This window comes from Mycobacterium sp. 1081908.1 (assembly GCF_001673535.1).
Taxonomy (GTDB): domain Bacteria; phylum Actinomycetota; class Actinomycetes; order Mycobacteriales; family Mycobacteriaceae; genus Mycobacterium.
Genome location: NZ_LZLY01000097.1, coordinates 56305 through 245178, shown reverse-complemented (window position 1 = coordinate 245178; position 188874 = coordinate 56305). Strand labels below are relative to the sequence as shown.

The 188874-nt window shown below is 67.6% G+C and carries 200 protein-coding genes, 5 tRNA genes and 1 pseudogene (1 of these 206 only partly in view); 109 read left to right on the top strand and 97 right to left on the bottom strand.

Annotation, left to right across the window (positions count from 1 at the left end; genetic code table 11):
* From A5655_RS15155 to A5655_RS15145, 3 genes are all read left to right on the top strand, one after another.
* A partial coding sequence (locus A5655_RS15155; protein ID WP_369807216.1) for a hypothetical protein occupies positions 1 to 414 on the top strand: 414 nt, incomplete at its 5' end.
* Positions 415 to 416: 2 nt separating this feature from the next.
* Complete coding sequence (bla, locus tag A5655_RS15150) at positions 417 to 1370, top strand: class A beta-lactamase (RefSeq protein ID WP_197508700.1); 954 nt, start codon at positions 417 to 419, stop codon at positions 1368 to 1370.
* A gap of 193 nt (positions 1371 to 1563) precedes the next feature.
* Positions 1564 to 4827 carry a LuxR C-terminal-related transcriptional regulator gene (locus A5655_RS15145; RefSeq protein ID WP_067011302.1) on the top strand — a complete coding sequence of 1088 codons (3264 nt, stop codon included), beginning with the start codon at positions 1564 to 1566 and terminating at the stop codon, positions 4825 to 4827.
* Positions 4828 to 4848: 21 nt separating this feature from the next.
* Here A5655_RS15145 and A5655_RS15140 read toward each other — a convergent pair whose 3' ends face one another.
* Both A5655_RS15140 and A5655_RS15135 read right to left on the bottom strand, forming a co-directional pair.
* Complete coding sequence (locus A5655_RS15140; protein WP_197508699.1) at positions 4849 to 5640, bottom strand: DUF4383 domain-containing protein; 792 nt, start codon at positions 5638 to 5640, stop codon at positions 4849 to 4851.
* Positions 5641 to 5711: 71 nt separating this feature from the next.
* Complete coding sequence (locus tag A5655_RS15135; RefSeq protein WP_067011267.1) at positions 5712 to 6335, bottom strand: TetR/AcrR family transcriptional regulator; 624 nt, start codon at positions 6333 to 6335, stop codon at positions 5712 to 5714.
* A 63-nt stretch (positions 6336 to 6398) separates the two neighbouring features.
* On the opposite strand from A5655_RS15135, the gene A5655_RS27895 reads away from it, so the two are divergent.
* Positions 6399 to 6791 (top strand): hypothetical protein, encoded by a 393-nt coding sequence (locus A5655_RS27895; protein WP_156764863.1) that lies wholly within the window; start codon positions 6399 to 6401, stop codon positions 6789 to 6791.
* 83 nt (positions 6792 to 6874) lie between these two features.
* Positions 6875 to 7105 carry a deoxyribodipyrimidine photolyase gene (locus A5655_RS15125; protein WP_067011265.1) on the top strand — a complete coding sequence of 77 codons (231 nt, stop codon included), beginning with the start codon at positions 6875 to 6877 and terminating at the stop codon, positions 7103 to 7105.
* A gap of 24 nt (positions 7106 to 7129) precedes the next feature.
* Here the strand turns inward: A5655_RS15125 and A5655_RS28295 are convergent, their stop codons facing one another.
* Positions 7130 to 7273, bottom strand: a complete 144-nt coding sequence (locus tag A5655_RS28295) for a hypothetical protein (RefSeq protein ID WP_197508698.1) — start codon at positions 7271 to 7273, stop codon at positions 7130 to 7132.
* Positions 7274 to 7556: 283 nt separating this feature from the next.
* Here A5655_RS28295 and A5655_RS15115 point away from each other — a divergent pair, with 283 nt between their 5' ends.
* Positions 7557 to 8339, top strand: a complete 783-nt coding sequence (locus tag A5655_RS15115; RefSeq protein ID WP_082978671.1) for a cutinase family protein — start codon at positions 7557 to 7559, stop codon at positions 8337 to 8339.
* Between the two features lie 39 nt (positions 8340 to 8378).
* Here A5655_RS15115 and A5655_RS15110 read toward each other — a convergent pair whose 3' ends face one another.
* The 3 genes from A5655_RS15110 to A5655_RS15100 all read right to left on the bottom strand — a co-directional run bounded on the left by A5655_RS15110 (position 8379) and on the right by A5655_RS15100 (position 9839).
* Positions 8379 to 8720: a hemophore-related protein gene (locus tag A5655_RS15110; RefSeq protein WP_067011263.1), complete on the bottom strand. Its 342-nt coding sequence runs from the start codon at positions 8718 to 8720 to the stop codon at positions 8379 to 8381.
* A 302-nt stretch (positions 8721 to 9022) separates the two neighbouring features.
* Positions 9023 to 9094: transfer RNA gene (locus A5655_RS15105), tRNA-Thr, on the bottom strand.
* Positions 9095 to 9122: 28 nt separating this feature from the next.
* A complete protein-coding gene (locus A5655_RS15100; RefSeq protein ID WP_067011262.1) occupies positions 9123 to 9839 on the bottom strand; it encodes a hypothetical protein in 717 nt (238 codons plus the stop codon).
* A gap of 160 nt (positions 9840 to 9999) precedes the next feature.
* On the opposite strand from A5655_RS15100, the gene A5655_RS15095 reads away from it, so the two are divergent.
* The gene (locus tag A5655_RS15095; protein WP_067011261.1) at positions 10000 to 10719 is read left to right on the top strand and encodes a response regulator transcription factor; all 720 of its coding nucleotides are present in this window, start codon (positions 10000 to 10002) and stop codon (positions 10717 to 10719) included.
* Positions 10720 to 10747: 28 nt separating this feature from the next.
* Positions 10748 to 12206: pseudogene (locus A5655_RS15090) on the top strand (sensor histidine kinase).
* On the opposite strand, the gene A5655_RS15085 reads toward A5655_RS15090, so the two are convergent.
* Positions 12178 to 12582, bottom strand: a complete 405-nt coding sequence (locus A5655_RS15085) for an HIT family protein (protein ID WP_067011260.1) — start codon at positions 12580 to 12582, stop codon at positions 12178 to 12180. The pseudogene A5655_RS15090 and the gene A5655_RS15085 overlap by 29 nt on opposite strands.
* Before the next feature lie 92 nt (positions 12583 to 12674).
* Between A5655_RS15085 and A5655_RS15080 the strand changes: the two genes are divergently transcribed.
* Both A5655_RS15080 and A5655_RS15075 read left to right on the top strand, forming a co-directional pair.
* On the top strand, positions 12675 to 13310 hold the full coding sequence (locus A5655_RS15080; protein ID WP_067011259.1) for a dihydrofolate reductase family protein: 636 nt from the start codon (positions 12675 to 12677) through the stop codon (positions 13308 to 13310).
* Between the two features lie 152 nt (positions 13311 to 13462).
* Positions 13463 to 14857 carry a hypothetical protein gene (locus A5655_RS15075; RefSeq protein WP_156764869.1) on the top strand — a complete coding sequence of 465 codons (1395 nt, stop codon included), beginning with the start codon at positions 13463 to 13465 and terminating at the stop codon, positions 14855 to 14857.
* A 5-nt stretch (positions 14858 to 14862) separates the two neighbouring features.
* On the opposite strand, the gene A5655_RS15070 is transcribed toward A5655_RS15075, so the two are convergent.
* The 9 genes from A5655_RS15070 to A5655_RS15030 form a co-directional block, all read right to left on the bottom strand.
* Entirely contained in the window at positions 14863 to 15285 is a 423-nt protein-coding gene (locus tag A5655_RS15070) for a ketosteroid isomerase family protein (RefSeq protein ID WP_067011257.1), read from the bottom strand.
* 15 nt (positions 15286 to 15300) lie between these two features.
* Positions 15301 to 17313 (bottom strand): FAD-dependent oxidoreductase, encoded by a 2013-nt coding sequence (locus A5655_RS15065; protein WP_067011256.1) that lies wholly within the window; start codon positions 17311 to 17313, stop codon positions 15301 to 15303.
* Positions 17314 to 17328: 15 nt separating this feature from the next.
* On the bottom strand, positions 17329 to 18456 hold the full coding sequence (locus A5655_RS15060; RefSeq protein WP_067011255.1) for an NDMA-dependent alcohol dehydrogenase: 1128 nt from the start codon (positions 18454 to 18456) through the stop codon (positions 17329 to 17331).
* Between the two features lie 154 nt (positions 18457 to 18610).
* A complete protein-coding gene (locus A5655_RS15055) occupies positions 18611 to 19162 on the bottom strand; it encodes a hypothetical protein (RefSeq protein ID WP_067011299.1) in 552 nt (183 codons plus the stop codon).
* Positions 19163 to 19167: 5 nt separating this feature from the next.
* Complete coding sequence (locus tag A5655_RS15050; RefSeq protein ID WP_067011254.1) at positions 19168 to 19377, bottom strand: ferredoxin; 210 nt, start codon at positions 19375 to 19377, stop codon at positions 19168 to 19170.
* 11 nt (positions 19378 to 19388) lie between these two features.
* Positions 19389 to 20741 (bottom strand): cytochrome P450, encoded by a 1353-nt coding sequence (locus A5655_RS15045; protein ID WP_067011253.1) that lies wholly within the window; start codon positions 20739 to 20741, stop codon positions 19389 to 19391.
* Positions 20738 to 21565: an SDR family oxidoreductase gene (locus tag A5655_RS15040; protein ID WP_067011252.1), complete on the bottom strand. Its 828-nt coding sequence runs from the start codon at positions 21563 to 21565 to the stop codon at positions 20738 to 20740. Before A5655_RS15040 ends, A5655_RS15045 begins: the two co-directional genes overlap by 4 nt.
* Positions 21566 to 22777, bottom strand: a complete 1212-nt coding sequence (locus A5655_RS15035; protein WP_067011251.1) for a cytochrome P450 — start codon at positions 22775 to 22777, stop codon at positions 21566 to 21568.
* Entirely contained in the window at positions 22774 to 23394 is a 621-nt protein-coding gene (locus tag A5655_RS15030) for a TetR/AcrR family transcriptional regulator (RefSeq protein ID WP_067011250.1), read from the bottom strand. Before A5655_RS15030 ends, A5655_RS15035 begins: the two co-directional genes overlap by 4 nt.
* A 204-nt stretch (positions 23395 to 23598) precedes the next feature.
* Between A5655_RS15030 and A5655_RS15025 the strand changes: the two genes are divergently transcribed.
* The 5 genes from A5655_RS15025 to purD all read left to right on the top strand — a co-directional run bounded on the left by A5655_RS15025 (position 23599) and on the right by purD (position 28494).
* Positions 23599 to 25068, top strand: a complete 1470-nt coding sequence (locus A5655_RS15025; protein WP_067011249.1) for an aldehyde dehydrogenase — start codon at positions 23599 to 23601, stop codon at positions 25066 to 25068.
* Between the two features lie 10 nt (positions 25069 to 25078).
* On the top strand, positions 25079 to 25828 hold the full coding sequence (locus tag A5655_RS15020; RefSeq protein WP_067011248.1) for an SDR family oxidoreductase: 750 nt from the start codon (positions 25079 to 25081) through the stop codon (positions 25826 to 25828).
* Positions 25825 to 26676: an NAD(P)-dependent oxidoreductase gene (locus A5655_RS15015; protein WP_067011247.1), complete on the top strand. Its 852-nt coding sequence runs from the start codon at positions 25825 to 25827 to the stop codon at positions 26674 to 26676. Before A5655_RS15020 ends, A5655_RS15015 begins: the two co-directional genes overlap by 4 nt.
* 11 nt (positions 26677 to 26687) lie before the next feature.
* Complete coding sequence (locus tag A5655_RS15010) at positions 26688 to 27125, top strand: carboxymuconolactone decarboxylase family protein (RefSeq protein ID WP_067011246.1); 438 nt, start codon at positions 26688 to 26690, stop codon at positions 27123 to 27125.
* A 100-nt stretch (positions 27126 to 27225) separates the two neighbouring features.
* On the top strand, positions 27226 to 28494 hold the full coding sequence (purD, locus tag A5655_RS15005; RefSeq protein WP_067011245.1) for a phosphoribosylamine--glycine ligase: 1269 nt from the start codon (positions 27226 to 27228) through the stop codon (positions 28492 to 28494).
* On the opposite strand, the gene A5655_RS15000 is transcribed toward purD, so the two are convergent.
* Both A5655_RS15000 and A5655_RS14995 read right to left on the bottom strand, forming a co-directional pair.
* The gene (locus tag A5655_RS15000) at positions 28491 to 30074 is read right to left on the bottom strand and encodes a gamma-glutamyltransferase family protein (RefSeq protein WP_067011244.1); all 1584 of its coding nucleotides are present in this window, start codon (positions 30072 to 30074) and stop codon (positions 28491 to 28493) included. The genes purD and A5655_RS15000 overlap by 4 nt on opposite strands.
* A gap of 73 nt (positions 30075 to 30147) precedes the next feature.
* Positions 30148 to 31065, bottom strand: coding sequence for an esterase (locus tag A5655_RS14995; protein WP_067011243.1), 918 nt, complete (start codon positions 31063 to 31065; stop codon positions 30148 to 30150).
* Positions 31066 to 31126: 61 nt separating this feature from the next.
* Between A5655_RS14995 and A5655_RS14990 the strand changes: the two genes are divergently transcribed.
* Complete coding sequence (locus A5655_RS14990) at positions 31127 to 31744, top strand: TetR/AcrR family transcriptional regulator (protein ID WP_067011242.1); 618 nt, start codon at positions 31127 to 31129, stop codon at positions 31742 to 31744.
* 4 nt (positions 31745 to 31748) lie between these two features.
* On the opposite strand, the gene A5655_RS14985 is transcribed toward A5655_RS14990, so the two are convergent.
* Positions 31749 to 32483, bottom strand: a complete 735-nt coding sequence (locus A5655_RS14985; RefSeq protein WP_067011298.1) for a DUF429 domain-containing protein — start codon at positions 32481 to 32483, stop codon at positions 31749 to 31751.
* A 56-nt stretch (positions 32484 to 32539) separates the two neighbouring features.
* On the opposite strand from A5655_RS14985, the gene purB reads away from it, so the two are divergent.
* Genes purB through A5655_RS14965 form a run of 4 tightly spaced genes read left to right on the top strand, consistent with a single transcriptional unit; the run spans position 32540 to position 37202 of the window.
* Positions 32540 to 33958 carry an adenylosuccinate lyase gene (purB, locus tag A5655_RS14980; protein ID WP_067011241.1) on the top strand — a complete coding sequence of 473 codons (1419 nt, stop codon included), beginning with the start codon at positions 32540 to 32542 and terminating at the stop codon, positions 33956 to 33958.
* The gene (locus A5655_RS14975; RefSeq protein WP_067011240.1) at positions 33955 to 35199 is read left to right on the top strand and encodes a cytochrome P450; all 1245 of its coding nucleotides are present in this window, start codon (positions 33955 to 33957) and stop codon (positions 35197 to 35199) included. The genes purB and A5655_RS14975 overlap by 4 nt, the downstream gene beginning before the upstream one ends.
* Positions 35199 to 36191 (top strand): tellurite resistance/C4-dicarboxylate transporter family protein, encoded by a 993-nt coding sequence (locus A5655_RS14970; RefSeq protein ID WP_067011239.1) that lies wholly within the window; start codon positions 35199 to 35201, stop codon positions 36189 to 36191. The genes A5655_RS14975 and A5655_RS14970 overlap by 1 nt, the downstream gene beginning before the upstream one ends.
* 54 nt (positions 36192 to 36245) lie before the next feature.
* Positions 36246 to 37202, top strand: a complete 957-nt coding sequence (locus A5655_RS14965; RefSeq protein WP_197508697.1) for an alpha/beta hydrolase family protein — start codon at positions 36246 to 36248, stop codon at positions 37200 to 37202.
* A gap of 5 nt (positions 37203 to 37207) precedes the next feature.
* On the opposite strand, the gene A5655_RS14960 is transcribed toward A5655_RS14965, so the two are convergent.
* Positions 37208 to 37828: a hypothetical protein gene (locus A5655_RS14960; RefSeq protein WP_067011296.1), complete on the bottom strand. Its 621-nt coding sequence runs from the start codon at positions 37826 to 37828 to the stop codon at positions 37208 to 37210.
* Between the two features lie 60 nt (positions 37829 to 37888).
* Here A5655_RS14960 and A5655_RS14955 point away from each other — a divergent pair, with 60 nt between their 5' ends.
* Entirely contained in the window at positions 37889 to 38782 is an 894-nt protein-coding gene (locus tag A5655_RS14955) for a phosphoribosylaminoimidazolesuccinocarboxamide synthase (protein ID WP_067011237.1), read from the top strand.
* Positions 38779 to 40941 (top strand): S9 family peptidase, encoded by a 2163-nt coding sequence (locus A5655_RS14950; protein ID WP_067011236.1) that lies wholly within the window; start codon positions 38779 to 38781, stop codon positions 40939 to 40941. Before A5655_RS14955 ends, A5655_RS14950 begins: the two co-directional genes overlap by 4 nt.
* On the opposite strand, the gene A5655_RS14945 is transcribed toward A5655_RS14950, so the two are convergent.
* Positions 40870 to 41316, bottom strand: a complete 447-nt coding sequence (locus tag A5655_RS14945) for a DoxX family protein (protein WP_067011297.1) — start codon at positions 41314 to 41316, stop codon at positions 40870 to 40872. The two genes, A5655_RS14950 and A5655_RS14945, sit on opposite strands and share 72 nt — an antisense overlap.
* A 94-nt stretch (positions 41317 to 41410) precedes the next feature.
* Here A5655_RS14945 and A5655_RS14940 point away from each other — a divergent pair, with 94 nt between their 5' ends.
* Complete coding sequence (locus A5655_RS14940; RefSeq protein WP_067011235.1) at positions 41411 to 41974, top strand: TetR/AcrR family transcriptional regulator; 564 nt, start codon at positions 41411 to 41413, stop codon at positions 41972 to 41974.
* Here A5655_RS14940 and A5655_RS14935 read toward each other — a convergent pair.
* Entirely contained in the window at positions 41971 to 43563 is a 1593-nt protein-coding gene (locus A5655_RS14935; RefSeq protein WP_067011234.1) for a DHA2 family efflux MFS transporter permease subunit, read from the bottom strand. The two genes, A5655_RS14940 and A5655_RS14935, sit on opposite strands and share 4 nt — an antisense overlap.
* Before the next feature lie 181 nt (positions 43564 to 43744).
* On the opposite strand from A5655_RS14935, the gene A5655_RS14930 reads away from it, so the two are divergent.
* Both A5655_RS14930 and A5655_RS14925 read left to right on the top strand, forming a co-directional pair.
* Entirely contained in the window at positions 43745 to 44449 is a 705-nt protein-coding gene (locus tag A5655_RS14930; protein WP_067011233.1) for a DUF2334 domain-containing protein, read from the top strand.
* Positions 44450 to 44496: 47 nt separating this feature from the next.
* Positions 44497 to 46161, top strand: coding sequence for an FAD-binding dehydrogenase (locus A5655_RS14925; protein WP_067011232.1), 1665 nt, complete (start codon positions 44497 to 44499; stop codon positions 46159 to 46161).
* A 79-nt stretch (positions 46162 to 46240) separates the two neighbouring features.
* Here A5655_RS14925 and A5655_RS14920 read toward each other — a convergent pair whose 3' ends face one another.
* Complete coding sequence (locus A5655_RS14920; protein ID WP_067011231.1) at positions 46241 to 46879, bottom strand: MBL fold metallo-hydrolase; 639 nt, start codon at positions 46877 to 46879, stop codon at positions 46241 to 46243.
* Here A5655_RS14920 and A5655_RS14915 point away from each other — a divergent pair.
* The 3 genes from A5655_RS14915 (at position 46856) to purQ (ending at position 48562) form a co-directional block, all read left to right on the top strand.
* Entirely contained in the window at positions 46856 to 47587 is a 732-nt protein-coding gene (locus tag A5655_RS14915) for an ATPase (protein ID WP_067011295.1), read from the top strand. The genes A5655_RS14920 and A5655_RS14915 overlap by 24 nt on opposite strands.
* 64 nt (positions 47588 to 47651) lie before the next feature.
* A complete protein-coding gene (gene purS / locus A5655_RS14910; protein WP_067011230.1) occupies positions 47652 to 47891 on the top strand; it encodes a phosphoribosylformylglycinamidine synthase subunit PurS in 240 nt (79 codons plus the stop codon).
* A complete protein-coding gene (purQ, locus tag A5655_RS14905; RefSeq protein ID WP_067011229.1) occupies positions 47888 to 48562 on the top strand; it encodes a phosphoribosylformylglycinamidine synthase subunit PurQ in 675 nt (224 codons plus the stop codon). The genes purS and purQ overlap by 4 nt, the downstream gene beginning before the upstream one ends.
* 27 nt (positions 48563 to 48589) lie before the next feature.
* Here the strand turns inward: purQ and A5655_RS14900 are convergent, their stop codons facing one another.
* Both A5655_RS14900 and A5655_RS14895 read right to left on the bottom strand, forming a co-directional pair.
* Positions 48590 to 49405 carry a lysophospholipid acyltransferase family protein gene (locus A5655_RS14900; protein WP_067011228.1) on the bottom strand — a complete coding sequence of 272 codons (816 nt, stop codon included), beginning with the start codon at positions 49403 to 49405 and terminating at the stop codon, positions 48590 to 48592.
* Between the two features lie 106 nt (positions 49406 to 49511).
* Positions 49512 to 49982 carry a hypothetical protein gene (locus tag A5655_RS14895; RefSeq protein ID WP_067011227.1) on the bottom strand — a complete coding sequence of 157 codons (471 nt, stop codon included), beginning with the start codon at positions 49980 to 49982 and terminating at the stop codon, positions 49512 to 49514.
* Between the two features lie 133 nt (positions 49983 to 50115).
* Here A5655_RS14895 and A5655_RS14890 point away from each other — a divergent pair, with 133 nt between their 5' ends.
* Positions 50116 to 50514: a VOC family protein gene (locus tag A5655_RS14890; RefSeq protein ID WP_067011226.1), complete on the top strand. Its 399-nt coding sequence runs from the start codon at positions 50116 to 50118 to the stop codon at positions 50512 to 50514.
* On the opposite strand, the gene A5655_RS14885 is transcribed toward A5655_RS14890, so the two are convergent.
* From A5655_RS14885 to A5655_RS14860, 6 genes are all read right to left on the bottom strand, one after another.
* Positions 50508 to 50975: a cupin domain-containing protein gene (locus tag A5655_RS14885; protein WP_067011225.1), complete on the bottom strand. Its 468-nt coding sequence runs from the start codon at positions 50973 to 50975 to the stop codon at positions 50508 to 50510. The two genes, A5655_RS14890 and A5655_RS14885, sit on opposite strands and share 7 nt — an antisense overlap.
* 3 nt (positions 50976 to 50978) lie before the next feature.
* Complete coding sequence (locus A5655_RS14880) at positions 50979 to 52433, bottom strand: NAD(P)/FAD-dependent oxidoreductase (protein WP_067011224.1); 1455 nt, start codon at positions 52431 to 52433, stop codon at positions 50979 to 50981.
* A complete protein-coding gene (locus A5655_RS14875) occupies positions 52430 to 53134 on the bottom strand; it encodes a haloacid dehalogenase type II (protein WP_067011223.1) in 705 nt (234 codons plus the stop codon). The genes A5655_RS14880 and A5655_RS14875 overlap by 4 nt, the downstream gene beginning before the upstream one ends.
* Positions 53135 to 53503: 369 nt before the next feature.
* Positions 53504 to 54154, bottom strand: a complete 651-nt coding sequence (locus A5655_RS14870) for a TetR/AcrR family transcriptional regulator (protein WP_067011222.1) — start codon at positions 54152 to 54154, stop codon at positions 53504 to 53506.
* On the bottom strand, positions 54147 to 54842 hold the full coding sequence (locus A5655_RS14865) for a TetR/AcrR family transcriptional regulator (RefSeq protein ID WP_067011221.1): 696 nt from the start codon (positions 54840 to 54842) through the stop codon (positions 54147 to 54149). Before A5655_RS14865 ends, A5655_RS14870 begins: the two co-directional genes overlap by 8 nt.
* A gap of 76 nt (positions 54843 to 54918) precedes the next feature.
* Entirely contained in the window at positions 54919 to 55791 is an 873-nt protein-coding gene (locus tag A5655_RS14860) for an alpha/beta fold hydrolase (protein ID WP_067011220.1), read from the bottom strand.
* A gap of 158 nt (positions 55792 to 55949) precedes the next feature.
* On the opposite strand from A5655_RS14860, the gene A5655_RS14855 reads away from it, so the two are divergent.
* Both A5655_RS14855 and A5655_RS14850 read left to right on the top strand, forming a co-directional pair.
* Complete coding sequence (locus tag A5655_RS14855) at positions 55950 to 56666, top strand: SDR family oxidoreductase (RefSeq protein ID WP_067011219.1); 717 nt, start codon at positions 55950 to 55952, stop codon at positions 56664 to 56666.
* 25 nt (positions 56667 to 56691) lie between these two features.
* Positions 56692 to 58392: an MOSC and FAD-binding oxidoreductase domain-containing protein gene (locus A5655_RS14850; RefSeq protein ID WP_067011218.1), complete on the top strand. Its 1701-nt coding sequence runs from the start codon at positions 56692 to 56694 to the stop codon at positions 58390 to 58392.
* A 2-nt stretch (positions 58393 to 58394) separates the two neighbouring features.
* Here A5655_RS14850 and A5655_RS14845 read toward each other — a convergent pair whose 3' ends face one another.
* From A5655_RS14845 to A5655_RS14835, 3 genes are all read right to left on the bottom strand, one after another.
* Complete coding sequence (locus tag A5655_RS14845) at positions 58395 to 59135, bottom strand: SDR family NAD(P)-dependent oxidoreductase (protein ID WP_067011217.1); 741 nt, start codon at positions 59133 to 59135, stop codon at positions 58395 to 58397.
* 67 nt (positions 59136 to 59202) lie between these two features.
* Entirely contained in the window at positions 59203 to 60000 is a 798-nt protein-coding gene (locus A5655_RS14840) for a family 1 encapsulin nanocompartment shell protein (RefSeq protein WP_067011216.1), read from the bottom strand.
* Positions 59997 to 61016 carry a Dyp-type peroxidase gene (locus tag A5655_RS14835; protein ID WP_067011215.1) on the bottom strand — a complete coding sequence of 340 codons (1020 nt, stop codon included), beginning with the start codon at positions 61014 to 61016 and terminating at the stop codon, positions 59997 to 59999. Before A5655_RS14835 ends, A5655_RS14840 begins: the two co-directional genes overlap by 4 nt.
* 51 nt (positions 61017 to 61067) lie before the next feature.
* On the opposite strand from A5655_RS14835, the gene A5655_RS14830 reads away from it, so the two are divergent.
* Both A5655_RS14830 and A5655_RS14825 read left to right on the top strand, forming a co-directional pair.
* Positions 61068 to 62324, top strand: coding sequence for a M18 family aminopeptidase (locus A5655_RS14830; RefSeq protein WP_197508695.1), 1257 nt, complete (start codon positions 61068 to 61070; stop codon positions 62322 to 62324).
* Between the two features lie 14 nt (positions 62325 to 62338).
* Positions 62339 to 62686 carry a VOC family protein gene (locus A5655_RS14825; protein ID WP_067011213.1) on the top strand — a complete coding sequence of 116 codons (348 nt, stop codon included), beginning with the start codon at positions 62339 to 62341 and terminating at the stop codon, positions 62684 to 62686.
* 78 nt (positions 62687 to 62764) lie between these two features.
* On the opposite strand, the gene A5655_RS14820 is transcribed toward A5655_RS14825, so the two are convergent.
* Positions 62765 to 63157, bottom strand: a complete 393-nt coding sequence (locus tag A5655_RS14820; RefSeq protein ID WP_067011212.1) for a nuclear transport factor 2 family protein — start codon at positions 63155 to 63157, stop codon at positions 62765 to 62767.
* Positions 63158 to 63282: 125 nt separating this feature from the next.
* On the opposite strand from A5655_RS14820, the gene A5655_RS14815 reads away from it, so the two are divergent.
* The 6 genes from A5655_RS14815 (at position 63283) to purM (ending at position 70213) form a co-directional block, all read left to right on the top strand.
* Positions 63283 to 64071 (top strand): helix-turn-helix domain-containing protein, encoded by a 789-nt coding sequence (locus A5655_RS14815; protein ID WP_067011211.1) that lies wholly within the window; start codon positions 63283 to 63285, stop codon positions 64069 to 64071.
* An 18-nt stretch (positions 64072 to 64089) separates the two neighbouring features.
* Positions 64090 to 66387 carry a phosphoribosylformylglycinamidine synthase subunit PurL gene (purL, locus tag A5655_RS14810; RefSeq protein ID WP_067011210.1) on the top strand — a complete coding sequence of 766 codons (2298 nt, stop codon included), beginning with the start codon at positions 64090 to 64092 and terminating at the stop codon, positions 66385 to 66387.
* Complete coding sequence (locus tag A5655_RS14805) at positions 66384 to 66989, top strand: CPBP family intramembrane glutamic endopeptidase (protein WP_197508704.1); 606 nt, start codon at positions 66384 to 66386, stop codon at positions 66987 to 66989. The genes purL and A5655_RS14805 overlap by 4 nt, the downstream gene beginning before the upstream one ends.
* A 3-nt stretch (positions 66990 to 66992) precedes the next feature.
* Positions 66993 to 67382, top strand: a complete 390-nt coding sequence (locus A5655_RS14800; RefSeq protein ID WP_067011208.1) for a sterol carrier family protein — start codon at positions 66993 to 66995, stop codon at positions 67380 to 67382.
* 138 nt (positions 67383 to 67520) lie between these two features.
* A complete protein-coding gene (gene purF, locus A5655_RS14795; protein ID WP_067011207.1) occupies positions 67521 to 69047 on the top strand; it encodes an amidophosphoribosyltransferase in 1527 nt (508 codons plus the stop codon).
* A 71-nt stretch (positions 69048 to 69118) separates the two neighbouring features.
* Positions 69119 to 70213: a phosphoribosylformylglycinamidine cyclo-ligase gene (gene purM, locus A5655_RS14790; RefSeq protein ID WP_067011206.1), complete on the top strand. Its 1095-nt coding sequence runs from the start codon at positions 69119 to 69121 to the stop codon at positions 70211 to 70213.
* 49 nt (positions 70214 to 70262) lie between these two features.
* Here purM and A5655_RS27165 read toward each other — a convergent pair whose 3' ends face one another.
* Both A5655_RS27165 and A5655_RS14785 read right to left on the bottom strand, forming a co-directional pair.
* On the bottom strand, positions 70263 to 70439 hold the full coding sequence (locus tag A5655_RS27165; protein WP_082978663.1) for a DUF3073 domain-containing protein: 177 nt from the start codon (positions 70437 to 70439) through the stop codon (positions 70263 to 70265).
* Positions 70440 to 70586: 147 nt separating this feature from the next.
* Entirely contained in the window at positions 70587 to 71669 is a 1083-nt protein-coding gene (locus A5655_RS14785) for a folate-binding protein YgfZ (protein WP_067011205.1), read from the bottom strand.
* Between the two features lie 122 nt (positions 71670 to 71791).
* Between A5655_RS14785 and A5655_RS14780 the strand changes: the two genes are divergently transcribed.
* Positions 71792 to 72658 (top strand): aminodeoxychorismate lyase, encoded by an 867-nt coding sequence (locus A5655_RS14780; RefSeq protein WP_156764868.1) that lies wholly within the window; start codon positions 71792 to 71794, stop codon positions 72656 to 72658.
* A 248-nt stretch (positions 72659 to 72906) separates the two neighbouring features.
* Here the strand turns inward: A5655_RS14780 and A5655_RS14775 are convergent, their stop codons facing one another.
* The 7 genes from A5655_RS14775 to lmeA form a co-directional block, all read right to left on the bottom strand.
* Entirely contained in the window at positions 72907 to 73554 is a 648-nt protein-coding gene (locus tag A5655_RS14775; RefSeq protein WP_067011203.1) for an FABP family protein, read from the bottom strand.
* A 143-nt stretch (positions 73555 to 73697) separates the two neighbouring features.
* Positions 73698 to 74000, bottom strand: a complete 303-nt coding sequence (locus A5655_RS14770) for a DUF1416 domain-containing protein (RefSeq protein WP_067011202.1) — start codon at positions 73998 to 74000, stop codon at positions 73698 to 73700.
* Position 74001: 1 nt separating this feature from the next.
* The gene (locus A5655_RS14765; RefSeq protein ID WP_067011201.1) at positions 74002 to 74835 is read right to left on the bottom strand and encodes a sulfurtransferase; all 834 of its coding nucleotides are present in this window, start codon (positions 74833 to 74835) and stop codon (positions 74002 to 74004) included.
* A 37-nt stretch (positions 74836 to 74872) separates the two neighbouring features.
* The gene (locus A5655_RS14760) at positions 74873 to 75337 is read right to left on the bottom strand and encodes a DUF4395 domain-containing protein (RefSeq protein WP_067011200.1); all 465 of its coding nucleotides are present in this window, start codon (positions 75335 to 75337) and stop codon (positions 74873 to 74875) included.
* 97 nt (positions 75338 to 75434) lie between these two features.
* A complete protein-coding gene (locus A5655_RS29375) occupies positions 75435 to 75524 on the bottom strand; it encodes an Ms5788A family Cys-rich leader peptide (RefSeq protein WP_369807215.1) in 90 nt (29 codons plus the stop codon).
* 29 nt (positions 75525 to 75553) lie between these two features.
* Positions 75554 to 75967, bottom strand: a complete 414-nt coding sequence (locus A5655_RS14755; RefSeq protein ID WP_067011199.1) for a thioredoxin family protein — start codon at positions 75965 to 75967, stop codon at positions 75554 to 75556.
* The gene (lmeA, locus tag A5655_RS14750) at positions 75964 to 76776 is read right to left on the bottom strand and encodes a mannan chain length control protein LmeA (RefSeq protein WP_067011198.1); all 813 of its coding nucleotides are present in this window, start codon (positions 76774 to 76776) and stop codon (positions 75964 to 75966) included. Before lmeA ends, A5655_RS14755 begins: the two co-directional genes overlap by 4 nt.
* 174 nt (positions 76777 to 76950) lie before the next feature.
* On the opposite strand from lmeA, the gene A5655_RS14745 reads away from it, so the two are divergent.
* The 6 genes from A5655_RS14745 (at position 76951) to pstB (ending at position 82722) form a co-directional block, all read left to right on the top strand.
* Positions 76951 to 77730, top strand: a complete 780-nt coding sequence (locus A5655_RS14745; protein ID WP_156764860.1) for a response regulator transcription factor — start codon at positions 76951 to 76953, stop codon at positions 77728 to 77730.
* The gene (gene mshD / locus A5655_RS14740; RefSeq protein WP_067011197.1) at positions 77727 to 78647 is read left to right on the top strand and encodes a mycothiol synthase; all 921 of its coding nucleotides are present in this window, start codon (positions 77727 to 77729) and stop codon (positions 78645 to 78647) included. Before A5655_RS14745 ends, mshD begins: the two co-directional genes overlap by 4 nt.
* Positions 78648 to 78806: 159 nt before the next feature.
* Positions 78807 to 79931 (top strand): phosphate ABC transporter substrate-binding protein PstS, encoded by a 1125-nt coding sequence (pstS, locus tag A5655_RS14735; RefSeq protein ID WP_067011293.1) that lies wholly within the window; start codon positions 78807 to 78809, stop codon positions 79929 to 79931.
* A 44-nt stretch (positions 79932 to 79975) separates the two neighbouring features.
* Positions 79976 to 81022 carry a phosphate ABC transporter permease subunit PstC gene (gene pstC, locus A5655_RS14730; RefSeq protein ID WP_067011292.1) on the top strand — a complete coding sequence of 349 codons (1047 nt, stop codon included), beginning with the start codon at positions 79976 to 79978 and terminating at the stop codon, positions 81020 to 81022.
* On the top strand, positions 81019 to 81933 hold the full coding sequence (pstA, locus tag A5655_RS28715) for a phosphate ABC transporter permease PstA (RefSeq protein WP_067011196.1): 915 nt from the start codon (positions 81019 to 81021) through the stop codon (positions 81931 to 81933). The genes pstC and pstA overlap by 4 nt, the downstream gene beginning before the upstream one ends.
* A 12-nt stretch (positions 81934 to 81945) precedes the next feature.
* On the top strand, positions 81946 to 82722 hold the full coding sequence (gene pstB, locus A5655_RS28710) for a phosphate ABC transporter ATP-binding protein PstB (RefSeq protein ID WP_067011195.1): 777 nt from the start codon (positions 81946 to 81948) through the stop codon (positions 82720 to 82722).
* Between the two features lie 13 nt (positions 82723 to 82735).
* Here the strand turns inward: pstB and phoU are convergent, their stop codons facing one another.
* The 5 genes from phoU to A5655_RS14695 all read right to left on the bottom strand — a co-directional run bounded on the left by phoU (position 82736) and on the right by A5655_RS14695 (position 88734).
* Positions 82736 to 83422 (bottom strand): phosphate signaling complex protein PhoU, encoded by a 687-nt coding sequence (gene phoU / locus A5655_RS14715; protein WP_067011194.1) that lies wholly within the window; start codon positions 83420 to 83422, stop codon positions 82736 to 82738.
* A 58-nt stretch (positions 83423 to 83480) separates the two neighbouring features.
* The gene (locus A5655_RS14710) at positions 83481 to 85580 is read right to left on the bottom strand and encodes an LCP family protein (RefSeq protein ID WP_067011193.1); all 2100 of its coding nucleotides are present in this window, start codon (positions 85578 to 85580) and stop codon (positions 83481 to 83483) included.
* A 206-nt stretch (positions 85581 to 85786) separates the two neighbouring features.
* Positions 85787 to 86920 (bottom strand): tRNA dihydrouridine synthase DusB, encoded by a 1134-nt coding sequence (dusB, locus tag A5655_RS14705; protein WP_067011192.1) that lies wholly within the window; start codon positions 86918 to 86920, stop codon positions 85787 to 85789.
* Between the two features lie 16 nt (positions 86921 to 86936).
* The gene (locus tag A5655_RS14700; RefSeq protein WP_067011191.1) at positions 86937 to 87953 is read right to left on the bottom strand and encodes an acyl-ACP desaturase; all 1017 of its coding nucleotides are present in this window, start codon (positions 87951 to 87953) and stop codon (positions 86937 to 86939) included.
* 166 nt (positions 87954 to 88119) lie between these two features.
* Positions 88120 to 88734, bottom strand: a complete 615-nt coding sequence (locus tag A5655_RS14695; RefSeq protein ID WP_156764859.1) for a TetR/AcrR family transcriptional regulator — start codon at positions 88732 to 88734, stop codon at positions 88120 to 88122.
* Positions 88735 to 88801: 67 nt separating this feature from the next.
* Between A5655_RS14695 and A5655_RS14690 the strand changes: the two genes are divergently transcribed.
* A complete protein-coding gene (locus A5655_RS14690; protein ID WP_067011190.1) occupies positions 88802 to 89830 on the top strand; it encodes an oxygenase MpaB family protein in 1029 nt (342 codons plus the stop codon).
* Between the two features lie 6 nt (positions 89831 to 89836).
* On the opposite strand, the gene A5655_RS14685 is transcribed toward A5655_RS14690, so the two are convergent.
* The 3 genes from A5655_RS14685 to A5655_RS14675 are packed head-to-tail and all read right to left on the bottom strand — an operon-like array spanning position 89837 to position 90978.
* Complete coding sequence (locus tag A5655_RS14685; RefSeq protein ID WP_067011189.1) at positions 89837 to 90040, bottom strand: zinc transporter Slc39a7; 204 nt, start codon at positions 90038 to 90040, stop codon at positions 89837 to 89839.
* The gene (locus A5655_RS14680) at positions 90037 to 90459 is read right to left on the bottom strand and encodes a metalloregulator ArsR/SmtB family transcription factor (RefSeq protein ID WP_067011188.1); all 423 of its coding nucleotides are present in this window, start codon (positions 90457 to 90459) and stop codon (positions 90037 to 90039) included. The genes A5655_RS14685 and A5655_RS14680 overlap by 4 nt, the downstream gene beginning before the upstream one ends.
* Before the next feature lie 18 nt (positions 90460 to 90477).
* On the bottom strand, positions 90478 to 90978 hold the full coding sequence (locus tag A5655_RS14675) for a nucleoside deaminase (protein WP_067011187.1): 501 nt from the start codon (positions 90976 to 90978) through the stop codon (positions 90478 to 90480).
* 90 nt (positions 90979 to 91068) lie between these two features.
* Between A5655_RS14675 and A5655_RS14670 the strand changes: the two genes are divergently transcribed.
* Positions 91069 to 91968: an SAM-dependent methyltransferase gene (locus A5655_RS14670; protein ID WP_067011186.1), complete on the top strand. Its 900-nt coding sequence runs from the start codon at positions 91069 to 91071 to the stop codon at positions 91966 to 91968.
* On the opposite strand, the gene A5655_RS14665 is transcribed toward A5655_RS14670, so the two are convergent.
* Both A5655_RS14665 and A5655_RS14660 read right to left on the bottom strand, forming a co-directional pair.
* Positions 91958 to 92767, bottom strand: coding sequence for a TIGR04255 family protein (locus A5655_RS14665; RefSeq protein WP_067011185.1), 810 nt, complete (start codon positions 92765 to 92767; stop codon positions 91958 to 91960). The two genes, A5655_RS14670 and A5655_RS14665, sit on opposite strands and share 11 nt — an antisense overlap.
* 135 nt (positions 92768 to 92902) lie before the next feature.
* Positions 92903 to 92978, bottom strand: a tRNA-Lys gene (locus tag A5655_RS14660).
* Positions 92979 to 93113: 135 nt separating this feature from the next.
* Between A5655_RS14660 and A5655_RS14655 the strand changes: the two genes are divergently transcribed.
* The 3 genes from A5655_RS14655 to A5655_RS14645 all read left to right on the top strand — a co-directional run bounded on the left by A5655_RS14655 (position 93114) and on the right by A5655_RS14645 (position 93394).
* A tRNA-Glu gene (locus A5655_RS14655) sits at positions 93114 to 93186 on the top strand.
* A gap of 28 nt (positions 93187 to 93214) precedes the next feature.
* A tRNA-Asp gene (locus tag A5655_RS14650) sits at positions 93215 to 93291 on the top strand.
* Between the two features lie 26 nt (positions 93292 to 93317).
* A tRNA-Phe gene (locus tag A5655_RS14645) sits at positions 93318 to 93394 on the top strand.
* Between the two features lie 21 nt (positions 93395 to 93415).
* On the opposite strand, the gene A5655_RS14640 is transcribed toward A5655_RS14645, so the two are convergent.
* From A5655_RS14640 to A5655_RS14625, 4 genes are all read right to left on the bottom strand, one after another.
* On the bottom strand, positions 93416 to 95068 hold the full coding sequence (locus A5655_RS14640; RefSeq protein ID WP_067011184.1) for a PE-PPE domain-containing protein: 1653 nt from the start codon (positions 95066 to 95068) through the stop codon (positions 93416 to 93418).
* 61 nt (positions 95069 to 95129) lie between these two features.
* Positions 95130 to 95582 (bottom strand): tautomerase family protein, encoded by a 453-nt coding sequence (locus A5655_RS14635; RefSeq protein WP_067011183.1) that lies wholly within the window; start codon positions 95580 to 95582, stop codon positions 95130 to 95132.
* Positions 95583 to 95601: 19 nt separating this feature from the next.
* Entirely contained in the window at positions 95602 to 96744 is a 1143-nt protein-coding gene (locus A5655_RS14630; protein WP_067011182.1) for an LLM class flavin-dependent oxidoreductase, read from the bottom strand.
* Positions 96745 to 96829: 85 nt separating this feature from the next.
* Complete coding sequence (locus tag A5655_RS14625; protein ID WP_067011181.1) at positions 96830 to 98542, bottom strand: CocE/NonD family hydrolase; 1713 nt, start codon at positions 98540 to 98542, stop codon at positions 96830 to 96832.
* Between the two features lie 62 nt (positions 98543 to 98604).
* Here A5655_RS14625 and A5655_RS14620 point away from each other — a divergent pair, with 62 nt between their 5' ends.
* The 3 genes from A5655_RS14620 to A5655_RS14610 all read left to right on the top strand — a co-directional run bounded on the left by A5655_RS14620 (position 98605) and on the right by A5655_RS14610 (position 100806).
* Complete coding sequence (locus A5655_RS14620) at positions 98605 to 99210, top strand: TetR family transcriptional regulator (protein WP_067011290.1); 606 nt, start codon at positions 98605 to 98607, stop codon at positions 99208 to 99210.
* Positions 99211 to 99246: 36 nt separating this feature from the next.
* The gene (locus tag A5655_RS14615) at positions 99247 to 99930 is read left to right on the top strand and encodes a M15 family metallopeptidase (RefSeq protein WP_067011289.1); all 684 of its coding nucleotides are present in this window, start codon (positions 99247 to 99249) and stop codon (positions 99928 to 99930) included.
* Positions 99931 to 99993: 63 nt separating this feature from the next.
* On the top strand, positions 99994 to 100806 hold the full coding sequence (locus A5655_RS14610) for a methyltransferase domain-containing protein (protein WP_067011180.1): 813 nt from the start codon (positions 99994 to 99996) through the stop codon (positions 100804 to 100806).
* Positions 100807 to 100810: 4 nt separating this feature from the next.
* Here the strand turns inward: A5655_RS14610 and A5655_RS14605 are convergent, their stop codons facing one another.
* Entirely contained in the window at positions 100811 to 101635 is an 825-nt protein-coding gene (locus A5655_RS14605; RefSeq protein WP_067011179.1) for an NAD(P)-dependent oxidoreductase, read from the bottom strand.
* A 92-nt stretch (positions 101636 to 101727) separates the two neighbouring features.
* Between A5655_RS14605 and A5655_RS14600 the strand changes: the two genes are divergently transcribed.
* Genes A5655_RS14600 through A5655_RS14585 form a run of 4 tightly spaced genes read left to right on the top strand, consistent with a single transcriptional unit; the run spans position 101728 to position 105703 of the window.
* Complete coding sequence (locus A5655_RS14600) at positions 101728 to 103305, top strand: methylmalonyl-CoA mutase family protein (RefSeq protein WP_067011178.1); 1578 nt, start codon at positions 101728 to 101730, stop codon at positions 103303 to 103305.
* Positions 103306 to 103734 (top strand): cobalamin-dependent protein, encoded by a 429-nt coding sequence (locus A5655_RS14595; RefSeq protein ID WP_067011177.1) that lies wholly within the window; start codon positions 103306 to 103308, stop codon positions 103732 to 103734.
* Positions 103719 to 104675 carry an LLM class F420-dependent oxidoreductase gene (locus A5655_RS14590; protein WP_067011176.1) on the top strand — a complete coding sequence of 319 codons (957 nt, stop codon included), beginning with the start codon at positions 103719 to 103721 and terminating at the stop codon, positions 104673 to 104675. The genes A5655_RS14595 and A5655_RS14590 overlap by 16 nt, the downstream gene beginning before the upstream one ends.
* Complete coding sequence (locus tag A5655_RS14585) at positions 104672 to 105703, top strand: CaiB/BaiF CoA-transferase family protein (RefSeq protein WP_082978662.1); 1032 nt, start codon at positions 104672 to 104674, stop codon at positions 105701 to 105703. The genes A5655_RS14590 and A5655_RS14585 overlap by 4 nt, the downstream gene beginning before the upstream one ends.
* A 15-nt stretch (positions 105704 to 105718) precedes the next feature.
* On the opposite strand, the gene A5655_RS14580 is transcribed toward A5655_RS14585, so the two are convergent.
* On the bottom strand, positions 105719 to 106612 hold the full coding sequence (locus tag A5655_RS14580) for a LysR family transcriptional regulator (protein ID WP_067011175.1): 894 nt from the start codon (positions 106610 to 106612) through the stop codon (positions 105719 to 105721).
* A gap of 166 nt (positions 106613 to 106778) precedes the next feature.
* On the opposite strand from A5655_RS14580, the gene A5655_RS14575 reads away from it, so the two are divergent.
* Together A5655_RS14575 and A5655_RS14570 are read left to right on the top strand one after the other, a co-directional pair.
* Complete coding sequence (locus A5655_RS14575) at positions 106779 to 107672, top strand: SDR family oxidoreductase (RefSeq protein ID WP_067011287.1); 894 nt, start codon at positions 106779 to 106781, stop codon at positions 107670 to 107672.
* A complete protein-coding gene (locus A5655_RS14570; protein ID WP_067011174.1) occupies positions 107669 to 108592 on the top strand; it encodes an LLM class flavin-dependent oxidoreductase in 924 nt (307 codons plus the stop codon). Before A5655_RS14575 ends, A5655_RS14570 begins: the two co-directional genes overlap by 4 nt.
* A gap of 68 nt (positions 108593 to 108660) precedes the next feature.
* Here the strand turns inward: A5655_RS14570 and A5655_RS14565 are convergent, their stop codons facing one another.
* Genes A5655_RS14565 through A5655_RS14555 form a run of 3 tightly spaced genes read right to left on the bottom strand, consistent with a single transcriptional unit; the run spans position 108661 to position 110605 of the window.
* The gene (locus A5655_RS14565) at positions 108661 to 109923 is read right to left on the bottom strand and encodes an amidohydrolase family protein (protein ID WP_067011173.1); all 1263 of its coding nucleotides are present in this window, start codon (positions 109921 to 109923) and stop codon (positions 108661 to 108663) included.
* 3 nt (positions 109924 to 109926) lie between these two features.
* Positions 109927 to 110241, bottom strand: a complete 315-nt coding sequence (locus tag A5655_RS14560; RefSeq protein WP_067011172.1) for a DUF4286 family protein — start codon at positions 110239 to 110241, stop codon at positions 109927 to 109929.
* Positions 110242 to 110260: 19 nt separating this feature from the next.
* Positions 110261 to 110605, bottom strand: a complete 345-nt coding sequence (locus A5655_RS14555; protein ID WP_067011171.1) for a 2Fe-2S iron-sulfur cluster-binding protein — start codon at positions 110603 to 110605, stop codon at positions 110261 to 110263.
* A gap of 100 nt (positions 110606 to 110705) precedes the next feature.
* On the opposite strand from A5655_RS14555, the gene A5655_RS14550 reads away from it, so the two are divergent.
* Genes A5655_RS14550 through A5655_RS14535 form a run of 4 tightly spaced genes read left to right on the top strand, consistent with a single transcriptional unit; the run spans position 110706 to position 114835 of the window.
* The gene (locus A5655_RS14550; RefSeq protein WP_067011170.1) at positions 110706 to 112109 is read left to right on the top strand and encodes a class I adenylate-forming enzyme family protein; all 1404 of its coding nucleotides are present in this window, start codon (positions 110706 to 110708) and stop codon (positions 112107 to 112109) included.
* Positions 112087 to 112992 carry an acyl-CoA dehydrogenase family protein gene (locus tag A5655_RS14545; protein WP_067011169.1) on the top strand — a complete coding sequence of 302 codons (906 nt, stop codon included), beginning with the start codon at positions 112087 to 112089 and terminating at the stop codon, positions 112990 to 112992. The genes A5655_RS14550 and A5655_RS14545 overlap by 23 nt, the downstream gene beginning before the upstream one ends.
* Positions 112979 to 114067 (top strand): acyl-CoA dehydrogenase family protein, encoded by a 1089-nt coding sequence (locus A5655_RS14540; RefSeq protein WP_067011168.1) that lies wholly within the window; start codon positions 112979 to 112981, stop codon positions 114065 to 114067. The genes A5655_RS14545 and A5655_RS14540 overlap by 14 nt, the downstream gene beginning before the upstream one ends.
* A complete protein-coding gene (locus tag A5655_RS14535; protein ID WP_067011167.1) occupies positions 114068 to 114835 on the top strand; it encodes an enoyl-CoA hydratase/isomerase family protein in 768 nt (255 codons plus the stop codon).
* Between the two features lie 58 nt (positions 114836 to 114893).
* Here the strand turns inward: A5655_RS14535 and A5655_RS14530 are convergent, their stop codons facing one another.
* Positions 114894 to 115784: a proline iminopeptidase-family hydrolase gene (locus tag A5655_RS14530; protein WP_067011166.1), complete on the bottom strand. Its 891-nt coding sequence runs from the start codon at positions 115782 to 115784 to the stop codon at positions 114894 to 114896.
* Positions 115785 to 115990: 206 nt separating this feature from the next.
* Here A5655_RS14530 and A5655_RS14525 point away from each other — a divergent pair, with 206 nt between their 5' ends.
* From A5655_RS14525 to A5655_RS14510, 4 genes are all read left to right on the top strand, one after another.
* Positions 115991 to 116509 (top strand): phenolic acid decarboxylase, encoded by a 519-nt coding sequence (locus tag A5655_RS14525; RefSeq protein WP_067011165.1) that lies wholly within the window; start codon positions 115991 to 115993, stop codon positions 116507 to 116509.
* A gap of 110 nt (positions 116510 to 116619) precedes the next feature.
* Entirely contained in the window at positions 116620 to 117759 is a 1140-nt protein-coding gene (locus A5655_RS14520) for a thiolase family protein (protein WP_067011164.1), read from the top strand.
* Between the two features lie 7 nt (positions 117760 to 117766).
* Entirely contained in the window at positions 117767 to 118654 is an 888-nt protein-coding gene (gene meaB, locus A5655_RS14515; RefSeq protein WP_067011163.1) for a methylmalonyl Co-A mutase-associated GTPase MeaB, read from the top strand.
* A 45-nt stretch (positions 118655 to 118699) separates the two neighbouring features.
* Complete coding sequence (locus A5655_RS14510) at positions 118700 to 119074, top strand: limonene-1,2-epoxide hydrolase family protein (RefSeq protein WP_067011162.1); 375 nt, start codon at positions 118700 to 118702, stop codon at positions 119072 to 119074.
* Here A5655_RS14510 and A5655_RS14505 read toward each other — a convergent pair.
* The 3 genes from A5655_RS14505 to A5655_RS14495 all read right to left on the bottom strand — a co-directional run bounded on the left by A5655_RS14505 (position 119071) and on the right by A5655_RS14495 (position 121631).
* Positions 119071 to 119820: a class I SAM-dependent methyltransferase gene (locus A5655_RS14505; RefSeq protein WP_067011286.1), complete on the bottom strand. Its 750-nt coding sequence runs from the start codon at positions 119818 to 119820 to the stop codon at positions 119071 to 119073. The two genes, A5655_RS14510 and A5655_RS14505, sit on opposite strands and share 4 nt — an antisense overlap.
* A gap of 201 nt (positions 119821 to 120021) precedes the next feature.
* Positions 120022 to 120975, bottom strand: coding sequence for a dipeptidase (locus tag A5655_RS14500; RefSeq protein ID WP_067011160.1), 954 nt, complete (start codon positions 120973 to 120975; stop codon positions 120022 to 120024).
* Between the two features lie 2 nt (positions 120976 to 120977).
* Entirely contained in the window at positions 120978 to 121631 is a 654-nt protein-coding gene (locus A5655_RS14495) for a response regulator transcription factor (protein WP_067011158.1), read from the bottom strand.
* 68 nt (positions 121632 to 121699) lie between these two features.
* Here A5655_RS14495 and A5655_RS14490 point away from each other — a divergent pair, with 68 nt between their 5' ends.
* The gene (locus A5655_RS14490; protein WP_067011156.1) at positions 121700 to 122899 is read left to right on the top strand and encodes a sensor histidine kinase; all 1200 of its coding nucleotides are present in this window, start codon (positions 121700 to 121702) and stop codon (positions 122897 to 122899) included.
* 8 nt (positions 122900 to 122907) lie between these two features.
* Here the strand turns inward: A5655_RS14490 and A5655_RS14485 are convergent, their stop codons facing one another.
* Both A5655_RS14485 and A5655_RS14480 read right to left on the bottom strand, forming a co-directional pair.
* The gene (locus tag A5655_RS14485) at positions 122908 to 124539 is read right to left on the bottom strand and encodes an FAD-dependent oxidoreductase (protein WP_067011154.1); all 1632 of its coding nucleotides are present in this window, start codon (positions 124537 to 124539) and stop codon (positions 122908 to 122910) included.
* Positions 124540 to 124565: 26 nt separating this feature from the next.
* Positions 124566 to 125231, bottom strand: coding sequence for an IclR family transcriptional regulator (locus tag A5655_RS14480; RefSeq protein WP_067011152.1), 666 nt, complete (start codon positions 125229 to 125231; stop codon positions 124566 to 124568).
* 128 nt (positions 125232 to 125359) lie between these two features.
* Here A5655_RS14480 and A5655_RS14475 point away from each other — a divergent pair, with 128 nt between their 5' ends.
* From A5655_RS14475 to A5655_RS14440, 8 genes are read left to right on the top strand one after another with little or no spacing between them, the layout of a single operon-like run.
* Complete coding sequence (locus A5655_RS14475) at positions 125360 to 126223, top strand: alpha/beta fold hydrolase (RefSeq protein ID WP_067011150.1); 864 nt, start codon at positions 125360 to 125362, stop codon at positions 126221 to 126223.
* Positions 126223 to 127926: a bifunctional 3-(3-hydroxy-phenyl)propionate/3-hydroxycinnamic acid hydroxylase gene (locus A5655_RS14470; RefSeq protein WP_067011148.1), complete on the top strand. Its 1704-nt coding sequence runs from the start codon at positions 126223 to 126225 to the stop codon at positions 127924 to 127926. The genes A5655_RS14475 and A5655_RS14470 overlap by 1 nt, the downstream gene beginning before the upstream one ends.
* Positions 127874 to 128791 carry a 3-carboxyethylcatechol 2,3-dioxygenase gene (locus tag A5655_RS14465; protein WP_067011146.1) on the top strand — a complete coding sequence of 306 codons (918 nt, stop codon included), beginning with the start codon at positions 127874 to 127876 and terminating at the stop codon, positions 128789 to 128791. The genes A5655_RS14470 and A5655_RS14465 overlap by 53 nt, the downstream gene beginning before the upstream one ends.
* The gene (locus tag A5655_RS14460) at positions 128788 to 130515 is read left to right on the top strand and encodes an FAD-binding protein (RefSeq protein ID WP_067011144.1); all 1728 of its coding nucleotides are present in this window, start codon (positions 128788 to 128790) and stop codon (positions 130513 to 130515) included. The genes A5655_RS14465 and A5655_RS14460 overlap by 4 nt, the downstream gene beginning before the upstream one ends.
* 19 nt (positions 130516 to 130534) lie before the next feature.
* On the top strand, positions 130535 to 131839 hold the full coding sequence (locus A5655_RS14455) for an LLM class flavin-dependent oxidoreductase (protein WP_067011142.1): 1305 nt from the start codon (positions 130535 to 130537) through the stop codon (positions 131837 to 131839).
* Positions 131840 to 131859: 20 nt separating this feature from the next.
* Complete coding sequence (locus A5655_RS14450) at positions 131860 to 132687, top strand: coniferyl-alcohol dehydrogenase (RefSeq protein ID WP_067011140.1); 828 nt, start codon at positions 131860 to 131862, stop codon at positions 132685 to 132687.
* Entirely contained in the window at positions 132675 to 133667 is a 993-nt protein-coding gene (locus A5655_RS14445; protein ID WP_067011138.1) for a cyclase family protein, read from the top strand. Before A5655_RS14450 ends, A5655_RS14445 begins: the two co-directional genes overlap by 13 nt.
* 13 nt (positions 133668 to 133680) lie before the next feature.
* The gene (locus tag A5655_RS14440; protein WP_067011136.1) at positions 133681 to 134502 is read left to right on the top strand and encodes an alpha/beta fold hydrolase; all 822 of its coding nucleotides are present in this window, start codon (positions 133681 to 133683) and stop codon (positions 134500 to 134502) included.
* A 3-nt stretch (positions 134503 to 134505) separates the two neighbouring features.
* Here the strand turns inward: A5655_RS14440 and A5655_RS14435 are convergent, their stop codons facing one another.
* Positions 134506 to 136104 (bottom strand): multicopper oxidase family protein, encoded by a 1599-nt coding sequence (locus A5655_RS14435; protein ID WP_067011134.1) that lies wholly within the window; start codon positions 136102 to 136104, stop codon positions 134506 to 134508.
* A 149-nt stretch (positions 136105 to 136253) separates the two neighbouring features.
* Complete coding sequence (locus tag A5655_RS14430; protein ID WP_067011285.1) at positions 136254 to 137021, bottom strand: SDR family oxidoreductase; 768 nt, start codon at positions 137019 to 137021, stop codon at positions 136254 to 136256.
* A gap of 139 nt (positions 137022 to 137160) precedes the next feature.
* Between A5655_RS14430 and A5655_RS14425 the strand changes: the two genes are divergently transcribed.
* The 9 genes from A5655_RS14425 to A5655_RS14385 all read left to right on the top strand — a co-directional run bounded on the left by A5655_RS14425 (position 137161) and on the right by A5655_RS14385 (position 146658).
* Entirely contained in the window at positions 137161 to 137970 is an 810-nt protein-coding gene (locus A5655_RS14425; RefSeq protein ID WP_067011132.1) for an SDR family NAD(P)-dependent oxidoreductase, read from the top strand.
* Positions 137971 to 138036: 66 nt separating this feature from the next.
* Entirely contained in the window at positions 138037 to 138702 is a 666-nt protein-coding gene (locus A5655_RS14420) for a TetR family transcriptional regulator (protein WP_067011130.1), read from the top strand.
* Between the two features lie 10 nt (positions 138703 to 138712).
* Positions 138713 to 138907, top strand: coding sequence for a ferredoxin (locus tag A5655_RS14415; RefSeq protein ID WP_067011128.1), 195 nt, complete (start codon positions 138713 to 138715; stop codon positions 138905 to 138907).
* Between the two features lies 1 nt (position 138908).
* The gene (locus A5655_RS14410; RefSeq protein ID WP_067011126.1) at positions 138909 to 140153 is read left to right on the top strand and encodes a cytochrome P450; all 1245 of its coding nucleotides are present in this window, start codon (positions 138909 to 138911) and stop codon (positions 140151 to 140153) included.
* 160 nt (positions 140154 to 140313) lie between these two features.
* The gene (locus A5655_RS14405; RefSeq protein ID WP_197508701.1) at positions 140314 to 141375 is read left to right on the top strand and encodes an amidohydrolase family protein; all 1062 of its coding nucleotides are present in this window, start codon (positions 140314 to 140316) and stop codon (positions 141373 to 141375) included.
* A complete protein-coding gene (locus tag A5655_RS14400; RefSeq protein WP_067011122.1) occupies positions 141375 to 142616 on the top strand; it encodes a Xaa-Pro peptidase family protein in 1242 nt (413 codons plus the stop codon). The genes A5655_RS14405 and A5655_RS14400 overlap by 1 nt, the downstream gene beginning before the upstream one ends.
* Entirely contained in the window at positions 142606 to 143724 is a 1119-nt protein-coding gene (locus A5655_RS14395; protein ID WP_067011121.1) for a Xaa-Pro peptidase family protein, read from the top strand. Before A5655_RS14400 ends, A5655_RS14395 begins: the two co-directional genes overlap by 11 nt.
* Positions 143712 to 146150 carry a CoA transferase gene (locus tag A5655_RS14390; RefSeq protein ID WP_067011119.1) on the top strand — a complete coding sequence of 813 codons (2439 nt, stop codon included), beginning with the start codon at positions 143712 to 143714 and terminating at the stop codon, positions 146148 to 146150. Before A5655_RS14395 ends, A5655_RS14390 begins: the two co-directional genes overlap by 13 nt.
* 52 nt (positions 146151 to 146202) lie before the next feature.
* Positions 146203 to 146658, top strand: a complete 456-nt coding sequence (locus A5655_RS14385) for a hypothetical protein (RefSeq protein WP_067011117.1) — start codon at positions 146203 to 146205, stop codon at positions 146656 to 146658.
* Here A5655_RS14385 and A5655_RS14380 read toward each other — a convergent pair.
* From A5655_RS14380 to A5655_RS14370, 3 genes are all read right to left on the bottom strand, one after another.
* Entirely contained in the window at positions 146655 to 147491 is an 837-nt protein-coding gene (locus A5655_RS14380; protein ID WP_067011115.1) for an SDR family NAD(P)-dependent oxidoreductase, read from the bottom strand. The two genes, A5655_RS14385 and A5655_RS14380, sit on opposite strands and share 4 nt — an antisense overlap.
* An 11-nt stretch (positions 147492 to 147502) precedes the next feature.
* A complete protein-coding gene (locus A5655_RS14375; RefSeq protein ID WP_067011113.1) occupies positions 147503 to 148354 on the bottom strand; it encodes a mycofactocin-coupled SDR family oxidoreductase in 852 nt (283 codons plus the stop codon).
* Positions 148355 to 148529: 175 nt separating this feature from the next.
* The gene (locus A5655_RS14370) at positions 148530 to 149180 is read right to left on the bottom strand and encodes a TetR/AcrR family transcriptional regulator (protein ID WP_067011112.1); all 651 of its coding nucleotides are present in this window, start codon (positions 149178 to 149180) and stop codon (positions 148530 to 148532) included.
* A 219-nt stretch (positions 149181 to 149399) separates the two neighbouring features.
* Here A5655_RS14370 and A5655_RS14365 point away from each other — a divergent pair, with 219 nt between their 5' ends.
* Positions 149400 to 150575, top strand: coding sequence for an acyl-CoA dehydrogenase family protein (locus tag A5655_RS14365; protein ID WP_067011110.1), 1176 nt, complete (start codon positions 149400 to 149402; stop codon positions 150573 to 150575).
* On the opposite strand, the gene A5655_RS14360 is transcribed toward A5655_RS14365, so the two are convergent.
* Genes A5655_RS14360 through A5655_RS14325 form a run of 8 tightly spaced genes read right to left on the bottom strand, consistent with a single transcriptional unit; the run spans position 150572 to position 156538 of the window.
* On the bottom strand, positions 150572 to 150835 hold the full coding sequence (locus A5655_RS14360) for a DUF4190 domain-containing protein (protein ID WP_067011108.1): 264 nt from the start codon (positions 150833 to 150835) through the stop codon (positions 150572 to 150574). The genes A5655_RS14365 and A5655_RS14360 overlap by 4 nt on opposite strands.
* 56 nt (positions 150836 to 150891) lie before the next feature.
* On the bottom strand, positions 150892 to 151659 hold the full coding sequence (locus A5655_RS14355) for an acyl-CoA dehydrogenase family protein (protein ID WP_067011284.1): 768 nt from the start codon (positions 151657 to 151659) through the stop codon (positions 150892 to 150894).
* Between the two features lie 24 nt (positions 151660 to 151683).
* Positions 151684 to 152772, bottom strand: a complete 1089-nt coding sequence (locus A5655_RS14350) for an acyl-CoA dehydrogenase family protein (RefSeq protein ID WP_067011106.1) — start codon at positions 152770 to 152772, stop codon at positions 151684 to 151686.
* 10 nt (positions 152773 to 152782) lie between these two features.
* A complete protein-coding gene (locus tag A5655_RS14345; protein ID WP_067011104.1) occupies positions 152783 to 153202 on the bottom strand; it encodes a nuclear transport factor 2 family protein in 420 nt (139 codons plus the stop codon).
* Positions 153186 to 154412 carry an amidohydrolase family protein gene (locus A5655_RS14340; protein ID WP_067011102.1) on the bottom strand — a complete coding sequence of 409 codons (1227 nt, stop codon included), beginning with the start codon at positions 154410 to 154412 and terminating at the stop codon, positions 153186 to 153188. Before A5655_RS14340 ends, A5655_RS14345 begins: the two co-directional genes overlap by 17 nt.
* A 3-nt stretch (positions 154413 to 154415) precedes the next feature.
* The gene (locus tag A5655_RS14335; RefSeq protein ID WP_067011100.1) at positions 154416 to 154739 is read right to left on the bottom strand and encodes a hypothetical protein; all 324 of its coding nucleotides are present in this window, start codon (positions 154737 to 154739) and stop codon (positions 154416 to 154418) included.
* Entirely contained in the window at positions 154723 to 156000 is a 1278-nt protein-coding gene (locus A5655_RS14330) for an aromatic ring-hydroxylating dioxygenase subunit alpha (RefSeq protein WP_067011098.1), read from the bottom strand. Before A5655_RS14330 ends, A5655_RS14335 begins: the two co-directional genes overlap by 17 nt.
* Positions 156001 to 156004: 4 nt before the next feature.
* Positions 156005 to 156538, bottom strand: a complete 534-nt coding sequence (locus A5655_RS14325; protein WP_067011096.1) for a carboxymuconolactone decarboxylase family protein — start codon at positions 156536 to 156538, stop codon at positions 156005 to 156007.
* A 279-nt stretch (positions 156539 to 156817) separates the two neighbouring features.
* Between A5655_RS14325 and A5655_RS14320 the strand changes: the two genes are divergently transcribed.
* From A5655_RS14320 to A5655_RS14275, 10 genes are all read left to right on the top strand, one after another.
* Entirely contained in the window at positions 156818 to 158116 is a 1299-nt protein-coding gene (locus A5655_RS14320; protein WP_067011095.1) for an amidohydrolase family protein, read from the top strand.
* A gap of 106 nt (positions 158117 to 158222) precedes the next feature.
* Positions 158223 to 159389, top strand: a complete 1167-nt coding sequence (locus tag A5655_RS14315; protein WP_067011093.1) for an acyl-CoA dehydrogenase family protein — start codon at positions 158223 to 158225, stop codon at positions 159387 to 159389.
* Entirely contained in the window at positions 159389 to 160150 is a 762-nt protein-coding gene (locus A5655_RS14310) for an SDR family NAD(P)-dependent oxidoreductase (protein ID WP_067011091.1), read from the top strand. Before A5655_RS14315 ends, A5655_RS14310 begins: the two co-directional genes overlap by 1 nt.
* Positions 160147 to 160971 carry an enoyl-CoA hydratase/isomerase family protein gene (locus A5655_RS14305; protein WP_067011089.1) on the top strand — a complete coding sequence of 275 codons (825 nt, stop codon included), beginning with the start codon at positions 160147 to 160149 and terminating at the stop codon, positions 160969 to 160971. The genes A5655_RS14310 and A5655_RS14305 overlap by 4 nt, the downstream gene beginning before the upstream one ends.
* The gene (locus tag A5655_RS14300; protein ID WP_067011087.1) at positions 160964 to 162109 is read left to right on the top strand and encodes a thiolase family protein; all 1146 of its coding nucleotides are present in this window, start codon (positions 160964 to 160966) and stop codon (positions 162107 to 162109) included. The genes A5655_RS14305 and A5655_RS14300 overlap by 8 nt, the downstream gene beginning before the upstream one ends.
* Before the next feature lie 102 nt (positions 162110 to 162211).
* On the top strand, positions 162212 to 162826 hold the full coding sequence (locus A5655_RS14295) for a TetR/AcrR family transcriptional regulator (RefSeq protein WP_067011085.1): 615 nt from the start codon (positions 162212 to 162214) through the stop codon (positions 162824 to 162826).
* Positions 162823 to 163338, top strand: a complete 516-nt coding sequence (locus A5655_RS14290) for a hypothetical protein (protein ID WP_067011083.1) — start codon at positions 162823 to 162825, stop codon at positions 163336 to 163338. Before A5655_RS14295 ends, A5655_RS14290 begins: the two co-directional genes overlap by 4 nt.
* Before the next feature lie 132 nt (positions 163339 to 163470).
* Positions 163471 to 164733 (top strand): cytochrome P450, encoded by a 1263-nt coding sequence (locus A5655_RS14285; RefSeq protein WP_067011283.1) that lies wholly within the window; start codon positions 163471 to 163473, stop codon positions 164731 to 164733.
* Complete coding sequence (locus A5655_RS14280) at positions 164730 to 164918, top strand: ferredoxin (RefSeq protein WP_067011081.1); 189 nt, start codon at positions 164730 to 164732, stop codon at positions 164916 to 164918. Before A5655_RS14285 ends, A5655_RS14280 begins: the two co-directional genes overlap by 4 nt.
* Positions 164919 to 164948: 30 nt before the next feature.
* Entirely contained in the window at positions 164949 to 165266 is a 318-nt protein-coding gene (locus A5655_RS14275) for a DUF1330 domain-containing protein (protein ID WP_067011080.1), read from the top strand.
* Here the strand turns inward: A5655_RS14275 and A5655_RS14270 are convergent.
* The 8 genes from A5655_RS14270 to A5655_RS14235 form a co-directional block, all read right to left on the bottom strand.
* Positions 165256 to 165453, bottom strand: coding sequence for a ferredoxin (locus tag A5655_RS14270; RefSeq protein ID WP_067011078.1), 198 nt, complete (start codon positions 165451 to 165453; stop codon positions 165256 to 165258). The two genes, A5655_RS14275 and A5655_RS14270, sit on opposite strands and share 11 nt — an antisense overlap.
* Positions 165454 to 165464: 11 nt before the next feature.
* The gene (locus tag A5655_RS14265; RefSeq protein WP_067011076.1) at positions 165465 to 166670 is read right to left on the bottom strand and encodes a cytochrome P450; all 1206 of its coding nucleotides are present in this window, start codon (positions 166668 to 166670) and stop codon (positions 165465 to 165467) included.
* A gap of 105 nt (positions 166671 to 166775) precedes the next feature.
* The gene (locus tag A5655_RS14260; protein ID WP_082978660.1) at positions 166776 to 167588 is read right to left on the bottom strand and encodes an NAD(P)-dependent oxidoreductase; all 813 of its coding nucleotides are present in this window, start codon (positions 167586 to 167588) and stop codon (positions 166776 to 166778) included.
* Positions 167585 to 168400, bottom strand: a complete 816-nt coding sequence (locus A5655_RS14255) for an NAD(P)-dependent oxidoreductase (protein ID WP_067011074.1) — start codon at positions 168398 to 168400, stop codon at positions 167585 to 167587. The genes A5655_RS14260 and A5655_RS14255 overlap by 4 nt, the downstream gene beginning before the upstream one ends.
* A complete protein-coding gene (locus A5655_RS14250) occupies positions 168397 to 169284 on the bottom strand; it encodes an alpha/beta hydrolase (RefSeq protein WP_067011072.1) in 888 nt (295 codons plus the stop codon). Before A5655_RS14250 ends, A5655_RS14255 begins: the two co-directional genes overlap by 4 nt.
* Complete coding sequence (locus tag A5655_RS14245; protein ID WP_067011070.1) at positions 169281 to 170942, bottom strand: OB-fold domain-containing protein; 1662 nt, start codon at positions 170940 to 170942, stop codon at positions 169281 to 169283. The genes A5655_RS14250 and A5655_RS14245 overlap by 4 nt, the downstream gene beginning before the upstream one ends.
* On the bottom strand, positions 170924 to 171220 hold the full coding sequence (locus A5655_RS14240) for a ferredoxin (protein WP_197508694.1): 297 nt from the start codon (positions 171218 to 171220) through the stop codon (positions 170924 to 170926). The genes A5655_RS14245 and A5655_RS14240 overlap by 19 nt, the downstream gene beginning before the upstream one ends.
* An 8-nt stretch (positions 171221 to 171228) precedes the next feature.
* On the bottom strand, positions 171229 to 172509 hold the full coding sequence (locus A5655_RS14235; RefSeq protein WP_067011281.1) for an NADH-ubiquinone oxidoreductase-F iron-sulfur binding region domain-containing protein: 1281 nt from the start codon (positions 172507 to 172509) through the stop codon (positions 171229 to 171231).
* Positions 172510 to 172545: 36 nt separating this feature from the next.
* Here A5655_RS14235 and A5655_RS14230 point away from each other — a divergent pair, with 36 nt between their 5' ends.
* Positions 172546 to 173019, top strand: a complete 474-nt coding sequence (locus A5655_RS14230; RefSeq protein WP_067011065.1) for a hypothetical protein — start codon at positions 172546 to 172548, stop codon at positions 173017 to 173019.
* 5 nt (positions 173020 to 173024) lie between these two features.
* Here A5655_RS14230 and A5655_RS14225 read toward each other — a convergent pair whose 3' ends face one another.
* From A5655_RS14225 to A5655_RS14210, 4 genes are read right to left on the bottom strand one after another with little or no spacing between them, the layout of a single operon-like run.
* Positions 173025 to 173891 carry an alpha/beta fold hydrolase gene (locus tag A5655_RS14225; protein ID WP_067011064.1) on the bottom strand — a complete coding sequence of 289 codons (867 nt, stop codon included), beginning with the start codon at positions 173889 to 173891 and terminating at the stop codon, positions 173025 to 173027.
* A 16-nt stretch (positions 173892 to 173907) separates the two neighbouring features.
* A complete protein-coding gene (locus A5655_RS14220) occupies positions 173908 to 174321 on the bottom strand; it encodes a Rieske 2Fe-2S domain-containing protein (protein WP_067011062.1) in 414 nt (137 codons plus the stop codon).
* Between the two features lies 1 nt (position 174322).
* Complete coding sequence (locus A5655_RS14215) at positions 174323 to 175468, bottom strand: amidohydrolase family protein (protein ID WP_067011061.1); 1146 nt, start codon at positions 175466 to 175468, stop codon at positions 174323 to 174325.
* A gap of 37 nt (positions 175469 to 175505) precedes the next feature.
* On the bottom strand, positions 175506 to 176597 hold the full coding sequence (locus A5655_RS14210; protein WP_067011059.1) for an amidohydrolase family protein: 1092 nt from the start codon (positions 176595 to 176597) through the stop codon (positions 175506 to 175508).
* Positions 176598 to 176865: 268 nt separating this feature from the next.
* Between A5655_RS14210 and A5655_RS14205 the strand changes: the two genes are divergently transcribed.
* Positions 176866 to 177522: a hypothetical protein gene (locus A5655_RS14205; RefSeq protein ID WP_156764858.1), complete on the top strand. Its 657-nt coding sequence runs from the start codon at positions 176866 to 176868 to the stop codon at positions 177520 to 177522.
* Here A5655_RS14205 and A5655_RS14200 read toward each other — a convergent pair.
* Genes A5655_RS14200 through A5655_RS14190 form a run of 3 tightly spaced genes read right to left on the bottom strand, consistent with a single transcriptional unit; the run spans position 177519 to position 180291 of the window.
* A complete protein-coding gene (locus tag A5655_RS14200; RefSeq protein ID WP_067011057.1) occupies positions 177519 to 178421 on the bottom strand; it encodes an NAD(P)-dependent oxidoreductase in 903 nt (300 codons plus the stop codon). The genes A5655_RS14205 and A5655_RS14200 overlap by 4 nt on opposite strands.
* A gap of 9 nt (positions 178422 to 178430) precedes the next feature.
* Entirely contained in the window at positions 178431 to 178811 is a 381-nt protein-coding gene (locus tag A5655_RS14195; protein ID WP_067011055.1) for a carboxymuconolactone decarboxylase family protein, read from the bottom strand.
* Between the two features lie 55 nt (positions 178812 to 178866).
* On the bottom strand, positions 178867 to 180291 hold the full coding sequence (locus A5655_RS14190; protein WP_082978658.1) for an aldehyde dehydrogenase family protein: 1425 nt from the start codon (positions 180289 to 180291) through the stop codon (positions 178867 to 178869).
* Between the two features lie 124 nt (positions 180292 to 180415).
* Here A5655_RS14190 and A5655_RS14185 point away from each other — a divergent pair, with 124 nt between their 5' ends.
* From A5655_RS14185 to A5655_RS14140, 10 genes are all read left to right on the top strand, one after another.
* Positions 180416 to 181054 (top strand): TetR/AcrR family transcriptional regulator, encoded by a 639-nt coding sequence (locus A5655_RS14185; protein ID WP_067011279.1) that lies wholly within the window; start codon positions 180416 to 180418, stop codon positions 181052 to 181054.
* Between the two features lie 19 nt (positions 181055 to 181073).
* The gene (locus tag A5655_RS14180) at positions 181074 to 181817 is read left to right on the top strand and encodes an alpha/beta fold hydrolase (protein WP_067011051.1); all 744 of its coding nucleotides are present in this window, start codon (positions 181074 to 181076) and stop codon (positions 181815 to 181817) included.
* Between the two features lie 58 nt (positions 181818 to 181875).
* The gene (locus A5655_RS14175; protein WP_067011049.1) at positions 181876 to 182490 is read left to right on the top strand and encodes a TetR family transcriptional regulator; all 615 of its coding nucleotides are present in this window, start codon (positions 181876 to 181878) and stop codon (positions 182488 to 182490) included.
* A 282-nt stretch (positions 182491 to 182772) separates the two neighbouring features.
* Positions 182773 to 183471 carry a hypothetical protein gene (locus tag A5655_RS14170; protein WP_067011278.1) on the top strand — a complete coding sequence of 233 codons (699 nt, stop codon included), beginning with the start codon at positions 182773 to 182775 and terminating at the stop codon, positions 183469 to 183471.
* 10 nt (positions 183472 to 183481) lie between these two features.
* Positions 183482 to 183937 (top strand): hypothetical protein, encoded by a 456-nt coding sequence (locus A5655_RS14165; protein WP_067011048.1) that lies wholly within the window; start codon positions 183482 to 183484, stop codon positions 183935 to 183937.
* Positions 183938 to 184028: 91 nt separating this feature from the next.
* On the top strand, positions 184029 to 185375 hold the full coding sequence (locus A5655_RS14160) for a hypothetical protein (protein ID WP_067011046.1): 1347 nt from the start codon (positions 184029 to 184031) through the stop codon (positions 185373 to 185375).
* A gap of 5 nt (positions 185376 to 185380) precedes the next feature.
* The gene (locus tag A5655_RS14155) at positions 185381 to 186781 is read left to right on the top strand and encodes an acyl-CoA reductase (RefSeq protein WP_156764866.1); all 1401 of its coding nucleotides are present in this window, start codon (positions 185381 to 185383) and stop codon (positions 186779 to 186781) included.
* Between the two features lie 72 nt (positions 186782 to 186853).
* Positions 186854 to 187480 carry a nitroreductase family protein gene (locus A5655_RS14150; protein ID WP_067011042.1) on the top strand — a complete coding sequence of 209 codons (627 nt, stop codon included), beginning with the start codon at positions 186854 to 186856 and terminating at the stop codon, positions 187478 to 187480.
* Positions 187481 to 187556: 76 nt separating this feature from the next.
* Complete coding sequence (locus tag A5655_RS14145) at positions 187557 to 188555, top strand: acyl-CoA dehydrogenase family protein (RefSeq protein ID WP_067011040.1); 999 nt, start codon at positions 187557 to 187559, stop codon at positions 188553 to 188555.
* Positions 188539 to 188874, top strand: the start of a protein-coding gene (locus A5655_RS14140; RefSeq protein WP_067011038.1) for an acyl-CoA dehydrogenase family protein. The gene runs 840 nt beyond the window's last position; only the first 336 of its 1176 coding nucleotides appear in the window; it begins with the start codon at positions 188539 to 188541; its stop codon lies beyond the right edge, outside the window. The genes A5655_RS14145 and A5655_RS14140 overlap by 17 nt, the downstream gene beginning before the upstream one ends.

Sequence of the window (188874 nt, the reverse complement as noted above, 5' to 3'; positions counted from 1 at the left end):
GCGGAGGCGCGCCCACGGGCGGTGGGACCGTTAGCGGTGGCTCTGGCGGCGGTGCGCCGGTGGCGGCTGGCGGCGGACCCGCGGGAGCCGGGCCTGCGCCCGGCGGTGCTTCTGGCGGCGGTGCGCCGGTGGCGGCTGGCGGCGGACCCGCGGCCGGCGGCGGACCCGCGGGAACTGGGCCTGCGCCCGGTGGTGGCCCCGGCGGCGGTGCTCCCGTGCCTGCCGGCGGTCCGGGGGCCGGCGGCGGCCCGTTCGGCCGGGGCGGGCCCGGCGGTGGCTCGTTCGGCGGGGGTTCGCCGGGCCATGGTGGCTTCGGCGGTGGGGGTGGCTTCCACGGCGGGGGCGGCTTCGGCGGCGGTGGCCATAGGTAGTCCGTGGGCTACGGATCACCCTGTGCGGGAAGGGAATATCTAGCTGTGCATGGCATCGGATTACGCACCCGCCGGTGCGCGATCGCACTGGTTGCTTGTACGTTGCTGACGACGACCTGCGCCGATTGCTCACCGCCAAACCTGGCAACCGTCTCCTCAACGGCCCCGGAAAGCCCGCAACGTTCATACAAGCGGCTTGCGGACCTGGAACGGCAATTCGACGGAAAGATCGGTGTCTACGCGGTAGATACGAACAATGGCGAGCTCATCGCTCATCGCGCGGACGAGCGGTTTCCACTCCAGAGCACGATCAAGCTCCTAGGTGTTGCAGCTCTGCTGAAGCGAGGCGGCGCCGACAGCAACCTATTGCAACAACAGGTGCACTACTCGGAGCGCGATCTGATCACCTGGAGCCCGGTCACGCGGAAAAACATCGCCGGCGGGATGACGTTCGCAGCTTTGGCCGAGGCGGCGATCAGCGACAGCGACAACACGGCGATGAACCTCATCACAAAGGCATTGGGCGGACCGGCGGAGGTGGAGCGGTTCGCGCATTCTGTCGGCAATCAGAAGTACAACGTGGAGCACTATGAAGGCCAATTGAATTCCGATCCCCACAGTGATCTCGACACCTCGACACCGAAAGACATGGCGACGAGTGTGCAGATATTGACGGTCGGTGATGCGTTGGCGCCTCCGCAGCGGGCTCAACTGCTCGGATGGATGCGCAACAATACGGTGGGGTACAAGAGAATTCGTGCCGGCGTCCCGCTCGGCTGGCTGGTTGCCGACAAGACGGGATCTGGCGCCTACGGCATTGCGAACGACATCGGGATCGTGTCGTCGCCGTACTGCAAACCAATCGTGCTGGCGATTTACACCGTGCAAAACCGGCGGGAAGCGAACGCGCGGGAAGACATCGTCGCGAGCGCCACCGACGCCATCCTCGACCAGTTCGCCGAGCACGATCGCTGCTTTGCGGAATTAGCCTCCAGTTGAGCCTGCGCCAGCGGGTTTTGTAACCCGAAAGCGGTTTTGAGAACAGCGGTCTCTGCACCGGTTGCTAATCGCTCGTCGGGGTACGCCAATTCGCTGGGAAATCATCGGCTGTGAGCAGGCTGTGCAGGCTACGATGGCCCAGAGCGATCCGCTTGCCGCGAACCTGCTGTTGAATGGAAGCGACTTCAACGTAATGCAGCCCGTACCGGGGTCGTTGCCGACCGGGACAGTGACGTTGCTGCTGGCTGACATCGAGGGCTCCACGCGGTTGTGGCACGACCAGCCCGACGCGATGACGGCGGCTGTGGAGCGGCTGGATCGCCTCCTGGCGCAGGTCGTTTCTGGGCACAACGGTGTCCGGCCGGTCGAGCAAGGCGAAGGGGATAGCTTCGTCGTTGCGTTCACGCGCGCCAGCGAGGCGCTCGCCTGCGCGCTGGACCTGCAGCGTGCGCCGCTGGCACCGATTCGCCTGCGCATCGGCGTGCACACCGGCGAGGTGCAGCTGCGCAACGAGGGCAACTACGTCGGGCCCGCGATCAACCGCGCGGCACGGCTCCGGGACCTGGCCCACGGCGGCCAGACGGTGCTATCTGGCACCGCGCATGACCTGGTCGCCGACCAGCTCCCGGCCGACGTGTGGTTGTCCGATTTGGGCACGCATCGCCTGCGCGACATGACGCGTCCCGAGCGGGTCGTCCAGTTGTGTCACCCCGAACTTCGCGTCGACTTCCCGCCGCTCCGCTCACCGGGTGCCGCATCGCGCCGCCACCTTCCGGCGCAGCTGACCAGTTTCGTGGGGCGAAGCGAGCAACTCAGGGAGATCCGTCGGCTGGTGGGCGACAGCAAGCTGGTGACCCTGACCGGACCCGGGGGAGCGGGCAAAACCCGACTGGCGGTGCGCAGCGCGGCGCTGCTTGCCACCGAGCTGGACGGCGGGGCGTGGTTTGTCGACCTCGCGCCGGTCACCGATCCCGATGGCGTCGCGTCGGCCATCGCTCGCGCGCTTAGCCTGCCCGATCAGCCGGGGCGCTCGAACGTCGACACGGTCGTAAGTTTTCTTGGCGAGCAGCCAACACTCCTGGTCTTGGACAATTGCGAACATCTTCTCGGCGGCGCCGCCGCGGTGACCGCCGAGCTGTTCGCCGCCTGCCCCAACCTGGCCATCCTCGCCACCAGCCGCGAGCCGCTCGGGGTGCCCGGCGAGGTGATCTGGCGAGTGCCGCCGCTGTCGCTCGCCGACGACGCCGTCGAATTGTTCGTCGACCGCGCGCGCCAACTGCAACCCGAGCTGGATCTCAGCGACGACGACAGGGCGTTGGTCACCGACATTTGCCGGCGCCTGGACGGCATGCCGCTGGCGATCGAACTGGCGGCCGCGAGACTGCGCTCCATGTCGCTCACCGAGATCGCGGAAAGCCTCAGCGACCGCTTTCGCCTGCTGACCGGTAGCGGCGCGGCATCGATTGAGCGCCAGCAGAATCTGTGGGCTTCGGTTGACTGGTCGTACGCGCTGCTCACCGAGAGCGAGCGGGCGGTGTTCCGGCGACTCGCGGCCTTCAGGGGCGGCTTCGACCTCGGCGCGGCAGAGGCAGTTGCCGGCGGTGAAGATGCAGACGGACCGGCCGTGCTGGACCAGCTCACCGCCCTCATCGACAAATCGCTGGTAATTGCTCAAACATCGAACCGACGAACGCGATACCGGCTGCTCGAGACCATGCGTCAGTTCGCCGAGGAGAAGCTCGCCGAATCGGGCGAAACGGCCCGCGTCCGTGGCGCTCACTGCGACCACTACGCGACCGTCGCGGCACGTTGCGACGATCCCGCCGGCGGCGCCCACGAACGCCAAATCGTTGAAATCGAAGCAGATTTCAACAACCTGGGCGCGGCGTTCCGCTGGAGCCTCGAAAACGGCGACGCCGACGGGGCATTGACGATCGCCTCGTCGCTGCAGCCGCTGTGGCTGGGTCGTGGGCGCCTCGAGGAAGGTCTGGCCTGGTTCCAGGCGGCGTTACAGGCACAGCCGGCGGTATCCCCGGCGGTGCGGGCCCGTGCGCTGGCCGACATGGCGCTACTGAACGTCTGGCTGGGAGCCGTTGATGATGCTGAACCCGCCCGTCAAGCGCTCGAGATCGCCCGCGGCGTAGACGATTCGTTCGTGCTGACCCGCGCGCTGACTGCCTGTGCCGCGGTCAATGCCTACGATCTCGAAGCCGCTCACCCGTACTTCGAGGAGGCGCTCGGTATCGCCCGTGGAATCGGCGACAAGCGCCGGCTTATCCAGATCCTCGGCTGGCAGGCCTACGGCGCCTTTGTCGGCGGCGACCCCCTCGCGATGCGCGGCGCCGCCGAAGAGGGCCTCGACCTCGCAGAAGCCATCGGCAACCGTCTCGGTGTGCGTCAATTCCAATGGGTTCTGGCGATGACGCAAATGATCAGCGGCGAACTGGATTCCGCCATCGCACAATTCCGCCGGTTGGTGGTTGAAGCCGACACGGCCCGCGACCTGACGTGGAGAACCATCAATCTGCTCAGCCTGGCCCGCGGGCTGGCGTACCAAGGCGACGCTAAGGCGGCCCTCGGCACCGCCAAGTCCGCCATCGACGCGACCGGGCAACTCGGCAGCTGGTATCGCGGCCTCAGCTACGCATCGTTGACCACCGCCGCCATAGTCGCGGGCGATATCGCGTTGGCCGACAGCGCGATAACCGCGGGACTACCCGCCATTGACGCCCAACCCAAACTCGCCGCACGAGTGGCTGACTACGCCGCTGAGGCGGCCCTGGCCACCGGTGATCTCGACGAAGCCGCCCGTCGCGCAGATTCAGCGGTGGCGTCGACGACCGGTTGGCACTTGTCCAGAGCGCTGACAACCCGGGCCCGAATCGCGATAGCGCAGGGCGGCTACGCACAAGCCGAACGCGACGCGCGCGAAGCGCTCAGTCAGAGCGCCAAATTCAGCGCATACCTGGGAATCCCCGACACGCTCGAATGCCTGGCCGCCGTCGCGGCGCAATCCAACGCCCAGGAAAGAGCCGCCCGGCTCTTCGGCGCTGCCGACGCCATCCGCCAGGACAGTGGCGAGAACCGCTTCCCAAACTACGAATTCGCCTACCGAGATGCCGTCGCTTCGGTCCGGGATACGCTGGGGGAGGCCAATTTTGACAACGCTTGGTCCGAGGGCGCCGCGTTGTCGGTCGACGAGGCGATCGCCTACGCCCAGCGTGGTCGCGCCGAGCGCGCACGAGCGACCAGCGGGTGGGAGTCATTGACGCCGGCCGAGCATGACATCGTCCGGCTGGTCACCGAGGGGCTCGGGAACAAGGACATCGCCACGCGACTTTTCGTCTCGCCGCGAACCGTGCAATCGCATCTCACCCACATCTACAACAAGCTGGGATTGCGTTCACGCGTACAACTGGCAAGAGAAGCCAACCGTCGAGCGGCCGGAGCACGCTGAGCTTCGCGACCCGTGTCGGGACTACTGCAAATCGGTTCGCCGCCGTATCCAGATGACGATGCCGACGACGGCCGCCAGCACCGCCACGGCCAGGAGAACCCGCCGTGGTCGTCCCCTATCGGTCACCCGATCGGCGGAATGATTTACCGCCGTTGACTTTTCGACATCTGGGGCAGGCAGTCCGTTGGTTTCCGGGTTGCTCGACTGCTCGGAGTCGGCGGGTGCAGGTGGGCTCGTTTGGGTGCCCGACTCGTGCGCAGGTGCCGCCGCGGCGGCGGGTGGCCCGGTGACCACTTGAGAGGCTGAGGGCGGTCGCCGGTCACGCCGCCGTCGTCGCGGCGCCCAGACCTCGTCGCCCAACTCGTCGGGAATCAGCCACATCAACAGCGCGAGGTTGATCACCGCGAGCACCCCGTGCAGCAGGACGTCGGCGGCGTGGAACCCCAACGGCGTCGGCACCCTGCGCGCCGTGGCGACGCTGCTGAAAAACAACAACATCGTGTAGCCCACCGCGCTCACCGCGGTAACGGTCACCGCCGCGCGGCGCTTGCCGACGGCCGCGATGGCGACCACCCCAAAGGCCAGCAGCAGGCCGCTGTGCGCCGGGGTCGAGGTCAGGCCGAGAACCGGGGCGCCGGTGGGTCCGGCATGCGGATGCAGGGCCGCCGAAACCAGCCCGGCAATGCCGAACGCGCTCACGAGGACGCCCTCGATCAGCAGGAACCAACGACCGCTGTGGAAGCGCCCCGGGTCCATGGGGACCCGGTGCAAGCCCGACGTCAACCCCGGAACGTGCCCCGCTGTAACTGGCATCGGCCAACCTCCAGCCCAACAAACCCTTGGCATCGGCTACCCGCTCCCGGCCGGACTACTCCAGTGGGTGTTCACATCGGCCGAGGATTGAGCACCCGTTCCCAGATCGTCGCCAGCGTGTCGACGAGCGCCCGCAGATCCGCATCGGACGCGTCGGGGGCCAGGGTCAGCAGCCGATGCACGTTCATCGTCACCAACGCCGTCGCCGTCCCGTGCGGATCGGCAACATCGGTCTTCAGTGCGGCCATGAGCTCCTCGGCGACCGCCACCACGGGCTCGATGAGGGCCGACCGCGCCGCGGCCACCTCGGGATCGTCGCCGGATGACCAGAACACCGCCCGCAAAATCGCCCCATGCCGCCGATACGTGTGAGCCGCGCTGAGCAGGGCCGCGCGTCCGGCCGCCACCGGGTCCTGGGCCTGGCGCCATTGCTCCAGCGCCGCGTCCGCGTCGACGCGGAGGGGGCGTACCAACGCGGCGATCAGCTCGGCGCGGTCGCGGAAGTACACATAGAAGGACTTGCGCGACAGGGTGGTCCGGTCCATGATCGCCGCCACGTTGACCGCGTGCGCCGGCTGCTCGGCCAGCAATTCGGCCGCGGCGTCGAGGATTTCGCGGCGAGCCTGCGCCGGAGTGCGCCGGCGCCGCTGCGCGGGATCGGGCCTTTCCTCGTCGGCCCGTCGCGTTACTGCCACTGTGGCAGTATAGTCACGCTGTTACTGCCACGGCGGCAGTAACAGCGATGTGAGGAGCTTCCAATGAGGTCTGGCTGGACGGGCGCGGCGAGCGCGCCACGCTGGTATTGCCTGGCAGTCGCGCTGTTTCTCGGGGTGCGCGCCACGTCGACGCTGGTAGCGGGGGCCAGCTTCGACCTACCCGGCGATGGGTGGAGATCGTTATGGCAGCTGGCGATGGTCGCCGTGCTTGCCGTCGGTATCGCACGCCCGCGCGCCGCGGGAGTGGCCGCGGCGTCGGTCGGCCTGATCTACGCGATGGCGACCGGGCTTGAGGTGTTGCACGGGACCGACCTCGCGGGCGCGGTGCCGGTGGACATGCGCGACCGCTTCGTTCACCCGTTGCTGGCCGGGCTCGCCGCCTTCTGCTTGCTGCTGGGAAAGCGCCGCTCGCAGGACGCGATCCCGGATCGCTGACGGCTGGCTTGGTTGCTGGGCCGTTTGGGTATCTATGTGAGATCGGCGCACGCCCGCACTGGGTCGTTCACGGAGGAGGCACCATGTTGCACAGCATTGTCCTTGCAGCCGCACAGCAACCCGAGGCCGCGGGCATGATCCTGCGGGGTATCAAAGGCATTTTTGTCGCGATCGGAAGCATCATCGCCGCCATCGTGTGCGCCGTAATCGCAGGCGCGAAGGGTCGCAGCGCGATCGTCTGGGGCATTCTCGGACTGTTCTTCTCGATCCTGACGTTGATCGTCGTCATCGTCATTCCGTCGAAGAAGTCGTGATCACTAATTCACGAAAAGTGCGTCCTACCAACCCCACTCGTCATCGTCCAACACATCCACGGTGAGCGAGTTGTCGGCAGGCCCCTGCGTCCCGTAGAGGAAGGTGAGCAGAGTCCGGTCGTCGTCAAGGGGTTCGGTCGCAACGACGGTGGCGTGCCCGATCTTCATGCGGATCCTGTCTCCGGGCTTCAACTCGTCGACACGCCGAAGGGGCACGCTCAACCATAAATGCCAGTGATGCTGCCCATGTCAGATGTTGATGATTCGCCGGGCCGCCACCTCGGCGCAAGCCCGACACGGCCAGGGGCCACCCGGGGTCACACATGTCAGCTGAGCCGGTCTGTCGAGGCGGTAATTTTGCGGACAAACGGGGGTATTTCTTTCCCTGCTTGGTGTGGCAGCATTTAACGAGGGCCACGGGTCGGGATGCCGCGACGCTGTGGGGTGCAAAGTGAAAGTTAGCAAACCAATACAAGCTGAGTGGACGCTTCGCCTGCTCGTCCTCGGTAGCGCCCGCCAGATCGCTCGTTTCGTTGGAGCTGGCCTGGTGGTTGCTTGGGCGGTGCTGCTGGGTCCACCCGTCCCGTCGGCGTTCGCCGAGCCGTGCCCCGACATTGACGTCGTGTTCGCCCGCGGTACCTACGAGCCACCGGGGGTCGGCGCGGTGGGACAGGCATTTGTCGACTCACTGCGCGCGCAAGCCGGCAACCGGTCGATCGGGGTGTACGGGGTCGACTACGCCGCGAGCGGCGATTTCCCTCCCGCCGGCGATTTGCAAGCAGCCCTACCGTTCCTCAGCACCGTCATGAACGGGATCTACAACGCGAGGGATCATGTTCAGTCCACGGCGGCGAACTGCCCGAACACCAGGATCGTGATCGGCGGCTACTCCCAAGGCGCAGTCATCGCGGGTTTCCTCACCTCGGCCTCCGTACCGAAGGAAGTCCCTGCTGAGTACCTGCCGTACGTGCCCAAGCCGATGCCGCCGCAGATCGCTAACCACGTCGCCGCAGTCACACTGTTCGGGAAGCCCTCCGACCAGTTCCTGAGCAGCTACGGCGCGCCGCCAATCAGGATCGGACCCCTGTACGCGCCCAAGACGATCGATTTGTGCGCTCCCGGTGACGACATTTGCAATGGTGTCCCCAACCCGCAGCCGGGATTCGCACACCTCACGTACGGCACAAACGGGATGACTAACGACGCCGCAGCGTTCGTTGTGAGCCATCTCTAGCGGCGCCGCTTGGGGATTTGGAGTCCTCGTGCCCCGCCGCTAGCCCGCTGGATAGTTTTTGCAGGTGTTGGCCATCGTCACGAGAAGTCCGGCGTACTGGTTGACCGCGGGCGCCTGCTGCTGGATCAACTGCCGGCGCTGCTCAGCCCCTCCGTCGAGAAATGCATGCAGCCAGGTCTGCCTCTCCGGGGAAGCGGCATACTCCGCGCCACCATCGGGCGAAGCCGCGTTCAGCGCCGCCGCCGCCTGTGAATAAGTGCAGGTCGTGTTGATGAGGGGGGTCAGATCCGGGTCCGCGGACGCAACCCCGGCCCCCGCGGTCCATGCCAACGCCGAAGCGCAAACCACGACAACCAGTCCTGCCGGCGAGTGTTTGGCCATTTCGTGCGCCTTCCTACCGATGCACCATTAACCCGCTGCCCGACCACGAGCCGTCTTTCTTCGCGACGCTAGCAGCCTGGTCAGTGCGTTAAAAGCCTCCTAGTGCGCCCGGAGTAGCTGATCGCGGCGTTACTGATCACCGCCAACATGGTCTGATACCTCAGCTCGGCCACGGTCAACTCCTTCATCGAAGGAGTGTTAAGGATCAGCCGAAGTAACTGTCAAGCATCAGCCGAAACACTGTCAGGCATCACCCGAAGTAGAAATGTCAAGCATCAGCCGAGGTCATACATTTCTTGTTGAGCCCCCTGTCAGGATTGAACTGACGACCGCTCGCTTACAAGGCGAGTGCTCTACCACTGAGCTAAGGAGGCCGGTAAACCAGGCTGCCAGCCTAACGGGTTACTCGTCGCCCTCGATGATCCGCGTTGAGCGCACCGGCCGCGACGAAGGGCGCCGCCGGCCCGGCAACGGAATCCGGTCGGCGATGTTGCTCAACGGGTTGACCACCATGGTGAGCCCGAGGACGGCGTCCTGCAGGGTGGCGATGGCCGGCTCCAGCGCCTCCATCCCCGGTGTCAGCCGGGCCAGGGTGTCGGCGACGTCGGCGAGCTGTTCCAACGGACCATTCTTGGCGGTCAGCTTGTCGATCAATCCGCCCTCTGCGAGCAGCCGATCGGCCAGGCCGTCCTCCGACAGCACCCGGTCGATCAGCCCGTCCTCGGACAGCAGCTGATCGGCCAGCCCGCCGGGCTGCAGCGCGCGCTGCAAACCGCCGCCCTCGGCGGTCAGCCGGTCGAGCAAACCGCCCTCCGACGTGAGCATGTCGACCACGCCGCCCGGACGCAGCAACCGGTCCAGCGGCCCGTCCGTCGCCACGGCGCGGCCCAGCGGCGCGTCGTCGTCCAGCAGCCGGGCCAACCGGTTGGCGCGCACGATCGCCTCGTCGATCCCCAGCATCGAAGCCATCGCGTTGGTCCCGGAGTCCCCAACGTCCCCCAGCGCGCGCTTCGCCACCCCCACCGCCGCGGTGGCGACGTTCAAGCTCGCGTCGGCTGCGGCAAGCCCGACCCGCGCGGGGGCCGTCGCAAGCGACACGATTCCTTTGGCGAAGTCCATACCGTCAGAGTCTATTCGCGAGACCCCCTGCGCGACCCCGGCCGTTCCAAGCTCATACCATGATTCTTTGCAGACTGTTAGCAGACGACTGGCATCGAGCTTTCAGGAATTACACAATAATCGGAAAGGCAACGTTCAAACAAAGGACAGACGTGACCTCATGACAGCGCCTAGCCCCAGCGGCTCCAAACCGGAAGCTCGCGTCCTCGTGATCGACGACGAGGCCAACATCGTCGAACTGCTCTCCGTCAGCCTGAAGTTCCAGGGGTTCGAGGTGTACACCGCCACCAACGGCGCCCAGGCCCTGGATCGAGCCCGTGACGCCCGCCCCGACGCGGTGATCCTCGACGTGATGATGCCGGGCATGGACGGCTTCGGGGTGCTGCGGAGGCTGCGCGCGGACGGCATCGACGCCCCGGCGCTGTTCTTGACCGCCCGCGACTCCCTGCAGGACAAGATCGCGGGCCTGACGCTGGGCGGCGACGACTATGTGACGAAGCCATTCAGCCTCGAGGAGGTCGTCGCCCGGCTGCGGGTCATTCTGCGACGCGCTGGCAAGGGCGGGGCCGAACCGCGCAACGCCCGCCTGACGTTCGCCGACATCGAGCTCGACGAGGAGACGCACGAGGTGTGGAAGGCCGGCGAACCGGTGTCGCTGTCGCCCACCGAGTTCACCCTGCTGCGCTACTTCGTCATCAACGCGGGCACCGTGCTGAGCAAGCCGAAGATCCTCGACCACGTCTGGCGCTACGACTTCGGCGGTGACGTGAACGTCGTCGAGTCCTATGTGTCGTATTTGCGGCGCAAGATCGATACGGGGGAGAAGCGGCTGCTGCACACCCTGCGGGGCGTCGGCTATGTGCTGCGGGAGCCGCGCTGAGCAGCGAGCGGTAGCGAGGAAGATGGGCATGCCCAACAAGGTTCGACGCGGATTGCCACTACGGGTGGGCCTGGTGGCCGCCACCCTGCTCCTGGTGGCCTGTGGTTTGGCGGTCTCCGGCCTGGCCGTCACCTCGATCCTGCGGCACAGCCTGATCAGCCGCATCGATCAGACGCTGCTCGACGCGTCCCGCAGCTGGGCGCAGGCCCCACGGCGGCAGTCGCCGCCGCCGTACGAAGGCCCCGACCCCGGGCGCCCGCCGTCGAAGTTCTACGTGCGCGGCATCGGCACCGACGGCACCCCGTTCACCGCCATCAACGACCGCAACGCCGAGCCGGCGCTGCCGCCCAACAACGACGTGGGTCCCAATCCGACGACGCTGCCCTCGGTCAACGGCTCGGACATCCAATGGCGTGCGGTGTCGGTGCGCGGTCCGCACGGCCTGACGACGGTCGCGGTCGACCTGTCCGACGTGCAGCACACGCTGAGCTCCCTGGTCTGGTTGCAGATCGGCATCGGGGTGGCGGTGCTGGCCGTCGTCGGGATCGCCAGCTTCGCGGTGGTGCACCGCAGCCTGCGGCCACTGACCGAGGTCGAACACACCGCCGCCGACATCGCCGCGGGCCAGTTGGATCGCCGCGTCCCGGAACGCGATCCGCGAACGGAGGTGGGGCGACTTTCGTTGGCGCTCAACGGGATGCTCACCCAGATCCAGCAGGCGGTGGCCTCCTCGGAGTCGTCGGCCGACAAGGCCCGCGGTTCCGAGGAACGGATGCGACGGTTCATCACCGACGCCAGCCACGAGCTGCGAACGCCCCTGACCACCATCCGCGGCTTCGCGGAGCTGTATCGCCAGGGCGCCGCGCGCGACGTGTCGATGCTGTTGTCGCGCATCGAAAGCGAGGCCAGCCGGATGGGCCTGCTGGTGGACGACCTGCTGCTGCTGGCCCGGCTCGACGTGCAGCGGCCGCTGGAACACAACCGCGTCGACCTGCTCGCGCTGGCCAGCGACGCCGTGCACGACGCGCAGGCGATCGACCCCAAGCGCTCCATCACCATGGAGGTCCTGGACGGGCCCGGCACCCCCGAGGTGCTCGGCGACGAACCCCGGATTCGCCAGGTGCTCAGCAACCTCGTCGCCAACGCCCTGCAGCACACCCCGCCCAGCGCCGACGTCACCATCCGCGTCGGCACCGCGGGCGACGATGCGGTGCTCGAAGTGGCCGACAAGGGGCCGGGCATGAATCAGCAGGACGCGTCGCGGGTGTTCGAGCGGTTCTACCGCACCGACTCGTCGCGGGCCCGGGCCAGCGGCGGCACGGGCCTTGGGCTGTCCATCGTCGATTCGTTGGTGCGCGCGCACGGCGGCGACGTCACGGTGACGACCTCACCCGGCGAGGGATGCTGCTTCCGCGTCACGCTGCCCCGCGTCAGCGACGTGTCGGCGCCGGAGCCGGCTCACGCCAGCTGAGCCAGCGCCGCCTTGATCTTGGCCTGGGCCGCATCGAGGGATTCGGATGACGGATTGCGGTCCACGTTGGCGAAGCCGAAGTCCTTCAGGCTGCGGGTGGGGAAGACGTGGACGTGCAGATGGGGCACCTCCAGCCCGGCGATGATCATGCCGGCACGCTCCACCCGGAACGCCTTGCACACGGCCTTGCCGATCAGCTGGCTCACCGCCATGACGCGGGCGAACACCGCACCGTCGACGTCCTGCCACTGATCGATCTCGGCGCGGGGCACCACCAGCGTGTGGCCCTGCGTCATCGGCTCGATCGTCAGGAACGCGACGATGTCGTCGTCCTCGTAGACGAAACGGCCGGGAAGTTCACGGTTGATGATCTTGGTGAAGATCGACGCCATGGCCCCAGCATAGGTTCGGCGATCGACCGATGAGTTTGGCGGGTGCGGACGGTCAACACTGCGACGACCCACGACGCAATAGGAGTCCCGCCATGTCGCAGGTGCGCGTGCACAATTTTTCGATTTCCCTCGACGGTTTCGGTACCGGCATCGGACAAAGCGCGGACGCCCCGTTCGGGCACGCCGGCGGCCGGTTGCACGAGTGGTTCTTCGCGACGCGCACCTTCCGCGCGATGCACGGCGAGTCGGGCGGTACGACGGGCATCGACGACGCCCTGGCCCGCACGTGGGCGCCCGGCATCGGCGCCGAAATCATGGGACGCAACAAGTTCGAGCCATGGGACAGCGGCGATGACTGGAAAGGCTGGTGGGGCGGCGACCCGCCGTTTCACACCCCGGTCTTCGTGCTTACCCACCACCCCCGGCCGCCGATCGAGATGGACGGTGGCACCACGTTCCACTTCATCGATGCCAGCCCAGCCGAAGCTCTTGAGATCGCCCGAAAAGCCGCCGGAGGACTCGACATTCGCCTCGGTGGGGGACCGTCAAGCGTTCGGCAGTTCCTCGCCGAGGACCTCGTCGACCGGCTGCACGTCGCGGTGGTGCCCATCATCTTGGGGCGTGGGGAGCCGCTGTGGCAGGGACTGGAGGGCCTCGAGCAGCGGTTCGCGGTGGAGTCTGTGACCAGCCCCAGCGGCGTCACGCATCTGAGCTTTACCCGCCGCTGAGCAACCGCCTCCGCCACGCCGTCTCGAAGCCGAATCGTTAGCGCACCGTTGCGATTTCGTTCCGCGACCTCGGGAAAATCACTGTACGCAATTCACGGGAGGAGACCTCTGTGCGGTTTCCCGTGGCATTGCTGGCCGCTTGCGCCATCGCCATGGCCCCGGCCCTCGCCGCCGGAGGTGCGTCACCGGTGCGGGCCGCAGCCGCGTTCGGGCCGTTGGCGCCGCCCAACCCATTCATGGCGCCGCTGGGGCTCGCGTCGCTGCACAACGACTCCGAATCCTCCGACGCCGGACCGCTTTCCGGCCCCGGCGCCCACCTGGTTCCCATCTTCGGCTACCCGCTGCTGGCGGCGTGCCCGACGATCATGCAGGGCACCGACGGGCTGGTGTTGGCGCTGTGCACCACCGACATCGGCCAGACCCCGACCATCGTCCTGATCGATCCCGGGGGCTGGGTGCCCGTCTTCGTCCCGCTGGCCAAGCTGCACGTCGCCAAGGGCGGCCTGCTCGGCGGCGTCTACGCCTACCTCGACAACAACAACCAGGCCGTGATGATCGACGGCACCAACCACCTGCTGCGCATCGCCCATGTCAAGGACGGGGCGCTGGGCTGTTGGAAGCTGGTCATCACCGAGTCCACCGACCTGTCCGGTGCGATACCCGCCGGCGACAACTCGGTGGGACTGGTCCCCGACTACGCGGGCAACGTCTGGTTCGCCACCGGCAACGGCGTCGTGGGCGTATCGAAGCCGGGCGGCGGCGTCGCCACCGTGCAGCTGCCCGCCGGCGAGCAGGTGGCCAACAGCATCTCGTCGGCGCCCAGCGGGCGCGTCGCGGTGGCCACCACCTTCGCGGTCTACGAGCTGAACCTCGACATCGCGGGAAACCCGCAAATCCTTTGGCGCCAAACCTATGACCGCGGCCCAGCCCGCAAGCCCGGCCAGCTGAGCTGGGGGACCGGATCCACGCCGGTGTACTTCGGCCCGACCAGCGGCGCCGACTACCTGACCATCGTCGACAACGCCAGCCCCCAGGTGCACGCGCTTGTCTACCAGTCAGGCACCGGCCAATTGATCTGCCAGCAACCGGTTTTGACCCTTGGCGGCCCCGGCAGCGAGAACGCGCCGATCGGGGTCGGAAACTCCGTGTTCGTGTCCAGCACCTACGGCTACCCCTACCCCGCGGTTCCCGCTGGCGCGCCACCCGCGGTGCCGCCGACCGCGCCGTTCGTCGGTGGCATGACCCGGGTCGACGTCGACAACCCCGGCTGTCACACCGTGTGGGAGAACAAAGTTCGCAGCGCGGCGCTACCGCACCTGTCGACCGCGGACGGCCTGCTCTACACCATCACGCGCATCGGGCGCGACAAGACCACACCGCTCGACCTGTTCGCCTACGGCGTGGTCGACGCCGGCAACGGGGCGCTGTTGTGGCAGCAGCCGAAGTCAGCCACCATCCTCAGCGATCCGCTGCAGACGCCGACCATGGTGCTGATGGACGGCAAGGCCATGCAGGGCAACCTCACCGGGCTCGGGCGCATCGGCTGATCGGCTCAGTCCTCCTTACCGAACTTCATCATGTCGAGATTCCAGTATCCGCGCATGTTGGTGATCAGGCCCGCGTCGTTGACCTTGTAGGTGAACACCCCGCGCACCGTGCTGGTGAATCCGCCCTCGAACTTGCTGTGCAGTACCAGGATGTGGGCGATCTCGTCCGGCGAACTCGACGGGAACGTCTCCTCGCATGTGATGGTCAGCTGGTTGGCCGCGATGTTGTTGTCGTAGAAGGCCGCGACGCCGTCCTTGCCCTTGACGCCGTCACCGTCGGGGTTGGTGACGGACTTGCCGATCGGGTCCTCGACGACGACGTCGTCGGCCATCAGCGCCAGCCAGCCCTCCCGGTCGTGGGCTTGCACGCAGCGCCACGATGATTGCGACGCGGCCAGGGCCGGGGAGGCCTGAGCTGTTTCGGTCATGGTGTTCTCCTGTCTCTAGATTGCGCACGCGGCGCGTGCGCCTTCCTCGGTGGCTTTGCGGATGAGGCCCAGGCCGGTGCAGTCGCCGGCGGCGTGCACCTCGGCGCCCGGCATGGCGGCGAGCAGGGTGTCGAACAGGGCGGTGTCGGGCTGGACCGTTCCGGCGATGACGACGCTGTCGGCGGCCAGCTGCCGGGTGGCGCCGCCGGCGGGCGCGAACACCACGGCCCGCGTGGTGATCCGTTCGACGGCCGCGCGGACGTGCACGGTGACGCCGAGCCGGTCGAGGCGATCCATGTGCTCGGTCTTGCGTTTGTTGCCCACCTCGGGCGCAATGTCCTTGCCCGCCTCGAGAATCGACACGAACCGGCCCCGGCCGGCCAGGAATTCGGCGAGTTCGAGGGCGACCAGGTCGCCGCCGACGATGGCGACCCGCCGGCCCAATGGCATCCACACGCGGCTCGCCAGACGGAACGCTGCCGGGTGCACCAGCCGCTGTCGCCGGCCGGCGAACAGGCGGCCATCGAGCATCTCGCGCAACCCGGGACCAGTGTGCACGTGTGGCAGGTCCGCTCCTGGAATGGTCGGAACGGCAACGTGACCGCCGGTGGCCACCACCACCGCGTCGGGCGCTTGTGCGGCCACCTCATCGGCGGAAACGCTTTGGCCCAACCGGATCTTGACGGCGCTCGCCTTGATCTCGTCGCGCAGGTATTGCAGAAACGGCCGGTTCTCCGGATGCAGCACCGACGCCCAGCGCAATGCCCCGCCCAGTTGGCCACCGCGCTCGAAAAGCGTGACGCGGTGGCCTCGTTCGGCGGCCACGCGGGCGGCCTCCAGGCCGGCCGGGCCGCCGCCGACCACCACCACGCGCTTGGCGCGGTCGGCGAGAGGGGCGGCCAGCTCGCGCTCCTTGCCCGTGCGGGGATTGATGGCGCAGTCGACGGAGAAGCGCTGTTCCATTGCGTCGATGCAGTTTTCACACGATATGCATTTGCGGATCCGATCGGCCCGGCCGGACCGCAGCTTGGCGGGCAGCTCGGGGTCGGCCAGCAGTGGACGGCCCATCGCGATGAAGTCGGCGCGGCCCTCGGCCAGGATTCGTTCGGCCCGGACCGGGTCGTGGATGCGGCCCACGGCGATCACCGGCACGTCGACCACCTGCTTGACCGCGGCCGCGGCGCCGACGTTGAGCTCGTCCCCGTCGTCGGCACCGTTGACCATCCCGGTGACGAGCCGGTCGATCACGCCGCCGCTGACGTGAAACGCGTTCACACCGGCAGCCACGAGTTCGGTGGCCAGCCGCGCGGTTTCATAGATCGGCCGTCCTCCCGCGACCCGCTCGTAGCCGGAGATTCGCAACGTGATCGGCAGGGCGTCGCCGATTTCCGAGCGGATCGCGGCCAGCGCCTCCAGCACCACCCGCACCCGGCCGCGCGCCGTGTCGCCGCGGTAGTCGTCGGTGCGCCGGTTGCGTTGTGGGGCAAGGAAAGACCCCAACAGCATGTAACCGTGTGCGGCGTGCAGCTCGATGCCGTCGTACCCGGCCTCGACGGCGCGCCGGGCGGCGGCCTTGAACAGATCGAACACCTCGCACAGCTGCCGCTTGCTGATCTCGGTCGACGGTCGCCCGGTGAGGTAGGAGGGGATCACCGAGGGCCCCAGCGAGGTGACGCCGAAGATCTCCGGGCCGAGCCCGTCGGGCCCGGCGTGCACGATCTGGGGCTGGATCTTGGCGCCGTGTTCGTGTACTACCTCGACCAGCGCCCGGTGCGCCTCGACCGCGTCGTCGGTGGCCAGGTGCAGGCCCCCGGGCGTCTCGGGGTGATGGTGGTCGACACCGGTGGCGCCCAACGTGATCAGGCCGACCCCGCCCTTGGCGCGCGCGGCGAAGTAGTCGCGGGTGCGCTGTGACGGCAGCCCGTCCGGGGTGCCGTACATCGTCTCCATGGGAGACATGACCACCCGGTTGCGCACCGCCATGGCGCCGATTCGTCCCGGCGCCAAGAGGTGCGGAAAGCTGGTCACCGAGGACCGGTCGGATTACCGGTCGGCGTCGGTGTACCGGATGACGCCGCGAATGTTCTTGCCGTCCAGCATGTCCTGGTACCCGTCGTTGATCTGCTCGAGCTTGTACTGACGGGTGATCATGTCATCCAGGTTCAGCTTGCCGGCCTTGTACATCGACAGCAGTTGCGGGATGTCGTACTGCGGGTTGCCGCCGCCGAAGATGGTGCCCTGCAGGTTCTTCTGCATGAGGGTGAGCATCGCGAGGTTCAGCGTGACGTTGGTGTCCAGCAGGCTGCCGATCGCGGTCAGCACGCAGGTGCCGCCCTTTTGGGTGATGTTCAGGTAGGCGTCGACGTCGGCGCCGTGCAGCTCGCCGACCGTCACGACCACCTTGTGAGCCATCAGGCCGTAAGTGACCTCCGCCATGCCCGCCAGCGCGGCGTTGATGTCGGGGTAGACGTGCGTGGCGCCGAACTTGAGGGCCTGGTCGCGCTTCCACTCCACCGGGTCGATCGCGAAGATGTAGCGGGCGCCCGCGTTGACGGCGCCCTGCAGCGCCGCCATGCCCACGCCCCCGACGCCGACGATGGCGACGTCCTGGCCGGGCCGGATGTCGGCGGTGCGGACCGCCGAACCGTAGCCGGTGGTGACGCCGCAGCCGACCAGGGCGGCCACCTCGAACGGGACCGACGGGTCGATCTTCACCACCGAGCTGCGGTGCACGACCATGTACGGCGAGAACGTGCCCAGCAGCGTCATGGGAAAGACGTTCTGGCCGCGGGCCTGGATGCGGAAGGTGCCGTCGGATACCGCGGCGCCGCCGAGCAGCCCGGCGCCGAGGTCACACAGGTTGCGCAAGCCGGCCTGACAGGTCGGGCAGGACCCGCAGGAGGGGATGAACGACAGCACCACGTGGTCGCCCGGGGCGATATCCTCCACGCCGGGGCCGACCTCGGTGACGATGCCCGCGCCCTCGTGGCCGCCCAGCACCGGGAAGCCCGCCATCGGGATGCCGCCGGTAACTAGGTGATGGTCGGAGTGGCACATACCGGCCGCTTCCATCTGGATCTTGACCTCGTGGGCCTGCGGGTCGCCGATCTCGATCTCCTCGATGGACCACGGCTGGTTGAACTCCCAGATCAGAGCGCCTTTTGTCTTCATGAACAACCTCCGTTAGCAAGCTCCGGCCGAAAATTCGGCAAGATGGCCGGTCAGGGCCCTGATGTCATTTTTAGAACGTGTTCTCGTTCGCCAGACCATTATGACGTGCGTCACCGGGCTGTAAACAAGGGGGGACCACCGACCGGTTGGGAGATCACCAGATCGGGACGGGCGCCCGGCCGATCGGGTAGTAGCCCGGAAGCTTTTCGCCGGCGACGCTGCGTTCGATCCGCCTCTGCATGCCGGCGGATAAATCGCCGGACTCGATCAGGGTCGCGAACATCTTCGCGACGTGACCGAAGTCGAAGAAGTCGCGCTGCCACTCGATGAGCTGGTCGCTGTTGAGGCGGAACCAGCTGCCGCCGATGCCGTAGATCTCGTCCTGGGTGCCGTCGGTCTTGTTGACGATCTGCTTCCAGAAGCCGACGATCTCGCCCTGCTTCTCGTCGATGAGCACCTTCTGGTACTCGTAGACCCAGTTCTCCAGGCCCTCCATCTCGAGGCCAAGCGCGATGTCGCGGATCTCGTCGACGCCGACGCACATCACGTCTTCCTTGGGGCCGATGTTCCAGCCGTAGGTTGCGTCCTTGGCGTAGAAGTCCGCCAGCGGCTTCCAGTCGCCGGCCTTTTCGCAGTCCCTGTTGGCCTGCAGCCAGCGGTCGACCCATGCCTCGAGTTCCGCGCGTGAGTGTGACGGCTCCGACATCATCGTCAGTCTTCTTTCTCTTTGAGGAACAGTGCTTGCGTTGGGCACATAGCGACCGCGCGCTCTACGTCGTCGCGGCCGTCTTCGGGCGGTTCGGGGTCGAGGATCTCGACCTTGCCCCGCTTGGGCACCCGGAAGTAGTCCGGCGCCTCCAATTCACACATGGCGTGGCCCTGACACAAATCCAGATCCGCTTCGATCCTGAATCCGCCCATGGGACGACTCCTTACGCGCTGCGCTTGCGGTAACGGGCCTTGGCCGGCCGGGCGAGCTGCACGACCATCTTGGAGTGGTCGTTGTGGTAGCTGTCGGCGGGCTGTGCCATCTCGAACTCGTACTCGCGCAACAGGACCGAGAAGATCGCCTTGATCTGCATCTGGGCGAAGGCGGCGCCGACGCAGCGGTGTCGGCCCGCGCCGAACGGGATCCAGGTCCAGCGGTTGACGATGTCGGCCTGCTCGGGCTTGTTGTAGCGATCGGGGTTGAAGGCGTCCGGATCGGGAAAGTCCTCGGGAATCCGGTTCGAGATCGCGGGGGAGGCCGCGACGTAGTCGCCGTCGTGAATCGGGAAGCCTTCGACCTCGAACTCGCCCTTGGCAACCCGCATCAGGATGATCAGCGGCGGATGCAGTCGCAGGGTTTCCTTGACCACGTTGTCCAGCTTCGGAATCGAGCGCAGCGCATGGAAACTCACCTCCTGACCGTCGGCGTACAGCTCGTCGAGCTCGGCCAGCACCTCGGCGTACACCTCGGGATGGCGGATCAGCTCGATCAGGGTCCAGGCGGAGGTTCCCGAGCTGGTGTGGTGCCCGGCGAACATCAGCGAGATGAACATCCCGGTGACCTCGTCGGCCGAGAAGCGCGGGTTGCCCTCCTCGTCCTTGATCGAGACCAGCACGTCGAGCATGTCGCGGTCGGCCCTGTCCTTGGGCGGGTTCGCGATTCGCTGATCCATGATTTCCTGCACCAGCGCAACGAGTTTCACGCGCGCCTCGTCGCGCAGCTGGAAACTCTCGATCGGCAGGTAGGGGTCGACGTAGCACAGCGGGTCGGTGCCGCGTTCCAGCATGTGGTAGTACTCCGCGAATCGGTGGTCCAGCTGTTCGCGGAACTTCAGCCCGATCAGGCAGGCCGTCGAGGTGTAGATCGTCAGCTCGGCGAAGAAGTCGAGCAACTCGATTTCGCCCTCGTCGCCCCAGTTCGCGATCATCTTCTGGACTTCGCCCTCGATGGTGGCGGCGTGGCCCTTCATCTGCTCGCCGCGCAGCGCCGAGTTGTGCAGCATCTCCTTACGCCGCTCGGGGCTGGCGTCGAACACCACGCCCTTGCCGAAGATCGGTGTCATGAACGGATACGCCTCGGCCTGGTCGAGATCCTCGTCGGCGGAGCGAAAGAAGAATTCGTTGGCGCTGGCGCCGGACAGCAGGATGACGTGCTTGCCGGCCAACTGGAACCATCCGACGTCGCCGCACTCGTCGCGCACGCGCTGCATCAAACCGATTGGGTCGGTGCGGAATTCCTCCAGATGGCCGTGCTCTTTTTCGCCGCCGGAAACCCGCGGAACAATTGCTGTAGTCACTGGCCTGGCATCCCTTCTTCGCCGAGCGCGAGCTTCTGGCGATCTTTCTTGTCGGCCAACGGCGCTTCGGGCTGCAGCTCCATGTTCGCGATGAAGCCACCGCGCGGCGTCTCGGCGACGAACGTGATGGCTCGCGCCAGGTCTGCGGCGCGCAGGAAATAGTCGTGGCGGGCCTGGCCCCATTTGGCCCAGTCCTCTAGCGCGGGCCCGATCTTCTCGGCCGGCAAGCTCCAGCCCATCGACGTCTTCGTCGGGCCGGGATGCACGATCGAGGCCCGCACGCCGGTGCCCTCGAGCTCCATCTGGAAGTTGGTGACCATCGCGACGAGCGCCGCCTTGGCCGCGCCGTAGGCGCCCATGTGCGGCCGCTGCCGCAGCGCCACATCGGAGCCGACGAAGATCAGGTCGCCGCGCTGCCGCTCCAGCATGCCCGGCAGCACCGCGGCAGCGAGCCGGTTGGCGCCGACGAGGTGGATCTGCAGCTGCGACTCGAACTCGTCGGTGGTGATCTCCGCGAGCTTGCCGAAGTAGGTGTCGCCGGCGCCGGTCACCAGCACCTCGACGTCACCGAGCGCGTCGACCGACTGTGCGACAAAGGACTTGACCGAATTCGGGTCGGTGACGTCCAGGTGGAATCCGACTGCCTCGCCGCCCTCGGCGTTGATCTTGCCGACGATGTCGTTGAGCTTTTCGACCCGCCGGGCCCCCAGGGCGACGGGGAAGCCGTGCGCCGCGAGTTCGATGGCGGTGGCCTCCCCGATCCCGGAGGATGCGCCGGCCACGATCGTGGGCCGACGTTCGGGCAACGGGTCGAAGCGGGGCATTCAGCGGACCTCCACGGTCATCGGTAGGTGAGCGAATCCGCGGACGTTGCTGGAGTGGACGCGGACGGCGTTGGCCTCGTCCACCTCATATCCGCGGATTCGCTTGAACAACTCGGTGAGCGCGACTCTGGCCTCCATCCGGGCGAGGTGGGCGCCCAGGCAGAAGTGTGCGCCGCTGCCGAAACTCAGTAGCTTGGGCCCGATTTCGCGACCGATCAGGAAGTCGTCGGGCTTGTCGAAGACCCGCTCGTCGCGGTGGCCCGATCCGGGCAGCAGCAGCAGGACGTCGCCCTCCGGGATCGTGGTGTCGTAGAGGGTGAGCTCTCCGGACACCGTGCGGGCCAGGATCTGGCTGGAGGTGTCGTAACGCAGCGTCTCCTCGACCCACAGCGGCACCCGGGACAGGTCGGCGTAGACCGGGCCCAGCTGGTCGGGATTCTTGTGGCCCCAAAAGGCGGCGTTGGCAAGGAGTTTGGTGGTCGTCTCGTTGCCGGCGATCACCATGAGGAACATGAAGCCGAGGATCTCGTCGTCGGTGAGCCGGTCGCCGTCGATCTCGGCTTCCAGCAGCGCCGACGTCAGGTCGTCCGTCAGCTTCTTGCGCCTCTCGGCCACCATCCCTTGGTAGTAGACGATGAGGTTGATGGAGGCCTCGACGGCCTCCGGCGGCACGTCGGTGACGCCCTCGTCGCGGTGCATCACGCCGTCGGCCCAGGCGCGGACCTGTGCGCGGTCCGGCTCGGGGACGCCCATCAGCTCGGAGATGACGTCCATGGGCAGCTTCCCGGCGAACTCGTCGATGTAGTCGACCGCCCCGGCCCCGGACCTTTCCAGCATGGTGTCCAGGTGCCGCGTGGCGATGTCCGTGACGCGGGGCTCGAGTTCCCGAATCCGCCTTGGCGTGAAGCCTTTTGACACCAGCGTCCGCAGGCGCAGATGAGCGGGATCGTCCATCGCCAGAAACGACATCGTCTTGCTGGCGTGCGGGCCGCGCGACGCCGGATCCAGCGAGACGCCGTACTTGTTGGAAAGCGTTGTGCTGTTGCGGAATCCCTGCAGCACGTCCTGATGCCGGGACAGCGCCCAGAAGTTCAGGTCCTCGTTGCGGTACAGCGGCGCCTCGTCGCGCAGTCGCTTGTAGTACGGGTAGGGATCCTCGTGGAAGTCGTAGTCGTAGGGATCCAAGACCGGCTTTTCGGTCTGCACGGTCATTTGTCTTCTCCAGGGTGCGGCAGGATGAGGCCGACGACGTAGCCAAGACGGTCGGCGATCTGGTGATAGGTATAGGCGCCACTGGCGGCGTTGACCAGCGCGCCGAAAAAGGTCATCTCGAGCGCGGACACCGTCAGCGGATCGGCGTCCGGCCCGATCGCCGAGGTGATGCGCCGGTGGATTTCGGCGCCGATGCGATCGCGCACCGACCGCACCGCCGGATCTGCGCCGCCCGACAGCAGCGCCGCCGTGCACGCCGCGGCGACTTCGGGTTCGTCGGCGACCACGAGGGCCAGATGGCGCAACGCCTTGTCCACCCGGGTCTGCATGGTCTCGTTCACGTCGGTGAAGTAGGGGACCCGCCGGACCAGGTCGAGGTAGACCTCGGCGATCAGGTGGTTCTTCGACGAGAAGTACGTGTACGCCGTGGCCGGGGCGACCTTGGCCCTGGCCGCCACCGCGCGGACCGTCAGGTCGGCATAGGACTTCTCGCGCAGGGTTTCGATGCCGGCGGCGAGCACCTTGCGGAACGTCTCTTCCTGGCGGCGGTTGCGCACCGGCTCTCCGGTCTGGCCGTCCGCGTGGGATGCGACGGTAACCAGGGCATCGCTGGACACGTGTCCACGCTATCGGATGTGGGCGACGGGAAGCAAGCACGAGTTGTGGACGCGCAGCTAACCTGCGATAAAGAACCGATAAGTGGCCGTCGGCCAGATCGGGCCTTGCACCTCGGACCGCCCGGCGACTATGGTTCGATACGTCAATATCGGACAACTGTCCACTCACTGTGGCTGGGCCGCGAAGAGGCGGGAGCGGGAGATATGGCGTTACTGGCCGACGGCGCGAGCGCATTGTTCATCGACGGCAAATTGGCGCCGGGCGCCGCGGGCACCTTCCCGACGATCAATCCGGCAACCGAGGAGGTGTTGGGGGTCGCCGCCGACGCCGACGCCGGCGACATGGGCCGCGCCATCGACGCGGCGCGGCGGGCCTTCGACGACACGGACTGGTCGCGCAACACCGAGTTGCGGGTGCGGTGCGTGCGGCAGCTGCGCGACGCGATGCAAGAGCATCTCGAGGAGCTACGCGACATCACCATCGCCGAGGTCGGCGCCCCGCGGATGCTCACCGCCATCGCCCAGCTCGAGGGGCCGGTCAACGACCTGGCGTTCGCGGCCGACACGGCCGAGTCCTACGTGTGGAATCAGGATCTCGGCGAGGCGGCGCCGATGGGGATCCGCACCCGGCGCACCATCGCGCGGGAAGCCGTCGGCGTCGTCGGCGCTATCACGCCGTGGAACTTCCCGCACCAGATCAACCTCGCCAAGCTGGGCCCGGCGCTGGCGGCGGGCAACACCGTGGTCCTGAAGCCCGCACCCGACACGCCCTGGTGCGCGGCGGTGCTGGGGGAGCTCATCGCCGAACACACCGACTTTCCGCCCGGCGTGGTCAACATCGTGACATCCAGTGATCATGCGGTCGGAGCGCTGCTGGCCAAAGACCCTCGGGTGGACATGGTTTCGTTCACCGGGTCGACGGCCACCGGTCGCAGCGTGATGGCCGACGGCGCCGCCACCATCAAGAAGGTGTTCCTCGAGCTGGGCGGCAAGTCGGCCTTCGTCGTGCTCGACGACGCTGACCTCGGCGGTGCCGTCGGGGTGGCGGGGTTCTCCGTGTGCATGCACGCCGGGCAGGGGTGCGCGATCACCACCCGGCTGCTGGTGCCGCGCGCCCGCTACGACGAGGCCGTCTCCATCGCGGCCGCCACGATGGACGGCATCAAGGCCGGCGACCCCACCGACCCCGGAACCATTTGCGGCCCAGTGATTTCAGCGCGACAGCGTGACCGGATACAGGGCTATCTCGACTCCGCGATCGCCGAGGGCGGGACCTTCGCCTGCGGCGGCGGCCGCCCGGCCGACCGCGAGGTCGGGTTCTTCATCGAGCCCACCGTGATCGCGGGGTTGGGCAACGACGCCCGCTGCGCGCGCGAGGAGATCTTCGGGCCGGTGCTCACCGTCATCCCCTACGACGGCGACGACGACGCCGTGCGCATCGCCAACGACTCGCCATACGGCCTGTCGGGCACCGTCTTTGGCGCCGACCCCGAGCGGGCCGCAGGGGTTGCTGCGCGGATCCGGGCGGGCACCATCAACGTCAACGGCGGCGTCTGGTACTCCGCCGACGCGCCATTCGGCGGGTACAAGCAGTCCGGCAACGGCCGGGAGATGGGCCTGGCCGGTTTCGAGGAATACCTGGAAATCAAAACCATTGCGACAGCGGTCAACTAGGGGAGCTTGCATGAGGTTTGAAAACAAGGTCGCGATAGTCACCGGATCGGGCGGCGGCATCGGCCAGGCCTACGCCGAGGCGCTGGCCCGCGAGGGCGCGGCCGTCGTCGTCGCCGACATCAACGTGCAGGGCGCCGAGAAGGTGGCCGACGGAATCAAGGGCGAGGGCGGCACGGCGCTGGCGCTGCCCGTCGACGTGGCGGATCCGGTGTCGGCCAAGGAGATGGCCGACCGCACGCTGGCCGAGTTCGGCGGCATCGACTACCTGGTGAACAACGCCGCGATATTCGGGGGCATGAAGCTGGACTTCCTGCTGACCGTCGACCCCGAGTACTACAAGAAGTTCATGAGCGTGAACCTCGACGGCGCATTGTGGTGCACCCGCGCGGTATACAAGAAGATGGCCAAGCGCGGCGGCGGGGCGATCGTCAACCAGTCGTCCACCGCGGCATGGCTTTACGCCAACTTCTACGCACTGGCCAAGGTCGGCATCAACGGCCTGACCCAACAGCTTTCGCGCGAACTCGGCGGGCAGAACATCCGGATCAACGCGATCGCGCCCGGGCCCATCGACACCGAGGCCAACCGGACCACCACGCCGCAAGAGATGGTGGCCGACATCGTCAAGGGGCTGCCGCTGTCGCGGATGGGAACGCCCGAGGACGTCGTCGGGATGTGCCTGTTCCTGCTGTCCGACGAGGCGTCGTGGATCACCGGGCAGGTGTTCAACGTCGACGGCGGGCAGATAATTCGGTCATGAGTCAACAGTTGAAGCTCGGATACATCGGCCTGGGCAACATGGGCGCGCCGATGGCCACCAAGATGACCGAATGGCCCGGCGGGGTGACGGTCTACGACATCCGGACCGAGGCGATGACGCCGCTGGCCGAGAAGGGCGCCACCCTGGCCGACAGCGTCGCCGACGTTGCCGCCGCGGACATCATTCATGTCACCGTGCTCGACGACGCGCAGGTGCGCGAGGTCGTGGGCGAGCTCGCCGCACACGCCAAGCCCGGAACGGTCATCGCGATCCACTCGACAATCAGCGACACCACCGCCGTCGAGTTGGACCGCGAGCACAAACCGCGCGACATTCACGTCGTCGATGCGCCCGTCAGCGGTGGCGCGGCCGCCGCCGCGAAGGGCGAGCTCGCCACGATGGTCGGAGCCGACCGCGAGGTGTACGAACGTATCAAACCGGCATTCAAACACTGGGCCGCGATGGTGATCCACGCCGGGGAGCCGGGTGCGGGGACCCGAATGAAGCTGGCGCGCAACATGTTGACGTTCACCTCCTACGCGGCGGCGTGCGAGGCCATGAAGCTGGCCGAGGCGGCCGGGCTGGACCTGCAGGCGCTCGGGCGGGTGGTGCGCCACACCGATGCGCTCACCGGCGGACCGGGGGCGATCATGGTGCGCGAGAACATGAAAGACCTTGAGCCGGATAACTTCCTGTACCAGCCGTTCCTGCACACCCGTGGACTCGGCGAGAAGGACCTGAGCCTGGCGCTGGCGCTGGGCGAGTCGGTGTCGGTCGACCTGCCGCTGGCGCAGCTGGCCTTTGAAAACCTGGCGGCGGGCCTCGGGCTACCGCACGTCTCGGACTGATTGGAGACATCGTGGACGAACTTCGCCGCAAGGGCCTCGAGAAGATGAACGAGGTCTACGGCTGGGAGATGCCCGACATCGAGGGCGACCCCTACTTCGACCTGACCGTCGATCACCTCTTCGGCAGCATCTGGACTAGGCCGGGGTTGTCGATGCGCGACAAGCGCATCATGACGCTGACGGCGGTGACCGCGGTCGGCAACCGCGACCTGGCCGAGATCCAGATCAACGCCGCGCTGCTCAATGGGGAACTGTCCGAGACCGAACTCAAGGAGATGGCGGTCTTTCTCACCCACTATCTCGGGTTCCCGCTGGGTTCGGCGCTCAACGGCGCGGTCGACGCCGTCGTGGCGAAGCGCAAGAAGGCCGCGGCGAAGGGCGCCGCGGAGGACAAGAAGGCCAACGTCGACGCCGCGTTGAAGATGCACTCGGGCGGCGCCGCCGACTAGCTTCGCCGAGCAGACGCAAAAGCCCCCATTTTCGCGCCGAAAAGGGGGCTTTTGTGTCTGCTCGCGCTGGATGGGAACGCCTGGGCTAGTGTGACGTGTCGTGCGCGTCCTGGTGATCGGTTCCGGTGCCCGTGAGCATGCGCTGCTGTTGGCGCTTCGCGAAGACCCGCAGGTCACGGGCCTGGCCGTCGCCCCCGGCAACGCCGGCACCGGCCGGCTGGCCGAACAGCACGACGTCGACATCACTTCGGGTGAGGCGGTCGTCGCCCTCGCGCGCGAGGTCCGCGCCGACCTGGTGGTCATCGGTCCCGAGGTGCCGCTGGTGCTCGGGGTGGCCGACGCCGTGCGCGCCGCCGGCATCGTGTGCTTCGGGCCGAACAAGGACGCCGCCCGCATCGAGGGCTCCAAGGCGTTCGCCAAGGAGGTCATGGCCGCCGCCGGTGTGCGCACCGCGGCCAGCGAAATCGTCGACAGCCCAGCGCGTTTGGACGCCGCCCTGGACCGGTTCGGGCCGCCCGCCGGTGACCCCGCCTGGGTGGTGAAGGACGACGCCCTGGCCGCCGGCAAGGGCGTGGTGGTGACCCCCGACCGGGATGTGGCGCGCGCGCACGCGGCAAGCCTGCTCGAATCGGGACATCCGGTCCTGCTGGAGTCCTTTCTCGACGGGCCCGAGGTGTCGCTGTTCTGCGTCGTCGACGGCGCCACCGTGGTGCCCCTGTTGCCGGCGCAGGACTTCAAGCGTGTCGGCGACGGTGACAGCGGCCCCAACACCGGCGGCATGGGCGCCTACGCGCCGCTGCCGTGGCTGCCCGAGGACGTCTACCGGGAAATCGTCAGCGGAATCGTCGAACCCGTTGCGGCCGAACTGGTTCAGCGCGGATGCCCATTCAGTGGATTGCTCTACGTAGGCCTGGCGATCACCGGGAAGGGGCCCGCGGTGGTCGAATTCAACTGCCGCTTCGGGGATCCCGAGACGCAGGCCGTGCTGGCGCTGCTGGACTCGCCGCTCGGGCAGCTGCTGCACGCCGCGGGCACCGGGGCGCTCGCCGAGTTCGGCGAGCTGCGGTGGCGCGACGGCGCCGCGGTGACGGTGGTGCTGGCCGCCGAAAACTATCCCGGGCGCCCCCGGGTCGGGGACGTCGTCGTCGGCTCCGACGCCGACGGGGTGCTGCACGCGGGAACGGCGCGCCGCGACGACGGCGCGGTCGTCTCGTCGGGCGGCCGGGTGCTGTCCGTGGTGGGCACCGGCGCGGACCTGTCCGCCGCGCGCGCGAACGCGTACGACATCCTGGGTTCGATTCGATTGCCCGGCAGCCATTTTCGCAGCGACATCGCGCTCGCGGCGGCCGAGGGAAAGGTCAGCGTCTAGAAAGCCGCGGCTTGCCCGTCGCGGCGGGGATCGCTCACCGCCAGGTATCCGTCATCGAGGCGCCAGATCGCCTGGCAGCTGCCGAACTGGTTGTAGTCGTCGACGGCGACCAGGTCGTGCCCGCGCCGCCGCAGCTCGTCCAGCGTCGGCTGCGGAAAACGCCGCTCGCAGCTGACCTGCATGCCCTGTACCCACCGAAACCGCGGGCCGTCACACGCGGCCTGTGGATTCTGCCCGTGGTCGGCGATGCGCACCATCACCTGCACGTGGCCCTGGGGCTGCATGGTGCCGCCCATCACCCCAAAGCTCATCACCGGTGCGCCGTCTTTGGTGACGAACCCGGGGATGATCGTGTGGTAGGGGCGCTTGGCCGGTCCGACCCGGTTCGGATGACCCTCGGCCACAGCGAAATCCGCACCCCTGTTTTGCAGAGAGACCCCGGTGCCCGGCACCACCACGCCCGAGCCGAACCCCATGTAGTTGGACTGGATCATCGACACCATGACCCCGGTGGAGTCGGCGGCGGTCAGATACACGGTGCCCCCGCGCGGGGTGCCGGCCGACGCCGGCTTTGCCCGCGCTGGATCGATCAGCGCCGCGCGCTCCCGCAGGTATTCCTTGTCCAGCAGGCGATCCGGAGCCAGCGCCATGTGGTCGATGTCGGCGACGTGAGCGTGCGCATCGGCGAAGGCCAGCTTCACCGCCTCGATCTGCAGGTGCACGCTGTCGGCGGAATCCGCCGGCAACGAGGGCATGTCGAAGTGCTCCAGGATGCCCAGCGCGATGAGCGCCACGATGCCCTGGCCGTTGGGCGGTATCTCGTGCACGTTGTGTCCGCGGTAGCCGGCGTCGATCGTGCCGACCCAGTCGGCGCGGTGCGCGGCGAGGTCGCTTACCCGCATCGCCCCGCCGTTGGCCGAGGCGTGCGCCTCGAGTTTGGCGGCGATGTCTCCGCGGTAGAACGCCTCGCCGTTGGTGGTGGCGATTCGCTCGAGCGTGGCCGCGTGGGCGGGAAACCTGAATAGCTCACCGGGTTTCGGCGCCCGCCCCCCGGGCAGGAACGCGTCGGCGAACCCGGGCTGGTCCCTGAACACCGGCACCTGGGCGGCCCATTGCTCCGCGACGGTCGGCGAGACCAGAAAGCCGTTGCGGCCGTAGGAGATCGCGGGCTCGAAGAGCTTCGCGAACGGAAGCCTGCCGAATTTGGCATGCAACTCGGCCCACGCGGAAACGGCCCCGGGCACGGTGACCGAATTCCAGCCGAGTGCGGGAACGGCGTTGCCGCCGAAGTATTCCGGCGTCCAGGCGGCGGGCGAACGGCCGGATGCGTTCAGCCCGTGCAAGCGCTGGCCGTCCCACACGATGGCAAACGCGTCCGAGCCGATGCCGTTGGACACCGGTTCCACCACTGTCAGGGTGACGGCGGTCGCGATCGCGGCGTCCACCGCACTGCCGCCGTCGGCGAGCATGCGCAGACCCGCCTGAGCCGCAAGGGGTTGCGATGTGCAGACCACGTTGGCGGCCAGGACGGGCTTTCGCGGCCAGGCGTAGGGGAGGCTCCAACCGAACGGTGTGCTCACCTCCGCGAGCGTAACGCTGGCGTGCTGCTCGGTGCCGACTGCTGCGCTAGCGTGACGCTCGACGGCCGAGCGCCTACGCCGTCAGCAGCGGCGCCATCCAGGTCAGCTCGGCCGGCAGTTGCGAGCTCCAGAACTCCGCGTTGTGCCCGCCGGGCGAGAAACCGCCCGCGGGCGGGTTCGGCAGCTGCGCGATGAACTGCTTCGTCGCCCCGTAGAACGGGTCGCTGTCGCCGCAATCCACCCGGATCGGGATCGACGCCAGCGCCGGCATTCCGAACACCGAGTTCGCCGCGAAGTCGTCGGGGCCGTCGAACGCGCCGGGCGCGGCAGCCCCGGACGACAGCCACAACGCCGGGCTCACCGCACAGATCGCGGCGGTGCGCCCGGCTCCCAGCCGCCCGCCGAGCAGCAATGCGCCGTAGCCACCCATCGACCAGCCCAGGAACGCCACGCGCGACGTGTCCAAGTTCTGGTTCCCGAGCATCGGGATCAGCTCGTCGAGCACCATGGCCCCGGCGTCCTCGCCGGAGGCCCTCTTGTGCCAATAGCCGCCCCCGCCGTCCACCGCGACCACGGCAAACGGCGGCAACCCGGCGTTGACGGCCTGCGCGAGGCCGTGCTCGACGCCGCCCGCCATCACGGTCGACGCGTCGCTGCCCTTGCCGTGCAGCGCGATCACCGGCCGCAGGGCCTTGGTCTGCCCGGGTGGACGCGCGATCGCCCAGTTGGTGCTGACCCCGCCGCGCGCCGCCGACACGAAGGAACCCGTAACCATCGTCGGCGCAGGCTGGGCCGGTGCGGCCGGCTCGAGCGGGGCGGGTGGCGGGGGTCCCAGCGGCGCCGGGGCGCCGTGTGTCGGCGCCGGCGTGGCGTGCGACGTGCGGGGCTGGAACACAATGTCGAGGGCGTATGCTCCCGTAGCACCGATGGCCGCGCTGGCGCCGAGACCGAGCAGGGTTCGGCGGCTCAGGTCGGGCATGCGGGCCATCATGCCATGGCCGTTTGGCCAAAATGGCAATGCAGTACCACTTTGACTGGCACGATGGCTATTCGTGACTGCAGCAGTTACTCCAAAAGGAGAACGTCGACGGTACGCGCTCGTGAGCGCCGCCGCCGAGCTGCTCGCCGAGGGCGGGTTCGAAGCGGTGCGGCACCGGGCGGTCGCCCGGCGCGCCGGCCTGCCCCTGGCGTCCACCACCTACTACTTCTCGTCGCTGGACGACCTGATCGCGCGCGCCGTCGAGCACATCGGGATGATCGAGATCGCGCAGCTGCGCTCGCGGGTCAACGCGATGTCGCGGCGGCGTCGCGGACCCGAGACCACCGCGGAGGTGCTGGCGGACCTGTTGGTGGGCGACCTGTCCGATCCGGCGCTCACCGAGCAACTGATCTCCCGATACGAGCGACACATCGCCTGCACGCGCCTGCCCGCCCTGCGCGAGACCATGCGCCGCAGCCTGCGCCAGCGCGCCGAGGCGGTGGCCGAGGCCCTGGAGCGATCCGGCCGATCCGTGCGCATCGAGCTGGTGTGCACGCTGATCTGCGCCGTCGACGGCTCGGTGGTTGCCGCCCTGGTCGAGGGCGGTGATCCCGCGGCCGCCGCCCTGGGCACCGTGGTGGAACTGGTCGACGTGCTCGCACCCATCGACCCGCGACCGGTGCAGATCTGAGCCTTTAGCTGCGGGGCAGCGACGGCGTAACAATGCATCCGGTGGCCACGTCGCCGTAGATCGTGATGTCGGCCGGGCGGCGTTGGGCATACAGCGCGACGTAGGCGCAGACGACGGCATCGACCGGATCTTCGACGCGGCGCAGTTCGCTCTTGCGTTGCGCGGCCACGACTTGTCGGCGCAGCTCCGCCCAACCGGCGTGGCCGCCGACATGCAGTCGCACAGCGGTGTGCGCGAGCTTTTCGATGCCGTCCATCAGGAGCAGCAGTTCCGACTTCAGCCGCGCGACGTCGCGGCCCGGTTTGGCCTTGTACTTGAGGGTCCGCTCGAGCCGGAACAGCACGACGGTCGCCGAATGCGGATAGACCTCGATGGCGCGCCGGCCGGCCGGGGACCGCGGATCCATGTCGAGGCCCAGCGCCCCGGCCAGCCGCGCCGCGCGCGGCGTCTCGGCGAACTCGGGTCTGGCGGTGTTGCATGGGTGCGCGCCGGCCTCAAACCTGCGGAAATCGCGGTTGAGCGCCGCCTCGGCGGGCCGTTGGCCTTTTGCGTTGGTAACCACCAGCGGCGCGTCGAACGCCACCACGCAATCGCCCCGGGTGTAGGGCGCCAAAGCGGCGAGCACGTCGGCGTCGTCGCGCGCGGCGCCGAGCTGCACGAGATGGCCATCGGCGTCGACCACCGCGACGCCGGTCGGCTTGCGACCGCCCCAGGCCAGGTCCACGCCGGCGAAGTGCACGGCCCACATTGTGCCTGCACTCTCGCGGGGTCCGGCGAACCGTAAGCTGTGTGCTTGTGAGCATTCCGAACGTGCTGGCCACCCGGTACGCCAGCGCCGAGATGGTCGCGATCTGGTCGCCGGAGGCCAAGGTCGTCGCGGAGCGGCGGCTGTGGCTGGCCGTGCTGCGGGCCCAGGCCGAGCTCGGCGTGGACGTTCCCCCCGAGGCGATCGCCGACTACGAACGGGTGCTCGACGACGTCGACCTGGCCTCGATCGCCGACCGCGAACGCGCGCTTCGCCACGACGTCAAGGCCCGCATCGAGGAATTCAACGCGCTGGCCGGCCACGAGCACGTGCACAAGGGGATGACCAGCCGCGACCTCACCGAGAACGTCGAGCAGTTGCAGATCCGGCGGTCGCTGGAATTGGTTTTCTCCCATGGCGTTGCGGTGGCGGCGCGGCTGGCCGAGCGGGCCGTGACGTATCGCGACCTGGTGATGGCCGGCCGCAGCCACAACGTCGCCGCGCAGGCCACCACGCTGGGCAAGCGGTTCGCCTCGGCGGCCCAGGAGACGCTGATCGCGTTGGGCCGGATGGGCGAGCTGATCGACCGTTACCCGCTGCGCGGCATCAAGGGCCCCATGGGCACCGCCCAGGACATGCTCGACCTGCTTGGCGGCGATGCGGCCAAGCTGACCGAACTCGAGCGACGCGTCGCCGACTTTCTCGGGTTCGCAACGGTTTTGACCAGCGTCGGGCAGATCTACCCGCGGTCGCTGGATCACGACGTGCTCTCCGCGCTGGTGCAGCTCGGCGCCGGCCCGTCGTCGATGGCGCACACCATCCGGCTGATGGCCGGGCACGAGCTCGTCACCGAGGGGTTCGCCGAAGGGCAGGTCGGCTCGTCGGCGATGCCGCACAAGATGAACACCCGCAGCTGCGAACGGGTCAACGGGTTGCAGGTGGTGCTGCGCGGCTACGCCTCGATGGCGGCCGAGCTGGCCGGCGCGCAGTGGAACGAGGGCGACGTGTTCTGCTCGGTGGTCCGTCGAGTTGCGTTGCCGGACAGCTTCTTTGCCGTCGACGGGCAGATCGAGACGTTCCTGACCGTGCTCGACGAGTTCGGCGCCTACCCGGCGGTGATCGCCCACGAGCTGGATCGCTACCTGCCGTTCCTGGCCACCACCAAGGTATTGATGGCCGCGGTGCGCGCCGGCATGGGTCGCGAGGCGGCCCACCACGTGATCCGGGAGCACGCGGTGGCGACGGCGCTGGCCATGCGGGAACGCGGCGCCGCGCCCGATCTGCTCGACCGCTTGGCCGCCGACGAGCGGCTGCCCCTGGACCGCGCGGCGCTGGACGCCGCGCTGGCCGACAAGAAGGCGTTCACCGGGGCCGCGGGCGACCAGGTGGACGATGTGGTCGCGGCGGTGGACGCGTTGGTGAGCCGCTACCCGGACGCGGCCAAATACACCCCGGGCGCGATCCTGTGACTCTCGCGCGCTCGCTCTCGGGGATCGACTTCACCGACCTGGACAATTTCGCCGGCGGGTTTCCGCACGAGCTGTTTGCCGTGCATCGGCGAGAGGCGCCGGTCTACTGGCACGAGCCGACCGACAACACCCCCGACGGCGAGGGCTTCTGGTCCGTCGCCACGTACGCGGAAACCCTTGAGGTGCTGAAGGACCCGGCGACGTACTCGTCGGTCACCGGTGGGCAACGGCCGTACGGCGGCACGCTGCTGCAGGACCTGGCCATCGCGGGCCAGGTGCTCAACATGATGGACGACCCCCGCCATACCCAGATCCGGCGCCTCGTCAGCTCCGGGCTGACACCGCGCATGATCGGCCGCGTCGAGGACGACCTGCGGACCCGGGCGCGCCGGCTGCTCGACGCGGTGGTGCCGGGCGAACCGTTCGACTTCCTGGTCGACATCGCCGCCGAACTGCCGATGCAGATGATCTGCATCCTGCTGGGAGTGCCGGAGTCCGAACGGCATTGGCTGTTCCAGGCCATCGAGCCGCAGTTCGACTTCGGCGGCTCCCGCAAGGCGGCCCTCTCGCAACTGTCCGACGCGGAGGCCGGGTCGCGGATGTATGCCTACGGTCAGGAGCTGATCGCGGCCAAGCGTGCCGAGCCGACTGACGACATGCTGTCAGTCGTCGCGAATGCCACCGTCGACGACGAGGACGCGCCGGCGCTTTCCGATCTCGAGCTGTACCTGTTCTTCAGCCTGCTGTTCAGCGCGGGCGCGGAGACGACCCGCAACGCCGTCGCCGGCGGACTGCTGGCGCTGGCCGACCACCCGGAGCAATTGCACGCGCTGCGTTCGGATTTCGGCCTGCTGCCGACGGCGGTCGAGGAGATGGTGCGGTGGACGTCGCCGTCGCCGTCGAAGCGGCGCACCGCCACGCGCGACGTCACGCTCGGCGGGCAGTCCATCCGGGCGGGACAGAAGGTTCAGATCTGGGAGGGCTCGGCTAACCGCGACGCCGAAGTGTTCGACCGCGCCGACAAGTTCGACATCGTCCGGAAACCGAACCCGCACTTGGGATTCGGGCAGGGCATCCACTATTGCCTGGGCGCCAATCTGGCCCGGCTGGAACTGCGGGTCCTGTTCGAGGAGCTGCTGACCCGCTTCGGTTCCGTGCGGATCGCCCGGCCCGTCGAATGGACCCGCAGCAATCGGCACACCGGCATCCGGCACCTGGTTGTGGAGCTACTCGAGGAATAGTGACGGTCCGGGTCGTCGATGCCGAGCCGCCACCCGATGTCTTCGCCGCGGTGATGGCGACCGGAATCTTGTCGATCGGCGCGCGCGATCACGGATACCGATGGGTCAGCGACGCGCTCGGCGTCGTGGCCACCGTCGGCTTGGTGTTGCTGACCGCATTGGTGGTCCTGACCGCGATCGGGCGCCGGAACCGCTGGGATCTCACGGATCCCGATGTCACCCTGAGGCTGTTCACCTTCGTGGCCGCGTGCGCCGTGATCGACTCCCGCCTGTCGTCCAACCTGTGGGTGCTGGGCCCGCTCGGCGTGCTCGCGCTTTCGTCCTGGCTCGTGCTGACCGTGCTCAGCGCGCGGAACATGTTGGCGCACAGCCGGGCTGCGCTGCGCGACCACGCCCACGGCGCGTGGGAACTCGCCAGCGTCGGGACATCCGGTCTGGCGACCGTGCTGACTCAGCTGGCGCGGCATACCGGCCATCGCTGGTGGCTGACGGTTGCCGTGCCGATGTGGGCGGCCGCGCTGTGCATCTATGGCCTGATGACGTCGCTGATCGTCTGGCGCGCGGTCGGCGAACGCCGGCATCGCGAGGGCTTCGCGCCGGACAGCTGGATTCTGATGGGTGGGTTGGCCATTGCGACATTGGCCGGCGACAACATCCACTGCCTGGCGCCTGACTGGCTGGCGGGGCCGGTGCGGGTGGTCACCGTCGTCACCTGGGTGGCGGCCAGCCTGTGGATACCACCGCTGGTCTACTTCGGCCTGCGCGGGATCAACCGGCGGCCGGATTCGCTGCGGTACGCCGGAGTGTGGTGGGCGCTGGTGTTCCCCCTGGGCATGTACTCCGCCGCCAGCTACGCCATGGCCGCCGAAATCGGTCAGTGCTGGTTGACCACCGTTTCGCTGGTCTTCTTCTGGGACGCGTTGGCGGCGTGGCTGATTGTGGCCGTCGCCGGCTTGCTGCGCGGGTGGCGGCTGGTGGGTGACCGCCGCTGACCGCAAATCGCGCCTCGGGGTGATCCGTCGCACACGAACATGCATAATCTCCCCGTGACCAAAACTTCGCGTGTTCGCTCGTTCGTTGTTGCACTGCTCGCTGCGCTGCCGATGCTGGCGATTCCGGTCGCCGCGGCGGACCCGCCGCAGGGCGCACACATCACCGACATCCAGCACGTCAACGACCGTTGGGACAAGGTGTCCGTCTACTCGCCCGCGATGAACACCGTCATCGTCAACGATGTCTACAGGGCCCCCAACGCGGGTGCGCCCACGTTTTACCTGCTACCCGGCATCGACGGCGGCGACAACAGCGCTTGGTTCGGGATGACCGACATCCAGGGATTCTTCGCCAACAAGAACGTCAACGTCGTCTCCCCGCTCGGCGGTGCCTTCAGCTGGTTTACCAACTGGGTCAACGACGGCGGCAAGCAGTACCAGACCTACATGACCAGGGAACTGCCCCCGCTGATCAACGCGCAGTACCACGCCAACGGCAAGAACGCGGTCGGCGGATTGTCGAGTACCGGCGGCACGGCCATCGATTACGCCGTTCAGGCGCCGGGAGTCTTCCGGGCCGTCGCTTCCTACAGCGGTTTTCCGTCCGTCTCCGACCCGGACGAGGCCCAACAGGTCGCGCTGACCCTGGCAAGTGGCGGCCAAAGCGCCGAGAACATGTGGGGACCCCTGGGTGGTCCCGGCTGGGTGGCACACGACCCGTCGAAGAACGCCGGAAAGTTGAGGGGCGTCGCGGTTTACGCCGCCGCGTCGGGTAGCGGCGGCGTGGGCGACGTGGACCGGCTGCCCGCGGGCTTCGGGCCCAACGTCGCCGGCGGCCTCATCGAGCGCATCACGGCGGACAGCACCAAGCGATTCGCCGATGCCGCGAACGCCGCAGGGGTGCCGATCACCTACGTTGTCCGTCCCGAGGGCTCGCACACCTGGGGCCTGTTCGAGTCGGAGATGCAGGAGTCCTGGAACACCACCGTCGGGCCCGCGCTCGGCGCATAGCCGGGTCAGCGCGCGCGCAGTGCGATTCCGGCCGACCGTAGTTCCAGCGCGGCCAGCGCCCGGATGGTGGCCGGATCCTCGTGCCGCCACCCGCCGACCGGGTCCGCGCTGATCGCGGCCAGCTTGCGCGGCGCCCGGTTGGTCAGGGCCCGCAGCGCCAGCAGCTGTTCGCCGGCCGGGTTCGTGGCCAGGCCGCTGACGGTCCACTTGCGCCGGAAGAAGCGCAGCCGCAGCAACAGCCACGGGATGTCCACGATGAGCAGCGGCACGGCGACGACGGCCAGCGCCGCCAGCACCGCGAGCCAGCCCGCGGTGGTTTCCAGGCTGTGCCCCGCCCCGGCGATGTCAAGGGCGGCCGCGCTGGCCGAGGCGAGCGGCTTGCTGACCGCATCGCCGACCACCGGGATGTTGTGCGCGCCCTGGCCGGCCGACGCCAGGTTGCCCGCGACCCCGTTCGCGCCGACCTCGACCTGCCGGCCGGCCTCGGCGATGGTCGAGATGGCGTCGTAGACGGCCGTGCCGACGACCAGCCACAGCGCCGTCCACAGGAAGATGGCGAAGTCGCTGAACAGTTGGACGGCCAGCCGGCCGGGCGTGGTGGCGTAGGGCAGAACCCGCGATGGCAGCGATGTCATAGCGCAATACCAGCACAGGGCCGGCCACGCGGCGCCCGATAGGCTGGCTCGATGCGCCCTGCACTGTCCGAGTACGAGCACCTGGCCAGCGGCAAGGTCCGCGAGATCTACCGCGTCGACGACGAGCACCTGCTGCTGGTGGCGAGCGACCGGATCTCCGCGTACGACTACGTCCTCGACAGCACCATCCCGGACAAGGGACGCATCCTGACCGCGATGAGCGTCTTCTTCTTCGGCCTCGTCGACGCCCCCAACCACCTGGCCGGACCGCCCGACGACCCGCGCATCCCCGACGAGGTGCTGGGCCGCGCGCTGGTGGTGCGGCGGCTCGAGATGCTTCCGGTGGAGTGCGTGGCCCGCGGATACCTGACCGGCTCGGGGCTGCTGGACTACCAGGCGACCGGCAAGGTCTGCGGCATCGCGCTGCCGCCGGGCCTGGTGGAGGCCAGCAAGTTCGCCAACCCGCTGTTCACCCCGGCCACGAAGGCGGCGCTGGGGGACCACGACGAGAACATTTCGTTCGCCCGGGTGATCGAGCTGGTGGGCGCGGTGCGGGCCAATCAGCTGCGCGACCGCACGCTGCAGATCTACATCCAGGCCGCCGATCACGCGCTGACGAGGGGAATCATCATCGCCGACACCAAGTTCGAATTCGGCAGCGACCGCGACGGCAACCTGCTGCTGGCCGACGAAATCTTCACCCCGGACTCCTCGCGGTACTGGCCCGCCCGCGATTACCGGGCCGGTGTGGTCCAGACCAGTTTCGACAAGCAGTTCGTCCGCAACTGGCTGACCAGCCCCGAGTCCGGTTGGGATCGGCACGGATCCAAGCCCCCGCCGCCGCTTCCCGACGACATCATCGACGCCACCCGGAGTCGTTATATCGAGGCGTACGAGCGTATTTCGGGCCTGAGCTTCGGCGACTGGATCGGCCCGGGCGCATGACCGACGCCGCACTGGACGCGCCCACGCCGCCCGTCGCGAAGCGGGTGGAGACCCGGCGGGAATTCCACGGTGACGTCTTCATCGATCCGTACGAGTGGTTGCGCGACAAGGCCGACCCCGAGGTCATCGGGTACCTGGAGGCCGAGAACGACTACGCCGACGCGATGACGGCGGATCTGGAACCGTTGCGGCAGAAGATCTTCGATGAGATCAAGTCGCGTACCAAGGAGACGGATCTGTCGGTGCCGACGCGACAGGGCGACTGGTGGTACTACGCCCGCACCTTCGAGGGGAAGCAGTACCGCGTCCAGTGCCGTTGCCCGGTCGCCGATCCCGAGGATTGGGATCCGCCGATGCTCGACGAGAACACCGAAATCCCCGGCGAGCAGGTCTTGCTCGACTCCAACGTGGAAGCCGAGGGCCACGAATTCTTCGCCCTGGGCGCCGCGATGGTCAGCCTGGACGGCAACCTGCTGGCGTACTCCGTCGATACGGTCGGCGATGAACGTTATACCCTGCGGTTCAGGGACTTACGCACCGGCGAGCAATACCCCGACGAGATCGCGGACATCGCCGCGGGAGCGACGTGGGCGGCCGATAACCGCACGGTGTATTACCTGACCCTCGATCCCGCCCATCGCCCCGACAAGGTGTGGCGCTACCGGCTCGGCGCAGGCGAGCCGTCGGAACTGGTGTATCACGAGGCCGACGAACGGTATTGGCTGGGGGTCGGGCTCACCCGAAGCGAGAAGTACGTGTTCATAGCGGCGGGTTCGTCCATCACCTCCGAAATCCGCTACGCCGACTCCGCCGACCCGCAGGCGCCGTTCACCGTCGTGCTGCCGCGGCGCGAAGGTGTGGAGTATTCGGTCGAGCACGCGATGGTCGGCGGGGAGGACCGATTTCTGATCCTGCACAACGACGGCGCGGTGAACTTCATGCTCACCGAGGCGCCCGTCAGCGATCCGACGCGGCAGCGCACCCTGATCCCGCACCGCGACGACGTCCGGCTCGACGGACTGGACGCCTTCGCCCGTCATCTCGTCGTCAGCTACCGCCGCGAGGCGTTGCCCCGAATTCAGTTGTGGCCCATCGGCTCCGACGGACAATACGGTGAACCCGAGGAAATCTCGTTCGACTCGGAGCTGATGTCGAGCGGGCTCGGCGGCAACCCGACCTGGGATTCGCCCAAGCTGCGGATCAGGGCGGGATCGTTGGTCACTCCGGCGCAGGTTTACGACGTCGACCTCGCCACCGGCGAGCGCACGTTGCTGCGCGAGCAACCCGTCCTCGGCGGCTACCGGCCCGACGACTACGTCGAACGGCGCGACTGGGCGCGCGCGGACGACGGGACCCGGGTCCCGGTGTCGATCGTGCACCGCGCCGACCTCGAGTTTCCGGCGCCGGCATTGCTCTACGGTTACGGCGCCTACGAGATATGCACCGACCCAAGCTTTTCCATCGCCCGCCTGTCGTTGCTGGACCGGGGTATGGTGTTCGTCATCGCCCACGTCCGCGGCGGTGGCGAGATGGGCCGGCTGTGGTACGAGCACGGCAAGCTCTTGGAGAAGAAGAACACCTTCACCGACTTTGTCGCGGTGGCAAGGCATTTGGTGGACGCGGGCATGACCCGACCGCAGCAGCTGGTCGCGCTGGGGGGCAGCGCGGGCGGCCTGTTGGTGGGCGCCGTGGCCAACCTGGCGCCGGACCTTTTCGCCGGCATCCTCGCGCAGGTCCCGTTCGTCGACCCGCTGACCACCATCCTCGATCCCTCTTTGCCGCTGACGGTCACCGAATGGGACGAATGGGGAAACCCGCTGAGCGACAGCGATGTTTACTCGTACATGAAGTCGTATTCGCCCTACGAAAACGTCGAGGCCAGGCGGTACCCGGCGATCCTGGCGATGACCTCGTTGAATGACACCCGGGTCTACTACGTCGAGCCCGCCAAGTGGGTCGCGGCGTTGCGCCACGCCAACACCGACGGCAATCCGATCCTGTTGAAGACCCAGATGAACGCGGGTCACGGGGGCGTCAGCGGCCGCTACAAGGCCTGGCAGGAAACCGCGTTCCAGTACGCGTGGCTGCTAGCCGCTGCCGACCGCGACCGCTACGGCGGCGGCCAGGAAGACGACCTGCATCGCGGCCCGCAGGGGTAGCCGGGTCGTCATCGACTTGGGCGGATCGGGCATCCGGGAGGCGTAGACGTTTGCCGGGAACATGGCCAGCATCAGCACCAGGAGGCAGACGGCGGCCGCCACCCGGGTCACGGGAACGAGCAAGCCGATGGCCCCGAGCAGCTCCAGCAGTCCGGTGATGGTGACCAGATAGCCCGGGGCGGGCAGGCGCGGCGGCACGATCGCGATGAGGTCGCGCCGCAGCGGCGGCGCGAAGTGTGAAAAACCGGTCAGCAGGAACATCGCCGCCAGCCCGACGGCGAGCGCGGCCGTCCAGCTGTTGACGTAGGCGACGCCGAGCCAGCCGATGCTCCGGGCGGCGATGGTGCTCAACAGCAGCGCGATCAACGGGGCCATGGGAATCATTCCAATCTAGACAGTGACAAGATCTTAGCACTCGAAGGTAAACGGGGATCTAGTCACTGTCAAGTTCGGTCGGTATGCTGGGCCCGTGACCCGGCCCAATTACCACCACGGCGACCTGCGCGCGGTGATCCTCGCCGAGGCCGCGCGCCTGGTGGCCGAGCGCGGCGCCGACGGGATCTCGCTACGGGAGTTGGCGCGCAGCGCGGGCGTGTCGCACGCCGCTCCCGCCCACCACTTCACCGATCGGCGCGGGTTGTTCACCGCGCTGGCCACCGAGGGCTTTGCGCTGCTGACGGAGGCGCTGACGCAGGCCCGGGGCAACTTCACCGACGCCGCCCTGGCCTACGTGCGGTTCGCCCTCGAGCACCCCGGCCACTATCGGGTGATGTTCGACAGGTCGCTGCTGGACGCCGCCGACGCCGAACTGGCCGCCGCCGAGGCCGCGGCCGGTTCCGAGCTGTCCCGCGGGGTCGCGACGCTACGGGATCCCAACGCGCGCGCCGATCCCGCCGCCGCTCAGCTCGCGGCCTGGTCACTCGTGCACGGGTTTTCGACGCTGTGGCTCAACGAGGCCGTCAACGCTCAGGTCAAACAGGCCGATCCGATGGACACCGTGATGCGGATCGCCACCATGCTGTTCGAGGGTTAATCCTCGCCCGCCGTCACGCTGGCGGGCTGCCTCGGCAGAAACATCGCCGGGATGACGGTGAACGTCACCAAGACGGCCGCGATCACGAATACCGTTGTGTAGGCGTGGGAAAGGTCGTGCAGCACGTTGCCGGGGAAGCCGGGGGCGAGCGCTTCCGGCGGTACCGCGGACGGGTCGATCGGGGTCCCGGTCGCGGCCGCCTTCTGCTGCAGGGCTGCGAGTTTGTTTGCCGCGGCGACGTTCTCGCTTCGGTTGAACTGGTTGGTGAGGATCATGGACATCAACGCGGTTCCCATCGAGCCGCCGACCTGATTGCTGACGCTCATCAGCGTTGTGCCGCGGGCGATCTGGTGTGGGGAGAGCGCCTGCACCGACGCGACGGACAGCGGCATCATGGTGCACCCCATGCCCAGCCCCATGACGGCCAGGGCAACCAGCAGTGTGGGCAGGTATGCGGCCTGCCGGGCCACGCCGAACGCGAACGCGCCCATTCCGGCGGTGATCAGCGCGATGCCGACCAGCACGATCTTGCCCGGCCCCTGCCGGTCCACCAGCGGTCCGGTCAGCCGCATGGTCAGCATGGCGCCGAGCCCCTGGGGGATCATGTGCACGCCGGCCTGCATCGGCGTCTGGTGCAGCACCTGCTGGCAGTAGCTCGGGAGCAGCAGGCCCGCGCCGAAGAACGCGGCGGCGAAGAGCAGCATCGTCACGTTGGCGTGGGTGATCACCTTGTTTTGGAAGAGCCGCAGATCGATCAGGGGATGGTCGGCGCGGCGCCGCGCATGCACGACGAACGCGGCGATCAACGCCAGGCCGACGGCCGCCGGTACCAACACCCGTCGGTCGGCCACCGTCCCGCAGCGCGGGACGGACGACACCGCGAACAGGAACGTCGCCAGTCCGGGTGACAGCAGCAGCGCACCTACGACGTCGAAAGTCTCCGACCGGGCCGGGTGATCCCTCGGGAACACGATCGCCGCCAGGACCAGCGTCAGGAGCCCGATCGGCAGGTTGATCAGGAAGATCCACCTCCAGCTCGAGGTGTCGATAAGCCAGCCGCCGAGGATGGGACCACCGATCGGGGCGAGCAGCATGGGGATGCTGAGGATGGACATCAGGCGGCCGAGCCGCGCGGGGCCGGCCTCGCGGGTCATGATCATGAACCCCAGCGGCATCAGCATGCCGCCGCCGATGCCCTGCACCACCCGAAACACGATGAGCTGCAGGATCGTTGACGCCACCGCGCACAGCAGCGAGCCAAGTGCGAATGCGACCACCGATCCCATGAAAAGCCGTTTGGTGCCGAACCGGTCGGCGGCCCAGCCCGTTAGCGGGATCACGGTCGCCAGCGCCAGCGTGTAGCCGGTCATCGTCCAGGCGACGACGACCTGCGACGAGCCGAACTGGTCGATGAAGGTGCGTTGCGCGACGGCGACGACCGTGACGTCCAGGATCGCCATCACGGTGGCAAGGAGGCATACCCCGGAGACCCGAAACAGCCTGGCGTCCAGCTTGTCGGGGTAGACATGGGCGCCCGGATGCTGAGGGGGAGCGGTGGGCGGCGAGCTGTCCATGACGTTGCTTAGCATATCGAATCGATCCACGGCGGCGTGCCGGAACGCGTTTGCTGCCGCGGCCCGGCAGGGCGGTTCGTTGGCGGTATTTTCACGGCTCCGGCCGCCCTCGACGGGCTTCGCGGCGGGGCCGATATACGCCTGCCGTCTGCGTGTCCTTCACCATCCCGACACCTGGAATCGTCAAACTGCAGGTGTGTCTGGAAAATTGATCGTCTCGGTCTCGGGGATCGGTGAGCGCACCCTGGGCGACGTCGAGGCGTTCTGCGCGCAAATGGACGCCCGCAAGGTGCCGGTTTCGTTGCTGGTTGCCCCCCGGCTCAAGGGCGACTACCGGCTCGACCGCGACCCGCGCACCGTGGAGTGGCTGACCGCCCGTCGAGCCGGCGGCGACGCCATCGTGCTGCACGGCTACGACGACCCCGCAACCAAGAAGCGTCGCGGCGAATTCGCGGTGCTGCGCGCGCACGAGGCCAACCTCCGACTGATGGGTGCCGACCGGGTCCTCGAGCACCTCGGGCTGCGCACCCGGCTCTTCGCGGCGCCGGGCTGGGTGGTGTCCCCGGGTGTGGTCAAGGCATTGCCGCAGAACGGCTTCCGGCTGCTCGCCGATCTGCACGGGATCACCGACCTGGTCCGGCACAGCACCGTCCGCACCCGGGTGCTGGGCATCGGCGAGGGCTTCCTGACCGAGCCGTGGTGGTGCCGCATGGTCGTGCTGTCCGCGGAGCGGATCGCGCGCCGCGACGGCATCGTGCGGGTCGCGGTGGCCGCGCACCAACTGCGCAAGCCCGGGCCACTGCAGGCGATGCTGGACGCCGTCGACCTCGCGTCGATGCACGGCTGCACCCCGACGGTGTACAAGTGGCGGTCCGACCGGGCGGTCCTCGACGCGGCCTGACCCAGCGCCTGATTGGCCGTCCGCCGGGCGCATTACCCTGTTCGGACATGAGCGATTCTTCGGCAGGGTTCGCCGCTGACGCGATCATTGTCGGTGCCGGTCTTTCGGGTCTGGTGGCCGCCTGCGAGTTGGTGGAGCGCGGCCTGCGGGTGCTGATCCTCGACCAGGAGAACAGCGCCAATCTGGGTGGGCAGGCGTTCTGGTCGTTCGGTGGTCTGTTCTTCGTCGACAGCCCGGAGCAGCGCCGCCTGGGCATCCGCGACAGCCACGAGCTGGCCCTGCAGGATTGGCTCGGCACGGCGGCGTTCGACCGGCCCGAGGACTACTGGCCACGCCAATGGGCGCACGCCTACGTCGATTTCGCCGCCGGGGAGAAACGCAGCTGGCTGCGCGCCCGGGGGCTCAAGATCTTTCCGCTGGTGGGCTGGGCCGAACGCGGCGGTTACGGCGCGCAGGGACACGGCAATTCGGTGCCCCGCTTTCACATCACCTGGGGTACCGGGCCGGCCCTGGTCGAGATCTTCGCGCGCCAGCTGCGGGATCGTTCGTCGGTGCGCTTCGCGCACCGCCACCGGGTCGACGAGCTGATCGTCGAGGGCGCGGCGGTGACCGGCGTCCGCGGCACGGTGTTGGAGCCCTCGGCGGCCGCACGCGGCGTGACTTCGTCGCGAAATGCGGTGGGGCAGTTCGAATTCCGTGCGCCTGCGGTGATCGTCACCAGCGGCGGCATCGGCGGCAATCACGAGCTGGTGCGCAAGAACTGGCCGGCACGGATGGGCCGCGTCCCCGAGCAGCTGCTCAGCGGCGTGCCCGCGCACGTCGACGGCAGGATGATCGGCATCTCCCAGCGGGCCGGTGCGCGGGTGATCAACCCCGACCGGATGTGGCACTACACCGAGGGCATCACCAACCACGACCCGATCTGGCCGCTGCACGGCATCCGCATCATCCCGGGCCCCTCGTCGCTATGGCTGGACGCGTCCGGCAAGCGGTTGCCGGTGCCGCTGTATCCCGGCTTCGACACCCTCGGCACGCTCGAGCACATCACCAAGTCCGGGCATGACTACACCTGGTTTGTGTTGAACGCCAGGATCATTGAAAAGGAGTTCGCCCTCTCCGGCCAGGAACAGAACCCCGACCTGACCGGGCAGAGCGTGCGCGAGCTGGTGCGCAACCGGGCCAGCTCCGGACCGCCGGCACCGGTGCAGGCATTCATCGACCGGGGCGTGGACTTCGTCAGCGCGGACTCGCTGCGCGAGCTGGTGACCGCGATGAACAAGCTGCCCGATGTGGAGCCACTGGACTACGCCACGGTGGAGGCCGAGGTGACCGCCCGCGACCGCGAGGTGGCCAACCGGTTCAGCAAGGACGGCCAGATCACCGCGATCCGGGCCGCGCGCGGCTACCTCGGCGACCGGCTGGGCCGCGTGGTGGCGCCGCACCGGCTGACCGATCCGAAGGCCGGGCCGCTGATCGCCGTCAAGCTGCACATCCTGACCCGAAAGACGTTGGGCGGCATCGAAACCGACCTGGCCGGGCGGGTGTTGACGGCCGACGGCACCCCGCTGAACGGGCTGTATGCCGCCGGCGAGGTGGCCGGATTCGGCGGCGGCGGCGTGCACGGCTACCGGGCGCTGGAGGGCACGTTTCTAGGTGGCTGCATCTTCTCCGGTCGCGCCGCCGGCCGCGGCGCCGCCGACGACATTTCGTAGGAGGCGGCTCCATTGCCGAGCGTCACGCCAGCGCAACGCTCGAGGCCGAGAGCGACGCTGGCGCGACGCTCGGCGAAACCTAGAAGGTGACCGCGTTTTCTTCGGGCAGCACCTGGAAGTCGGTGGTGGTCATCTCGGTGAGCCGGCCGTAGTAGATGCCCCGCGCGTCCGGGGCGATGATCCCCTGGTGGATCGGCACCGCCCGCACCGGCGCCACCGCGCGCAGGTAGTCCACGGCCTCGGCGATCTTCATCCACGGGGCGGCCGCCGGCGTGGCCAGTACGTCCACCGGCTCGTCGGGCACGAACAGCGCGTCGCCGGGGTGCATCAACCGCGCCGCGTGGCCCCCGTCGCCGATCAGAAACGAAATGTTCTCTATCACAGGGATTTCCGGGTGGATCACCGCGTGCCGGCCGCCGACGGCCCGGACGGTCAGCTCGCCGATCTGCAGCTCGTCGCCGACGTGCACCGCCCGGCACGGCGTGCCCAGTTGCTCGGTGGTTTGCGGGTCGGCGTAAAGCGCCGCATCGGGATTACCCTCGAGCAGCGAGGGCAGCCGGCTCACGTCGACGTGGTCGGGGTGCTGGTGGGTGATCAGGATGGCGTCCAGGCCCGTGATTCCCTCGAAACCGTGCGCGAAGGTACCGGGATCAAAAAGCACACGCGTGTTGTCGAACTCGGCAAGTAGGCAGGAATGGCCGAAGTGCGTAAGTTGCATATTTACGATTGTGCCCTGACGGGGGTGATGCCGATGCGGGTGATCCTGGCGGCGATGCTGGCTGTCGGCGGCTTCGTGGTGGCCCTGATCGTCGCGGTGCCCACCCACGCGGACCCGGAGACTTGCCCGACCACCTGCGACCAGATCCCGAACAGCGCCTGGATCCCGCAGCGCGCGGTGCCGCTGGACTCGGTATACAGCTGGCCGTCGCTGGCCGGTTCGTCGGTTCCGTTGACGGGCGCCGGCACAGCGAGGTTTCGCTTCGAGGATCTGTGTGCCTCACCGGAGGCGCCGCAGGACGCCCGCGCATCGGCGGTCGCGGCGCGCGTGACGATCACCCACCCGGACGGTCAGTGGCAGTTGCAGGCCGAAATCCTGCACTGGCGCGGTGACACGGCCCGCGGCGGCTCCATCGCGGCCGGGGTGTTCAGCAACGCCGTCGCCGCCCTGCGCGGCTGCCAGCAACGGGTCCCGGCGCAGTCGCCGTCGATCACCAGCGAAGAGCCGAATCGGATGGCGGCGGTGGTCAGCGGCCCGGTGGTGATGCACACCTACCTGGTGGCCCACGTGGCGAGCAGCACGGTCAGCGAGCTCACGCTGTGGTCGCAGGGGCCGCCGCAGGTGTCCTGGCCGGCGATGGCGGACGATCCGGTGCTGAATTCCATGATCGCGCCGCTGTGCGACGCCTATATCGCCTCGTGCCCGTGACCGGCCGTCGGCACCGCTCGCCGGTAGAGTTGGGTGCCGAGACGAGCCCTGAGGAGGAGCGCCGGTGAGCCGGGTGGTCGTTCATGTGATGCCCAAAGCGGAGATTTTGGACCCGCAGGGTCAGGCAATTGTGGGTGCGCTGGGTCGGCTCGGCCACCCCGGGATCTCGGAAGTCCGCCAGGGCAAGCGATTTGAGCTCGAAGTCGACGAGTCCGTCGACGACGCGACGCTCGCCGAGATCGCCGAATCGCTGTTGGCCAACACCGTGATCGAGGACTGGACGATCAGCCGGGAGGCGCAGTGACGGCGCGCATCGGCGTGATCACCTTTCCCGGCACGCTTGACGACGTCGACGCCGCCCGCGCGGCGCGGCGCGTCGGCGCTGAGGCGGTGGCTCTATGGCACGCCGATGCGGACCTGAAGGGGGTCGACGCGGTGGTGGTTCCCGGCGGCTTCTCCTACGGCGACTACCTGCGCGCCGGTGCGATCGCGAGGTTCGCCCCGGTGATGGCCGAAGTGGTCGACGCCGCGGGACGCGGAATGCCGGTATTGGGAATTTGCAACGGTTTTCAGGTGATCTGCGAGGCCGGGCTGCTGCCCGGTGCCCTGACCCGCAACGCGGGTTTGCACTTCGTGTGCCGCGATGTGTGGCTACGGGTCGCATCGACCTCGACGGCGTGGACGTCGCGTTTTGAGCCCGGCGCGGACCTGCTGGTGCCGCTGAAGTCGGGCGAGGGCCGCTACGTCGCCCCGGCCAACGTGCTGGACGAGCTCGAGGGCGAGGGGCGGGTGGTTTTCCGCTACCACGACAACCCCAACGGCTCGCAGCGTGACATCGCCGGCATCAGCTCGGCCAACGGCCGCGTCGTCGGGCTGATGCCGCATCCCGAGCACGCCATCGAGGCACTGACGGGACCGTCGGACGATGGCCTGGGCCTGTTCTATTCGGCGCTGAACTCCGTGCTCGCCGCCTAGCCGAAAATCCCTACTGCGCGGCGTAATTCAGCCCAGCACGGGGAACCGGCGTTCGTCCGCGAGCCGCTGGAGCGCCGCCTCCATCACCGTGCGAACGTGCAGGTCGACCTCTTCGACGTCCGGGTCGTCGCCGAAGCGTGCGATCACATCGATGGGTTCGAGCACCTCGGTGACGATCTTGGCAGGCAGCGGCAGGTTGGGCGGGAAGATCACGCTCAGGCCGAATGGGAAGCCGAAGCTGACCGGCAGGATGTTTATCCGGGCCTTCGTGAGTCGCAACGCGCGCGCCAGCCAGTTGCCGCGGGTCAGGAACAGCTGGGTCTCCTGGGCGCCGATGGACACGGTGGGCACGATCGGCACGCCGGCTTCGATGGCGGTCCGCACGTAGCCGGTGCGGCCGTCGAAGTCGATGACGTTCGCGCTGAAGGTGGACCGGTAGGCGTCGTAGTCGCCACCCGGAAAAACCAGCACGATCGCGCCCGAGTGCAATGCCGCGGCGGCGTTTTTCCGGTTCGCCTCGATGACGCCGAGGCGGCGCAGCCATCCGTCCAGTGGGCCCATGAACAGCCCGTAATGGGCCAGGGTGTAGACGGGGCGGTCGTAGCCGAACTTGTCGTAGAAGGCCGGCGAGAAGATGAACACGTCCGGCGTGAACATGCCGCCCGAGTGGTTGGAGACCACGAGCGCCCCGCCGGTCGACGGGATGTTCTCGACGTTTCGCACCTCGGCGCGATACCACCGCTTGACCAGGGGACCGAGGGCTCTAGCGACCTGTCGGGTGAACTCCGGATCCCATTTCGCCGTCTCGTGATTCTGGGCCGCCGGCTGTTTGATGCCTGCCATTCGCAACGGATTGCCGGTGTGACGCAGGCCCTAAACATCGGCGCGAGCGCAACGCCACCGCGAAATACCGCCCACAATTTCGCCGTGGCGTTACGCTCGCCTCCCCTCAGCCGGCGTCACACAGCAACGGGGGCGCCGGCGACGGTAACTCGACGGCGGGGGCCAACTGGCCGAAGAGGTCGATCGCGTCCGCGATGGCGGAGTCGACGAAGGCGGCAAAGTCGTCGAAGGAGACGCCCTTGCGGATCCATTGCGACCTGCGTGCCACCACGCCGATGCGCTGCGGGTCTGACGAGCCGTGCACGACCGCGACGACCTCACGGTCCTGCGCGTTCCAGGTGTCGGCGAAGTGCGTCAGCCAGGGACGGTCCGCAACGGGAAAGAAGCACGCGGGGGTCACCCGGATGATCAAGACGTCGCCCTGCGTCGGGCAGACCTCGAGATGGACGTGCAGCCGCCGCGGGCGGGTGTTGGCGACGTAGAAAAACTCGCCGTCGTGGCGGCCCCGGAAATACCGGCTGCCGCGCGTGCACAGATAGCGTTCGACCTGGTTCGCGCAGACCGGCTCAGTCTTCATGAGATCGATGGTGAGGCCATTGGCTTGGCGGATCCTTTGAGCCGAGCTAGCCGGGACCGAAGAAAATGTTGAGAATTGGCTGAGCGTGGGGAGCCCGGTCGGGGCAGCCGCGCAGCGGTGAGGAGGGTTGGCGGTGGGCTTCGCGGTGGAACGCATCGACCATATCGTGTTGAACTGCAACGACGTTGGGGCCACCGCGTCGTGGTACGAGCAGGTGCTGGGCATGAGGCGAGAGACGTTCGGACCGTCGCAGCGAACCGCCGTCTCGTTCGGGAACCAGAAGATCAACCTGCGGCCGATTGGGGCGCTGGCCGACGACCCCGACTGGGTGACCGGGTCCGCCGAAGCCGCCGGCTCCGCTGACTTGTGCTTCGTCACGCAGGCGACGCCGGAGGACGTTCGCGCCCACCTCACCGCGTGCGGGGTCCAGATTGTCTCGGGGCCGGTGACCAAAACCGGGGCGCTGGGGCCGATGACCTCGCATTATTGCCGTGACGTCGACGGGAACCTCATCGAAATCGCGGTCTACTGAACGTCTTTCAGCGGGTAAAGCTCGGGCAGGTTGATGACGATAGCCTCTTGGGTGCTGCGCGCGATCACGACTTCCGCGGGGGAGTTCGGGTCTGGATTTTCCTCCCGGTGCGGCAGATACGGCGGGATGAACACGTAATCTCCGGGCGCGGTCGAGATGCGCACTTCTCGGACGCCGTCGTGGAAGACGAACTCCGGATTGCCGCTTCGCACGTAGACCGCAGTCTCTGAATCGCCGTGATGATGGTTCGACGATTTGGTTGCGGGTAACGCGTGCGTCTCACCCATCCACAGCTTCTCGGCGCCGACCGACTTGCCGGACAGGGCGGCGAACCGGCGCAGCCCCTCCGATTGGGCGGTGTCGGAACTGATGTCCGACGCCTTGACGTGGTGCACGCGGTGGCGCGTGAGTTCGGTGGCCGAGTCGTCGAAGTCGGGGTGAAATCCGTCTGAAGTCGCCATGGGTCAATTATCGTCCGCCGCATCCCGATAGGCCTCGAGCAGCCTCAGCCACACTTCGCTGATCGTCGGGAAGCACGGCACGGCGTGCCACAGCCGGTCGACGGTCACCTGGCCGGCGACGGCGATGGTCGCCGAGTGCAGCATCTCGGTGACCCCGGGTCCGACCATCGTGAGTCCGAGCAGGTGGCCACGATCCGCATCCACCACCATCCGGGCTCGACCGGTGTACCCGTCCGCGTAGAGCTTGGCTCCCATCACGGCGTCGCCGATTTCCACGTCGACCGTTCGCACGCGGTGCCCGGCTTCCTCGGCCTGCCGCGCGGTCAGGCCGACCGCGGCGGCCTCCGGGTCGGTGAAGAAGGCCTGCGGCACGGCGTAATGGTCGGCGGTGGTCGCGTGCGCGCCCCACGGCGCGGTGTCCAACGGCTTTCCCGCCGCGCGCGCGCCGATGGCCGCACCGGCGATTCGTCCCTGGTATTTGCCCTGATGGGTCAGCAGGGCCCGGTGATTGACGTCGCCCGCCGCATAGAGCCAGCCGTCCTCGATGGCCCGCACGCGGCAGGTGTCGTCGACGTCGAGCCAGCTGCCCGGCGTCAGTCCGACCGTGTCCAGGCCGATGTCGTCGGTGAGCGGCGCGCGGCCCGTGGCGAAAAGTACCTCGCTGACTTCCAATTCGGATCCGTCGTCCAAGTCGAGGACGACTCGCGCGTCGTCGGTCCGGCGCAGCGCGCGGACCGAAGTTCCTAGGCGGACATCCACGCCCGCCTCCGCGAGTCCGCGGCCGATGAGTTCGCCCACGAAGGGCTCCATGCGGGGCAACAGGCCAGAGCCGCGAGCGAGGAGGGTCACCTGTGAGCCCAATCCTTGCCAGGCGGTGGCCATTTCGACGCCGACGCCACCGGCGCCGACGACGGCCAGCCGCTCCGGGACATGGCTGCTGTCGGTGGCCCGGCGGTTGGTCCACGGTCGGGCCTCGACGATGCCGGGCAGGTCGGGGAGTGCGGGCCGGCTCCCGGTGCAGACCACGACCGCGTGCCGCGCGGTCAGTACCGGCTGCTCGCCGCCGGGCGTCGTGACGGCGACTCGTCGCGGACCGTCCAGCCGCCCATGCCCGCGGATCAGCGTGGCGCCGATTCCGGCCACCCAGTCGGCCTGGCCGGTGTCGTCCCAATCGGTGACATACCGGTCGCGCCGGCCGAAGACCCCCGGGCTGCTGATGGGACCGCTGACTGCCTCCCGCGCGCCGTCGACCCGCCGGACTTCCGCGACGGCAATCACCGGGCGCAGCAACGCTTTACTGGGCACGCAGGCCCAATACGAACATTCGCCTCCGACGAGCTCGCGCTCGACCACCGCGACGCGCAGATTCGCAGCCCGCGCGCGCTCCGCGGCATTCTGACCGATCGGCCCGGCGCCGAGCACGATGACGTCGTAGTCGCGCTCGCTGGGTGCTGTCATGTTCGAAGGTCCTTCCTTCCGTCGACGAGGCGCTCCGCCAGCTGGCGGATGTCGCTCACCACGAGGTCCGGTTGTGGCAGGCCAGCAACAGGAAGCGGTGGATTGCCCGGCCGGGTGATCAGAGCCGAGCTGAAGCCGACCTTTTGTGCGCCGAGCGTGTCCCACGCGTGTGCGGCCACCATCATGCAATCGCCGGGCGCTACTTCGAGCGCCTCGCACACGTATCGGTAAACGGTCGGGGCCGGCTTGAAGGCGCGGCGGGCATCGACGCTCAACTGGTGTTCGAAGAAGCCGCCCAGCCCGGAATTCTGCAGCGCCGTCGGCCCGTTCGGGTTGGGCGGCGAGTTGGTCAACGTCACGAGCCGAAATCCGTTGTCGCGCAGGGCGGAGAGCCCCTCGGCCGCATCCGGGTGTGCCGGCATCGTGAGCATGCCGGTTTTCAGGCGGCGTAGATCGTCGTCGGCGATGGTGACGTGGTAGACGTCGCCGAGCATGCCCAGCACGCCCTGGGCGAGCGTCGGGAAGTCCGCGTAGCTCTCGGCCAGGGTGACCGTCATCGAGTACATAACGAGCTGGGCGAACCACTCGCGCAGTACCCGTTCGTCGCCGAACTTCTCTGCGAAAAGCGGTGCCAGGGACTCGATGTCGAGCAGCGTCTCGTTGACGTCGAAAACCAGCACGGACGGCGTGTTTGTCGGCACGGCTACCCTCCTCGGCGTCCTTCGGCGCGTGAACGTCCGGCCTCAGTCCATCACGACGACCACGTTGCCGCCAGCTTCTCCTTACTCCGCAACCCGGTGGGCCTCGTGAGTCTGGTCGAACGAAAAGACGCGTGCCGGCGTTGCGTGCTCCCGTACCACCGCCGGTGCGGTGGGCAGTCGGGTGAAGAGCTGACTGACATTGCTTCGTCTTCCTAAACCTGTTGGTGGCCCTGCGGATGGTGATGCGCGCGGCGTCGAACTGCTGCGATGAATCCCCTGGCATGCCGGCGTCCATCGGAATGGGCTAACTAACCCAGTATTATGGGCTAACAGACCCAATATGTCCAGGATGGATATCCCGTGAGCCGGTCAGGCTCTTCCTTTGCGGCCTGTCTTGCGGGGCGGTGCCGCGAAGGAACGCACGTAGTCGACGGCGGCAATGACGGCGGCCCGCATCGGCTCCGGATCACCGGTGGCGTAGGTCACCGTCGCGCCGCCCTGGTGTGCGAGGACCAGCGACGCGGCGAGGTGTCGCGGGTCGGCGTCGGGACGCAGGTCGCCACGGCGCCGCATCGCCGTGAGGCCGGCCTGAAACAGCCCGATCCACTGGTCGTAGCCGGCGGAGAGATCGTCGTGCACCTCGTCGTCGGCGTCGATCAGCTCGCCGGCCAACGAGCCGTAGACGCAACCGCCGACGCGGTAGACGGCGTCTATGTCGGCGGTGACGGCGTCCGCCCACGATTGCAGGGCTTCGAAGCTGTCGAGCGCACCCAACGACGGTCGGGTGTGGAAGGCCCGGACGTCGTCGCGCCGTGCGGCGATGACGTGTCGGGTCAGGTCGCGTTTGTCGCTGAAGTAGTGCGAGATCTGCGAGCCGCTCACCCTGGCGCGGCGCCGCACGTGTTCGATGCTGGTGTTGGCGACGCCGCGCTCGAACATCAGCCGCGCGGCGACCTCGATGATCCGCGCCCTGGTCGCCAATCCCTTGCGGGTGAAGCCCGGTGCGCTTTCGTCACTCACGTTGCGCCGTCCTGCGCCGACCGCGGGCACGCCGGGCGGCCCGCGGAATCCGTTCGGCAGCATCGGTGGCGAACATGCGCAGATAGTTGACCGCGAAACGGACGGCGTCGGCGTGCGGCCAGTCCGCTCGATAGGTAAATGCCAGGGTGCCGCCTCCCTGATGAGCGCTGACGATGACCAGCGCTATCCGTCGCGGCTCGGCGTCCGCGACCAGAATGCCGCCGTCCTTCATGCGCCGGATCGACTCCTCGACCAGCTCGATCCATTGCCGATAGCCGGCGCCCAGCGTTTCGCGCGTTGCTTCGTCGGATTTCGCCAGCTGCGCGGCGAGGGCGTGGTAGGTGGGCGTGCCGAAGTATCCGATACGCCTGAGGTAGCGCATGTTGAGGTCGATCCACCGCTCGAAGTCGTCGAACGACTGCAGGCCGCCCAGCCGGGGCTGGCGGTGAAAGTCCAGTACCACGCCGATCTGGCGCTTGACGACCGCGCGGATCAGCGCGCTCTTGTCGGCGAAATAGTGGCCAAGCTGGGAGCCGCTGACCGAGGCCGCCCGGCGAACGTTCTCCATGTTCGCCGCGGACAGGCCCTCCGTGACGATCAGCTGGGCGGCCGCGTCCACGATCCGATCGCGGGTGGCCTGCCCCTTGGCGGTCAACCGTTGTTCGTCCTGAACATCCGGATTTGCCATCGCGTCAGGCTAACCCGCGGCCGCCCCGAACTATGGGATATTCAACCCATTGCTGGCTGTGGCGGCCACGGGCCCGTCAGGCGGCCACGGCCACCCTTGCGAGGAAGTTGCGGATCAGCTGTGCCACGTCGTCCAGCGCGGACTCGAGCAGGAAGTGACCCCCGTCGAGCAGGTGGATCTCGGCATCGGGCAAGTCGTCGGCGAATGCCTCCGCGCCCGCCGGGCCGAAGATTTCGTCACCGCGGCCCCACACGGCCAGCAGTGGCACCCGCGTCGCGCGGAAATACTCGTGCACGCGCGGATAGAGCGGAGCGTTGGTGGCGTAGTCGCGCAGCAGCTTCAGTTGCACTTCGTCGTTGCCGGGCCGGGAGATCAGCGCGTAATCGTGATGCCAGCATTCCGGATCGACCAGCGTCTCGTCGGCGACGCCGGTGATGTATTGCCACCGGGTGGCCTCCAGCGTGAGGAACTGCCGCACCGCCGCCTCGGTGTCGGGCGTCGGCGCAGTCTGATAGGCCCACAACACTTTCCAGAAGCTCTCGACGAATCCGGCGTCGTAGCCGTTGCCGTTCTGGGTGATGATCGCCGTGACGGCGGAAGGGTCGCGCAGTGCCAGCCGCCACCCGATCGGGGCACCGTAGTCCTGCACGTACATCGCGTAGCGGTCGACGCCGAGCATGCGGAGCAGTCCCGCGGTCAGGTCCGTCAGTGCGTCGAAGGTGTAGTCGAATTCCTCGACCGGTGGGGCGTCCGAGAGCCCGAAGCCCAAGTGGTCGGGCGCGATCACGTGGTAGCGGTCCGCCAGCTGCGGTATCAGGTTGCGGAACATGTGCGAGCTGGTGGGAAACCCGTGCAGCAGCAGAAGCGCCGGCGCCGCGGGATCGCCCGCCTCGCGGAAGAACAGCCGACGACCGTCGACGGTGGCGTAGCGATGATGAACGACCGGCATCCTATTTCCTCCGGACCTTTCTGGGTTATACGACCCAGTATGCACCAAAATCGGTGTCGTGCGACAGCCTCGGGGCGATCTGACAGGTTGTCATTGGCGCCGGGGTGTGCCATATTCTGGGCTGGGCATCCCATTTGTACCGGAGGAGCGGGCGCACGGTGGGTAACGCATTGCGGGACAGAACGGTCGTGGTGGTCGGGCGGGGCAGCGGGATCGCCCACGCCATCGCCATGCTCGCGCAGGCTGAAGGTGCGCGGGTCGTCGTCGCCGGGCGGGATCGCGCCAAACTGGCCGCCGCCTACAGCGACAGCGACATCACCGCCGAGGCCGTCGACATCACCGACGACGAGTCGATCGCCGACCTAGCCGGGCGGCTGGGCGCGGTCGACCACGTGGTATCGACCGCCTCGGCTCGTGCACGTGGGAAGCTGCGCGACCTAGACCGGCAGAAGCTTCAGCTCTCCTTCGACACAAAGGTCATCGGGCCCGCCATGCTGGCCAAACACTTTGCGCCTCAGATGAAATCGGGCGGCTCGTTCGTGCTGTTCTCAGGAGTGCACGCGTTCAAGCACAACGTCGGTTATCTGGGCGTGGGCATCACGAACGGCGCCGTCGACTTCCTCGCCCGCTGGCTGGCCGTCGAACTTGCTCCGCTGCGGGTCAATGCGATTTCTCCCGGAGTGATCGACACCGGAGCCTGGGACGCGTTCGGCGAGGACGGCAAGCGGGACTACTTCAAGGACATCGCCGAGGGCAACCCGGTGGGGCGAATCGGGACGGCCGACGACATCGCCGACGCCGCTCTGTTCGCGATGACCAACACGTTCATGACGGGTGTGACGTTGAAGGTGGACGGGGGCGAACCGCTGGTCTAGGCTGAGGCACTCTCGAGGAGATGCGATGGGCACGCTGGTTTCGGTCAATGTGGGCATGCCCAAGGACGTCCGATGGCGTGACGAAACCGTCCACACGGGGATATGGAAGACACCTGTCGAAGGGCCGGTAATGGTGCGCCGCCTAAACATCGACGGTGACGGGCAGGGCGACCTCGGCGGCCACGGCGGCGAGCAACGCGCGGTCATGGTTTATCAGGTTGAGTCGTATGACTTTTGGAGGAACTACCTCGGCCGTGACGACCTGGAAGCGGGTCAATTCGGCGAGAATTTCACGATCAGCGGGCTTCCCGACGACGAGGTATGCATCGGTGATCGCTACCGCATCGGCGAGGCGGAATTCGAGGTCACCCAGCCGCGCGTCACCTGCTTCCGGGTCGGCATGCGCCTGAAGGAACCGAAGATACCCAATCTGCTTGTCTCCCAACATCGCCCAGGCTTCTATTTCCGTGTGATCAGCGAGGGCAAGGTTTGCGCGGGCGATGCCGTCGTGCGGACCCGGCGCGGCCGTCACGAGCTCAGCGTCGCCGACGTCGACGCGCTGTTGTATCTGCCCAACCGCGACATCGGGATGCTCCGGAAGGTCGTCGAGGTCCCGGCGCTGAGCCCCGGCTGGCAACAGTCCTTCCGTGACATGCTGGCCGAATCAGCCGGCGCGGCAGCACAAGCCGGCGCCGAACCGGCGTGGGGCGGGTTTCGTCCGTTACGCGTCACCCAAATATGCCGGGAAAGCCCGCAGGTCTTGTCGATTCGCCTCGAGTCCGCGGACCACACCGCGTTGCCCCCGCCGCTTCCGGGGCAGTACCTGCCCGTGCGAATCACCGGCGCCGGGGATCCGGCGCCGCTGCGCAGCTACTCGCTTTCGGGTGATCCCGCCGAGGGGGTCTACCGGATCAGCGTCAAGCGCGAAGAGCACGGCCTGGTGAGCCGCTGGCTGCACGCCCACATCCAGCCGGGGGCGGTAATCGAAGCCGCCGCGCCGCGCGGCGACTTCTACCTCACCGAGGCCACGAACCCGGTGGTGCTGTTCTCGGCGGGAGTCGGCGCTACGCCCGTCCTGGCGATGCTGCACGCGCTGTCGGCCGCTGCCAGCGGTCGCGACGTTTGGTGGTTGCACACCACCCGCAATCCCGAAACCGAGGCCTTTGCCGGCGAAGTTGCCGCGCTCATCGATTCGCTGCCGCACGCTCGGGCGCGGGTTTTCTACACCGAAACGCAGGGCCGTCTGAACCAGGAGTCGATCGCCGCCCTGGGCCTGCCCTCCGATGCCACCGTTTACCTCTGCGGCCCAACGCAATTCATGACCGATGTCCGCGACTGTCTCACCGCCGCCGGCTTCGACCCCGCGAACGTTCACAGCGAACTCTTCGGTGCCCTCCCGGCGATCAACCCCGGCGTCGTCGCCACGGGGGAGCGCACGCCGCCGCACCCGCCCGCCGGCACTCCCGGGACCGGGCCGTCGGTTACCTTCGCGCGCAGCGGGTTGACCGTCAATTGGGCGCCGGGCTATGCCAGCATCCTCGACCTCGCCGAGGCCTGCGACGTCCCGACGCGATTCTCGTGCCGAAGCGGGGTATGTCACGTCTGCGTGACCGGCGTCGTGGCCGGGACGACGAAATACGTGCAGGCACCGCTGGAAGAGCCCGGCGACGGGGAAGTGCTGATCTGCTCGGCCGCGCCGAGCAGCGACCTGGTGTTGGACCTCTGAAGTTACGGCGCGATCGCGAGTTGTCCGCCCGTCGCGTGCAGGACGGCACCGTTGATGTAGCTGGCCTCGGGAGAACCGAGAAAGACGACCGCGCTGGCGATCTCGCAAGGATCGGCCGGCCGGCCCAGGGCCGTGGTCGCGCCCAGCCCCTCGACCAAGCCCGGCAGCACGTTGGCGCCGGGCGTGTCGGTAGGGCCCGCGGCCAACGCGTTCACCCGCACTCCGAACTTGCCGAACTCGTCGGCCCACACGCGCGTCAGCTGTTCGAGGGCGGCCTTGCTCGCGCCGTAGATGCCGGTGCCGCGCGCCGCCACCGACGCGGCGAGGGTACTGACATTGACCACGGCGCCGCCGCCGCGCTGAGCCATCGCCGGCGCAAGCTGTTGGACCAGGATGAACGGCGCGCGGATGTTGACGTTGACATGCTCGTCGAAGGTCGCGTCGTCGGTGTCGGTGGTTTCGCCGAATTTGTAGATGCCGGCGTTGTTGATCAGGATGTCCACCTGTCCCGCCTCGGCGGCCAGCCGCCGCACGTCGTCGGCGTCACCGAGATCCGCGGCGATGAAACGGGCTTTGCCACCCGAACTTTCGATTTCGCGCACCACGTCGGCGCCACGCTCCGCACTGCGCCCGTGTACCAAGACCTCGGCGCCGCGATCCGCGAGTTGCAGCGCTATCGCGCGGCCGATCCCAGATGTGGCGCCGGTGACCAGAGCGGTCGACCCGGCCAATGCTGCACCCATCAAAACCCTGCCTTCGCCAGAAACGTTCACTTGCCTTCCCCAAGCGACGACCCCGGCGAAATTATTCCTACGGGGCCAGGCAGACCGACGCCTCGGCGGTGTAGCACAGGAACGTCAGCGTCTCCTGCAGATACAGCTGCACGGTGTCGGCGTCGTGGCTGAGGTACCCGATCGCGACGTCGGTGCCCAACTGCAGGTCGAAATCGCCGCCGCGAGTGGTCAGCACGAAGGCTCCGTCGATGGCGGGTGCCCAGATGATGTCCCCGTCGACCAAACGGTTCAGGTGCTCGCGGATGGGATAGCCGTGCTCGGTCGTCTCGCTGACCTTGGTGTAGACGTCGGCGGCCAGCAGCACCGAATACGGGCCGTCGACACCGGCCAGCCGCAGCCCGGTCAGCGCCTGCGAGATGGCGTCGGGCATGTCGCGGGGATCCTCGGGCAGCTTCAACGTCGGGTTGGAGCTGCAAGTGCGGATGCCGTCGATCGACCCGGCGGCGTAGCCCTCGAAGATGGCACGGTCCTCGACGAACGCCAGCTTCTTGGCCGCCTCCTTGACCGGGTCCCAGTCGGAGTCGTTCGCGCCGCGCTCGACGTTGTCGATCTCGTAGCGCGACAGCGTGAACGGAACACGCAGGCGGACAAGGGGTTTGCTCTCTCGCAGGTGCGCCACCACCCCGTCGGTGGGTGCGTCGGCATCGAGGAGCCGGCCGGTGCTGACCGACGCGGTGACCGGTCCGCCGGGCTCACTCACGTCGACGACGCGCCGACCCGCGATATGGCGCTTGAAGGTCCGGGTGGCCTCCAATTCGATCTCCGCCCAGGCGACTTCGGTGACGGGCGCCAGGTCGCGGTAGAGGTTGTTCATCGAGAGGTTCCTTTCAGGCTGCCGATCGCGAGTGAACCGTCGTTGGAAGCCGGGGCGACTGGCCGCGCTGTGGCCAGTGGCGCCGGCAGGGGCGGTGGGTCGTCGAGGAAATCGACGGTGGGGGAGAAGAACAGCCCGCCAGTGACCGCGGTGGAGAAGTCCAGAATCCGGTCGGTGTTGCCGGGCGGGTCACCGAGGAACATGTTCTCCAGCATGCGTTCGGTGACGGTCGGCGTCCGCGAATACCCGATGAAGTACGTGCCGAACTCGGCCTTGCCCAACTCGCCGAAAGGCATGTTGTGCCGCACGATCTTCAATTCGGTGCCGTCGTCGTCGGTGATGACGTTGAGGGCGATGTGGGAGTTGTCGGGCTTGGCGTCGTCGTCAAGTTCGATGTCTTCCAGCTTCGTTCGGCCGATCACCATTTCCTGCTCGGTGACCGACAGCGAATTCCACGACGACATGTCGTGCACGTACTTCTGTACGTGCACGTAGCAGGAGCCGGCGAACTCGGGATCCTCATCGCCGATGGCGGTGGCGCTGACGGCGATTGGGCCGTCGGGGTTTTCCGTCCCGTCCACGAAGCCCAGCAGGTCGCGGTTGTCGAAGTACCGGAATCCGTGCACCTCGTCGACCACGGTGACCGCGCCGGCCATCGAGCGCAGGATGCGGTCGGCCAACTCGAAACACACGTCCAGGCTTTCGGCCCGGACGTGGAACAAAAGGTCGCCCGGTGTGGCCGGGGCGGTGTGCCGCGGGCCCTTCAGCGCGACAAACGGATGCAGTTCGGCGGGACGCGGCCCGGAAAACAGGCGGTCCCAGGCGTCGGAGCCGATCGAGGCGATCGCCGACAACCGTTTGGGCGGCTCGCGGAAACCGATCGCGCGCACCAGCCCGGAAATTCCCGGCAGCGCGTCGTGCACCATCGCCTCCCCACCGTCGTCGATGGTGACCACGAGAAAGATCGCGGCCGGTGTCAGCGGCTGGAGGATGGGTTGGGGCTGAACCGGCGGCACTCTGCCGACCCTATCGTGGCGACGGCGAGGCCGACAGCCATGATGGTCACCATGCCGGCCAGCGCCGCAGGCCTCTGCGAATTCGTCGACGCATCACCGTCGCCGTTTCACGCCTGCGCGACGGCGGCCGCGCGGCTGGCCGAAGCGGGGTACGCCGAAGTCGCCGAAACCGACCGCTGGCCGGACCGACCGGGGCGCTACTTCGTCGTGCGGGCCGGATCGCTGGTCGCCTGGAATTCGGACGGCCCCGACGGGCCGTTCCGGATCGTCGGCGCACACACCGACAGCCCCAACCTGCGGGTCAAACAGCGCCCGGACCGGTCGGTCGCCGGTTGGCGGGTGGTGGCGCTCGAGCCGTACGGGGGCGCTTGGCTGAACTCCTGGCTGGACCGAGACCTGGGCATCAGCGGGCGGCTGTCGATCAGGGAGGGCGGCGGGGTCGGCCAGCGGCTGGTCCGGATCGACGATCCGATCCTGCGGGTCCCGCAGCTGGCGATCCACCTGGCCGAGGATCGCAAGTCGGTCACGCTGGACCCGCAGCGACACGTCAACGCGGTCTGGGGCGTTGGGGAACAACGGGGTTCGTTCCTGGACTACGTCGCCGAGCGGGCCGGGGTCGCGGCGGCCGATGTGCTGTCCGCCGACCTGATGACCCACGACCTCACGCCATCGACGGTGATCGGCGCCGACGCCAGCCTGCTGAGCGCGCCCCGGTTGGATAACCAGGCCAGCTGCTACGCGGGCCTGGAGGCGTTGGTCGCGGCCGAACCGGCGGGCTTCCTGCCGGTACTCGTCCTCTTCGATCACGAGGAGGTCGGATCGACGTCGGATCGCGGCGCGCAGTCGAACCTGCTCGGCACCGTCCTGGAGCGGATCGTGCTCGCGGCCGGCGGCGACCGGGAGGACTTCCTGCGCCGGCTGCCGGTGTCGCTGCTGGCGTCGGCCGACATGGCCCACGCCACCCACCCGAACTACCCCGAGCGGCACGAGCCCGGCCACCTGATCGAGGTCAACGCCGGGCCGGTGCTCAAGGTCCACCCCAATCTGCGGTACGCCACCGATGGCCCCACCGCGGCGGCGTTCGAGCTGGCCTGCCGGCAGGCCGGGGTCGGGTTGCAGCGTTATGAGCACCGGGCCGACCTGCCGTGCGGTTCGACGATCGGGCCGCTGGCCTCCGCGCGGACCGGCATCCCGACCGTCGACGTCGGCGCCCCGCAGCTCGCGATGCATTCCGCGCGGGAATTGATGGGCGCGCACGACGTGGCGGCCTATTCCGCCGCGCTGCAAGCCTTTCTGTCGCCCCGCTGACCTACGATCCGGCCATGACGCTAAACGTGGAAATGGTGACGTTCGACTGCGGCGATCCGGACGTGCTGGCCGGGTGGTGGGCCGAACAGTTCGGCGGTAAGACACATGTCATCCTCGCCGACGAGTTCACGGCGGTGACCTACCCGGAGGGGCTGCGGCTCGGGTTCCAGAAGGTGCCCGATCCCACTCCGGGAAAGAACCGGGTGCACCTCGACTTGAGCGCGGCCGACGTCGACGCCGAGGTTTCGCGGCTGACGGCCGCCGGGGCGACCGAGCTCGGCCGGCACCAGTTCGGGGACACCTTTCGCTGGGTGGTGCTGGCCGACCCCGAGGGCAACGTGTTCTGCGTCGTAAAGCAGTAGCGGGGTGTGAACCCAGGGCGGGAAAATCGCCGAAATCCCGCCCTGGATTCACACGAAAAGCCTCGAGCGCAACAGCGCTCAGTGCCCCACGAAGACCGGTTCGTAGCGGATGACGTTCTCCACGACGATCCCGTCGCGGGTGCGCACCCGGTCGATCCCGCGGATCTGGAACGGCCCGTCCGGGCCGGTGCCGCGACCCACATAGTGCAAGAACACCAGCTCCTCGCCCTCGGCGGCGCCGGGCACCGTCGCGCTGTCCACCACCTCGAGCTTCAAATCCGGTGCGGCGTCCAGCAATTCGGCGATCTTAGCGGTGTAGGGCTCGATGCCTCGGACCGGCTCGGGGTCACCCGGCCAGTAGCCGACGATGTCGTCGGCCAGGATGTCAAAGCCGCGCGACATGGTGGGCGCCGCCCAATACGCGGCGAACACCTCGGCGCTGAACTTCGGGGCTGATTGGACGTCTGTCATCGTTCCTCCTTGGCTCGGGCGCTCCGATCGAGCGCGTCAGGTCAAGCCTGTGTCGGCGTCGTGCGGCGACACAATTACCTCCGAGGTCATCGCTACGGATACGTGCGCCTGGTTACCGTGGCTTCGTGAGCCACGCGACGGTCGGTGTCCTGCTGCGCGAATGGCGCACGCGCCGACGGGTCAGCCAGCTCGACCTGTCGCTGAGCGTCGGTGTGTCGGCGAGGCACCTGAGCTTCATCGAGACCGGGCGCTCCCGCCCCAGCCCCGAAATGGTGCTCGCGCTCGCCGAGGGCCTGGACGTTCCGTTGCGCGAACGCAACGCGCTGCTGCTGGCCGCCGGGTTTGCCCCGCGCTACCAGTCGCGCCCGCTCGAGGACGGCGCGCTCTCCCCGGCGCGCGACGCGGTGCAGCGCCTCCTCGACGCCCACGATCCCTACCCGGGCATCGTGATCGACCGTGCCTGGAACATCGTCGGGACCAACGCCGCCGCGTCCGCCCTGACCGCGGGTCTGCCCGAAGAGCTGCTCGGGCCGCCGGCGAACGTTTACCGGTTGTCCCTGCACCCCGACGGGCTGGCCGCGCGGACGCTCAATTTCCCCGAATGGGCCGGATACCTGCTGCACCAACTGCGGCGCACCATCGCGCTCACGGGCGACCCGGCGTTGCGGGCGCTCCACGAGGAGGTGCGCGGATACCCGGGAGTCGCGGCCGCCGCCACGGCGTGGAGCTCGCCGCCGGACAACGCCGCGCTGCTCGTGCCGTTCGACCTCGATGCCGGCGGCGGACAACGGCTGTCGATGTTCACGACCCTGACGACGTTCGGGACCCCGCTCGACGTCACCCTCGCCGAGCTCGCCGTCGAGCTGTTCTATCCCGCCGACGCCGAAAGCGCCAGCCTGCTGCGCGGCAGGTAGCGCTCTTACACTGTTCGGGTGACTGTCTCTCCGACGAGTGCGCGCATCCAGGCCGTCGACACCGTCGAACACGCCGCCAGCAGCCCCGACCAGCCGCAGCCGTTTCACGAACTCGGCCTCAAGGACGACGAGTATCAGCGAATCCGGGAGATCCTGGGCCGGCGTCCCACCGACACCGAGCTGGCGATGTACTCGGTGATGTGGAGCGAGCACTGCTCGTACAAGTCGTCGAAGGTGCACCTGCGCTACTTCGGTGAGACCACCACCGACGAGATGCGGGCCGGGATGCTAGCGGGCATCGGCGAGAACGCCGGCGTCGTCGACATCGGCGACGGCTGGGCCGTCACCTTCAAGGTGGAATCGCACAACCACCCGTCCTACGTCGAGCCCTACCAGGGCGCGGCCACCGGCGTGGGCGGCATCGTCCGCGACATCATGGCCATGGGCGCGCGCCCGGTCGCCGTGCTGGACCAGCTCCGGTTCGGCGCCGCCGACGCGCCCGACACGCGCCGCGTCGTCGACGGGGTGGTCCGCGGCATCGGCGGCTACGGCAACTCGCTGGGGCTGCCGAACATCGGCGGCGAGACCGTGTTCGACGCGTGCTACGCGGGCAACCCGTTGGTCAACGCGATGTGCATCGGCGTATTGCGCCAGGAGGACCTGCATTTGGCGTTCGCGTCGGGCACGGGCAACAAGATCATCCTGTTCGGCGCGCGGACGGGGCTGGACGGCATCGGCGGGGTGTCGGTGCTGGCGTCGGACACTTTCGATGCGGAAAACTCGCGCAAGAAGCTGCCCTCCGTTCAGGTCGGCGACCCCTTCATGGAGAAGGTGCTCATCGAGTGCTGCCTCGAGCTGTACGCCGGCGGCCTGGTGATCGGCATCCAGGACCTCGGCGGAGCCGGATTGGCCTGCGCCACTTCCGAATTGGCGTCTGCTGGGGACGGCGGAATGGCGGTTCAGCTCGATTCCGTGCCGCTGCGGGCCAAGGAGATGACGCCGGCCGAGGTGCTGTGCAGTGAGTCGCAGGAGCGCATGTGCGCCGTGGTGGCGCCGGAGAACGTGGACGCCTTCATGGCGGTGTGCCGCAAGTGGGAGGTGCTGGCCACCGTCATCGGTGAGGTCACCGATGGCGACCGGTTGCGGATCACCTGGCGGGGCGAGACCGTCGTCGACGTGCCGCCGCGCACCGTGGCCCACGAGGGGCCGGTGTATCAGCGGCCGGTCGCGCGTCCCGAATCGCAGGACGCCCTGAACGCCGACCGGTCGACGGGCCTGCCCCGGCCGGCCACCGGCGACGAGCTGCGCGCGACTCTGCTTGCGCTGCTGGGCAGTCCACACCTGTGCAGCCGCGCGTTCATCACCGAACAGTACGACCGCTACGTGCGCGGCAACACCGTGCTGGCCGAGCACGCCGACGGCGGGGTGCTGCGCGTCGACGAGTCGACCGGCCGCGGCATCGCGGTGTCGACCGACGCGTCGGGCCGCTACACGCTGCTGGACCCCTACGCCGGGGCCCAACTCGCGCTGGCCGAGGCGTACCGCAACGTCGCCGTCACCGGCGCGACCCCGGTCGCGGTGACCAACTGCCTCAACTTCGGTTCGCCCGAAGACCCCGGGGTGATGTGGCAGTTCTCGCAGGCGGTCCGCGGGCTGGCCGATGGCTGTGCGGCCCTTGGGATTCCGGTGACCGGCGGCAATGTGAGCTTCTACAACCAGACCGGGTCGGCGGCGATCCTGCCCACGCCCGTGGTCGGCGTGCTCGGCGTGATCGACGATGTGGCGCGGCGCATTCCCACCGGCCTGGGCGCCGAACCCGGGGAAACCCTGCTGCTGCTGGGCGATACCCGCGACGAGTTCGACGGTTCGGTGTGGGCGCAGGTGACCGCCGACCACCTGGGCGGGGTGCCTCCCGCCGTGGACCTGGCGCGGGAAAAGCTACTGGCCGAGGTGCTGACCTCGGCGTCGCGCGACGGGCTGGTGTCCGCGGCGCACGACCTGTCCGAGGGCGGCCTCGCCCAGGCCATCGTCGAAGCGGCGCTCGCGGGTGAAACCGGTTGCCGCATCGTGCTTCCCGAGGACACCGACCCGTTCGTGATGTTGTTCTCCGAATCGGCCGGCCGGGTGTTGGTGGCGGTGCCGCGCACCGAGGAGAGCCGGTTCCGTTCGATGTGCGAGGCGAGGGGGCTGCCCGCCACCCGCATCGGTGTCGTCGATCAGGCCTCGGACGCCGTCGAGGTGCAGGGCCTGTTCACCGTGTCGCTGGCCGAACTGCGCGAGACCTCCGAGGCGGTGCTGCCGCGATTCTTCGGATAGGCCGTTATCGCGCGCTGGCGTTGGCCGCCGTCCTCGTCGGCTGGAGCTTTGTCAGCCCGCGGCTGCCCCCGGTGTGGCGGGTGACGCTGCAGGCCGGCGTGGGTGCGCTGCTGGTGTCGGTGACCCGCGCGCCGCTCGGCCTGCGCCCGCCGCGGCTGTGGGCCGGGATGCGGTTGGGGTCGGCGGCCGGCGCCGCCGCGGCCAGCGCGATCGCCGCGACGACCGCACTGCCGTTGGTGCGCGCCTCGATGGCGGCCAGCGAGCCGCCGGCCTCCATTCCGGGTTGGCTGCTGCTACGCATCCCCGTCGGCACCGTCTGGGCCGAAGAGGCCGCCTTCCGCGCCGCGCTGGCCGCCGTGGGCTCCCACGCCTTTGCGCAACGCGGCGGAAGGCTGTTGCAGGCCACCGCTTTTGGGCTCTCGCATATCCCGGACGCGCGGGCGACGGGCGCACCGGTGCTGGGCACGGTGCTGGTCACCGGTGTCGCGGGCTGGCTGTTCGGTTGGCTGGCCGACCGTTCCGGCAGCCTCGCCGCGCCGATGCTTACACACCTGGCCATCAACGAGGCCGGTGCGATCGCCGCGGTGGCCGTGCAACCCTGAGGTATGCCCGCCCGTCACAGCGCCGACCCGGCACAGACCCGGCAGGCGGTGCTGGCCGTGCTGGACTGGCTGCGCGACGATGCCCAGCCGGCGCCCGACCGGAACGCCCTGGCCACCGCCGTGCGGCTCACGGCGCGGACCCTGGCCGCGGTGGCGCCGGGTGCCAGCGTCGAGGTCCGGATCCCGCCGTTCGCCGCCGTCCAGTGCGTCTCCGGGCCGCGGCACACCCGCGGCACGCCACCGAACGTGGTGGAGACCGATCCGCGGACCTGGCTTCGCCTGGCCACCGGGCTTTTGCCGCTCGAGGAGGCGAGGTCGGCCGGGACGCTGCGGCTGTCGGGCTCCCGGGCGGGTGAAATTGGCCACTGGTTGCCCCTGTTCGGTGTCAGCTGAATACAACCCTGAACTGCAGGTTTAGAGTTATGAATCGGAATTTTCGGCGCTCAACACGCCCGTCGGATTCGGCGGCGCGCCCGTACTGCCCGTAGACTCCGGTACGTCACCAATCGTTCGCCAGGGAGCCGCCGAACCGTGACCGTGCAGGAATCCGAGCAGGACCTGAACTCCCCCCGTGAGGAGTGCGGCGTATTCGGGGTCTGGGCCCCGGGCGAGGACGTCGCCAAACTCACCTACTACGGCCTGTACGCGCTGCAGCACCGCGGGCAGGAAGCCGCGGGCATCGCCGTCGCCGACGGATCCCAGGTGCTGGTCTTCAAGGACCTCGGCCTGGTCAGCCAGGTGTTCGACGAGCAGACGCTGGCCGCGATGCAGGGTCACGTCGCCATCGGGCACTGCCGCTACTCCACCACGGGCGACACCACGTGGGAAAACGCCCAGCCGGTGTTCCGCAACACCGCGGCCGGCACCGGGGTTGCGTTGGGGCACAACGGGAATCTGGTCAACACGGCGGAACTCGCGGCGCGGGCCCGCGACGAGGGGTTGATGGGCACCCGATACCCCGCGCCGGCGACGACGGACTCCGACATCCTGGGCGCGCTGCTGGCCCACGGCGCGGCCGACGCCACGCTCGAACAGGCGGCGCTGGAGCTGCTGCCGACGGTGCGCGGGGCGTTCTGCCTGACGTTCATGGACGAGAACACCCTGTATGCGTGCCGCGATCCCTATGGGGTGCGGCCGCTTTCGCTCGGACGGCTCGACCGCGGCTGGGTGGTGGCGTCCGAAACGGCCGCGCTGGACATCGTCGGCGCCTCGTTCGTCCGCGACATCGAGCCCGGCGAGCTGCTGGCCATCGACGCCGACGGCGTGCGCTCTACGCGATTCGCCAACCCCGAGCCCAAGGGCTGCGTCTTCGAATACGTCTACCTCGCGCGGCCCGACAGCACGATCGCCGGCCGCTCGGTGCACGCCACCCGCGTCGACATCGGTCGCCGCCTGGCGCGCGAATGCCCGGTCGAGGCCGACCTGGTGATCGGCGTGCCGGAGTCGGGCACACCGGCCGCCGTCGGATACGCCCAGGAGTCCGGCATCCCGTATGGGCAGGGCCTGATGAAGAACGCCTACGTCGGGCGCACGTTCATCCAGCCGTCGCAGACCATCCGCCAGCTCGGCATCCGGCTGAAGCTCAACCCGCTCAAAGAGGTGATCCGCGGCAAGCGGCTCATCGTCGTCGACGACTCGATCGTGCGGGGGAACACCCAGCGGGCGTTGTTGCGCATGCTGCGCGAGGCCGGCGCCCTCGAGGTGCATGTGCGCATCGCGTCGCCGCCGGTGAAGTGGCCCTGCTTCTACGGCATCGACTTCCCGTCGCCCGCCGAGTTGATCGCCAACGCCGTCGCGGACAAAGAGGAGATGCTCGAGGCGGTCCGGCACGCCATCGGCGCCGACACGCTGGGCTACATCTCGCTGCGCGGCCTGGTCGCGGCGTCCGAGCAGCCCGCGTCGCGGCTCTGCACCGCCTGCTTCGACGGCAAGTACCCGATCGAACTGCCCGAGGAATCGGCCCTGGGCAAGAACGTCATCGAGCACATGCTCGCCAACGCCGCGCGCGGAGCCGCGCTCGACGATCTGGCACCCGATGAAGTGCCGATCGTGCGCTGACCGAAGCCTTTCCCGGTGCTTCAAAGACGTTTGATACCGGCGCGAAGCGCCGCCCGGTAGCCTTTATCGCGATGACGGATCCCTCAAAAAGCCCCGGACGAAACCCGGGCAGCCAGGGCATCACCTACGCGGCGGCTGGGGTGGACATTGAAGCCGGTGAGCGCGCCGTCGCGCTGTTCAAGCCGTTGGCCACCAAGGCCACCCGCCCCGAGGTGCGCGGCGGGCTGGGCGGGTTCGCCGGGCTGTTCGCGCTGCGCGGCGACTACCGCGAGCCGGTCCTGGCGGCCTCCACGGACGGCGTCGGCACCAAGCTGGCGGTCGCCCAGGCGATGGACAAGCACGACACCGTCGGCCTGGACCTGGTCGCCATGGTGGTCGACGATCTCGTCGTGTGCGGCGCCGAGCCACTTTTCCTGCAGGACTACATCGCCGTCGGCCGGACGGTCCCGGAACGCCTGAGCGCGATCGTCAGCGGCATCGCCGAGGGCTGCGTGCGCGCGGGCTGCGCGCTGCTGGGCGGTGAGACCGCCGAACACCCGGGCCTGATGGAACCCGACCACTACGACATCTCGGCCACCGGTGTCGGCGTCGTCGAGGCCGACGACGTCCTCGGCGCCGACCGCGTCAAACCCGGCGACGTCATCATCGCGATGGGCTCGTCCGGCCTGCATTCCAACGGTTACTCGCTGGCCCGCAGCGTCCTGCTCGAGATCGACCGGATGAACCTGGCCGGTTACGTCGAAGAGTTTGGCCGCACCCTCGGTGAAGAACTGCTGGAGCCGACCCGCATCTACGCCAAAGACTGCCTGGCGCTGATCGCCGAGACCCAGGTCCGGACGTTCTGCCATGTCACCGGCGGGGGGCTGGCGGGCAACCTGCAACGCGTCATCCCGCCCGGGCTGGTCGCGGAGGTCGACCGCGGCACGTGGACGCCCGCGCCGGTGTTCGCCATGATCGCCCAGCGGGGCCGCGTCACGCGCGAGGAGATGGAGAAGACCTTCAACATGGGCGTCGGCATGATCGCGATCGTCGCTCCCGAAGACACCGACCGCGCCCGGGCCATCTTGACCGCGCGGCACCTGAATTGCTGGGTGCTGGGCACCGTCGGCAAAGGCGGAAAAGACGGCCCGCGGGCCAAGCTGGTCGGGCAGCACCCGAGGTTCTGACAGAAACTGTGCCGATGCTCAGCGCATCGGCACAGTGGTAGTTAGAGGTTCAGCGACGCCAGTCGTCGGCGTCATCCCAAGATTCGTCTTGGCCGTCGTCGCCGGGTTCGTCGGCGGTCGTGCCCGACAGTTCCTGCTGAAGCCGCTGGAAATCGGTCTGCGGGGAACTGTATTTGAGTTCTCGTGCAACCTTGGTCTGCTTTGCCTTAGCCCGGCCGCGGCCCATGGGGGAACCCCCTCGCGCAATAACGGAGCGGCCTAACGAGTAGGCGGCTCCGATCTCTTGGTGTCGTTATTGTCCTGCCGACAGTTTACCGTGCCTCACGGTCGGGTGTCGGTGACCCCTGTCCGCTGTGGCGGACGTCATCGACGATTATCTCGCACCGCCCCGCAACCGTTCAACGGCTCGCCGTCCGGCGCCGACGTGTTCGGTGGCGGGCAGGGAATCGGCGTCGATTGCCGCCGCGACGTCGCCCTGCGCGCCGGTCGTCAGCTCGGTGTCCGCGGGCAGGCCGCGCTTGACGAGCGCCAGCGCCACCGGCCCGAGGTCCACGTGCTCGACCACGGTTCCGAGGCGTCCGACGGCGCGGCCACCGGCGAGTACCGCGTCTCCCGTGGCGGGCCGCTCCGCCGATCCGTCGAGGTGCAACAACACCAGCATCCGCGGCGGTTTGCCCAGGTTGTGCACCCGCGCGACGGTCTCCTGCCCGCGGTAGCAGCCCTTGTCGAGGTGCACGGCCGCGCCGATCCAGCCCACCTCGTGCGGGATCGTGCGCTCGTCCGTGTCGACGCCGAGTCGGGCCCGCAGCGCCGCCACCCGGTGGGACTCGTACGCCCAGACCCCGGCCGCGCGGACGCCGGCCGGCGCCAGGCGGTCCCGCCAGGCGGCGGCCTCGCCGCGCGGAACCAGCACGTCCAATTCGATCTGGCCGCCGGGGGAACCGGGCATCCGGCGCGCAAAGCCGTCACCGGCGAGCCGAACCGCGGTCAGCTCGGCCGGCAAAGCGTCCAGCCCCAGCGCGTCGAGCACCGCCCGGTCTTCCAGCCGCGGGCCCAGCAGCGACAACACCGCCAGGTCCGCGCCGCTCGGGGTGACCTCCGACCAGAACACCATCTTGCGCAGGTATTCCAGCAGCGGCTCACCCCGCCACGGTTCGGTGTCGAGGTAGGTCGTGCCGCCCAGCTCGGTCTGAATCCAGTGGTCCTCGACGCGGCCCTGCCCGTCGAGGCTGAGGTTTTGCGTGGTCGCGCCGTCGGGGAGTTCGCTGACGTGCTGGGTGGAGATGGTGTGCAGCCAGGTCTGGCGGTCTTTACCGGTCAGGGTGAGGACCGCGCGGTGCGAGCGGTCGACCAGCACCGCGCCGGTCTCGGCCGCCCGCTGCTCGCCCAGCGGATCGCCGTAGTGCCAGACCGCGCCGGCGTCGGGCCCGGGATCGGGTGCGGGAACCGGATTCACGCAATCAACTCTACGTACGGGGCGCTGCGCCGAGTGTGCGGCCAGCCGCACGCTCGACCGCGACGGTGCGGCTGGCCGCACGCTCGCGGCTAGGCTTACCCTCCATGGCCGACCGGACGGGTGTGATCGTCACGCTGGACGGTGAGGCGCATCCCCCGGGAAAGCCGCTGCTGCACGCCGACGAGCTGGCGGCCGTTCGCGGCGACGGAATCTTCGAGACGCTGCTGGTGCGCGACGGCCGCGCCTGTCTGGTCGGCTCCCACCTGCAGCGCCTGACGCAGTCCGCCAAGATGATGGACCTGCCCGCCCCGGACCTCGCCACGTGGCGAAACGCCATCGAGGAGGCGACGCGGCGATGGACCGCCGGCACCTCCGACGAAGGCGCGATGCGCCTGATCTACACCCGCGGCCGCGAGAGCGGTTCGGCGCCGACCGCCTACGTGATGGTCAGCGCCGTCCCGGAAAGGGTGAACGCGGTTCGGCGCGACGGGCTCTCGGCGATGACGCTGGATCGAGGACTGCCGGCCCGGGGCGCCGACGTCATGCCGTGGCTGCTGGCCGGAGCCAAGACGCTGTCGTACGCGGTCAACATGGCCGCGTTGCGCCACGCCGCCCGGCAGGGCGCCGGCGACGTCATCTTCATCAGCTCCGACGGCTACGTCCTGGAGGGCCCACGCTCGACGGTCGTGATCGCCGCCGAACCGGGCGCGGACGGGAATCCCTGCCTGCTGACGCCGCCGCCCTGGTATCCGATCCTGCGGGGCACCACGCAGCAGGCGCTCTTCGAGGTGGCCCGGGCCAAGGGCTACGACTGTGACTATCGCGCGCTTCGGGTCGCCGATCTGCATGCCGCCCAAGGCATCTGGCTGATTTCGAGCATGACCCTGGCGGCTCGGGTGCACACCCTCGACGGACGTCGACTGCTGCGATCCCCGATCACCACCGAATTCGCCGAACTGGTCGACGCGGCCATCGTCAGCGATCGCTGAGCGCTGAATTCTGTTGTCGGCTCGCGGGATGGCAGGTACCGTCGGCCGTACACAGGGAAGGAGGTGGTCCGCGAAATTGATAGCTTCATGGACATGTGAGGTGGCTACGCGCTAGCTGCAATGGCTCGGAAGAGTCGGCGATCAACGCGCGCTGGCGAATTCCCCGTAGCCACCCGGCCCCCGAGTTCCGGTTTTTGTCCAACCGGAGATGTGCTCGGGGGCCGCCCCATGTCCGGCGAGACTCCGATCTACCCGGCGAACCGCGACAGGCGCGCCGAAAGATGCGGCACCAGACCGCCGTCGGCGTCCACCCGCTCCTCGACGTAGGCGAGATCGCCGCCCTCGACGATTCCGTAGAGCCGCTTGGCCCCGCCGACCAGCACACCCGACCGGCTGCGGGCCAGGGCGTCGGTCACCAGCTCCCACGACGACTGGGTGCGCGGCCGTCCGTAGAACAGTTCGACATAGCCGGCGGAATGGGCCAGCAACAACTCGATGGCCTGCGACTCGGTCGGATCGTCGGGATCGCTGACGAACCGCCAGAAGCCCGTCTCGCGCAGGCCGGGTTCCCGGTACTCGCCCGCCTCGTCCAGCCGCCAGGAGCGGGCTTCCCAATTCAGGTAGTCGCCGCCGTCGTGGGAGACCACGATCTGCTGACCGAACCGGTAGTCGCCGTCGGCTCCGCGGCCCTCGCCCTCGCCGCGCCACACCCCGACCAGCGGCAGCAGCGCCAGCAGCGCGTCGTTGAGGTTGGCGCCTTCCCGCAGATTCGCGGTGTCGGCGGGGACGGGCAGGTCGTCGAAGGCGGGGATGTTGCGGGCGGCGGTCACCTTGGCGCGTTCGGCGGCGGCAGCCACGGCACGGTCGCCGGAAGCCGTGGGGTTGTCGGACGTCACGACTCGTCAGTGATGAGTCGGTAGAGGGTGTACAGCGCGAACCATGAGATGACCACGACCGCGACGACCAGCATGATCTCGAAGAAGAGCACCACGGGAACGAGTCTATTCGTCCCGCCGGTCCTAGGGGACCGGCCGGTTCGTCAGGCGATCTTGACGTCGACCTCGTGAACGCCGGCGCCCGACGGCGCCACCACGGCGTCGCCGTTGCCGATGGGAGACAGCGCCCGCAGCGTCCAGGATCCCGGCGCGGCGAAGAACCGGAAGTCACCGGTGGCCGACGCGACCACCTCGGCCGTGAACTCGTCCGACGAGTCCAGCAGGCGGACGAACGCGCCACCCACCGCCTGACCGGCGCCGTCCACAACGCGTCCGGTGATGACCGTTTCCTTCTCGAGGTCGACGCTGGCGGGCAACGTCAGTCCTTGCTTCGGTCCAGAGCACATATCAGCTTCCCAACTCGATCGGGGCGCCCACCAGGGAGCCGTATTCCGTCCAACTGCCGTCGTAGTTCTTGACGTTTTTGTGGCCGAGTAATTCCTGCAGCACGAACCAGGTGTGCGACGAACGTTCGCCGATCCGGCAGTACGCGATGGTTTCCTTGGTGCCGTCCAGGCCCGCGTCGGCGTACAGCTGGGCCAGCTCCTCGTCGGACTTGAAGGTGCCGTCCTCGTTGGCGGCCTTGCTCCACGGGACGTTGATCGCGCCCGGGACGTGGCCGGGTCGCTGGCTTTGTTCCTGCGGCAGGTGCGCCGGGGCGAGGATCTTGCCGGAGAACTCGTCCGGGGAGCGCACGTCGACGAGGTTCTTGACGTTGATGGCCGCGATGACCTCGTCGCGGAACGCCCGGATGCTGTTGTCCGGTGCGGCGGCGGTGTACGAGGTGGCCGGCCTGCTGACCGTGTCGGTGGACATCGGCCGCCGGTCGAGCTCCCACTTCTTGCGGCCGCCGTCGAGCAGCTTGACCTTCTCGTGGCCGTACAGCTTGAAATACCAGTAGGCGTACGCGGCGAACCAGTTGTTGTTGCCGCCGTAGAGGATCACGGTGTCGTCGTTCGCGATGCCGCGGTCGGACAGCAGCTTGGAGAATTGTTGCGCGTCGACGAAGTCGCGCTTGACCGGGTCCTGCAAATCGGTGCGCCAGTCCAGCCTGATCGCGCCGGGGATGTGACCGGTGTCGTACGCGCTGGTGTCCTCGTCCACTTCCACGAAGACGACGTTCTCGGCGTCGAGATTGCTCTGGGCCCAGTCCGCGGAGACCAGGACGTCGGAGCGTGCCATGGATGGATTCCTTTCGATTGCTGCTGATGAATCGGGGCTAGGAGGGAGTCGGTCGCAAGCGTGCGACCAGCGGGTAGAGCTGGCAACCCAGGCAGATGCCGAAGGCCGCGTTCAGGACGGCGGCACCCAGCGCGAATGCGGTGGCGATGACTCCGACCAGGAAGGCGCCGGCGGCGAATCCCGCCGCGCCGGCTACCGCGAAGATCAAGCCGACCAGTTGGGCGAACTTCAGCGGCGCGACGGGTTCGCGCTCGGTGGCCGGCCCAAGCCGGGGCGCCACGACGGTGGCGAACACCCGACCATAGGGATGCCGGCGCGGGCCGCCGACGGCGCCGATCGCGAAGACCACGGCCTGTGCCCCGAGAATGACGGCGGCCGCCAACGGACTGGCGGCCGAAACAACAAGCGCGACGACGAGGACCGCGGTCGTGACCCAGGCGGCGAACCGGGGTCCACGGACGTCGACGCGCTCCGGCTCGACGGCGGTGGTGCTGCTCGGCACGGTATCGCTCCTAGAAATCTTGTTGCGCGGAAAGGGTGGGGCACGCCTTGGGAGGGGGCTCCGAAGCTGCTCCGAGTGCGCGCGGGGGCGCTGCTACTCAGCAGCTACAGCAACAACAACAACCCGCGATGCGGCACAGATCGACTGCGCGACGCTTGGTGAGCATGGGCTCGACGCGGGCTGACACGTCGGCAAGCTTACCCAATGACGCGGTGCTCAAGCCAACAGCGGCTGGAGCACCGATCGCAGGTCGGCGGCCTTCGGCACGCCGGAGGCCCGGTACCGCTGCCGCCCGTCGACGTCGAAGATCAACGTGGTGGGCAGGGAGAGCACCGAAAACCGCCGGGCGGTCGCCGGATCAGCGTCCAGGTCGATCTCGAGGTGCGCCACGTCGTCCATGTCCTCGCAGAGCTGGTGGACCACCCGACGGACCCGGTCGCAGGGCCCGCACCACGGGGCGCTGAAGTGCACGATGGTTGGGCCGCTGCGGGACAGGCCCAGGTCAGCGGTGTCGGGATCGGCGCCCCGATCGGCGATCTCGTGGATGCGTCCCGAGCGGCGCCTCAGCAACCATCCGGCGAGCGTTGCCACCAGGACGGCGGCGACGGTCGCGACGATTACGGTGGTCATGACTGCTTGAACCCCTCGAGGGCGATGGTTACTCCCCGGGCGACGCCTTCGATGATGATGTCGGACCCGCGGGCGCCCTCGGATGTCGGCGCCACGCCGAACGGAAGCCGCTGATTGGGCAGCCTGGCGCCGAACGCGTGCAGGACCGCGTCCCGCTTGGCGTCGGGAACCGGTTGGTCGGCGGTGTCGGGGCCGGTGAGGACGCCGGTGGGGGTGAGCACCAGAGTCGCCGGGTCGTCGGGGGCGATGGAGAGGTCGACCGACACGCTGACCCGGTGGTCGAAGTCGGCCGACTTGGGCGTGCCGCTGAACACCAAGCCGTGGCTGTCGGAGATGCCCGAGGCGGTGACGCCGCCGGTGGCGGTGTTGGTTTCCTTGGGGGGCGCCTCGACCATCAGATCGGGGATGCCCAGGTACCGGCCCAGGTGGATCGAGTCGATGATGATGCGGCTCTCCAGCCTGCTTACGGGCAGTTTCGCGCCGGGCCTGATCAGCCAGGACGCCTGGGTCAGGTCGACCGAATACATGGTGGCCTCCAGCGTGGCCGTGCCGACCATCGCGTGATCGACCGCGTTGGCCTTGATCTCCACCTGGCTGTAGTGCCGCCGCAACGCCTGGGGGATGAAGGGGAAAGCCACGATGGCGACGAACGGATCGGAGCCTAGATTCGCGACCCTGCGCACGCTGGTCGACAGCCGGTATTCGGCATAGATGCTGGCCCCGTAGTCGGCGCCGACGGCGCCGATGACGATCACGGCCACCGCAACGGCCGCTGCCGCGACGCCGATCAGCACCTTGCGCATCCGCACATTGTCCCGTACACGCACGGCCGCTGTGTCATGCGCTGTCTGGTGGCGGGCCTCACACTGGCACATACGCCGCACCGAAAAGGCAGGTGGCAAGTTATCGTTAGATGACCTGGCAACCAACGCGTCGTGGCGTTATCGAAATTGGGAGACGCCTTTCCCACGATTTGGAGGGGCTTGTTGGAGCTTTTACTGCTGACCTCGGAGCTGCATCCCGACCCGGTGCTGCCGTCGTTGTCGTTGCTTCCCCACACCATCCGGACGGCGCCGCCAGAACCCTCCTCGTTACTGGAGGCCGGAACCGCGGACGCCGTGCTCGTCGACGCGCGCACCGATTTGTCGTCCGCGCGCGGCCTTTGCCGGCTGCTGAGCACCGCGGGGCGCTCGGTCCCGGTCCTCGCCGTGGTGAGCGAAGGGGGCCTGGTCGCCGTCAGCGCCGACTGGGGTCTCGACGAGATCCTGCTGCCCAGCACCGGGCCCGCCGAGATCGACGCGAGGCTACGGTTGGTGGTCGGTCGCCGCGGCGGGCTGGCCGACCAGGAGAGCGCCGGCAAGGTCAGCCTCGGCGAGCTCGTGATCGACGAGGGCACCTACACCGCGAGGCTGCGGGGCCGCCCGCTGGATCTCACCTATAAAGAGTTCGAGTTGCTGAAGTACCTGGCCCAGCACGCCGGCCGGGTGTTCACCCGGGCCCAACTGCTGCACGAAGTGTGGGGCTACGACTTCTTCGGCGGCACCCGCACGGTCGACGTGCACGTGCGTCGGCTTCGGGCCAAACTCGGCCCCGAGTACGAGGCGTTGATCGGCACGGTGCGCAACGTGGGTTACAAGGCCGTCCGCCCGGCGCGCGGCCGCGCGCCGCTCGCCGAACCCGATGATGTCGACGCCGTCGACGACGCCGAGGCCGACTCCGAGAGCCTGCAAAACTCGCTGGGCGACCCGCTACGCAGTCAGTGAGCGCGCCGGAGTGGCGCCCCACTCTGACCGCCGATGAGCAGCGGGGGGTGCGCGAACTCGTTTCGGCGGCAACCGATTTCGATGGAGTAGCACCGGTGGGCGAACAGGTGCTGCGCGAACTCGGGCACGACCGCACCGAGCACCTGCTGGTCGCCGGTGACCACCCGGGCTCGATCGCCGGCTACCTCAATCTCAGCCCGCCCCGCGACGGCGGCGCCGGGATGGCCGAACTGGTGGTGCACCCGCAGGCCCGCCGGCGCGGTATCGGCGCCGCGATGGGACGCGCGGCGGTGGCCAAGACCGCCGGGCACAACCAATTCTGGGCGCACGGGACCCTGGAGCCGGCCCGGGCGACCGCGTCCGCGCTCGGCCTCGTCGCCGTCCGCGAGCTGGTCCAGATGCGACGCTCGCTGCGTGACGTCGACCCGGTGCCGCCCGTCCCCGGCGTGCGGATCCGTACCTACGAAGGCACTTCCGACGACGCCGAGCTGCTGCGGGTGAACAATGCCGCGTTCGCCTACCACCCCGAACAGGGCGGGTGGACCGAAGCCGACTTGGCGGAACGGCGCAGTGAACCCTGGTTCGACCCGGCCGGCTTGTTCCTGGCCTTCGGCGCGCCCGGCGGCGACGAGGCGGGCAGGCTGCTGGGCTTCCACTGGACCAAGGTGCACCTCGACCGGCCCGGGTTGGGGGAGGTTTACGTCGTCGGCGTCGACCCCTTGGCGCAGGGTCGGCGCCTGGGGCGGACGTTGACGGCCATCGGCATCGAGTACCTGGCGCGTCGGCTGTCCGATTCGGCCGAACCGACGGTGATGCTCTACGTCGAGTCCGACAACGTCGCCGCGGTGCGGACTTACGAGCGCCTGGGGTTCACCACCTACAGCGTCGACACCGCTTACGCGCGGGCGCCCGGCTGACCCAGCCGTGTGGACGCGAAGTGTTCACATTGCATTCATCTCTACCGGCTTCTGTGGGTCTTATCGGCGCATATTTTCGCGGTGACTTGGCAACCTTCTTGGGGGAGTTGCCAGCGGCGCCCGCACGCGTCCCGAAAAATGCGTCAGAAAGCGAGATCGGTGAGGCTCGACAGGCAGGTCAGGGCGCTGACGGTCGCCGCGCTGGCGCTGGCCGTTTGCGGTGCAGCCGTGACCGCCTGCGGCAGCGACGACAACCGCCGCGGCGCTTCGCCGGCCACGATCTCGGGACCCACGGGCACGGCGGGCTGTGGCGGCAAGAACGGGTTGACGGCGGAGGGTTCGACCGCTCAGCAGAACGCGATGTCGCTGTTCAACCAGGTGTGGGGGCAGTACTGCCCGGGCAAGGGCGTGTCGTACAACCCGACCGGGTCGGGCGCCGGGCGCGAGCAGTTCATCGCGGGCCACGTCGACTTCGCGGGAGCGGATTCGCCGCTGGTCGCCGACCAGATCGGCCCGGCCGCCAAACGCTGCGACGGAAACCCGGCGTGGGACCTGCCGCTGGTTTTCGGTCCGGTCGCGCTCGTGTACAACCTGCCGGGTGTCCCGAGGCTGGTCCTCAGCAGCGACGCCCTGGCCAAGGTCTTCAGCGGCCGGATCACGGTCTGGAACGACCCGATACTGGCGGCGCTCAATCCCGGCGTGGCGCTGCCCGCCACCAAAGTCGTGCCGATCTACCGCGCGGACTCGTCCGGCACGACGGACAACGTCCAGAAATATCTGACGGCCGCCGCGCCGCAGAGCTGGACGCGGGGCGTGGGCACCGAATTCCAGGGCGGCGTCGGCGAAGGGGCCACCAAGTCGGCCGGTGTGATCCAGGCGGTGCGGGCCACACCCGGTGCCATCGGGTACGTCGAGAAGGGGTTTGCCGACCAGGCCGGTTTGCCGTACGCCCTGATCGACACCGGCAACGGCGTCGTTCCGCTGACCAACGACACCGCCAACAAGGGCATCCAGGCGGCCGGCTTCGTGGCCGATGGCAACGATCTGGTGCTCGACCTGAATCCGATGTACGCCGGCCAGCAGCGAGGCTCGTATCCACTGGTGCTGGCCACGTACGAGATCGTGTGCTCGAAGGGCTACGACGCGGATACCTCCGCGGCGGTCAAGTCGTTCCTGGGCGTGGCCGCGACCACCGGGCAGGCCGGCCTCGCGTCCGCCGGTTATGTTCCGCTGACCGATAAGGTCAAGGGGCGATTGGTTACCGCGATCAACGCCATGCAGTGACCAGTGGGCGCAAGGAGCAACAGCACAACTGTGGCGGGATCACAGTGACAAGTCCTTCAGTGCCAAACCCATCCGCAGCGGGTTCGGGTGCGGTCGTCGCCGCGCCCTTTCCGGAATCGCCGGTGGTACCGATCAGCCCCTGGGGACGTGCCCAGCCGCGCATGGGGGACAGGATATTCCGTTGGCTCGCTAGGGGTTCGGGCGTTCTCATCGCCGTCCTGATCGTCGCCATCGGCGGATTCTTGCTGTTGCGCGCGATCCCGGCCCTCAGGCGCAACCACGAGAACTTCTTCACCTACGGGGGTAGCTGGGTCACCACCGACACGTCGGCCATGCATTTCGGAATCCCCGAGCTGCTGCAGGTGACCGTGTTCGTCTCGCTGTTCGCCTTGATCCTGGCCATGCCGATCGCCCTGGGCGTCGCCCTGTTCATCACGCAGTACGCGCCGCGGCGGGTCGCCGGAGCGCTGGCCTACGCGGTCGACCTGCTCGCCGCGGTGCCGTCGATCGTCTACGGCGTGTGGGGCCTGTACGTACTGGCGCCGCAGCTGCGGCCGGTCGCGAGCTGGCTGAATCACAGTGTCGGCTGGTGTTTCCTGTTCGCCACCGGCAACGCATCGGTGGCGGGCGGCGGCACCATCTTCACGGGCGGGATCGTGCTGGCGGTGATGATTTTGCCGATCATCACCGCGGTCACCCGGGAAGTGTTCGTCCAGACACCGCGCGACGAGATCGAGGCGGCGCTGGCGCTCGGCGCCACGCGTTGGGAAGTGGTCAAGACGACCGTGCTGCCCTTCGGGCGATCCGGGTACGTCAGCGGCGCGATGCTGGGCCTGGGCCGCGCCCTGGGCGAGACGGTCGGGCTGCTGATCATCTTGCGGGGCACCCAGGCCGCCTTCGGGTGGTCGCTGTTCGACGGTGGTTCGACGTTCGCGACCAAGATCGCGGGCGCGGCACCGGAATTCAACGATCGGTACAAGGCCGGCGCCTACATCGCGGCGGGGCTGGTCCTGTTCGTGCTCACCTTCCTGGTCGACACCCTGGCCCGCGGAGCGGTCGCCGGAGCCGGCAGCCGCAGGGGTGGCCGATGACCTCGATGCTCGACCGCCCGCTCAAGGCGCGGGCCTTCTCCGAACTCGGCCGGCGCCGCCGGGTCGCGGACACCACCGCCACCGTGTTGGTCACGCTGTCGATGGTGATCGCCCTGATCCCGCTGTTGTTGGTGCTGTACTCGGTAATCGCCAAGGGGCTCAAGGCGATTGCCGCCACCACGTGGTGGACGCATTCGCAGGCCGGCATGACCGCGTTCGTGGCGGGCGGCGGCGCCTACCACGCGATCGTCGGCACCCTGCTGCAGGGACTGGTGTGCGCCGTCATCTCGGTACCCATCGGCGTGATGATGGCGATCTATCTGGTCGAATACGGCGGCAACACCGCGCTGGGCAGGCTGGCCACGTTCATGGTCGACATCCTGTCCGGCGTGCCCTCGATCGTGGCCGCGCTGTTCATCTACGCGCTGTGGGTGGCGACGCTGGGGCTGCCCCGGTCCGAATTCGCGGTGTCCTTGGCGTTGGTTTTGTTGATGCTGCCGGTGATCGTGCGCGCGACCGAGGAGATGCTGCGCATCGTTCCGGTGGACCTGCGCGAGGCCAGCTACGCGCTGGGAATCCCGAAGTGGAAAACCATTGCCAGCGTCGTGATTCCCACCGGGCTGCCCGGCATCATCACCGGCGTCATGCTGGCGCTGGCCAGGGTGATGGGTGAGACGGCGCCCCTGCTGATCCTCGTCGGTTATTCGCAGTCGATAAACTTCGACATCTTCCGTGGATTCATGGGATCGCTGCCGGGCATGATGTACGACCAGACATCGGCCGGCGCGGGCGTCAACCCGGTGCCCACGGATCGGTTGTGGGGTGCGGCGCTAACCCTCATCCTGGTGATCGCGATCATCAATGTCGGGGCCAGGGTGATCGCGAGAATCTATGCCCCCAGGAAGTCGTAGGCAGGAGCACTAGTGGCCAAGCGGTTGGACCTCAAAGCCGTCAACATCTACTACGGGTCGTTCAAGGCGGTGGCGGATGTGACGCTGTCGGTTCTGCCCCGCAGCGTGACAGCCTTCATCGGTCCGTCGGGGTGCGGCAAGACGACCGTGCTGCGCACGCTGAACCGGATGCACGAGGTGATCCCGGGCGCCCGCGTCGAGGGCAGCGTGCTGCTCGACGACCAAGACATCTACGGCCCCGGCATCGACCCGGTCGGCGTGCGCCGGGCGATCGGCATGGTCTTCCAGCGTCCGAACCCGTTCCCCGCCATGTCAATTCGTGACAACGTGGTCGCCGGACTGAAGCTGCAAGGGGTGCGCAATCGCAAGCTGCTCGACGAGACCGCCGAATACTCGCTGCGCGGGGCGAACCTGTGGGACGAGGTCAAGGATCGGTTGGACAGGCCCGGCGGCGGGTTGTCCGGCGGTCAGCAGCAGCGCCTGTGCATCGCGCGCGCCATCGCCGTGCAGCCCGACGTGTTGCTGATGGACGAGCCGTGCTCCGCGCTGGACCCGATCTCGACGATGGCCATCGAAGAACTGATCAGCGAGTTGAAACAGGACTACACCATCGTCATCGTCACCCATAACATGCAGCAGGCCGCCCGGGTGAGCGACCTCACGGCGTTCTTCAACCTGGAGGCCGTGGGCAAGCCGGGCCGGCTGGTCGAGATCGACGACACCGAGAAGATCTTCTCGAACCCGACCGAAAAGGCCACCGAGGACTACATCTCCGGTCGCTTCGGCTGACGCGCGGAGTGGGTCAGGCCGGTTCCGGCCGAGCCGGCCGGCTGTGTTTCGTGTCTTCTTCGGGAAGGCTGCCGGTCGCCTGGAAAATGACGCGCCTCGCCACTTCCACCGCGTGGTCGGCGAAGCGCTCGTAGAAGCGGCCCAGCAGCGTCACGTCCACGGCCGCCGCGACGCCGTGCTTCCATTCCCGGTCCATCAGCACCGAGAACAAATGCCGGTGCAGATCGTCCATGGCGTCGTCTTCCTCGCGGATCCGGGCGGCCTTCTCCGGGTCGCGCGACAACACCACCTCTTGCGCATTGTTGCCCAATTCGACTGCGACCCTGCCCATTTCGGCGAAATAACCATTGACCTCTTCGGGCAGCGCGTGCTGGGGATGGCGCCGACGGGCGATCTTCGCCACGTGCAGGGCCAGCGCGCCCATCCGGTCGATGTCCGCCACCATCTGGATGGCGCTGACGATGGACCGCAGATCGCCGGCGACCGGCGCCTGCAGCGCCAGTAGCACGAACGCGCTCTCCTCGGCCTGGGCGCTCAGTGCCGCAATCTTTTCGTGGTCGGAAATCACTTGCTCGGCCAGCACCAGATCCGCCTGCAGCAGGGCCTGGGTGGCCCGTTCCATGGCGATCCCCGCCAGCCCGCACATCTCGCCCAGGCGCTCGGATAACTCCGAGAGCTGCTCATGATAGGCCGTCCGCATGCTGCCAAGCCTACGGTCTCAATGCCGGAAAAGCGTGAGGCTGCAGCGCCAAAAATCTTTACCCGCAGGTGGTGTCGGCCGCGTTGGTGACCGTCAGGTCGTCGGGCAGCTTCGTCGGAGCGTTGCCCGACCCGCGTTCTATCTGCATGCTGATCGACGAGCCGGTGGGCGCGGGAGTGGCGACCGAGTTGAAGTCGGGGCCCAATACCACCTGGATCACTTGCCCGTAGCCCGAGACCCGCTGGACCTTCGCGTTGGCGAACGACGAAGCCACCGTGGCGGCGGCCTGCTCGTTGCCGGGCGAGAACAACACGGTCGTCGCGTTCACCGAACTCGGATAGTCATCCGGCGTCATCACGTTGAACCCGTTGCGCTTCAGCTGGCTGGTCGCGGTGGCGGCCAACCCGCTCTGCGTGGTCGCGTTGGACACCCGAACCGTGACATCCTGCGGCGCGGTCGTCGTCACCTGTTGGTGCTGGGCCTCCGGGGTCGCGGTGGGGCTGGGCGCCTTCTTGGTGGTGGGCGCCTTGCTGGGGCCCGAGCCCGGCGCCGCGGCGGACGAGTTCCCCAGGTTCAGCGCGTTCTGGTCGTTTTCCTCGGGCAGTGGGTCGTCGTTGATGATCGCGTCGAAAAGCGCACGCATGTCGGCCATCCGCGGGGGCTCGTCGCCGTTCTGGTCCGTGACGCCGGTGGGCACGGTGACAAACGTCATGTGCCCGGCCGCCATGCCCTGCAGCGACTGACCGAGCTGGACCAGGTCCTTGGTCTTGACGTTGTCAACGTAGGTGTCGTTGATGACCATGTTGACGACGTTGTTGAGCTTGTTGAGGTCGAGCAGGGTGTCCTCGGAGATCAGCGACCGCAACAGCGATGACAGGAACAATTGTTGGCGCTTGATGCGGCCGTAGTCACCGTTGGTTTCCGTGGTGACCTGGCGGGCCCGCACGTAGTTGAGCGCGGTCGGCCCGTCGAGCACTTGGCGCCCCCCGTGTTCGAGGACGGTGCCCAGTTCGTAGTCGTGTATCGGTGTGCTGCTGCATACTTCGATTCCACCGAGAGCGTCGACCATCTTCGCGAAGCCGGCGAAGTCGACGGCAATGAACCGGTTGATGCTCAACCCGGACAGCTTCTGGATTTCCTTGACCAGACATTTCGGGCCGCCGAACGAGAACGTCGAGTTCAGCTTGGTCTCGGTGTAGACCATCTTCGGGCCCCAGGTCTTGGTCTTCTGGTCGTAGAGGGGGCCGTATTTGCCGGTGTCCGGGTTCCACGCCTCGCATTGGATCGGGGTGATCGCGAGGTCGCGGGGGAACGACACAGCCACCACGCGTTTGCGGTTGGCGGGGATGTTGACCAGCATCACGGTGTCGGACCGGGCCCCGCCGGCGTCGTCGGCGTCCCCGGCGCCCATGTTGGCGTTTTCCCCGGAGCGGGAATCCATCCCGACGATCAAGAAGTCTTCGTCGCCGTACTGGCCGCCGGGGTCGCGGATGTCGCTCGAGTTCGGGTCGAGTGCGTTGATGATGTTGAGGCGGTTGTTCTTCGACGCGCTCCACTGCCACGCCCCACCGGTCAGGATCAGCGCCAGCACGGCCGAGAACGCCGCCATCGAACGCGCCGCCACCAGTATCGGGCGTCGCCGACGCTTGGCCTTCGGCTCGCGCTGCTGGGGCCTCGGCTCGGGGGCCGCGCCGCCCTCGGTCCCGTCGGGTTCGAAGTCGTCGTAATCGTCGTAATCGGCGTATTCGGCGGCCTCGAGGTCGGGGAGCTCCGAGGGGGGGTCGAGCAGATAGGCCGGGGTCTCGATCACCTGCGTTTCGCGCAGGTCGATGGGGACGTCGGACCCGGCCTCGGAAATTTCAGCGTCCGGAGCGGCGCGGTGGTGACTGGGCCGGGCGGTGCTCGGGGCCCCGACTTTGGCGATCAGATCGGCGACCGTGAGGCCGCCGTCGGTGTGACACCCGGCCCTATCGGCCTCGGCCTCGGCGCCCGGCGGCTCGACGGGTTCGACGGTCTCGTCCGGTGCCGGCTCGGCCAGCCAGCGGTGGACGCTGTGATCGGACGGCGGCTGCGCGAACCGCTCCCACGGGGCGGCTCCCAGCGTCGGGGGCGGGGTGCGCCGATGGCCACGAGTGGCGTCAGTGCCGCCATTACCCATGTCCTATCGGCCTCCAAAACTCAGATGCAACTCTGATGCGACGCCGGGCGGTTGCCATCAGCGCCGCGAGCCGCGCCACCGGTGGGTCGCACGGTATCCGCACGCTCCCGCGGCGGCACGCAACCGACCCCCACCGAAGCGCAATGCAGCAAGGTCCACATCGTACTGAGTTATCGGCGCGGACGCGATTTCGAGCGTGTTAACGCTTAGCCACCCGAGTGCATCACGTCCGCGCCCGCGGGCACCGTGCAATCGTCCGGGTCGGTCAGCCAGCCCTCGGGAAGGGCCACCCGGGCCGGTGAGCCCTGCCGGCCGCGCGGGCCGCTCGCCGCGTCCGGAAACGGGACGCTGCGGTCCAGCCGGTCGAGCAGAGAGTCGAGCTCATCGAGCGTCGTGACCATCGCGAGCGCTCGCCGCAACTCGGATCCGGCGGGGAAGCCGTGCAGGTACCAGGCGACGTGCTTGCGGATGTCGCGCATGCCCTTGTCCTCGCCGAAATGGGCGGCCAGCAGCCGGCCGTGCCGGCGCACGATGTCGGCGACCTCGCCCAGCGTCGGCGGCGTCGGGGCCGGACTACCGGTGAACGCGGCCGACAACTCGGCGAAGAGCCAGGGCCGGCCCAGGCAGCCGCGACCGATGACGACGCCGTCACAGCCCGTGCTGGCCATCATCGCCAACGCGTCGCTGGCGTCATAGATGTCGCCGTTGCCGAGCACCGGGATGGTCCGCACCTGCTGCTTGAGCTGGGCGATCTGGTCCCAGTCGGCGGTGCCCGAGTAGCGCTGCGCCGCCGTGCGGGCGTGCAGCGCGACCGCGGCCGCGCCCTCGGCCTCGGCGATGCGGCCGGCATCCAGGTGGGTGTGGTGCTCGTCGTCGATGCCGATGCGGAACTTCACGGTCACCGGTATGCGGGTGCCCTCGGTGGCCCGCACCGCGGCGGCGACGATCTGGCCGAACAGCCGCCGCTTGAACGGCAGCGCCGCCCCGCCGCCACGCTTGGTGACCTTGGGCACCGGGCAGCCGAAGTTCATGTCGATGTGGTCGGCCAGGTTCTCGTCCGCGATCATCCGGGCGGCGGCGTAGGTGGTCGCCGGGTCGACGGTGTAGAGCTGCAGCGAGCGGGGCGACTCGTCCGGTGAGAACGTCGTCATGTGCATCGTGACCGGATGCCGCTCGACCAGAGCGCGCGCGGTCACCATCTCGCAGACGTACAGCCCGCTGACCGTGCCGACCTTGGAAAGTTCCAGCTCACGGCACAACGTCCGGAACGCGACGTTGGTCACGCCGGCCATCGGGGCCAACACCACCGGGCTGGCGAGCGTGATCGGACCAATACGCACGGCAGCTACCGAGGGCTTATCGGCGACTCATCGCCAGCTTGCCGGCGGTCTTGTGCAGCTCGAAGGCGGTGGTCTTCTTGCCGGTACGGGCCTCGCGGTCAAGCTGGCGTTGCTTGGACACCTCGAACCGGTCGCAGGACGCCTCGAGTTCCTTGATCAGCACGCCGAGGTCGTCACGCAACTCCGCCGCCTCGCCGGTGAAGTCCTCGCGCTCGAAGATGCGCCATTTCTTCAGCACCGGCATGACCACCTCGTCGAGGTGGATGCGCGGGTCGTAGACGCCGCCCATCGCGATGATCACGGCTTTGCGCCGGAACTCGGGCACCTGGAAGCCGGGCATCTGGAAGTGCCGCAGGATCAGGTGCAGCGCCTTCATCGCCGTGTTGGGGGCGAGCTCGAACGCGGCCTCGCTGACGTCCCGGTAGAAGATCATGTGCAGGTTTTCGTCGGCCGAGATCTTGGCCATCAGCTGCTCGGCGACGGGGTCGTTGCAGGCCCTGCCGGTGTTGCGATGCGAAATCCGGGTGGCCAGTTCCTGGAAACTGACGTACAAGACCGAGTGGGTGAGCGTCTCGGCGAAGTACTCGCCCTGATGGTTCTGGCCCGGGCTGAAGCCCCGGTTGACCACCTCGAGGCGGAGCAGCTCCAGCTCGACGGGGTCGACCGCGCGGGTCACCACGAGGTAGTCGCGCAGCGCGATGCCGTGCCGGTTCTCCTCGGCGGTCCAGCGGTTCACCCACTGCCCCCAGGCCCCGTCCATGCCCATGTTCATCGCGATCTCGCGGTGATACGACGGCAGGTTGTCCTCGGTGACCAGGTTCTGCACCATCGCCACCTGCGCGACGTCGGACAGCTTGCTCTGCTCGGGGTGCCAGTCCTGTCCGCCGAGCGCGTAGTAGTTCTTCCCGTCCGACCACGGGATGTAGTCGTGCGGATTCCACGGCTTGTGCACGCTCAGGTGCCGGTTCAGGTACTTCTCAACGACCGGTTCGAGCTCGTGCAGAAGCTGTAAGTCAGTCAGCTCCGCTGACATGGCCCCTCCAGTTATCTGTGTCTGCGGGTAGCAGTCAATATATCTGTGTCCCCCGGTAGCATCAAGTTCCTCGCGCGCGCCGCGCGCCACAGTTTTCGACGGCGGACGAGCGTCGCGCGGAACCTGGCTCTCTATGGCTAACCAGTGCGGGGTGCGCGCGAAACCGCTACTCGGATTTCCCCTGCTCGGCGGGCGGTACGTAGGGCGCCGCCGCGTTGAAGAGCATATTGACGCAATAGTCGATGAACTGCTTGCGGGTGGCCCCGAGCTGGCCGTTGAGGTACGCGGTGAACAGGCTGGTCAGCCCGCCGACCAGGCTGGTGGCGATCAACTTCTGCAGCACCGGATCGCCGATGCGCGACAGTTTGCGCTGCAGCAGGTCGATGAAGTTGGGCATCCACTCCGCGCCCGACCGCGTCAACACCGGCTCCACCGTGGGCGCCAGCAGCAGCACCCGTCCCCGGACGGGATCGTCGACCATGAGCTCGACGAATTGTTCGACGGCCTCGCGCGGCGTCTTCGCCGAGGTGAGGGTGTTCATCGCGCGCGTGCAGACGTCGTCATACACGGCGCGCACGAATTCGTCGCGGTCGGCGAAGCTCTCGTAGAAGTAGCGTTCGGTGAGCGCGGCCTTGCGGCACACCGCGCGGACCGTCAGAGCGGGGCCGCGATCGCTGCCGAGTAACTGCACGCCCGCGGTGATGAGATTGTCGCGGCGAAGGGCGAGGCGGCTCTCCAGGGGGACGCCGGTCCAACGCCCCCGTCGTTGACCCGTCTGCACATCGCTCCTAAGCTCTAAAGTGACAACGCATGTAGTCAGAATTGCCGAAACTTACAGGGATCTAATAGTGACCCAACATACTTCCGCGGCCCGCCCGCTGAACAGCGGCGGCGGTTCGCCCGCCGGATCCGACGGCGTGGCCGGCGGGTGCCCGGTGTCGCCGCTGGGCTATGCCTCGCCCCCGATCCCGCTCGGGCCCGATTCGCTGACCTGGCGGTACTTCGGGGACTGGCGCGGCATGTTGCAGGGTCCGTGGGCGGGATCCATGCAGAACATGCACCCGCAGCTCGGTGCGGCGGTCATCGACCACTCGACGTTCTTCCGGGAGCGTTGGCCACGCCTGCTGCGCTCGCTGTACCCGATCGGCGGCGTGGTCTTCGACGGCGACCGCGCCCCGGACACCGGCGCCGAGGTGCGCGACTATCACACCGACATCAAGGGCGTCGACGAACAAGGCCGCCGCTACCACGCGCTGAACCCGGACGTCTTCTACTGGGCGCACGCCACGTTCTTCGTCGGCACTATCCATGTGGCGGAGCGGTTTTGCGGGGGGTTGACCGAAGCGCAGCGCCGGCAGCTCTTCGACGAACATGTCGAGTGGTATCGCCTGTACGGCATGAGCATGCGGCCGGTGCCGGAGTCCTGGGAAGACTTCCAGCAATACTGGGACCACATGTGCAGCAACGTGTTAGAGAACAACTACGCCGCCCGGGCGGTCCTCGATCTCACTGAGCTTCCCAAACCGCCATTCGCCCAATGGGTTCCGGACCCGCTGTGGGCCGCGCAGCGCAAACTGATGGCCCCGTTCTTCGTGTGGCTCACGGTCGGCCTCTACGATCCGCCCGTGCGCGAACTGATGGGCTACCGGTGGTCGCGGCGCGACGAATGGCTGCATCGCCGGTTCGGCGATCTGGTCCGCCTCGTCTTTGCCTGCGTGCCAACGCGATACCGCAAACACCCGCGGGCGCGGGCCGGCTGGGACCGGGTGACCGGGCGAATCCCTTGCGACGCACCGCTGGTGCAGACGCCGGCGCGTAACCTGCCGCCGGTAGACGAGCGCGGCAACCCGAAGCACTACTGCCCGAGGGTCTCCTAGCTTCCGCTACTCGTGCGCGTGGCCGTGCACGCCTTCGAGGTCGGACTGATGCACGTGCTCGTGAGTGTGCTCGGTTCCGTCGTCGTGGGTGTGGGCGTGCTCGTGGGTGACGTGGTCGTGTTCGTGGGTGGTGTGCGAATGTGAGTGAGCGCCGTCGGCATGGCGGTGCTCGTGCGCGTGTGGCGCGTCATGGCTGTGCTGTTCGGTCATCTTTTACCTTCCGAGTGCGAAATACGTTGTCGTTTGGGGCCGTTTGACGACGATGCTGCGACCGCCTTCAGTCCGGTCTGGCCGCGGTGATGACGCGGTACGCCGGGCCCGGCGTGTTCCGCGTTGCAGACCGCGTCGATGACGAGTTGCCGAACGTGGTCGTTCTCGAGGCTGTAGAAGATCGTGGTTCCCTCGCGGCGCGTCTGGACCAGCCGCGCCATCCGCAGCTTGGCCAGGTGCTGGGAAACCGACGGTGCGGGCTTTCCCACGTGTTCGGCGAGTTCGTTGACCGACATCTCGCGATTGGTCAGCGACCAAAGCACTTGCACGCGGGTGGCGTCGGCGAGCATCCGGAACACCTCGACGACGAGGCCGGCCTGGTCGTCGGGCAAGCGCCCTTCGCTACTATCTGCATGCATACGCAGATAATAGCCGCTTCATCCCGGCGGGACGACCGTGGACTGCCGCCGGCCGCCGTTGCGTTCGTTCCAGAACCGGTACACGTCCACCGCGGCCTCTTCGGGCTGGTAGCGCATCGGCAGCCGACGCTGGTCCCACGCCTTGGCGAACTCGTCGTAGAACGTGGCGACCTCGAAGTACTTGCGATCATCGAGGTAGTACTGCTCGTAGGCCTCGCGCGTGGTGAGGAAGACGACTTCCCTGGGCGAGCAGTAATACAGCGAGCCCAGGCACATCGGGCACGGGTGGGCCAGGACATAGATGGTGCTGTCGACGAGATGCTCGGTGCCCAGCCTCATGCACGCCTCTCGGATCGCCAGTATCTCCGCGTGCGCGGTCGGATCGTTGGTCTGGGCCACCTTGTTGGCGCTCTCGGCGAGGATCTCGCCGCCGTTGACGATCACCGTCGCGAACGGGCGACCGCCTTCGGCGACGTTCTGGCGTGCGAGCTCGATCGTTCGCTGGGCGAAGTCCGTCACAGGTCGCAGGGTAGTCCCGCCCGGGCCGGCGATCGGCGCTGTGATAGTAACTAGACTGTCTATGTTTTTCGGATGGGATGAGGGAACACCATGGCGCGCACCGATCGCGATCGTTGGGACTTGGCGACGAGCGTCGGGGCGACGGCGACCATGGTCGCCGCCCAGCGGGCGCTGTCGACCGACGAGAAGCTGATCGACGACCCCTATGCGGCGCCGTTGGTGCGCGCCGTCGGCATCGACGTCTATGTGCGGTTGGTGAACGGCGAGATTCCGGTCGGCACGGAATCCGAGTTCGACCCGCAGCGCATGGCGCGGGGGATGGCCTGCCGCACCAGGTTCTACGACCGGTTCTTCCTCGACGCGGCGCAAAGCGGCATCAATCAGGTGGTCATCCTCGCGTCGGGACTCGACGCGCGCGCGTACCGCTTGCCGTGGCCGGCGGGCACCGTCGTCTATGAGGTCGACATGCCGGAGGTGATCGAGTTCAAGACGTCGACGCTCAGCGACCTCGGCGCCGAGCCGACCGCCGAGCGGCGCACCGTCGCCGTCGACCTGCGCGACGACTGGGCCGCGGCGCTGCGGGACGCCGGTTTCGACCCGAAGGCTCCCGCGGCCTGGAGCGCCGAAGGGCTATTGGTGTATCTGCCCGACAAGGCCCAGGACGCGCTGTTCGACAACATCACCGCGCTGAGCGCTCCCGACAGCCGCCTGGCATTCGAATTCGTGCCCGACACAGCCATTTTCGCCGACGAGCGGTGGCGCGCACACCACGACCGGATGAGCGAACTCGGGTTCGAGATCGACTTCAACGATCTCGTCTATCACGGTCACCGCAGCCACATCCTCGACCATCTGAAGCAGCGCGGCTGGCGGACGTCGTCGCAATCCGTCAGGGAGCTGCACGCCGCGAACGGCTTCGCGTATCCCGACGACGAACTCGCCGAGGCGTTCGGCGACGTGACCTACAGCAGCGCGACGCTTACCGGCTGAGCAGGTCGTCCTTCAGGCGGTTGGTGAGCATCTCCTGGAAGACGGTGCGAGCCGGGTCGTAGAGGTCCTGGAAGGTCGCCAGGACCGTGCCGCGGTCGTACTCGGGGATGGACCCGATCGGAGTCCAGAAGCTGTCGATGTCCATCAGGAAGAACGGTCCCTGTTGGGCCGGCATGGTCCGGCGCAGGTGATAGCTCGCGTCCAGCGCCTGACCCACGCCCGGGCCGTAGCGCACGATCATCGACTTGCCCGGCTGCGCCTCCCGATAGACCGCGGCACCCTGCCATTCGGTCAGGGTCAGGCCGGCGGGTGCGATGCGTTGCGGCCCGAGCAGCGGCTCGGCGATCCAGTTGCTCCATTCGATGCGGCCGTCCACGCCCTGGGGCACGCGGATCTCCAGGACGTAGCGCAGGCCAAGGCGTTCCACCCCGACGATCGGCGAGAACTGGGCGCGCGCGTCGATCACGCGCATCACCAGGTCGACGAGGTCCTCGAAGTTGCTGTAGGCGGTGGTTTCGATGACGACCGCCTGGGTCTTCATCGAGGCCGCGAGCGTGTTGTCGCGGTTGACGTAGCGGACGAAGCGCTCCGCGGCCGGCTGTGGTTGCCCACCGGCGCCCATCGCCCAGGCCACGTCCTGCGCCTGGCGTTCGATGGGCAGGAGGTCCGCGAGCAGACGTCTGAGCTCCCCGCTCGATGACTCGGTCAGGGAATCAGTTGCGGGGTGACGGATTTCCATGGTTACCAGGGCTACTGGCGCATTTGGGTAGGCCGCATCGACACTCATCTTGCCGAGCATAGTCATCCCGTTCGGCGTTTAAACCGGGGCATCCCGCGTGTCCCCCGGGGCGCTGAGCGGCGGGGATCAGCCCGGGCGTCGTCCGGCGCCGCCCGGCACCGGAATGCCGGCATCACCCGAGGTCATGGCGGTTTTTGGTGCCCCCACTAGGACTCGAACCTAGGACCTGCGGATTAAAAGTCCGTAGCTCTACCAACTGAGCTATAGGGGCGCGAAGGTTCAGGATACTGTGTTCGGAACACGGCTCGGCCGGCGCTCGTTTGAGGATTGTGCCCGCGGTGACCTAAGCTGACGTGGCTCCCAACGGTAACTGCGTTGCGAGTGCCCCCGAAGTGATTCGGTTCTGGCCCCCATCGTCTAGTGGCCTAGGACGCCGCCCTTTCACGGCGGTAGCACGGGTTCGAATCCCGTTGGGGGTACGCGACGCGGCGACGCGGAGCAAAGCGAGGCCCTGTGGCGCAGTTGGTTAGCGCGCCGCCCTGTCACGGCGGAGGTCGCGGGTTCGAGTCCCGTCAGGGTCGCCAACACGGCGAGGCACTCAATGCCTTCCGGCCAGGTAGCTCAGTCGGTATGAGCGTCCGCCTGAAAAGCGGAAGGTCGGCGGTTCGATCCCGCCCCTGGCCACCAAGCGGTCATTCTCCGCTTCGATCAGAAGCTCCCGTAAGGCGTGCCGGTGACGATCGAATATGCGGCCTCCCCTAGGACCGCGACCTCCAAACCGCCCAGCATCGGCAACAATCCGACATCGGCGGCGATCGGGTAGCCGACCGCGTTGACGAGCCCGGCGAGGGGCTGACCGTTGACCATCTGGGTCACCCCGTTCAGGAACAGGTTCAAGTCGTAGGACGGCAACGAGACGAGCACCGCGGTACCGATGTCCGCCGTCGGAAGCAGCGTGGAATAGGCCGTCGAAACTGCGGTCGTCGCGCCGCCGACGATCTGGGTGTTGGCCGCCTCGAGGCCGGAGATGAGATCGGTTATCGAGGGCGGCCCGGTGGGCGGGGCCAGTGTGCCGGGCGCCGATGAGAATGACGTCAGCGCCTGCGATAGATCCTGCAGCGACGGCAGCTGCGGGGGACCCTCGGCGTTGAGGTCGCCGATCGCCGCGCCGATGCCCTGGTGGACCCCACTGACCAGGGCCGGCCCCAGCGCCAAGGTGTCGCTCAGCGGCGGCAAGAATCCGAACGGGGTCGTCACGTCGGCCGGCCCGGTGGACCAGCCAAAGTTGGGATCGCCGTAGCCCCAGTTGACCAGGGGCCTCAAGACCGGCTGGACCAAATCCGCGATCGGGTTCCCGACATAGGGGATGTATCGGACCGGATCCAGCAGCGGCAAGTTCTGGGTCGGAATCATGTAGAAGGTGGTGGTCGTCGGTCCCTGCGTCGGCAACACCACAGCCGAATTGATCTGCGTAGGCGTGAGGCTCTCATAGCCGCCATGCACGGTCACCATTCCCGCGACGGCATTCAGGTCGGCGAAGATATCGATCGGGTATTGCGGGAAGTCGGCCCAGCCGTCGTATTCGAGGGTGTAAACCTTGGTCACGAAGTCATTCGTCGGCACCGCGCCAAGGGTCGAAAAACCCAACGTCGGCACGCTCAAACCCGGGAACCGCGCATCCCAGCCGCCGTTGGGATTCATCGAATTGCCAAGCAGCACAAAGTTGATCGGTAAATTGCTCGGCGTGCCCGCGGGGTCCAACAACTGCATTTCCAGCGCGGCGATGTTGGCGCCCTGCGAATAGCCCAGAACGTTGACGGTGTTTCCGGCGGCGAGTTGCAGCTGGATCGCGCTGTTGAGGGCCGTGACACCCCGGGCTATCGAAATGTTTTGCATCAAGTCTTTGATGCCGCTATCCGGATATTCGCCCGCCGGCATGAACAGTGCTTGCACCAGGCCGACGGGGAAATTCGGCGCGACGTACTTAGTCACCACGTTGGCCACGAAATCCGGCGGCGGGAACGGCATTCCACTTCCGCCCGGCACGAAGGTGACGGGCGGATCCGCCAACGCGGCCACACTGGCGGCTTCGGTGCTGGCGTAGGCGTTGCCGGACGAGGCCAGGGCCCGGGCGAACTCACCGTGGAACGCCGCCGCTCGCCCAAGCAGCGCCTGCCACTGTTGGCCGTACGCGCTGAACAGGTGCGCAACCGCCTCGGACACCTCGTCGGCGGCGGCCGCCACCACACCGGTTGTCCCGCCCGCCGCGGCCGCCCCGGCCTCGCCGAGCGTCGAACCTAGCGCCGACATCTCGGCGGCCGCCGTCGCGATTACCGGCGGGGGTGCCAGCACGTGCGCCATCGGCCCCTCCCTCCCACGTCAGCATAAGGCGGTGTGACGGGCTCGGTGGGCGTTCGGCCGTTCAGGCCAGGCGTTCGTCGGGCATGTCTTCGGCCACAAGGCCTTTCACCTGTTGGTAGTAGATGACCTTGCCGCCGCCGGCCCAATTGCCCTCGGGGATCTCATGGATCAGGGTCCACACATGAAACGCCCGCGGGCCCTGCGGTTCGATTCCCGCCGCCGCGCAGACCGCGCCGTGCACGTCGGCCGCGAGTTGTTCCTTGCGGCGTTGATCCAGCGCTCCTTCGAACACGGTCAGGTCGACCCGGAAGCGGGGCGCGCCCGGGCCGCGGCCGCCGACCGAGAGCTCGCCCGCGTCCACCGGGTGTAGGTACACCCACGTGTTCTCCCGCAGAAACGGTGTGTCCGGGGCGCGTTCGGCGCGCAGCAGCACGCTCACCAGCTCGTCGGCCAGCCGGCCCAACGCGTCATCGCCCACCGAGTCGCGCACGAACGTCAGATCGATCATCGGCATCGCACGATCATCTCCTCGCTCACAGCTTCCGCAGGCCGCGCACGACCTTGACGTAGGGCGCGGTCACCGACGCGCTCTTGCGCAGACTCGGTTGGATTGCACCGGCGTTGCCGACGACCAGGTAGCGCAATCCGTTGTCGCGGAACTCCGCGATCTGTCCGAGGACCTCGTCGGGTGTTCCCACGGCGAACAACTCCCGGACGAGCGATCGCGGGGCCTTGGCCGCGTAGGACAGTGCCGTCTGTTCGTCAATGGTTTGCGGGATGAGGTCCTGCACTCCGGTGAAGTCGCTCCCCATCGGGTGTTCGGCTCCGTGGCGGGCCCAGTCCTTGGCGGGACAATTGAGCGTGAACACTTTGGCGATGTCGCTGTCCACGACTTCGTCGATCTCGTCGCGCGACCGGCCGGTGACGATGAACCGAATGAGCGCGGGCGTGATGGCCATGGGGTCGCGTCCGGCATCCGAGGCCGCTGTGCGCACGATCTCGAGTTGCTCGCCGTATTCGGCCGCGCGGGTCGTTCCGGGAAACCACCCGTCGGCGTACCGCCCGGTGGCGCGCATCATGCGCGGGCCGTGCGCCGCGATCCAGATCTGTGGCCATTTCCCCTTGTACGGCGGCAGCGCGAAAGTGGCCTTGTGCAAGGGGAAGAACGGTGAGTCGCGAGTGACCAACTCGCCGTTGGAATTCCAGAGCGCACGGATGGTGGCCACCGCCTCCTCGAAGCGTGCCACCGGCTTGGACCAGTCGACGCCGTAGGGCGCGTTGCTTTCCCGCTCGCCGGTCCCGATTCCGAGCACCGACCGGCCACGGGTGAGCAGGTGCAGCGAGGCGGCGGCCTGTGCGGTGACGGCGGGGTTGCGCCGACCGGTGTCGGTCACGGCCACTCCAAGGCGCATGCGGCCGAGCCGGTTGCGGCCGGCCAGGTAGCCCAGCATCGTCCATGGCTCGAGGTGGGCGTCCATCTTGGGGATGATCTTTGCCGCGCCAACGTGCTTGGGGGTCCACATCGACGGCGGCAGCACCGAATTGAGATGGTCGGCCACCCAGAAGGAGTCGGCGCCGCAGGCGAGCCCGGTCAGGTAGTCGGCATGGATCAGCGGCTTCGGCCCGAAGCGCGAATTGATCGTGTTGTGCATGACGCCCACGCCGAGACCGGCCATCGTGTTCTCTCCTGCGGGCCGCCGGCCAGAGACTAGCCGATCGGCTACCCGGGACGATAGAACACGGACCGCGGTTGATCAATGGCTAGGTGAGCACCGGCATCAGCAGCCGCGACGACGAGCGCACCGTGTTCAGGCTGCTGGTGCCGACGCTGGCGTGGCGGAAGTTCATGATGACGGGCGCCGACGGGTCCTGGTCATCGCTGGTGAGAATCAGCCGAATGCGGTGGCCGGCCCGGAACCGTCGGGCGTTGGGGACCAACGGGATTCGATACTCGACATCCTCGCCCAGCGGCACCCCCTGCGCGTTGCGGCACGGCAAGACCGGCGCGCCGGGGCGGCTGGCCGCCTCGTCGACCTCCCGCATGCTGGCGCGCAGCCAGCCCGCCGTCACATCGGTGGCCTCGCCGTCGGGCGCCACGTCCTGCAGCATCGCCATCCAGGCGGTATCGATCGCCGTCGCCGAGGCGACCAGCCGCAGCTCGATGTCGCCGACCACGTCGAGGTCCTCGTCGAGCGGTTCGCCGGTCCAGGTCAGCGCCGACGGCGGATCGATTTCGCTGGGCTTGACGCGTCCCAGGCCTGGGCCCAAGACCATGAATTCGCGGCCACCCGGCTCGCCTTCGTCCCCGTCTAGGGTGCCGTCGGCGCGCAGGGCAAGTTCACGGTGCGGGGCTTGCGATGGCGGCCACGCGTCGGCGGTGCGCCACTCGTCGGCGCCGGGCAGGAAGTACCGGATCGGTGGCCCGTCGGTGATTCCGGTGTCGCGCCCCTTCAGCCAGTGGTCGTACCAGGCCAGCGCCTCGGTGTGCATGCTCTCCCACGGCCACGTCAGACCGTACTTGCCGAGCATGCCCATCCGGACGCAAGCGTTGTCCGACAAGCCTTTCCACGTGGTGAACGTCGAGGGAAGGTGCAGCGGCACGTTCTCCCAGTCGCAGCCGAGATACACGGGAATGTCAATTTCCTTCAACAGTGGCAACAGGTTTCGCTGCTCCCACCACTCGTCGCGGGTCGGGTGCTTGAGGACGGCCTCCTGCCACAATTCGTCCCACGGGTGTGGGTTGTGCGGCAACCGGAGAACTCGGCGCAGCATGGTAACCGCCGCCTCGCCGTTGGCTGTCTCGAACTTCTTATGCACGCGTGGGCTTTTCAGCACGCGCCGGGCCAGGGCGACCGGCTTGCTGCGCCAGAACCCGTCGCTGCGCTCGGCGGTCAGACCCGTCATGGCGAGGAACGGTGTGACGAAGGACGAGCTCAACAGGCCGTGATGGTTCGCGCCGTCGTACAGGTCCGCGGTCACGGCCAGCGGGAAGATCGCCTTGAGGTGGGGTGGCCGTTCGACGGCCGCCGCGAGCTGGGTCATCGCGAAGTAGCTGATGCCGATCATGCCGACGTTGCCGTCGCACCAGGGTTGCGCCGCCACCCATTCCACTAGGTCGTGCACGTCCTTGCGTTCCTGGGCGTCGAACAACGTGAAGGTGCCGTCCGAGCCGTTGGTGCCGCGGAGGTTGGCGATGACGTGCACATAGCCGCGCGGCACCCAAAAGTCGGTCGACCCGGCCTCGACGAATCCGGCGGGGGCGCCGAGGTCCTGCACCTGGCGCGGGTAGGGCGATGCGGCGAGCAGTGCGGGGAAGCGGCCGTCGGAGGCGGGCCGATGTACGTCGGCCAACAGCCTTGTGCCGTCGCGCACGGCGATCGCGGTGTTGATGTCGCTGCGTTTCGTGTATTGCGGCTCGCTGAGGTTGCGGTATTGCCGGCCGGTGGTCTGCGGGCCGTTCAGCGTCGGAATCATAGTTTCACGCTACGTTGAAACTAGTCTCAACGCAAGATGAAATTTCGCGGTATGGTGTGGCGGTGGCGAAGCGATCGATCACCCCGGGCCCGCGCGACGAGCGCGGCGTGCTGGCGGCGCGCATCGTCTCCGCGGCGCGCGCCGAATTCGCCGAACACGGCTGGGCCGGCACGGCGATCCGGGCCGTCGCCCGCGCCGCGGACGTCGACCCGGCGCTGATCTACCACTACTTCGGCTCCAAGGAGGGCCTGCTCGACGCCGCCACCGCGCCGCCGCAGAAGTGGCTGGATTCGGTCACCGCGACGTGGTCGACGCCGAAGGCGGAACTGGGCGAGCGACTGATCCGCAACGTGCTGCAGATCTGGGCCGACGACGACGTCGGGGCCGCCCTGCGCGCGGTGGTCCTGACCGCCGCCCACGAGCCCAAGACCCGCGAAAAGCTGCGGCTGATCGTGGAGCGCGGGCTGATCGGTGGGTCCACCCTCGGGGACGACGAGGACGAGCGGCTGCGCCGCAGCGGCCTGATCGCCAGCCAGCTGATCGGCTTCGCGTTGTTGCGTTACGTCTGGAAGATCGAGCCGATCGCCTCGATGCCCGAGGACGAGGTCGTCGCCGCGATGGCGCCCAACCTGCAGCGCTACGTCGACGGCGACATCGCCGCGAATTGAACGTGATTGGAGTCGGCGAACGGCGACAATGACCGGATGCGTGTGACGCTCCCGCTCGTGGTAGCCCTGGCTTTGGTCGCGGCCGCGCCGGCGCAGGCCAGCCCCGACGTGCCGCCGGTCAGCGACGCGGCGCGCGCGGCCGGTTTCGTCGACGTCCGCAGTGTGGTTCCGGACGCCATCATCGACCTGCGCTACGCGACGACCAACAATTTCACCCACACGCAGCTGTATCCCTCCGACGCACGCTGCCTGGTGCACCAAACCATGGCGCCGTTGCTGGCGACGGCCGCCACGGCGCTGCGCCCGCAGGGACACGTGCTGGTGTTCTGGGACTGCTACCGGCCGCACGACGTGCAGGTCAAGTTGTTCAACGCCGTGCCGAACCCGGCCTGGGTGGCCCGCCCGGGCCAGTACGCGCACAGCCACGAGTCCGGGCGTTCGGTGGACGTGACGTTCACCAGCGTGCAGCAGCAGTGCCCGCCCGAGCGGCAGGTCGATGGGTTGTGCCTGGCGGATATGGGCACCGACTTCGACGACTTCTCCTCGCGCGCAACGGCTTACGCGACGCAGGGCGTCAGCGCCGACGAACAGGCGAACCGGGCCCGGTTGCGGGACGCCATGCAGTACGGCGGCCTGGCCCCCTACTCCGGGGAGTGGTGGCACTTCGACGGTCCGGGCGCGGCGGTCGACCGGCCGATCCTCGACGTCCCGGTCGACTAGGGTGTCTCATATACTGAGACATTGATTTCATATTGTGGGTGGGGCCCGATTAGGCTCCGGATCATGGACGAGCAACCCGAAGCCCGCTACACGCACGGCCATCACGAGTCGGTGCTACGCAGCCACCGGCGACGCACCGCCGAAGACTCCGCCGCCTACCTGTTGTCCCACCTGAAGCCGGGAATGACCGTGCTGGACATCGGCTGCGGCCCCGGGACGATCACCGCGGACCTCGCCGCGCGGGTCGCCCCCGCGGCGGTGGTCGCCGTCGACCAAGTCGCCGACGTCCTGGACGTGGCGCGCGCCGAAATCGAGGGCCGCAACCTGTCAAACGTCACGTTCGCAACCGCCGACGTGCACCGCCTCGAATTTCCCGACGACGCATTCGATGTCGTCCACGCACATCAGGTGCTGCAACACGTCGCCGATCCGGTGGGCGCGCTGCGGGAGATGCGGCGCGTGTGCCGGCCGGGCGGGATCGTCGCGGCGCGTGACGCCGACTACGCCGGTTTCATCTGGTTCCCACAGCTTCCCGAGCTGGACCTGTGGCTCGATCTCTACCGCAAGGCGCACCGTGCCAACGGCGCCGAACCGGACGCCGGCCGGCGGCTGCTGTCGTGGGCGCTCGCGGCCGGCTTCCACGACGTCACGCCGACGGGCAGCGTCTGGTGCTACGCGACCGCCGACACCCGCGACTGGTGGGGCGGAATGTGGGCCGACCGAATCCTGCACTCCGCGGTGGCTCGCGATCTGTTGGCTTCGGGCCTGGCCACGGACGCACAGCTCGAGGCGATCTCCGCGGCGTGGCTGGCATGGGCCGCGGCCCCGGATGGCTGGCTGTCGATGCCGCACGGCGAAATCATCTGCCGCGCATAGGCTGTCAGTCCAGGAAGAGGTCGGGAATGGGCTGCTCGCCGCCGCCGTATCGGGACAGGTCCGCGACGCCGGCCGCCTGCAGGACATCGGCATCGATGTGGCAGGCGCCGGTGGCCTGCCGGGCGGGCCGGGAGATGATCTCGACGGCGGCGTCGCCCATGATCTCGGGGCGGCGCGACGACTCCGCCAACCGGTCACCGTCGGCCATGTTGGCCACCGCGGCGGTGGCGATATAGGTCTGGGGCCAAAGGCAATTCACGCCGATCCCGTCGTCCGCGAACTCCGCCGCCCAACCCAGCGACAGCAGGGTCATCCCGTACTTGGACAGCGTGTAAGCGGGGTGGGCGCCGAGCCAGCGGGGATTCATGTTGATGGGCGGCGAGATGGTGAGGACATGCGGGTTGGCCGACTTGCGCAGGTAGGGCACGCAGGCCTTGGTCAACAGGAAGGTGCCGCGCAGGTTGATCTCCTGCATCAGGTCGTACTTCTTGGCCGACAGCTCGGGCGTCGGGTCTACCGCGATGGCGCTGGCGTTGTTGACGCAGACGTCGATGCCGCCGTAGCGCTGCACGGCGGCGTCGACCGCGCGCTGCACGTCGTCCTCGCGGCGCACGTCGCCGACGACCGGCAGCGCCTTGCCGCCGGCCGCCTCGACGTCGGCGGCCGCCGTGTGCACGGTTCCGGGGAGGCGGGGATGGGGGGTGTCGGTCTTGGCCAGCAGCACCACGTTGGCGCCCTGCCTGGCCGCCGCGATGCCGATCGCGAGCCCGATTCCGCGGCTGCCGCCGGAGATCACCACGGTGCGGTCGGCGAGCACTTTGTTAGCCATTCGTCTCCTTCGGCCTGGTCAAAGCCACCCGTTTGGCCAGGTCAAACGGGTGGTATTGGCATTCTCTTTTTTTGCAAGTACGTTATTCACCGATGGATAATACGGCCCACACTCCGTCTGGCCTCCCGCTGCAGCCCGTGTATGGGCCGGCGGACGTAGGCGCGGAGCCTCCGCAGCCGGGGGAGTTCCCCTTCACCCGGGGTAACTTCGCGTCCGGCTACCGCGGCAAGCTCTGGACCTTCCGCCAATACTCGGGATTCGGCACCGCCGAGGAATCCAATCGCCGTTACCGCTATCTGCTGGAGCAGGGTGGAACCGGCCTGTCGGTGGCCCTCGACCTGCCGACACAGTGCGGGTACGACTCCGATGACCCCGAGTTCGGCGAGGAGGTCGGCCGGGTCGGCGTCGCGGTCGACACCCTGGCCGACTTCGAGATCCTTTTCGACGGCATCCCGCTGGACAAGCTCAGCACGAGCATGACGATCAACGGAACGGCGGCGATCCTCCTGGCGTTCTACGTCGCCGCCGCGGAGAAAAAAGGGATACCGCGGGCGAAGCTCACCGGGACCATCCAGAACGACATTCTGAAGGAGTACGCCTCGCGCGGAACCTGGATCTGGCCGCCGGAGCCGTCCCTGCGGTTGATCGCCGACACCATCGAGTTCTGCGCGGCAGAGGTTCCCAGGTTCAACGCGATTTCGGTGGCGGGTGCGCACTTTCGCGATGCCGGGGCGAACGCGGTGCAGGAAATGGCGTTCACCCTGGCCGACGGGGTGACCTATTGCGACACCGTGGTGCAGCGCGGCCGCATGACGATCGACCAGTTCGCGCCGCAGATCTCGTTCTTCTTCTACACCCACGGCGACTTCTTCGAGGAGATCGCCAAATACCGTGCGGGACGGCGCCGTTGGGCGACGATCGTGCGGGAGCGTTACGGAGCGACGACGGAGAAGGCGTCAATGTTCCGCTTCGGCTGCGTCTGTGGTGGCGCGTCGCTGTACGCGCCGCAGGCCCACAACAACATCGTCCGGGTGGCCTACGAGGCGATGGCCGCGGTGCTGGGTGGTGTCCAGTCGATGTTCACGGCCGCGTGGGACGAGCCGTTCGCACTGCCCACCGAGGAAACCACGACGCTGGCGCTGCGCACCCAGCAGATCCTCGCCCACGAGACGGGGGTGGCCAGCGTCGCCGACCCGCTGGGCGGCTCCTACTTCGTGGAGGCCCTGACAGATGCGACCGAGGCCCGCATCATCGAGATCATGTCCGACCTGGAGCGCCACGGCGGCATGGTCCAGGCGATCGAGGACGGTTACCTGCAGGGCTTGATCGCCGACGAGGCATTCAAGATGCATCAGGACATCGAAGCCGGCACCCGCCCCGTCGTGGGGGTCAACCGGTTCGTGACCGAGGAGCCGGAACACGATGTCGTCACCTATGAGCTCGACGCCGAAGGACGTGACCTGCAGCTCAAACGTCTGTCCAAGGTGAAGGCCGAAAGGGATTCGGCCGCAGTAACATCCAGCCTGGCCGCGCTGTCGCAGGCCGCCGAGGGGACCGACAATCTGATGCACAAGCTGATCGACTGCGCCAACGCCTACTGCACGGTCGGGGAGATGGTCTCCGCCCTCAAAGGAGTGTGGGGCGAGTTCCAGCAACCGGTGGTGTTCTAGGTGGCCGCGCGGATTCTGGTGGCCAAGCCCGGCCTCGACGGACACGACCGCGGCGCCAAGATCGTCGCCCGGACTCTGCGCGACGCCGGCTTCGAGGTGATCTACACCGGCATCCGGCAGCGCATCGAAGACATCGCGTCGATCGCCGTGCAGGAAGACGTGGCCGTCGTCGGCCTGAGCATTCTGTCGGGGGCGCACCTGGCGCTCACGGCGCGGACCGTCGAAGCGTTGCGCGCCGCGGACGCCGCGGACATCGCCGTCGTCGTCGGGGGAACCATCCCGCACGCCGACGTCCCCAAGCTGATCTCCGCGGGCGCCGCCGCGGTATTCCCAACCGGGACACCGCTCGACGTGCTGGTGCGCGAGATCCGCGCCCTGACCGGCACACCAGATCCGGAGCCGAAGGAGACACAGTGCGCGTCGGAGTGATGATCGGCGCCGAGCGTGGCGATATGGCCCGCAAGGTGAACAAGCTCGTCTCCGATATCGAGTGGGCCGAGTCGGCGGGACTGGACACCGCGTGGATGCCGCAGGTGCCCAACGACTTCGACTGCCTGACCATGGTGTCGCTGATGGCCGCACACAGCTCGCGCATCGAACTCGGTACCGCGGTGGTGCCGCTGCAGGCCCAGCATCCGATTGCCCTGGCCCGCCAGGCGCTCTCGACGCACGCGGTGGCCGGGGGGCGGCTGGCGCTGGGGGTCGGGCCGTCGCACCACTGGATCATCCGCGACATGCTCGGCCTGCCGTACGAGAAGCCGGCCGCCTACACCCGCGACTACCTGCAGGTGCTCAACGCCGCCATCGCCGGACCCGGACCGGTCGACGTCGACAACGATTCGTTCACGGTGCACAACCCGACGGTCATCGGCGCCGACACCCCGATGCCGGTGCTGGTCGCCGCGCTGGGCCCGGTGATGCTGCAGATCGCCGGCGAACTCGCCGACGGCACCGTGTTGTGGATGGCCGACGAACGCGCCATCGGCGACCACATCGCGCCGAAGATCACCAAGGCCGCCGCGGATGCCGGTCGGCCGGCGCCGCGGATCGTCGCGGGCATCCCGGTATGCCTTTGTGCGCCTGCACAAGTCGACGAGGCCAAGGAGCGGGCCAACCGCATCCTGGGCGAGGCCGAGGTGTCGCCGAACTACCAGCGCCTGCTCGACCGCGGCGACGCCCGCGATGTCGGCGACCTGTGCGCGGCCGGCGACGAGCACGCCATCCTGGCCCGGATGCGCCGATTCGCCGACGCCGGCGTGACCGACCTGTCGGTGCGGCTGCTGCCGATCGGCGACAACCGAGACGAACTCGTCGCCTCCAAGCGGCGGACCCGGGACATGATCGCCTCGCTCGCAACGGAACTGCGGTGACGTCTCCCGGGCCGCTATCGGATATCCGCATCCTCGAGGTCGGCACCATGCTGGCCGGTCCGTACGCGACGATGCTGCTGGCCGACCTGGGCGCCGAGGTCACCAAGATCGAGCCGCGAGGCGGCGAGATCTCTCGCGGGGTCGGCGCCAGCTACTTCGCCAGCCTGAACCGCAACAAGTCCAGCGTCACGCTGGATCTGAATTCCGAAGCGGGACAGCGAAAGCTGGGTGAGCTGGTTGCGGAATCGCACGCGCTGCTGGTCAACCTCAAGCCTTCGGCCATCCGGCGGCTGGGGCTCACCTACGACGAACTACGACGGCACAACGAGCGCATCGTCTGCGTCGCGATCACCGGCTTCGGCCTGCACGGCGGCGATGATCCGGCCTTCGATTACGTGGTCCAGGCGGGCGTCGGCACCGCCGCGTTAACCGGCGACCCGGACGGACCTCCGACGCTGCCCGGCTATTCATCGGCCGACAACTCCACCGGAATGTGCGCCGCGCTGGGACTTTTGGCCAAGATCGTTTCCGGAACGGGCGGGCAGGTGGACGTGTCGCTGCGCGACGTGATGCTGTCGCAGCTCAACTATCACGCGTCGGCCTACCTCAACGGCGGCGTCGAGCCGCAGCGGCGGCCGCATGGCGCCCATTCCTACTACGTTCCGGCTCAGCTCTTCCCAACCGCGGACGGGTATCTGGCGCTGTTCATCACGCACGACGGCTTTTGGAAGTCGTTCGCCGCCGAGGCGGGCATCGGGGGATTCGAGACCATGGCCGAGCGGGTGGCCCGTCGCGATGAGGTACTGGCGGTCGTCACGGCGATGCTGGCGACCGACACCGCCGCGGGTTGGGAACGGCGACTGCGCCCCCTCGGCGTCCCGGCCGCGGCGGTCCGGACGCTGCCCGAGGCGCTCAAGGCGACACCGGAAGTGGTTGTCACGGCCGGCGATTTCCGCCTGGTCGGCAGCCCGATCCATGTTTCGGGCTTTGAGCCCGAGTACCGGCCACCCCCGGAGCTGGCCGACTAAGACGCCGTTCGGGCGTCAAGGGTTCAGGTGCGCTTCGGCGAGTTTGCGGAACGCGGCCACGAGCCGACTGCGGTCCCCGGCGCGCGTCGCCAAGACGACGTGGCAGGGCTCGACCCCTTTCAGGGGGACCGTGGTGATGTCGGGCCGCAGCGCGGCGCCGTGGAAGCCGGCCGTGATGGCCACCGCCTGCCCGGAGGCGACCACTTCGAGCTTGTCCTCGAGCGCGTCAATGAATGGTCCGTCCGGCGCCCGGCGCCCGTCGGGACGGGGATCGATTCGCCAGTAGGCGCTCCACGCCGGGTCGGAGTTCCGCACTCGCGGCATCGGCTCGTCGGCGATGTCGTCGAGGGTCACGAAATCGCGATCGGCCAGTCGGTGGTCGACGGACATCGCCAGCACCCGGGGCTCGTCGTAGAGGATGGTCACGTGCAGCCCGTCGGTCGGAAACGGTAGCCGGGTGACCACCGCGTCCACCCGATGCCCGAGCAATGCGTCCAGGGCCTGACCCCAATCCAGGTGCGAGACTTGCACATCGGCATCGGGGTGTTCGCGGCGCATCTCGCGCACCGCGGGGGTGACGATCATCCCGGTCGTGTATCCGATCGCGATGCGGCTGGGCTGGGCCGCGGCCCGGGCCTGCGCGGCGGCTTGGGTGGCCGAGCGCAGCAGCGCCTTGGCCCGCGGCAGAAATACCTCGCCGGCCTCCGTGAGCCGGGTGCCTTGCGGCGTGCGATCCAACAGACGAACGCCCAGCTGCTGCTCGAGCCGGCGGATCTGCCGACTCAACGACGGCTGCGCTACGCGCAGGACGCCCGCGGCCCGGCCGAAGTGTCGCTGTTCGGCGACCACGACGAAGTATCCGACCAGCCGCAGGTCGAGATCGATACCCGGCGATGCCGATTCGGTCATGCGCCGAGTGTAACGGCACACCCAACTGCTTCTACGACCAATAGAGCAATCGACATGCGGTGATGCGGATCCGGTATCGCGTCATGTGAAACAGGTCTTGGACAGTCGGCCCGACCAGGTCATTGACTGGGTGCCGCGAGAGCTAAGCAAAGTGAAGGGATCAACCATGCATGTCTTTGTGACCGGCGCGAGCGGACACATCGGTTCGGCCGTCGTCGACGAACTCCTGCAATCCGGCCATCACGTCACCGGACTGGCCCGCTCCGACGAGTCCGCCGCGGCGCTCGCGGCGAAGGGCGCCAGAGTGCACCGGGGCGACCTCGACGACCTCGACGGTTTGCGATCGGCCGCCGCGGCATCCGACGGTGTCATACACCTCGCTTTCAGACACGACTTCGACGACTTCGTGGGCGCCGCAGAGACCGACCTGCGCGCCGTGCAGGCCATCGGGGAGGCGCTCGTCGGCTCCGATCGGCCCTTCGTCAGCACGTCCGGAACCCTGCTGTTATCGCTCCTGGGGCAGGGCGGCCATGCCACCGAAGAGGACACGCTGCCCGGCGGCCCACGGGTCGACTCGGAGAACGCGGTGATCGCGCTGGCCGAACGCGGGGTGCGATCGTCGGTTGTTCGGCTGTCCCCGTTGGTGCACAGCGACCTGGACCACCACGGCTTTGCCCATCACCTGATCAACACCGCCCGCGACACGGGGAAGTCGGCCTATATCGGCGACGGGAGCAACCGCCGGCCCGCCCTCCACACGCTGGACGCCGCGCATCTCTACCGGCTGGCTCTCGAAAAGGCGCCCCCCGGAACGCGTTTGCACGGGGTGGCCGACGAAGGGGTGCCGTTCCGCGACATCGCCGACGTCATCGCGCGCCACCTGAATGTGCCCTCAGTCAGCATTCCCGCCGACGAAGCCGGTCACTTCGGTTTTCTCGCACTCTTCGCATCCCTGGACAACCCGACGTCGAGCGCCCTCACGCAGCAGGTGCTGGACTGGAAGCCCGAACGGGCCGGCCTGCTCGACGATCTCGACGCCGGACACTACTTCGGCGAATGAGCGGCACCGTGGCTGACGCCCGAAATGCGTTGGGCCCGGTGGGCGTGTGCCTGCCGGTCTCCCTCACCGACCCGCTATCCGTCGATCTACAACGCGAGGCGGTGGGCAGGCTCGAACGCGCCGGATACCGCGCGGTGTGGACCAACGAGGTGATCGGTAAGGACGCCCTGGTACTGCTCGCCACGCTGCTACCGGCTACCGAGCGGATGGTGTTCGGCACCTGCATCGCCAACATTTGGGCGCGGCCGGCGCAGACCATGAATGCCGCGGCGGCCCAACTGGCACAGGCATATCCGGGCCGGATCGTCCTGGGATTGGGGGTAGGTTATCCGGAGCAGGCGGCCAGCGTCGGACGGGAATTCGGCAGCCCGCTGGGCACCATGCGCGACTACCTGAACGGGATGAACGCGCCCACTTGGCCGCCGGCGCCCGCCGCGGCCTATCCCCGGATCATCGCCGCCAACGGCCCGAAAATGCTGGCGCTGGCGGGTCAACAGGCTGACGGGGCGCTGCCAGCCTTGCTGCCGCCGGAGTTCACGGCCCAGGCCAGGCGGGCGCTGGGACCCGACAAGCTCTTGGTCGTCGGGCTGTCCGTCGCCCGCGATATCCGGGCCGCGCGGGAGGCGGTGTCGGCCATGATCGGGATGCCGGGCTCCGCGTCCCGCCTGGCGGACCTGGGCTACTCGGCCCAAGACATCGACGAGGTGAGCGAGCGCATGGTCAATGCCCTTGTTGCCCACGGCGATCCGTCCGACGTTGCGGCCGCTGTCCGCGAACACCTCACCGCCGGTGCGGACCACGTCACGTTGCTGCCGCCGGTGGGAGGCGAATTCGGCGCCGGCATCGATCACCTCGAGGGGCTGGGCCCGGCGCTGGCCGAGCTCGAAAGGCCGGCGCCGGAGTTGGCCGAGGGCGAGTAGCCAGCCGAACGTGCGGCGAGCCGCACGTTCGGGCTCGAGTGTGCGGCCAGCCGCACGTTCGAGGTCGACTAGCGCGCCGCGAGCTGCTTCTCCGCATACAGCCTCGCCCACTCGGCGCGCGACCGGATCGACACGTCGACGTCAGTAGCCTTGGCGCGCAGTGCTTTAACGGTCGCCTGCTCGCGCGGCGTGCGCGCGAACGGGTCCCAACCGAAGAACCGGCAGGCATTGGCCCAGGTGATCTTGTCGATGTCGGAATCGTCGGCGCCGGCGGCGTTCAGCTCGGCCAGCACCTGTTCGGGCGCATCGGGCCAGAAGCAGTCCGAGTGCGGGTAGTCGCATTCCCAGGCGATGATGTCGATGCCGATCTCGTGGCGCAGTTTCAGCGACGTCTTGTCGGTGACGTAGCAGGCCAGCGAGTGTTCGCGGAAGACGTCACTGGGCAGCTTGTCGCCGAAGTCGCGGCGCAGCCACTTCTGGTTGGTGTAGTGACGGTCGCTGCGGTCCAAATAGAAGGGAATCCAACCGATGCCGCCCTCGGAGAACGCGAACTTCAGGTCGGGGTAGTTGCGCATCGCGGGTCCCCACAACAGGTCCTGCGCGCACATCGCCGACACCTGGGTGGCCAGGATGATCATGTTGTCGATCGGCGCATCCGGGGCCATGCTGATCGCACCGAATCCGGTGCCGATGTGCAGGCACATCACCACGTTCTCCTCGGACAGTGTGCGGAACACGGGGCCCCAGTAGTCCTCGGCGTGGTAGCTCGGAAGCCCTTCCAGGTGCGGCAGTTCCGGCATGGTGACCGCCCGGCAACCCTTGGCGGCGACCCGGCGGATCTCGGCGCACATGCCCTCGGGGGTCCAGGTCGGCAGGATGGCGATGGGGATGAAGCGGTCTGGATACGACCCGGCCCATTCGTCGATGTGCCAGTCGTTGTAGGCCGATACCATCACCAGCGTGACGTCCTCGCGCGTCATGTTGAGGTGCCGCGCGGAGAAGCCGGTGAACGTCGGGAAGCACATCGACGCGAGGATGCCGTTGCGGTTCATGTCGCGAACGCGTTCGTGGACGTCGTAGACGCCCGGCCGCATTTCGGCGAAACCGGCTGGGTCGCGGCCCCATTCGTCGGCCGGCCACGACACCACGGCGTTCAGTCCGCTCACGCCTTGCGGCCTGCCCTGGTACATCCACTGGTCGACGCCCTTGTCGTCGACCATGACGATCGGGGCCTCGTCTTTGTATTTGGCGGGCACGTGGCGCAGGAACATGTCCGGCGGCTCGACCACGTGGTCGTCAATGCTCACCAGGATCAGGTCATCGGCATTCATGGGCTAACCGACGCGCTCGGTGGTCGTCTCCAGCAATCGCGGGACCGGCGCCGGATCCAACAGCAGGGCATCGGACATGTTCAGCTGTCCGGCGTTGGCAATCATGTTGTCCAGGATGGCCTGAAGGTCGTCGCCCTCGAGTTCGTAGATGGCGACATACGGGCCCTGCCCATCGACCGGGCGCAGCCGGCGCGCCGCAACGATTCCGTCGAGCGCGAGCAGTTCGGGTATGTGAACCTCGTCGTACCAGGTGTTGTACTCCTGCTCGCGATCGGGCGAGCTGGGCAGACTCTCCACATACATGATTCCCTTGGCCATTGCCGCCGCCTCTCCGTGGCTACTCGTAGCGCACCGTGACGGAATCCGTGTCGGGTACGCCCTGGCACGTCAGAATGTAGCCTTCGGCCACCTCGTCGTCGTCGAGAGCGTCGTTGACCCGCATGGTCGCGTGGCCCTCCTCGAGCCTGGCCATGCACGTGCCGCAGTTGCCGGCCTCGCAGCTGAAGGGCGGCTCCAGGCCGGCCCGCCGGGCGCTTTCCAGCAGCGTTTCGCCGGGGACGAGCGGGACCGTCGCCTTCTTGCGGTCGAGGTGAATCGTCACCGTGCCGACCTCGGCGCCATTCTCGGATGCGGGATCTGTCACCCGTGGAGTCTCCTCGATGATCGTGGTGACCGTCGCCATGACCGCCCTCCCATATTTGCATTCTTCAGTATAGAGAATACTATTCTCACAGAGCGATAGGGTCTTCTCAAGACGTTCGGACTGCTGGAAGGAACGGGACGTGACCGAGCCGGCAGCGCTCGTGTTCGAGGAACGGCGGTTCAGCCTGCCGCAGCTCGACGTCTTGGCCGACGGACTGGCCGCGACCCTGACGAAAAAGCGTGTCGTCCCAGGTCAGCGGGTCGCGGTCATGGCGTCCAACCGGCCGGAGTTCGTGGCCGTCCTGCTCGCGATTTGGCGGCTGGGTGCCGCCGCGATCCTCATCAGCCCGGCGTGGAAGCGCGACGAGGTCGACCATGCCCTGGCGATCACCGGCCCGGCGCACGCCGTCGGCGACCATCCGGTGCTGGGCGGCCTGATGCCGATGCTGCACCTGGACGATCCGGTCCCGACGGGTGAGCCTCCGGCGGGGTCGTCGCCGGACGGCGCCGACGCGGTGCTGGTGTTCAGTTCGGGCACCACCGGCCTGCCGAAGGCGGTGCGCCACACCCGCGCGGCGTTGGAGGCCGCGGTGGGGCACTGGCGCGCGGCCCTGGAGCTGACCCGAAACGACCGGATTCAGGTCGCCACTCCGCCGTCACACATCCTCGGCCTGCTCAACATCCTCACCGCGCTGCGGACCGGCGCCCGGATGCGGCTGCATCGGCGATTCGACATCGACCGGATGCTGCAGACCATCGAAGAAGACCGCATCACAGTCGAAATGGCCGTCGCGCCCATCGCGCTGGCCATCGCGTCGCACCCCCGGCTCGAAACCTACGACCTGTCCTCGCTTCGCTTCATCATGTGGGGGGCGACGCCGGTCAGCCCCAGCGTCGCCGAGACCGTCACCCGGCGGACCGGCGTCGGTTGGGTCCCCGCCTACGGCACCACGGAGTTGCCCGTCATCGCGTGTAATCCGCTGCAGGGGGCGCGACTTGACGCGGTCGGGCGCCCGGTGCCGGGGGTGGACCTGCGGGTGGTGTCCTTGGAGACGGGACAGCCCGTCGGCCCGGGGGAGGTCGGCGAGATCCAGGCGCGGTCGGCGTCGCTGATGGCTGGCTACCTGCCCGCCGACGCGACCGCCGAGGCGATCCGCGACGGCTGGTATCGCACCGGCGACGTCGGCTGGCTCGACGGCGCCGGCTGGTTGCGGATCACCGACCGCCTCAAAGAGATGATCAAGGTTCGCGGTTTCCAGGTCGCGCCGGCCGAGATCGAGACGGTGCTGCACGGTCATCCGGCCGTCAAAGACTGCGCGGTGTTCGGCGTCCCCGACGGCATCAACGGCGAGGCGATCGTCGCGGCGGTCGCGGCGCGCGCGCCCGTCGACCCATCCGACCTCACCGCCCGGGTGGACGAGAAGCTAGCGTCCTACAAACACCTGAGCCGCATCGTGTTCGTGGACGATATTCCGCGCCTGCCCTCGGGCAAGGTGCTGCGCCGAGTGCTGAAGGAGTCTTATGGATGTACGTCTGACAGCTGAGCAGCAGCAGCTGCGTGACGCCGCCGCCAAACTGGCCGATGATCTCGGGCCGGGGGCGGTTCAGGATCTCGACGACCCGAGCCGAATCGCGCGGCTGGACAAGCAGATTGAAGCGACCGGGTGGCGCTCGCTGCGCTCCGACGGCGCCTCCGGCGTCGAAGTTGCCATCGTCGCCGAGGAATTCGGGCGACGATTGGTCGACGCGCCGTTCCTCGGGCCGGTGCTGGCCGAGGATCTGGCGCGCCATGTCGGCGCCGACGGCGGGGGCTTGACCGTCGCGGTCGACGACCGGGTGATCGACGCCCGGGGCGCGCGGCGCGCCCTGTCGCTCTCCGGTACCGCGGTCCTGGCCACCGACGTGGCCGCCACTCGCGCCGGCGCGGACCTGACCCGCGCCGAGGCCGACGCGATGGGATCGCCGACGACTCTGGGTGAGGTGTCGTCCGACGTGGCCGAGCGGTGGCTGGCCCTCGCGCTCGTCACCACGTCCGCGGACCTGGTCGGTATCGCGCGGGGCGCGCACGCGGTCGCGTGCGACTACGCCAAAATTCGCGAACAGTACGGCAAAACCATTGGGTCGTATCAGGCCATCGCACACCTGCTTGCCGAAAGCCGGGCGCTGATCGAAGGCTCGGTGAGCGTGCTGCGCCACGCCGCCTGGGCGGTGGACGAACTCACGCCCGTCGAGGCCATCAGGGCCGCGCAGGTCGCCAAGGTGTATTGCGCGCGCGCCACGCGCACCGTGTGCGAGACCGCGGTGCAGGTGCACGGCGGCATCGGCAACACGTGGGAATGCATCGCCCATGTGTACCTGCGCCGCGCGCTGACATCGACCGAACTCTGGCCCGTCACGCTGAAGGAGATCGACTTTGGACTTTCGTGATTCGCCCGACGAGGCCGCCTTCCGGGAGCGTCTGCGGTCCTGGCTTGCCTTGCACGCCAAGGAGTATTCCGGCTCGGGGGACGAGTACTGGGAACGCATGGCCGACTGGCACCGGGCCCTGTACGACAACGGCTTTTTCGGCCTGTCCTGGCCCCGCGACTACGGCGGCCGGGACTTGCCGCCGGTGTACGACGTCATCGTCGACGAGGAACTGGTGCGCGCCGGCGCCCCGCCCCGCCCCAGCGTGGGCTATCTGGTCTTCGGCATCGGCCACCATGGAAGCGACGAGCTACGGAAGCGCTTCCTGCCCGGCATCATCAACGGCACCGAACGGTGGTGCCAGGGTTTCTCCGAGCCCGGCGCCGGCTCGGATCTGGCATCGCTGACCACCACCGCAACCCGCGAGGGCGACAGCTATGTGGTGCACGGGCACAAGATTTGGACCAGCTACTCCGATGTCGCGGACTGGTGTCTGCTGTTGGCCCGCACGGACCCCGACGCCAAACGCCACCGCGGCCTGTCGGCCTTCGTGCTCGACATGAAACAGCCTGGCGTGCAACAGCGCCCGTTGCGGATGATGAACGGCGTCACCAACGAGTTCGGGCAGGTGTTCTTCGACGGCGCCACGGTGCCCGCGGATCGGATGGTCGGTGCTCCCGGGGAGGGCTGGGCCGTCGCCATGACCGTCGTCGGGCACGAGCGCGAGCCCTCCACGCTCGGCTATGCGGCCCGATACGGCAAGCTGGTCCGAAACCTCTTCGCGCGCAACGACGGCCCGGTTCCCGAAGAGCTCGCGTGGGCTGCGGTCGAGTCCGAGATGCTGACGCACCACGTCCGGCGGCGGCTGTCCGAGCAGCTGGACGGGATCTCGCACGGCCCGGAAGGATCGCTCGACAAGCTGCTGATGACCTGGGTCGAGCAATCGGTCGGGCACGCCGCGCTCGCGGTCAGCGGGACACGTGACCCGGACCTGCTCAGCGCCTATCTGTACAGTCGCGCCCAGAGCGTGATGGGCGGAACGTCACAGATACAGAAGAACATCATCGCCTCGAGAATCCTGGGATTGGGAGTCTGAATGTACGACATGCCAAGCGAAATCGACGTCCGCGCCGACGGGCCGTTGCGGATCATCACCCTGAACCGCCCGGACGACCTCAACGCGGTCAACGACAACCTCCACGTCGGACTCGCGCGGCTATGGCAGCGAATGACCGACGATCCCGGGGCCCGCGCGGCCGTGCTGACCGGCAGTGGCAAGGCGTTTTCGGCCGGCGGGGATTTCTCGTATCTTGCCGAACTGTCCCAAGACGCCGACCTGCGCGCCAAGACCATCCGGGACGGACGCGAGATCGTGCTCGGCATGGCACGTTGCCGAATTCCCGTGGTGGCGGCCGTCAACGGGCCGGCCGTCGGCCTCGGCTGCAGCCTGGTCGCGCTGAGCGACATCGTCTACATCGCCGAGAACGCCTTCCTCGCCGACCCGCACGTGCAGGTGGGCCTGGTGGCCGCCGACGGCGGACCGCTGACCTGGCCACTGCACATCAGCCTGCTGCTGGCCAAGGAGTACGCGCTGACCGGCACCCGCATCAGCGCGCAGCGCGCCGTCGAACTGGGACTGGCCAACCACGTGGCGGCCGACCCCGTCGCCGAGGCAATCGCCTGCGCCAAGAAGATTTTGGAGTTGCCCCAGCAGGCGGTCGAGAGCACTAAGCGGGTGCTCAACATTCACCTGGAGCGCGCGGTTCTGGCCAGCCTGGACTATGCGCTTTCGGCCGAGCACCAGTCGTTCACCACCGAGGATTTCCGCTCGATCGTCGCCAAGCTGAACGCCGGCAAGAACTGATCGCACGGCCGCGAGCCGAACCGCACCGCGAATTTCGGCCGGTTTTTTCGCAGTGCGGTTAGGCTCGCGGCGCTTCGATCGACCGCAGGAATTCGCGCATGACTTGGTCGAACTTCTCGGGCTCCTCGATAAACGGCATGTGAGCGCTCGACTCGAACAACTCGAACCGCGAACCCGGTATGCGCCGGTGCATTTCCCACGCGTGTTCCGGCACGCACTCGTCGAATCTGCCGGCGACGACGAGCGTCGGCAATGCGATCTCGGGTAACCGGTCGAACACATCCCAGCTCCGGATGGTTCCCACGATGTGAAAGTCGCTGGGGCCGAACATCGTCTCGAAGATCTCGGCTCCCATCCCCCGGAACGCGTCCTCGAGGTCCCTGGGCCAGGGACGCACGCGGCACAGGTAGGTTTCGTTCCAGGTGCGGATGGCGGCCTGGTATTCGGCGGCATGGGTGGTTCCGGCCGCTTCATGACGGTCGATAGCCGACTGGGTTGCCGGGTCCAGCTCGGATTTCAAGCGCGCCACCATGTTCGAGAACTCGGGTATCGACGCGATGCTGTTGGAGATGGTCAGGCTGGTGGCTCCCGAGGACACATCGAGGGCATATTGTTGCGCCAGCATGCCACCCCACGAGTTTCCGAAGATATGGAAGCGGCTCATCCCCAAGCCTCTTACCACGGCGTCCATCTCAGCAACCGAACGCTCCATCGTCCAAAGTCCCGGGTCGGACGGACAGTCGGAATTCCCGCAGCCGAGCTGGTCCCAGAAGACGACCTCCCGCTCGTCGGCCAACCGTTGCAGCGAGCTCAAGTATTGGTGCGGTAGCCCGGGGCCTCCGTGGACCACGAGCAGCGGATGACCCATGCCGCCACCGACCCGTTTGAACCATACGTTGCCGCCGGGGACCGCGATCGTCCCTTCCGGCAATGTCTCGTCACCGGTCATGCTCAGCCAAAGCCCCCTGGATCAGGTGTCGAGCGGCCATCTCACCAGCAGTGTAGGCAAGTCATGGCTCGGCGGGTTCGCGCAGCTACATCAGCCGGCGCCAGAATTCGTCGCTGTCCGCGTCGTCGCCGGCCGACCCCGGCGCTCTGGCAGGATCGGTTACGAGACAGGTTTATCGTTCGGCCGACCAGGTAGGAGCAACGGCAATGACGAGTGTCGCTAACCCGATTCCGCCGCAAGACCTTTCGGGAATCGTCGGACACCGCTTCATATACACCTACGCCAACGGGTGGCAGTACGAGATGTACGTCAAGAACGCCGCCACCATCGACTACCGCATCCATTCCGGACATGTGGGTGGCCGGTGGGTCAAAGGCCAAGAGGTGAACCTCGTCCAGCTCGACGATGACAGCTTCAAAGTTTCGTGGTCAGAACCCACCGGGACGTGCGTGGCCGTCAACGTCCTGCCCACCAAACGCCGCATCCACGGCGTGATCTTCTTCCCACAGTGGGTCCGCACGCACGGTGAGCGCACCGTGTGCTTCCAGAACGAACATCTCGATGAGATGCGCGACTACCGGGACCGGGGCCCGACCTACCCGATTTACGAAGTCCCCGAATTCGCCTACATCACCCTGTTCGAATACGTCGGCGCCGACGACGAGACCGTCATCGATACCGCTCCGCAGAACCTGCCCCCGGGATGGTCCAACCGCACCGACTAGTCGGCCGCTGCGCTTGTTGCAACTCATACTCTCGGAATGAGAGAATAGGGTTCTCGTGAATGTGCGGGTGCCTCCCGTTCGCATCGCGCTGCCGAAATTGGAGAAGATCCGTGCCCGAAGCCGTCATCGTGTCCGCCCTGCGGACCCCCATCGGCACAGCCCGCAAGGGCACGCTGCGCGACACCAGCGCGTTCGACCTGGCCCACCACGTGGTCAGCGAAGCGGTCAAGGATCTGGACCCGGCGCAGGTCGACGACGTGATCCTGGGTGAGGGCCTCTACGGGGGCGGCGTAATCGCGCGCCACGCGGCCATCACGGCGGGACTGCCGCACGTGCCGGGCCTGGCCAACAACCGGCACTGCGCGGCCGGTCAGGCGGCGGTGCAGAGCGCGGCGGCAAGCGTGCGGGCCGGGATGGATCAGCTCGTCATCGCCGGCGGCGTGAACTCGGCGTCCACTTCGCCGCGGTCGCGAACGCAGGTCGACGGGGAATGGGTCGACTGGTTCCCGCCGACCCACCCGGACCGGCCCGACGCGCCGAACATGGACATGTCGATCACCGTGGGCTGGAACGCCGCGCTCAAGGCGGGCGTGAGTCGCGAGGAGATGGACGCGTGGGCGCTGCGGTCGCACCGCAACGCCGTCGCGGCGATCGATGAAGGGCTCTTCAAGGAGGAGATCGTCCCGATCGAGACGCCGCACGGGCTGTTCTCGGTCGACGAGCACCCGCGCCGCGACACCACCATGGAGAAGCTGGCCGCGCTCAAGCCGCTGCACCCGGAAATCGAGGGCTTCTCGATCACCGCCGGCAACGCCTGCGGCGCCAATGACGGCGCGGCCGTGCTGACCATCGCGAGCGACGCCCTCGGCCTGCCCGCGCTCGCCACCGTGCGGTCCTGGGCGTCCGTCGGCGTCGATCCGGCCATCACCGGTTTAGCGCCCGTCGACGCCATACCGAAAGCGCTTGCGCGCGCGGGGCTTTCGACCTCGGATGTGGACCTCTTCGAAATCAACGAGGCCTTCGCGGCGATGTGCGTGGCGACCATCAAGCTACTCGACCTGGACCCCGACAAGGTCAACGTCAGCGGCAGCGGCTGCTCGCTGGGACACCCGGTTGCGGCAACCGGGGCCCGGATGGTGGTCACGCTGGTGCACGAATTGCGCCGCCGCGGTGGCGGAATAGCGGTCGCCGCCATGTGTGCGGGCGGCGGAATGGGTTCCGCGACGGTCATCGAGGTCGCTGCGCCATAATGCGCACATGACCATCGCCGACCTGATCGCGGGAGCGCGCAACGGATCTCCGCGCGCGGCGGGTCGGTTGCTCAGCCTGGTCGAAGGCGAGCGCCGCGACGAGGTGCTGGCGAGCATCGGGTCCGCAGCCGAGCTCAGCATCAGTGTCATCGGCATTACCGGACCACCGGGCGCCGGCAAGTCGACGACCGTCGGCGCGCTGGTCGGCGCGTACCGAGAACGCGGATGCCGGGTGGCCGTGCTGGCCGTGGACCCGTCATCGCCGTTCAGCGGCGGGGCGCTGCTGGGCGACCGGATCCGAATGACCGCGCATATCAACGACTCCGACGTGCTGATCCGTTCGGTGGCGACTCGCGGTCACATCGGGGGACTGGCCGCCGCGGTTCCGGCGGCCATCCGGCTGCTGGGCGCGATCGGGTATGACGTGGTGTTGCTGGAGACCGTGGGTGTGGGGCAGTCGGAGATCGAAATCGCCGCCGTCGCCGACCCGACCATCGTCATCCTCAATCCGGGGGCGGGGGACGCGGTGCAGGCGGCCAAGGCCGGCGTGCTCGAAGTGGCCGACATTGTGGCGGTCAACAAGGCCGACCGCGAGGGCGCCGAACAGACCGTGCGTGATCTGCGCGCCGAGACGAACGCACCGATCGTCAGCCTCATCGCCGCCCGGGGGGAGGGCGTTGGCGACCTGATGGCCGCCATCGAAGATCACCACCGCACCGACAGCCGGGAGCGCCGGTTGGCGCGGGCCCGCGCGCAGATCCTGTCGATGGCGCAAACTCGACTGCGGACCCAGGCGGGTCTCGACCGGCTCGCCGAGTCGGTGGTCGACGGCCAGGACGATCCGTACACGGCGGCCGAAAAACTGCTTTCGTCGGAGGCGGAACGCGGCGATTAACACGCGGCCCTTGCTTTGCCCGGTATCGATGTGTTGCATGAACCCATGACACGTTCCGCCGACGAGCTGGTAACCGAATTCTGCAAACGCTGGGCTTCCCCGCAGCCGGAAGAGCTGGCCGGGTACTTCACCGAAGACGCCGTCTACCACAACATCCCGATGGATCCGGTGCGCGGCCGGGAGGCGATCAAGGAATTCATCGCAGGGTTTCTCGCGGCGTTCGACGGCATCGACTTCAACGTGCACCGGCAGATCAGCGACGGCTCGTTGGTGATGAACGAGCGCACGGACGTGATGCGCCGCAAGGACGGCGGGACGATCCCGTTGCCGGTGATGGGCGTCTTCGAGGTGCAAGACGGCAAGATCGTCGCGTGGCGCGACTACTTCGACATGGGCGCCATCACAAGCGCTTTCGGCTAGGCGTCCGACTGATCGCTGATGAGCAGGCGGTAGCCGGCGTCAAGCTGCTGTCGTTCCAGCAGGTCGGAATGCCGACGATGCCATCGTCCGGAGCGCAGGTCGCCCGCGAGTCGGGTCAAGCCATCGACGAGCTCGGATTCATCTGCGTAAGCCAGCATCGACATGCCCGCGCGGACGGAGGGGTCAAGGTACGCCTCGGGACGACGCCAGTAGGCGGCGCCGAACCCGTCGGTACAGTCGTGCGGCACCGGGACCGTCTGTACGTGCGCGCCCCCCAACAGCTCCACAAGTTGCTCGACCGGCACGTACAGCTCGTCGCTGATCCGCATGGCCGCTGGCAGGTATTCACGCAGCAACCAGAAGTCACGGGTTACCGCTTGATCCCACGTGAAGATCACCGTCCGGTAGCGGGCGACCCGACGCATCTCGCCGATCCCGGCGACCACATCGCTCCAGTGGTGCACGGTCAAGATTGCCATCGCGGCGTCAATGCAGTTGTCGCGCAACGGTAAAGCCTCTGCGAGTGCCTGTATACATGGGGCCGACCCGAGTGGCCGCTGGGCGATCATCACCATGCTGGGCTCTACAGCGACGACGGTCTGGGCCGGTTCGTAGGACCCCGCGCCGGCGCCGACGTCAACCACGGTGCCCATCGTGGCGAGCGAGGCGTGAATCTGGGACGCGATCCGCGGATCGGGTCGGCGCGTCGCGACATATCCCACGCCGATCCGATCGTAGGCACCCATCGACTCAGGATGACCGAGCTGGATCCACTCCGCCAGCCCCTCACGAATTTCGTTGGAGCAAGGCAACGCCAAATCGTTCGTTCCGCAGAATCGCTCGACCATCGAGCAACCCCACCCGCTCGTCACGCGACTGCTGGATGTAGCCATCAACCGCAAACTCGCCAGGAACATCAGCGAAACCAACGTCGGATCGGCTGGCGGTTAAGCCTTCCAAACCTGCTGGGCAACACGATAGAAGTTTCCGCCAAGGACCGCGTCGACATCGGGAATGCTCCACCCGCGCCCACGCAGGTGGTCGTCGAGCTCGAGGAAGGTTTCGGGCGGCATCCACCGGATCGGTCCCCAGCGGGTGTAGCTGTCGTCGAACAGGTGCGGATTGCGCACCACCTCGTCGACGAAATCGGCGAAATCGAACGAGAAGTCGGTACTGACGCCGACGTGGTCGACGCCGACGAGCTCGACGGCGTACTCGAGGTGTCGGGTCATCGCCTCGAGAGTAGGGGTGTTGGGCCCGAGGAAAATGCCGACGCCGGTGATTCCGATGACGCCGCCGCTGGCCGCGCAGGCACGGGCCTGGTCATCGGTGATGTTGCGCGGGTGATCCCAAACCGCGCGCATGCAGGAGTGGCTGTAAATGACTGGGCCGCTTGAGACCTCGCACATGTCCAGCCCGGTGCGGGCGCTGCAATGGGATCCGTCCGGCACGACGCCGACAACGTTCATCTCGGTGACGAGGGAACGCCCCCACGCGGTGAGCCCGCCGTCCGCGGCGTCCAGGCAGCCGCTGCCGGCCCGGTTGGCCTGGTTGTAGGTGGGCAGCAGCGTGCGCACGCCGAGATTCATCAATGTCGCCAGGTTGTCGAGGTCACCGTCGAGGGGAGCGGAGTCTTCCAGGTCGAAGGCGACCGCGATCCGACCCGCACGGCTAATCGCCTCGACCTCAGCGAGATTGGACGCCAGCTCCAGTTCCGGGTGGGCTTCGACCGCGGCGCTGTAGTGCCGCAGCAGCGCCACCGAGTCGTCGAAGGTGTGCGGCGCATACCCGGCGTTGACCGACAGGAACGCGCCGCCGCCGCGCCGGTACCGCGTGAGCGGGCCGACTTCCGCGTCGGTCTGCAGCGGCAGGCAGGTGTGCTGGTCCCACAGGAGTGACATGGCTAGTCGAGCAGCCCCTGCCGCATCGCCTCGGCGACGGCCGCGGCTCGGTCGTTGACCCCGAGCTTCTCGTAGAGACGCTGCACGTGGGTCTTGACCGTCGACGGCGCCACGTACAACTCGCCCGCGATCGCCGGGATGCTTTGGCCACGAGCGATCCGACTAAGCACCTCGCGTTCACGCGCGCTGAGAACCGGGCCTATTGAGGTCGCGCGCTGGCGGATCTCGCCGGCCAGGCCGCCGACGAGCGAGGGTGCCACCACATCGCGACCCTTGGCGCAATCGAGCACGGCTCTGACGATTTCGGTGCGGGTGGAGTCCTTCAGCACGAATCCGGAGGCGCCCTGCTGCAGCGCCTGGTACACGATCGCCGGCTCATCGTGGGCGGAAATCAGCAATACGCGGGTCGGCAAGTCGTTGCTTCGGACTGCCGCTGCCACCTGCGCGCCATCCATGCCGGGCATCTTGTAGTCCAGTAACGCGACGTCGGGAAGGTGCGCCTTGATCAATTCCAGCGCTGTTGCGCCGTCGTCCGCCTCGCCCACCACGTTTACCGAACCGCTCGACGACAGCGCACGCACCACACCCTCACGAAAGAGCGGGTGGTCATCGCCCACAACCACACGCACTTTCCCGGCCGTCGCAGCGCCGACCATGGCGACGAGTTTAAACCGTTCGCGCGAACGATTCGCTCGCAATAAGTCGCCGGTCGTACGGTGTTTTGGTGGCGGTGACTCGTGACGTCGAATTGGAACGGGTGCGCAGGGCCCACCAGTTGCGGTCGTATCGGTTCGCATCGGTGCTTCGGATCGGTGTGGTGGGGCTCATGGTGTTCGCCATGCTCATCGGCACGTACCGGTTCGAATGGGCCCAGCAAACGGTGCTGATCTTCCTGTATGCGGCCGCCGCGCTATGCGCTCTGGTGTTGGCATTTGCCCCCTTCCGCCGCGGGGTCGGGATAGGCCGGTTTGAGCCGTTCGTATTCACGGTCATCGACGTCGTGACGTTGACCGTCTTCCAGGTGCTGTCCACCAACGGGATCTATCCGCTGCTGATCATGACCATGCTGCCGATCCTGGTGGGGCTCGACGTGTCGTCGCGCCGCGCTGGGGTGGTGCTCGCCTTCTCCATGGGTGGGTTCGGCCTCGCGGTGCTCGAAGACCCGGAGATGGTGCACGACATCGGGTGGGCTCAGGCGGCTTTCCGGTTCGTGCTGTATGGACTGCTCTGTGCCACAGCGTTCGTGGTGGTGCGCATCGAAGAGCGGCACACGCGCTCGGTGGCGGGTTTGAGCGCGTTGCGCGAGGAGCTGCTGGCCCAAACGATGACCGCCTCGGACCTGTTGCACCGCCGGATCGCGGGGTCCATTCACGACGGGCCGCTGCAAGACATCCTGGCCGTGCGCCAGGAGATCGTCGAACTGGATGCGGCCTTCCCCGGCGACGCGCGCGTCGGGCGCGCGCTTACCGGCCTGCAGGATGCCTCGCAGCGACTGCGGCAGGCCACCTACCAACTGCATCCCGCCGTTCTCGAACAGGTCGGCTTGGCCGCGGCGGTGCAACAGTTGGCCTCCGATACCGCTCAGCGTTCCGGTATCGACGTTTCCACCGACATCGACTATCCGATCCGCAACGACATCGACCCGATGGTGTTCGGCGCGGTGCGCGAATTGCTTTCCAATGTGGTGCAACACTCGCGGGCGAGCAACGCGTCGGTCACCATCCGAATCACCGACGGCACATGCGTTCTGCAGGTGGAGGATGATGGGGTGGGGCTCAGCAACGAGGCGGTGGCGCGCCGCCTGGCCCAGGGGCACATCGGTTTGGCGTCGCATCGGGCCCGCGTGGAGGCCGCGGGCGGGTCGTTCGTCTTCCTCGACTCACCCGAGGGCACCCATGTACGCGTGCAGCTTCCGCTCCGGTAGCGGACCCGCTACTGAAGATCGACGGATTTCCCGGTGGCGGCCGCATGGCCCGCGCGATAACCGAAAACCATTGCCGGGCCGATGGTTCCACCGGCGCCGCCGTAGGCCCGACCGGTCACGCCGCCCATGGCGTTGCCCGCGGCGAACAGTCCCGGTATCGGGTCGCCGCCGACGTGCAGGACGCGGGCGTCGGCGTCGGTGCGCGGGCCGCCCTTGGTCCCCATGGCGCCGATGGACACCGGCACGGCGTAGTACGGCGCGGTGTCGATCGGGCCGAGGGTCTTGCCGGCGAGGGTGGTGGCGCTGTCGTCGCCCCAATAGCCGTCGTACGCGCTGGAGCCGCGCCCGAAGTCGGGATCGGCGCCGGCGGCCACATTCCGGTTCCAGTTCTCGATGGTGTGGGCGAGTCCGTCGGCGTCGATGCAGGTCTTGGCGGCCAGCTCGGCCAGATCCGCCGATTCGCAGAACCAGTCCGGAACCGCCTCTCCAGGCGCGATGCCCAGGAAGCCGTACCGCTGTAGGTGGACCGAGTCGAACACCATCCACCCGCGATCGTTGACGTATCCGCCGCGGGGGTCGAGGTACTGGAACGCGCCGGCCATCGAGTTGTAGTCGGATGCTTCGTTGACGAACCGACGCCCGGCCGAGTTGACGATGATGCTCCTCGGACGGGTGCGCTCCAGGCGGACGCTGCGGCTTCGCGGCTTTCCTTCGATGGTGTCGCCCGGGATCTGCACGATCGGAACCCACCAGGCTTCGCCCATGTTGGCCAGATCCGCGCCCTGCGACATCGCCATCCGCAGCCCGTCCCCGGTGTTGTATGGCGGTGAGACCGCGCCGTGCATGGGACCGCGCAGAAACGCTTGTGTGAGAACCGGATCCCATTCGAAGCCGCCCGTTCCCAGGATGACTCCGCGGCGCGCGCGCACCCGGATGGTCTGTCCCGGCAGGGCCACCTGGACTCCGATGATCTCGCCGGCATCGGCGATGAGCCGCTCGGCGCGGGCGTTGACGTGGATCGTGGCGCCGGTGTCGAGCAAGCCGCGGAGAAGGCCCGCGATCAGTGCGGCACCGGCGACGCACAGGTTGCCGGGTTCTTCGCCCGTGGCCGCGTCCAGCCGGGCCGCGTGCAAGCGGGCCAGGGTCTCGGCGTCAAAACCCACGTTGGAAAAATCGATCGGAAACGCCGTGATCCGGGTGCCCCACTCGCCCAACCGATTCAGGTCGAAGGGAGCCGCTTTGTGCGATCGGCCGCCGCCGGGCTGCCCTCCGGGCAGCTCGGGCCGGTAGTCGGGAAAGCCGGCGGCAATCTCGAAACGCAGCTCGCTGTTCGCCTCGACGAAGTCGAGCATGCGCGGTCCGGTCCGCACGAACGTCTCGACCAGGGCGTCGTCCATCGCGCCAAGAGACTGGGCTCGTAGGTACCGCAACGCGTCCGCCACCGTCAATTCCCCATCGGGAGAACGGTTATGGGCGGGAATCCACACGACGCCGCCGGACACGGCGGTGGTGCCGCCAACCGTGGCGGCCTTCTCGAAGACCTCGACGGACGCGCCGGCCACCGCCGCCGTCAGCGCGGCGGTGAGTCCGGCGCCTCCGCTGCCGAGCACGGCGACATCGACTTCACGGTCCCATGACATGGATTGCTATCCCTTCAGCTCAGTGGCTAGCTCAACAGCTCCGCCAACTGCTTCGCGGCGGTGATGACCGCGTCCTTGCCGCGCATGACGACGTCCTCCCGGTGCGAGATGAGGTTGATGCAGGTCGGCGGGGACGGCGCCGGGCGGTTGACCGGGACCGCCAAACCGTAGGTGTTCGGTTCGATCTCGCCGTACGTGATCACCCAACCACACTCGCGAGTCTTGGTCACCAGCTCTCGCTCGCCCGGGCGCGGTGGCATGTTCGCGAGCAAGGCGATTCCCGCCGCGCCGCGGTCCAGCGGGTATCGGCTGCCCTCGTGAAAGGACAGTTGGTAGGCGACATGACTGGGCACGATCACGGCGATCGCCACCTGCTGGTCGCCCTCGGCGATGAGCAGTGACACAGTGGTGCTCAGATCGTCGGCCAGCGCGCGCAGGATCGGCAGGCTGACCTGGCGCACGTTGCGGTCGAACGAGGCGCCGAGCACGGCCAGGCCCGCCGCCGGGCGGTAGCGCCCGTCCTCTCCCTTGGCCACCAACCGAAATTCGGTGAGCGTGGAAAGCAGTCGATAGGCGATGGTGCGATGCACCCCGAGCTGGTCGGCCAGTTGCTGCACGGTCAGCCCGTTCGAGGAATCGGCCACCAGGTGCAGCGCCGTGAGCCCCCTGGCCAGCGTCTGGGAGCCCGTCATGACCTTGACAGACCCCCATCCGAGAGCGAAGCTCTATAGATAACGCACATTAGTGTGCGATATTAGCACACATAGTAGGTCGAAGACGAGAACAATATTTCCGACTACCAGCAGGCGTGAGAGGGACCGTGGCGGAATTCGAGAGCATATGGAGCGATCTCCAGGGTGTCGCGTTTTCGCAGGGTTACCTCCATGCCGGCGGAGTCCGCACCCGCTACCTGCGCGCCGGCGATTCCGGCAAGCCGGTGCTGATGTTCCTGCACGGATCCGGGGGCCACGCGGAGGCCTACGTCCGGAACCTGGCGGCGCACGCCGAGCACTTCTGGACCTGGTCCATCGACATGCTGGGCCACGGCTACACCGACAAACCGGGCCACCCGCTGGAGGTCGGCCACTACGTCGACCACCTGCTGCAGGTGCTGCGCGCCATCGGGGTCGACCGGGCCAGCATCAGCGGTGAATCGCTCGGGGGCTGGGTGGCGGCGCGCGCCGCCATCGACCATCCCGACGCGGTGGACCGGTTGGTCCTCAACACCGCCGGCGGCTCCCAGGCCGACCCGGAGGTGATGCAGCGGATCATCACGCTGTCCATGGCCGCCGCCGAGGACCCGACCTGGGAGACGGTCCAAGCGCGGATCAAATGGCTGATGGCCGACAAGTCCAAGGATTACGACGACCTGGTCGCCAGCCGCCAACGGGTATATCGCCAAGCGGGATTCGTCGACGCCATGCGCGACATCATGGCCCTGCAGGATCCCGAGATCCGCGCCCGCAACATCGTCTCCCCGGACGAATACGGTTCGATCACCGCGCCCACGCTGGTGCTGTGGACCAGTGACGACCCGACCGCCGACGTGACCGAGGGCCGCCGCATCGCGTCGATGATTCCCAACGCGCGCTTCGAGCTGATGCCCGGCTGCGGTCACTGGCCGCAGTACGAGGACGCCAAGACCTTCAACCGCCTACATCTCGACTTCCTGCTGGACCGGTGATGGGCGGCGACGGGCAGCACGTGGATTTCGACGTTGCAGTCGTCGGCGCGGGCCCGGTCGGGTTGACCTTGGCCAATATCCTTGGGCTGCGCGGTGTTCGGACGCTGGTCGTCGACGAGCGCGACAGCCTCATCGACTACCCCCGCGGGGTCGGCCTGGACGACGAGGGGTTGCGCACCTTCCAGTCGATCGGGCTGGTCGACCGGATTCTGCCCCACACCGTGCCCAATCAAATCCTGCGTTTCGTCGACGCCAAGCGTCGCGTGCTCGCCGAAATGGCGCCGCCCGACGCGCGTTTCGGCTGGCCGAAGCGCAATGGGTTCGTCCAGCCGCTCGTCGATGCCGAATTGTTGCGCGGCCTGGACAGATTCGAGCATGTCGAGGTGTGGTGGAACCGGCCCATGACCTCGTGCGCGCAGACCGACGAAGCGGTGACGGTCGAGTGTGGCGGCGACGACAATCCCGCACGGGTGCGCGCACGATACGTCGTCGGGTGCGACGGCGGGCGCAGCACGACCCGCCGGATGATGGGGGTGTCCTTCGACGGGACGACGTCGCCGACGCGGTGGCTGGTGGTCGACGTCGCCAACGATCCCCTGGGCCACCCGAACAGCGAGGTCGGCGCCGACCCGGAGCGCCCCTACGCCTCGATCTCGATCGCCCACGGAATCCGTCGGTTCGAGTTCATGATTCACGCCGACGAGACCGACGAGCAGGCCGAGGATCCGGCGTTTCTGACGCGGATGCTGGCGCGGATGGTGCCGCACCCCGACCGGGTCGACGTGATCCGGCGCCGCGTCTACACCCATCACTCACGGATCGCCGGTGCGTTCCGCTCGGGCCGGCTGTTGCTGGCCGGCGACGCAGCGCACCTGATGCCGGTGTGGCAGGGACAGGGCTACAACAGCGGGATTCGCGACGCGTTCAATTTGGGCTGGAAGCTCGCCGCGGTGGTGCGCGGCCTGGCGGACGACGCGTTGCTGGACACCTACGACATCGAGCGCCGCAAGCATGCGCGGGCGATGATCGACCTCTCCACCATGGTGGGCCGGGTGATCTCGCCGACCGACCGCAGGATCGCCACCGCCCGCGACCTCCTCGTGCGGTCGGCGTCGATTGTTCCCTCGCTCAAGCGGTATGTGCTGGAAATGCGGTTCAAGCCGATGCCGCGCTACGAGCAGGGCGCCGTTGTGCACTCCGCTCCGCGCCGGGCCGACTCGCCGGTGGGCACGCTGTTCATCCAGCCTCGGGTCGATACCCGCGCGCAGCGCGACGTGCTGTTGGACGACGTGCTGGGCGATTGGTTCGCCGTGCTGTGCTGGAACAACAACCCCCGCAAGATCCTCGGCGAGGACGCATTCGCCAGCTGGAAAGTTTTGGGCGCCAGATTCTTTGCGCTGCGCCCGGTGACCCAGCTGCACTGGGAAGGCCACGACGACCCCGATGTCGTTATCGTCGGCGACCGCAACGGCGGGCTGAAAGCGTGGTTCGACGCCCATCAGGAGTCGGTGCTGTTCCTGCGGCCCGATCGGTGCATCGCGGGCGCCTCCATCGCCCAGCTCGCGCCCGAGCTGAGCGCCTCGCTCCTGGACGCCCTCACCCTCACACCGGGAGGGGGTGATCCTCAAAGTGGCACTGGCTCTGTGCTGTATGTCGCACAGCCCGCTCCTGAATCTTCCGGGGCCGTCGCGGGGCCTGCTTGACGACATCGAAGGCGCCATCGCGCAAGCGCGGCGCTTCGTCGAAGATTACGACCCGGAACTCGTCGTGATCTTCTCACCGGACCACTACAACGGGTTCTTCTACAAGGTGATGCCGCCGTTCTGCATCGGCATGCGCGCCAACGGCGTTGGCGATTACGGCACCCACGCGGGCCCGCTCGACGTCCCCGAGGACCTGGCGACCGAGTGCGCGAAAGCCGTCCTTGGCGCCGGCGTGGACGTCGCGGTGTCGGCCGCCATGGACGTCGACCACGGCACCGTGCAGCCGCTGGAGAAGCTCTTCGGCGACGCCACCGCGCGCCCGGTGATACCGATCTTCGTCAACGCGATAGGCGTGCCGCTCGGACCGTTGCGCCGTTGCCGGGCACTCGGTTCCGCCGTCGGCGGCTATCTGGCCGAACTGGACAAGAGGGTCTTGTTGATAGGTTCGGGAGGGCTCTCCCACAGCCCGCCGGTGCCGACGCTGGCGAGCGCACCCCCGGCCGTGCTGGAGCGGATCGTGGACGGCCGACCGATGACACCCGATCAGCGGCAAGCGCGGCAGGCGGTCGTGATCGAGGCCGCCAAGAACTTCGCCGACGGCCAAAGCGAGCTGCAACCCCTCAACCCCGCGTGGGACCACCGGTTCCTCGAAATCATCGACGACGGAAAGCTCGCCGACCTCGATCAGTGGTCCAATTCGTTCGTCACGTACGAGGGCGGCAGCTCGGCACACGAAATCAGGACCTGGGTCTCGGCTTTCGCAGCGCTGGAGACCGTGGGGCGATACGAGACCACGGTGCGTTACTACAAGCCGGCCGCCGAATTGATCGCGGGCTTCGCCATCCGAACGGCGGTGCCAGTATGACCACCGGCGCTACGGAGGGCTTCGATCACGTCGTCGACGTGCTCATCGTCGGGTCCGGCGGGGGCGGCATGGCCGCGGCCCTGACGGCCCAGGCGTCGGGTCTCGACGCGCTGGTCGTGGAAAAGTCGTCGTATTTCGGCGGTTCCACGGCCCTGTCGGGTGGGGGCATCTGGGTGCCGGGCGCACCCGCGCAACGCCGCGAGGGCTACACGCCCTCACCCGAGGGTGTCGTCGAATACCTGCTGAGGATCACCGACGGCCTGGTCGCTGAGGCACGGATACGCCAGTACGTCGATGCGGCGCCGCAAATGCTGGAGTTTCTCGAGAACCTCTCGAGCTGGTTCGAATTCGTCTGGAAGCCGGGCTATGCCGATTACTACCCGGAGCTGCCCGGCGGCTCCGAGCTGGGCAGCACCATCAATGTGCCCCCCATCGACCTGCGCAAGCTGGGCCCCGACGAGCAAACGCTGCTGCAGCCGCTGGCGCTGGCCCCCAAGGGAATCTGGCTGGGACCCAAGGAGCTTCGGACCTTCTACCGGATCCGGCAGTCATGGGCCGGCAAGGGCGTGCTGTTGAAACTGATCGCGCGGATGGTCAGGGCCAGAGTTTTCGGTGAGCGGATGGCGGCGATCGGACAGTCGTTGGCCGCCCGGCTCAGGCTGGCCATGCGGGAACGGGGTATCCCGCTGTGGTTGGACTCGCCGATGGTGGAATTGCTCACCGACGCCGGCGGCGCGGTGACAGGTGTGGCGGTGGAGCGCAACTTGACCACGCAGCGGGTCGGCGCGCGACGGGGCGTCATCCTGGCCTCCGGCGGCTTCGACCACGACCTCGCCTGGCGCAAAGAGCAACTGCCCGTCATCGAGCAGGATTGGAGCTTCGGCAACCCCGCCGCCATGGGCGACGGCATCCGAGCCGGCGAGAAGATCGGCGCCGCAACCGAACTACTGGACGAGGCATGGTGGTTCCCGGCGATCCAGTGGCCGGACGGCCGGATGCAATTCATGCTCAATGAACGGATGATGCCCGCGCAGTTCATCGTCAACGGCGACGGGAAGCGCTTCATCAACGAGGCGGCGCCCTACATGGACTTCGGCCACGCCATGATCGACGGGCAGAAGTCGGGAGTGACGCACATCCCCTGCTGGCTCATCACCGATCACCGGTCGTGGAATCGCTATGTCATCGGCGGCCATCTCCCGATACCGAAGATTCCCGGCGCGCCGGTACCCACCGGCCGCAAGGTTCCCGCCGCCTGGCTGGAATCGGGCGTGGTCAAAGCGGCCATGACATGGGACGAAATGGCCGCCAAGATAGCAGTGCCGGCACATCAGCTTTCCGCAACCGCAAGCCGCTTCAACGAACTCGCGCACCAGGGGCACGACGACGATTTCAACCGCGGCGACAGCGTCTACGACAACTACTACGGCGACCCGACCCTGCCCAACCCGAACCTGTATCCGTTGGGCAAGCCGCCGTACTACGCATTCCGAATCGTCCTGGGCGACCTGGGTACCTCGGGCGGCCTGCGTGTCGACGAACACGCCCGCGTGCTGCGGCCCGACGGCACCGTGGTGCCGGGGCTCTACGCGGTGGGCAACACCTCGGCGCCGGTCATGGGCCGCAGCTACGCCGGCGCCGGGGCGACCATCGGCCCGGCCATGACGTTCGGCTACGTGGCCGCCAAACACCTTGCAGCCCAAGCCAACAAACAGACCCCTTAACTCATATGGGAGGTAATCAATGAAAATCTCGCTGTTCTACGAGTTCGCGCTGCCGCGTCCGTGGGCCCCGGACGACGAACACGTCTTACTGCAGGACTGCCTGGACGAGGTGGAGGCCGCCGACAAGGCGGGGTTCTCCACCGTCTGGCTGACCGAGCATCACTTCCTCGAGGAGTACTGCCATTCCACCGCGCCGGAGATCTTCCTGGCCGCGGCCAGCCAGCGGACCAAGAACATCCGGCTCGGGTTCGGGATCATGCACCTGCTGCCCGCGGTCAATCACCCCGCGCGAGTGGCCGAACGCATCGCCACCATCGACCTGCTGTCCAACGGGCGGGTTGAGTTCGGCACCGGGGAAGGCTCCTCCGTCGGCGAACTCGGCGGATTCGATGTCGATCCCGCCGACAAGCGCGCCCAGTGGGAGGAGGCCCTCGAGGTCTCGATCCGATGCATGATCGAGGAACCGTTCACCGGTTTCAAAGGCGACCAGATCCAGATGCCACCGCGCAACGTCATTCCCAAGCCGCTGCAAAAGCCGCATCCGCCGGTGTGGGTCGCCTGCACGCGGCCGGCGAGCGTACAGATGGCCGCCCAAAAATGCATCGGGGCACTGAGCTTCGCGTACACCGGTCCCGGGCCGCTGACCGACCGGGTCAACGGCTACTACAAGGAGTTCGAGGAGAACGGCGTGCCCATCACGCCACAGATCAACCCGAACATCCTGGCCATCGGTGGGGACCTGTCGATGATGGTCGCCAAGACCGAGGAGGAGGCGCTGCAACGGCTGGGGCAGGGCGGCGGATTCTTTTCGTTCGGGATCATGCACTACTACCTGACCGGGATGCACGTCCCCGGCCGCACCGGGGTCTGGAAGCGGTATCTCGAAGAGGTCGAGAAGGACCCGACCCTGGCTTACGGCCCTGGGCGCGGCGCGATCGGATCCCCGGCCACGGTGCGCGAATTCCTGCGCGGCTACGAGGAGAGCGGCGTCGACGAGATCATCCTGTTGCTCAACCCGCGCAGCCACGAGGGCACCATGGAATCCATTGAGCTGATGGGCAAAGAGGTGCTGCCGGAGTTCATCGAGCGTGACCAGAAGGCCGTGGCCGACAAGGCCAAGCGGCTCGCACCCGCGATCGAAAAGGTCGAGGCGCGACGGCCGAAGTCGACGGCACCGCTGTTCGACGAAACCTACGCCTTCGGTGGCCTGCCCACCGGCCGCGACAAGTTCACCGCCAGCGAGATCCCCGAGGCCATGGCCGAGATCAACGAGGGTCGCGTCCAGGCGGCGCGGCGCGCCCAGGAGCAAGAGCAGGGCAAGTGACGCCGGAAGCGGATTGAGCCGTGGGACACATCGACGAGCTGTGGCGCTACGACGGCCGCCGTGCCGTGGTAACCGGATGTGCCTCGGGCATCGGCGAACACGTGGCGCGGCAGCTCAGCGAGCTCGGGGCCGACGTCGTCGGGCTGGACAAGCGCCGTCCGGCGTTCGAGCTCAACGGGTTTCACGAGGTTGACCTCGCCGATCCGGCCTCCATCGACCGGGCGGTGGCCTCGGTCGAGGCGCCGGTCGACGCGCTGTTCAACGTGGCCGGCGTCTCGTCCGGGATCGGCGACCCCCCGCTGGTCGTCACCATCAACTTCCTCGGACTGCGCCAGCTCACCGAGGCGCTGATCGAAAAGATGCCGGCGGGCTCGTCGATCGTCAGCGTATCGTCACTGGCCGCTGCGGCGTACCGGGACCACCTGCGCGCGGTGGCGCCCCTGCTGGACACCGCGACGATGGCCGAAGGCATCGACTGGTGTCACGCGCACCCCGATGCGCTGGCCGGCGGGGGCTACCAACTGTCCAAAGAGGCGATCATCCTTTACACCATGCGAAGCGCCGCACCCCTTGGCGCGCGCGGCATCCGCATCAACTGCACCGGCCCGGGCGTCACCGAAACCCCGATCCTCGATCAGCTGCGCACCGCGTACGGGCAGGGCTTTCTGGACGACATTCCCAAACCGTTGGGTCGCGTTTCGGAGGCCGCCGAACAGGCCGCGGCCCTATTGTTTCTCAATAGCCGCGCGGCCAGCTACATCACCGGCCAGGTGTTGTGGGTCGACGGTGGGAACGTGGGCGCGGCGATCGCCCGTGAGCTCGAGGAAGGAGCGCCGTGGCCAACGTAACCGACTTCCGGCGAGTCGCGCGCGACGTCTCCAACTGGGGGAGGTGGGGAGCCGACGACGAGCTGGGCACGCTGAACTTCATCACCGCGGACAAGGTCGCGCAAGCCGCCGGCCTGGTCCGGCACGGCAAGGTCTTTCCGCTCGGCGTCGACTTCGGCGCGTCAGGACCGCAGGGCGCCTTCGAGTTTCGGCACAATCCGGTGCATGTCATGACGGTCGACGGCGGCGATGTGAACACGCTCACCAAATACGGGCCCGATTGGGCGCGCAACCCGCTGGCCCAGCAGCTCAGTCAGTACATGACGGCCGACAATCCGTTTCGCTTCAACGACGACATGATCATCATGCCGTTGCAGGCCGCCAGCCAGTGGGATGCGCTGTCGCACGTCTACTACGACGGTCAGCTCTACAACGGCTTCCCGGCGGATTCGGTCACCAGCATGGGGGCCTACCGCTGCGGCATCGACAAGGTCGACGGCAAGGGCATCACCTCACGCGGTGTGCTGCTGGACCTGGTTCGCCACCGCGGCGCGGAGGTCTTCCTCGAGGCCGGGAACCCGATCACTCCCGAGGAGCTGGACGACGTGGTTCGCGCGCAGGGGGTGACCGTGGGCCGGGGTGACATCGTGTTGATCCGGACCGGTTGGTGGACAAGGTTTCTGGCGACCGGCAACAAGTTGGAAGGTTACTCCGGATTGGACTGGCGGTGCGCTTCGTGGCTGCACGACCACGAGATCGCGGCGGTCGCGGCCGACAACCTCCAGGTCGAGGACCTGGTGTCCGGCGTCGACGGGATAACGTTTCCCCTGCATCTGCTTTGCCTGCGTGACATGGGGCTGATGTTCGGCGAGTACTGGGACCTCACCGCGCTGGCGGACGACTGCGCCGCCGACGGCGTGTACGAGTTCCAGCTCGTCGCGCCGCCCCTGAGAGTCGTTGGCGCCGTGGGTTCGCCGGTGAATCCGATCGCGATCAAGTAGAGAAGGCGGGCGATTGGAGATTCATCGCAAAACCCTGCTGGTCGACGGCCTGCGCACCAGCTATCTGGAGGCGGGCGAAGGCGAACCGGTGGTGCTGTTGCACGGTGGAGAGTTCGGCGCCAGCGCGGAACTCGGCTGGGAACGCAACATCGCCGCCCTGGCCGCGCAGTACCGGGTCCTGGCACCGGACCAGCTGGGGTTCGGGCAGTCGGCGAAGGTCATCGACTTCGTCGAAGGGCGCCGGATGCGGATTCGGCACGTGGCGCGATTCTGCGAGGAGCTCGACGTCTCCTCCGCGCACTTCGTCGGCAACTCGATGGGCGCCATCAACCTGCTCACCGACGCCACGTCGGACACGCCGCTGCTGCCGGTCCGCAGCCTGGTGATCATCTGCGGGGGAGGCGAGATCCAGCAAAATCGGCATTTCGATGCGCTCCAGCAGTACGACGCGACGCTCCCGGCGATGCGCCGCATCGTCGAGGCGCTGTTCCACGACCCCGGCTACCCGGCGGACGAGGACTACGTCCGTCGGCGCTACGAGTCGAGCACCGTCCCGGGCGCGTGGGAGGCGGTGGCGGCGGCACGATTTCGTCGCCCCGACGCCGCGCCCGCCCCGACCCCTTCGAGCACGCGCGCCTACGAGCGCATCGGCGTGCCGACGCTTGTCATCGAGGGGGGCGACGACAAACTCCTGCCGTCCGGCTGGGCCGCCCAGATCGCCAAACAGATCGACGGTGCCCGCGCCGCGGTGGTGGCCCAGGCCGGTCACTGCCCACAGATCGAACGGGCCGCCGCGGTCAACGCGTTGCTGCTGGACTTCATCGCAACCGCCTGAAATCTAAAAGATGTACTCGAGCCGGGTCTGCATGCCGGCTTCCTGGTGATAGGTGTTGTGGCAATGCAACTGCCAGACACCCGGGTTGTCGGCGACCAGCACGGCGAGCACCTTCCGCTTGGGGAGCACGATCACGGTGTCCTTGCGCGGGCCGGGGCTGCCGTCGGCCTTGATCAGCTGGTAGGTGTGGCCGTGCAGGTGAATCGGGTGATACATCATCGTGGTGTTGTCGAACGTGATCGTGGGCCGTTCACCCTCGCGGACACGCAGCGGGTCGGTCTGGCTGTAGGGTTTCCCGTTGATCGTCCAGTTGTACTGTGCCATGTTGCCGCCCAACACGACCGGAAGGTTGAGGTCGGGCTGTGGCCGGCCGAGGTTGACGGGCGTTGTGGCCGTGAACATTTCGATGGTGCCGACCCGCTGGCCGAGTTCGGCCGGCTGAAACCCCGCGTCGGGTGGGCTGCCGGTGCCGGTGGACAGCAGCGCGCGTGCCAGCGCGTTCTTCCCTTCCGCCAGTGCCACCAGCGGGAAGACGCCGTCTGCGGCGGTGACGATGACGTCGTAGCGCTCGGCCATGCCGATGAGCAGGGCGTCGACCCGGGTGGGTACGACCGGGAAGCCATCGGTGTGGGTGACCGTCATCGAATGGCCGGCCAGCGCGACGCGAAACGCGGTGTCCGAGCCCGTATTGATGAAGCGGATCCTGATGCGCTGACCCGGCTTCGCGTTGAAGGTGGTGGGTGCGGCCGGGATTCGGCCGTTGATCAGATAGTAGGGATAGCCGATGTCTCCGGCGTCGCCGCCGAGCAGATCGCTCTTTGTTCCGCCGTTGTCGGACATGCCAGGCATCTCCGGCATGCTGGATGTCGGCGTCATCGACGTCGTTGAGCTGGTCGGGGACGTCGGTGTCGTTGTGGACGTCGTCGGCATGGTCGACCGGCTCGGCTTGTTCGGATTGGTGAGCTCGCTGTAGAGCTGCTGCGGGCTCTTGCCGACACCGTCGGTCCAATCGTCGAGGACGACAACCCATTCGGCGTCGTAGTCGCCCTCGTTCGGATCTTCGACGATGACCGGCAGGTAAAGCCCCTTGTCGGCGTCCAGGCCGGTGTGCGGGTGAGCCCAGTAAGTGCCCGAATTCGGGACGGAGAACCGGTAGGTGAAGTCCTGGCCGGCCGCGATGTTCGGGGTGGCGGGCGCGGCACCGTCCATGTCGTTGCGCAGCGCCACGCCGTGCCAGTGCACCGACGTCGGGACGTCCAGCCGGTTGGCGACGGTGACGACCAGTTCGTCACCGACGTTGGCGCGGATCAGCGGTCCGGGAATGCCGTTGCCGTAGGCCATCGTGCGCACGACCCGTCCGCCCAGATCGATGTCGGCCAGCTGCGGCGTCAGGCTGGCGGTGACGGTGCGCCCGCTGTGCGGCCGTGCCTGCTCGGCCGCGTCGATGGCGGCGGCCATTTGCGCTGCGGCGCCCGATACTTGGGATTTCGTTTGGCTGCAGCCCGCAAGCGCCAACCCGCCGGCGAGGCCGGCCGCCATGAAGCCGCGGCGGGTGAGCAACGTCGCGTCGAAAGGTACCCCGCTTGGGGGCCGCACGGGCATTGAGCGCTCCTCGTCTCGGGTCGAACCGCCCCGCCGACTTATACCGTGCTCGGCCGTTGGCCGGAGCGCAAGTACCGAGTTATCGGCTGCCACAACTGATCAATGCAACCCGAGGCATCGGCCTTGACCCGCGTCTCGGCGCGCGGCGCCTACTGCGCGGCGCTGGACGTCCGGGAGGCCATCCAATCGGCAAAGCGGGTGGGGTAGATCGTTGCGCCCTCGCTGTCGAGCGGAACGATGGTGTGCTCGTCCAGCGCGGTACCGAAGTACTGGGCCGCGGGGTCTCCCACCACCTCACGCGGATCGTTGGACGCGGCCAACGCGGTCCGGATGAACTCGTCCATGCCACGCTTTTCGGGGCCGGCGATGTTGGTGATGCCGTTGGTCGGATCGCTAATCGTCGCGCCGGTGACGGCCGTGGCGACGTCGTTGGCGGCGATGGGCTGGAACGCCCCAACCGGCAGGCGGACCGTGTTGCCGTCGGTGGCCGAATCGGCGATCGCCGTGACGAATTCGAAGAATTGCGTCGCCCGCACGATCGAATACGGGTTTCCCGATTCCTCGATCAGCTTCTCCTGGGCGACCTTGGCCCGCATGTAGCCGCTGTCCGGGGCGCGGTCGGCACCGACGATCGAGAGCGCGACGTGGTGCCGCACCCCCGCCGCGCGTTCCGCGGCGAGAATGTTTCGGGTCGACGTCGTGAAGAACTGCATCACGGGGTCGTCGTCGAAGGACGGCGAGTTGGACACGTCGACCACCGTGTGCGCCCCCGCCACCGCGTCGGCAAGCCCCTCACCGGTGACCGTGTCGACGCCCGAACGCGGCGAGGCCGAGATCGCCTCGTGTCCCATCTCGGTCAGATTGGCGATGACCTGCGAGCCGATGAGTCCCGTGCCGCCGATAACCAAAATCTTCACGATCAAGCCCTCCCGAGGTAGCCGATGAACCGATGAGCTCAGCCTTCCACGTTCGCAAATTGATTGATACAGAGCCGGAGGTCGAACTCTCTAAATCAAGTGCTTGACTTAACGCAGCCGACGCCGATTAACTCGTCGTGTGGTCAACGATCTGACGGGCAAGGTAGCCGTAGTCACCGGCGGGGCGTCAGGCATCGGCCGCGGCGCGGTGGAGAAGTTTGTCGCCGAGGGCGCGCGGGTCGTCATCGCCGACGTCGACGCCGACCGGGGCGAGGCGCTGGCGACGGCGCTGGGACCGGACACCTTCTTCCAGCGCACGGACGTCTCGGACACCGAACAGGTCGGAGCGCTGGTGGCCGCCGCCGTCGAAAGGTTCGGCGGCCTGCACATCATGGTGAACAACGCCGGGGTCTCGGGCACCATGCACCGCCGGTTTCTCGAGGACGACCTGGCCGACTTCCACCGGATCATGGCGGTCAACGTGCTGGGTGTGATGGCCGGCACCCGAGATGCTGCTCGGCACATGGCCGCCCACGGCGGGGGATCGATCATCAACATGACGTCCATCGGTGGAATCCAGGCCGGCGGCGGCGTGATGACCTACCGCGCCTCCAAGGCGGCGGTCATCCAGTTCACCAAGTCCGCGGCAATCGAATTGGCGTACTACGAGATTCGGGTCAACGCCATCGCGCCGGGCAACATCCCCACGCCACTGTTGAAGACGTCGGCGGCGGGCATGGATCCCGCGGAGCTCGAGCGGTACGAGGCGGGCATCCGCGAGACGATGCGGGCCGACCGGCCGCTGAAGCGCGAGGGCACGCCCGACGACATCGCGGAGGCGGCGCTGTACTTCGCCAGCGACCGGTCGCGCTATGTCACCGGAACCGTGCTGCCGGTGGACGGCGGGACGGTCGCGGGCAAGGTCATCCGGTCCAAACGCAAGGAATGATCGCCTTTAGCGCGGACTTTAAATCAAGCGCTTGACTTAAAGTGAGGAGGGGGGTTGACTGACGGGATGACCACCGCAGGCCGGACCGTCCGCACCGAGCGGGCCAGTTCCACCCAGGAGGCGATCCTGGCGGCGGCCGAGCGGCTATACGCCGAGCACGGCATGTTCGCCGTGTCGAACCGCCAGGTCAGCGAGGCCGCCGGCCAGGGCAACAACGCCGCGGTGGGATACCACTTCGGCACCAAGGCCGACCTGGTGCGCGCGATCGAGCAGAAGCACCGCGGGCCCGTCGAGCAGCTGCGCGAACAGATGGTGGCCGAGCTGTCGGAGTCGCGCGGTCCCATCGAGATGCGGGACTGGGTGGCCTGCCTGGTGCGCCCGCTCACCGACCACCTGGCGGACCTCGGGAACCCCACCTGGTACGCGCGCTTCGCCGCGCAGGCGATGACCGACCCGGCCTACTACAACATCATCGTCAAGGGGGCGCTCAGCTCGCCGTCGCTGGTTCAGGTCGTCGACGGGATCAACGGCTGCCTGCCCAACCTGCCGGCCGAGGTGCGGTTCGAGCGCAACATCATGGCCCGCAACCTCTTGATGCACACCTGCGCCGACCGCGAACGCGCGCTGGCGGCGGGATCCACGATGCACCAATCGTCTTGGCGCGCCGCCGCATCCGGCCTCATCGACGCGATCGTGGGCCTGTGGCTGGCGCCCGTGACGCCGGACGAATAGGGGTCTAGGGATGAAAGTGACTGTCGACCAGAACACCTGCGCGTCCTCGGGCAACTGCGTCATGAACGCGCCGGAGGTGTTCGACCAGCGCGACGACGACGGGGTTGTCGTGTTGCTCAATCCGAATCCACCGGCCGAGCAGGCCGAGGGCGCCCGCCGCGCCGCGGCGGCGTGCCCGGCACTGGCCATCCACATCGAGGAATGACATGTCGGACACATTGGCGAGCGCGAAACCCCAAGCGGATCAACAGGTCCCGGAATATCCGACGGCCCGCGACGCCGGCTGCCCCTTCGCGCCGCCTCCGGACGTCATGGCGCTCGCGGCGGCCAAGCCGCTGTCCAGGGTCCGGATCTGGGACGGCAGCACACCCTGGCTGATCACGGGCTACGATCAAGTGCGGGAACTGTTCTCCGACTCCCGGGTCAGCGTCGACGACCGCACGCCGGGGTTTCCACACTGGAACGAGGGCATGTTGTCCACCGTGCACAAGCGCCCGCGTTCGGTCTTCACCTCCGACGGCGAGGAACACACCCGATTCCGGCGGATGTTGTCGAAGCCCTTCACGTTCAAACGGGTCGAGGGGTTGCGGCCGAGCATCCAGCAGATCACCGACGACCACATCGACGCGATGCTCGCCGGGCCGCAACCCGCCGACCTGGTCACCGCGTTGGCCCTGCCGGTCCCGTCGCTGGTGATCAGCCAACTGCTCGGGGTGCCGTACGAAGACGCCGACATGTTCCAGCACCACGCCAACGTCGGGCTGGCGCGCTACGCGACGGGGGAGGACACCGTCAAGGGCGCGATGAGCCTGCACAGGTACCTGGCCCAGCTGGTCGAGGCCAAGATGGAAGACCCGGCAGAAGACGCGGTGTCCGACCTGGCCGAGCGCGTCAAAGCCGGTGAACTCAGCGTCAAAGAGGCCGCCCAGCTGGCCACCGGACTGCTGATCGCGGGCCACGAGACCACCGCGAACATGGTCGGGCTGGGCGTGCTTGCGCTGCTGCGGAATCCGGACCAGTTGGCCGTCATCCGCGATGCCGAGGATCCCAAGATCGTCGCGAACGCGGTCGAGGAACTGTTGCGCTACCTCAGCATCATCCAGAACGGCCAGCGTCGCGTGGCCCTCGAAGACATCAACATCGCCGGCGAGGTCATCCGCGCCGGCGAGGGCATCATCATCGACCTTGCCCCGGCGAACTGGGATGCGCGCGCGTTCACCGAGCCGGATCGGCTGTACCTGCACCGGTCGGGGGCGGACCGCAACGTGGCGTTCGGCTACGGCAGGCACCAGTGCGTCGGGCAGCAGCTCGCCCGCGCGGAGCTGCAAATCGTCTACCGCACGTTGTTCCGCCGCGTCCCGACACTGGAGTTGAGCATCCCGTTCGAGGAGGTGCCGTTCAAACACGATCGGCTCGCCTACGGCGTCTACGAATTGCCGGTGACCTGGTGAACCGACCCGATCACTCTCAAAAAAGCCGATCCCGAATGGAGGGTCAACGATGACGACTCAAGCAAGCACAGTTTCGCTCTACCCGCCGGGAGGCTTTGGCGCGCCGAAGGATCGGCGCGGGCACGCCAGCGGCAGCAACGTGGGGCTGCCGGAAGGGACGGTGGTTTTTTCCGCCGACAACCACATCTCCCTGGCCGCCGACATCTTCTACGAGCGCTTCCCGGAGGAGCTCAAGGACAAGGCGCCCCGGATCTGGTACGAGGACGGCGCCTATCAGGTCGGGCGCAAGGGACAGTCGTTTCTGCCGGGTGACTTCAGCGCGGTGCTGATGCAATACGACGACTTGCCCGGGGCCGCAAGCACCAACATCGAGGCCCGCATCCAGGAGCTGCACGACGACGGCGTCGACAAGGAGCTGGCGTTCCCCAACGCGGTGCTGGCGCTCTTCCATTACCCGGACAAGAAGCTTCGCGAACTCGCGTTCCGTATCTACAACGAGTACATCGCGGAGCTCCAGGAGCGCTCGGACGGCCACTTTTACGGCGCCGGGCTGATCAACTGGTGGGACCCGCAGGGCGCCCGGCGCACGCTGGATGAGCTGAAGTCGCTGGGGCTCAAGACGTTTCTGATGCCGCTCAACCCCGGCAAGGACGACGACGGCAACCCCATCGACTACTCGAGCACGTCGATGGACGCCGTCTGGGACGAGATCGAGGCCGCCGGCCTGCCCATCACCCACCACATCGGGGAGACACCGCCGAAGAGCCCGACCGAGTTCAACAGCGTCGTCGTCGGCATGATGATCAATATCGACGGATTCCGGGAAACGTTCGCCAAGTACATCTTCGGCGGCATCCTCGACCGGCACCCGACGCTGCGCCTCGGCTGGTTCGAGGGCGGGATCTCCTGGGTCCCGTGGGCGCTGCAAGACGCCGAGCACCTGGTGGCGTCCTATCAGCACATGTTCAACCGGCCGCTGGAGCATGACGTGCGCTACTACTGGGACAACCACATGAGCGCGTCGTTCATGGTCGACCCCCTGGGTCTGCAGCTGATCGACAAGATCGGTGTGGACAAGGTGATGTGGTCCAGCGATTACCCGCACAACGAAAGCACCTACGGGTACTCGGAGAAATCGCTGGCCGCCGTCGTCGACGCCGTGGGCCCGGAGAACGCGGCGCGAATCGTCAGCGGCAACATCACCAAATTCCTGGGCCTGTAATGACGACGCTGGCACAATCGGGCGCCGGTCTGGTGATCCCCGAAACTCCGGACCTGGGCCGGATGCGTCGCGAGACGGGCAGCCGGCTGCGCGCGGCGATGGCCGAGCGCGGTGTCGACGCGATGCTCCTGCTGGGCAACAGCGCGGTGGTGTACGCCACCGGGACCAGTTGGCCGCTGGGCGACGCGGGGCTGTCCTACGTCGAGCGGCCGGTGGCCGTGGTGCTCGCCGACGACGAATGGCCGCACCTGTTCCTGCCGTTCCGTGAGGGGGCCGCGCACGAGTCGGAGCTTCCCGCCGACCATCTGCACGGGCCGGTCTACCTCGAATTCGACGAGGGAGTCAGTGATTTCGCGCGCCGACTGGCCGATCTGATACCGGCCGGGGCGGTGATCGCGGTGGACGAGTGCACCGGTGCGATGTCGCGCGCCGCGAAGTCGTTGTTCCCCAACGGCGTTCCGGCCGATGCGGCAGCCATCGTCAGCGCGGCCAAGGTCGTCAAGACCCCGGACGAGCTGTCGTGCATCCGCACCGCCGTGCGGATCACCGATGAGGCGATGGTCGACGTGGCCAAGGCCCTCGCCCCCGGCGTCCGCCAGATCGATTTGTCGGCGAGCTTCTTGCGGCGGGCCTTCGAACTGGGCGCCATGGCCAGCATGCTGGAACCGATCTGGCAGGTGATGCCGCCCAGCAAGGCCGAAGGGGTCTGGACGACGCACGGCGACTTGGCGCTGCCCCTGCTGAGCACCGAGCGCGAACTGGCCGAGGGCGACGTCCTGTGGACCGACGTCAGCATCACCTATCACGGGTACTGTTCGGACTTCGGCCGCACCTGGATCGTGGGCCGCGAGCCGACGCCGCGTCAGCAGGCGCAGTTCGACAGGTGGCAGAGCATCGTCACCGCGGTCGAGACCGTGGCCCGTGCCGGCGCCACCGCGGGCGATCTGGGCAGGGCCGCCATCGCGGCCAACGACGGTACCCGGCCGTGGCTGCCGCACTTCTACCTCGGGCACGGGATCGGCGTCAACGCGGCCGAGATGCCCATGATCGGAACGGATCTCGGCCAGGAGTTCGACGACAACTTCGTCCTGCAGCCGGGAATGGTGCTGGTGCTCGAGCCGGTGGTCTGGGAGGACGGCACCGGTGGCTACCGCAGCGAAGAAGTCGTGGTGATAACCGAGGAAGGCTCGACTCGATTGACCGACTACCCCTATGCCCCCTATGGCTCCCATGTCCGTTGAAGTCTGCCCCGACGAGCGGGCGCTACGATCCGGTCGCCGTCAGCGCGCCCTGGACCAGATGGCTGCCCACGACATCGATGTGCTGGTTTTGGGTCGCCAGGCCAACACCCGCTACGTCACCGGCACCCCGCAGCTGTGGGTCGCCGGTACCCGGCCGTTCGGCCCGTCCTGCGTGTTGGTTCGCGAGACCGGCGCGCTTCACCTGCTCAGCACGTGGGACGAAGGCGTCCCGGAGGACATTCCCCACGAGAACCTGTACGGCATCTCGTGGAACCCGGCCACGACCATGTCGGTGCTGCGACGCATCGACGGTGCGGCCACGGCGCGCCGCGTCGGAACGGACGCGCTCTCACCGGCTTTCGCGCAGCTTCTGCCGACCGCCTTTCCCAACGCCGAGCTGGTCGACGGCGAGTTGGCGATGCGCGCCGCGCGGCGCGTCAAGACCGCCGAGGAGGTGATCGCGCTGCGGGAAGCGTGCGCGGTCGCCGAGTCCGGCCTGGCCGCCGCGGTGGCCGAGTTGCACCCCGGCGTGCGCGAACGAACCCTGGCCGGCGTCATGCTGGAGGCCATGGCGGCCGGCGGCGTGAGCACGCCGTCGAATCAGGAATTCGCCTGGATCACGTCGCCCGATCACCCGTGGCGAGGGGACGCCGGAGACGGCCGCGTGAATGATGGCGATCTGGTGGCGTTTTCGGCCGGCGTGCTCGCCGGTGGCTACATGGGTGAGGTCGGGCGGACCTGGCCGGCGGGCGAAGTCAACGGCGCCCCCGCGTTGTATCGGCGCTGGGACGATCTGTGGGCCAGGCTGCTCGCCGCCTGCCGTCCCGGCGCCGGCGCCAATGAATTGCTGGCGGCCTACGAGGCCGCCGGGGAACCCGCGCCGCCGATGCCGGTGGCCCGGGGCCTGGGCATGGGCTTCGACCCGCCGGTTGTGTCGAAGCACTTGCCCCGTACTGCGGCCGACGAAAGACTGGAGCCGGGAATGGTTTTGGCCGTGACCGGCTACGTCTGGGAGCAGGGAGTCGGGGCGGTGTTCGGGCGTGAGGCGGTGTTGATCACCCCCGATGGCGCGGAGGTGCTGACCTCGAGCCCGTCATGGCGGGCATAGGTGAACAACCGCCGGTCGATGCGCCCTTGGTCGGCTGCACGGTCGTCGACCTCTCCACCGGGATAGCGGGCGCCTACTGCACAAAGCTGCTCGCCGACGGCGGCGCCGACGTCATCAAAGTCGAGCCACCAGAAGGCGATCCGCTGCGACGGTGGTCGTCCTCGGGCGCTTCCGTCCCCGCCGACGCCGACGGCGCGCTGTTCAGCTTCCTGTCTGGTTCCAAGCACAGCGTGGTCGCCGATCCCGCGGTGGACGACGACGCCGACCTGGTGACGCGGTTACTGGCCGGCGCGGACGCCGTGGTGTGGTCCAGCGGGTCGCGGGTGGCCGAGCATCCGCGGTTCATGCCCGAGGCGATCCATCGGGCACACCGGCACCTGACCGTCACGTCGATCACACCGTTCGGCCTGCGCGGTCCCTGGAAAGACCGGGCGGCAACGGAATTCACGCTGCAGGCATGGTCGGGCGGGATCGTCGGGTTGGGCCGCGGGTTGCCGGAACGGGCGCCCGTCTTCGTCGGCGGGCAGGTCGGTGAGTACATGGCCGGAGCCTACGCAAGTGCCGCCACTCTGGCGTCGCGGTTGCGCCGCAATGGATCGGCGGGCCCGGGGGAGATCATCGACCTGTCGATGCTGGAGACCCAGATCCTGTGCCTGACTTATTATCCGGTGACCTACTTCGAGATGCTCGGCCGGCCGTGGCGAGACGCGAGGCGCCTCACGGTGCCGGGCGTGGCCCAGGCGAAGGATGGTCTGGTCGACCTCGGCTGTGGGACCGCGCAGCAGTGGTTTGACCTGTGCGCGATGGTCGGTCACCCGGAGTGGATCGACGAACAATCGCCGCTGACCATCACGGAGCAGGCCAACGTCCACGCCGAAGACATCTACGCCTGGGTGGAGGCGAACCTGGTCGACGAGATCCGCGAACTCGCGACGGCGTTCCGGATCCCGAATGCGCCCGTGGCCAACGGCGCCAACATCGAGTCATTGGAACACTTCGTCGAAAGAGGTTCGTTTGTGCCCCACCCGCGCGGCGACTTCCACCAGCCGAACCACCCGTACCGGATGCGGCCCGCGAAGCTGCGCGGGCCCGCGGCGGCGCCGCGGTTGGGTGAGCACACCGCGCATCATCGCGCCGCGACCGTACCCCCGCGCCCCGCGCCGGCAACGTCGGGGTCGCCGAAGCCCTTGCCGTTCAGCGGGCTTCGAGTGTTGGACATGACGACCTTCTGGGCCGGACCCTGCTGCACTCACTTTCTGGCCATGCTCGGCGCCGAAGTCATCCACGTCGAGTCCGCCCGCCGGCCGGACGGCACCCGGCTCATCGCCGGAATACCCAGTACCGAAAGGCAGTGGTGGGACAAGTCGCCGATCTTCGCCGCGCTGAACACCAACAAGAAGGGCCTGGCGCTGGACGTGCAGCGTCCGCAAGGACGGGAGGTCCTACTGCGGCTCATCGCGACGTGCGATGTGATCGTGGAGAACTTCACCCCCCGGGTGCTCGACCAGATCGGCCTGGATTTCGCGGCGGTTCAAGCGGTTCGGCCCGACGCGGTGATGCTGCGCATGCCCGGTTTCGGGCTGGACGGGCCGTGGCGCGACAACCCCGCGTTCGCCTACGCGATCGAATCGGCGTCCGGCCTGAGCTGGCTGACCGGCTACCCCGACCGCGCGCCGTACGAGCCGTATTCGATCGGCGACCCCAACGCCGGTGTCCATGCCCTCAACGCCCTGCTGCTGGCGCTGGAGTACAGACGCCGCACCGGGCACGGGGTGCTGGTCGAGGCGTCGATGGTCGACGCGGCGCTGAACATCTCCGCCGAGCAGGTCATCGAGTACACCGCCTACGGGGCGCTGCTGCAGCGCGCCGGCAACCGCGGGCCGACCGCGACGCCTCAGAACCTCTATCGCAGCGCCGACATCGATGAATTCGGCCGACCGGACAGCTGGGTCGCCATCGCGGTGCAAACCGACGATCAATGGGAAAAGTTGTGCGAAGCGATCGGATCACCCTCCTGGGCAACCGATCCCAGGCTTTCGACCGCGGCCGGGCGGCGCGCCGAGGCGAACTTGATCGATGAGCGGCTGGCCGCGTGGTGTGAGCACCGGCGCTGCGACGACATCGTCGCCACGCTGTGGGACGCCGGTGTGCCGGTGGCCAAGGTGATGCAGCCCCATCGCCAAACGGAGTTGCAGCAGCTGGGATTTCGCGGGTTCTTCGAAGAGGTCGACGACCCGCTGAACGGCCGGGCCAGGCTCAGCACCGTGCCCATGAGGTTCTCCAGCGGGCCCGGGCGCCTGCACACGAATCCGGCGCCCACACTCGGGCAGCACAACCATGAGGTGCTCTCCGCGCTGGGTCTGACCCCAACCGAGGTCGCCGACCTGGAGGCCGAGGGAATCATCGCCACCGCCCCTGCGAGGTAGGCCGCCGCCAGTCTGCTGTCACATTTCTAAGTGCTGCGGAGTCTGATGGGGTATGGACGCACTCCTTCACCGAAGCGCATTGGTTCTTTTGGGCGCCGGCGGCGCCGTAACGGGCGCGTGGGCCTACGCGGCGCCGCGCCACTGGTACGACAACTTTCCGGGATTCGGCATGACCTGGCTCCCGCAACTCGGCCCATTCAACGAGCATTTCGTCAAGGACGTCGGGGCGATGTTTCTGGCGCTGGCCGCGCTGAGCGCCGTGACGTTTGTCTTGGTCGCCAACCAAACCCTCGTCAGGGTCACGGCGGTCACGTGGCTCGTCTTCAACACGCTGCACTGCATCTATCACCTGTCGATGCTGCAGATGTACAACACCCGGGACGCGACGGCGAACGCCATCCTGTTGCCGCTGCTCGTGCTAATTGCCGCAGCGCTGTTGATGCCGGTCCGAATCAACCACGCGCCCAACGAGATCCCAATGCGCGAGAGGCTGATCGACAGGCCTTAGTGAGCCCAGCCCTCCGCGGCCTGTTCGTCGAACGTGCGGTCAATGCGCTCGAAGCGGCGCTTGACCGACGCGCGCGCCGCTTCGTGGGGCAGGACGTACAAGCGATTCGCCAGGATCGCGTCGGCCGTCAGCCGCGCCACGTCGTCGACACCCAGGGTCTGGTCCTGCGCCGGCAGCGGCCCGAGCGAACCTGTCACGTCGGGCGTCGACGCCAGCCCGTAGTCCGCGCCGCGGATTCGTTCCGAGTTGGACACCAGCTTGGTTTCGACCACCATCGGGCACAACACCGAGACGCCGATGCCGTTGTCCCTGACCTCTCTGGACAGCGTCTCCGCCAGGGCCACGACCCCGTACTTGGCCACGCCGTACGCCCCGAGGCCCGCGTTGGGAACCAGCCCGGCGAATGACGCGGTGAACGCGATGTGGCCACCGGTGCCCTGCTCGAGCAGCCTCGGCAGGAACGCCTCGACGGCATGGATCGACCCCCACAGGTCGATATCGATCACCCAGCGCCAGTCCTCGTGCGTCATCTGCGCGATCGGCCCCGCGACCACGATGCCGGCGTTGCTGAACAGGACATCCACCTGGCCGAGCAGGCGAAACGCTTCGTCCGCGAGGTGAACCATCTCCTCGAGATGCCGCACGTCGCACATCACGCCGTGGGCGTCGACGCCCTCGCCACGCAAGTGCGCGACGGCCTGCTCCAGTGCGGGCTGGTCGACGTCGGCAAGCACGAGCCTGGCTCCCCGGCGGGCAAACTCGGTGGCGGTGGCCAGGCCGATGCCGCTCGCCCCGCCGGTGACCACGGCGCCGCGTCCCTCGAATCCGTCCATGGGACGGAACGCTACTTAAGGCAGCTACCCGCGTCGATGGGCAGGGTCACGCCGGTGACGTAGCGGGACTCGTCGGAGGCGAAGAACAGCACCGCGTTGCTGATGTCGATGGGGTCGACCCAGGGGATCGGCAGCGTGTGGAACATCTGGCAGATCGGCGCCATGTCGTCGGGACCCGGGTTTTCCAGATCCGGCCGGAACATCCGCCACGTCCCCTCGTTCATGATCATCGGGGTGCTCACGTGCGTGGGATGCACCGAATTGACCCGAATCATGTGCTGCCCCAACTCGACTCCGAAGGCGCGCATCAGCCCCACCACGCCGTGCTTGGCGGCGACGTAGTGCCCGGTGTGCGGGTACGCCTTGAGCCCCCCGACCGAACTGGTCAGCACGATCGACCCGCCGCGCCCGCCGGCCAGGATGTGCGGGACACCGGCCTTCACGGTCTTCCACACCCCCGACAGGTTGACGTCGATCATTTCCGTCCAGTCCTCTTCGCTGGTCTTGTCCAGCGTTTCGCCGCCGTTGCCGATGCCCGCGTTGGCGACGATGATGTCCAGCCGGCCCAGTTGCTCCACACCGCTGTCGACGGCGGCCTTCAGTGCGGCGTAGTCGCGCACGTCGACTTCGGCGGTGACGATCCGGCGGTTGTGTCCCTTGACGAGGTCGGCAGTCTCCGCCAGGTCCTCCGGCGTCGACGCGGGGATCGCCGAGCCCTCGACCAGGCCCTCGCGGATGGGCTTGCAAATGTCGACGGCGATGATGTCGGCGCCCTCCTGCGCCAGCCGAACCGCGTGGCTGCGGCCCTGACCGCGCGCCGCCCCGGTGATGAAGGCGACTTTGCCCTCGACACGTCCAGTCATGGCTACTACCTCATTTCCTCAATGGCTCAGCGGACAGCCGTTGTCGTCGCCCACCGACGCATGTCAACGCCGGATCCATTTTGGCTAGATCCCGTTCTAGATATTAGAGAACATCATTCTCTGCTGGCAATGGCGTGCGCTATTTGCTCGTTCCGTCACGGGGCGAACGAACGCGCTAGCCGACGAATCCGCGTGAGCAGAAGTCCCACACCTCGTCGGCGGTGATGGGATGCACCGTCGCGTCGTCGGAGCCGCCACTTGATTGCGCGATGAACATGACCGTCTGCATGGTCATGGCGGCCACTCGCTTCGGGTTGATTTCGGCGCGCAGCTTGCCGGCCTCGGCGGCGGCCTCCATCAGCTCGGTGAGCAACGCCAGCAGCGGGGCGTGCGCGACCTTGACCTCGGCCGGGTGCGTGACCAGCAAACGGGGCGCGAAGTCGGTGAACAGCGGCCGCTTGGCCGTCGGGTCGGGGCGTGAAGACTCGTACAGCAGCTCGACGGCGACCTTGAGGCGCTCCAGTGCGTCGGTGTGGCTCTCCGTGGCCGCGCGGATCTGATCGGCGGACCGGCTCAATGCGTCTTCGAACAGGGCGAGCAAGAGCTCGTGCTTGCCGTCGAACTGCAGGTAGAAGCTCCGCAACGACTGGCGCGAGCGATCCACGACCTCCTGGACGGTAAAGTCGGTGCTGCCCTTCTCGATGATGATGGCCTGTGCCGCGTCGAGGAATCGCTGAACACGCTGTGCCGCGCGCAGTTTCGCGGTCTTGATCGACCGCTCGACGGCGCGCTGCTTCCAGGCCGGCTCTTCGCTCGGGCTTGTCACGGTCGGCTCGGACGATTGCCGCGTGGGGAGAACATGATTGGACTCTACCGGAGAACGCCGTGCCATCGGTGCGCTCGACCCCCTATGGACGCCGTGTCGGAGATTGTAACTTTCTCACGACGAGAATACTATTCTCTTACACGTGTGTAGGGAAGCGTAATCGCAAGAGCGAAACGCGCCGGCCCCGAGAATCGCCGGAACCGTCTTTCAGGGAGTGCTGTGCAACTGACCTTCGATGCCGACGTCGAGGCGTTCCGCGCCGAGTTCGTGGCGTTTCTGGACGAGCATCTCCCCTCCGACGCGGAGGCCCTCGAGCGGCCGCGGTCGAGTTCGCACGTCCCGGAGTGGGCTCGGCGCTGGCAGCGGCTGCTCTTCGACAGCGGGTGGCTGCTGCCCGGCAATCCACCGGAATTCGGTGGTCGCAACGCGACGCTTTTGCAGCAGTACGTGCATATGGAGGAATTGGGTCGCCGGCGCATCTATCAAAGTTTCAATCCGCAGGGCGTGGGCATCATCGCGGCGTCGTTGCTGACGTTTGGCACCACGGAGCAGAAGCGGCGGTGGGCGGTGCCGATTTTGCGGGCCGAGATCACGGCGTCGCTGGGGATGAGCGAACCGGGCGCGGGCTCCGACCTGGCGTCGCTGAAAACGCGGGCGGTGCTTGACGGTAACCACTTCGTGGTCAACGGGCAGAAGGTGTGGACGTCGGGCGCTCACGACGCCGACGTGTTGTTGACATTCGTCCGCACCGATCCGGGAAAGCCGAAACACAAGGGCATCAGCGCGTTGATGATCCCGACCAATACTCCGGGTGTGGTGCGTCGCCCGTTCGCGTCGATGTGCGACGGCGACGAAATCGACTTCAACGAGGTGTTTTTCACCGATGCGCGAGTGCCGGCCGAGAATCTCGTCGGCCAGCTCGATGAGGGCTGGCGGGTGGCAACCGGTTCGCTGGGACACGAACGGGTCATGCTGTGGATGGGCTACGTCGACCTGTTGCACGGGCTGACCGCCGATTTCAGCCCGTCCGGAGCGCTCGAGCGCGACCGCTACGCCACCCTGGTGATGGATTCCTACGCGCTGCGGCTGCTGGGGTCGGCCGCCCTGGCGCGCGCCGCGCGCGGCGAGGAGGACGTGCCCGCCCAGTCGGTCCTCAAGCTGCTTGGTTCCGAGGCGCTGCAGCGCGCCTCGGAGGACGCGCTGAACGCCTCGGGCGCCGAGGGTCTCGTGTACCACGCGGTGACGGCCCCGTTCGTCCCGCTGAATCTCGACAGCCACTACCGCAGCTGGTTCGACCGCTACGCCCGCAGCTTCGCCGCGACCATCGCCGGCGGCACGTCCGAGATTCAGCGGAACATCATCGCCGAACGGGTCCTCGGCCTGCCGCGCAACTAGCGGGCGTCCGACCAGGCGTAGTAACCGATCACGGCGACCCCGGCCGCGATCGACACGGCCCCTAACGCCATGCCCGCCATGGCGATTCGGGGATTGTTGGCCTCACCGCGCTGCACCCGTCTGCGGGCGACATCGCCCGTTATCACCGCCGCGATGCCGAACGGCACCCCGATCAGCAGCCAGCAGGTAAGTAGCGCGACGATGCCCACGAGCAGCGAGGCGACGCCGACCTCGTTTCGGGGTACGTCGGGCTGGCTCATCGCGTCCCATCCTCGTGGTTGCGAGACGAGTGTACGCGCAGGAATCCGGTCGACCGTTACAGCTGCGCCAGCCGTGGCGCGAAGCCCTTGGTTCGCAACATCGTTCCGGCTTCGCGGGTCAATTCCCGTGCGCTGCCCAGCAGCCCGTCCAAGACCAGCGACCGCTTGACGTGGTGGTGCAGCTGGTGCTCGGCGGTGAAGCCGATGCCGCCCAGCACCTGCTGGCAGTGGCGCGCGGCGGTGAGCGCCGCCTGTCCGGCCGCGGCCTTGGCCAGCAGGGACGCCAGGCCGGCGTCATCCGGCTGCGCGGCGTTCAGGGTCGCCTCGGCGCCCTCGATCGCGACGAGCGTTTCGGCCAACCGGTGCCGGATCGCCTGAAATGAGCTGATGCGCTGACCGAACTGGACCCGGTCGCCGCGGTGCTGGCGCGCCAGCGTCAGCATCGCCCGGCTGGTGCCGACCAGCCACCAGCCCACCGCCCGCCTGCCCTCGGCGAGCGGCACCGGATCGCCCTCGGGCACATGGTGTATCGGCAGCCCGCCCATCGTCGCGGCGGCGCGGTCGTCGCGCTCCCACACCACCCACGAACCCCCGGCGAACGGCAGGGGCACTGTTCCGCCGTCCGCGCGTCCGGCCGCCCGCAGCACCACATCGTTGAGCACCGGGGCATGCGCGCCGGTCTCGCCGAGCAGACGGAACACCAAAGGTATTGCCGCGTCGGGTATTTCGTCGAGCATGTCGCGCCAGCCGAGCTCGGACAGCGCCGCGTCGAGCTTGGTCCCGCTCGCGGCGGTCATGGTGGTCCGCAGCGAGTCGGCCAGCATGCTGAGTGCCTCGGAGTCCACCGTTCACTCCTTCCCGAGGTCGAGCAGCCGGCGCGCGATGATGTTGCGCTGGATCTCGGCGGTGCCGCCATAGATGGTGGCCGCGCGCGAATAGAGGTACTCCGAGCGCCACGGTGTGTCGTCGAGCTCCAGCGTTCCGGGCAACAGGTCGCGGACGGTGTCGTAGAGCCGTTGCTCGGCGGCGGCCAACAGAACTTTGTCGATCGAGGTGTCCGGTCCCAATCGCGCGCCGTCGCGCAACCGGTGCTGGGTGTCTCGGGATCGGCAGCGCAACGTGTGCAGCGCCAGATAGGCCGAGCCGAGGGCCGATTCGTCGGGTTCGCGCGCTTCGGCCAGGAGCTGGTCGAAGCGCGAGTACAGGTAGGCGATTCGCTGCCAGAAGCAGGCGGAGCGCTCATAGGGCAGCAGGTCCATCGCGAGTCGCCAGCCGTCTCCGGGTTGGCCGAGCATGCGGCTTGCCGGGATCACCACGTCGTCGTAGTAGACCTCGCAGAATTCGTCCACCCCGTGCATCGTGTGTAGCGGCCGAATGGTGATGCCCGGGGTGTCGAGGTCGACGAAGAAGGCGGTGATTCCGTCGTAGCCCGGCGCGGTGCGGGTCAGCAGGACGCAGCGTGTCGAGAACTGCGCGAAGCTGGTCCAGACCTTCTGGCCGTTGACGATCCAGTTGTCGCCTTGAGGCGTGGCTCGGGTGGTCAGCGAGGCCAGGTCGCTGCCGGACCCCGGCTCGGAAAAGCCCTGGCACCAGTGCTCGCGACCGCTGAGCAGCCGCGGCACCATCTCCGCCGCGAGTTCGCCGGGCGCGTAATCGATCATCGTGGGTGCCAGCACCTCGAGCATCGAGTAGGGGCCCGGCTCGGCCAGCCGGCGGCCCACCACTTCCTCGCCGACGATCGCGCGAAGCACGGCGGGACCCCCCAGGCCGCCGACTTCGACCGGCCAGCCGTAGCGCATCCAATCGGCGTCATACAACGCACGGCTGACCCGGGCGAATTGCTCCATATGGCCCTGCAGCGAGTGGTCGGGCCCCGGGGTCAGATCATTGTCGTCGAGCCACGCGCACAGGCCTGCCCGGAACTCCTCGACATTCACGGCTCGGCTTTCACGGCTGCGGGCGGCCGACGGCGTGCGGGCGCCCGGAGTCGTGCACGCCGCTGCGACGGATGAACGTCATCGCCCTTGTCTTCAGCCGCCATCCGTCGGCGGTGCGGGCGTAGGTGTCGCGGTAGTAGCCGATCCTCATGTCATGGGTGGCGTGGTCGATGAAGCACAGCGGCTGGGTGCCGCTGGCCGAATCGCCGTCGATGTCTACCAGCGCGGTTCCCGTGAGAAACAAGCCCTTTGGCGCCGCTGCCACCAACTCGGGGAACTTGTCCAGCGGGTACGTGTCGCCGAACGCGCTGTAGGTTCCGTCCGGGGTGAATACGCCGACCAGGCCGTCGATGTCCTCCTGGGTGATGGTTACGGCGTAGCGGGCGAGCAGCTGCTGAATCTCGACCAGGTCGTCAGTTCTGGTTGGCATAGACCTTGCCGCCTTTCATGACGAAGCTGACGTGCTGGGTAACGGTGATGTCTTCCAACGGGTTTCCGGGTACCGCGATGATATCGGCGAGCTGCCCCGCCGCCAGCCGTCCCCGGTCGGTCGAGTTGATCAGCTCCGCCGCGGTCACCGTCGCGGCGCGCAGCACCGCCAGCGGCGGCAGGCCCCATTCGACGAGGGTGACCAGTTCGTCGGCGTTCTTGCCGTGCGGTATCGCGGGGGCGTCGGTGCCGACGGCGATCTTCACACCGGCTTTGTGCGCGGCCAGGATCGAGGTGCGCGACCTCGGGAACATCTCCGCGGCCTTGGCCTGCAGCTCGGGCGGGGCGTGCGAGACGTCCATGCCCTCCGCCAAGCGCCGCGTGGACACCAGGAACGTGCCGTGCTCGACCATCGTCGCGATCGCGTCGTCGTCGATCAGGAAGCCGTGCTCGATGCAGTCGATGCCGGCCGCGACGGCATGCTTTACCGCGTCCGCCCCGTGCGTGTGGGCGGCGACGCGCAACCCGCGCCGGTGCGCCTCGTCGACGATCGCACGCAGTTCCTCGTCCGAATAATGTTGCGCCCCGGGCGGTCCCGTCAGCGACATCACACCACCGGAGCAGCAGACCTTGATCAGCTCGGCGCCGTGTTTGATCTGGTAGCGCACCGCCTTGCGGATTTCGTCGATCCCGTTGGCGATGCCCTCTTCGACCGTCAGATCCAGCACGTGGGGCGCGAACGCGGCGAACATCGTCGGGTCCAGATGGCCGCCGGTCGGGGTGATGGCGTGGCCGGCCGGCACCACTCGCGGCCCCTCGATCCAGCCCGCGTCGATCGCCTTGCCCAGCGCGACGTCGAGCAGGTAACCACCGGTCTTGACGAACAACCCGAGGTTTCGCACCGTGGTGAAGCCGGCGCGCAACGTGCGGCGGGCGTTGCCGACCGCGCGCAGCACCCGCGTCGGGGGGTCGTCCTGGACTTGGGACAAGCCGGGTTTCTCCCCGCGCCCGCCCATCAGAAGGTTGACCTCCATGTCCATCAGCCCGGGCAACAGGATCCGGTCGCCGAGGTCGAGCACCTCATTTTCGGGACCCTGCGGGCCCCGACCGCCCACACTCGCGATTCGGTCGCCCTCGACCTGGATGACGCCGGGGGACACGATCTCGCCGGCGTCGACGTCAAGCAGCCCGGCGGCCTTGATCGTCAACACCGGTTAGATCACCGGTTCCCGGATGCACTCCACCCATGCCGCGCCGCTGTCGGGGACCCGGGGCTGCTTCCACGCCTCGATCGGGAACGACACCATGACGAGCGACTGCATGATGTGCATCAGCGTACGGGCGTCATCGGGCAGGTCGTCGAGCGGGAACTTGTCGCAGTAGGCGATGGCGTCCTCCAGGCGGGGGAACGCCACGTCGTAGAACGCCTGCATCTCCGACATCGTCGAGGCCAGCCGCTTGGCGTAGCGCTCGGGTTCGGTCGCCAGGTCCCAGTCCAAATAGGGCTCGAGGTCAGCGAATTCAGCGGGCAGCGCCATTGTGGGCGTACTCCTTTACGTAATCGCCGGTCGTCTTGTGCAAGTGGCGGATCAAGACTTCCTGATCGCACAGCAGGAATTCCTTGACGGCCCGGGTGCCGATCATGGTCTGGGTCGCTTCCAGCGTGTTGGCGTCCTGCAGCGCGTATTCCTTGAACGTCACCGCGGCCAGCTCCTGGGCCAGCCGCTCGCGTGCGTTGCGCGGCGGAACGAAATACAGCGTGCACTCGAAGATGTGCTTGTCGACGGCGGTGGGCCAGTAGTGGTAGGTCAGGAACCAGCCCGGCTCCCAGATCAGCAGCATGAAGTTGGGGTAGAAGAGCCACGAGTCGATTCCCCACTGCGGCACCCTCTTCACGTTGACACCGGGTGGCAGCTCGAGGTTCTCGATGATCTCCGGCTTGTCCCACGGACCGAACAAGCCGCTGCGCAACACCTGGTCCATCGGCTTGACCATGGACATGTCGGGCGGCGGCGCCTGACCGCCCCACGTCGACTGCAGGCTGTGCGGGCCGGCCACCTCGTAGTGCAACGCCTCGTAGCCGTACTTCTGGATCTTGGCGGCTTCTTCCTTGGTGTACTGACCCTGGTGCAGGATCGGCGCGTGGTAGAACTCGATGAACGCGTCGATGAACAGCTTCCAGTTGCTGCCGACCTCGGCCCGGTAGGAGTAGGTCTCCGTCATCTCGCCGAAGGGGTAGCCCTCGATGCTCTTGGCCAGCGGCCCGAGGTAGTCGATCAGCGGCGCCGCGTTGTCGTCGAAGTTGATGAAGATGAAGCCTTCCCACACTTCGCAGCGCACTGGCGCCAGGCCGTATTGGCTCTTGTCGAGGTCGAAAAACTCGTCCTCCTGTTGGACGAAGGTCAGGTCGCCGTCCAGGCTGTAGCGCCAGGCGTGGTATTTGCAGGTGAACTGCCGGCAGGTACCCGACGTCTCCTCATGCGGAAAGTCGTTCCATACCAGCTTGTTTCCGCGGTGACGGCAGACGTTGTGGAACGCCTTGACGGATCCGTCCTTGGTCTTGACGACGATCACCGACATGCCTTTCCCGGCCGACGGCAGCTCTTTGGTGAAGTAGCTGCCGGTGCGCGGCAGCCGCCCCACGCGGCCGACGTTGAGCCAGGTTTTCTTGAAGATCGCCTCGCGCTCGGCCTCGAAGAATGCCGGATCGATGGAATCGGTGTAGTCGACCGGGGCGGTCCCCAGTTCGGGGTAGTTTTCTGTCCAGCTTCCGGCAGCTGGTTTCGGGAAGTGGGGCAAGGCTCTAACCTTTCTCGTTCTCGAGCTGAACGCCAAAAGTGTTGATGGCCATCGCGAGCGCGATGTAGCCGCCGACCGTGAAGACGAAGTCCATCCGCTGACGTTCGTCAAGCCGTTCGCCGAGGGTCGCCCACGTCTGATCCGAGACATTCGACTTCTCGTCGAGTTCGTCGACGGCGGCGAACACGGCGCGATCGAACTCGTCGTCGGTCTGGCCGGTTTTGGCGGCCGCGATCTCGGCGTCGGAGAGTCCCGCTTCCTTCGCGATGTCCACGTGGTGTGACCATTCGTAGGCGCAGTCACGCCGATGGGCGACCCGCAGGATCGCTTGCTCGCGGACGCGCACGGGAAGGGAGGAAGCAAAGAGCAGATACCCGCTGAACCGCAAATACGCGCGGGTCAACTTCGGGTGGCGCACGAGCGTCGACATGAGAGTGCCGGCATCCCGCGGATTACGCCGTTCCGGGGGCAGCATGCCGGACAGTGACTGCTCGACAGCCTCGTCCCACTGGTCCGCGGGCAGCGGCTGCAGGCGCATCCGGGGTCTCCTCTCGGCGTTCTCCCGACCAACTCTCGGACAAGGAGAATCAGATTCTCATTTCCAACCAATAGACTTGCATGATTCGGTCGGATGGTCAATGCCGACGGCCGGGATCCGTGCTGGCCGGGCCCGCGACGTTCGCTGGATGTTGATTCTCGCTGCGCGAGAAGATAGTTTTCAAAATAGTGATCTTGGCGCCAGGCGATCATTCGCCGATGCTGTGCGGAGCGGCGCGTCCGAATCGCTCAGCTGGATCAGACTTGGAGAGGACTGGCCATGAACAAGGAAGACATGATCCTGATCAGCGTCGACGACCACACCGTCGAGCCGCCGGACATGTTCAAGAACCACCTGGCCAAGAAGTACATCGACGACGCGCCCCGATTGGTGCACAATCCCGACGGCTCCGACATGTGGAAATTCCGCGACACGGTCATCCCGAACGTGGCGCTGAACGCGGTCGCCGGCAGGCCCAAGGAGGAGTACGGCATCGAGCCGACCGGGCTCGACGAAATCCGGCCGGGTTGTTACAACGTGGACGAACGCATCAAGGACATGAACGCCGGGGGCATCCTGGCCTCGATCTGCTTCCCGTCGTTCCCCGGTTTCGCCGGGCGGCTGTTCGCCACCGAGGACCACGACTTCTCGATCTCGCTGGTACAGGCGTACAACGACTGGCACATCGACGAGTGGTGTGGGGCGTACCCCGCGCGGTTCATCCCGATGGCGATCCCGGTGATCTGGGACGCCGAGGCGTGCGCCGCCGAGGTGCGCCGGGTGTCGAAGAAGGGCGTGCACGCGCTGACCTTCACCGAGAACCCGGCCGCGATGGGCTACCCCAGCTTCCACGACGAGTACTGGAACCCGCTGTGGAAGGCGTTGTGCGACACCAACACCGTGATGAACGTGCACATCGGGTCCTCGGGCCGGCTGGCGATCACGGCGCCCGACGCGCCCATGGACGTGATGATCACGCTGCAGCCGATGAACATCGTGCAGGCCGCGGCGGACCTGCTGTGGTCCCGGCCGATCAAGGAATACCCCGACCTGAAGATCGCGCTCTCCGAGGGCGGGACCGGGTGGATCCCCTACTTCCTGGAGCGGGCCGACCGCACCTTCGAAATGCATTCCGCGTGGACCCACCAGAACTTCGGCGGCAAGCTGCCCAGCGACGTCTTCCGCGAGCACTTCCTGACGTGCTTCATCAGCGACAAGGTGGGCGTCGCGCTGCGCAACATGATCGGCATCGACAACATCGCCTGGGAGGCCGACTACCCGCACAGCGACTCGATGTGGCCGGGCGCGCCCGAAGAACTGTGGGATGTGTTGTCCATCAACGACGTTCCCGACGACGAGATCAACAAGATGGCCTACGAGAATGCCATGCGTTGGTACTCGTTCGACCCGTTCACTCACATTTCGCGCGAACAGGCGACCGTCGGTGCGCTGCGCAAGGCCGCCGAGGGGCACGACGTGTCCATCAGGGCGAAGGGCCACGACAAGGACTCCCGGGGCGGCTCGTCCTTCGCGGACTTCGCCGCCAACGCGAAGGCCCTTACCGGCAACACGGACTGAGCCGTACTGGCGCCGAGCAGACGCAAAAGCGCCAAATTTGTCGGCGTGTCGGACGCTTTTGTGTCTGCTCGCGCTGAGAGGAGATCCAGCAGTGCCCGGCGGTGGAATGAACTTCGAGCTGACCGATGACCAGGAGCTGATCCGCCGGTCGGTGGCCGAGCTGGCTCGCAAGTTCGACGACCAGTACTGGATGGAAAAAGACCAGGCGCACGAGTTTCCGGCCGAGTTCTACAAGGCCATCGCCGACGGCGGCTGGCTCGGCATGACGATCCCCACCGAATACGGCGGGCACGGCCTGGGGATCACCGAAGCCACCATCCTGCTCGAAGAGGTCGCCAAATCCGGCGGCGCCATGAACGCCGCCAGCTCAATTCACCTGTCCATCTTCGGCATGCAGCCCGTGGTGGTGCACGGTTCCGACGAACTCAAGGCGCGCACGCTGCCCAAGGTCGCGACCGGTGAGGTGCACGTCTGCTTCGGGGTCACCGAACCCGGTGCCGGGCTGGACACGTCGCGCATCACCACCTTCGCCAAACGCGACGGCGACCGCTACATCGTCAACGGCCGCAAGGTGTGGATCTCGAAAGCCATGGAGTCGGACAAGATCCTGCTGCTGACCCGGACTCAAAGCTATGACGAGGTCGCCAAGAAGACCGACGGGATGACGCTGTTCATCACCGATCTCGACCGCAGCCGAGTCGACATCCGCCCCATTCGCAAGATGGGCCGCAACGCCGTCAGCTCCAACGAGTTGTTCATCGACAATCTCGAGGTGCCCGTCGCCGATCGAATCGGCGAGGAGGGCAAGGGTTTCCAGTACATCCTGGACGGCCTGAATCCCGAACGGATGCTGATCGCCGCCGAGGCGCTCGGCATCGGACGGGTGGCGCTGGACAAGGCCGTGAAGTACGGCAACGAGCGTGAGGTCTTCGGCAGGCCCATCGGAATGAACCAGGGCCTGCAGTTCCCGCTCGCCGATTCGCTGGCCCGCCTCGACGCGGCCGAACTGATGCTGCGCAAGGCGACCTGGCTCTACGACAACGGCAAACCCTGTGGGCGCGAAGCCAATACCGCCAAATACCTGTGCGCGGACGCGGGCTTCACCGCCGCGGACCGGGCGTTGCAGACCCACGGCGGCATGGGTTACGCCGAGGAGTACCACATCACGCGCTACTTCCGCGAGGCCCGCCTGATGAAGATCGCGCCGGTCAGCCAGGAGATGATTTTGAATTTCCTGGGATCCAACGTCCTGAAATTGCCGAGGAGCTATTGATGACCAATCCGCTGTTCGACCTCACGGGCCGATCGGCGTTGGTGACCGGGGCCGGCAGCGGGATCGGGGCGGCGGTCGCACGGGCGCTGGCCACAGCCGGCGCCGCGGTGCTCGTCAGCGACATCGACGGTGACGCGGCTTCGGCCGTCGCACAGGAGATTTGCGCCACCGGCGGCAAGGCCGACGGCATCGCCCTCGACGTCCGCGACCGGCAGGCGGCCGACGCGGCTGCCGGACGAGCCGCGGGCCTCACCGAGGGGACGCTGCACATTCTGGTCAACAACGCCGGAGTCACCGCGCCCGCCATGTTCGCCGATCTCACCGACGAGAGCTTCCACCGGGTGCTCGACATCCACCTCATGGGCGCCTTTCACTGCGCCCAGGCCGCGCTCGCGTTCCTGCCGACCGACGGAACGGGCCGAATCATCAACGTCGTCTCGTCGGCCGGGATTACCGGCACCCTCGGGCAGGTGAACTACTCCGCCGCCAAGGCCAGCATCATCGGGTTCACCAAGTCGCTGGCTCGTGAGATGGCGCCCAAGAGGATTCTGGTCAACGCGCTGGCGCCGTTGGCGGCCACGAAAATGACCGAGACCATCCGGACCAACGAAAAGTTCGCGGCCAACATGATGGCCCGAATCCCGTTGAAGCGCTGGGCCGAACCCGAGGAAGTCGCCGGCGCGTTCGTCTTCCTGGCTTCCGACGCCGCGTCGTACATCACCGGGCAGGTGTTGCCGGTCGACGGCGGCATGGTGATGTGATTACGCCCGACGATCCCGTGCTGCTGGTGGACGACCGCGGCGGCGTGCGGACGCTGACCCTCAATCGTCCGCGCCGCAAGAACGCGATCAACCCCGAGCTGTGGCTCGCGTTGCGGGACGCCCTCGACGAGACGGGGCGTGACCGCGGCGTGCGTGCGCTCGTCATCACCGGAGCCGGCGGCAGCTTCTGCTCCGGCGCCGACATCTCGGTACCCGACGACATTCATCCGAAATACAAGCTGCAGCGCCTCACCGACGTGGCGCTGGCGTTGCACGAGCTCGCGATTCCGACCGTCGCCAAAGTGACCGGCGTCGCGGTCGGGGCCGGATGGAACCTGGCGCTGGGCTGCGATCTGGTGGTCGCCACACCGGAATCCTCGTTCTGCCAGATCTTTTCCAAGCGGGGCCTGTCCATCGACCTGGGCGGTTCCTGGCTGCTGCCGAAACACGTTGGCCTGCAACAGGCCAAGCGCCTCGCGCTGCTCGCGGAGACCATCGACGCGGCCGAAGCCCAAGCCCTCAACCTGGTGACCTGGGTGGTGTCCGCCACCGAGATCGATGCCTTCGTCCGGGATCTCGCCGACCGGCTCGCGGCCGGTCCGCCGTTCGCGCTGGCGCAAACGAAGGCACTGCTGGACGAGGGCGCCCACAGTACCTTTCGCGACGCGCTGGCCAACGAGGCGCGCGCGCAAATCGGCAATTTCGCGACGGCGGACGCGGCGGACGCCTATGCCGCGTTCGCCGAGCGACGCGAGCCGTCGTTTACTGGTCGATGGGCGTTATCGAGTTCTGACGAAAAAACACGGAGTGAAGATGCGTGAGACAGTCATCGTCGAGGCGGTTCGGACCGCGGTAGGAAAGCGCAACGGCGGGTTGTCGGGCATGCATCCCGCGGACCTGTCCGCGGTCGTGCTCAACGAGGTGCTGGAACGCGCCGGCGTCGGCCCGGAAATCGTCGACGACGTGATCTGGGGATGCGTGTCGCAGGTCGGGGACCAGTCCAGCAACATCGGGCGCTACGCCGTCCTGGCCGCCGGCTGGCCGGAGACCATCCCCGGGACCACGGTCAACCGGGCGTGCGGTTCGAGTCAGCAGGCGCTCGACTTCGCCGTGCAGGCGGTGATGTCGGGTCAGCAGGACGTCGTCGTGGCCGGCGGCGTGGAGGTGATGAGCCGCGTTCCGCTGGGTGCGGCCCGGGCGTCGGGGATGCCTTACGGCCCGAAAGTCCTTGAGCGCTATGACGATTTCTCGTTCAACCAGGGCCTGTCGGCGGAGATGATCGCCAAGAAGTGGGGGTTTTCCCGCGGCCAGCTGGACGAGTACTCGGCCCAGTCGCACGAGCGGGCGGCCGCCGCGCAGGACGGCGGGGCCTTCACCGATCAGATCGTTCCGGTGTTCACCGACGACGGAGCCGTCGTCGCCGACGAGGGGGTGCGCCGGGGCACCACCGTCGACAAACTGGCCGGGCTCAAGCCCGCGTTCGTCGACGACGGCGTGATCCATGCGGGCAATTCCTCGCAGATCTCCGACGGGGCGGCGGCGCTGCTGGTGACCACGTCGGAGATGGCCGTCGAGTTGGGTTTGACGCCGTTGCTGCGCTACCGGGCCGGCGCCGTCACGGGGGCGGACCCGGTGCTCATGCTGACCGGCCCCATCCCGGCGACCGAGAAGGTGCTGACCAAGGCCGGCGTCTCACTCGGGGACGTGGGGGTCTTCGAGGTCAACGAGGCGTTCGCGCCGGTCCCCCTGGCGTGGCTCGCGGAAACCGGAGCGGACCCCGATCGCCTGAACCCGCTCGGCGGCGCCATCGCGCTGGGACACCCGCTGGGCGCCTCCGGCGCGGTGCTGATGACCCGCATGGCCCACCACATGCGGGATAACGGCATCCGATACGGCCTGCAGACGATGTGCGAGGGCGGCGGCACGGCCAACGCCACCCTGGTCGAGCTGGTCTCTTAACGCGCCGCAAAACGGCCCGAAATGCGACGCTTGTCACAGGCGGCAAACCAACCTACTGTGTGTTCAGTAGGTTGTTACAACGGCTAGTCCCGAGGGAGCCCGGTGCCCGTCGCGCGGCGATACGACACGCTTCTCGCCAAAGGTGAGGACCGCAAGCAGCGGATTCTCGATGTCGCACAACGCCTGCTCACGCGCAACGGCTGGCGTAACACCACGCTCGCCCAAATCGCCGGAGAGGCCGGCGTGACCCCGGCCGGCCTGCTGCACCACTTCGAATCCAAGGAGCAGCTGCTGCACGCGGTGCTCGACGCCCGTGACGCTGACGACGACTCCCACGCGGACCGGGCCGGCGATCTGATGGTCGAGATCGCCCGGGTCGCCGATCGCTTCACGCGGGCACCCGAGATGGTCGGCACGTTCACCGTGCTGCTGATCGAAAACATCGATCCCGAGGCCCCGCTGCACGACCGCATGCTGTCCCGACAGCGTCAAGCCATCGACATTGTGGGCGACCTCATCCGGCGCGGCCAGGCCGACGGCCGGTATCGCACCGACATAGACCCGGCCGCCAAGGCAGTGGAAATTCTGGCCTTCGTCCACGGAATGGAAACAATATGGTTGCTCGACCCTTCGATACCGCTGACCGACGCGTTCAAGGAGTACACGGAGGCGCTGGCGCGGGACTTCGCGCCGCCGACGACCAACGGGAAGACATGAGGTACCGCCTCGACGTCGTCGCCTCCAGCGTCGTCGACGTGGTGCGGTTCGCGGGCGGCTGGCTCTTCGACCGCTCGATGGCGGGATGGGACGTCACCGTGCTGCTGACCGACCTGGCCGACTGCCCGGACCTTCGGCCGCTGCAGATCATCGGGGCCCGGACGCTCGACCTCGAGGACGCGCTCGCCGCCGTCAAATCGCGGCCGCGCCCCCAGGCGCTGGCGGCCGCGGCGGACCTGTTCGGGTGCGACTCCCGGGTGCGGCAGGGGGTATTGCAAGCCCTCGACCACGGCGTCACCGAGGTCACCCTGTGGGGCGAGAGCTGGCCGGCCGAGCTGGACGACAGCGTTGGCCTGGTACAACACCGGCTGAGCATGGCGGCCAAGATCTTCAAGGGCCAGGCGCTCGCGGCGGCGGCCGCGCCGCACGGGTCGATCGACTACCTCGAAACCTTCCGAAGCGGGCTGCTGGCCTGGCCGTCGGTCGCCGCCGACCTGGTCCCCGCGGGCTAGTCACCCCTTCCAACTCGGCAGCCTGCCGTTTGACGACGACTGGGCCGTGTGGAAATGTAATACTCATCTCTGAGAGGCTCATTCTCACTGCTGAGATTCGAACGGAGCGACACGGTGAACGACCTCACCAAGATGGATTTCTTCCGCGGCAAAGAGCTCATCGCGGACCCATACCCCTATTACGAGGCGCTGCGGCAGCAATGCCCGGTCACCAGGGAACCCCACCACGGCGTCACCATGGTGACCGGCTGGGAGGAAGCCTGCGCCGTGCTGAACGACGCCGAGACGTGGTCCTCCTGCACGTCAGTGACCGGCCCGTTTCCCGGTTTCCCGGTGCCCCTGGACGGCCTGGGCGACACCGACATCACCGAGCTCATCGAGCAGCACCGCGACGAGCTGCCGTTCAGCGACCAGCTGCCCACGCTGGATCCGCCGACCCACACCAACCACCGCTCGCTGCTGATGAGGCTGATCACCCCGAAGCGCCTCAAGGAGAACGAGGACGCGATGTGGGCGCTGGCCGACCAGGCGCTCGACGATTTCCTGGCGCCCGGCCGCGGCGACTGGATCAAGGGCTTCGCCGGCCCGTTCACGCTGCTGGTGATCGCCGACCTGCTGGGCGTGCCCATGGAGGATCGCGACAAGTTCGTCAAGGGCATCGCCGAGCATGCGGGGGGCGGCATCGGGGGCACCGGCAAGGAGTCGCTGTCACACAGTCCGCTGGAATTCCTTTACGGCCTTTTCTCCGACTACGTCAGGGACCGCCGCCGCGAGCCCCGCGACGACGTGCTGACCGGCCTCGCGACCGCCACCTTCCCCGACGGCTCGATTCCCGACGTCGAAGACGTCGCCCGTGTCGCCAGCAACGTCTTCTCGGCGGGCCAGGAGACCACCGTGCGGCTGCTCGGCGCCGCGCTGCAGACGATCGCGGAGCGCCCGGACATTCAGGCGCAGCTGCGCAGGGACCGCAGCCTGATCCCCAACTTCATCGAAGAGTCGCTTCGCCACGAAAGCCCGGTCAAGGGCGACTTCCGGTTGAACCGGGTGCCCGTCAACGTCGGCGGCGTCGACCTGCCGGCGGGCACCACCGTGATGATCGTGCAGGCGGCCGCGAACCGGGATCCGCGACGCTTCGAGGACCCGACCACATTCGATCCGGGCCGCAAGAACGCCCGCCAGCACATCTCGTTCGGCCGGGGGATCCACAGCTGCCCGGGCGCGCCGCTGGCGCGGGCCGAGACCCGGGTGGCGATCGAGCGGCTGCTCGACCGGACGTCCGACATCAGGATCGACGAGACCGTTCACGGCCCGGCGAATGACCGCCGCTACCAATATGTTCCGACCTATATCCTGCGCGGCCTGACGGAACTGCACCTGGAGTTCACGCCGGCATGAAAGTTTCGGTTGACGACCAGCGCTGTCGCGGTCACGGCGTGTGCACGACGCTGTGCCCGGAAGTCTTCAGCCTGACCGACGATGGTTACGCCGAAGCGATAGCGTCAGACGTCCCAACGCAATTCGAAGCGGCCACCGAGGAGGCCATCGAATGCTGCCCGGAGCAGGCGATCAGCAAGATCTGACCAAACCCGCACGCAGGTAAGGAGATTCGAGTGGCTAAGGGGCCGAAGGGGTACGTCATCCTGACCGAGGCCGTCAAGGATCCGGAGGGAATGAAGGCCTACGGTCGGGCCGCGGGAGCGGCGATGGGTGGCGTCAACATACTGGCGGTCGACACCGCTCCCAAGGTCATCGAGGGCGCCTGGCATGGCGACCAGACCGTCGTGCTGGAATTCGACTCGGTGGACGCGGCCCGGGCGTGGTACGAATCCGAGGCCTACCAAAAGGCGGCGAAGCTGCGCCAATCGGCGGCGGACTGCAACGCGGTCATCGTCGCCGGATTCGAGACACCCGCGGCCGCTACTCCTTGATGGAGATCGCCTGCCGGGGGCATTGACGGACGGCCTCGCGCACGTCCGATTCGATCTCCGGGGTGACTTCCTCCTGCAACACGGTCAGCATGTCGTCGTCGCCGAGGTGGAAAACCTCCGGGTTGATGCCCATGCAGACGCCGTTGCTTTCGCAAAGCCCCCAGTCGACTTCGATTTTCTTCGTCATTGGGATTCCCCTTACCGAAGTATCTTGACGGGTACATTCTTCCAGCCGGCGACGTTCTGCATGTTCACCCGTTTGCACCCCGCCCAGTCCACCTCGTAGCGAGGCATGAAGTCGAGCAGCCGCTCCAGCGCGAGCCTGCTTTCCAGGCGGGCCAGCGCCGCGCCAAGACAGCTGTGAATTCCGTATCCGAGACCCAGATGTTGCGCCTCGGTCTGGTCGCGCTCGATGTCGAAGGTCTCGGCGTCGGTGAAGGCCTCCGGGTCGCGGTTCGCGGCCGCGCCGCAAAGGAAAACCGGCTTGCCCGCGGGAATCACGCCACCACTGACGTGCGCCTCCTTGAGGGTGTAGCGCACGTTGTATTGGACCGGCCCCTCGTAGCGCAACAGCTCTTCCACCGCACCGGGAATCTTGCTGCGGTCGTCCTGGAGCTTCTGCCACTGGTCGGGATGACGGGCGAAGATCACCGCGGCGTTGCCGAGCAACTTGGTGACGGTCTCGGCGCCCGCGCCGCCCAAAAGGGTGGCGAACGCGGTGATTTCGATGTCGTCGAGCTTGCGGGGCTCGCCGTTGTCGCCGGGGACCTCGGCTGCGATCAGCCGGCTGATCATGTCGTCCTGCGGCTCCGCGCGCCGCTCCTGGATGAGGCCGAAGTAGTACATCGCGGTATCGATGTTCGCCTGCATCCCGGCTTCGCTGATCTCGATCTGCCCGGGTTCGTGATGCAGGCTGGTGTCGATCCAGTGTCGCACCTGCTGACGGTATTCCTCGGGAACGCCGGCCATCCGGGTGATGACTTCCACCGGGAACGGCCCGGAGAAGTCCTGCACGACGTCGAAATTGTCGGGATCCGCGGCGCCGAGGTACTTGTCGATCACCTCGACGATCGTCTCGACCTGCGATTGGATGGCCCGCGGCGTGAACGCCTTGTTGAGCAGGCTGCGCATGTGGCGGTGTTCCGGCGGGTCCATGAAGATGATCGACTTCTGCTCGGGGGAGATCCCTCGCCGCACCATCGCCAGGTCGCAGCCGCGCGCCGAGGAATACGTCTCGAAGTCCTTGAACCCGGCCGCGACGTCCTCATGGCGGGTCAGCGCGTAGAAGTCCTCTTTTTCGTCGTAGTACAGCGGTGCGTCCTCGCGCATCCGCCGATATATCTCGAACGGATTGTTGAAGAACTCCTCGGAGAACGGATCGAAGACGACCTTGGGCTTGGTCACTGCATGCTCCTCATCGGCGGGCTGAACCGTTACAGCGGATTGCCTGACTGTAACGCTAACGGTAGCGGTTTCGTGACGCGGCGAAAAGACCAAAACACCACCATGTCAGACCTTCCCGCCGACCTCTACGGCATTGATGACTTGCTCCAGTGCTCCCAGGTCGCCGCCCAGTTCCGCGGCGATGCCACGCACCACCGCCACGTCCTTGGCGACGAATTCGCCTACTACCTCGACGAACGAGCTGACGGAGCCCCGGGCGGCGACGATGTCCAGCACGCGGCTGGTGGCGCTGCCGTGTGGCAGGGCCTTCAGCAGTGTCGATTCCGGGACGCCCAGGCTCTCGCCCAGCCGGATGGACTCCGCGAGCAGCCCGATATGGCCGGCGAACAGCGCGTTGTTGACCAGCTTCACCCTCTGGCCGGCGCCGACCGGCCCGACGTGCAGGACCGGATCGCCGTAGCAGCCCAGCACGGTTCGCGCTCGGTCCACGGTGTCGGCAACACCGCCGACGAAGAGGGTCACCCGGCCTGCGGCGATGTCGTGCGGGCCACCGCTGACGGGGGCGTCGACCACGCCGACGTCGCCGGCGCGGGCGGCGATGGCCTCGATCGTTTTCGGGCTGGCGGTGGTATGCACCACCAGCGTGGAACCCGGCCGCATCGTGCGAAGCAGGGGACCGTCCAGGCAGACCTGCCGGACCTGTTCGTCGGTGAACACGCAGACCACTGTGACGTCGGCCCACGGACCGAGCTCGCCAAGGTCGCCCACCGCGTGGGCGCCGAGCTGGGCGAGATCGCGGCGCCGTGCGTCCGTCCGGCTCACGACCCGGACGTGGTGGCCGGCGCCGACAAGCCGGGCCACCATGGGGCGTCCCATCCGGCCCGCGCCGATGAAGCCGACCTTCACCGGGCCTTTCATCGGGGGTGCCCCATCAGGGTCAGCGTGGCGTCGGCCGCGTCGAGCACGGCGCCCCCGCCGGCCGCGGCGCGCTCGGCGAGTTCGACGATTAACCGGACGTCCTTCTGCAGCAGCGTCCCGGCCAGGCCCGCCAGCCGGTCCAGGCCGCCGATCCCGCCAAGAGCGTTGAGCGCGAAGCTGTTTGCGCTGCCACGCGAGACGACTTCGACGAGCCGATCCGGGGAGACGCCCAGCTCGTTGGCAAGCGACAAGGTGGCGGCCGCCGTACCCAGGTTGGCGGTGAACAGCAGGTTGTTGAGCAGTTTGGTCGTTTGCCCGGAGCCCAGGTCGCCGAGGTGAACGACGGGGTCGGCGTAGGTTTCGAAGACCGGGCGGCAGCGCTCGACGACCTCCGCGTCACCGCCGACCATCACCAGCAGACGGCCCTCTGAGGCGGCCGGACCGCCGCCACTGACCGGCGCATCGATGACCGAAACGCCATGAGCATAAGCGCGTTTCGCGAGCTCGCGGCAGGTGTCGGGGTGCACCGTGCTGTGTATTGCGATGACGCTTCCCGGCGTCATCGCCGCCAGCAGCCCGTCCGCGCCGCCGGTGAGTTCCTCGATGTCGGCGTCGCCGACGACGCAGAGGCAGACCAGATCGCTCGCCGCGGCCAGATCGGCCGGCGACGTGGCGAGGGTCGCCGGCGTGTCGGCGAAGGGCTCCAGCGAGGCGGGCCGGCGCGCCCAGAGCGTCGTCTTGTAGCCGCCCTCGACGATCCGGCGCGCCATGGGGCCGCCCTGACTGCCCAGCCCGATGAATCCGACTTTCATCCGGCCTCCAAATCGGATTCTGTTTCGGATGGACGCGCGGCCGCGCATTCCTCCACGAACGCAAGGACTTTGGCGTGGTAGTCGGGGGCGGTGTGGCCCAGGCTGATGTTGTGCCCGGCTTCCGGCTGTCTGTGCACGACGAATCGCGGCACGGCGGAAAACATGGCGCTGATCTCGGTCACCGCCGACTCATCTGCCTGCCAGACCTTTTCGTGCTCGGCGATGCTGAAATGCACCGGGACGCGAACGGCGGGCGCGAGCTCCGGGAAGGTTTGGCGGGCCCAGTCCGAGACCATCTGGTCCTCATAAGCCGGCGCCGACGGGGAGACCGTCGCGCCGCCGAGGACCTCGGGCGGGTACAGCTCCGCCGGGCTCCACAGCAGGTCGCGCATGCCCGGCGGGCGGCGTTCGCGGGTCGCCGTTCTCAGTATTTCCCGGGCCGCGGGGTGGTAGTGCCGACCCGTCCCGGCGAGCTCGATGCCCAACAGGTCGGCGCCGCGCTCGTCGGCGGCCATCCGCATGGTCAGCTCGCAGCCGCCCGAATGGCCCCAGACGAACAACCCTGCGCCGCTTGGTCGTTCCCCAAGGATGCGGTCGATCGCCCCGTAAGCCAGGTTGACGCGCTGCTCGCCACGGGCCATCGCCTCGGGATAAGGCGCCGAGCTGCCATAGCCGGGCCGGTCGAGCGCCACCACGGTGAAACCCGCTGCCGCGCCGGTTCGTAACAACGAGTACGAGGGGTGGCCCGGGCAGTCGAAATAGACGGCGGTGGTGCCGCCGCCGTGGATGGCCACGATCACGGCCTTTGGCCGCTCCGCTTCGCAGACAATCGCCGACATGGGCACGCCGTCGACGATCACCAGCCGGGGACGCGGCGGGCTCATGCGTCGGCCCGCAACAGCAGGACCCCGCTCGGGGTGAGACCGCCGCTACTGACCACCCCGACGCGGGCGTCGGCGACCTGCCGGTCACCGGCCTCCCCGCGCAGCTGGCTGATCGCTTCGTGTAGCAGGCCCATGCCGTGGGTGCGGCCGTGCGACAGCTGGCCGCCGTGGGTGTTGAGCGGCAGCAGCCCGTCGCGGGCGATGTTCTTGCCCCCGTCGAGGAATTCCTTGGCCTCGCCGATGCCGCAGAACCCCAGCGCCTCGATCCAGGACAGGCAGTTCATGGTGAACCCGTCGTAGAGCTCGGCGACGTCGACGTCGGTGGGCCGCAACGAGGTGCGCGTCCACACGTGGGCGGCCTGGCCCAGCACCTGTGGCTCGTGGGTGAGAGTGCTTTGGTCCCAGTCGATTCGCTCGATGATCTGCGTGCCGACCGCCTCCACCAGGACGGGCGGCTTGGCCAGGTCGTGGGCGGCGTCGACGGCGGAGACGATGACGGCGATCGCGGCGTCGCACGGCACGTCGCAGTCGTAGAGGCCGAACGGGGTGGTGATGGGCCGCGCGCCCAGGTAGTCGTCCATCGTCATCGGGGAGCGATACACCGCGGTCGGATTGAGTTCGGCGTTGGCGCGCTGGTTCAGCGCGATCCAGCCCAGCGTCTCTTTCGTCGTGCCGTAACGGTGAAAGTGCCGCTGCGCGTTCATCGCCAGCGTGTGGGCGGCCGACGTGGCGCCGAACGGGAACGTCCAGCCCGCCATGCGGCCCATCGACGGGGTGATCTTGCCCTGCTTCATCAGCTCGCCGTGGGTGGCTTCCCACAGCGTCCGGAAGCACAGCACGTGACGGGCCAGCCCGCAGGCGACGGCGAGCATCGCGGCGATCACCGATCCACCCGGGCCGAACGTTTCGATCCCGCCGTTGTGCCACGTCGGCCGGATCCCCAGCGCCGCCTCCAGCGCGGTGACCCCGCCCTCGCCGAAGCCGCCGAGGTTGCCGCCGCCGGGGTACGTGGACAGCCCGTCGATGTCGGCGAACGTGAGCCCGGCGTCGGCGATGGCCGCCTCGCACGCCTGCACCGTCAGGGCCAGCGGCGGCTGCATCAGCCGGCGACCGATCGGCGACATGCCGATCCCGGTGAGCGCGACCTTGTCTTCGAACTTCTCCGCCGTGAGCATGGGCCGCACGTGTTCCCCAAAGCGCTCCGGCGCGATCTCGTCGGACGGCAGGGGAGCGGGTTCGGCATCGGGAACCGGCCGGAACAGCGGCAGCCAGACGTCCTCGATCTGCTCGAAGACGACCTCCACCTGTAGACCGAGCTCGAGCCGATCCGGTTCGCACTCAACGATGTTGGTGGTCAGCCGGACGCGCGGGTCCTCGGCGATCGCCACCTGGGCGACGACGTACGGGGCCGGCATCCCGGGCAGGCTGAACCGATGATTGATGGTGAACCCGGCGAGCGTCGCGCGGCCGGAGACGGCCCGCACTCCCACTTCCCGGGATCGGCAGTAGCGGCACACCGGCGCCGGCGGATGGATCAGCGAGTCGCAGGTCTTGCATTCCTGCAGCCGCAGCGTGCCGTCGGCGCCCGAAGTCCAAAAGAACTCGTTGTCCTGCGTGATCAGGGGCAGCGGGCGTCCGGTCAACGCGTGAAACCCCATTCGGCTTCGTTCGCCTCGGTCTTGACGTGCGCGGCCGGGTCCTCGTCGGTGCTCGGCGGTGGCGGCACGTCGTCCGGGCGGCGTTCGTCCATTTCCATGATGGCGTGCACCGGGCAGTCCATCAGGGCGCGCATCACCGCGTCGCGGTCGGCCTCGGGCACGTTGCCGTCCCCGATCAGGCGCGCGTATCCCCAGTCGTCGAGCGAGAAGTATTCGGGCGCGTGTTTGGCGCAGATGCCGAAGCCGTCGCAGAGGGTGCGGTCCAGATGGATTCTCACGCCCCCGCTCACGCGTAGATCACCGCCTCCACCTCGTAGGGTCGCCCGGCGCTAAACACGTTGGCGCGGCACGGTTCACAGGAATTGTCCAGATGCTGCGCCACCGCCTGCGGAAACTGGTCGAGCATGCTGGCGGCCACGTTGGTGGCGGCGTCCAGGGTGGCGCAGGCTCCGCGCCCGCGCAGCGTCACCGACCAGTGGCGCAGCCGGTCGAGGTCCTCGGGGGTGGCGGCGCCGTCGCGGAGCGCGCCGGCGGCGGCGGCCATCGCGGCGGTGCCGTTGAAGCACGAACCGCATTGGCCCGCGTTTTCGCGATCGAAGTAGGCCAGCACGGACGCGGCGACCGCCACCGGGCAGTCGTCGGCGATCACCGCGATCGCGCCGCAGCCCAGCCCGCTGCCGAGGCCCCGGAACGTCTCGTGGTCCAGCGTGGCGTCCAGCACGCTGCGGTTGAGCAGCCCGGCGAAGTAGCCGCCCAGCAAAGCGCCCTGCACACGATCGGGCGAAACACCGTGCAGGGCAAGCAGATCGCGGAAAGGCAGGCCGTGCGGGACCTCATAAAGGCCCGGTGGCCGACCACCGCCGGTCAAGGTCACCAGGAACGTGCCGGGCGAGGCCGGCGTGCCCAGCGAGCGGAACTCGCCGGCGCCGTGCCGCTGCAGGTAGGGCAGGTTGGCCAGGGTCTCGACGTTGCTCACCAGGGTGGGTCGCCCGCCGACGCCCTGCTGAAATGGCCGCGGCGGCTTGTCCGTCGGCTTGACCGGGCCGCCGTTGATCGCGCGGGTGACCGCGGTCTCCTCGCCGGCGATGTACCCCGGGGCGACGTTGACCAACTCGATCGCGACGTCGCCGGCCGCGCGCTCCGCGAGCGCGGCCTGGACACTGCGGGCCGATTCGGCGTCGGACAGGTAGACGTAGGCGCGGTCGGCCGCCACCATCGCCGCGGCCAGCCGAAGCCCGTCGAGGACCAGGTGCGGCCGGTGCCGCAGCAGCCAGCGATCCTTGATCGAGGCGGGTTCGCCCTCCTCACCGTTGGCGACGACGACCGAGCCGCCCGCCACGCGCCCGTTGTCACGCACGGCGCGCAGCTTCACCGCCATCGGAAAGGCCGCGCCGCCCCGGCCCTGCAGCCCGCTGCGTTCGACTTCGCCGAGCAGTAGATCGGGGTCGCCGAGCGGACGATAGCCGCCGAGTTCGAGATAGGCCGCGTAGCTTTCCCTGTCGTGGCGGGGTTGATCGCCCAGCAGGCGCGACGGGCAGCCAGGCCAGGCCGTGACGCTGGTTTCCATCACTTGCTCTCCATGGTCGCGGTTAGTCTGTCGCACATGCGAACCGCGGTAGTGCGCGTCAACGTCGATCCTTCCGGCGTGCTCACGGCCGTACAGCTAGCAGACGGCATGACCGCACTCCTCGGGCTTGCCGGCGAGCGGGGCATCGAAGTGGTCGAGAACAATCTGGCGGACATGCCGGCCGGTCGCCGCGAGGTGGAGGTGCTCGTCGCCGGCGACGATGCCGACACTGTCAAGCGCGTCGGAGTCGAGCTGTGCGCCAGGGCATTTAGCACCGCGCCGGTGGCCGGCGTGGTCACGTTCATCAGCAGGGGAACCGACGACGACGCGCATGGCGTGCTGGCCGCGTTCGGGCTCGTCGGCGAGGTCGTCCGCACACCCGGCGACGAGGGCTTCGACATCGTCCATGTGACCCTGCGCGAGGCCGACCTCGATCGCGTTCCGGAAAGCCGCATTCACACGGCCCTCGAGGCGTCGCTCAACTGCGAGGTCCACATTCGCACGGGGTAACCGCATCAGGAACCCAGGAATTCGAGGATCGCGGGGGCGGCCTGCACCCAGGTGTCGAACATGTTGAAGTGCTGCACCCGGCCCGCGGCGCGGTCTTCGGACGCCCGCTCCCAGGCGTCCTCCGGCCAGGGCGGGTCGATCAGCTTGGAGCCCTTGATCAGGCAGCTGACCTCGAGCGACGTCCGCTTGGGGTGATCCATGTCGTTCTCGCCGCCACGAATGATCAACGTGGGAACCCTGATTCGATCGAACATTTCGTCCTCGACACCCGGGATCGTCTGTCCGGGCTTGGAGACGAACGCATTCAGCCAGCGCAGCATGACCTTGAGAAACTCGTCTTTGTCGAAGTCGAGGAACCGCTGCTTGTTGTCGGGGTTCTGCTCGATGCGCTCGCGCCATTCCTGCACCTTGACCACGCCGTCCATCCCGGTGCCGCGCACCGCGAGAATGCTCGGGATGATGTAGAAGGAGCCCAGCACGAACGTGCCGTAGATGCCGCCGACGATGTTCCACACCACGAGTTTGGTGACCATCTCGGGGTAGAGCATCGTCGTAAGCATCGAATCCCTTGCGCCGCCGGATCCTCCGGCGAGGATGCAGCGCTCGAAGCCCAGACCCGTGACCAGCTTGTGCAGCGTCTCGGCCCGCATGTGCGACTCGCTTTGGCCGTAGAACTGCACGTCCGAGGCCCCGCAGTTGGGCCGGTCCCACAGCAGCACCCGATAGCCGCCGGCGGCCAACGCATCGGCCAGCGGGCGCAGGCCCTCGATCTCTTTGCTGAACCGCCCGCCCGGCGTCAGCGCAATGAGATCGCCCGTGTCGCCGAGGATTTCGTAGACAACGTTTCCGCCATTCACCTCGATAGTCGACACAGATGCTCCCGTCGCGTCACGCCATCACCAGAACGTCGTTGCCGACGACTCGCACCGGATAGGTGCGGATGCTCCACTCCGGCTTGACCGCCGTCGTGCCGGTCGCCAGCTCGAAACCCCATTGGTGCCAGGGGCAGTAGATGTACTCCAGGTCCCGCACCATCACCGCGTCGCCGGCGGCGGTCTCGTCGACGATGGTGCGTCCGCGGGCGCGTCCCGAGCACAGCGGACCGCCTTGGTGCGGGCAGTAATTCGCGATCGCGTAGAAGGTGCCGTTGACGTTGTAGACGCCGACACCGTGCCGGCCGATGGGCACCAGTTTGTGGCTGCCGGGCGGGATTTCGTCCACCGTCGCCACGACGTGCTCGCGGCCCTGAGCGAGTCGGGGCTGGGGCGGCCTGGCGGTTGCCCCTTCTTGTTCAGACGCCAACTCAGTACACCCGGGTTTGACCCTCGAGGACCGGCACGGTCTCCGGCAGGTGGTATGTCGCGATCCCGTTTTTGAACATCACCGCGTCGCGGGCCGCCTTGGGCAGGTGCTTGACCAGCCAGCGCGGGTCATCGAACGTCCAGTGCGGGTAGTCCGAGGAGAACAGCAGGATCTTGTCGCACTCCATCCACTCCAGGGCGCGGGTCAACTCGGTCTTGTCTTCCGGGTAGTCCAGCGGCTGGGTGGTGAACTTGATGTGTTCCTTGACGTACTCCGACGGCTTGCGCTTGATGTCCACCCGCGACTTGCGGGCCTCGTAGAGCGCGTCCATCCGCCACATCAACGGCAGGATCCAGGAAAACGCGTGCTCGACGAACACGATGCGCAGCGTCGGGAACCGGTCGAAGACGCCGTCGAAGATCAGGCTCATCACCTGGTTGGCGGCCAGCAGCGAGTAGGTCACCATGAAATCGTGGTTGTAGCTGGGCAGGCCGACCGGCGGTGTCGGCAGCATCTCGTAATTGCTCCGCGACAGGTGGCAGCTCACCGTGATGTCGTGCTTGGTGGCGGCCTCCCAGATCGGGTAGTACCTCGGGTGGCCCCATGACGGCCGCGGCTCTGCTTTGATCAGGATCTGCGCCATGTACGGGTGGCCCGCCCACGTCTCGATCTCGCGGGCCGCCCCGTCGGGGTCCTCGATCGCCGCGCAGATCGAACCGCGCCAGCGCTCGTGCCAGTTGTTGTGGCTGTCGAGCCAGTGGTTCGCCTGCCAATGGTTGAGGGCGGTCGAAAACGCCTGGTGCGCCTCGGCCAGGCGCGGTGTGCGCCCGCCCGGCTCCAGGATCGCGATGTCCGAACCCGCCTGCATGATCAACTGCCGGAACGCCATGTCCGGGTCGCTGCAGGCGAACTCGCCGTCGGGGGGGAAGGCGTCGGCGCGCATCGCGAACGTGTGTGCGTAGTCCGGGGCGTCGTAGTAGATCAGCTCGCCGACCTTGTGGTCCAGGAAGAACTTGCTGCGCCACGGCTCGGGGATGTACTGGGTCAGCTCGCCGCGCCTGGGCACCGGGTGGATGTCGGAGTCGACGCACCGGACGGCTATGCGCTCGGCGGCGGGGACCCGTTCGTGTATGTGAGTCAGCGTCATCTCTGTCTCCTCAGTCTCCCTTGTCCTTATTCTGCGACTAGCCCGCTGCCAGGTCGACTGAAATGTCGATCCCGTACAAGTTCGACGCGTTGCGCCAGCACAGCTTGTCGCGCTGTTCGGCGGACAGCGATGCCGGCAGCCTGCGGACGTCGTTGCTCTGCCAGTGCGGATAGCTGGAGCCGAACATCACCATGTCTTCCTTGCCGGTGAAGCCGAACCACTCGCCCGCGAAGTCGGCGTCGGGCGGACCGTCGAGGCTGCCCTGCACGAAATACACGTGGCCGGGGATGTAGTCGCTGGGGATGCGCGGCGCCCAGGGTGTCTGTTCCAGGTGGGGCCGGCCGAATGTGTCCATCCGCCAGATGAACGGCGTGAGGAAGTCCGCGGCGCCGTCGGCCCAGACGAACTTCAGGTTCGGAAAGCGCTCGAACACACCCTCGGCGATCATGTTCATCAGGTGATACAGGTAGTTCAGCGCCATGAAGCTGACGTACTGCTCGTAGGTCAGGGTGTGCCCGGACGGCGTCGGGGGAAAGCCGATGCCCTCGCCGGTTTCGATGTGCACCGCCACCGGCAGCCCCGCGTCGGCGGCGGCCTCCCAGAGCGGCCAGAACTGGGGCTTGCCGTACAGCTCGCGGGATTGCAGCGGGACGCCGATCTGGACGACGCGCGGGTGGGCACGCCACTTTTCGATCTCGCGCAGGGCGCCGGCGATGTCGTCGGGGTTGACCCGGACCGTGCCGCGGAAACGCTCGCCGAATTCGGCGGAGTCCAGCCACCGCGACACCATCATCTCGTTGTGGGCGGCGTGCAGCGCGGTGCCCAGGTGACGGTCGGGCATGATGCCGCGTCCCATCGGATGCAGGATCGCCACGTCCACGCCGCGCTTCGAAAACAGTTCGTTGGCAACGAATTCCGGATCCGAACCCGGGTACTCGGGGTCCGGCCCCTCGGTGTTCGGCGCGTATTCGCCACCCGGCGCGCCGTACCAGTCCATCTCGTAGTCGGGGAAACCGCGGCTCTTGAACGGCTCGCGCAGGAAGGAGCGCAGGTCCTTGTTGGACGGAAAGAAGATGTGCACGCTCGCGTCGATCACCGGCGTGCGGGTTCCGTCAGCGTGTTCGATCACGTAAGCCGTCCCTTGGCTCGGCAAGCCAGAGTGAGCCCGATGAGGGCATCTGATAGATAAACTAACATTCTCGTCGGTCGCCAATCAACGGTGTTTTCGGTAAGCATTTCGGTTAATCATCGGCCCTGGTAGCCAGTGATTTCGCGATCATTCGGGTAAGTAGCGTTCTTGAATAAGGATAATAGCATTCTCCCTGTTGTCGACAGGTGCCCGGCCGGCGCATGCCAGGTGCCGGAGGCGGCCCCCGGCGGGCGGTACGATCCGCCGGGTGAGGGCCGTGCACGCGTCGATGGTGCGCTGGACCGGCCTGCTGTTCGTGATCGGTGCGGCGCTGTTCGCGCTCGGTGTCCTGCTCTCGCTGTTGCCCGCGTCGCCGCCGCTCCTCTCGGCGGTGACCTACGCGATCGGGGCGGTGTTCTTCACCGCCGCCGCGACCCTCCAGCTGGGCCTCGCCCGGCGGGAGCTGCCCGAGGCCGAGCGGCGCTCGCTCCCGTTGCGGGCGCGCACTACCGATTGGCTGGCCGCGGCGATCCAGTTGCTGGGGACGGTGCTGTTCAACATCAACACCGTCGACGCCGCGGTGACGATCGGCGCGCGCCCGGAGCTCATCGACGTCGACGTGTGGGTGCCCGACATGGTCGGTTCCGTCGCGTTCCTGGTCTCCTCGGCCATTGCGATCGTTCCCGAGGTCCGGACCCGAAGGCACTCCCACGTTGCCAGCGCCTCGCAGCGCATAGCTTTCCTCAACTTCGCGGGATCCGTCCTGTTTCTCGCCTCGGCCGTCGGCGCCCTGGTGTTGCGCTCGGGGGCTGACGTCAGCCTCGTGTGGGCCAACGTGGGTACGTTCTTCGGCGCCCTGTGCTTCCTCGTCGCCGCGTGGCTGTTCGGCTGGCCCCCAACGAAATTCGCTGCCGCGGACGGCTAGCCCGGCGCCGGGCCCGCTTGTCCCACGGTGACGCCGGCGGCCTTCTCGAACGGTTTGATCACCGTCGTGAAATCGGAATCCGGCCCTTCCTCGAGCGCGGCGGCCTCCCAGAGCCGGCCCACCGTTTCGGCGACGTCGGCCGGTGCGCCGAGCGCTTTCACTTCGTCGAGATACAGCCGCACGTCTTTGACCATCAGCCCGGTGGCGAAGCCGTAGTCGAAGGTGCGCGGGAGGATCGCGCGGGGGAACTTGTCGCGGCTCGCGCTCGTCGCGCCCGAGCCCGCGTTGAGCACCTCGATCATCACGCCCGGATCGAGTCCGGCCTTCACGCCCATCACGACGACCTCCGCCGTTGCCAGCAAAACGTTGGCCGCCAGGATGTTGTTGGCGAGCTTCATCGTTTGCGCCGAGCCGGGTTTCTCCCCGACATAAAACGGTCGGCCGATCGCCTCGAGAGCGGTTCGTACGGCGCCGAATTCGTCGTGTGGTCCCGACACCATGACGGCGAGCGAGCCCTTTTCGGCTCCGCCGACGCCACCGCTGACCGGGCTGTCGATCGCCGCGATGTTGCGTCGCGCCAGCAGGTCGTGGATGCGCACCGCGGTTCGGCTGCCGACGGTCGAGAAGTCGACATAGCGCTTGACGCGCGAACCCTCGATCACCCCGGTGGCGCCGGTGGCGACCTCGAGGGACGCGGCCGGCGTCGGGAGGCTGGCCAGCACCGTCTCGACCCGATCGGCGACCTGTTTCGACGAGTCCGCGGCGCGCGCCCCGAGGGCGACGAGGCGCTCGAGCGCCGCGCCGTTGGTGTCGAAGGCGACGACGTCGTGGCCTTGTTGGATGAGGCGACGCGCCATGGGAAAGCCCATGTTCCCCAGCCCGATGAAGCCGACCTCCATTGCGAACCCCTAGCCCTCATCCACTTCGGCAAACGCCTCTCGCGCGATGCGGAAGCTGTCGACGGCGGCCGGCATGCCGGCGTAGATGGCGACCTGGAGGAAGATCTCGCGAATTTCATCGCGCGTGACGCCGTTGGTCAGAGCCGCCTTGACGTGTGTCCGTAATTCGTTGGGGCGGTTCAGGACCGAAATCATGGCCAGGTTGAGCATGCTGCGGGTCTTTAGGGCCAGTCCGTCTCGTCCCCACACCGCGCCCCAGCAATACTCGGTGACGAGGTCTTGCAGTGGCTTGGTGAAGTCGTCCGCGCCGGCCAATGCTTGGCTGACATACGCCTCGCCGAGCACGGCGGAACGAATTTCCAGGCCCCGTTGGTACGTTTCGCGATCCAATGGTCTTCTCCTTCGGGTTCGGTGCGAGGACGAATCGTACGGGAGCGCGTCTACCTCAGAGGCGCACGACGACGGTCTTGGTCGCCGTGAACATGTCGAGCGCCTGGTAGCCCTTTTCGCGGCCGTACCCGGACTTCTTGAAGCCCCCGAACGGCAGCTCCACGCCGCCGCCGGCGCCGTAGGTATTGACGTAGACCTGGCCGGCGCGGATGTCGGCCGCGAGTCGGTGCGCGCGGGACAGGTCCGCGGTCCACACCGCGCCCAGTAGGCCGTACTGGGTGCCGTTGGCCAGCCGGATAGCCTCGTCCTCGTCGAAGAATCGGTTCACCGTGAGCACCGGACCGAAGATCTCCTCTTGCGCGATCGGCGACGCCGGATCGACCTCGGCGATCACCGTTGGCACAAAGTATGCACCGTCCGCCAGTTGAGCATCGTCCGGAGGTGCGCCGCCGCAGAGGATTTCACCCTGGATGTTGTCGGAGACCATTGACTGCACCCGGCGCTGCTGCTTGCGAGATATCAGCGGTCCGAGATCGTGATCCTCGATCCCGGGGCCGATCGTCGCCGACGACATGAGCCGGCAGACCTTGTCGACCAAGGTGTCGTGAACCGAATCGTGCACCAGCAGCCGCGAGCCGGCCGAGCAGGTTTGACCGCCATTCTGCAGGATCGCGCGCACAATCGACTCGGCGGCACCCCCCAGGTTCGCGTCGGGGAAGACGATCTGCGGGGATTTGCCACCCAACTCGAGGACGGTCGGAACCACCCTGTCCGCGGCGGCATGGGCGACAACCGATCCGATCTGCGTCGATCCTACGAAGCCCAGGTGGTCGACGTCGGGGTGCGCCGCGAGTGCGGCGCCGGCCTCGGCGCCTATGCCGGTCACCACGTTGAACACCCCGGGCGCCAGCCCCGCCTGAACCGCGAGGCGCGCCACTTCGACTGCAGTGCGCGGGGTTTCGTCGGCGGGCTTGACCACGGCGCAGTTGCCCGCCGCGATTGCTGGAGCCACGGCGCGCGCCAGCAACTGCATCGGATAGTTCCAGGCGATGATATGCCCGGTGACGCCCAAGGGCTCGCGTCGGGTATATACGTGCAAATCCGTTGACAGCGGGATGGTTTGACCGTAGTAGCTGTCGATGGCGTGGCCGTAGAAGCGGAAGTACCGTGCCGCGACGGTCGCGTCGCCGCGTGCCTGGGTCAGTGGCTTTCCGGTGTCCTCGCTTTCGATCCGGGCCAACCGCTCGTGGTTTTGGTCGATCAGGTCGGCCATCCGGGTCAGCAGCGTCGCCCGCTCGGCCGGCGACGTGTCGCGCCAGAGCTTGGATGCCGCGCGCGCCGCCGCGGCCGCCCGATCCACCTCGTCCGCACCGGCGCGGGCCACCGGGCCCAGCGGCCGGCCCGTCGCCGGGTCGATGTTGTCGTAGACCTCTGCTGACGCCACCGATGCGCCATCGATGAACGACTCTGTGATGGTCACGATGGCCCCTGACTCGATTGCGCCGTACCCACGGTTATCTATACGTCACTGTATATTTCTGTCAACCGGCCCGCTGGCGCCCGCGCCCGCCAAATAGGCAGAAGTGGACCAAAGTGTATATTTACTGGCTGTGGTGACAACGGCCCGGCGCGGACGCCCTACGCAGGCGGAAGCCAAAAAGCTGCATCAAAAACTGCGCAAGGCAGCCGTCGCGACCTTCGTCAAGAATGGCTATGACGGGACCACCATGGACGCGATCGCCAAAGCGGCCGGCATCACCCGCCGAACGCTGTATGCGCGCTACCCCGACAAACGCGCCGTTTTTCTCGACGTCATTCCCTGGGCGCTCACCCGTCGGACCGAGCGGGAAACGAACTACGACCTCGAGGACGGCGACCTGCGCGCCTCCCTGGTCGCCGTCGGCCGCGCCGGGCTCGCGCGGGCGATCGACCCGGACATCGTGCGCTTGACCCGAATCGCCATGAACGAATCGGCCCGGTTTCCCGAATTCGCCGTCAGCGCGCACTCGATGACCTGGTCGGCTCGGCATCGGCAGGTGATGGACGTGCTGCGCCGGCACCATGATGCCGGAACCATCGAGGTCGGAGATTTCGAGTCGACCGCGGGCCACTTCATCGCGATGATCGAACACCTGCCCGCGCGGCTTGCTGATTTCGGCATCTATCGCAGCGCCGAGGAAGAGGAGCGTCACCTGCAACACGCGGTCGATCTGTTTCTGTGCGGCATATTGCGCCGCAATTGATTTCGCGGACAATCAGCGAATGGCACTGCCCGGCCTCGTCCTGATACACGGCGGCGCGCATGCCGCCGACTGCTGGGAGCTCACCGTCGCCGAGTTGGCCCGCCAGGCACCCGGATTGCGTGTCCTCGCGGTCGACCTGCCCGGCCGCGCCGCCAGGCCGGCGGATCTGTCGACCGTCACGATCGCGGACTGGGTGAACTCTGCGGTCGCCGACGTGGATGCCGCCGGGTTCGGCGACGTTGTGGTCGCCGGGCATTCGATGGCCGGGCTGACCGTCCCGGGCGTCGTCGCCAAGCTGGGGGCCGCGCGGGTTCGCGAGATGATCCTGCTGGCGGCTTTCGTCCCGCCCCAGGGAAAGTCGGTCGTCGGCACCCTGCACGGGCCCCTGGCCCCACTGGCGAGGTCGGCGCGCAGGATCGAAAGAAGTTCATTCCCAATGCCGATCGCCCTCGCGCGATTCGCGTTCTGCAACGGCATGACACCTGAGCAGCGCGGCCTGACGTTGTCGCGGCTGTGCATGGAGTCGCCGAACGTGATCTTCGAACCCGCCGACCGCAGCGACCTGCCCGATGAGGTGCCGCGGACCTGGATCATGACAATGCGCGACCGGGCCTTGTCGGTCCGGCAGCAGCTCGCGGCGATCGAATCACTGGGCGGGGTCGACACGATGATCTGCATGAACGCCTGCCACGACGCGATGTTCAGCGAACCCAAATCGCTGGCCACGATCCTTGCCGAACGCTGCCGGCTCCGGGGCGACTGACAAGTCGCTGAAAATTGTCATTGACATTTGTCAATGAAATGCGCCACGATACCTGGCGATGACCGCGAACGTGAATGAGAGGCCCACCGGGCGCCAGGCGCAGCGGCTGGAGACCCGGCAGCGGGTATACGACGCTGCGGTAGCGGAGTTCAGACGATCGGGTGTGGCGGATGGCGATATCGGCGCCATCATCTCGGCGGCGGGCGTTGCCCGCGGCACCTTCTATTTTCATTTCCCGACGAAGGAGCACGTTCTCGAGGAGGTCGAGCGAAACCTGGTGACTCGGCTCGCGAGTGACTTGAGGCGCTTTGTCTCCTCCAGGCCCGACCTGTGGTCGACCATGCTGGAGGTGATCCGCCTGGTTGTTGCGGCCGAATCCCGGCTCGGGCCGAAATTGTTCAGAGACGTTCTCGCACTGCACTTTTCCCAGACGCGGCCGCCCGGATTCGGCAGGCCCACAGATCACCCGCTGGTGGCCCTGGTTGCCAAAGAGGTGGCGCGCGCGCAGCAGCAGGGCGTGGCACGTCCGGAAGCCAACGCCGAAAACAGCGCGTTGTTCTTTTTGCTGGGCTTCTACGCGTTGCTGGTCACCAATCACGACTCCAAGCCCGCGCGCAGCCGCGTCATCGACGAGTTTTTCACCAGCACCCGTCACGGCCTGGAGGTCCGATGATCCGGTTGGAAATGAATCGCCTAGGAGGCTGAACAATGTGGCAGGACCTAATGCGCCTCGGCCTGGGTTGGGCCAGTGCCGCTGGGCTGGTGGGCTTTTGGTACTACGTCCTTCGCGGCATCGGCACCTTCTGATGAACGAGCAAGACGGGCGCCGAAGGCGGGCATTGATCGTCTTCCAGATCTTCATCTACGGCTACCTGCTGCTCATGTTCGGTATCCAACTGTCGATGTGGGCGACCCGGAACTGGTAGGAGAAACCGTGAAACTGCCGAAGACGGCCGTGGCGGGGTTCGCGTCGCACACCTCTGGCGCGCTGACGCTCGATGATCAACTAGAGCGGAGCCGCCTGGCGCAACGCCGCGCCGACAAATGGCTTATCGCTGGGGCATTGCTGATGGGGGCCAACGTGCCCGGCATCTTCGGCCTGCCGTTGTTCCTGTATGGACTGGCGTTACTTCGACGGGCGCAGAAGGCCGGTCTGTCCGTGCGGCCGCTGATGGTGACCTTGATCGGCTACCTGGTCATCCTCGATGCCGGGCTCAACCTGCAGGGCTGGATCCTCGATATGGTCGCCAACCACTCTCTGATCTACCGCGTTCTATACACGGCGTGGGGCAACGCTTTTGACGCCGGTTACTTCTGGCACTACAACCAGTTGTGGATCGGGGGCGCGACCGCGCCGGGGGAGAAGGGCTGGGAAGTCGCGCTCATCCTGACGGTGTTTCCCATGCGGATCGCCGCAGCGATCGCCTTCCTGCAGATGAAGCGCTGGGGCCATCAATGGCTGCTGGTCACCTGTTGGTTCGGCGTCGTCATCTGGATCGGTTACGTGATGAACATGACGGTGTATGCCGACGTTCGTTATGCCGGAGTCGTTTTCCCGGTCCTGGGCTGGTGGATCTACGACATCACGTACATCACTCCGTTCCTGGCGATTCCGTATTTGCACACCGTGAGCCGCGAAATCTTCTCGGACTAGGGAGAACTCGATGAGCGCGTCCAAGACCGGCGACGAAGCGTCGGATCAATCCGCGGCCGATGACCTCCCGCTGGGTACCACGGCGCAATGGGCCGGGATGCACAAGTGGCTGAAGCGCGGCATCATGGTCTGCCTGGTCGGGCTGGTCCTCGAGGGTTCGTTCACCCTGCCGTTCCTGGCGATCTGGTATGGATATCCGACGCTGAGCTTCCGCGACATCTGCAGCGAGCTGATGAAGGTGCGCTACAGCAACGAATCGCTGGAATGTCAGTATCCCTATCCGTTCCCCGGGCCTCCCATCAGCGGTGCGCCGGAAGGCGCAGGGATCACCACGGCCAAAGACCATTGGGGAATCCAGCCCGTCCCCGAATACCCGCGGCTCGGCTTCCGCGAGCTGGTCAGGATCCACGATCGGCGGATCGAACGGCAAAATGCCGACCACGCGGCGCCGACGCGACATCCGTGAATGCGCCGGCCCCCTTCCGACCTCGACGGCCCGAGCACATTAATATACAGTCATGTTTACTTAATGAGCCCCGGTTGATGAGGAGTCGCTGATGACGTCTGCAACGGAGCGCCTCGTGCAATTGGTCGGGGCCCAGGACTGTTTCGACATTGCGCCCGCCGAGCTACTGCCCCTCCAGCTGGAAGCGGCGACCGAGCGCCTGCATTGCCAGGCCGAAGCCATTCCGCTTCTGGCGAACCGGGCCGAATCGGCGGGGGTGGACAAGATCAAACGGGTCGGCGACCTGGTACCGCTGCTGTTCGCCCACACCACATACAAGACGTACGTGGAAGGTTGGCTCAACGAGGGGCGCTGGGACCGCATGGGGCGCTGGCTGCAGACGGTGTCCACCCGCGCGGTCGAGGGGCTCGACACCGCCGGCGTTGGGACACTCGACGACTGGATCAAGCGGCTGGAAACCGTCGGTCACTACCTTTCCTGCTCGAGCGGCACCACCGGAAAACCGGCCATGCTGTCGTGCACCGAGGGCGACATCGAACTCTCGGCCCGGATCAACGTCGAGGCGCTGTTGTGGGCGACGGGCCTGGCCCGAGGCGAGGACCGCAAATTCCTAGGCCTGGGCCCGCAATTCGCCGCGCCGCGCGAGGACGCGATCCGGCAGGCCATGGTCGATTGCCTGTCCTCGCGATACGTGCCCTACCAGTTCGGTGATGGCGAGCCGATCACCGTCGGGTCGATGGTGGACATGATTACCTTGCGGCGCAAGCTGACCGAAGGTACGGCGCGACCGAATGAGGTGGCGGAATTCGAACGGATCGCCGCACAGCGGGCGGCCGACTTGGAGACGTCGGCCAAGAAGGCGATCGATGCGGTGATCGAGGCTCGGGGCCTGCCACTTCTGGCCACCGGCATGTTCGCCACCCTCTATCAGATCGCCGAGGGCATCCGTGCCAAGGGCTATGGCGGAGGGGAGTTCAACCCAACCAACGCGATGATGGTTGCCGGGGGGCTCAAAGGCGCTGCGTTGCCCGCCAACTACCGCGAGTACATCCTCGAGACGTTCAACGTCGCCGAAGAGCGGCTGTACCACGCGTACAGCATGCGCGAAATCAACGCCACTTTCCCGCTGTGCCATGCCGGGCGTTACCACATATCGCCGTGGGTGATCATGCTGCCGCTGGACGCCAACGGGGAGCAAATTCTACCGGCCGATTCAGGTGAGATCGAGGCTCGGGCAGCGTTTTTCGATGCTTCGATCGAGGGTCGCTGGGGCGGGGTGATCAGCGGGGACAAGGTGAGCGTCAGCTTTGGGAAGTGCCGGTGTGGCCACCAGGGTCCGACCGTCGGCCGGGACATCATGCGCTACGCCGACCTGCCGGGCGGCGACAAGATCAGCTGCGCGGGCAGCATCGACGCTTACGTGCGGGGCGTCGCGTGACCACCGTGAAAACATTGTCGGCGCCGCACTTCGTGCGGGGTGCGCTGGTCCAGGGCGAGGCCGTTCGTCATCGATCCCGCGACCTCGGCGCCGACTTCGTCACCCCGGCAATCGATCTCGATGCCCTCGTATTACCTCGCTCGGAGCTGCCACCATTGCTGGACGTCACTCTCGCCGAGATCATCGACTTCCTGGTCGAAACGGGCGAGCGACTGCGACTTGATCGCAACCCCCATCTGCAGCAGTGCCTCGAACTCGTCGCGGCGACAAACCCTTTGCCGCGGCGCGTCGTGGAGAACCTTTACCGACAGGCGCCGTTCTACCTCGACAGGCAGCTACTCGAGAGCATCGTCGATTCCAACTTCGCCCATCGAGAGGCGCTGGACGGGTGGGTCGAGCGAACCGACGTATACGGCAACAAGGGTGCGGTCCGCGCCTTCCCGCCGCGCATGGTTCACATGCTGGCGGGCAATGCCCCGTCGGGGTGTGTCTCCTCGATCGCGCAGGGGGCGCTGGTGAAGGCCGTCAACCTGTTCAAGATGCCGTCGAGCGATCCGTTCACCACCGTCGCGGTGCTGCGCACCATGGCGGAGATCGATCCCAAACACCCGGTGGTGCAGTCGATGTCGGCGGTGTATTGGCCGGGTGGTGACGCCTCGATCGAGCGCACCCTGTACCGGCCGCAGTACTTCGACAAGATCGTCGCGTGGGGTGGCGGCGAAGCGATCGCCAATGTGATCCAGTACCTGGGCCCCGGAATCCAATTGATCTCGTTCGATCCGAAATCGTCGATCTCGATGATCGGGCGCGAGGCCTTCGCGTCCGAGGAGAGCATCGCCGAGGTTGCCGAGCTATTGGCCGCCGACACCACGGTGTTCAACCAGGAAGCGTGCCTGGCCAGTCGCTACGCGTTCGTGGAAACGCTGAGTTCTCAAATGCCGCAGGTCGAATCGTTGTGCGCCAAGCTCGCCGAGCGGCTGAACGTGGAGCGCGACTTCGCCTCGGCGCAGGGCACGCAGTTGCCAACGGAAATTCGGGAAGAGATCGAAGTGATGGAAGCGATGGGTGACCTCAAGACTTGGGGCGGTTTCGACGGCCGCGGCTTGGTGATTCTCTCCGATCGGCCGGTCGAGTTCCAGCCCACCAACAAGACATCGAATGTCGTGCTGGTGGAATCGCTGGACGACGCGGTCCGCTTCGTCAACGTCGCCACACAGACCATCGGCGTGTACCCGTACGAACGCAAGGCGCGGCTACGCGATCGATTGGCCAGCGCGGGGGCCCAACGCCTGTGCCGACTCGGTACGGCCAACGCGCACGTCCTCGGCAGTCCACACGACGCGATGTACCCGCTTCAGCGGTTCGTGCACTGGATGGGCGACGACGACATCGCCGCGTCACGCTAGGTTGCATCGGGGGAGCGGGGCAGCGTGAAGGGAGCGGTCGTGTCTGGAGCGAGCAGTGACGTTTGGGAAGTCATGGCGACCGCCCGGACCATCCGGCGGTTCACCGATGAGCCGGTCGACGACGCGACCCTGACGCGCTGCCTCGAGGCGGCAAGGTGGGCTCCGTCGGGCGCCAACGCGCAGGGCTGGCGGTTCGTCGTGCTGCGATCGGCCGAGCAACGGGCCGTCGTCGCCAAGGCGGCCGCCCACGCGCTGGAAGTGATCGAACCCGTCTACGGGATGAGCCGGCCCGCCGCGGACGACACCAGCCAGCGTGCCCGCACCTACCGCGCGACCTACGAACTGCACGACCGTGCCGGCGAGTTCACGTCGGTCTTGTTCGCGCAACAGCACTATCCGACCGCGTCCGAGCTGCTGCTGGGCGGCTCGATCTTCCCCGCCATGCAGAACTTCTTGCTGGCCGCGCGGGCCCAGGGCCTCGGGGCGTGCCTCACCAGCTGGGCCTCGTATGGGGGCGAGCGGCCGCTGCGCGAAGCCATCGGTGTACCCGAGGACTGGTTGGTCGCGGGCCACATCGTGGTCGGGTGGCCCAAGGGTACGCACGGCCCGCTGCGCCGTCGCCCGCTTTCGGAGTTCGTGAACCTCGATCGCTGGGGCCAGCCGGCCGACGAGTTGCTGGTGCGCTCGGGCACTCCATAACCGCTTTCCGAGATTACAACTTCCGAGATAGAGAATGCTATTCTCGCGGAAGCGGTGACGACAGGAGGCGGCCCGGATGCTGTTGGAGTTCGATGCTGATCAGCGGCTTTGGCAGCAGACCGTTCGCGACGTCGTCGCCAAGCAGTGCCCGCCGTCGCTGGTGCGCAGCGTGGCCGAGGACGGCGTCGACCCGAGCCCGTTGTGGAAGTCCTACGTCGACCAGGGCTGGACGGAGCTGAACGACGCGGCCAGCGCCGTGGAACTGGCCATCGTGCTCGAGGAGCTGGGGCGCGCGACCGACCCCACCCCGTTCCTCGCGACGATGAGCCAATTCGCCCCGCTGGTCGCGGATCGGTTCGACGCGCACGAGGCCGGGACGGCGGTGTATGGCGGGGTATGGGCGCACCGGGACGCCGACGGCTGGGTGCTGGACGGCACGGCGCGGCACGTTCTCGACGGTGATCGCGTCGACCGGTTGGCGGTGGTGACCGACGCCGGTGTGTTCGTCGTCGCGGCCAACCAGGTGTCGGCCCGCCGCTCGGCGGTGTTCGACCCGGTCCTGCACGTCGCCGACCTCTCGTTCGGCGAAGTCCGGGTGCCCGACAGCGCCCGGCTCGCCGTCGACGCCGAACGCGCCGAGCACGTCGCGTTGACCGGCATGGCGATCACCATGGTCGGCGCCTGCCAGCGCATCCTCGACTTGGTCCTCGAGCACGTCCGCAGCCGGCAGCAGTTCGGTGTGCCGATCGGCTCGTTCCAGGCCGTCCAGCACAAGGCCGCCGACATGCACGTCGCGGTGGAGCGCGCCCGCGCGCTGGCCTACTTCGCGGCGTTGACGATCGCGGCCGACGATCCGCGGCGCCGGCTCGCGGCCGCGATGGCCAAGGCATCCGCGGGGGAGTGCCAGTCGCTCGTATTCCGGCACGGCTTACAGCTTTTCGGTGCGATGGGCTTTACCTGGGAGAACGATTTGCAGTTCGCGCTCAAGCGGGCCAAGGCGGGCGAGCTGATGCTCGGCGGCGCCGCGCAACACCGCGCGCGGATCGCAGAGGAATACCGTGCAGCTGACTTTTGATTCCGACGTCGAGGCGTTCCGGGCGGAGTTCGCCGCGTTCCTTGACGAAAACCTGCCCGACGCAAGCGAAACGTTGGAGCGCCCGCGGTCGGTGTCGCACATGCCGCAGTGGGCCCGTCGTTGGCAGCGGCTGCTTTTCGACAACGGCTGGCTGCTGCCCAGCCAGCCACCGGAGTTCGGTGGTCGCAACGCCACGGTCATTCAGCAGTTCGTCTATCTGGAGGAACTGAGCCGCCGCCGGATCTATCACAGCTTCAACCCCCAGGGCGTGAATATCGTTGGGGCATCGCTGTTGTCGTTCGGCAGCGACGAACAGAAG

Bases quoted from the DNA above. Each gene is read 5' to 3' on its own strand.
- A5655_RS15145 (WP_067011302.1), top strand. From the start codon at position 1,564: ATGCAGCCCGTACCGGGGTCGTTGCCGACCGGGACAGTGACGTTGCTG.
- A5655_RS15140 (WP_197508699.1), bottom strand. From the start codon at position 5,640: ATGCCAGTTACAGCGGGGCACGTTCCGGGGTTGACGTCGGGCTTGCAC.
- A5655_RS27895 (WP_156764863.1), top strand. From the start codon at position 6,399: ATGAGGTCTGGCTGGACGGGCGCGGCGAGCGCGCCACGCTGGTATTGC.
- A5655_RS15125 (WP_067011265.1), top strand. From the start codon at position 6,875: ATGTTGCACAGCATTGTCCTTGCAGCCGCACAGCAACCCGAGGCCGCG.
- A5655_RS28295 (WP_197508698.1), bottom strand. From the start codon at position 7,273: ATGAAGATCGGGCACGCCACCGTCGTTGCGACCGAACCCCTTGACGAC.
- A5655_RS15110 (WP_067011263.1), bottom strand. From the start codon at position 8,720: ATGGCCAAACACTCGCCGGCAGGACTGGTTGTCGTGGTTTGCGCTTCG.
- A5655_RS15100 (WP_067011262.1), bottom strand. From the start codon at position 9,839: ATGGACTTCGCCAAAGGAATCGTGTCGCTTGCGACGGCCCCCGCGCGG.
- A5655_RS15095 (WP_067011261.1), top strand. From the start codon at position 10,000: ATGACAGCGCCTAGCCCCAGCGGCTCCAAACCGGAAGCTCGCGTCCTC.
- A5655_RS15085 (WP_067011260.1), bottom strand. From the start codon at position 12,582: ATGGCGTCGATCTTCACCAAGATCATCAACCGTGAACTTCCCGGCCGT.
- A5655_RS15080 (WP_067011259.1), top strand. From the start codon at position 12,675: ATGTCGCAGGTGCGCGTGCACAATTTTTCGATTTCCCTCGACGGTTTC.
- A5655_RS15075 (WP_156764869.1), top strand. From the start codon at position 13,463: ATGGCCCCGGCCCTCGCCGCCGGAGGTGCGTCACCGGTGCGGGCCGCA.
- A5655_RS15070 (WP_067011257.1), bottom strand. From the start codon at position 15,285: ATGACCGAAACAGCTCAGGCCTCCCCGGCCCTGGCCGCGTCGCAATCA.
- A5655_RS15060 (WP_067011255.1), bottom strand. From the start codon at position 18,456: ATGAAGACAAAAGGCGCTCTGATCTGGGAGTTCAACCAGCCGTGGTCC.
- A5655_RS15055 (WP_067011299.1), bottom strand. From the start codon at position 19,162: ATGTCGGAGCCGTCACACTCACGCGCGGAACTCGAGGCATGGGTCGAC.
- A5655_RS15050 (WP_067011254.1), bottom strand. From the start codon at position 19,377: ATGGGCGGATTCAGGATCGAAGCGGATCTGGATTTGTGTCAGGGCCAC.
- A5655_RS15040 (WP_067011252.1), bottom strand. From the start codon at position 21,565: ATGCCCCGCTTCGACCCGTTGCCCGAACGTCGGCCCACGATCGTGGCC.
- A5655_RS15035 (WP_067011251.1), bottom strand. From the start codon at position 22,777: ATGACCGTGCAGACCGAAAAGCCGGTCTTGGATCCCTACGACTACGAC.
- A5655_RS15025 (WP_067011249.1), top strand. From the start codon at position 23,599: ATGGCGTTACTGGCCGACGGCGCGAGCGCATTGTTCATCGACGGCAAA.
- A5655_RS15020 (WP_067011248.1), top strand. From the start codon at position 25,079: ATGAGGTTTGAAAACAAGGTCGCGATAGTCACCGGATCGGGCGGCGGC.
- A5655_RS15015 (WP_067011247.1), top strand. From the start codon at position 25,825: ATGAGTCAACAGTTGAAGCTCGGATACATCGGCCTGGGCAACATGGGC.
- A5655_RS14995 (WP_067011243.1), bottom strand. From the start codon at position 31,065: ATGATGGCCCGCATGCCCGACCTGAGCCGCCGAACCCTGCTCGGTCTC.
- A5655_RS14955 (WP_067011237.1), top strand. From the start codon at position 37,889: ATGCGCCCTGCACTGTCCGAGTACGAGCACCTGGCCAGCGGCAAGGTC.
- A5655_RS14950 (WP_067011236.1), top strand. From the start codon at position 38,779: ATGACCGACGCCGCACTGGACGCGCCCACGCCGCCCGTCGCGAAGCGG.
- A5655_RS14945 (WP_067011297.1), bottom strand. From the start codon at position 41,316: ATGGCCCCGTTGATCGCGCTGCTGTTGAGCACCATCGCCGCCCGGAGC.
- A5655_RS14935 (WP_067011234.1), bottom strand. From the start codon at position 43,563: ATGCTAAGCAACGTCATGGACAGCTCGCCGCCCACCGCTCCCCCTCAG.
- A5655_RS14925 (WP_067011232.1), top strand. From the start codon at position 44,497: ATGAGCGATTCTTCGGCAGGGTTCGCCGCTGACGCGATCATTGTCGGT.
- A5655_RS14915 (WP_067011295.1), top strand. From the start codon at position 46,856: ATGGCCGAAGTGCGTAAGTTGCATATTTACGATTGTGCCCTGACGGGG.
- A5655_RS14920 (WP_067011231.1), bottom strand. From the start codon at position 46,879: ATGCAACTTACGCACTTCGGCCATTCCTGCCTACTTGCCGAGTTCGAC.
- A5655_RS14900 (WP_067011228.1), bottom strand. From the start codon at position 49,405: ATGGCAGGCATCAAACAGCCGGCGGCCCAGAATCACGAGACGGCGAAA.
- A5655_RS14895 (WP_067011227.1), bottom strand. From the start codon at position 49,982: ATGAAGACTGAGCCGGTCTGCGCGAACCAGGTCGAACGCTATCTGTGC.
- A5655_RS14885 (WP_067011225.1), bottom strand. From the start codon at position 50,975: ATGGCGACTTCAGACGGATTTCACCCCGACTTCGACGACTCGGCCACC.
- A5655_RS14880 (WP_067011224.1), bottom strand. From the start codon at position 52,433: ATGACAGCACCCAGCGAGCGCGACTACGACGTCATCGTGCTCGGCGCC.
- A5655_RS14865 (WP_067011221.1), bottom strand. From the start codon at position 54,842: ATGGCAAATCCGGATGTTCAGGACGAACAACGGTTGACCGCCAAGGGG.
- A5655_RS14860 (WP_067011220.1), bottom strand. From the start codon at position 55,791: ATGCCGGTCGTTCATCATCGCTACGCCACCGTCGACGGTCGTCGGCTG.
- A5655_RS14850 (WP_067011218.1), top strand. From the start codon at position 56,692: ATGGGCACGCTGGTTTCGGTCAATGTGGGCATGCCCAAGGACGTCCGA.
- A5655_RS14845 (WP_067011217.1), bottom strand. From the start codon at position 59,135: ATGGGTGCAGCATTGGCCGGGTCGACCGCTCTGGTCACCGGCGCCACA.
- A5655_RS14840 (WP_067011216.1), bottom strand. From the start codon at position 60,000: ATGAACAACCTCTACCGCGACCTGGCGCCCGTCACCGAAGTCGCCTGG.
- A5655_RS14830 (WP_197508695.1), top strand. From the start codon at position 61,068: ATGCCGGCCAGCGCCGCAGGCCTCTGCGAATTCGTCGACGCATCACCG.
- A5655_RS14825 (WP_067011213.1), top strand. From the start codon at position 62,339: ATGACGCTAAACGTGGAAATGGTGACGTTCGACTGCGGCGATCCGGAC.
- A5655_RS14820 (WP_067011212.1), bottom strand. From the start codon at position 63,157: ATGACAGACGTCCAATCAGCCCCGAAGTTCAGCGCCGAGGTGTTCGCC.
- A5655_RS14800 (WP_067011208.1), top strand. From the start codon at position 66,993: ATGCCCGCCCGTCACAGCGCCGACCCGGCACAGACCCGGCAGGCGGTG.
- purM (WP_067011206.1), top strand. From the start codon at position 69,119: ATGACGGATCCCTCAAAAAGCCCCGGACGAAACCCGGGCAGCCAGGGC.
- A5655_RS27165 (WP_082978663.1), bottom strand. From the start codon at position 70,439: ATGGGCCGCGGCCGGGCTAAGGCAAAGCAGACCAAGGTTGCACGAGAA.
- A5655_RS14770 (WP_067011202.1), bottom strand. From the start codon at position 74,000: ATGTGCTCTGGACCGAAGCAAGGACTGACGTTGCCCGCCAGCGTCGAC.
- A5655_RS14765 (WP_067011201.1), bottom strand. From the start codon at position 74,835: ATGGCACGCTCCGACGTCCTGGTCTCCGCGGACTGGGCCCAGAGCAAT.
- A5655_RS14755 (WP_067011199.1), bottom strand. From the start codon at position 75,967: ATGACCACCGTAATCGTCGCGACCGTCGCCGCCGTCCTGGTGGCAACG.
- pstA (WP_067011196.1), top strand. From the start codon at position 81,019: ATGACCTCGATGCTCGACCGCCCGCTCAAGGCGCGGGCCTTCTCCGAA.
- phoU (WP_067011194.1), bottom strand. From the start codon at position 83,422: ATGCGGACGGCCTATCATGAGCAGCTCTCGGAGTTATCCGAGCGCCTG.
- A5655_RS14710 (WP_067011193.1), bottom strand. From the start codon at position 85,580: ATGGGTAATGGCGGCACTGACGCCACTCGTGGCCATCGGCGCACCCCG.
- A5655_RS14700 (WP_067011191.1), bottom strand. From the start codon at position 87,953: ATGTCAGCGGAGCTGACTGACTTACAGCTTCTGCACGAGCTCGAACCG.
- A5655_RS14685 (WP_067011189.1), bottom strand. From the start codon at position 90,040: ATGACCGAACAGCACAGCCATGACGCGCCACACGCGCACGAGCACCGC.
- A5655_RS14680 (WP_067011188.1), bottom strand. From the start codon at position 90,459: ATGCATGCAGATAGTAGCGAAGGGCGCTTGCCCGACGACCAGGCCGGC.
- A5655_RS14670 (WP_067011186.1), top strand. From the start codon at position 91,069: ATGGCGCGCACCGATCGCGATCGTTGGGACTTGGCGACGAGCGTCGGG.
- A5655_RS14665 (WP_067011185.1), bottom strand. From the start codon at position 92,767: ATGCTCGGCAAGATGAGTGTCGATGCGGCCTACCCAAATGCGCCAGTA.
- A5655_RS14640 (WP_067011184.1), bottom strand. From the start codon at position 95,068: ATGGCGCACGTGCTGGCACCCCCGCCGGTAATCGCGACGGCGGCCGCC.
- A5655_RS14635 (WP_067011183.1), bottom strand. From the start codon at position 95,582: ATGCCGATGATCGATCTGACGTTCGTGCGCGACTCGGTGGGCGATGAC.
- A5655_RS14630 (WP_067011182.1), bottom strand. From the start codon at position 96,744: ATGGCCGGTCTCGGCGTGGGCGTCATGCACAACACGATCAATTCGCGC.
- A5655_RS14625 (WP_067011181.1), bottom strand. From the start codon at position 98,542: ATGATTCCGACGCTGAACGGCCCGCAGACCACCGGCCGGCAATACCGC.
- A5655_RS14615 (WP_067011289.1), top strand. From the start codon at position 99,247: ATGCGTGTGACGCTCCCGCTCGTGGTAGCCCTGGCTTTGGTCGCGGCC.
- A5655_RS14610 (WP_067011180.1), top strand. From the start codon at position 99,994: ATGGACGAGCAACCCGAAGCCCGCTACACGCACGGCCATCACGAGTCG.
- A5655_RS14605 (WP_067011179.1), bottom strand. From the start codon at position 101,635: ATGGCTAACAAAGTGCTCGCCGACCGCACCGTGGTGATCTCCGGCGGC.
- A5655_RS14600 (WP_067011178.1), top strand. From the start codon at position 101,728: ATGGATAATACGGCCCACACTCCGTCTGGCCTCCCGCTGCAGCCCGTG.
- A5655_RS14580 (WP_067011175.1), bottom strand. From the start codon at position 106,612: ATGACCGAATCGGCATCGCCGGGTATCGATCTCGACCTGCGGCTGGTC.
- A5655_RS14575 (WP_067011287.1), top strand. From the start codon at position 106,779: ATGCATGTCTTTGTGACCGGCGCGAGCGGACACATCGGTTCGGCCGTC.
- A5655_RS14570 (WP_067011174.1), top strand. From the start codon at position 107,669: ATGAGCGGCACCGTGGCTGACGCCCGAAATGCGTTGGGCCCGGTGGGC.
- A5655_RS14565 (WP_067011173.1), bottom strand. From the start codon at position 109,923: ATGAATGCCGATGACCTGATCCTGGTGAGCATTGACGACCACGTGGTC.
- A5655_RS14560 (WP_067011172.1), bottom strand. From the start codon at position 110,241: ATGGCCAAGGGAATCATGTATGTGGAGAGTCTGCCCAGCTCGCCCGAT.
- A5655_RS14555 (WP_067011171.1), bottom strand. From the start codon at position 110,605: ATGGCGACGGTCACCACGATCATCGAGGAGACTCCACGGGTGACAGAT.
- A5655_RS14545 (WP_067011169.1), top strand. From the start codon at position 112,087: ATGGATGTACGTCTGACAGCTGAGCAGCAGCAGCTGCGTGACGCCGCC.
- A5655_RS14535 (WP_067011167.1), top strand. From the start codon at position 114,068: ATGTACGACATGCCAAGCGAAATCGACGTCCGCGCCGACGGGCCGTTG.
- A5655_RS14530 (WP_067011166.1), bottom strand. From the start codon at position 115,784: ATGACCGGTGACGAGACATTGCCGGAAGGGACGATCGCGGTCCCCGGC.
- A5655_RS14525 (WP_067011165.1), top strand. From the start codon at position 115,991: ATGACGAGTGTCGCTAACCCGATTCCGCCGCAAGACCTTTCGGGAATC.
- meaB (WP_067011163.1), top strand. From the start codon at position 117,767: ATGACCATCGCCGACCTGATCGCGGGAGCGCGCAACGGATCTCCGCGC.
- A5655_RS14510 (WP_067011162.1), top strand. From the start codon at position 118,700: ATGACACGTTCCGCCGACGAGCTGGTAACCGAATTCTGCAAACGCTGG.
- A5655_RS14505 (WP_067011286.1), bottom strand. From the start codon at position 119,820: ATGGGTGCCTACGATCGGATCGGCGTGGGATATGTCGCGACGCGCCGA.
- A5655_RS14500 (WP_067011160.1), bottom strand. From the start codon at position 120,975: ATGTCACTCCTGTGGGACCAGCACACCTGCCTGCCGCTGCAGACCGAC.
- A5655_RS14495 (WP_067011158.1), bottom strand. From the start codon at position 121,631: ATGGTCGGCGCTGCGACGGCCGGGAAAGTGCGTGTGGTTGTGGGCGAT.
- A5655_RS14485 (WP_067011154.1), bottom strand. From the start codon at position 124,539: ATGTCATGGGACCGTGAAGTCGATGTCGCCGTGCTCGGCAGCGGAGGC.
- A5655_RS14480 (WP_067011152.1), bottom strand. From the start codon at position 125,231: ATGACGGGCTCCCAGACGCTGGCCAGGGGGCTCACGGCGCTGCACCTG.
- A5655_RS14470 (WP_067011148.1), top strand. From the start codon at position 126,223: ATGGGCGGCGACGGGCAGCACGTGGATTTCGACGTTGCAGTCGTCGGC.
- A5655_RS14465 (WP_067011146.1), top strand. From the start codon at position 127,874: ATGTCGCACAGCCCGCTCCTGAATCTTCCGGGGCCGTCGCGGGGCCTG.
- A5655_RS14460 (WP_067011144.1), top strand. From the start codon at position 128,788: ATGACCACCGGCGCTACGGAGGGCTTCGATCACGTCGTCGACGTGCTC.
- A5655_RS14455 (WP_067011142.1), top strand. From the start codon at position 130,535: ATGAAAATCTCGCTGTTCTACGAGTTCGCGCTGCCGCGTCCGTGGGCC.
- A5655_RS14435 (WP_067011134.1), bottom strand. From the start codon at position 136,104: ATGCCCGTGCGGCCCCCAAGCGGGGTACCTTTCGACGCGACGTTGCTC.
- A5655_RS14420 (WP_067011130.1), top strand. From the start codon at position 138,037: ATGACCACCGCAGGCCGGACCGTCCGCACCGAGCGGGCCAGTTCCACC.
- A5655_RS14415 (WP_067011128.1), top strand. From the start codon at position 138,713: ATGAAAGTGACTGTCGACCAGAACACCTGCGCGTCCTCGGGCAACTGC.
- A5655_RS14410 (WP_067011126.1), top strand. From the start codon at position 138,909: ATGTCGGACACATTGGCGAGCGCGAAACCCCAAGCGGATCAACAGGTC.
- A5655_RS14400 (WP_067011122.1), top strand. From the start codon at position 141,375: ATGACGACGCTGGCACAATCGGGCGCCGGTCTGGTGATCCCCGAAACT.
- A5655_RS14395 (WP_067011121.1), top strand. From the start codon at position 142,606: ATGTCCGTTGAAGTCTGCCCCGACGAGCGGGCGCTACGATCCGGTCGC.
- A5655_RS14390 (WP_067011119.1), top strand. From the start codon at position 143,712: ATGGCGGGCATAGGTGAACAACCGCCGGTCGATGCGCCCTTGGTCGGC.
- A5655_RS14385 (WP_067011117.1), top strand. From the start codon at position 146,203: ATGGACGCACTCCTTCACCGAAGCGCATTGGTTCTTTTGGGCGCCGGC.
- A5655_RS14380 (WP_067011115.1), bottom strand. From the start codon at position 147,491: ATGGACGGATTCGAGGGACGCGGCGCCGTGGTCACCGGCGGGGCGAGC.
- A5655_RS14375 (WP_067011113.1), bottom strand. From the start codon at position 148,354: ATGACTGGACGTGTCGAGGGCAAAGTCGCCTTCATCACCGGGGCGGCG.
- A5655_RS14360 (WP_067011108.1), bottom strand. From the start codon at position 150,835: ATGAGCCAGCCCGACGTACCCCGAAACGAGGTCGGCGTCGCCTCGCTG.
- A5655_RS14355 (WP_067011284.1), bottom strand. From the start codon at position 151,659: ATGCTGGCCGACTCGCTGCGGACCACCATGACCGCCGCGAGCGGGACC.
- A5655_RS14345 (WP_067011104.1), bottom strand. From the start codon at position 153,202: ATGCCAACCAGAACTGACGACCTGGTCGAGATTCAGCAGCTGCTCGCC.
- A5655_RS14335 (WP_067011100.1), bottom strand. From the start codon at position 154,739: ATGGCGCTGCCCGCTGAATTCGCTGACCTCGAGCCCTATTTGGACTGG.
- A5655_RS14325 (WP_067011096.1), bottom strand. From the start codon at position 156,538: ATGCGCCTGCAGCCGCTGCCCGCGGACCAGTGGGACGAGGCTGTCGAG.
- A5655_RS14320 (WP_067011095.1), top strand. From the start codon at position 156,818: ATGAACAAGGAAGACATGATCCTGATCAGCGTCGACGACCACACCGTC.
- A5655_RS14315 (WP_067011093.1), top strand. From the start codon at position 158,223: ATGAACTTCGAGCTGACCGATGACCAGGAGCTGATCCGCCGGTCGGTG.
- A5655_RS14310 (WP_067011091.1), top strand. From the start codon at position 159,389: ATGACCAATCCGCTGTTCGACCTCACGGGCCGATCGGCGTTGGTGACC.
- A5655_RS14300 (WP_067011087.1), top strand. From the start codon at position 160,964: ATGCGTGAGACAGTCATCGTCGAGGCGGTTCGGACCGCGGTAGGAAAG.
- A5655_RS14290 (WP_067011083.1), top strand. From the start codon at position 162,823: ATGAGGTACCGCCTCGACGTCGTCGCCTCCAGCGTCGTCGACGTGGTG.
- A5655_RS14285 (WP_067011283.1), top strand. From the start codon at position 163,471: ATGGATTTCTTCCGCGGCAAAGAGCTCATCGCGGACCCATACCCCTAT.
- A5655_RS14280 (WP_067011081.1), top strand. From the start codon at position 164,730: ATGAAAGTTTCGGTTGACGACCAGCGCTGTCGCGGTCACGGCGTGTGC.
- A5655_RS14270 (WP_067011078.1), bottom strand. From the start codon at position 165,453: ATGACGAAGAAAATCGAAGTCGACTGGGGGCTTTGCGAAAGCAACGGC.
- A5655_RS14260 (WP_082978660.1), bottom strand. From the start codon at position 167,588: ATGAAAGGCCCGGTGAAGGTCGGCTTCATCGGCGCGGGCCGGATGGGA.
- A5655_RS14255 (WP_067011074.1), bottom strand. From the start codon at position 168,400: ATGAAAGTCGGATTCATCGGGCTGGGCAGTCAGGGCGGCCCCATGGCG.
- A5655_RS14250 (WP_067011072.1), bottom strand. From the start codon at position 169,284: ATGAGCCCGCCGCGTCCCCGGCTGGTGATCGTCGACGGCGTGCCCATG.
- A5655_RS14245 (WP_067011070.1), bottom strand. From the start codon at position 170,942: ATGGGGTTTCACGCGTTGACCGGACGCCCGCTGCCCCTGATCACGCAG.
- A5655_RS14235 (WP_067011281.1), bottom strand. From the start codon at position 172,509: ATGGAAACCAGCGTCACGGCCTGGCCTGGCTGCCCGTCGCGCCTGCTG.
- A5655_RS14230 (WP_067011065.1), top strand. From the start codon at position 172,546: ATGCGAACCGCGGTAGTGCGCGTCAACGTCGATCCTTCCGGCGTGCTC.
- A5655_RS14215 (WP_067011061.1), bottom strand. From the start codon at position 175,468: ATGACGCTGACTCACATACACGAACGGGTCCCCGCCGCCGAGCGCATA.
- A5655_RS14200 (WP_067011057.1), bottom strand. From the start codon at position 178,421: ATGGAGGTCGGCTTCATCGGGCTGGGGAACATGGGCTTTCCCATGGCG.
- A5655_RS14180 (WP_067011051.1), top strand. From the start codon at position 181,074: ATGGCACTGCCCGGCCTCGTCCTGATACACGGCGGCGCGCATGCCGCC.
- A5655_RS14175 (WP_067011049.1), top strand. From the start codon at position 181,876: ATGACCGCGAACGTGAATGAGAGGCCCACCGGGCGCCAGGCGCAGCGG.
- A5655_RS14165 (WP_067011048.1), top strand. From the start codon at position 183,482: ATGAGCGCGTCCAAGACCGGCGACGAAGCGTCGGATCAATCCGCGGCC.
- A5655_RS14160 (WP_067011046.1), top strand. From the start codon at position 184,029: ATGACGTCTGCAACGGAGCGCCTCGTGCAATTGGTCGGGGCCCAGGAC.
- A5655_RS14150 (WP_067011042.1), top strand. From the start codon at position 186,854: ATGGCGACCGCCCGGACCATCCGGCGGTTCACCGATGAGCCGGTCGAC.
- A5655_RS14145 (WP_067011040.1), top strand. From the start codon at position 187,557: ATGCTGTTGGAGTTCGATGCTGATCAGCGGCTTTGGCAGCAGACCGTT.